Annotated in this window: 197 protein-coding genes, 2 tRNA genes and 1 riboswitch (2 of these 200 running past the window's edge); of the genes, 93 read left to right on the top strand and 106 right to left on the bottom strand. The window is 32.0% G+C overall.

Annotated features, from left to right (window positions below; genetic code table 11):
* From LOS86_RS10705 to LOS86_RS10675, 7 genes are all read left to right on the top strand, one after another.
* Nucleotides 1-1,024, top strand: partial view of a peptidylprolyl isomerase gene (locus LOS86_RS10705; protein WP_231842094.1) — the 3' portion only. 332 nt of this gene lie to the left of the window's left edge; the window shows 1,024 of its 1,356 coding nt (coding positions 333-1,356); the start codon falls outside the window, past its left edge; it ends in the stop codon at nucleotides 1,022-1,024.
* 113 nt (nucleotides 1,025-1,137) lie between these two features.
* Complete coding sequence (locus tag LOS86_RS10700; RefSeq protein ID WP_231842093.1) at nucleotides 1,138-2,091, top strand: AAA family ATPase; 954 nt, start codon at nucleotides 1,138-1,140, stop codon at nucleotides 2,089-2,091.
* Between the two features lie 6 nt (nucleotides 2,092-2,097).
* Nucleotides 2,098-3,228 (top strand): acyltransferase family protein, encoded by a 1,131-nt coding sequence (locus LOS86_RS10695; protein ID WP_231842092.1) that lies wholly within the window; start codon nucleotides 2,098-2,100, stop codon nucleotides 3,226-3,228.
* Nucleotides 3,229-3,486: 258 nt separating this feature from the next.
* Nucleotides 3,487-6,258 (top strand): bifunctional aconitate hydratase 2/2-methylisocitrate dehydratase, encoded by a 2,772-nt coding sequence (locus LOS86_RS10690; RefSeq protein ID WP_231843934.1) that lies wholly within the window; start codon nucleotides 3,487-3,489, stop codon nucleotides 6,256-6,258.
* A 113-nt stretch (nucleotides 6,259-6,371) separates the two neighbouring features.
* A complete protein-coding gene (locus LOS86_RS10685; protein ID WP_231842091.1) occupies nucleotides 6,372-8,636 on the top strand; it encodes an aconitate hydratase in 2,265 nt (754 codons plus the stop codon).
* Nucleotides 8,637-8,732: 96 nt separating this feature from the next.
* Nucleotides 8,733-9,851 carry a peptidoglycan endopeptidase gene (locus LOS86_RS10680; RefSeq protein ID WP_231842090.1) on the top strand — a complete coding sequence of 373 codons (1,119 nt, stop codon included), beginning with the start codon at nucleotides 8,733-8,735 and terminating at the stop codon, nucleotides 9,849-9,851.
* A 79-nt stretch (nucleotides 9,852-9,930) separates the two neighbouring features.
* Nucleotides 9,931-11,349, top strand: coding sequence for an MBL fold metallo-hydrolase (locus LOS86_RS10675; protein WP_231842089.1), 1,419 nt, complete (start codon nucleotides 9,931-9,933; stop codon nucleotides 11,347-11,349).
* 45 nt (nucleotides 11,350-11,394) lie between these two features.
* Here LOS86_RS10675 and LOS86_RS10670 read toward each other — a convergent pair whose 3' ends face one another.
* The 4 genes from LOS86_RS10670 to LOS86_RS10655 all read right to left on the bottom strand — a co-directional run bounded on the left by LOS86_RS10670 (nucleotide 11,395) and on the right by LOS86_RS10655 (nucleotide 15,663).
* Nucleotides 11,395-11,631 carry an HP1242/YdcH family protein gene (locus LOS86_RS10670; RefSeq protein ID WP_231842088.1) on the bottom strand — a complete coding sequence of 79 codons (237 nt, stop codon included), beginning with the start codon at nucleotides 11,629-11,631 and terminating at the stop codon, nucleotides 11,395-11,397.
* Nucleotides 11,632-11,753: 122 nt separating this feature from the next.
* The gene (rimO, locus tag LOS86_RS10665) at nucleotides 11,754-13,055 is read right to left on the bottom strand and encodes a 30S ribosomal protein S12 methylthiotransferase RimO (protein WP_231842087.1); all 1,302 of its coding nucleotides are present in this window, start codon (nucleotides 13,053-13,055) and stop codon (nucleotides 11,754-11,756) included.
* 201 nt (nucleotides 13,056-13,256) lie between these two features.
* Nucleotides 13,257-14,732 (bottom strand): OmpP1/FadL family transporter, encoded by a 1,476-nt coding sequence (locus LOS86_RS10660; protein WP_231842086.1) that lies wholly within the window; start codon nucleotides 14,730-14,732, stop codon nucleotides 13,257-13,259.
* A 16-nt stretch (nucleotides 14,733-14,748) separates the two neighbouring features.
* The gene (locus tag LOS86_RS10655; protein ID WP_231842085.1) at nucleotides 14,749-15,663 is read right to left on the bottom strand and encodes a hypothetical protein; all 915 of its coding nucleotides are present in this window, start codon (nucleotides 15,661-15,663) and stop codon (nucleotides 14,749-14,751) included.
* A gap of 101 nt (nucleotides 15,664-15,764) precedes the next feature.
* On the opposite strand from LOS86_RS10655, the gene proS reads away from it, so the two are divergent.
* From proS to LOS86_RS10625, 6 genes are all read left to right on the top strand, one after another.
* A complete protein-coding gene (gene proS / locus LOS86_RS10650; protein ID WP_231842084.1) occupies nucleotides 15,765-17,243 on the top strand; it encodes a proline--tRNA ligase in 1,479 nt (492 codons plus the stop codon).
* A 116-nt stretch (nucleotides 17,244-17,359) separates the two neighbouring features.
* A tRNA-Glu gene (locus LOS86_RS10645) sits at nucleotides 17,360-17,431 on the top strand.
* Between the two features lie 26 nt (nucleotides 17,432-17,457).
* Nucleotides 17,458-17,529, top strand: a tRNA-Glu gene (locus LOS86_RS10640).
* A gap of 156 nt (nucleotides 17,530-17,685) precedes the next feature.
* Nucleotides 17,686-17,937, top strand: coding sequence for a 30S ribosomal protein S20 (gene rpsT / locus LOS86_RS10635; RefSeq protein ID WP_231842083.1), 252 nt, complete (start codon nucleotides 17,686-17,688; stop codon nucleotides 17,935-17,937).
* Between the two features lie 145 nt (nucleotides 17,938-18,082).
* Nucleotides 18,083-19,882 carry a translational GTPase TypA gene (gene typA, locus LOS86_RS10630; protein ID WP_231842082.1) on the top strand — a complete coding sequence of 600 codons (1,800 nt, stop codon included), beginning with the start codon at nucleotides 18,083-18,085 and terminating at the stop codon, nucleotides 19,880-19,882.
* A 44-nt stretch (nucleotides 19,883-19,926) separates the two neighbouring features.
* Nucleotides 19,927-20,361, top strand: coding sequence for a hypothetical protein (locus LOS86_RS10625; protein ID WP_231842081.1), 435 nt, complete (start codon nucleotides 19,927-19,929; stop codon nucleotides 20,359-20,361).
* 43 nt (nucleotides 20,362-20,404) lie between these two features.
* Here LOS86_RS10625 and LOS86_RS10620 read toward each other — a convergent pair whose 3' ends face one another.
* The 13 genes from LOS86_RS10620 to LOS86_RS10560 all read right to left on the bottom strand — a co-directional run bounded on the left by LOS86_RS10620 (nucleotide 20,405) and on the right by LOS86_RS10560 (nucleotide 33,734).
* On the bottom strand, nucleotides 20,405-21,415 hold the full coding sequence (locus tag LOS86_RS10620) for a peptidylprolyl isomerase (protein WP_231842080.1): 1,011 nt from the start codon (nucleotides 21,413-21,415) through the stop codon (nucleotides 20,405-20,407).
* 18 nt (nucleotides 21,416-21,433) lie between these two features.
* A complete protein-coding gene (locus tag LOS86_RS10615; RefSeq protein WP_231842079.1) occupies nucleotides 21,434-22,513 on the bottom strand; it encodes a peptidylprolyl isomerase in 1,080 nt (359 codons plus the stop codon).
* Nucleotides 22,514-22,519: 6 nt separating this feature from the next.
* Nucleotides 22,520-23,077: a gliding motility-associated peptidyl-prolyl isomerase GldI gene (gene gldI / locus LOS86_RS10610; RefSeq protein ID WP_231842078.1), complete on the bottom strand. Its 558-nt coding sequence runs from the start codon at nucleotides 23,075-23,077 to the stop codon at nucleotides 22,520-22,522.
* Nucleotides 23,078-23,082: 5 nt separating this feature from the next.
* On the bottom strand, nucleotides 23,083-24,093 hold the full coding sequence (locus LOS86_RS10605) for a DHH family phosphoesterase (RefSeq protein WP_374107572.1): 1,011 nt from the start codon (nucleotides 24,091-24,093) through the stop codon (nucleotides 23,083-23,085).
* 44 nt (nucleotides 24,094-24,137) lie between these two features.
* A complete protein-coding gene (locus LOS86_RS10600; RefSeq protein ID WP_231842077.1) occupies nucleotides 24,138-26,156 on the bottom strand; it encodes a choice-of-anchor L domain-containing protein in 2,019 nt (672 codons plus the stop codon).
* A gap of 16 nt (nucleotides 26,157-26,172) precedes the next feature.
* Complete coding sequence (locus LOS86_RS10595) at nucleotides 26,173-27,027, bottom strand: ABC transporter permease (protein ID WP_231842076.1); 855 nt, start codon at nucleotides 27,025-27,027, stop codon at nucleotides 26,173-26,175.
* Between the two features lie 10 nt (nucleotides 27,028-27,037).
* On the bottom strand, nucleotides 27,038-27,928 hold the full coding sequence (locus tag LOS86_RS10590; protein ID WP_231842075.1) for an ABC transporter ATP-binding protein: 891 nt from the start codon (nucleotides 27,926-27,928) through the stop codon (nucleotides 27,038-27,040).
* A gap of 131 nt (nucleotides 27,929-28,059) precedes the next feature.
* Complete coding sequence (locus LOS86_RS10585; RefSeq protein WP_231842074.1) at nucleotides 28,060-29,370, bottom strand: ABC1 kinase family protein; 1,311 nt, start codon at nucleotides 29,368-29,370, stop codon at nucleotides 28,060-28,062.
* A 4-nt stretch (nucleotides 29,371-29,374) separates the two neighbouring features.
* The gene (locus tag LOS86_RS10580) at nucleotides 29,375-30,034 is read right to left on the bottom strand and encodes a TetR/AcrR family transcriptional regulator (RefSeq protein WP_231842073.1); all 660 of its coding nucleotides are present in this window, start codon (nucleotides 30,032-30,034) and stop codon (nucleotides 29,375-29,377) included.
* A gap of 137 nt (nucleotides 30,035-30,171) precedes the next feature.
* Nucleotides 30,172-31,014: a hypothetical protein gene (locus tag LOS86_RS10575; protein WP_231842072.1), complete on the bottom strand. Its 843-nt coding sequence runs from the start codon at nucleotides 31,012-31,014 to the stop codon at nucleotides 30,172-30,174.
* Nucleotides 31,015-31,027: 13 nt separating this feature from the next.
* Nucleotides 31,028-32,086 carry a nucleoid-associated protein gene (locus LOS86_RS10570; RefSeq protein WP_231842071.1) on the bottom strand — a complete coding sequence of 353 codons (1,059 nt, stop codon included), beginning with the start codon at nucleotides 32,084-32,086 and terminating at the stop codon, nucleotides 31,028-31,030.
* Between the two features lie 100 nt (nucleotides 32,087-32,186).
* Complete coding sequence (locus LOS86_RS10565) at nucleotides 32,187-32,738, bottom strand: IS1096 element passenger TnpR family protein (RefSeq protein ID WP_231842070.1); 552 nt, start codon at nucleotides 32,736-32,738, stop codon at nucleotides 32,187-32,189.
* Between the two features lie 81 nt (nucleotides 32,739-32,819).
* Nucleotides 32,820-33,734 (bottom strand): glutaminase, encoded by a 915-nt coding sequence (locus LOS86_RS10560; RefSeq protein WP_231842069.1) that lies wholly within the window; start codon nucleotides 33,732-33,734, stop codon nucleotides 32,820-32,822.
* A gap of 130 nt (nucleotides 33,735-33,864) precedes the next feature.
* Between LOS86_RS10560 and LOS86_RS10555 the strand changes: the two genes are divergently transcribed.
* The 5 genes from LOS86_RS10555 to LOS86_RS10530 all read left to right on the top strand — a co-directional run bounded on the left by LOS86_RS10555 (nucleotide 33,865) and on the right by LOS86_RS10530 (nucleotide 39,763).
* Complete coding sequence (locus LOS86_RS10555; RefSeq protein ID WP_231843932.1) at nucleotides 33,865-36,003, top strand: TonB-dependent receptor; 2,139 nt, start codon at nucleotides 33,865-33,867, stop codon at nucleotides 36,001-36,003.
* 212 nt (nucleotides 36,004-36,215) lie between these two features.
* The gene (locus tag LOS86_RS10550) at nucleotides 36,216-36,836 is read left to right on the top strand and encodes a hypothetical protein (protein WP_231842068.1); all 621 of its coding nucleotides are present in this window, start codon (nucleotides 36,216-36,218) and stop codon (nucleotides 36,834-36,836) included.
* Between the two features lie 13 nt (nucleotides 36,837-36,849).
* Nucleotides 36,850-38,190, top strand: a complete 1,341-nt coding sequence (locus tag LOS86_RS10545; protein WP_231842067.1) for a 2TM domain-containing protein — start codon at nucleotides 36,850-36,852, stop codon at nucleotides 38,188-38,190.
* An 84-nt stretch (nucleotides 38,191-38,274) separates the two neighbouring features.
* Nucleotides 38,275-38,931, top strand: a complete 657-nt coding sequence (locus LOS86_RS13680; protein WP_309508759.1) for a 2TM domain-containing protein — start codon at nucleotides 38,275-38,277, stop codon at nucleotides 38,929-38,931.
* A 64-nt stretch (nucleotides 38,932-38,995) separates the two neighbouring features.
* Nucleotides 38,996-39,763, top strand: coding sequence for a LytR/AlgR family response regulator transcription factor (locus tag LOS86_RS10530; protein ID WP_231842066.1), 768 nt, complete (start codon nucleotides 38,996-38,998; stop codon nucleotides 39,761-39,763).
* Here LOS86_RS10530 and LOS86_RS10525 read toward each other — a convergent pair whose 3' ends face one another.
* The 12 genes from LOS86_RS10525 to LOS86_RS10470 all read right to left on the bottom strand — a co-directional run bounded on the left by LOS86_RS10525 (nucleotide 39,764) and on the right by LOS86_RS10470 (nucleotide 51,868).
* A complete protein-coding gene (locus tag LOS86_RS10525; RefSeq protein ID WP_231842065.1) occupies nucleotides 39,764-41,050 on the bottom strand; it encodes an Ntn hydrolase family protein in 1,287 nt (428 codons plus the stop codon).
* An 89-nt stretch (nucleotides 41,051-41,139) separates the two neighbouring features.
* On the bottom strand, nucleotides 41,140-41,820 hold the full coding sequence (locus tag LOS86_RS10520) for an ABC transporter ATP-binding protein (protein ID WP_231842064.1): 681 nt from the start codon (nucleotides 41,818-41,820) through the stop codon (nucleotides 41,140-41,142).
* Nucleotides 41,817-42,734: an ABC transporter permease gene (locus LOS86_RS10515; RefSeq protein WP_231842063.1), complete on the bottom strand. Its 918-nt coding sequence runs from the start codon at nucleotides 42,732-42,734 to the stop codon at nucleotides 41,817-41,819. Before LOS86_RS10515 ends, LOS86_RS10520 begins: the two co-directional genes overlap by 4 nt.
* Nucleotides 42,734-43,753 carry a COX15/CtaA family protein gene (locus tag LOS86_RS10510; protein WP_231842062.1) on the bottom strand — a complete coding sequence of 340 codons (1,020 nt, stop codon included), beginning with the start codon at nucleotides 43,751-43,753 and terminating at the stop codon, nucleotides 42,734-42,736. The genes LOS86_RS10515 and LOS86_RS10510 overlap by 1 nt, the downstream gene beginning before the upstream one ends.
* Before the next feature lie 74 nt (nucleotides 43,754-43,827).
* The gene (locus tag LOS86_RS10505; protein WP_231842061.1) at nucleotides 43,828-45,243 is read right to left on the bottom strand and encodes a CCA tRNA nucleotidyltransferase; all 1,416 of its coding nucleotides are present in this window, start codon (nucleotides 45,241-45,243) and stop codon (nucleotides 43,828-43,830) included.
* A 26-nt stretch (nucleotides 45,244-45,269) separates the two neighbouring features.
* On the bottom strand, nucleotides 45,270-45,653 hold the full coding sequence (locus LOS86_RS10500) for a GxxExxY protein (RefSeq protein ID WP_231842060.1): 384 nt from the start codon (nucleotides 45,651-45,653) through the stop codon (nucleotides 45,270-45,272).
* A gap of 37 nt (nucleotides 45,654-45,690) precedes the next feature.
* On the bottom strand, nucleotides 45,691-46,251 hold the full coding sequence (locus tag LOS86_RS10495; RefSeq protein ID WP_231842059.1) for an L-threonylcarbamoyladenylate synthase: 561 nt from the start codon (nucleotides 46,249-46,251) through the stop codon (nucleotides 45,691-45,693).
* Between the two features lie 9 nt (nucleotides 46,252-46,260).
* Complete coding sequence (locus tag LOS86_RS10490) at nucleotides 46,261-47,394, bottom strand: acyltransferase family protein (RefSeq protein WP_231842058.1); 1,134 nt, start codon at nucleotides 47,392-47,394, stop codon at nucleotides 46,261-46,263.
* A gap of 8 nt (nucleotides 47,395-47,402) precedes the next feature.
* The gene (locus tag LOS86_RS10485) at nucleotides 47,403-48,158 is read right to left on the bottom strand and encodes an FkbM family methyltransferase (protein WP_231842057.1); all 756 of its coding nucleotides are present in this window, start codon (nucleotides 48,156-48,158) and stop codon (nucleotides 47,403-47,405) included.
* A 10-nt stretch (nucleotides 48,159-48,168) separates the two neighbouring features.
* Nucleotides 48,169-49,137 carry a glycosyltransferase gene (locus LOS86_RS10480; protein WP_231842056.1) on the bottom strand — a complete coding sequence of 323 codons (969 nt, stop codon included), beginning with the start codon at nucleotides 49,135-49,137 and terminating at the stop codon, nucleotides 48,169-48,171.
* A 4-nt stretch (nucleotides 49,138-49,141) separates the two neighbouring features.
* Nucleotides 49,142-50,098, bottom strand: a complete 957-nt coding sequence (locus LOS86_RS10475; RefSeq protein WP_231842055.1) for a WaaS/CpsH family glycosyltransferase — start codon at nucleotides 50,096-50,098, stop codon at nucleotides 49,142-49,144.
* 9 nt (nucleotides 50,099-50,107) lie between these two features.
* Nucleotides 50,108-51,868: a sulfatase-like hydrolase/transferase gene (locus LOS86_RS10470; RefSeq protein WP_231842054.1), complete on the bottom strand. Its 1,761-nt coding sequence runs from the start codon at nucleotides 51,866-51,868 to the stop codon at nucleotides 50,108-50,110.
* 158 nt (nucleotides 51,869-52,026) lie between these two features.
* Here LOS86_RS10470 and LOS86_RS10465 point away from each other — a divergent pair, with 158 nt between their 5' ends.
* Together LOS86_RS10465 and LOS86_RS10460 are read left to right on the top strand one after the other, a co-directional pair.
* Complete coding sequence (locus LOS86_RS10465; RefSeq protein ID WP_231842053.1) at nucleotides 52,027-52,791, top strand: lipopolysaccharide kinase InaA family protein; 765 nt, start codon at nucleotides 52,027-52,029, stop codon at nucleotides 52,789-52,791.
* A gap of 24 nt (nucleotides 52,792-52,815) precedes the next feature.
* The gene (locus tag LOS86_RS10460) at nucleotides 52,816-53,637 is read left to right on the top strand and encodes a glycosyltransferase family 2 protein (protein ID WP_231842052.1); all 822 of its coding nucleotides are present in this window, start codon (nucleotides 52,816-52,818) and stop codon (nucleotides 53,635-53,637) included.
* On the opposite strand, the gene LOS86_RS10455 is transcribed toward LOS86_RS10460, so the two are convergent.
* Entirely contained in the window at nucleotides 53,627-54,688 is a 1,062-nt protein-coding gene (locus LOS86_RS10455; protein WP_231842051.1) for a glycosyltransferase family 9 protein, read from the bottom strand. The genes LOS86_RS10460 and LOS86_RS10455 overlap by 11 nt on opposite strands.
* 87 nt (nucleotides 54,689-54,775) lie before the next feature.
* Between LOS86_RS10455 and LOS86_RS10450 the strand changes: the two genes are divergently transcribed.
* A complete protein-coding gene (locus LOS86_RS10450; protein ID WP_231842050.1) occupies nucleotides 54,776-55,537 on the top strand; it encodes a glycosyltransferase family 2 protein in 762 nt (253 codons plus the stop codon).
* Here the strand turns inward: LOS86_RS10450 and LOS86_RS10445 are convergent.
* Together LOS86_RS10445 and LOS86_RS10440 are read right to left on the bottom strand one after the other, a co-directional pair.
* Entirely contained in the window at nucleotides 55,523-57,391 is a 1,869-nt protein-coding gene (locus tag LOS86_RS10445) for an LTA synthase family protein (RefSeq protein ID WP_231842049.1), read from the bottom strand. The two genes, LOS86_RS10450 and LOS86_RS10445, sit on opposite strands and share 15 nt — an antisense overlap.
* 159 nt (nucleotides 57,392-57,550) lie before the next feature.
* On the bottom strand, nucleotides 57,551-58,378 hold the full coding sequence (locus LOS86_RS10440) for a 2,3,4,5-tetrahydropyridine-2,6-dicarboxylate N-succinyltransferase (RefSeq protein ID WP_231842048.1): 828 nt from the start codon (nucleotides 58,376-58,378) through the stop codon (nucleotides 57,551-57,553).
* A gap of 231 nt (nucleotides 58,379-58,609) precedes the next feature.
* On the opposite strand from LOS86_RS10440, the gene mqo reads away from it, so the two are divergent.
* From mqo to mazG, 5 genes are all read left to right on the top strand, one after another.
* Nucleotides 58,610-60,091 (top strand): malate dehydrogenase (quinone), encoded by a 1,482-nt coding sequence (mqo, locus tag LOS86_RS10435; RefSeq protein WP_231842047.1) that lies wholly within the window; start codon nucleotides 58,610-58,612, stop codon nucleotides 60,089-60,091.
* A 44-nt stretch (nucleotides 60,092-60,135) separates the two neighbouring features.
* Nucleotides 60,136-60,546 carry a Holliday junction resolvase RuvX gene (gene ruvX / locus LOS86_RS10430; RefSeq protein ID WP_231842046.1) on the top strand — a complete coding sequence of 137 codons (411 nt, stop codon included), beginning with the start codon at nucleotides 60,136-60,138 and terminating at the stop codon, nucleotides 60,544-60,546.
* 65 nt (nucleotides 60,547-60,611) lie between these two features.
* Nucleotides 60,612-61,199, top strand: a complete 588-nt coding sequence (gene def / locus LOS86_RS10425) for a peptide deformylase (protein WP_231842045.1) — start codon at nucleotides 60,612-60,614, stop codon at nucleotides 61,197-61,199.
* 125 nt (nucleotides 61,200-61,324) lie between these two features.
* A complete protein-coding gene (locus tag LOS86_RS10420; RefSeq protein ID WP_231842044.1) occupies nucleotides 61,325-61,759 on the top strand; it encodes a DUF5606 family protein in 435 nt (144 codons plus the stop codon).
* 127 nt (nucleotides 61,760-61,886) lie between these two features.
* On the top strand, nucleotides 61,887-62,660 hold the full coding sequence (gene mazG / locus LOS86_RS10415; RefSeq protein WP_231842043.1) for a nucleoside triphosphate pyrophosphohydrolase: 774 nt from the start codon (nucleotides 61,887-61,889) through the stop codon (nucleotides 62,658-62,660).
* A 324-nt stretch (nucleotides 62,661-62,984) separates the two neighbouring features.
* On the opposite strand, the gene LOS86_RS10410 is transcribed toward mazG, so the two are convergent.
* The 16 genes from LOS86_RS10410 to LOS86_RS10335 all read right to left on the bottom strand — a co-directional run bounded on the left by LOS86_RS10410 (nucleotide 62,985) and on the right by LOS86_RS10335 (nucleotide 84,910).
* Nucleotides 62,985-63,464, bottom strand: coding sequence for a hypothetical protein (locus LOS86_RS10410; RefSeq protein ID WP_231842042.1), 480 nt, complete (start codon nucleotides 63,462-63,464; stop codon nucleotides 62,985-62,987).
* Nucleotides 63,465-63,583: 119 nt separating this feature from the next.
* Complete coding sequence (locus tag LOS86_RS10405) at nucleotides 63,584-65,467, bottom strand: DUF349 domain-containing protein (protein WP_231842041.1); 1,884 nt, start codon at nucleotides 65,465-65,467, stop codon at nucleotides 63,584-63,586.
* Between the two features lie 491 nt (nucleotides 65,468-65,958).
* Nucleotides 65,959-66,714, bottom strand: a complete 756-nt coding sequence (locus tag LOS86_RS10400) for a shikimate dehydrogenase family protein (protein ID WP_231842040.1) — start codon at nucleotides 66,712-66,714, stop codon at nucleotides 65,959-65,961.
* Between the two features lie 88 nt (nucleotides 66,715-66,802).
* Nucleotides 66,803-67,771: a DUF368 domain-containing protein gene (locus tag LOS86_RS10395; RefSeq protein WP_231842039.1), complete on the bottom strand. Its 969-nt coding sequence runs from the start codon at nucleotides 67,769-67,771 to the stop codon at nucleotides 66,803-66,805.
* 57 nt (nucleotides 67,772-67,828) lie between these two features.
* Nucleotides 67,829-69,223 (bottom strand): tetratricopeptide repeat protein, encoded by a 1,395-nt coding sequence (locus LOS86_RS10390; protein ID WP_231842038.1) that lies wholly within the window; start codon nucleotides 69,221-69,223, stop codon nucleotides 67,829-67,831.
* A 165-nt stretch (nucleotides 69,224-69,388) separates the two neighbouring features.
* Complete coding sequence (locus LOS86_RS10385) at nucleotides 69,389-70,579, bottom strand: aspartate aminotransferase family protein (protein WP_231842037.1); 1,191 nt, start codon at nucleotides 70,577-70,579, stop codon at nucleotides 69,389-69,391.
* Between the two features lie 55 nt (nucleotides 70,580-70,634).
* Entirely contained in the window at nucleotides 70,635-72,341 is a 1,707-nt protein-coding gene (locus tag LOS86_RS10380) for an OstA-like protein (protein WP_374107571.1), read from the bottom strand.
* A gap of 99 nt (nucleotides 72,342-72,440) precedes the next feature.
* The gene (locus LOS86_RS10375; protein ID WP_231842036.1) at nucleotides 72,441-73,013 is read right to left on the bottom strand and encodes a hypothetical protein; all 573 of its coding nucleotides are present in this window, start codon (nucleotides 73,011-73,013) and stop codon (nucleotides 72,441-72,443) included.
* Nucleotides 73,014-73,078: 65 nt separating this feature from the next.
* A complete protein-coding gene (locus LOS86_RS10370; protein ID WP_231842035.1) occupies nucleotides 73,079-74,350 on the bottom strand; it encodes an adenylosuccinate synthase in 1,272 nt (423 codons plus the stop codon).
* A 79-nt stretch (nucleotides 74,351-74,429) separates the two neighbouring features.
* Nucleotides 74,430-74,867 carry a Fur family transcriptional regulator gene (locus LOS86_RS10365; protein ID WP_231842034.1) on the bottom strand — a complete coding sequence of 146 codons (438 nt, stop codon included), beginning with the start codon at nucleotides 74,865-74,867 and terminating at the stop codon, nucleotides 74,430-74,432.
* Nucleotides 74,868-74,960: 93 nt separating this feature from the next.
* The gene (locus tag LOS86_RS10360; protein ID WP_231842033.1) at nucleotides 74,961-77,180 is read right to left on the bottom strand and encodes a RelA/SpoT family protein; all 2,220 of its coding nucleotides are present in this window, start codon (nucleotides 77,178-77,180) and stop codon (nucleotides 74,961-74,963) included.
* A gap of 84 nt (nucleotides 77,181-77,264) precedes the next feature.
* Nucleotides 77,265-78,056, bottom strand: a complete 792-nt coding sequence (locus LOS86_RS10355; RefSeq protein ID WP_231842032.1) for a TrmH family RNA methyltransferase — start codon at nucleotides 78,054-78,056, stop codon at nucleotides 77,265-77,267.
* Nucleotides 78,057-78,118: 62 nt separating this feature from the next.
* Nucleotides 78,119-79,414: an amidohydrolase family protein gene (locus LOS86_RS10350; RefSeq protein WP_231842031.1), complete on the bottom strand. Its 1,296-nt coding sequence runs from the start codon at nucleotides 79,412-79,414 to the stop codon at nucleotides 78,119-78,121.
* A 60-nt stretch (nucleotides 79,415-79,474) separates the two neighbouring features.
* Nucleotides 79,475-79,876, bottom strand: coding sequence for an endonuclease domain-containing protein (locus LOS86_RS10345; RefSeq protein ID WP_231842030.1), 402 nt, complete (start codon nucleotides 79,874-79,876; stop codon nucleotides 79,475-79,477).
* 88 nt (nucleotides 79,877-79,964) lie between these two features.
* Nucleotides 79,965-82,994, bottom strand: a complete 3,030-nt coding sequence (locus tag LOS86_RS10340) for an amidohydrolase family protein (RefSeq protein ID WP_231842029.1) — start codon at nucleotides 82,992-82,994, stop codon at nucleotides 79,965-79,967.
* 98 nt (nucleotides 82,995-83,092) lie between these two features.
* A complete protein-coding gene (locus tag LOS86_RS10335; RefSeq protein WP_231842028.1) occupies nucleotides 83,093-84,910 on the bottom strand; it encodes a T9SS type B sorting domain-containing protein in 1,818 nt (605 codons plus the stop codon).
* A gap of 110 nt (nucleotides 84,911-85,020) precedes the next feature.
* On the opposite strand from LOS86_RS10335, the gene LOS86_RS10330 reads away from it, so the two are divergent.
* The 4 genes from LOS86_RS10330 to LOS86_RS10315 all read left to right on the top strand — a co-directional run bounded on the left by LOS86_RS10330 (nucleotide 85,021) and on the right by LOS86_RS10315 (nucleotide 89,186).
* Nucleotides 85,021-86,001 (top strand): GNAT family N-acetyltransferase, encoded by a 981-nt coding sequence (locus LOS86_RS10330; protein ID WP_231842027.1) that lies wholly within the window; start codon nucleotides 85,021-85,023, stop codon nucleotides 85,999-86,001.
* Complete coding sequence (locus LOS86_RS10325; protein WP_231842026.1) at nucleotides 85,998-87,140, top strand: DegT/DnrJ/EryC1/StrS family aminotransferase; 1,143 nt, start codon at nucleotides 85,998-86,000, stop codon at nucleotides 87,138-87,140. The genes LOS86_RS10330 and LOS86_RS10325 overlap by 4 nt, the downstream gene beginning before the upstream one ends.
* 66 nt (nucleotides 87,141-87,206) lie before the next feature.
* Nucleotides 87,207-87,713: a DapH/DapD/GlmU-related protein gene (locus LOS86_RS10320; protein ID WP_231842025.1), complete on the top strand. Its 507-nt coding sequence runs from the start codon at nucleotides 87,207-87,209 to the stop codon at nucleotides 87,711-87,713.
* 18 nt (nucleotides 87,714-87,731) lie between these two features.
* Nucleotides 87,732-89,186, top strand: a complete 1,455-nt coding sequence (locus tag LOS86_RS10315; RefSeq protein WP_231842024.1) for an oligosaccharide flippase family protein — start codon at nucleotides 87,732-87,734, stop codon at nucleotides 89,184-89,186.
* Nucleotide 89,187: 1 nt separating this feature from the next.
* Here the strand turns inward: LOS86_RS10315 and LOS86_RS10310 are convergent, their stop codons facing one another.
* Nucleotides 89,188-90,066: a glycosyltransferase family 2 protein gene (locus tag LOS86_RS10310; protein ID WP_231842023.1), complete on the bottom strand. Its 879-nt coding sequence runs from the start codon at nucleotides 90,064-90,066 to the stop codon at nucleotides 89,188-89,190.
* 53 nt (nucleotides 90,067-90,119) lie between these two features.
* Here LOS86_RS10310 and LOS86_RS10305 point away from each other — a divergent pair, with 53 nt between their 5' ends.
* Nucleotides 90,120-91,190, top strand: coding sequence for a glycosyltransferase (locus tag LOS86_RS10305; RefSeq protein WP_231842022.1), 1,071 nt, complete (start codon nucleotides 90,120-90,122; stop codon nucleotides 91,188-91,190).
* Complete coding sequence (locus LOS86_RS10300) at nucleotides 91,180-91,575, top strand: sugar 3,4-ketoisomerase (protein WP_231842021.1); 396 nt, start codon at nucleotides 91,180-91,182, stop codon at nucleotides 91,573-91,575. Before LOS86_RS10305 ends, LOS86_RS10300 begins: the two co-directional genes overlap by 11 nt.
* Here LOS86_RS10300 and LOS86_RS10295 read toward each other — a convergent pair.
* From LOS86_RS10295 to LOS86_RS10285, 3 genes are read right to left on the bottom strand one after another with little or no spacing between them, the layout of a single operon-like run.
* Nucleotides 91,555-92,712, bottom strand: coding sequence for a glycosyltransferase family 4 protein (locus LOS86_RS10295; RefSeq protein WP_231842020.1), 1,158 nt, complete (start codon nucleotides 92,710-92,712; stop codon nucleotides 91,555-91,557). The genes LOS86_RS10300 and LOS86_RS10295 overlap by 21 nt on opposite strands.
* Complete coding sequence (locus LOS86_RS10290) at nucleotides 92,713-93,594, bottom strand: glycosyltransferase family 2 protein (RefSeq protein WP_231842019.1); 882 nt, start codon at nucleotides 93,592-93,594, stop codon at nucleotides 92,713-92,715.
* Complete coding sequence (locus LOS86_RS10285) at nucleotides 93,595-94,278, bottom strand: cell division ATP-binding protein FtsE (RefSeq protein ID WP_231842018.1); 684 nt, start codon at nucleotides 94,276-94,278, stop codon at nucleotides 93,595-93,597.
* A gap of 188 nt (nucleotides 94,279-94,466) precedes the next feature.
* Here LOS86_RS10285 and LOS86_RS10280 point away from each other — a divergent pair, with 188 nt between their 5' ends.
* The 9 genes from LOS86_RS10280 to secDF all read left to right on the top strand — a co-directional run bounded on the left by LOS86_RS10280 (nucleotide 94,467) and on the right by secDF (nucleotide 109,355).
* The gene (locus LOS86_RS10280; protein WP_231842017.1) at nucleotides 94,467-97,478 is read left to right on the top strand and encodes a tetratricopeptide repeat protein; all 3,012 of its coding nucleotides are present in this window, start codon (nucleotides 94,467-94,469) and stop codon (nucleotides 97,476-97,478) included.
* Nucleotides 97,479-97,549: 71 nt separating this feature from the next.
* Nucleotides 97,550-99,304: a porin family protein gene (locus tag LOS86_RS10275; RefSeq protein ID WP_231842016.1), complete on the top strand. Its 1,755-nt coding sequence runs from the start codon at nucleotides 97,550-97,552 to the stop codon at nucleotides 99,302-99,304.
* 92 nt (nucleotides 99,305-99,396) lie between these two features.
* Nucleotides 99,397-99,729 carry a hypothetical protein gene (locus LOS86_RS10270; protein ID WP_231842015.1) on the top strand — a complete coding sequence of 111 codons (333 nt, stop codon included), beginning with the start codon at nucleotides 99,397-99,399 and terminating at the stop codon, nucleotides 99,727-99,729.
* 45 nt (nucleotides 99,730-99,774) lie between these two features.
* Nucleotides 99,775-100,224, top strand: a complete 450-nt coding sequence (locus LOS86_RS10265; protein WP_231842014.1) for a hypothetical protein — start codon at nucleotides 99,775-99,777, stop codon at nucleotides 100,222-100,224.
* Nucleotides 100,225-100,447: 223 nt separating this feature from the next.
* The gene (gene asnB / locus LOS86_RS10260; RefSeq protein ID WP_231842013.1) at nucleotides 100,448-102,064 is read left to right on the top strand and encodes an asparagine synthase B; all 1,617 of its coding nucleotides are present in this window, start codon (nucleotides 100,448-100,450) and stop codon (nucleotides 102,062-102,064) included.
* Nucleotides 102,065-102,240: 176 nt separating this feature from the next.
* A complete protein-coding gene (gyrB, locus tag LOS86_RS10255) occupies nucleotides 102,241-104,181 on the top strand; it encodes a DNA topoisomerase (ATP-hydrolyzing) subunit B (protein WP_231842012.1) in 1,941 nt (646 codons plus the stop codon).
* Nucleotides 104,174-105,169 carry a DUF6588 family protein gene (locus tag LOS86_RS10250; protein WP_231842011.1) on the top strand — a complete coding sequence of 332 codons (996 nt, stop codon included), beginning with the start codon at nucleotides 104,174-104,176 and terminating at the stop codon, nucleotides 105,167-105,169. Before gyrB ends, LOS86_RS10250 begins: the two co-directional genes overlap by 8 nt.
* A 29-nt stretch (nucleotides 105,170-105,198) precedes the next feature.
* On the top strand, nucleotides 105,199-106,131 hold the full coding sequence (gene mdh / locus LOS86_RS10245; RefSeq protein WP_231842010.1) for a malate dehydrogenase: 933 nt from the start codon (nucleotides 105,199-105,201) through the stop codon (nucleotides 106,129-106,131).
* A gap of 296 nt (nucleotides 106,132-106,427) precedes the next feature.
* Nucleotides 106,428-109,355 carry a protein translocase subunit SecDF gene (secDF, locus tag LOS86_RS10240; RefSeq protein ID WP_231842009.1) on the top strand — a complete coding sequence of 976 codons (2,928 nt, stop codon included), beginning with the start codon at nucleotides 106,428-106,430 and terminating at the stop codon, nucleotides 109,353-109,355.
* A gap of 267 nt (nucleotides 109,356-109,622) precedes the next feature.
* Here the strand turns inward: secDF and LOS86_RS10235 are convergent, their stop codons facing one another.
* The 5 genes from LOS86_RS10235 to folE form a co-directional block, all read right to left on the bottom strand.
* On the bottom strand, nucleotides 109,623-110,540 hold the full coding sequence (locus LOS86_RS10235) for an IS256 family transposase, variant Zn-binding type (RefSeq protein ID WP_445156336.1): 918 nt from the start codon (nucleotides 110,538-110,540) through the stop codon (nucleotides 109,623-109,625).
* A gap of 429 nt (nucleotides 110,541-110,969) precedes the next feature.
* Entirely contained in the window at nucleotides 110,970-111,902 is a 933-nt protein-coding gene (gene lgt / locus LOS86_RS10225) for a prolipoprotein diacylglyceryl transferase (RefSeq protein ID WP_231842006.1), read from the bottom strand.
* 524 nt (nucleotides 111,903-112,426) lie between these two features.
* Complete coding sequence (gene yidD, locus LOS86_RS10220) at nucleotides 112,427-112,684, bottom strand: membrane protein insertion efficiency factor YidD (RefSeq protein WP_231842005.1); 258 nt, start codon at nucleotides 112,682-112,684, stop codon at nucleotides 112,427-112,429.
* Nucleotides 112,685-112,799: 115 nt separating this feature from the next.
* Complete coding sequence (gene cysS, locus LOS86_RS10215; protein WP_231842004.1) at nucleotides 112,800-114,287, bottom strand: cysteine--tRNA ligase; 1,488 nt, start codon at nucleotides 114,285-114,287, stop codon at nucleotides 112,800-112,802.
* A gap of 370 nt (nucleotides 114,288-114,657) precedes the next feature.
* Nucleotides 114,658-115,329, bottom strand: coding sequence for a GTP cyclohydrolase I FolE (gene folE / locus LOS86_RS10210; protein WP_231842003.1), 672 nt, complete (start codon nucleotides 115,327-115,329; stop codon nucleotides 114,658-114,660).
* Between the two features lie 157 nt (nucleotides 115,330-115,486).
* On the opposite strand from folE, the gene LOS86_RS10205 reads away from it, so the two are divergent.
* The 4 genes from LOS86_RS10205 (at nucleotide 115,487) to LOS86_RS10190 (ending at nucleotide 132,888) form a co-directional block, all read left to right on the top strand.
* Nucleotides 115,487-115,912: a hypothetical protein gene (locus LOS86_RS10205; RefSeq protein WP_231842002.1), complete on the top strand. Its 426-nt coding sequence runs from the start codon at nucleotides 115,487-115,489 to the stop codon at nucleotides 115,910-115,912.
* Nucleotides 115,913-115,914: 2 nt separating this feature from the next.
* A complete protein-coding gene (locus tag LOS86_RS10200; protein WP_231842001.1) occupies nucleotides 115,915-122,538 on the top strand; it encodes a T9SS type B sorting domain-containing protein in 6,624 nt (2,207 codons plus the stop codon).
* A 147-nt stretch (nucleotides 122,539-122,685) separates the two neighbouring features.
* Nucleotides 122,686-123,069 carry a hypothetical protein gene (locus tag LOS86_RS10195; RefSeq protein ID WP_231842000.1) on the top strand — a complete coding sequence of 128 codons (384 nt, stop codon included), beginning with the start codon at nucleotides 122,686-122,688 and terminating at the stop codon, nucleotides 123,067-123,069.
* A 30-nt stretch (nucleotides 123,070-123,099) separates the two neighbouring features.
* Entirely contained in the window at nucleotides 123,100-132,888 is a 9,789-nt protein-coding gene (locus LOS86_RS10190) for a T9SS type B sorting domain-containing protein (RefSeq protein WP_231841999.1), read from the top strand.
* Between the two features lie 68 nt (nucleotides 132,889-132,956).
* On the opposite strand, the gene LOS86_RS10185 is transcribed toward LOS86_RS10190, so the two are convergent.
* Nucleotides 132,957-134,150 carry a pyridoxal phosphate-dependent aminotransferase gene (locus tag LOS86_RS10185; RefSeq protein ID WP_231841998.1) on the bottom strand — a complete coding sequence of 398 codons (1,194 nt, stop codon included), beginning with the start codon at nucleotides 134,148-134,150 and terminating at the stop codon, nucleotides 132,957-132,959.
* A gap of 124 nt (nucleotides 134,151-134,274) precedes the next feature.
* Between LOS86_RS10185 and LOS86_RS10180 the strand changes: the two genes are divergently transcribed.
* On the top strand, nucleotides 134,275-135,585 hold the full coding sequence (locus LOS86_RS10180; RefSeq protein WP_231841997.1) for a retropepsin-like aspartic protease: 1,311 nt from the start codon (nucleotides 134,275-134,277) through the stop codon (nucleotides 135,583-135,585).
* Nucleotides 135,586-135,642: 57 nt separating this feature from the next.
* Here LOS86_RS10180 and LOS86_RS10175 read toward each other — a convergent pair whose 3' ends face one another.
* Complete coding sequence (locus tag LOS86_RS10175; protein ID WP_231841996.1) at nucleotides 135,643-136,068, bottom strand: DUF1573 domain-containing protein; 426 nt, start codon at nucleotides 136,066-136,068, stop codon at nucleotides 135,643-135,645.
* 319 nt (nucleotides 136,069-136,387) lie between these two features.
* Here LOS86_RS10175 and LOS86_RS10170 point away from each other — a divergent pair, with 319 nt between their 5' ends.
* Nucleotides 136,388-139,018, top strand: a complete 2,631-nt coding sequence (locus LOS86_RS10170; protein ID WP_231843929.1) for a valine--tRNA ligase — start codon at nucleotides 136,388-136,390, stop codon at nucleotides 139,016-139,018.
* Nucleotides 139,019-139,149: 131 nt separating this feature from the next.
* On the opposite strand, the gene LOS86_RS10165 is transcribed toward LOS86_RS10170, so the two are convergent.
* The 5 genes from LOS86_RS10165 to LOS86_RS10145 form a co-directional block, all read right to left on the bottom strand.
* Nucleotides 139,150-139,725 (bottom strand): hypothetical protein, encoded by a 576-nt coding sequence (locus tag LOS86_RS10165; RefSeq protein ID WP_231841995.1) that lies wholly within the window; start codon nucleotides 139,723-139,725, stop codon nucleotides 139,150-139,152.
* Between the two features lie 286 nt (nucleotides 139,726-140,011).
* Nucleotides 140,012-145,216: a RemA C-terminal-like gliding motility protein gene (locus LOS86_RS10160; RefSeq protein WP_231841994.1), complete on the bottom strand. Its 5,205-nt coding sequence runs from the start codon at nucleotides 145,214-145,216 to the stop codon at nucleotides 140,012-140,014.
* A 352-nt stretch (nucleotides 145,217-145,568) separates the two neighbouring features.
* On the bottom strand, nucleotides 145,569-145,883 hold the full coding sequence (locus tag LOS86_RS10155; protein WP_231841993.1) for an HPF/RaiA family ribosome-associated protein: 315 nt from the start codon (nucleotides 145,881-145,883) through the stop codon (nucleotides 145,569-145,571).
* 84 nt (nucleotides 145,884-145,967) lie between these two features.
* The gene (locus tag LOS86_RS10150; protein ID WP_231841992.1) at nucleotides 145,968-146,174 is read right to left on the bottom strand and encodes a helix-turn-helix domain-containing protein; all 207 of its coding nucleotides are present in this window, start codon (nucleotides 146,172-146,174) and stop codon (nucleotides 145,968-145,970) included.
* A gap of 3 nt (nucleotides 146,175-146,177) precedes the next feature.
* Complete coding sequence (locus tag LOS86_RS10145) at nucleotides 146,178-146,732, bottom strand: DUF2975 domain-containing protein (RefSeq protein ID WP_231841991.1); 555 nt, start codon at nucleotides 146,730-146,732, stop codon at nucleotides 146,178-146,180.
* Between the two features lie 247 nt (nucleotides 146,733-146,979).
* On the opposite strand from LOS86_RS10145, the gene LOS86_RS10140 reads away from it, so the two are divergent.
* Together LOS86_RS10140 and LOS86_RS10135 are read left to right on the top strand one after the other, a co-directional pair.
* On the top strand, nucleotides 146,980-147,381 hold the full coding sequence (locus LOS86_RS10140; protein WP_231841990.1) for a hypothetical protein: 402 nt from the start codon (nucleotides 146,980-146,982) through the stop codon (nucleotides 147,379-147,381).
* A gap of 87 nt (nucleotides 147,382-147,468) precedes the next feature.
* Nucleotides 147,469-148,263 carry a hypothetical protein gene (locus LOS86_RS10135; protein WP_231841989.1) on the top strand — a complete coding sequence of 265 codons (795 nt, stop codon included), beginning with the start codon at nucleotides 147,469-147,471 and terminating at the stop codon, nucleotides 148,261-148,263.
* Here LOS86_RS10135 and LOS86_RS10130 read toward each other — a convergent pair whose 3' ends face one another.
* Together LOS86_RS10130 and LOS86_RS10125 are read right to left on the bottom strand one after the other, a co-directional pair.
* Complete coding sequence (locus tag LOS86_RS10130; protein WP_231841988.1) at nucleotides 148,264-149,661, bottom strand: FAD-binding oxidoreductase; 1,398 nt, start codon at nucleotides 149,659-149,661, stop codon at nucleotides 148,264-148,266. It lies immediately after the preceding gene.
* A 142-nt stretch (nucleotides 149,662-149,803) separates the two neighbouring features.
* Entirely contained in the window at nucleotides 149,804-150,709 is a 906-nt protein-coding gene (locus tag LOS86_RS10125; protein ID WP_231841987.1) for an AEC family transporter, read from the bottom strand.
* A 45-nt stretch (nucleotides 150,710-150,754) separates the two neighbouring features.
* Here LOS86_RS10125 and meaB point away from each other — a divergent pair, with 45 nt between their 5' ends.
* Nucleotides 150,755-151,891, top strand: a complete 1,137-nt coding sequence (gene meaB / locus LOS86_RS10120; RefSeq protein WP_231841986.1) for a methylmalonyl Co-A mutase-associated GTPase MeaB — start codon at nucleotides 150,755-150,757, stop codon at nucleotides 151,889-151,891.
* 71 nt (nucleotides 151,892-151,962) lie between these two features.
* On the opposite strand, the gene LOS86_RS10115 is transcribed toward meaB, so the two are convergent.
* From LOS86_RS10115 to LOS86_RS10095, 5 genes are all read right to left on the bottom strand, one after another.
* On the bottom strand, nucleotides 151,963-152,193 hold the full coding sequence (locus tag LOS86_RS10115; protein ID WP_231841985.1) for a DUF8828 family protein: 231 nt from the start codon (nucleotides 152,191-152,193) through the stop codon (nucleotides 151,963-151,965).
* A gap of 47 nt (nucleotides 152,194-152,240) precedes the next feature.
* The gene (locus LOS86_RS10110; protein ID WP_231841984.1) at nucleotides 152,241-153,611 is read right to left on the bottom strand and encodes an MATE family efflux transporter; all 1,371 of its coding nucleotides are present in this window, start codon (nucleotides 153,609-153,611) and stop codon (nucleotides 152,241-152,243) included.
* 102 nt (nucleotides 153,612-153,713) lie between these two features.
* On the bottom strand, nucleotides 153,714-154,415 hold the full coding sequence (locus tag LOS86_RS10105; RefSeq protein ID WP_026724595.1) for an ABC transporter ATP-binding protein: 702 nt from the start codon (nucleotides 154,413-154,415) through the stop codon (nucleotides 153,714-153,716).
* Between the two features lie 96 nt (nucleotides 154,416-154,511).
* Nucleotides 154,512-155,306: an O-methyltransferase gene (locus LOS86_RS10100; RefSeq protein WP_231841983.1), complete on the bottom strand. Its 795-nt coding sequence runs from the start codon at nucleotides 155,304-155,306 to the stop codon at nucleotides 154,512-154,514.
* Between the two features lie 137 nt (nucleotides 155,307-155,443).
* Complete coding sequence (locus LOS86_RS10095) at nucleotides 155,444-157,303, bottom strand: ABC-F family ATP-binding cassette domain-containing protein (protein WP_231841982.1); 1,860 nt, start codon at nucleotides 157,301-157,303, stop codon at nucleotides 155,444-155,446.
* Between the two features lie 102 nt (nucleotides 157,304-157,405).
* Here LOS86_RS10095 and LOS86_RS10090 point away from each other — a divergent pair, with 102 nt between their 5' ends.
* From LOS86_RS10090 to ftsY, 14 genes are all read left to right on the top strand, one after another.
* Nucleotides 157,406-157,630 (top strand): hypothetical protein, encoded by a 225-nt coding sequence (locus LOS86_RS10090; protein WP_231841981.1) that lies wholly within the window; start codon nucleotides 157,406-157,408, stop codon nucleotides 157,628-157,630.
* Nucleotides 157,620-157,901, top strand: coding sequence for a type II toxin-antitoxin system RelE/ParE family toxin (locus LOS86_RS10085; RefSeq protein ID WP_231841980.1), 282 nt, complete (start codon nucleotides 157,620-157,622; stop codon nucleotides 157,899-157,901). Before LOS86_RS10090 ends, LOS86_RS10085 begins: the two co-directional genes overlap by 11 nt.
* Nucleotides 157,902-157,905: 4 nt before the next feature.
* Nucleotides 157,906-159,024 (top strand): glycosyltransferase family 2 protein, encoded by a 1,119-nt coding sequence (locus LOS86_RS10080; protein WP_231841979.1) that lies wholly within the window; start codon nucleotides 157,906-157,908, stop codon nucleotides 159,022-159,024.
* 84 nt (nucleotides 159,025-159,108) lie between these two features.
* Nucleotides 159,109-160,440 (top strand): dihydrolipoamide acetyltransferase family protein, encoded by a 1,332-nt coding sequence (locus LOS86_RS10075; RefSeq protein ID WP_231841978.1) that lies wholly within the window; start codon nucleotides 159,109-159,111, stop codon nucleotides 160,438-160,440.
* 78 nt (nucleotides 160,441-160,518) lie between these two features.
* A complete protein-coding gene (locus LOS86_RS10070; protein ID WP_231841977.1) occupies nucleotides 160,519-161,472 on the top strand; it encodes a YARHG domain-containing protein in 954 nt (317 codons plus the stop codon).
* Entirely contained in the window at nucleotides 161,472-162,104 is a 633-nt protein-coding gene (locus tag LOS86_RS10065) for a DUF2306 domain-containing protein (RefSeq protein WP_231841976.1), read from the top strand. The genes LOS86_RS10070 and LOS86_RS10065 overlap by 1 nt, the downstream gene beginning before the upstream one ends.
* Before the next feature lie 38 nt (nucleotides 162,105-162,142).
* Nucleotides 162,143-162,913: a 3'-5' exonuclease gene (locus tag LOS86_RS10060; protein ID WP_231841975.1), complete on the top strand. Its 771-nt coding sequence runs from the start codon at nucleotides 162,143-162,145 to the stop codon at nucleotides 162,911-162,913.
* Between the two features lie 73 nt (nucleotides 162,914-162,986).
* Complete coding sequence (locus tag LOS86_RS10055; protein ID WP_231841974.1) at nucleotides 162,987-163,598, top strand: fumarylacetoacetate hydrolase family protein; 612 nt, start codon at nucleotides 162,987-162,989, stop codon at nucleotides 163,596-163,598.
* 2 nt (nucleotides 163,599-163,600) lie between these two features.
* On the top strand, nucleotides 163,601-163,945 hold the full coding sequence (locus tag LOS86_RS10050; RefSeq protein ID WP_231841973.1) for an Hpt domain-containing protein: 345 nt from the start codon (nucleotides 163,601-163,603) through the stop codon (nucleotides 163,943-163,945).
* Between the two features lie 37 nt (nucleotides 163,946-163,982).
* A complete protein-coding gene (locus tag LOS86_RS10045; RefSeq protein WP_231841972.1) occupies nucleotides 163,983-165,230 on the top strand; it encodes a CinA family nicotinamide mononucleotide deamidase-related protein in 1,248 nt (415 codons plus the stop codon).
* Between the two features lie 79 nt (nucleotides 165,231-165,309).
* The gene (gene rpmB, locus LOS86_RS10040) at nucleotides 165,310-165,552 is read left to right on the top strand and encodes a 50S ribosomal protein L28 (protein ID WP_231841971.1); all 243 of its coding nucleotides are present in this window, start codon (nucleotides 165,310-165,312) and stop codon (nucleotides 165,550-165,552) included.
* Nucleotides 165,553-165,574: 22 nt separating this feature from the next.
* Nucleotides 165,575-165,757: a 50S ribosomal protein L33 gene (gene rpmG / locus LOS86_RS10035; RefSeq protein WP_008253902.1), complete on the top strand. Its 183-nt coding sequence runs from the start codon at nucleotides 165,575-165,577 to the stop codon at nucleotides 165,755-165,757.
* A 37-nt stretch (nucleotides 165,758-165,794) separates the two neighbouring features.
* Nucleotides 165,795-165,947, top strand: coding sequence for a DUF4295 domain-containing protein (locus LOS86_RS10030; RefSeq protein ID WP_231841970.1), 153 nt, complete (start codon nucleotides 165,795-165,797; stop codon nucleotides 165,945-165,947).
* A gap of 124 nt (nucleotides 165,948-166,071) precedes the next feature.
* Nucleotides 166,072-167,052 (top strand): signal recognition particle-docking protein FtsY, encoded by a 981-nt coding sequence (gene ftsY, locus LOS86_RS10025; RefSeq protein WP_231841969.1) that lies wholly within the window; start codon nucleotides 166,072-166,074, stop codon nucleotides 167,050-167,052.
* A 212-nt stretch (nucleotides 167,053-167,264) separates the two neighbouring features.
* Here ftsY and LOS86_RS10020 read toward each other — a convergent pair whose 3' ends face one another.
* Nucleotides 167,265-168,329, bottom strand: coding sequence for a serine hydrolase domain-containing protein (locus LOS86_RS10020; RefSeq protein ID WP_231841968.1), 1,065 nt, complete (start codon nucleotides 168,327-168,329; stop codon nucleotides 167,265-167,267).
* A 100-nt stretch (nucleotides 168,330-168,429) separates the two neighbouring features.
* Between LOS86_RS10020 and LOS86_RS10015 the strand changes: the two genes are divergently transcribed.
* Together LOS86_RS10015 and LOS86_RS10010 are read left to right on the top strand one after the other, a co-directional pair.
* Nucleotides 168,430-168,846, top strand: a complete 417-nt coding sequence (locus LOS86_RS10015) for a lipocalin-like domain-containing protein (RefSeq protein ID WP_231841967.1) — start codon at nucleotides 168,430-168,432, stop codon at nucleotides 168,844-168,846.
* Nucleotide 168,847: 1 nt separating this feature from the next.
* Complete coding sequence (locus LOS86_RS10010; protein WP_231841966.1) at nucleotides 168,848-169,144, top strand: DciA family protein; 297 nt, start codon at nucleotides 168,848-168,850, stop codon at nucleotides 169,142-169,144.
* Nucleotides 169,145-169,222: 78 nt separating this feature from the next.
* Here LOS86_RS10010 and LOS86_RS10005 read toward each other — a convergent pair whose 3' ends face one another.
* The 3 genes from LOS86_RS10005 to bshC all read right to left on the bottom strand — a co-directional run bounded on the left by LOS86_RS10005 (nucleotide 169,223) and on the right by bshC (nucleotide 172,272).
* A complete protein-coding gene (locus tag LOS86_RS10005; RefSeq protein WP_159779243.1) occupies nucleotides 169,223-169,642 on the bottom strand; it encodes a nucleoside-diphosphate kinase in 420 nt (139 codons plus the stop codon).
* Between the two features lie 56 nt (nucleotides 169,643-169,698).
* The gene (locus LOS86_RS10000; RefSeq protein ID WP_231841965.1) at nucleotides 169,699-170,526 is read right to left on the bottom strand and encodes a formylglycine-generating enzyme family protein; all 828 of its coding nucleotides are present in this window, start codon (nucleotides 170,524-170,526) and stop codon (nucleotides 169,699-169,701) included.
* Nucleotides 170,527-170,676: 150 nt separating this feature from the next.
* Nucleotides 170,677-172,272, bottom strand: coding sequence for a bacillithiol biosynthesis cysteine-adding enzyme BshC (gene bshC / locus LOS86_RS09995; protein WP_231841964.1), 1,596 nt, complete (start codon nucleotides 172,270-172,272; stop codon nucleotides 170,677-170,679).
* 107 nt (nucleotides 172,273-172,379) lie between these two features.
* Between bshC and LOS86_RS09990 the strand changes: the two genes are divergently transcribed.
* The 4 genes from LOS86_RS09990 (at nucleotide 172,380) to LOS86_RS09975 (ending at nucleotide 178,362) form a co-directional block, all read left to right on the top strand.
* On the top strand, nucleotides 172,380-174,566 hold the full coding sequence (locus LOS86_RS09990; protein ID WP_231841963.1) for a B12-binding domain-containing radical SAM protein: 2,187 nt from the start codon (nucleotides 172,380-172,382) through the stop codon (nucleotides 174,564-174,566).
* 231 nt (nucleotides 174,567-174,797) lie between these two features.
* A complete protein-coding gene (locus tag LOS86_RS09985) occupies nucleotides 174,798-175,283 on the top strand; it encodes an acyl-CoA carboxylase biotin carboxyl carrier protein subunit (RefSeq protein ID WP_231841962.1) in 486 nt (161 codons plus the stop codon).
* A gap of 10 nt (nucleotides 175,284-175,293) precedes the next feature.
* Nucleotides 175,294-176,733, top strand: a complete 1,440-nt coding sequence (locus tag LOS86_RS09980) for an acetyl-CoA carboxylase biotin carboxylase subunit (RefSeq protein ID WP_231843928.1) — start codon at nucleotides 175,294-175,296, stop codon at nucleotides 176,731-176,733.
* 87 nt (nucleotides 176,734-176,820) lie between these two features.
* The gene (locus tag LOS86_RS09975) at nucleotides 176,821-178,362 is read left to right on the top strand and encodes an acyl-CoA carboxylase subunit beta (RefSeq protein ID WP_231841961.1); all 1,542 of its coding nucleotides are present in this window, start codon (nucleotides 176,821-176,823) and stop codon (nucleotides 178,360-178,362) included.
* Between the two features lie 16 nt (nucleotides 178,363-178,378).
* Here LOS86_RS09975 and LOS86_RS09970 read toward each other — a convergent pair whose 3' ends face one another.
* The 5 genes from LOS86_RS09970 to LOS86_RS09950 form a co-directional block, all read right to left on the bottom strand.
* Nucleotides 178,379-178,717 carry a DUF6787 family protein gene (locus LOS86_RS09970; protein ID WP_231841960.1) on the bottom strand — a complete coding sequence of 113 codons (339 nt, stop codon included), beginning with the start codon at nucleotides 178,715-178,717 and terminating at the stop codon, nucleotides 178,379-178,381.
* Between the two features lie 4 nt (nucleotides 178,718-178,721).
* On the bottom strand, nucleotides 178,722-179,153 hold the full coding sequence (locus tag LOS86_RS09965) for a DUF6146 family protein (RefSeq protein WP_231841959.1): 432 nt from the start codon (nucleotides 179,151-179,153) through the stop codon (nucleotides 178,722-178,724).
* An 80-nt stretch (nucleotides 179,154-179,233) separates the two neighbouring features.
* The gene (locus LOS86_RS09960) at nucleotides 179,234-180,190 is read right to left on the bottom strand and encodes a D-2-hydroxyacid dehydrogenase (protein WP_231841958.1); all 957 of its coding nucleotides are present in this window, start codon (nucleotides 180,188-180,190) and stop codon (nucleotides 179,234-179,236) included.
* A gap of 45 nt (nucleotides 180,191-180,235) precedes the next feature.
* Nucleotides 180,236-181,306: a 3-phosphoserine/phosphohydroxythreonine transaminase gene (serC, locus tag LOS86_RS09955; RefSeq protein WP_231841957.1), complete on the bottom strand. Its 1,071-nt coding sequence runs from the start codon at nucleotides 181,304-181,306 to the stop codon at nucleotides 180,236-180,238.
* 134 nt (nucleotides 181,307-181,440) lie between these two features.
* Nucleotides 181,441-182,499 (bottom strand): acyl-CoA reductase, encoded by a 1,059-nt coding sequence (locus LOS86_RS09950; RefSeq protein WP_231841956.1) that lies wholly within the window; start codon nucleotides 182,497-182,499, stop codon nucleotides 181,441-181,443.
* A 123-nt stretch (nucleotides 182,500-182,622) separates the two neighbouring features.
* Between LOS86_RS09950 and LOS86_RS09945 the strand changes: the two genes are divergently transcribed.
* From LOS86_RS09945 to LOS86_RS09900, 10 genes are all read left to right on the top strand, one after another.
* Nucleotides 182,623-182,973, top strand: a complete 351-nt coding sequence (locus tag LOS86_RS09945) for a 4Fe-4S dicluster domain-containing protein (protein ID WP_231841955.1) — start codon at nucleotides 182,623-182,625, stop codon at nucleotides 182,971-182,973.
* A 30-nt stretch (nucleotides 182,974-183,003) separates the two neighbouring features.
* Complete coding sequence (locus tag LOS86_RS09940; protein WP_231841954.1) at nucleotides 183,004-183,462, top strand: hypothetical protein; 459 nt, start codon at nucleotides 183,004-183,006, stop codon at nucleotides 183,460-183,462.
* Nucleotides 183,463-183,534: 72 nt separating this feature from the next.
* Entirely contained in the window at nucleotides 183,535-184,734 is a 1,200-nt protein-coding gene (locus tag LOS86_RS09935) for a hypothetical protein (protein WP_231841953.1), read from the top strand.
* A gap of 110 nt (nucleotides 184,735-184,844) precedes the next feature.
* Nucleotides 184,845-185,939, top strand: coding sequence for a redox-regulated ATPase YchF (gene ychF, locus LOS86_RS09930; protein ID WP_231841952.1), 1,095 nt, complete (start codon nucleotides 184,845-184,847; stop codon nucleotides 185,937-185,939).
* A 33-nt stretch (nucleotides 185,940-185,972) separates the two neighbouring features.
* Nucleotides 185,973-186,725: a methyltransferase family protein gene (locus LOS86_RS09925; protein ID WP_231841951.1), complete on the top strand. Its 753-nt coding sequence runs from the start codon at nucleotides 185,973-185,975 to the stop codon at nucleotides 186,723-186,725.
* 45 nt (nucleotides 186,726-186,770) lie between these two features.
* Entirely contained in the window at nucleotides 186,771-187,436 is a 666-nt protein-coding gene (locus tag LOS86_RS09920) for a hypothetical protein (protein WP_231841950.1), read from the top strand.
* A gap of 5 nt (nucleotides 187,437-187,441) precedes the next feature.
* Nucleotides 187,442-188,113: a TIGR02117 family protein gene (locus LOS86_RS09915; RefSeq protein WP_231841949.1), complete on the top strand. Its 672-nt coding sequence runs from the start codon at nucleotides 187,442-187,444 to the stop codon at nucleotides 188,111-188,113.
* A 159-nt stretch (nucleotides 188,114-188,272) separates the two neighbouring features.
* Complete coding sequence (locus LOS86_RS09910) at nucleotides 188,273-190,129, top strand: DNA topoisomerase IV subunit B (RefSeq protein WP_231841948.1); 1,857 nt, start codon at nucleotides 188,273-188,275, stop codon at nucleotides 190,127-190,129.
* A gap of 75 nt (nucleotides 190,130-190,204) precedes the next feature.
* Nucleotides 190,205-192,913: a DNA gyrase/topoisomerase IV subunit A gene (locus LOS86_RS09905; RefSeq protein ID WP_231841947.1), complete on the top strand. Its 2,709-nt coding sequence runs from the start codon at nucleotides 190,205-190,207 to the stop codon at nucleotides 192,911-192,913.
* A 108-nt stretch (nucleotides 192,914-193,021) separates the two neighbouring features.
* Nucleotides 193,022-194,695, top strand: a complete 1,674-nt coding sequence (locus LOS86_RS09900; protein WP_231841946.1) for a formate--tetrahydrofolate ligase — start codon at nucleotides 193,022-193,024, stop codon at nucleotides 194,693-194,695.
* A 33-nt stretch (nucleotides 194,696-194,728) separates the two neighbouring features.
* Here the strand turns inward: LOS86_RS09900 and LOS86_RS09895 are convergent, their stop codons facing one another.
* The 7 genes from LOS86_RS09895 to LOS86_RS09865 all read right to left on the bottom strand — a co-directional run bounded on the left by LOS86_RS09895 (nucleotide 194,729) and on the right by LOS86_RS09865 (nucleotide 198,628).
* Nucleotides 194,729-195,115: a DNA topoisomerase IV gene (locus LOS86_RS09895; RefSeq protein ID WP_231841945.1), complete on the bottom strand. Its 387-nt coding sequence runs from the start codon at nucleotides 195,113-195,115 to the stop codon at nucleotides 194,729-194,731.
* Nucleotides 195,116-195,158: 43 nt separating this feature from the next.
* Nucleotides 195,159-195,389 carry a DUF6095 family protein gene (locus LOS86_RS09890; RefSeq protein ID WP_231841944.1) on the bottom strand — a complete coding sequence of 77 codons (231 nt, stop codon included), beginning with the start codon at nucleotides 195,387-195,389 and terminating at the stop codon, nucleotides 195,159-195,161.
* Complete coding sequence (locus LOS86_RS09885) at nucleotides 195,389-195,853, bottom strand: hypothetical protein (protein ID WP_231841943.1); 465 nt, start codon at nucleotides 195,851-195,853, stop codon at nucleotides 195,389-195,391. Before LOS86_RS09885 ends, LOS86_RS09890 begins: the two co-directional genes overlap by 1 nt.
* A 1-nt stretch (nucleotide 195,854) precedes the next feature.
* Nucleotides 195,855-196,679, bottom strand: coding sequence for an N-acetylmuramic acid 6-phosphate etherase (murQ, locus tag LOS86_RS09880; protein ID WP_231841942.1), 825 nt, complete (start codon nucleotides 196,677-196,679; stop codon nucleotides 195,855-195,857).
* A 4-nt stretch (nucleotides 196,680-196,683) separates the two neighbouring features.
* Complete coding sequence (locus LOS86_RS09875) at nucleotides 196,684-197,064, bottom strand: PH domain-containing protein (RefSeq protein WP_231841941.1); 381 nt, start codon at nucleotides 197,062-197,064, stop codon at nucleotides 196,684-196,686.
* A gap of 65 nt (nucleotides 197,065-197,129) precedes the next feature.
* Nucleotides 197,130-197,864: a ZIP family metal transporter gene (locus LOS86_RS09870; RefSeq protein ID WP_231841940.1), complete on the bottom strand. Its 735-nt coding sequence runs from the start codon at nucleotides 197,862-197,864 to the stop codon at nucleotides 197,130-197,132.
* A complete protein-coding gene (locus tag LOS86_RS09865; protein ID WP_231841939.1) occupies nucleotides 197,864-198,628 on the bottom strand; it encodes an SAM-dependent methyltransferase in 765 nt (254 codons plus the stop codon). Before LOS86_RS09865 ends, LOS86_RS09870 begins: the two co-directional genes overlap by 1 nt.
* Nucleotides 198,629-198,738: 110 nt before the next feature.
* Between LOS86_RS09865 and LOS86_RS09860 the strand changes: the two genes are divergently transcribed.
* On the top strand, nucleotides 198,739-199,902 hold the full coding sequence (locus LOS86_RS09860) for a THUMP domain-containing class I SAM-dependent RNA methyltransferase (protein ID WP_231841938.1): 1,164 nt from the start codon (nucleotides 198,739-198,741) through the stop codon (nucleotides 199,900-199,902).
* 60 nt (nucleotides 199,903-199,962) lie between these two features.
* Nucleotides 199,963-200,196: a hypothetical protein gene (locus LOS86_RS09855; RefSeq protein ID WP_231841937.1), complete on the top strand. Its 234-nt coding sequence runs from the start codon at nucleotides 199,963-199,965 to the stop codon at nucleotides 200,194-200,196.
* Between the two features lie 58 nt (nucleotides 200,197-200,254).
* Here the strand turns inward: LOS86_RS09855 and LOS86_RS09850 are convergent, their stop codons facing one another.
* From LOS86_RS09850 to rlmD, 4 genes are all read right to left on the bottom strand, one after another.
* On the bottom strand, nucleotides 200,255-201,388 hold the full coding sequence (locus LOS86_RS09850; protein ID WP_231841936.1) for a linear amide C-N hydrolase: 1,134 nt from the start codon (nucleotides 201,386-201,388) through the stop codon (nucleotides 200,255-200,257).
* 215 nt (nucleotides 201,389-201,603) lie between these two features.
* Nucleotides 201,604-202,311 carry a DUF6048 family protein gene (locus LOS86_RS09845; RefSeq protein WP_231841935.1) on the bottom strand — a complete coding sequence of 236 codons (708 nt, stop codon included), beginning with the start codon at nucleotides 202,309-202,311 and terminating at the stop codon, nucleotides 201,604-201,606.
* Nucleotides 202,292-202,795, bottom strand: coding sequence for a DUF6452 family protein (locus tag LOS86_RS09840; protein WP_231841934.1), 504 nt, complete (start codon nucleotides 202,793-202,795; stop codon nucleotides 202,292-202,294). The genes LOS86_RS09845 and LOS86_RS09840 overlap by 20 nt, the downstream gene beginning before the upstream one ends.
* 3 nt (nucleotides 202,796-202,798) lie before the next feature.
* On the bottom strand, nucleotides 202,799-204,211 hold the full coding sequence (gene rlmD / locus LOS86_RS09835) for a 23S rRNA (uracil(1939)-C(5))-methyltransferase RlmD (protein ID WP_231841933.1): 1,413 nt from the start codon (nucleotides 204,209-204,211) through the stop codon (nucleotides 202,799-202,801).
* 66 nt (nucleotides 204,212-204,277) lie between these two features.
* Here rlmD and LOS86_RS09830 point away from each other — a divergent pair, with 66 nt between their 5' ends.
* The 4 genes from LOS86_RS09830 (at nucleotide 204,278) to LOS86_RS09815 (ending at nucleotide 208,021) form a co-directional block, all read left to right on the top strand.
* The gene (locus LOS86_RS09830; protein WP_231841932.1) at nucleotides 204,278-204,817 is read left to right on the top strand and encodes a DUF1697 domain-containing protein; all 540 of its coding nucleotides are present in this window, start codon (nucleotides 204,278-204,280) and stop codon (nucleotides 204,815-204,817) included.
* A 125-nt stretch (nucleotides 204,818-204,942) separates the two neighbouring features.
* Complete coding sequence (rocD, locus tag LOS86_RS09825; protein WP_231841931.1) at nucleotides 204,943-206,223, top strand: ornithine--oxo-acid transaminase; 1,281 nt, start codon at nucleotides 204,943-204,945, stop codon at nucleotides 206,221-206,223.
* 1 nt (nucleotide 206,224) lies between these two features.
* Nucleotides 206,225-206,668: a hypothetical protein gene (locus tag LOS86_RS09820; RefSeq protein ID WP_231841930.1), complete on the top strand. Its 444-nt coding sequence runs from the start codon at nucleotides 206,225-206,227 to the stop codon at nucleotides 206,666-206,668.
* 85 nt (nucleotides 206,669-206,753) lie between these two features.
* A protein-coding gene (locus tag LOS86_RS09815) for an IS3 family transposase (RefSeq protein WP_231841609.1) occupies nucleotides 206,754-208,021 on the top strand; the annotation gives its coding sequence in 2 pieces (ribosomal slippage) (nucleotides 206,754-207,093 and nucleotides 207,093-208,021; 1,269 coding nt in all).
* A gap of 56 nt (nucleotides 208,022-208,077) precedes the next feature.
* Here LOS86_RS09815 and LOS86_RS09810 read toward each other — a convergent pair.
* The 6 genes from LOS86_RS09810 to LOS86_RS09785 all read right to left on the bottom strand — a co-directional run bounded on the left by LOS86_RS09810 (nucleotide 208,078) and on the right by LOS86_RS09785 (nucleotide 215,548).
* Complete coding sequence (locus LOS86_RS09810) at nucleotides 208,078-208,749, bottom strand: hypothetical protein (RefSeq protein ID WP_231841929.1); 672 nt, start codon at nucleotides 208,747-208,749, stop codon at nucleotides 208,078-208,080.
* A gap of 121 nt (nucleotides 208,750-208,870) precedes the next feature.
* Entirely contained in the window at nucleotides 208,871-210,934 is a 2,064-nt protein-coding gene (locus LOS86_RS09805; protein ID WP_231841928.1) for an FG-GAP-like repeat-containing protein, read from the bottom strand.
* A gap of 10 nt (nucleotides 210,935-210,944) precedes the next feature.
* Complete coding sequence (locus tag LOS86_RS09800) at nucleotides 210,945-212,069, bottom strand: hypothetical protein (RefSeq protein ID WP_231841927.1); 1,125 nt, start codon at nucleotides 212,067-212,069, stop codon at nucleotides 210,945-210,947.
* Between the two features lie 51 nt (nucleotides 212,070-212,120).
* Complete coding sequence (locus tag LOS86_RS09795) at nucleotides 212,121-212,669, bottom strand: acyl-CoA thioesterase (protein WP_231841926.1); 549 nt, start codon at nucleotides 212,667-212,669, stop codon at nucleotides 212,121-212,123.
* Between the two features lie 2 nt (nucleotides 212,670-212,671).
* Nucleotides 212,672-214,015, bottom strand: coding sequence for a DNA recombination protein RmuC (locus LOS86_RS09790; protein WP_231841925.1), 1,344 nt, complete (start codon nucleotides 214,013-214,015; stop codon nucleotides 212,672-212,674).
* Between the two features lie 30 nt (nucleotides 214,016-214,045).
* A complete protein-coding gene (locus tag LOS86_RS09785; protein WP_231841924.1) occupies nucleotides 214,046-215,548 on the bottom strand; it encodes a reverse transcriptase domain-containing protein in 1,503 nt (500 codons plus the stop codon).
* A gap of 468 nt (nucleotides 215,549-216,016) precedes the next feature.
* Here LOS86_RS09785 and LOS86_RS09780 point away from each other — a divergent pair, with 468 nt between their 5' ends.
* A complete protein-coding gene (locus LOS86_RS09780) occupies nucleotides 216,017-216,733 on the top strand; it encodes a hypothetical protein (protein WP_231841923.1) in 717 nt (238 codons plus the stop codon).
* A gap of 354 nt (nucleotides 216,734-217,087) precedes the next feature.
* Nucleotides 217,088-217,654, top strand: a complete 567-nt coding sequence (locus tag LOS86_RS09775) for a pseudouridine synthase (protein ID WP_231841922.1) — start codon at nucleotides 217,088-217,090, stop codon at nucleotides 217,652-217,654.
* A 67-nt stretch (nucleotides 217,655-217,721) separates the two neighbouring features.
* On the opposite strand, the gene LOS86_RS09770 is transcribed toward LOS86_RS09775, so the two are convergent.
* The 6 genes from LOS86_RS09770 to LOS86_RS09745 all read right to left on the bottom strand — a co-directional run bounded on the left by LOS86_RS09770 (nucleotide 217,722) and on the right by LOS86_RS09745 (nucleotide 223,427).
* A complete protein-coding gene (locus LOS86_RS09770; RefSeq protein ID WP_231841921.1) occupies nucleotides 217,722-218,186 on the bottom strand; it encodes a hypothetical protein in 465 nt (154 codons plus the stop codon).
* An 18-nt stretch (nucleotides 218,187-218,204) separates the two neighbouring features.
* The gene (locus LOS86_RS09765) at nucleotides 218,205-218,963 is read right to left on the bottom strand and encodes a dienelactone hydrolase family protein (RefSeq protein ID WP_231841920.1); all 759 of its coding nucleotides are present in this window, start codon (nucleotides 218,961-218,963) and stop codon (nucleotides 218,205-218,207) included.
* A gap of 70 nt (nucleotides 218,964-219,033) precedes the next feature.
* The gene (locus LOS86_RS09760; RefSeq protein WP_231841919.1) at nucleotides 219,034-219,819 is read right to left on the bottom strand and encodes an ABC transporter ATP-binding protein; all 786 of its coding nucleotides are present in this window, start codon (nucleotides 219,817-219,819) and stop codon (nucleotides 219,034-219,036) included.
* A gap of 115 nt (nucleotides 219,820-219,934) precedes the next feature.
* Nucleotides 219,935-220,960: a FecCD family ABC transporter permease gene (locus LOS86_RS09755; protein ID WP_231841918.1), complete on the bottom strand. Its 1,026-nt coding sequence runs from the start codon at nucleotides 220,958-220,960 to the stop codon at nucleotides 219,935-219,937.
* A 196-nt stretch (nucleotides 220,961-221,156) separates the two neighbouring features.
* Nucleotides 221,157-222,287 carry an ABC transporter substrate-binding protein gene (locus tag LOS86_RS09750; RefSeq protein ID WP_231841917.1) on the bottom strand — a complete coding sequence of 377 codons (1,131 nt, stop codon included), beginning with the start codon at nucleotides 222,285-222,287 and terminating at the stop codon, nucleotides 221,157-221,159.
* A gap of 246 nt (nucleotides 222,288-222,533) precedes the next feature.
* Nucleotides 222,534-223,427 carry an energy transducer TonB gene (locus LOS86_RS09745; RefSeq protein ID WP_231841916.1) on the bottom strand — a complete coding sequence of 298 codons (894 nt, stop codon included), beginning with the start codon at nucleotides 223,425-223,427 and terminating at the stop codon, nucleotides 222,534-222,536.
* 32 nt (nucleotides 223,428-223,459) lie between these two features.
* Nucleotides 223,460-223,734: riboswitch (cobalamin riboswitch) on the top strand.
* Nucleotides 223,735-223,988: 254 nt separating this feature from the next.
* On the opposite strand from LOS86_RS09745, the gene LOS86_RS09740 reads away from it, so the two are divergent.
* The 5 genes from LOS86_RS09740 (at nucleotide 223,989) to LOS86_RS09720 (ending at nucleotide 228,051) form a co-directional block, all read left to right on the top strand.
* Entirely contained in the window at nucleotides 223,989-225,926 is a 1,938-nt protein-coding gene (locus LOS86_RS09740) for a TonB-dependent receptor plug domain-containing protein (protein ID WP_231841915.1), read from the top strand.
* A gap of 113 nt (nucleotides 225,927-226,039) precedes the next feature.
* Nucleotides 226,040-226,555, top strand: coding sequence for a GFO_1088 family ECF-type sigma factor (locus LOS86_RS09735; RefSeq protein ID WP_231841914.1), 516 nt, complete (start codon nucleotides 226,040-226,042; stop codon nucleotides 226,553-226,555).
* The gene (locus LOS86_RS09730; RefSeq protein ID WP_231841913.1) at nucleotides 226,536-226,976 is read left to right on the top strand and encodes a PG0215 family putative anti-sigma factor; all 441 of its coding nucleotides are present in this window, start codon (nucleotides 226,536-226,538) and stop codon (nucleotides 226,974-226,976) included. Before LOS86_RS09735 ends, LOS86_RS09730 begins: the two co-directional genes overlap by 20 nt.
* Nucleotides 226,977-226,983: 7 nt before the next feature.
* Complete coding sequence (locus tag LOS86_RS09725; RefSeq protein WP_231841912.1) at nucleotides 226,984-227,511, top strand: GFO_1090 family protein; 528 nt, start codon at nucleotides 226,984-226,986, stop codon at nucleotides 227,509-227,511.
* 3 nt (nucleotides 227,512-227,514) lie between these two features.
* Nucleotides 227,515-228,051, top strand: coding sequence for a GFO_1091 family lipoprotein (locus tag LOS86_RS09720; protein WP_231841911.1), 537 nt, complete (start codon nucleotides 227,515-227,517; stop codon nucleotides 228,049-228,051).
* Nucleotides 228,052-228,076: 25 nt separating this feature from the next.
* On the opposite strand, the gene LOS86_RS09715 is transcribed toward LOS86_RS09720, so the two are convergent.
* The 3 genes in view from LOS86_RS09715 to crtID are tightly spaced (at most 48 nt apart) and all read right to left on the bottom strand, a layout consistent with a single transcriptional unit that may run on beyond the window.
* On the bottom strand, nucleotides 228,077-228,520 hold the full coding sequence (locus tag LOS86_RS09715; protein ID WP_231841910.1) for a sterol desaturase family protein: 444 nt from the start codon (nucleotides 228,518-228,520) through the stop codon (nucleotides 228,077-228,079).
* A gap of 48 nt (nucleotides 228,521-228,568) precedes the next feature.
* Nucleotides 228,569-229,408, bottom strand: coding sequence for a phytoene/squalene synthase family protein (locus LOS86_RS09710; RefSeq protein WP_231841909.1), 840 nt, complete (start codon nucleotides 229,406-229,408; stop codon nucleotides 228,569-228,571).
* Between the two features lies 1 nt (nucleotide 229,409).
* Nucleotides 229,410-230,686: the 3' portion of a bifunctional phytoene desaturase/3,4-desaturase gene (crtID, locus tag LOS86_RS09705; RefSeq protein ID WP_231841908.1), read on the bottom strand. It continues 184 nt past the right edge of the window; 1,277 of the gene's 1,461 nt are visible here — the last part of the coding sequence; its start codon lies beyond the right edge, outside the window; the stop codon is at nucleotides 229,410-229,412.

Here is a 230,686-nt window from a genome sequence, read left to right as displayed (position 1 = left end):
AATTGATAAAGTAGTAAAATATTATAACAAAAAAAATGTTGATGAATTAAGAAGTCACTTTTTTGATGCTGTAAAAATGAACAAACTTACTTCTCAAATGCGAAATAAGATTGTTGAAGGAGTTACCATAACTCCAGAAGAAGTTAGAACTTTTTTTAACTCAATTCCTAAAGATGAGATTCCAACATTTGGTGCCGAAATGGAAGTAGCACAAATTGTTGTAAAGCCAGTGATTACTGAAGAAGAAAAGAAAAGAGTAATTGATAAATTGAACGAAATCAAACAAGATGTTTTAAACGGCTCAAGTTTTTTTAGTAAAGCGGTTTTGTTTTCTGAAGATCCAGGGTCAAGTTCTAATGGAGGGTTTTATAAAATGAATCGTAAAACAGCCTTTGTTAAAGAATTTAAAGATGTGGCCTTCAGTTTAGCCGAAGGTGAAATTTCTGATCCATTTGAAACGGAATTTGGGTATCATATTATCAAAATTGAAAAAATTAAAGGTCAAGAAGTTGAGTTACGTCATATTTTAATTGCTCCTAAAGTATCACCACAAGCAATGAAAGATGCAAAAGAAAAAATAGAGCAAATCAGAAGTAAAATTGTAAATAACGAAATTACATTTGCTGATGCGGCTAAATCTTCTTCTGATCAAAAAGAAACTAGAAATAATGGTGGTGTTCTTTTGAATCCAAGAACAATGGAACCAAGATTTGAATTAACAAAAATGGACCCAACATTATATGCTCAAGTATCTAGTTTGAAAGATAACGAGATTTCATTACCTATTTTAGACGAAGAAAGAGGAGTGGGTAAGTTTTATAAAATTATTACAGTAAACAATAGAATTGAAGAGCATCAAGCTGATTTTTCAAGAGATTATATTAAAATCAAAGAATTAGCATTAAGAGATAAACAGGTTAAAGAAATTGCAAAATGGACTGAAGAAAAAATTAATGAAACGTATATTAAAATTTCGGATGATTACAAAGATTGTGATTTTGTAAACAATTGGTTAAAAAAATAAATAACTTACCCTTTGATTTATCAGAGGGTTTTTTATAAGATTTTTTCTTATTTTAGTCCAGTAATATATTAATTCACTTTTCTGAATTCTAAATTCTAAATTCTAATTTCAATATGTCAGACGTAGCAGCCATTCAAGAATTAGTTCAAAGACAAAAAGCATTAAAACAAGAAATTGCCAAAGTAATTGTTGGTCAGGATGAAGTAGTGCATCAAATAGTGATGAGTATTTTTTCGGGCGGACATGCCTTGTTAATTGGTGTTCCAGGATTGGCAAAAACATTAATGGTAAATACTATTTCTCAAGCTTTGGGTTTGAATTTTAAAAGAATTCAATTTACTCCAGATTTAATGCCGTCGGATATTCTTGGAAGTGAAATCTTAGATGAAAATCGCCATTTTAAATTCATTAAAGGGCCAATTTTTTCTAATATCATCTTAGCTGATGAGATTAATAGAACGCCACCAAAAACGCAAGCAGCTTTGTTAGAAGCCATGCAAGAACGTGCAGTTACTGTAGCCGGACATCATTATAAATTAGATTTGCCTTATTTTGTTTTGGCAACTCAAAATCCTATTGAGCAAGAAGGAACCTATCCATTACCAGAAGCCCAATTAGACCGTTTTATGTTTGCCGTTAAATTAGATTATCCAAGTTTTGAAGAAGAAGTTAATGTAGTAAAAGCTACAACTTCAGATAATAAACCTGTGGTGAATGCTTTATTCAACGCACAAGAAATCATTGATTTTCAAAATGTAATTCGCAAACTTCCAGTGGCAGATAATGTGATTGAATATGCTGTAACTTTGGTAAGTAAAACACGTCCCGATAATCCGCTTTCCAATGAGTATGTAAAAACGTATATCGATTGGGGTGCTGGTCCAAGAGCTTCTCAAAATTTAATTTTAGCTGCAAAAACAAATGCTGCTTTTAATGGAAAGTTTTCTCCAGATATTGAAGATGTTAAAGCTGTAGCTGTTGGAATTCTTCGTCATAGAATCGTAAAAAATTATAAAGCGGATGCCGAAGGAATTTCGGAAGAAGAAATAATCAAAAAGCTGTTTTAAAAAAATATGTTTGGACTGCCAATTGATTTAAATAAACGAAAGCATGGATTAGATATTGCAAGAGCTATTGCAATATCTTTAGTTGTTTTTGCTCATTCTCTTTGGATAAGTGATTTTTTTCCTCCTGTTTTGAGTTGGTTTATGCAGTTGAGTGGAACCATTGGAGTGGAAATATTCTTTATAATCAGTGGGTTTCTAATTGGTAAAATTGTTCTTCGAATGTTTGAAAAAGAAGATTTTTCTTTTTTAGTAATCATGGGTTTTTTAAAACGTCGATGGTTTAGAACGTTGCCAAATTACTATTTAATTCTATTCATAAATGTGTTGCTTTGGTATTTAATTTACAAGGAAATGCCAGAAAAACTATATCTTTATTTTGTTTATTTACAAAATATAACTCAGACTTCTCCTGATTTTTACAGAGTTTCGTGGAGTTTGGCGGTTGAACAGTTTTGTTATATCATTGGTCCTTTTACCTTGTTGTTTTTGGTTAAGATATTTCCTCAAGTTAATAGAGGATATTTGTTTTTAGGGATGAGCTTGTTTATGTTAGCATTGTTTTTTGGAGCAAGAATTTACTTTAATACAACACATGAGTTAACTTCTATAACAGATTGGAATCAATCCTTGAGAAAAGTAACAATTTATAGATTAGATGCAATTTATTATGGATTTGTTCTTTACTATTTGTATTATAAAAAATATATTACTGAAAAATTAAATTCTAGTTTTTTTGTATTGGGGCTATTCGGAATTTTTACTCTTCATGTTTTGATTTTTATTTTTGGAATTCAAGCTGAAAATTACCCTTTTTTCTTCAATGTGCTTTATTTGCCATTAAATTCTGTTTCTATTTGTTTAATAATTCCATATTTAGTATCCATTAAATTAAAAGAAACACTTTTTTTGAAATGGGTAACTTTGTTGAGTATTATTTCTTACAGTATTTATTTGTTACACTACACAGTAATACTTCATGTAATAAAGGTTTTATTTCCATCTGAAAATCTTAGAGGACTTTCTCTTTTTGGTTACACTTTGTTTTATTGGTTCTTAGTTGTGTTTTTATCTTATCTGCTCTATCGTTTTTTTGAAAAACCAATGACTAATCTCAGAGAAAAGAATATTTTTAATTGATAGAATTATAGTTTTTTTTCTTAGATATTAAGAAATTAACAATAATACCAATTTAAATTATCAATTTCTTAAATATATTTTCATTTTATCCTATTTTATTGAAAAATAACCATTAAAATAGAATCTTTATAAATAATATTTCTTTTATTTAGGCTTTTTATTAAAAATTTTTAAATCTGACTAAGATTTATTAAATTTGTGCCACTTAAAAAAATACAACAAACACTTAATAACTAATTTATGGCATTAGCTACTGAAATGAATCTTTATAACGATTACATTAAAGAAATAGAAGAAAGAAAAGGTCAAGGATTGCATCCAAAACCTATTGATAGTGCTGATTTGTTAAACGAAATCATTACTCAAATTAAAGATACAAATAATGCAAACAGAACCGATTGTTTGAATTTTTTTATCTATAATACTTTACCTGGAACAACACCTGCAGCAGGAGCTAAAGCTAAGTTCTTAAAAGAGATTATTCTTAATCAAGAAGTAGTTGCAGAAATCACTCCAACATTTGCCTTCGAATTATTATCGCACATGAAAGGTGGACCTTCAATTGAGGTTTTATTAGATTTAGCTTTAGGAAATGATGAGGCTGTTGCAAGACAAGCAGCAGATGTATTAAAAACACAGGTATATCTTTACGATGCTGATATGGCTCGTATCAAAGAAGCTTTTGAAAATGGAAATGTTGTTGCTAAAGATATTCTAGAAAGCTATGCAAAAGCAGAATTCTTTACAAAACTTCCAGAAGTTGCAGAAGAAATTAAAGTAGTTACTTACATTGCTGGAGAAGGAGATATTTCAACCGATTTATTATCTCCGGGTAATCAGGCACATTCGCGTTCGGATCGTGAATTACATGGAAAATGTATGATTACGCCTCAAGCGCAAGAAGAAATTAAAGCCTTACAAGCACAACATCCAGATAAATCAGTAATGTTAATTGCTGAAAAAGGAACAATGGGAGTTGGTTCTTCTCGTATGTCGGGTGTAAATAACGTGGCGCTTTGGACAGGAAAACAAGCTAGTCCATATGTGCCATTCGTAAATTTTGCTCCAATTGTAGGAGGAACTAACGGAATTTCTCCAATTTTCCTTACTACAGTTGATGTAACTGGAGGTATCGGAATTGATTTGAAAAACTGGGTAAAAAAGACAGATGCAAACGGTGAATTAGTTCGCGATGAAAATGGGGAACCAATTTTAGAGCAAGTGTATTCAGTTGCTACAGGTACGGTTTTAACTATCAATACAAAAACAAAAAAATTATACAACGGTGACAAAGAATTGATTGATATTTCAAGATCATTCACACCACAAAAAATGGAGTTTATCAAAGCAGGTGGTTCTTATGCTATCGTTTTTGGTAAAAAACTACAAACATTTGCTGCTAAAACTCTAGGAATCGAAGCTCCTCTAGTGTATGCGCCTTCAAAAGAAATTCATATTGAAGGACAAGGATTAACAGCAGTTGAGAAAATCTTCAACAAAAACGCTGTAGGAACACTTTCCAAAAATGTGTTACACGCAGGTTCTGATGTTCGTGTTACTGTAAACATCGTAGGTTCGCAAGATACTACAGGTTTAATGACCGCTCAAGAATTAGAATCAATGGCAGCTACTGTGATTTCTCCAATTGTTGATGCAGCGTACCAATCAGGTTGTCATACTGCATCGGTTTGGGATAAAAAAGCTCAAGCAAATATCCCGAAATTAATGCAATTCATGAATGATTTTGGATTGATTACAGCTCGTGATCCTAAAGGGGTTTACCATGCCATGACCGACGTAATTCACAAAGTATTGAATGATATTACAGTTGATGAGTGGGCTATCATTATAGGTGGTGACTCTCATACTAGAATGTCAAAAGGAGTAGCTTTCGGTGCGGATTCAGGAACGGTGGCTCTTGCTTTAGCAACTGGAGAAGCTTCTATGCCAATTCCACAATCAGTAAAAGTAACTTTCAAAGGAAATATGCCAGATTATATGGATTTCCGTGATGTAGTTCATGCTACACAAGCGCAAATGTTACATCAATTTGGAGGTGAAAATGTGTTCCAAGGAAGAATTATTGAAGTTCATATCGGAACATTAACGGCTGACCAAGCTTTCACATTTACTGACTGGACTGCTGAAATGAAAGCAAAAGCTTCAATTTGTATTTCTGAAGATGAAACTTTAATCGAATCTTTAGAAATTGCAAAAGGAAGAATCCAAATCATGATTGATAAAGGCATGGATAACAAAAATCATGTGCTTCAAAGATTAATCGATAAGGCTAATAAGCGTATTGCAGAAATCCGTTCAGGAGAAAAACCAGCTTTACGTCCAGATGCTAATGCAAAATACTACGCTGAAGTGGTAGTAGATTTAGATCAAATCGCTGAACCAATGATTGCTGACCCAGATGTAAATAATAAAGATGTTTCTAAACGTTATACTCACGATACGATTCGTCCACTTTCTTTCTATGGAGGTGATAAAAAAGTTGATTTAGGATTCATCGGTTCTTGTATGGTGCATAAAGGAGATATGAAAATCTTAGCTCAGATGTTGAAAAACATCGAAAAACAACAAGGTAAAGTGGAATTTAAAGCGCCTTTAGTAGTTGCTCCTCCAACATACAACATCGTTGACGAATTAAAAGCAGAAGGTGATTGGGAAGTATTACAAAAATATTCTGGTTTCGAATTTGATGATAATGCGCCAAAAGCAGTAGCTCGTACAGAATACGAAAACATGTTGTACTTAGAGCGTCCAGGTTGTAACCTTTGTATGGGGAACCAAGAAAAAGCGTCTAAAGGAGATACGGTAATGGCAACATCAACTCGTTTGTTCCAAGGTCGTGTTGTAGAAGACTCTGCAGAGAAAAAAGGAGAATCATTATTATCATCTACTCCAGTTGTAGTATTATCAACTATTTTAGGAAGAACTCCTTCAATTGAAGAATACAAAAAAGCGGTAGAAGGAATCAACTTAACTAAGTTTGCTCCATCACACAAATTATTAGTGGGATAATAATATCTAAAATATTAATTCAGAAAGCTCAAGTTATACTTGAGCTTTTTTGTTTTTATCTCTTCATTTTTTTGTAAATTAGTGGGATTAAATAACACACAAAATAAATTACTATGGCATTTGATATTGAAATGATTAAAAAAGTGTACGCTACCATGGCGGAACGAGTGGATAAAGCTCGTGATTTGGTTGGTCGTCCATTGACTTTGTCTGAGAAAATTTTGTATTCGCATCTTTGGGAAGGAATGCCAACGCAAGCCTTCACAAGAGGTAAAGATTATGTTGATTTTGCTCCCGATAGAGTAGCATGTCAAGATGCAACAGCGCAAATGGCCTTATTACAATTTATGCATGCTGGAAAGAAAACTGTAGCGGTTCCAACAACTGTTCACTGCGACCATTTAATTCAAGCAAAATCAGGTGCGGAAGCTGATTTAGCTTTCGCGAATAAACAATCCAAAGAAGTTTTCGATTTCTTATCATCAGTGTCCAACAAATACGGCATTGGATTTTGGAAACCAGGTTCGGGAATTATTCACCAAATCGTTTTAGAAAACTATGCTTTTCCCGGAGGATTAATGATTGGAACCGATTCTCATACTGTAAATGCAGGAGGTTTAGGAATGTTAGCTATCGGTGTTGGTGGAGCCGATGCAGTTGATGTAATGTCAGGCATGTCTTGGGAATTAAAATTTCCAAAATTAATAGGAGTAAAACTAACAGGTAAATTAAACGGTTGGACCGCTCCAAAAGACGTAATCTTAAAAGTAGCCGATATCTTAACCGTTAAAGGTGGAACTGGAGCTATTGTAGAATATTTCGGAGAAGGTGCCGAATCGATGTCATGTACCGGAAAAGGAACCATTTGTAATATGGGAGCTGAAATTGGAGCTACGACTTCTACTTTTGGTTATGACGATTCCATGAGAAGATATTTAGCCGCAACTGGTCGTCAAGATGTGGTAAATGCTGCCGATAAAGTAGCTTCTTACTTAACTGCCGATGCCGAAGTTTATGCGAATCCAGAAAAATATTTCGACCAATTAATTGAAATTAATTTATCCGAGTTAGAACCACATATTAACGGACCATTTACTCCAGATAGAGGAACTCCAGTTTCCAAAATGAAGGAAGAAGCTGTAGCTAATGGTTGGCCAATAAAAGTAGAATGGGGATTAATCGGTTCTTGTACCAATTCTTCTTACGAAGATATGTCTCGTGCTGCTTCTATTGTGAGACAAGCTGTGGCTCATGGAATTACTCCAAAGGCAGAATTCGGAATTAATCCAGGTTCAGAGCAAATTCGTTATACGATTGAAAGAGATGGAATTATTGCCGATTTTGAAAAAATGGGAACCAAAGTATTCACCAATGCTTGCGGACCTTGTATTGGACAATGGGATAGAGAAGGAGCGGACAAACAAGAAAAAAACACCATCGTGCATTCGTTCAACCGAAACTTTTCAAAAAGAGCCGATGGAAATCCAAATACCCACGCTTTTGTAACTTCTCCAGAAATGGTAGCGGCTTTAGCAATTTCGGGTCGTTTGGATTTTAATCCAATAACCGATACTTTAATTAATGATAAAGGTGAATCCGTAAAATTGAATCCGCCTTTTGGAGATGAACTGCCTACCAAAGGTTTTGATGTTAAAGATCCAGGATTCCAAGCTCCAGCAGAAGATGGTGCTTCTGTTGAAGTTGTGGTTTCCCCAACTTCTGACCGATTACAATTATTGGAACCATTCCCAGCTTGGGATGGAAAAAATATTTCAGGGGCTAAATTGTTAATTAAAGCTTTTGGAAAATGTACTACCGATCATATTTCCATGGCTGGACCTTGGTTGCGTTTCCGAGGACATTTGGATAATATTTCGAATAATATGTTAATTGGTGCTGAAAATGCATTTAATAATAAAGCAAATTCGGTTAAAAATCAATTAACTGGAACTTATGACGAAGTTCCAAAAGTACAAAGAGCTTATAAAGCTGCTGGAATTCCTTCAATAGTTGTTGGTGACCATAATTACGGAGAAGGTTCTTCTCGTGAACATGCTGCTATGGAACCAAGACATTTAGGAGTAAAAGCGGTTTTGGTAAAATCATTCGCACGTATTCATGAAACGAATTTGAAAAAACAAGGAATGTTAGCCTTAACTTTTGCTAATGAATCGGATTATGATAAAATTCAAGAAGATGATACAATCAATTTCTTAGATTTAACCCAATTTGCTCCTGGGAAACCTTTGTCTATAGAATTTGTTCATGCAGATGGTTCTAAAGATGTTATTTTGGCTAATCATACTTATAATGAAGGTCAAATAGAATGGTTTAAAGCAGGTTCAGCATTGAATTTGATAGCAGCTGGAAAAGCATAATTTAATTTTAAAATAATGTTAAAACTCCCTTTAAAAAGGGAGTTTTCTTTATCTTGCAACACTTAGTATTTCTATATTCCATATAAATGTATTCTAATGAAATTATTACATGTAATCACTTTTTTATTTTTATTTACTAGCGGATTTGTTTTCTCTCAAAAAACAATTAAACATACCGTAGTTTCAGGTGAATCTATTTATTCTATTGCTAAGAAATATGGTGTTACAGAGGCAGATATTTATGAATTAAATCCTAAAACTAAGGGTGCAATATTGCAGTTGAAAACCATTCTTGTAATTCCAAATAAAAATAAAAAATCAAAAGAGAAAAATAGTAAAGCAACTTCTAATACTACAGAAATTCATATCGTAACTTCAGGTGAATCACTTTATAAGATTTCTAAAAAATATAATATCAGTCTCGATAAACTTAAGGAATTAAATCCCAATATTAAACCTGAATCAATTCAAATTGGTGATAAAATTATTGTTGCTTCAACAAGTGAAATTCCTAAACCTGTCCAAAAAGAAGAGAAAAATAATGAATTGGATACTCCTAAAGAACAATCAATTACAGACAATTTAGAAACAGATGAATTGGGTAATAAAGTTCATAAAGTTGCTAAAGGAGAAACATTATACCGACTTTCTAAGAAGTATAAAGTAAGTGTTAGAGAATTGGAAGAAATGAATCCAGAAATTATTGCTAATTTGCCTATTGGATATGAAGTAATTGTTAGAAAAGGGAATGTAGAGTTTGAAAATCACAAAAAAGAAGTAGTAGCAACTACGCAACCAAAAGAAGAACTTAATTTAGAAAATACTACAAAAGCAGAATTTTTAATTTCAAAAGCTTCGGAGCATATAGGAACTCGTTATCGTGGTGGCGGAACAACTAGCGCTGGTTTTGATTGTTCTGGATTAATGTATGCAACTTTTCAACATATCGATATGACATTGCCTCGTTCATCTAGTTCAATGGCTGTTGGGGCTGGTTATAAAATAGATAGAAGTCAGGCTCAAAAAGGTGATTTGATTTTCTTTTCAACAAATGGAAGAGGAAGTGTCAATCATGTTGGGATGATTACTGAAGTTAATGGCGATGAAATAAAATTTATTCATTCCTCAGTTCAAGCTGGAGTAATTATTTCTTCAACTGAAGAACCGTACTACAAAAAACGTTTTATTCAAATTAATCGAGTATTAGAAAACTAGTTGCATGTTTTCTATATGATATTTATCATTTTACTTAATACTACAGTCATGTAAATTCGTAACTTCTAAAAGTTATGTCATGAAAGTAGAACAAATTTATACAGGGTGTATTGCACACGCTGCTTATTATGTTGAAAATAATGGTGAAGCCGCTATTTTTGACCCTCTTAGAGAAGTCCAACCTTATATTGATCGTGCAAAAAAAGATAATGCTAAAATTAAATATGTTTTTGAAACGCATTTCCACGCTGATTTTGTTAGTGGTCATTTAGATTTAAAGGAAAAAGCAGGTGCTGAAATTGTTTTTGGTCCAACTGCTAAGCCAAATTATGTTGCAATAATTGCTACAGATGGTCAGGTTTTTACCGTTGGTAATTATAAAATTAAAGCCATTCATACTCCGGGGCACACCATGGAAAGCACAACTTATTTACTTATTGATGAAAATGATAAGGAACACGGAATTATATCCGGAGATACATTATTTATTGGCGATGTGGGTCGGCCAGATTTAGCCCAACACGTAATAGCCGATTTAACACAAGAAAAATTAGCTCGTTTATTATATCATTCACTCCGTGAGAAAATTATGCCACTTTCTGATGATTTAATTGTGTATCCAAATCATGGTGCAGGAAGTGCGTGTGGAAAAAATATGAGTAAAGAAACTACTGATACTTTAGGAAATCAAAAACGTACTAATTATGCACTGCGTTCTGATATGACTGAAGATGAATTTTTAATTGAATTACTTACCGGTTTAACATCGCCTCCAGGGTATTTTCCAAAAAATGTATTGTTAAATTTAAATGGTTATCAGTCATTAGATAAAGTAATTGAAAAAGGTAAAAATCCATTACATCCTAAAGATTTTGAAGCTTTGGCAACTGTTTCGGGTGCTCTAGTATTAGATACAAGAAATGCTACTGATTTTGCAAATGGATTTATTCCTAATAGTATTAATATTGGTATAGACGGTAGCTTTGCAATGTGGGTTGGAGAAATGATATCTGATATTAATCAAGCTATTCTTTTAGTAACAGAACCAGGAAGGGAAGAGGAATGTATGATTCGATTGTCTAGAGTAGGTTATGATAATACTATCGGTTATTTAGAGGGAGGATTTGAATCTTGGAAACTAGAAGGGAAAGAAATTGATTCTTTAAAAAGAATTACAGGAGAACAACTAGAAGTGTTAATGCAAAAAGAAGATTTACCTCTTTTTGATGTTCGTAAAAAGAGTGAATTCGATTCAGAACATTTGATGAATTCTGAAAATATACCATTAAACCAATTAAATTCGCAACTGGAGAGTTTTCCTAAAAACAAACCATTTGTAATTTATTGTGCTGGAGGTTATCGAAGTATGATTGCTGCCTCAATATTAAAACAACGAGGATTTGATAATTTTGTAGATGTCTCAGGTGGATTCAATGAAATTTCTAAAACAACTAAGTTGCCAAAAACAGAATATGTGTGTCCTTCAACATTATTATAGAAATAAATAAACCGCTTTAAGCGGTTTATTTATTAATACAATTTTTTAACTATCTTTTAAAAAATTGAAAATTTCATCTTTTAAAAACACACGATCTTTTCTAAGATGTGATAATTCATCATCCATAGCAAGTTCTTCATCGGTTTCAATTTTAAAGATTTTTTCATCTAACTCTGTATACGAATGAAGTAAAACCTGAAATTCATCATTATGATGATAAAGGTCTTTGATTTTTTCAGCGTATTCAGGGAAATCTTGGTAAATAGGATGTTTAGTTATCATAATGCTGGTTTTTTAATTACTATACTCAAAGTTACCATCAAAAAATAAAATCAGATATGACATTTATCATTTCTAAAAAAAAATCCTTGCATATTTGCAAGGATTGGATTGGTATTTTTTAATTAAACGGGTTCTGCATACAAATCAAATTCTGTAGCATCTGTTACTTTTAAATTTACAAAATCACCTGTTTTTAAATAATATTTTGAAGCATCAACTAAAACCTCATTATCTACATCTGGACTGTCAAATTCAGTTCTTCCAATGAAATATTGTCCTTCTTTTCGGTCTATAACACATTTAAAAACTTTTCCAATTTTCTCCTGATTCAAATCCCATGAAATTTGAGACTGTAAATCCATGATTTCTGCCGCTCTTGCTTGTTTTACTTCGTGAGGAACATCGTCTTCTAAAGCAAAAGCACCAGTATTTTCTTCATGAGAATAAGTAAAACAGCCTAAACGCTCAAATTTCATTTCTTGAACCCAATCACGAAGAATTTCAAAATCTTCTTGAGTTTCTCCAGGATACCCTACAATTAAAGTGGTTCTTATTGCCATTCCTGGAACACGTTCTCTAAATTCTTGTAATAATTTAGTCGTTTTCTCTTTAGTTGTTCCACGTTTCATTGATTTTAAAATGGAATCTGAAATGTGTTGTAATGGAATGTCAATGTAATTACAAATTTTTGGTTCGCGTTTCATTACATCTAAAACGTCCATTGGGAAACCACTTGGGAAAGCATAATGCAAACGTATCCACTCAATTCCTTCTACTTTAACTAAGTTTTCTAATAGTTCGGCAAGATTGCGTTTTTTGTATAAATCTAAACCGTAATACGTTAAATCTTGTGCTATTAAAATTAATTCTTTTACTCCTTTTTTTGCTAAACTTTCTGCTTCTTTGACCAATTTTTCAATAGGTTGTGAAACGTGTTTTCCTCGCATTAAAGGTATCGCGCAAAAACTGCAAGGTCTATCACAACCTTCAGCAATTTTTAAATAAGCATAATTTTTTGGAGTTGTTGTTAAGCGTTCACCTAATAATTCATGCTTATAATCTGCTCCTAAAGCTTTTAATAACAAAGGTAATTCTGTGGTTCCAAAATATTGGTCAACATCTGGAATTTCTTTTTCTAAATCTGGACGGTATCTTTCAGATAAACATCCGGTAACAAATACTTTATCAACAATTCCTTGATCTTTTTTATCTACATATTCCAAAATCGTATTTACCGATTCTTCCTTTGCATTATCAATAAAACCACAAGTATTAATAACTACAATATTACCTTCTTCTTCATGAGCTACGTCTTTTCCGTTAGCTTTAAGTTGTCCCATCAACACCTCACTATCATAAGTGTTTTTAGAACATCCAAGTGTAATTACATTGATTTTATTTTTCTTTAACGATTTGGTTCTCATGTTTTTAGTTTTATCCCCACTTTAGGAGCGCAAAATTACATAAAATAATTAGTTGAAGCACCAGCGTTTGAGAATTTTTTACTGTTGTGTCCCGCTGTCCGCTATACATGATGTCGCTCCCATCGGGGCTAAAATCAATCGTTTAGGAACAAAAAAACCACTTCAGTTTAAGAAGTGGTTTGATAATATGTTTTTAATTTCTTAGAAATTTATAGAATAAGTTACTGTAACATTATTTTGAACATTTCTAATTCTAGAAGTGTCATTCATTCCAGAAGAAATTAAACTTTGATTAAAATTTCTGTGCGAGTTAGCAAAAGATAAATCGATTCTGTTTTCTCCAAAACTATAACCTACACCTGCTGAGTATCCAGTTAAGTCACCAAATGCATAATCAACTTTGTATGGACTTTCCTCAAAACGATATCCTCCACGAACACTCCATTGTTTGATTTTGTACTCACCTCCAATTCTTATTTCATATGCATTTTTTAATTCCCTGCTTAATTGCGAGTTTAAATCTCTAAAATCGTTTTGATTGGTATTGGTGTATTCAATATTGCCGTAATTTTTAGAAGCAACATCAATACTAATTAATCCTCTTTTGTTAATTATGTAAGCAGCACTTCCTGTTATTTTACTTGGTGTTCTTAATCTGTAAGTAGGAAAAACAAATAATGGACTTCCATAATACAAACTCTCATCACCAGACGGAACATTTACATTATCATACGTGTATAAATCTTGAACCAATTCGTCATTCAGATTATACCAAGTAGGAGATTCATAAGATGCACCAAATCTAAAAGAATCAGTTACTTTATAAATAGCACCTAGATTAAATGAAAATCCTGAACCATAAGTACTTAATTGATTGTCAAAAATTATGTTTCTTATTGTAGGTTGTGTGTTTGGATTACTTGGATTATCATTGTTTTCGTAAAGACTAGTTGTTACAACATAATCTGTAAAATGAGCATTTAAATTTAATCCTAAGAATAATTTATTTTGATAACTTCCGGCTACATTAACTGTTATTTTACCGTTATAGCCATTTGATGTTGTAAAATAATCTTGGTAATAATTTCCGCCAGGAGAAACATTGGAAACAAATTGATTAGGAACGGTTGGATGTGGGTCAATGATATAGGTTTGATAAGCCATATCATATTGATAATCGTTAAATTCAGTATTTAATACGGTATTGGCTTGGTTAACAAAATATTGCGATATTGAATTATATGGGTTGTAACCCGAGGTGAAAATTCTGTTATCAAAATTACTTGAATTGTCATAGTTTAATCCAACAGAAATTTTATTCCATTCTGTTTTACCTGATTTATCTTCAAATACTAGTATAGCTCCAATTTGATTTAAATCAATTGTACTGTAACTTTCTTTATCTTTTGAACCGAAATAGTTCGCACTATTAGTGTTATTAAAACTAGTAAGGGAAGCACTTGCAAAATTGTTATTAAAAAATAAGGACCCTGCAGGGTTAATGTTAATTGCAGATAAATCACCACCAACAGCTCCAAAGGCACCGTTCATTCCTCTAAAACGAGCTGTACCGTTCAAATTATCAACTGCATATCTCAAAGCATCGTTAGTAGTCATTTCTTGACTTAAACTTAATAAAGATGTGCTAAGAGAAAATAATAAAAATATTTTTTTCATGAAATTTAGTGTTTAATTAACCTCTTCCTCCTCTAGATCCACCGCCAGAACGACCACCGCCGCCACCTGAACTTCCACCAAAGCTTCCGCCTGAACTTCTTGGGCTAGAATAGTTGTTGCTTCTTGGAGTACTACTGTTGCTTCTTGGCGAACTACTATTGCTTCTAGGGCTTGTGTAATTATTATTTCGAGGAGTACTAGTATTAGTGTCTCTTGGAGTTACTTGATTTCGAGTTCTAGTACTTTCTGTTCTTGTATTATTTCTAGTATTGCTAAAGTTTGGTCTCGGTGTGTCTGTTCTTCTAGTACTGTAATTGCCAATTCTTCCCGAAGATGGACTCACATATCGAGATCCGCCTCTTCTACCATTGTTGTAGACAACATCTCTACCGTAATATCCATTCCAACCCCAATTAGGCCCATAATAACCATTCCATCCCCATCCTGCACCATACCATGAGTTCCACCCCCAATAGTTGCCATACCAATTGTTCCATCCCCATCCTGGTCCATACCAATTGTTCCAACCCCAATAATTGCCATACCAGTTGTTCCAACCCCAACCATTTGTATAGTAATTAACAGTAACATTAGATGAGTTATTACCCCAACCCGCATAATTATTGTTAGATTCATTACGGTAAACGGTAACTACAGTATCGTTTTCTTGGGAATTGTAATTGTCAACATCAGTAAAGTATGTATAATCGTCTTGCATACTTTTAAATTGTTGAGCGTATTTATTCGAATTTTCAATGTTTTGCTCTGAATATTTATTTTCAGTATGGGTGTTGGTTTGAGATCCATAAACACCATCATTGTCATAATACGATGAATTTTGATAAGACCCACAAGATGTGGTCAATATAGCCAATAATCCAATTAAAGAAAATAGGGCATTTTTTGGGTTAAACAAGTAATAAGTTTTCATAACTCTTATTTTTTTATTGTTGGACACTTCAAATTTAACTATTTTTGCCAAACAAATTAGTTAAAATTTATATAAACAATTTTTGTGCCAAAATATTTATAATGAGCAAAAACTTAACAACAAGAGCGGAAGATTATTCCAAATGGTATAACGAGTTAGTCGTTAAAGCAGATTTAGCTGAAAATTCAGGGGTAAGAGGGTGTATGGTTATTAAACCTTACGGATATGCAATCTGGGAAAAAATGCAGGCTGAATTGGATAGAATGTTTAAAGAAACTGGGCATAGTAATGCTTATTTCCCCTTGTTTGTTCCAAAAAGTATGTTTGAGGCAGAGGAAAAAAATGCTGAAGGTTTTGCTAAAGAGTGTGCCATTGTTACACATTATCGTTTAAAAACCGATGAGGAAAATAAAGGAAAACTTATTGTTGATCCAAATGCAAAATTAGAAGAAGAATTGATTGTTCGTCCAACGAGTGAGGCTATTATTTGGTCAACCTATAAAGGATGGGTACAATCCTATAGAGATTTACCTTTATTAATTAATCAATGGGCAAATGTGGTTCGTTGGGAAATGAGAACGCGTTTATTTTTAAGAACAGCTGAGTTTTTATGGCAAGAAGGGCATACGGCTCACGCAACGCGTCAGGAAGCGATTGAAGAATCAGAGAAAATGATGAATGTTTATGCTGATTTTGTTCAAAATTTCATGGCAATTCCTGTAATTAAAGGATTGAAAACAGAAACAGAACGTTTTGCGGGTGCAGAAGAAACGTATTGTATTGAAGCTTTAATGCAAGATGGAAAAGCATTACAAGCAGGAACTTCACACTTTTTAGGTCAAAATTTCGCTAAAGCTTTTGATGTAAAATTTGCTAATAAAGAAGGGAAGCAAGAACATGTTTGGGGAACTTCTTGGGGAGTTTCAACTCGTTTAATGGGAGCATTGGTAATGACACATTCTGATGATAAAGGTTTGGTGTTGCCTCCAAATTTAGCGCCAATTCAGGTGGTTATTGTTCCAATATACAAAACAGATGAGCAATTTGATGCTATTACAGAACAAGTGAATGGTTTAGTTGCTGAGTTGAGAAAATTAGGAATTTCAGTTAAATACGATAATAGAGATACCCAAAAACCAGGATTCAAATTTGCTGAATGGGAATTAAAAGGAGTTCCTGTTCGTATTGCTGTTGGACCAAATGATTTAGAAAACGGAACTTACGAAATCGCGCGCAGAGATAATTTGTCAAAAGAAGTGGTTTCTAAGGATGGAGTAGCGGCTTACATTCAAAATTTATTGACTACTATTCAAAATGATTTATTTGCTAAGGCATTGGATTACAGGAATACTCATATTACAGAAGTAAATTCTTTTGAAGAGTTTAAAGAAGTTTTAGAAACAAAAGGTGGTTTCTTAGCTGCACATTGGGATGGAACTCCTGAAACGGAAGAAAAAATCAAAGAATTAACAAAAGCTACAATAAGATGTATTGCTTTAGATAGAGTTGAAGAAGCAGGATCTTGTGTTTTTACAGGAAAACCTTCGGTAGGAAGAGTCTTATTTGCAAAGGCTTACTAAAAAAATAGCAAAAAAAGCTAAAAAAAAATATTGATGCTATTGCAGGAATAAAAAATGTGTTTATCTTTGCACTCGCATTACAGAAATGAGGTCTTTTAGAGTTCAAAGTATGAAATGGCCCGTTCGTCTATCGGTTAGGACGCCAGGTTTTCATCCTGGTAAGAGGGGTTCGATTCCCCTACGGGCTACAATATTGAAAATAGAATTGGTTAATGGCCCGTTCGTCTATCGGTTAGGACGCCAGGTTTTCATCCTGGTAAGAGGGGTTCGATTCCCCTACGGGCTACAAAATTAGTTGTGAAATAGTTTTATAAAATAAAGGGTAGTGTCTCATTCTTTATTTTATTAGTTAAAACCAAAGTGATTGCAAATGTAATTGTGGGAGGTTTTTCTTTTTTAACTAATAGTTTATAACAATTATTACAATTAAAAAAAGAACAAAATGGCAAATCATAAATCTGCTTTAAAAAGAATTAGAAGTAACGAGAAAAAAAGAGTATTAAACAGATACCAACACAAAACTACTCGTAACGCTATCAAAGCTATTCGTTTAGCTACTGATAAAGCTGAAGCTTCTGCTAAATTATCAGCTGTAATTTCAATGATTGATAAATTAGCTAAGAAAAATATCATTCATGATAACAAAGCTTCTAACTTAAAATCTAAATTAACTAAACATGTAGCTTCTTTATAGTCTACTGTTAGTAAAATATACTAAAGCTCTCTTTTTGAGAGCTTTTTTTATACGTTATCATTTTGTTATTTCTACTAAAGTATTGATTACTATAGTGTTTTTATCAAAATAAACATTACCTTTGCACCTTCAAAAAAATAAGTAAATGACTTCTATTAGAAACATCGCAATTATTGCACACGTTGACCACGGTAAAACTACTTTGGTTGATAAAATTATGTACCACTGTCAGTTGTTTCGTGAAAACGAGAACACAGGAGATTTGATCTTAGATAATAATGACTTAGAACGTGAAAGAGGAATTACGATTACTTCTAAAAACGTATCAGTAACTTACAAAGGAACAAAAATCAACATTATCGATACTCCAGGTCACGCCGATTTTGGTGGTGAAGTAGAGCGTGTACTTAATATGGCTGATGGAGTTTGTCTTTTAGTGGATGCTTTTGAAGGACCAATGCCTCAAACGCGTTTCGTATTACAAAAAGCAATTGACTTAGGATTAAAGCCTTGTGTTGTTATTAATAAAGTAGATAAAGAAAACTGTACTCCAGAAGAAGTACATGAAAAAGTTTTCGACTTAATGTTTGAATTAGGTGCTGAAGAATGGCAGTTAGATTTCCCAACAGTTTATGGTTCGGCGAAAAATAACTGGATGTCTGACGATTGGAAAAATCAAACAGAAAATATTGAGCCTCTTTTAGATATGGTATTGGAAAATATTCCTGCACCAAAAGTTTCTGAAGGAACGCCTCAAATGTTAATTACATCTTTAGATTTCTCTTCATTTACAGGTCGTATTGCAATTGGTCGTTTACAAAGAGGTGTTTTACGTGAAGGAATGAATGTTTCTTTAGTAAAAAGAGATGGTAAAATTATCAAAACTAAAATTAAAGAGTTACACACTTTTGAAGGTTTAGGACGTAAAAAAGTAGAAGAAGTTGTAGCGGGTGATATTTGTGCATTAGTTGGTTTAGAAGGTTTTGAAATTGGTGATACTGTTGCTGATTTTGAAAACCCTGAAGCATTGCAAACTATTGCTATTGATGAGCCAACCATGAGTATGTTGTTCACAATTAACGATTCTCCTTTCTTTGGTAAAGAAGGCAAGTTCGTAACTTCTCGTCACGTAAAAGAACGTTTGGAAAAAGAATTAGAGAAAAACTTAGCACTACGTGTTCAAGAAACAAATTCTGCTGATAAATTTATGGTTTTTGGTCGTGGAGTTCTTCACTTATCGGTTTTAATTGAAACGATGAGAAGAGAAGGATATGAGTTGCAAATTGGTCAACCACAAGTAATCATTAAAGAAATTGATGGTGTTAAATGTGAGCCAATTGAAGAGTTAACTATCGATTTACCAGAAAACCTTTCAGGAAGAGCTGTTGAGTTTGTTACTGTTCGTAAAGGGGAAATGTTATCTATGGAACCAAAAGGTGATCGTATGATTATTAAATTCAACATTCCATCTCGTGGAATTATTGGTTTAAGAAATCAATTATTAACGGCTACTGCAGGTGAAGCTATCATGTCACACCGTTTTATTGAGTACCAACCATATAAAGGAGAAATTGCTGGACGTATCAATGGTTCATTGATTTCTATGGAAAATGGTAAAGCAATTCCTTATTCAATCAATAAATTACAAGATAGAGGTAAATTCTTCGTTGACCCTAATGAAGATGTTTACGAAGGTCAAGTAGTGGGTGAAAACTCTCGTGGAGATGATATGGTTATTAATATCACTAAAACGAAACAGTTAACCAACTTCCGTTCTGCTGGAGCGGATGACAAAACAAGAATTGTTCCTGCTATCAAATTCTCTTTAGAAGAAGCATTAGAATACATTCAGAAAGATGAGTATGTAGAAGTTACGCCAAAATCGTTACGTTTACGTAAAATCTATTTGAATGAAAACGATAGAAAACGTTTTAAAATAGTATAATTTTTATCCCGACTTTTAGTCGGGATTTTTTTAATATCATTGTGATGGAAATTAAGTTAAAATATGGAATTGACAATTTGCTTTTTGGAATGAAAGAGCAAGATGTAATTAAAATTTTAGGTAAACCCGATTCAAGTTATAAAGATGAAGATGAAAATGTTGTGTACATGTATCATACAAGAAAACTTCGTTTGACTTTTTATAAAGATGAAGATTTTAAATTAGGATATATGACTACTTCAAATTCAGGAGTGAAGTTGTTTAATTCTTTTTTAATTGGAAAAGATTGGAGTGAAGTGTATCCAATTTTAGAAAAAAATAAAATTAAACCTTTTGAAATGGATACAAATGAAGGTGTTGTAAGTTATTTTAATGAACCCAATTGGTTGTTTTTTCATGTAGATTACAACGAAATTATTAAAATTGAATTGGGAGCAGTTTTCAAAGAAAAAGAAGATGATTTTGATTGGAAATTTTAATTGAAATAAAGAAGCCGCTAATTTTTTAGCGGCTTCTTTATTTTTAATTATTAATCTTAATTAATTCAATTTCAAAAATTAAATCGGCATTTGGTGGAATAACGCCGCCAGCACCTTTTTCGCCATAAGCTAAATTTGAAGGGATATAAAATTTATATTTTGAACCTTCTGGCATTAATTGTATACCTTCTATCCAACCTTTAATTACTTGGTTCAATCCAAAATCAATAGTTTCTCCTCTTTGAACGCTACTATCGAATACTTTACCATCTAAGAACATTCCAGTATAATGCACTTTTACATTACTTGTTGCAACAGGTTTGTTTCCTGTTCCTTCTTTAAGAACAATATATTTTAATCCACTTGCTGTGGAAGCAGCATTTTCAAATTCTTTTAAAGCTTTTTCTTTGGCAACTTTTTGTTTTTCAATAGCTTCTTTTTCGGCTATTTCTTTTTTAGCAAAGTAATCAGCAAATGTTTTTTCTGCATTGAATTTTTTTGCTTCTTTTCCAACTCGGATTATTTTAACAGATGTTATTACATCATCTTGAGTAATTTTATCTACGACCTCTAATCCACTCACTACGTGTCCAAAAACGGTATGTTTTCCATCAAGCCATGGTGTTGCTTTGTGTGTGATGAAAAACTGACTTCCATTTGTTGCAGGTCCTGCATTTGCCATAGATAAAATTCCTTTTCCTGAATGTTTTAAGTCAACTACAATTTCATCATCAAATTTATAACCAGGTCCACCGGTTCCTTTACCATCTGGACAACCACCTTGTATCATGAAATCGGCAATAACTCTATGGAATTTTAATCCATTATAATAAGGTTTTCCTTTGAATTTTGCATCTGCTTTTGGATTTTTTCCTTCTGCTAGTGAAATAAAGTTAGCAACTGTAATTGGTGTTTTTTTGTATTCTAATTCCACTACAATTTTTCCTTTTACAGTGTTTATTTCTGCAAAGATTCCTTCTTGTTTGTTTTTTTGAGCATAAGAGATACCTACAAAACTTAAAACAACTAGAATAGATTTAATTATGTTTTTCATTTTATCGTTTTATTTTGGTTATTTAACTTCTAATAATTCTACTTCAAAAATAATATTTGCATTTGGCGGAATGGCATCACCAGCTCCATTTTGTCCATATCCTAATTCTGATGGAATGTAAACTAATATTTTATCGCCAAAATTCATCATGTCTACACCTTCATTAAAACCTGCAATAAATGGAAGATTTCCAATTGTAGTAGGGTAACCAGCATAACCATTTTGATTGGCTCTATTTTGATCAAATTTTCCATAAACTTTAGCTACATCTTCATAGTTTGTATCAAAAAGTTGACCATTTTCTAAGTAACCTGCATAATAAATTAAAACTGGTGTTCCGTTAGTAGGTTTTTTACCAGTACCTTTTTTTAAGTATTGATAAATTATACCTGATTTAGTTTTGGTACCTGTAGCTTGTAAACTTGTTATTTCTTTGACTTTGTTTTCAAGTAATTGTTTATATTTTACTTCAGCTTCTTTAATTTCTTTTTCTACTTTGGAATAATAATTTTTGAAAATTTTTACTGCATCAAATTTTTTAGCTGCATTGCCGTTTCTTACAATTGTTATTTTTTCAATTACATCGTCTGCTTCAATAGCATTTACAGTTTCTATACCTTCAATAACCTCACCAAAAACGGTATGCATATTATCTAACCAAGGTGTAGCTTTATGTGTAATAAAAAATTGGCTACCATTTGTATTTGGTCCACCATTTGCCATTGATAAAATTCCTGCTTTTGAGTGTTTTAAATCGGGATAAAATTCGTCTTTAAATTTATATCCAGGTCCACCATATCCATCTCCATTTGGATCGCCACCTTGAATCATAAAATCAGATAAAACTCGGTGAAATTTTAAACCGTCATAAAAGGGTTTTCCTTTGTACTCTTCACTTACAAAAGGATTTTTTCCTTCGGCTAATGTTACAAAATTAGCCACAGTATTTGGAACTTTTTCAAATTCTAATTTTACAATGATATTTCCTTTAGAAGTTTCAATATCAGCATAAAGACCTTGTTCTAAGGTGTCATATGATTTTGTGCAAGAAGAAAATAAAACAATAATACTTGCAAACAGAATTGAAATTTTTTTCATTTTATTTTAATTTTTAGCTTCAGTATCTTTTTTAATGTCATTTAAACTTACGGTGCAAATCAATGGTTCGTTTGTACCAATTTTTTTATCATCTCCATGATATCCATAAGCCATGTGCGAAGGGAATAAAAAGGTAACGGTTTCTCCTTTTTTCATAAGTTTGATTCCATCACGTAAACCCATCATAATGTTTTCTTTATCTACATAATAGGTTTGGGGTTTTGTATCGGCTATAGTATAGATAATTCTACTTTTTAAATCTTTTATTTCATAGTCAAAAAAAGCGATATCACCTCTTTTTGGAGTTGGAGCTACTTCTTCAATTTTTGTTTCGTATTTGTACCAATATCCTTTTGTAGAAGCAATATAAGATTTTAAAGAGTCGTTTTTAATAACTTCCGCTATTAAATCTTCTTCATCGGCAATTAAAATTTTATTTCTTTCAATCGATTCTTTGATGAAAGTTCCAGAAGTATGCGTTATGGGTTTTCTAGCTTGTTGCTGTTGTGAACAACTTGCTAAAAAAAAGAGTGCGCAAAAAAAGTATACGATTTTAATTTTCATTGGTATTATTTTTTTTCTTTTGCTAAAATAGCAATAAATTGTTGTATGGTTTCTTCTAAAGATGAAAAAGATTTTCCTCCAGCCGCATTGATATGACCGCCACCATTAAAGTGATTTCGAGCGAATTGATTTACATCGAAATCACCTTGAGAACGGAATGAAATTTTAATAATTCCTTCTTCTTTGTTTTCAATAAAAATAGCTGTAAAATCGATGCCTTTAATACTTAAACCATAATTTACGATACCTTCTGTATCTCCTTTTTGATGACCAAATTCATTTAATTCATCTTGTGTCAATGTGATGTAAGTTGTTTTGAATTCAGGAAGCATTTTTAAGTTTTGAAGTGCTTTTCCTAATAGCAACAAACGATTGTATGATGAATTATCGAATAGTAAATTATGAATTTCGCTATTATTGATTCCTCTATCAATTAAATTGGCAACACATTGGTGTGTTTTACTTGTAGTTTTTGGAAAACGGAAACTTCCAGAATCGGTAACAATTCCAGTATACAAACACGTTGCTACTGTTTTATTAATTAAGTTTTCAAAACCTAATTGAGTTATGAAATCATAAACCATTTCGCAAGTTGACCCATATGTTGTGTCTGAAAATGTATGAGTTGCATAATCATCAGGAGCTTGATGATGGTCTATCATAATATAAGGAGCAGAAAGTGTTTTTAATACATTTTCCATTTGCTCTCCCGTTCTGTGAAGTGCATTAAAATCTAATGTAAATAGTAATTCTGATTTTTCTAAAATAGCCTTACAAGTATCAAAACTACGTTCAAATATCATGACTTTATTGCTCTCGGGTAACCAAGCAAGAAAATCAGGAAATTCATTTGGTGCTATAACCGTAACTTCGTGATTAAGCTGTTTTAGGGTGTGAAATAATCCTAATGTAGAACCCATAGCATCGCCATCAGGGTTTCTATGTGGTATAATCGTAATTTTTTTTGGTGTAGCTAAAAGTGATTTTATAGCTTCAATTTCGTGTATTTGCATCATAGTGCGAATATATTATTTTGTAAGCTATTCTGCAATTATTATGCCTAACGTTTTAAAGTAAAATGTCCTTTTACAGATTTTCCACTAGATAATTGAATTTCAAACCAATAATCGCTTGAAGGTAATGTTTCGCCATTGAAAGTTCCGTTCCACCCATCTCCAAAACCTGTAAGCTGTTTTAGAAGTTTTCCATAACGATCAAAAATAGTAATTGTACTGTTTTCTAAACCTCTTTTTTCAAGATTATTGATGAACCAAGTATCGTTAAATCCGTCATTATTTGGAGTAAAATATTTTGGGTAATCTAAAATATAGAAAGTTTCAAAAGTGATGCCACACCCTTTTTTGTCTTGAACATAAACGGTGTATTCGCCTGCTTCTAAATTATAAAAAAATGGAGTGTCTTGATAATTAACACCGTCTAAAGAAAATTCATAATCGCCTAAACTTGAGGAAGAAATACGAATTGTAGCATTGTTGTTTTCTTGAAAATCATTAATCGAAATTTCCTCAATTGTTGCAATTCCTGAGGCATCTACTGTAAATGTTTTATCTTTAGAACAATTCGTAGCATTGGTTAAGGTTACTGTATAGGTTCCCGCAGAAGTCACTGTAATTTGTTGGGTGGTTTGTGCAGGAGTTGTATTCCAAAGGTAAGATGAAAATCCGTTGCCAGCGTCTAATATTAGACTATTATTTTCACATAAACCCAAAGTTTCATCTGCAACAACCTCATTAAATGTGTTTATAATTAAATTAACAGGATAATCAGTATAACAACCTTGAATATTGGTTATTCTAGCATATATAGTTTGATTAAAAGCAACAATATTAGTATAACTTGTTGGTAAAGCAGTTGTACTTGTTTGTGTTTCAAAAAATGAAACAGTATAATTTAAAGGTAAGTTGGTAAACAATAGATTTTTAATCGCGTTTAAATCAAAAACTGTTTTTCCATCTTGATTGCTATCGGCATCACATTCTGTAAATGTATTTTGATTAAGGGTTAAAGTTTCGGCAAATTCAATTTTTATTTGTCCTGTAGTTTGACAAGTTGGTCCATACTCTATTTCAACCAAGTAATCTCCGGCAGCAGTAATGTTGTAAGTTGCATTTGTAGCACTAGGAATCAAATTACCATTTTGATACCATTGGTAGTTTGTAGCTCCTACTTGAGTAGCATCAACAGTTAATGTTTCATTTTGACATAATGGATTTCCAGTTGCAATTAATCGGTCTTCACCAATGTCTATTCCAAAATTAAAACTTCCACCACCCAGAAAAATAGCCGAATCAAAGCGGTAATTTCCTTCATCTGCAATTACTAATTTAATGTGATAGGTTTCGCCCGGAATTACAGTTGATTCTGCGGTAAGTATTTTGGTCTGTCCGTTATAGTTTGTGGGATGATCAGTTCCATTAAATGCATCAAAATACGCTTCATTTGCTGGTGGACAAATGGTGCCAGAACCTCTTACTGTATTTACTTTAACTGGAGTGTTTGTTCCCGGTACAACAGCTAAATTTTGATAATCAGAATCACCGTTTCTTTTTAATAAAAATGCAAAACCATCTGTATAATTACATTGATTTGACATTGGATTTGATAAATATTGTTCAGATGAAAATATATAATCAAAACTGATTCTATTTCCTAATGGGATAAAATCGAATTCTAAAATAGTGGCATTATAGGTATTGCTCAAACCTAAAGCTTGATTTAAATCGGAGTCACCGTTCCATCCCATATTTCCACCATCGTCTGATAAATAGGAGTTTGGACCAGGAGCATTATTAATTTTTCCAGTAGAAATTATTATTCCATTTTGAAAAGGGAAAGTAGTTCCAGTTCCATCAAAATAACCAAAACTTTTTTCTCCAGAAGCAAAATTCCCTCCAGAAACACTAACGTTAAAGACATTTGCACAAGAACTATTGATTAAAACATCTTCAACTAATTCTTGTGCAGTATAATTTTCATTTACTGTAATATTTTGCCCGTTAGTAAATTGTAAATTCAGACATAATATTAATCCAAAAATGGTATTTTTAAATATACTCATAGCATCTGCAAAGATACTACAAATCACGCTTTTTTAGAATGTAAAATGATGTTAAAATAAATATAATTGTCCAAGCTAAAACGATGCCTACAAAGATAGGTTGTACATGATAATCTTTCTCAAAAGTTGCTCCCACAGTATTTGAAACTGATTTTACAAAATTTAAACGGGTGAAAGGTTCAATAATTAGATTTGACATAGATTCTAGAGGTAAAACATCTTTAACCCAGTCAATAGCTACAGTGTCTTTATCCTTAGGGGTATATCCTAAAATATTATATTTTAAAATAGCATGCCCAACATTTTCTCCTAAAAACCAAACAAAAATAAAACCTAAAGTAAAAGCAGAACGTTTGATTAATAATGCTAAAAATAAACAGAAAGAAAAGAAGGCAACATGTTTTAAGAAGTAGGCAAATAAATAACTCATGTCAGAAAAAATAATTTCAAATTCTGTATATGAGGAATATTTTAATCCCAATATTAAACTAATGATGAAAACAAATAGAGTTGACAAAAATGAAAAAAGGATAATAGTAAACAATTTAGAGAGTAAAAACTCCTTTTTTGACATACCATCAATTAAGTTTTGTTTCAAAGTTCCGTAACTAAATTCATTAGCAACCATTGAAACTATAATTACAGCTAAAAATATTTTAAACCATGATGCTACATAGGTAGTAAAATGCCAGATATAGGGAAAATTAAAGAAACCACTTTTTGCCGCTTCAAATTTAAAAAAGCCAAAATCAAATTCAATAAGTGCAATACTTGCAAGTAAGAATAAAGATAAAAAGTATATAATACTTAAAACGCGACTGGCCTTATTTAACCAAATTTTTTGTAATTCTATAGTAAGTAATCGTTTCATTGTAATGTTGTTAGTTGGTTAGTTTTAAGAATTGTTCCTCTAAGCTAGTTTTACGTTTTAATAAATGGGTTAATACGACATTTCTGCTAAACAGGTATTGATTTAGATCGCCCGCTTCTAAAGGAGCTAGTAAATACACAAATGCTTTTCCATCCTGAATTTCAATTTTTTCGACGGCAGGATGTTGAGAAACCAATCGAACCATTTCTTCAAAGTTTTCTGAATGTAATTCAAAAAATCCTTCATTGGCTAACATTCCGTCAACGGTGCCTTGATAAAGTGTAACTCCATAACGTAATACAATAACGTGAGAACATACTTTTTCTACTTCATCTAACAAATGCGAAGCTAAAAGTATAGTTGTGCCTTGATTGGCAATTATTTTAATTAAATCTCTAATTTGACGAATGCCTTGTGGATCTAAACCATTTGTTGGTTCATCTAAGATTAAGATTTCAGGGTCATTCAATAGGGCAGAAGCAATAGCTAAACGTTGTTTCATTCCTAAAGAAAAGGTTTTAAATTTACTGTCTTTTCGGTCTAATAAACCTACTAATTGTAATTTTTCATTGACTTTGTCAAAAGGAATGTTTTTGATTTTGCAAACTAACTTTAAGTTTTCCTCTGCTGTCATGTATGGATAAAAATTGGGTCTTTCAATAATGGCGCCAACTTTTTTTAAGGCATCATGAGTAGAAAGACTTCCGTCAAACCATTCAAAATCACCTGAGGTTTTATTTACAACATTTAATACAATTCCCAGTGTAGTTGATTTTCCTGAGCCGTTTGGACCTAAAATTCCATACACATTTCCTTTTTTGATTTCAAGTGAAATGTTATTTACAGCATGAACTTTTCTGAATTTCTTGTGAAGATTTGAGATTTTTAAAATGGTTTCCAAGTTTGTTCGTTTTTGATTTAATGATAAGACGAACAAATTTCAGATTTGTTACTAAAGTTGTAAAAACTACAAAATTAAAAATCCCTATTCTTATGGCTTGAATAGGGATTTTAAGGTACAGTTGGGGTAAGTTAATATTGAATAAAGTTGTTGATTTTAACCTTTGTGGCTTTTAAATCGTGCATTAAATTGTACAAACCAAAAAAGGTTCGGTTGATGTAGATAAAATGCTTGGAGCCACGATTTCCGTTCATGTTTCGTAATTCCGTGTTTTTGGAATAACGTTCTCCTAAATCAGCAATTTGTCCGAAAAATTCTTCGTCTGAAAAATCAAATTCTTCAACGTGGAATGGTCTAGCAAATAAACTTAAAAGCTCGTGGAACATTTCAGTGAAGAACTCTACTTCTTCTTTTGTGTCTTCTTTTCTTAAGATTTCTAATTCGTATAATTTCGATTGGAAGAATTCCGGATTGTTTAAGTTTTCTTTTTTCGCTAATTCGAAATAGGGCATATAAAAATCATTTGGAACTTCTTTGATGCAACCAAAATCTAAAGCTACTAATTTAGTATCTTCCGTTATTAAGAAATTTCCTGGATGTGGATCAGCATGTACTTTTCTCAAATTGTGCATTTGAAACATATAAAAATCCCAAAGTGTTTGTCCTAAAATATTCGATTTCTCAGCATCAGTATTATGAGAGGTGAATTCTGACAAATGTTCGCCTGTCATCCAATCCATCGTGATGATTTTTTCTGAAGACCATTCAGGATAATACTTTGGAAAAATTAAATTTGGAATGTTTTGGCAAGCTTCTGCCATATCCATGCTTTGTTTTACTTCGTTGATGTAATTGGTTTCTTCAATCAATTTATCTTCAACTTCTTTGAAATATTTGTCCGAGTCTTTTCCTTTAATGTTGAACATTTTGATGGCAATAGGTTTCACTAAAGCCAAATCGGAACTAATACTTTCTGCCACTCCTGGATATTGAATTTTCACAGCAAGTTTTTTCCCATCTTTGGTAGCTTGGTGCACTTGACCAATGCTAGCCGCATTTATCGAAGTGGCATTGAAGGTATCGTATATTTCGTTTGGTTGTTTACCAAAGTAATTTTTAAAGGTTTTGTTTACCAATGGAGCCGACAACGGTGGAACCGAGAATTGTGCCAAAGAGAATTTCTCCACGTAAGCTCTTGGTAAAATATTTTTATCCATGCTCAACATTTGTGCAACTTTCAAAGCACTTCCTTTAAGTTGCTTTAAACTGTCATAAATGTCAGCAGCGTTGTTTTTATTCAGTGATTCTTTGGCTTCTTCTTCGGTTTTAGTGATTTTATCTCCGTAATATTTGAGATAATTCACGCCCACTTTTGCACCGGTTTGAATCAGTTTAGAAGCGCGTTGGATTTTTGATGTTGGGATACTATCGATTGTTTTCATGTGATTACATTTTAAATGCGCCTCTTTCGTGCCACATGAATTTTCCAAAATCGATTAAACTTTTAAAAGGAGTAGTATCCATTAAATCAAAACTGGTATTGACAGATTTTTCAATGAAAATATCGGTTTTTTCGAATGAAATTGAGGTGTCTTCAATCCAAAACTTTAAGGTGAATAAAAATTGGAACCAAGCCATTTCGCTCATCGTTTTTTCTTGAATTTCGATTAACTTTTCTTGTTTTAAATCGATTTTTTCAATGTCTAAAGTGTCGTAAAACTGTTTGAAGCTTTTTCTTAATTCGCTCAATTTTGACAAACTTTTCAATTTGTTTTTGTCTTCTTTTAATAACGCTACCACGAAACTTCTGTTAGCAGTTAACATTTCGAAATAAGTGAAGTAGAAACTCAATAATTGGGTACGAGCATCGTATGAAGCGAATTCTTCACTTTTTCCTAATAATTCTAATGTATTATCGAAAAGCGAAGTGAAAAAGTTTTGCTCAATTTGGTTAAAAGAAGCGTAGTATTTGTAAAACAAACCTTCCTCAAAACCAGCATGTTTGGCAAACAAATAAACCGATTGCGGTTGCTTGTTGTGTTCTAAGAAATAATCGATATATAAACTTAAAATGCCTTCTTTGTTTATTTCTTTCTTTTTTGCCATGATTTTAAATATTTTTCTCAAAGGTACAGAATGTTTAATTTAAAATCAAAAAAGTTAAACAAAATATTTTGTTAAAGTTCTTTCAAAAAAAACCTCAATTACAATTCGTAATTGAGGTTTTAATTATTGAGTTTTTTTTAAATTATTTCTCTTTCAATTATTTTATAAGTTTCATTGCTTTCAATTGCAAGATTTTTTCTTTTAGCAATTCTTTTAGTCCAATCTCCATTATTATTAAATTCATATTCATAAACAATTTGAGAATTTATTTTATCTTTTGATTTGGAATAAATCTGTTCAGACAAAATTAAACCCAATTCATTAAACATATAAACTTTTTTTTCAATTGTATTGTCTATTAAATCTTCAATATTATGTTCAATCTCTAAAATATTATTGACTAATTTTTTTTTGACATGAGTATTAAAAAACAACTTTGGTTTATCTAAAATTAATTGATTATCATCATCTGAATTTTCAATTTGTGAATATTCTTCAACTTTGATTATTTCTTCCGAATCATTGTATATCAATTTAAACATATCATCAATATAATTAGTTTGTTTATTAATTATAGTAATGGTGTCAACTAAAAGATTTGAATATTTATATTCTATCAGATAAATATTTGAATCAATTTTAATTTTATTAGAATAATAATTTATTTGAAATTCTTCAAATGTTTTGTCGCTTATTGTATTTTTAATTATAATTCGCTCAAGTTTTAAAGTTTCATTGTTATAGTAAAATGAAGATTCATAAGTTTTTCCATTTTCTAAAACTCTTATTTCAGATTCAATTAAATTTAATTTGTTACAGAATGTTACAATTGATTCATATCCTTCATCTTTTGCTTTAATTGTAATTTTTTTTGCATTTATAGATTTTTTAAATCTAAAATCTTCATTTATGTTAATACAAAATTCATTTGGAAGATAAGGATGAAAAAAATTAAAATCTAAATTTAGAGAATAATGCATCTGTTTTTAACTTTTATGATTTCTGCTCTTTATTAAAGTAAACTAAGTAATAATACATTTGTTTTTCTTCGTCCCAACCTTTTTCAACGAATTTCTCAGCACTTTCAGGGTTGATGAAATCCAATTTGATTTGGATATTCGTATCCAATTGAATCGTGTTTTTTAAGGTACGACGCACATCTGTCACCGCAGCATTTGCAATTGGAAAACTTGAAACGTCTTCGATACTATATTTCGCACCTTTATCTACTTTATAATTTTTGAATTCTGGAATGAATTCAGGATTTTGCATTACTTCATTTAAGAAAGCAGTTTCTTCAAATTCATCATTTTTCGCAAAGTGATTGATAGCACGGTTCATAAACAATACTTCTTGTTGTTTGTCTTCTGCTGGTAAAACTACTTCTTTGGCAAACTCTTGACAGAATTTTAAGTATTTCTTTGTCATGAAGTTTTCATCTTGAAATGCATCAACCGACAAGAAATGTTCTAACCAATAACGCGCATCGTAACGGTTGCTATCTACAGTTAAAATTTTGTAACCTTCTTCTTTTTTGTAATTGAAAATAATACAACCTTTGTCCAACTTATTCAAGTTGATTCCTTGTTGTAAAATCATTTCTAAGTTGTTTCCGTTTTCTTCGAATTGTAAGAAATCGGTTTGTACTTCACTTTTGAAAACTCCGATAGCATCAACCACATTATTATCTATAGAAACGTGCGTAAAATAAGCAACATACACTTCTCCGTTTTTAATATGTGGATGATTCGATTGTTCGAAAAGGTGTTTCGTGATTTTTTTTGAAACGTTGTGAATTTCGCCTGGGTTATTGAAAACTTCGGTAGCAAAATTGTACATTTCGTTGTATTCTAAATCTACTTCATGAGCAAACTGAAAATAGTTTTCTTCTTTTTCTCTGAAAGGTTTAAAGAAAAATTCCTTCAACAAAGGCATAATTTCATCATTCAACCCGTATGGATTTTCCGATAAGAAAATAGCTTCGTTTCTACTTTTGTTTCCTACTCTATGAATCGATAGGTTTTCGATATGTGCGTTAAATAAGTTGATCATTATTAATGTGTCAATTTGTCAATTAGTCAATAAGCCAATTGACATTGTTAGTAATTTAGTTTTTATAATTGGCACATTGCCACATTAGCACATTGGCTAATTAATTCCAATTTTCTTCAAATCCCATGTCTTCGAAGCTGTCATCGCCATCAAACATGTCGAAATCATCGTCATCGAAATCGTCTTCAAAGTCTCCGTAGATATCATCATTAGATATATCACCTCTTAATCCGCTTTGACCTGCTTCTGCTGGTAATTCGCCATGAGAAAATAATAACGCTGGATAGGTTTCACCAGCTTCTTTTTCTTCTTCAATTGCTGCTAATTCCACAAAGAATGTCCACATACTAAAGAAATCATACACATAGACCATTTTAGTATTGTCTTGGTGCATCAAATCATCAATTTTGAAATCTATCATGGTTTTCATTTCCCCAGGAACATCACCTGTGTCAAACATTGGAATTTCATCTTCTTCGTTCCAAGTCCAATCGTCTTCACAAGTAAAAAACGAACCTGTTTCTGTTCCATCAAAGCCAAAAGCATTAACAATAGTATTATGTAAATCTTCTAAGGTGTTATCGCTTTCAATGGCAATATCTCTAAAAATATCTTCTTCAGCATCGAGAATCACTCGGAATTTGTAAATCATAATCTTTGAAATTTTAAGAAAAGCAAAAGTAATTATTATTTACGAGAAACTTTTTTGCTTTTGCGAATTGTTAATAAGATTTTAAAATATTGAAGTTTCCGTTCGGGTTGTTAATCGTTCTAATGTTTCCAAACCGTAAAACGAATTTCCTTTTTTATTTAACTTCGGACTCCATACCGCAACAGTGTATTGGTTTGGAAATAAAGCTACAACGCCACCACCAACACCACTTTTTCCTGGAAGCCCAACTTTAAACGTGAATTCACCCGCTTGGTCGTAAAATCCACACATTTGCATTAAAGCATTCATGCGTTTACATTGACTTTGTGTTAAGAACTTAGTATTGCTCTTTGGAATACTACCATTGTTTGCAAAAACTTGAAAGCATTTGGCTAAATCTACACAAGTCATTTCAATAGAACATTGATAATAATAAAAGTCTAATACTGCCTCAGGTTCATTCTTAATATTACCAAACGATTTGATAAAGTTGACCAAAGCCGCATTTCTGTAAACAAAAGCTTTTTCGGATTGTGCTACATTTTCATTGTAATTGATATTTGGATTTTCAGTTAGTTCTCTTACGAAATCAAGAAGAAATGCTTTTGGATTTTCAAAATGTTCCAACATTAAATCGGCTACAACCATAGCGCCAGCATTAATAAACGGATTTCTTGGAATGCCATTTTCATTTTCCAATTGCACCAGTGAATTAAACGAATTTCCTGAAGGTTCATAACCAACGCGTTGCCATAAATCGTTTCCTATTTTAGAAAAAATAAGCGAAGTGGTAATAACTTTTGAAATACTTTGAATTGAAAATTTCTCTGAAGCATCACCTTTTGAAAACACGTTTTGATGATTGTCTATTAAAGCAATTCCGAATTTATTTGCATCAACTTTTGCTAATTCCGGAATGTAATCGGCAACTTTTCCGGTGTTCTCAATTTGGATGACTTCATTATAAATTTCGTCTAAAATATCTTGGTAGGCCATGAAACAAATTTTGGTAAAAGTAAATAAAATCGGGAAAGTTACAATTCATCCTACAAAAATGACAGTTGGGTTAGGTTCAATTTTAAACCTGATTATACAATTGCAACTTTGCTTCATCAAAATCATAAAAATGAAAACAATCTTATCTTATTTAATCGTATTTACTTCACTAATTTCTTTTGGACAAACCCAAATTAAAGGACAAATTATCGACGAACAAGGAATTCCAGTTTCAGGAGCTAATGTTTTTGTAATTGGCACTTACGATGGGAGTACATCTGACGAAAATGGCAACTTTAGTTTTACTACTTCTGCCACTGGAAATCAACAATTGCAAATAAGTTTTTTATCATTTGAAACAATAATTTATGAATTTGTGGTTGAGAAATTTCAATCAAAAGTTTTTACGATTAAAGAAAGTCTTAACACCTTAAATGCTGTTGAAGTAACTGCTGGAACTTTTAAAGCTGGTGATAATAGTAAAGCAACAGCTCTTAAAGCAATGGATATTGTAACCACGGCGGGTTCTGCTGGAAATATTATTGCAGCATTAGAAACTTTGCCTGGAACACAAACGGTTGGTGAAAACGGAAGGTTATTTGTTCGTGGAGGAGAAGCGGACGAAACGCAAACCTATGTAGACGGAATTAGAGTAGGGCAACCTTATGGAGTTAGTGCTAACAATGTGCCAACTAGAGGTAGATTTTCACCTTTCTTGTTTAGCGGTATTACCTTTTCTACAGGTGGTTATAGTGCCGAATTTGGAGATGCTTTGTCGAGTGTTTTATTAATGAATACGATTGATGAACCAATTCAAAATCAAACAGATATCTCAATTATGACTGTTGGTGTTGGATTAGGGAAAACAAGAAAATGGGATAAAAGTTCTTTTTCCTTGAATACGAGTTATATTAATTTGGCGCCATATCAAAAGATGGTTCCTCAAAATTTAGATTGGAATAAACCAGTACAATCTCTTTCAGGAGAAAGTATTTTTAGATATAAATTTAAAAATGGAATTTTTAAATTTTATAGTGCATTTGATTATTCTACCTTCGATTTGAATCAGAAAGATATCAATTTTGATGAAAAAATTCGTTTTGATTTGAAAAACAATAATTTCTATTTCAATACTTCGTATAAAGGGTATTTGAATGATAATTTACAACTTCAAACCGGATTGAGTTATGGTTATGCACAAAATAAAATTGGAATTTCAGCCGATAAAGTTGCAAATAATGAAAGAACATTACATAGTAAATTTAAATTGCGAAATTCCTTCTCAAACCGATTTAAATTGAGTGTTGGTGCCGATTTCTTTCATACCAATTTTGATGAAAACTTCAATGTTTTTGGATATGGCTATGAAAATAATACTATTGCATTTTATTCTGAAGCAGAAGTTTTATTGTCAAAAAAAGTAGCTTTTAATGTTGGATTACGTTCTTCAAATGCTTCTATTGTTGATGAGTTTACAGTGGAGCCAAGAGTTTCTTTTGCTTACAAAGTGGCAGAAAATAGTCAGTTTTCAATGGCTTATGGAAATTTTAATCAAACTGCACGACAAGATTACTTGAAATTTGATTCTAATTTAGATTATGAAACCACTTCGCATTATATATTAAATTATATGTATAACAAGAAAGGCAGAATGTTTCGTGCTGAAGTGTATTATAAAGACTATGAAGACTTGGTAAAATATGACGGAACGTTGGCAAATTTTGATAGTAATTATAATAACAATGGTTTTGGTTATGCTAAAGGATTGGATTTATTTTGGAGAGATAATAATTCAATAAAAAATTTAGATTATTGGATTTCATACTCCTATATTGATTCTGAAAGAGATTTTAGAAATTATGAAAATCAAGTTACCCCATCTTTTGTTGCCAATCATAATTTTTCGTTAGTTACAAAATATTGGATGGATAAATGGAAATCCCAAATTAGTGCAACTTATTCTTTCAACTCGGGAAGACCATATGATAATCCTAATGTCACAGAATTTATGTCGGGTAAAACAAAGTCATTTACAAATTTAAGTTTGAGTTGGGCCTACTTATTATCGCAACAAAAAATATTATTTTTTTCTGTGACGAATATTTTAGGAACTGAAAATGTATTTGGTTATCAATATGCAAATTCTGCTGATACAACAGGACAATTTCAACGTCAAGCAATTACACAAGCTGCGGATCGATTCATTTTTGTAGGGTTCTTTTGGACAATAAGTGATAATAAAAAGTCGAATAATTTGGATAATTTGTAGTAAAAAGTGAAAATAAAAAGGAATTTTAATTACTATTCACTTATCACTAATTACTAAAAAAATACAATTCATCATCAAAAATCAACAGTTCGGTGAGAATCAATTTTAAAAGAATAAAATCTGACGGAAATTTGAATCATCAAAGTGAAACAATACAAGACTAGAATAATTTCAAAATCAAAAATTAATTAATAACTAAAAACAACAATATCATGACAAAACTAATCACTATCATCGCAATGTTTGTTGCTTCTGTAGTAAGTGCACAAACACAATTTGAACAAGGAATGGCAAAGGCTCTTCAAACTTGGAAAGAAGGAAAATCTATTGAAGCAGTGGCACAATTAGAACGCATCGCTTCGGTTGAAAAAACGAATTGGTTACCGAGTTATTACATAGCACTTATTTATACAACTCAAGCTTTTGTAGAACAAGACAAAACTAAGATGTTGTCATTAATTGAATCTGCCCAAAAAGCTCAGGATGTTTGTAATGAGATAGCTCAAGATAATCCAGAAGTATTAGTGATGCAAGCCATGATTCATACGGCTTCTATAGTTTATGATCCTATGACAAACGGACAAAAATTATCGGGTGATGTAATGTATATTTTAAACAAAGCATACAAAATTGCTCCTGAAAACCCGAGAGTTGTGTTTCAAAAAGCTTCATTTGAAATAGGAATGGCACAGTATTTTGGACAGGATACAAAACCAATGTGCGCCCAAATTGAAAAAGCAATCGAACTTTTTGCTACTTTTAAACCTGAAACCGCTTTTCATCCAAGTTGGGGATTAGATAGAGCACAATACGAATTAAATAAATGCAAATAATTTTTATAATATAATGATAAATAGGCTTATAAAAGAATTACCAAGAGCACTTGTAATTGCAGTTTTAATCTTTTTTGTATTACTTATAATTAGATTAATTTCAGGTGTAAGCATACAATTGAACAAAAATTTAGCTGCAAACTTTGGATATACCATGCTTTATGGATTAACCTTGTATTTTGCGAATGCTTATTTATTCATGTTTTTAGATGATAAATTTGAAGTTGATCGATTTTCAAAAAAAAGAATAACAATTGGTTTTTTAGGATCATTTATTATTTCCGTTTTTATCATTTTTTTGCTTCGAATATTTGAGGATATAGTAATTGAAAACAAAACTTTTGAAGCTTTTTTTGCTTCTGAAACTGCTGCAAATTATTTAGTTACTATTGTTATTACCTTTATTGTAACTCTTGCATTTCATGCTTTTTATTTTTATAAAGCTTATCAAGAAAATAAAGTAAAAGAGCAAAAAATTATTGCTGGTACGGCTTCGGCACAGTTTGAAAGTTTAAAAAATCAAATTGATCCTCATTTTCTTTTTAATAGTTTAAATGTATTGAGTTCGCTAATTGAAGAAAATCCAGATAATGCTCAAAAATTTACGACTTCGTTATCTAAAGTTTATCGTTATGTTTTGGAGCAAAAAGATAAAGAATTGGTGTCGGTTGCAGAAGAACTTCAATTTGCTAAAACCTATATGAATTTATTAAAAATGCGATTTGAGAACAGCATCACATTTGAAATTCCAGAAGATTTTGATAACGAAGAGGCTAAAGTAGTTCCGTTGTCTTTGCAACTATTATTAGAAAATTGTATTAAGCACAATGTAGTTAGCGAAACAAAACCCCTGCATATAAAAATAAGCATCGAGAATAATCAACTTGTTGTAACAAATAATCTTCAAAAGAAAGAAGTATTAACAGATCGCAAAGGTGTAGGATTACAAAACATTGTAAATCGCTATGCTATATTAACTAAAAGAACCGTATTGGTAGAAGAAAACGAGAAAGAGTTTAAAATTTTTCTACCAATTTTAACTAAACAAATTACCATCATGGAAACACAAAATATTTATAATGAAAATTTAGCTTATCAAAGAGCAAAAGACAAAGTAGAACAATTAAAAGGATTTTATGGAAATTTAATTTCTTACTGTTTAGTAATTCCCATATTGATTATTATTAATTTAAGAACGTCTAATTTTCAGTGGTTTTGGTTTCCTATGCTAGGATGGGGACTTGGTTTAACTTTTCATGCTTTAGAAACTTTTGGATATGGTAAATCATGGGAAGAGAAAAAAATTCAGGAAATTTTAGAAAAAGAAAATAAAGAACATACTAAATGGAAATAGCTTAAATCGCATTTAATTTAAAGTTTGTTTAGGCAAACATTGTAATAAAAATAACGATATTCTATATATCAAAAAATAAAACAAATGAAAAAGGATTATGAATTTGAACAGTATCAAAAAGCTCAAAAAAGACTGAAAAATATTAAGGGTTTCTATAGACATCTATATATTTTCTTAATCGTAATGATTATTTTGATATTTATTAATTTAAAATATACACCCGAAGTATTATGGGTAATTTGGGTGTTTTTAGGCGCTGGAATCCCAGTTTTTATTCACGGAATTAAAGTTTTTAAGTTGGATACTGTTTTTAATTCGGAATGGAAAGACAATAAAATACAACAACTTTTAGAAAAAGATAATTTAATTACAAATGAAATGAATACTCATAACAGCAATACAATAAGAACCTATCAATCAAATGAATATAATAATTCAAACGAAGGTGATATTAAATACCAAGAAGCACTAAAAAGAGTTAAAAAGATTAAAGGGTTTTATACGCATAGTTTGGTTTATTTAGTAATCAATACGATGATTGTAATTATTAATATTCAAAACTTACATGAAGGAGAAAGTTATTTCCAAATGCATAATTTTTTCACAGCGTTTTTTTGGGGAATTGGGTTAGTCGCTCACGGACTTTCGGTTTTTTTGCCGAATTGGATTATGGGACAAAATTGGGAAGAACGTAAGATTAAAGAAATTATGGAGAAAGAAAAGGCGAATAAGTGGGAGTAATTAGTCACAGTTTTCAGTCGCAGTTAGCAGACAACACACACTGGAACTTTAATCAAAAATAACAATGAACATAATAATAATTGAAGACGAAAAACCAGCAGCACGTTTGTTGCAAAGAAAAGTTGAAAAATTAGGATTGCAAGTCAATACCATGTTGCATTCTGTTGAAGAATCAATCGTTTGGTTTCAAAATAATCCGCATCCCGATTTGATTTTTTTAGACATTCAATTGTCTGATGGTTTGTCTTTTGAGATATTTGAGTACTTCGACAAAGCTCAACAACACATCAAAAGTGCCGTGATTTTCACAACTGCTTATGATGAATATGCGTTAAGAGCTTTTAAATTGAATAGTATCGATTATTTACTAAAACCAATAGATGAAGAAGATTTAGAAATTGCAGTCAATAAATTCAAAGCCAGAACCCAGTCGCAAAATATTTCATTAGATTTTGAAGCGATTAAACGCATGTTAGTTAATCCAGTTGAAAAGGAATTCAAAAAGCGTTTTTCAGTGAAAATTGGACAACAATTAAAAGTGATTTCTATTGATGAAGTAGAATGTTTTTACAGTGAAAACAAGGGAACGTATATTCACACTTTGGATAATCGTGATTATCTAATCGATGCTACTTTAGAAGTTGTAGAAGCTGAAATCAATCCAAAAGACTTTTATCGCATAAGTCGAAAATTCATAGTTCCATTGAAAGCGGTAAAGGAAATTCAGGTATACTCGAATTCAAGATTAAAAATTATTCTCCCAACATATAAAGACGATGAGGTTATTGTTGCCAGAGAACGTGTAAGTGATTTTAAGGAGTGGATTGGGTAACTAAAAATTAAAATAAAAACGCCAATACACAAAAAAACCAATTAAAATCAGATATAAAATAGTATTCAAGCTTAAAGTAATTACAGCTAAATTATTCCAATTTTTTTCTTGAATCAGTTTTAAATTGAATCGAATTAATGGAATAATTATTACTAAAAACACATAAGGTAAATAAGAAGTTAGGCTTACAGCAATACTTGAATTGCTCTTATAAGGCGAAGCAAAATAGAAAATATTGATATTTGTACTTAATACAAACATATAATAGAATAAAATAATTCCAAAAAGGACTAAAAGTAATTTGATACTGTTGAAGTTATCGGTTTTTCTGTTTTTTAAATAATTCACTAAAAAGTATACCGAACTCATTGCAAAGAATAATCCGAAAAACACTAAAAATAAACGTAAAATATCATTGTTATGCGGTATTTGATACGAAGCTAGTTTTTCAAATTCAGTATTTTTTGGAAATAAAGTATCTACTTTTATAATGTGATTGCCTTTTGCCAGTTCTTCTTTTATGTTAAATTGTATGGTTGTATCGTATTTATGATAGAAGTATAAATTCACAATTCCGTTTGTGTTATCCCAAATAGAAGATAATAGTGTTCCATCACCAATTTTTTCTCTGCAAACATGCATGGTGTCCGATAATTTTTGGCAAAATTCTAAATCGGTTTCTAATTTGTTATTCAAAAATAAAACACCTTTTTGATAACGTTCTAATTTAAAAGCATCTTCTTTTGAAGTTATCGATGGACAAAAATTAGATAAAACATAACTTGCCTCATTACCCGAAATAATTTTGTAAGGTTCCACCACAATATATTTCCCGGTTTTATCTACGTAAATGAAAACGTCTTCTATAAAATAACTGTAATCATATTTTTCAATATATTTTTTTACCTCTTCAACAGTTTTACAAGTATGAAGAATGTCTTTTAGATATTGTGTTGGATTCGTTATTTTAAGTTGGTTTTTGAAATTGGAATTCTTATTTTTAGGATGATACGATGCTAATCTCGAAAAAACTAAACCATGCTCATTCATTCCCGATTGAGGTGCATATCCATTTGTTCCATCGAATCGCGAACCTGTGAAAGCAGCTCCAAAATGATTTTTTTTGTTTCCAATTTCAAACCAAATATGAGGTGTAGTTCTCCAAGCATCTTCATTACAGCCCACCATAGTTCTGCCATTTTTGGTTACTTTGTACATACTACACGAGTAACTAATATGTATTGCAAAAACAAGTAAAAAACTGAAAATGATTTTGATACTTTTCATATTATTCAATAGGTTCTTTATTAGAACGATTGAAATATTAAAATGTTACAATAAATTCTTATTAGAATCGTAGATAAAAGAAAATTTAGCTACTTCAAATTCAGAAATTCAATTTTATTACCAATTGAATTTTTTTTCATTTCATTTTCTAGTTGGTAAAAATCTGATTTAAGCACTCTTTTTGAAATGGAATTGTTTTCAAGAATCATTATTTCGTCACAAGTATCATTTAATGTTGAGAAAATGTGAGAAGAAATAATTATTGTTTTTCCTAGTTCTTTTAATTTATGTATGATCTCGGTTATTATGATATTACTTTGAATGTCAACTCCATTAAAAGGCTCGTCTAAAATGAAATATTTGTTTTCTTGAAGCAAAATAGCTGTTAGGGCTAATTTCTTTTTCATTCCGGTAGAATACTTTGATGCATATTCATTTAACGGTAAGTCAAAAATATTATTTTTTTCGAAGTCAATAGTATGTATATTTCTTGCATTACATAATAATTGAATATATTCTTTTCCAGTAATTTTTGGAAAAAAGTAAGGTTCTGTTACCAATAAACCTAAATGATTTTTTAATAAAGGATAGTCAGATTTTATTTTGCCATCATACGGTTCTAAACCTGCAATACAATTAAATAAAGTTGTTTTCCCAGCACCATTTTCTCCAACTAATCCGTAAACTTTTCCACTTTCAAAAAGTAAATTTATAGACTGTAGTACAACCTTGTTGTCATATTTTTTTGATAAATTTTCAATTTGAATCATTTGAGAAGCGGTTTGAGTTGTTTTAACGATTGAAGGTAAAAATATGGAATTACAATAACTAACAATGGTGGAAAATAAATGCAAAAGGCAAGTAATACACTTTGAATAATATTCATTTTATCTGGATAAGCAGCATATTTTGCTAAAATAATAGTTACTAGGAATAAGTAACCAATTGCTAAAAAAGTTACAATTGATTCTATTTTATCGAAAAACAAAATGACTAAAATTGTAGTAAATGGGAGAACTATGAAGGAACTATATAGAATAGAAGTCTTAATTTTTTCGATTAAAAAAGATTTAGGATTTAAATTATAACTCCACACAAAAAACGAAGTTTCGGGAACGGAATAATAAGAAAATAAGATTAGAAAAATTGAAATTAAAGCTGCTATTCCAAGATTTAGATTGGTTACTTCAATTGCTTTAAATAATAAGAATATTGAAATAAGGAAAATATAAAAAGTATTTCTAAAACCAATAGTAAATTCGAAAGGCTTTTTTGAAAAAGGGGTTGGAATGATAAAATTATAAATAGATTTTATATTTATAAACCCTAAAATGATTGCTAAAATTAGATATGCAGGTATAAATAAGAAATTTTTAAGATAGATTAAAAAAGCAATGAAAGGTAGAGCAATTAAAATGTTTTCGGTAATTCTAATGAGTTTATAATCTGAGGATTTAAAACAATATTTTAAAAATCTATTTCGAGTAACTTCACTAAGTTTTAGAATCAGAATACAATAGGTTAAAATGTAAAGATAAGTTGCATAATCTACTTTTTCAAAAAGGGTTTTGGAACCCAAAATGAAAACAAAAATCAGAATAAAATAACCTAAAATTATAGGCATTCCATATTCAATAAACGAACGATTTATCATTTTATATTGAAGATGGAAATAGTATTTCATTATTTACTAAATCTATGTAACGTAAACGTCATGGCTGTTAATAAAAAGAACGCCATAATTTGATGCGCTAATCCTAACCAAAGTGGTACGTGGAATAATAAAGTGAAAACTCCTAAAATAAATTGAATAAACACAAAAACTAATAAGGTTTTAATACCAGAACCTTGCGTTTTATCTAAAGTAAATTTTCTACTTTTTATGAATAAGAAAATAATCATTCCCACTACTACATAAGCGAATGTTCGGTGAATGAATTGAACGCCACTTTTTCCTTCTGTAAAAGATAACAATAAATTTGATTGTTCTAATTTTATACTTTCATGAAAGAATTGTCCATCACTCATTAAAGGCCAATGGTTGTGAATTAATCCCGCATTTAAACCTGCAACAAAACCTCCGTAAATGATTTGAATGATTAAAATTGCTAAAGCAATACGTGCAATTTTTTGCAGTTCTAAAACGGGTGATTTTCTTTCAGGGTAAATTAAATCCAAGGCAACCCAAAGCGTGTAAGCAAACGTAATAAAAGCAAAAGTTAAGTGAATTGCTAGTCTGAAGTGACTCACATCGGGCATGTCTTTTAAACCGCTGGCTACCATGAACCAACCTAAGAATCCTTGAAAAGCCCCCATTCCTAATAAAACAAAGCACTTTTTAATCGTTTCTTTGTCTAGTTTCTTCTTGATTAAAAAATATACAAACGGAATAATGAAAACCACACCAATAATACGACCTATAAATCGGTGGAACCATTCCCAAAAGAAGATGAATTTATAATCTTCTAATTGAAAATCTTTGTGTTTGTTAATTAATTGGTATTCTGGATATTTTTTGTATTCTTCAAATGCTTCTACCCATTTTTCTTCCGACAAAGGAGGGAAGGTGTCGTTGATTAAATGCCAATCGGTCATCGATAAACCAGAGTTGGTTAAACGTGTAATTCCACCAACAGTTACCATGATAAATAACAAAACACATCCCGAAAGTAGCCAGTAAATAACTGATTTATTAGTTTTCATATTTCTTGATATTCAAAAAGCACCCCAAATTTACGCAATGCTAATTTGAAAAGTGCTTTAACAGATTATAATTTTTATACTTTTTTCAATCCCATTTTTGAAGCTTTGTTTAGGACAAAATCCTTAGCAGCTTCATATTCATTAGGAATTTCACCTTCTAAAATAGCTTCTTTAACCGCTTCTTTCAAAACTCCAATTTCTCTACAAGGTTTCAAACCAAATAACTCCATAATTTCTTCACCTGAAATAGGAGGTTGAAATACACGAACTCGGTCTTTTTCTTCCACTTCTACTATCTTTTCTTTTACGATGTCGAAGTTCTTGTGGTATTTTTGAAATTTCTTTGGATTTTTAGTCGTGATATCCGCTTTACATAAGGTCATTAAACTATCAATATCTTCGCCTGCATCAAAAACCAAACGACGAACAGCGCTATCCGTAACAATATCTTCTGCAATTACAATTGGTCGCGAGCTCATAGTAACCATTTTTTGCACGAATTTCATCTTGTGATTCAATGGCATGTGCAAACGTTCAAATATTTTTTTGACCATTTTTCCACCTAAAAATTCATGTCCGTGAAATGTCCAACCTTGTTTTTTGTTGAATCTTTTGGTTGGTGCTTTGCCTATGTCGTGTAACAATGCAGCCCATCGCAACCAAATATCATCGGTATTTGGACAAATGTTATCTACTACCTCTAAAGTATGATAAAAATTGTTTTTATGTGTATGACCTTCCACTTCTTCTACATTATTTAAAGCTGTAAGTTCAGGTAAAATAATGTCTAATAAACCCGTTTGATACAAATGTAAAAATCCGATTGAAGGTTTATTTGAAGCAAGAATTTTATGCAATTCATCAACAATTCGTTCGCCTGAAATAATGTTGATTCGCTCTATATTTTTAGTAATTGCCTCTAAGGATTCAGATTCGATTTCGAAATTCAATTGCGTAGCAAAACGAATGGCTCGCATCATTCGTAACGGATCATCTGAATACGTAATATCTGGATTTAAAGGTGTTTTGATGATTTTGTTTTTCAAATCTTCTACACCATTAAATGGGTCAACTAAATCTCCAAAGTTTTCAGAATTCAAAGAAAAAGCTAACGCATTTATGGTAAAATCTCTTCGTTCTTGGTCGTCTTTTAACGTTCCGTTTTCCACTAATGGATTTCGGCTATCGTGTGTGTAAGATTCTTTTCTAGCGCCAACAAACTCCACATCAATGTCATCGTAGCGCAACATTGCAGTTCCATAGTTTTTAAAAACTTGTACTTTTGGATGAAATGGAATCAACTCGGATACTTTTAATGCTAGTTCAATTCCGCTACCCACGGCAACGATGTCGATGTCTTTTTTGTGATCTCGTTCAAGTAAAATATCGCGAACAAAACCACCAATCACATAGCATTCCAAGTTAAGCTCATGGGCTGCTTGAGAAATGATTTTGAAGATGGTATGTTCTAAATGTTGTTTGTAATTCATATTATTACCGCAGATTCGCAGATTTTTTATTTTCTTGAAAGGGCAACTCTTTTGTGTTCAAGAGATACAGAATTAAAATTAACTAAAAGTGCTAATTCATTTCCTGAAACTTTCAAATAATTTAAACATTGATTGTAATGAGCATTGTTAAAACAATCGACAGTTTTTATTTCTAATATTATTTCGTTAAAAACTACAAAATCAGCATAAAATTTATGTTTCAACACAGTGTTTTTATAGTTTACTACGTATTCTTTTTCTCTTTCGTATGGAATGTTTGCTTGTTGCAACTCAAATTCAATGGCGTCTTTATATACAATTTCAGAAAAACCTTTTCCTAAATTTTTATGGACTTCAAATAGAATTCCAATAATTTGATAAGTTTTGTCTTTATATAAAAATTCTTCCATAAAACTATTTTAATCAGCGAATCTGCGGTGCTTTTTTTTACTTGCGAATCACTTTTACCTGACTATCTAAACTTAATTTAATAATCGTAGAAGGATTTTTGCAAACTTTATCGAGGTGCAAATTTACTACATAGTCCACACCTTTTATAATTTCGGGACTAATTTCTTTGAAAGTTTTTGGAGTAGGTTCGCCTGAAATATTAGCTGAAGTGGAAACTAATGGTTTTTTCATGCGTTCCATTAGTTTAAAACAAAAAGGTTCGGTAACTAATCGAACTCCTAAAGTGTTATCTTCAGCAACGATATTTTTGGCAACATTTCTAGGATTGTCTAGTATTAAAGTAGTTGGCTTTTCTGATAAATCTAAAATTTGCCAAGCTACATCTGGAATTTCTTTGAAAACGTTGTACATCATGCGTTCACCATTAAGTAAAACAATCATGCTTTTGGTTTCTTCACGTTGTTTTAAAGCATAAATTTTTTTTACGGCTTCTTCATTGGTGGCATCGCAACCAATTCCCCAAACCGTATCGGTTGGATATAAAATAATGCCTCCGTTTTTGATGACTTCAAATGCGTTGTGTACTTCAGTTTTCATAAATTGTAACTATTTATTTTTTAAATTCATTGAAGGCAATTCTATGTATTTATAAGTAATTTGACTTAATAGAATAACTGGAAATATGGTAAGTGCAATAATTGACCAATGCTCAATTTGTGATAATTTTGATGCTTTTTCAAATCCTATAAAAAAATAGAAAACTGTGAACAAAATAATTCCGTGAAGTAAATAGATACTATATGTTATTTGACCCAATTTTCTTGAGAAAGAATTTGATAAAAGACCAAAAAAGGAATTTCCGTTAGCAATAATAAAAAGGACAAAAAATGAAATTAGTATAGGAATTATTTTTCTTCCGCTATGGAAATAATTAATTGATATAAAAAGCAGAAATAATGCTATAAATGTATATATTGATTTCTTAAAAAATTGATATTTTTTTTCTTTCATTAATAACCCTATTGCTATTCCAAAAATAAAAGGCACAAAATTTTTAAAAGATGGTTTATAGATACTTAAAATAATTAAAAATGCAATAACAAAACCAACTATAATTTTATAGTTTACTTTAATTTTTAGAATAACTGCAAAAACGGGTAATAAGAAATAAAACATCCATTCATAAGGTAAAGTCCAGGTAACTCCTGCGTTTAGAATGAATGTATTATTTATATTGTTAATGTTTTTTGGGCCATCAATAGTGAATAAAATCCAGTTAATTATTTGTTTTATTAAATTGAAAAATGAATCGTTACGTTTTAACTTTGAAATAATTGCAATAAGAATAAAAATAATACAAATGGAAAAAAAATAAATTGGAAATAATCTATAAAATCGAGCAATGAGATATTTTTTCCAATTATAATCTATTGTGTTTTTATCGAGTATTTTTGAAATAAACAAAAATGCGGTAATAATAAAAAAAAATACTACACTTGTTTCGCCTAAATGATTGAATAAATTAGATTTAGGCTTTTCCCAGATATCTGTTTTTAAAAAATTATACCAAATATAGCTGTGATGAATAAAAACAAAAAATGCTAAATATCCTCGTAAGCCATCTATTTCAGGGTATTTAACATTAGTTACTGGGATTTTAATAAGAGAATTGGATACTAAAACAGATACAATAACTAATATTACTATAAAAATAATTAAAATCCCTATTTGGTAATCCATAAATAAAATTATATTTCAATTAATGATGTGTTATAGTAATATAATGTCCCTTCGGTTGTTGTATATAGCATAAAGTTATATTTATCTAGCGTATTCATAACTGTGTAGGCACATTTAGAAATCATTCTGTCGTGAGTTTCAACCATAATTACTTTAACTTTTGGTAACCAATTTTCATAATTTTTTTCAAATAAATCTTTTTCTGCACCTTCTATATCAATTTTCAAAATATCTACGGTTTTAAATTTATAGGTTTCAATTAGTTCATCTATAGTTGTAGATTCTATATCGTATTTTTCTGACGAAGTCACTTCTTTTATTACAAAACTATTTGTTGCATTAAAAGGATCTTCAACTTTAAAAAACCCTTTTTTATTAAATAACCCTTTATGAACTATTTCAATATCTTTTAAACCTTTAAGGTTTTTATGAATCATTTCCACATTTCCAGATTCAATTTCTAGAGAAACTATTTTAGATTTAGGATATTTTATCTTAAAAAATAATGTTGCTAAACCAACATTTGCTCCAGCATCTATAATTGTTTGCGGTTCAATAGGTAATTTTAAATTATAGATGTTATGATTGAACACTTCTTCAAATGTTTCTCTATCTTTTGTTTTTTTTCTTATGTATACTGTTCTACCTAAAATAGGTAAAGGTATTTTTTTTGTTTTAAGTTTTAATAAAATTACGATAATTATTGAGTCAATAAAATTGATGTTTTTTCTAACGTTTTTAAAAAAATATAGATGTCTGATCATGTTATTTGTTTTAGTTAAGTTGTCTTTTGTTTGCTATTTTATCTTTAAATTTATTTAAATAATATAAAAAAACTGATGATTTTTTCATTTTTTTATTAATTTCTATTATATATTGTTTGTTATTATTAATTATAAAATCGATATCAAAATTTATTGAATAAATATAATTTTTTTTAAGTGCTGTAAATTTATTATAATTTCTGAAATAAGATTTGTAAATTAAATATAAATGTTTATATTTTATTTTTTTTGTTTTATTTAAAATTGAATTAATAATTATAGTGTTCTCTTTTAATTTAATTGGATTTGTTACACCAATTTGTTGGTTAGAATGTATTCTATATGAAATAAGTTTTTCTCTACTATATAATAATGTTTTTCTGTAAGATAATATTAAAGCAATCCATTCATCATGATAAATACTATTTGTTTTTGGAAAGGGAAATATAAATTCTTTAGTTTCTTTTTTTATACATAATGTTGCTCCAGTTACCATATTTCTTATAGTTGTTCCATAATTATAGAGATCTGCTGGAGATTTAATAAAATGTTCAAGAAACAAAACGTTTTCCCATAGACTTTTATTTACTACTTTTTCACTACAATCATTAATTAAATAACCGTTTGAAAAAACACCTTCTGCATTTTTATTGGAATTAAATATTTCCATAATTTTAAATACCTTGTTTTTTTCCCAAACATCATCTTGATCGCTCAAAAATATATAATCTCCTGTCGATAATGTTATCGCTTTTTCAAAATTCTTATTGACATTTAAATTAATTTTATTTTGATATAATTTTATTAAAGTCGGATATTTTTCTATAAATGAATTAATTATTTCAATTGTTGAGTCACTAGATTGATCGTCACATATAATTATTTCATTTACTGCTAAAGTTTGGTTTATTATAGAATTCAGTTGTTCTGAAATATATTTTTCTCCATTAAAGGTGCAAACTGCTACTGATAATTTCATAAAACTATAAATTTAAATCATTTTTTATCCATCCATTAACGTAATATTTTTCATAAATATCATCATGAAGTTTTTTATAATCCGTTTCAAAAAAAGTTCTTGGAATTACAGGATTTTTGGAATCAATTAATAATATGTTATTTTCATTATAAAAATCATAGTTTTTAATATCGGAATTTGTTGTGATTAATTTTTTATGAAGTCCCAAGCTTTCAAAAACCCTAAATGATAAGCCGTTTTGGTTTTCTCTGTGAATATCTAATAAGACATTTGATTGTTCAATATATTTATTTACAACACTCAGTGGAATTGTTTCTTGTATTGAATTAATTAATGAATTATTACTTATTTTTTTCTTTTTATCAAAAATAAAAAATTTGTAAGGGATTTCAAGTAAGCTTAGTTTCTCTGCAATTTTAATAATTAAATCACTTCGTTTACCATAGGAAGAAATGTTAAAAACTTCAAAATCAGAATTCTTTTCAAAATTTACATTTTCTTGATAATTATAAATAAAATTAGTTTTAAATTTTAAATTGTATTTTTTACAATCTTCTTTTTCAAAAGAAAAAACTTCATCAAAACAAGGTAATACTTGAATTATTTTAGGGCATCTTTTGGTATTGTCGTTAAAAAAAGCAACAGATTTTTTTGTGTAATTTTTAATTTGAATAGCAAATTTAGGTGCTATAAAGTCACCTTTAATTGTTAAAATCAAATCTTGTGTTTCATTGTTTTTTTTTAATTCATCGATAATACAATTTCCATAAAATTTTGTTTTAAGATTTTTTTTAAATAAAATTTTTAAAAAAAAATTGTATAATCTGTGTAGAAATGTAGGATATTTATATTTAAATTTACTAAAATCAATATGATTTACTTTATGGTTATTATTCTCTAATGCTTTTGCTATGTGTTGATTAAAACCCCAATTATCAAAAGAAATTAATGTTATTTTCATAATTTATATTTATTTATAAAATTTTTTTATTTCTTTCATAGTCTCAAATATATATTCATCATTTGGTTCTTCATCTAAGACGTTTAAATTATTGTCTACAACGTCTAATAAACCAGATGTATATATGTTGGTTATTCTATTTGGTTCTATTATGGCAAATTTTTGATTATATCCACATATAAAAAAATCTCTTTTTGAAGTATCAAACAAGCTTTTTCCAGAAGAATAATCTTTAGGACTATTACTAACTCCTAAATAACTATTCATGATTGTTGGTGCAATATCGTAGTGTAGTGTTAAATGATTATATTTTTTTGGGGCTTTATTAAAATCATATAATAGAAATGGAGTGTTTATTTGGTATTTTGAAAAATTTCCACCATGTTGCCAATATCCTTTATTAGAATCATTAAATTCTTGTCCATGATCAGAGGTTATAATTATAATAGTGTTTTCTAATTTATTTTTTTTATTCAATTGAAATATTATATTACCAATTAAACTATCAATATAATGTAAACTATTTTTGTACCTATTAATTAGTGATTTTGGATCATAATCATCATCAAAAGCTAAATAATCAACATTTTCAAGATGAGGTTTAAAGGGGGCTTTGTATTTTTTCGGAAAATCAAATCCATGGGCAGAATCAAAAAATAAGAAACCAAAAAAAGGTTTTTTTTGATTGTAATTTTCAATATAGTTGGTCCAAGATTTAAAAATATTATGATCTCTTTCAGAAGGCGAATTACCCAAAGTATTTAACTTAAGATTTTTTACTTTGGTAAAAACATTTTTATTAAAAGGAGGGTTTTCTACAGTAGAACTACTTAATATATTGATATCATATTCTTGTTTAATGAATTGATCGATCATGACAGGGCTTTTATTTATTCCAGTAAATGAGTCAAAATAAGTTGCTGGAATTCCATAAAACATTGAGAATATACCACCTGTAGTCATATTTGACCCACTTTTATGATTTGTAAATTCTTGTGATTTTTTTTTAAAATTATATATGTTAGGAGTTATCTTTTCAGTTAAATAATCATATCTCCAAGAATCGATTACAATAATGAGAATGTTTTTGTTAGATGCATTATTAATATTATTAACAATTTTTTTTATAGGATAATTTATAGTTTTGGATTCTGTTTCTATTGATATTTCATTTTTAGATAAATCTTTATTTACAAGATTTAATTTTATAAATAAATTTTCAGCGGTTAAAGGATAATAGGCAGGAAATAGATTTTTAGTTTGGGTTATTTGTCTATAACTATTTGCATCAGACCATGCAAATCCGATATGAGAAATAAAAACAATTATTATTAGTGTTATCGAAGTAAATTTTATGGTTTTTTCAATTTTTTTATTTTCAAAATAAAATTTGTTAACTAGAAAAAATAATAAAATTTGCAAGCCAAAAACACCAATAATAAATAAAAATGCAGTAATATAATTTTCATTTGAAAATTGAAAAATATCGCTTGCTCTTTTGCCAAATGCCAATTTAAAAACCATAGGCGATAGATGATATCTAAATTGACTAAAAACTATTGTGTCTAATTTAATTAGAATTAAAAGTAAGCTCGATAATAAAATGTTTACAGATTTTGTTAATAATATATTTTTTGAAACAAAAAAAACTAAGAGCGAAAAGAATAATGGAATACTATTTAAAACGGCAAAATGAGCAATTTGTGAAATAATAATAAATATATTTGCATTTGTTGAATTTACATTATCAATAAAAGCATAATATTTCATTGAAATTATCAATGTTAAAAAAGTATTTATTAGAAAAATAAAAAATAATTTTTTCGAAAAAAATGTTTTAGAAATCATATTTTGTTTTTTGCAAAAATATATTATTGTAATTAAATATTAACGTAAATTCCGTGTCAATTTAATTTAAAATAATTTAAATGAAGTTTTTTATTAATAATAAATTTGAATACATACTAAAAAAAGTCACTTTTTTAATTGATAATTTTTTAATCGAAGGAAAAATTCTTGTAAATGGTCAAAGAAATACTATTAAATTATTTAAAGTTGAAGATATTACGTTAAATATAAAATCATTTAAAAAACCCAATTTAATAAACAAAATTGCGTATAGATATTTCAGAAAATCTAAAGCGCGTCGTTCTTTTGAGTTTGCTTCAAAATTGATGGAAATGCAAATTGGCACCCCCAACCCAGTAGCATTTTTTGAAAATTATGATTTTATAGGGCTAAAAGAAAGTTATTACGCTTGCGAACATCTTGAAAATGTTTTCGAATTTAGAGAAATTGTGCAAAATGAAGCTTTTGAAAATAGAGATTTTATCATTAGAAAGTTTACCCAATTCACTTTTGAAATGCATGAAAAAGGTATTGAATTCTTAGATCATTCACCAGGAAATACCTTAATTCGAAAAAATACAGATGGAAGTTATTCCTTTTTTCTTGTGGATTTGAATCGAATGAAGTTTCATGAATCGCTTGATTTTAAAACCCGAATGAAAAATTTATCGAAAATCACACATAAAAAAGACATGATTGTTGTGATGAGTAATGAGTATGCAAAACTTTCGGGTGAAGATGAAACTATTATTTTTGAAACCATGTGGGGATTAACGGCCGATTTCCAATATCGCTTTCACCGAAAAAAAAGAATCAAAAAGAAATTAAAGTTCTGGAAAAAGTAGTATTTTTCACTTTTAATTCGTTAGATGAAATTATCGGTAATTATTACTACTTACAATTCAGAAGAATGGCTTCAAAAAGTGCTTGTTGGGTATAGCATCCAAACTGAGCAAGACTTTGAGGTTGTTATTGCTGATGATGGTTCTACCGAAAAAACAAAGGCAGTAATTGAATCTTTTCAAAACCAATTTAAGTTTCCAATTGTTCATGTTTGGCAAGACGATAATGGGTTTCAAAAATGTAAAATCTTAAACAAAGCCATTTTAAAAACGAAATCCGAATATTTACTTTTTACCGATGGTGATTGTATTCCGCGAAAGGATTTTGTTGCCCAACATATAAAATACCAAGAGGAAGGCTATTTTCTTTCTGGAGGCTATTTTAAATTACCAATGGAAACGTCTCATAAAATTTCTCTTGAAAACATTCAAAATCAAGATTGTTTTTCGATTTCTTGGTTAATAAAAAATGGAGTTTCCAAAACGTTTAAATTATCAAAACTGACCAAAATTACACTTTTTGCGAATTTCATGAATTGGTTAACACCTACAAAACGTACCTTCAACGGACATAATACTTCTTGTTTTAAGAAAGATTTAATTGCCATAAATGGTTTTAACGAAGAAATGCAATATGGTGGATTAGATAGGGAAGTGGGGGAACGTTTATTCAATTACGGAATTTTATCGAAGCAAATTCGTTATAGTGCTGTTTGTTTGCATTTAGATCACAAAAGAGGTTATGCTACTCCAGAAACTTGGGAGAAAAATAACACCATTCGAAATTATAATAAAAAACACAATGTGACTTTTATTGAAAATGGTTTGTCTAATTACCTTAACGAATAATTTCAAAGAAACCCTTTAATTTCTCTTTTATTAAAGCAATCGGATATTCTTCAAAATATTTAAAGGTGTTTTCTTTAATGTATTTCTCGTCGAATTCAGTATAAATTTCGGGTTTCAAATCTTTTAAATGAATAGAGATGTTTTTCTCATCTTCAAAAATTTGCCAAGTTTCTTTATCAACACTCGGAGAAAAAAGTGAAAAAGTTGGAACAAACAATGCTTTTGCCATATTTACACTTCCGCCTTCGTTGCCAATTAAAGCATCACATTGCGACAATAAGCCTAAAAATGAACGTAAATCATTGGCATACAAATCAAAATAAATGCGTTGTTGTGTTTCGGGTTGACACAAATCGAAGATTTTTTGAGCCTCTTCTTTTTGTTTCGGAATGTAATTAAAAAGTAAATTCGCATCAGTTGTTTGAACGGTGAAATCTAACAATTCTGCCATTTTTTCAAACGGATAGGTTTTGTACCATTCACTACCTAAAATCCCAATCATAAAGGTTGGTTTGTCTTTTTTTAATGGAAATTTTGATAGCATTTCCTTTGCTTGATTAATTTCCAAGTCCGTTAAAAATACTTTTGGTTTATAATCGGTAATTTCTTCTTCAATAAGTGGTTTTAGTAAACGTAAACGGTTAATAATTGCCAATCCAATATCCGATTTTGTGCCGTTTTTTAATCGTTCAATATTGTAATTATAGAATATATTTGAATATCCTTTTTTATATGAAATTTTATATTTAGCGCCAGAGAATAGTGTAATTAAATTGGTTTCCAACTTACTATAAGCATCAATCACTGCATCATATTTGGTGCTTCTAATTTTGAAAATAAATTGAAAAAGGGAAAGATAATTTTTTCGCACTTTTTCTTCCAAAACAATAATATTATCAATGTTTGGATTGTTTTTTAGTACATCAACACAATTGGCGTAGCACATGTAGTCCACTTGCGCATTCGGATATTTTTGCTTCAAATTATTGGATAGAATAGTTGAGGTAAGTACGTCTCCAATTCGCTTTTGTTGTATGACTAAAATTTTCATTTTTGATAAATTATTTGGCTAAAATACACTGATTTTGAAACTTTGCCAACAAAATAATTTGATTACTTTTGTGAAAATTCAATTTTTATGGCAATTAGCGGTTTAGTTATTACTTATAATGAAGAAAAAAATATTGGGAAATGCATCGATGCTTTGTTTGAAGTATGTGATGAAGTTATCATTGTAGATTCGTTAAGTGCTGATAATACAGTGAAAATTGCAGAAGAAAAAGGTGCAAAAGTTATTTCTCAAAAGTTTCTTGGTGATGGACCACAACGTACGCACGGATTGCCTTTTTGTAAAAATGATTGGATTTTAAATTTAGATGCAGACGAGTTTTTAGATAAAGATGCCAAAGAGTTTATCTTAAATGGGAAGTATCTTGAAGGAAACTACGATGCTTTTTCGTTCCGAGTGAAGAACTTTTTAGCTGATGAATTAATCGATTTTTCAGGTTGGTATCCCGATCATAAAGTACGTTTTTTTAACAAGAAAACAGCAAAACCTTCAGAAGCGAAAGTGCATCAAAAAATTGAAACTACTAATGAGAAAAAAGTAGCCGTTCATATTTTACATTACGGTTGGGATTCTTTTGAGCAAATTATCGCTAAGAAAAATCAATATTCTACTTGGCATGCCCAACAACTTTTTGATCAAGGAAAAAGAGTAAACTCTTTTAAACCAATTCTTAATGGATTAACTGCTTTTGTAAGATGTTATTTCTTCAAAAAAGGAATTTTTAATGGAATTGACGGTATTACAATTGCTTTAATACAAGCGTTTTTTTCTCATATGAAATATGCTAAATTGTTGAAATTGCAACGCCAAGAAAAATTATTGAAGCGTTAATTTATTTCCAATCATTCTTTCATTAAATGATTGAATATACGCTTTTATAAACCTTTCCATTTCGGTTGCTTTTGCTTTTTCGATTTTCATTAAATTGGTTTTTAGCAATTCATCATTCTTGAAATTATACAATCCAATTGATTTTTTTCCGTCAAAAGCTAAATAATAATCTCCCGATACATAATGGTAAATGTTATCTAAATAATACACTACAAAATCCTTGTCGGACTGATACGATTTACCATACGTAATCATTTTACTATCGATATTCAAATAATCAATAATCGATGGCATAATGTCAATTTGTTGTAAATTCTTTAGATTTTTTCCAACCATAGAAGGATTTGAAGGATCAAAGAATAATATTGGGACTCTAAATTTCCCAACATTTGTTTTGAATTTTTTCTCAGTAGGTTCTGATGATGTATGATCTGCTGTAATAACAAAAAGAGTGTTTTTGTACCATTCTTGTTTTGAAGCTGTTTCAAAAAATCGTTTTAAAGCAAAATCAGCATAGGCAATACTTTCCTGAATTTTAGTAGTTCCTTTTGGAAATTTTCCTTTGTATTTTTCTGGAATAATGTATGGATTATGCGATGAAATTGTAAAAATTGTACTGAAAAATGGTTGTTTGAATTCGGTCATTTTACTTGAAAAATATTGCATAAATTCTTCATCAAAAATGCCCCATCTTCCATCAAATGCTTCTGGGCCCACATATTCGTTTTTACCGAAATAATTGTCAAAACCAGCTACTTTACAGTATTGGTCAAAATTCTGACTTCCGTTGAAAGCACCATGAAAAAATGCTGTTTGATAGCCGTTTTCTTTTAAAATTTTTGGTAAGCCGTAAACTTCATTTATAGAATAACTAGAAGTAATCAAAGAAGTATTCATTAAACTTGGAATGCTAGAAAGGGTTGAAGGAACCGCATCAATAGATAGTTTTCCATTGGCAAATCCGTTTTCAAAAAACAACGATTTCTTGATTAATTCATCTAAAAAAGGTGTTTGTCCACGTTGAATATTTTCTCTTCCAAAACTTTCTAAAATAATGATTACTACATTTTTTTTGTTTGGATTTCCCTCTGTTTTAAACTCAGTTATAGGACTAAAAATACTATTTAATTCTTGTTCTGAATAATATTTTGGGGATTCTAGAGTTTCTTTTTTACCAATGGTTTTTAAAATACAAAAAGGTGTGTTTAAAACAAGTGCCGATTGATTAATAGAACCATAATTTACAGCACTAACAATACCTATAGGTTTTTTTTGGATTCCACCACGTCCAAGTAATAAGATAAAGCCCATTAATAGTAAAAAAATACCTGTTTGTTTTGCTATTAAAGACCAATCAGCATTTTGTTCTGCCATCATTTTAAGACTAGGAATTAATTTCCAAAAAGTAACTCCTAATAAAATTGCTAATAGAGGTAAGTGCCAAAATTCAATTAAAAAAGAAAAGATCAAACCGCCAATTTCGTTTTCCATTCCACTCGCAGTTATCATTCCAAATGTACTTCTTCTACCAGTGAATTTGTAGTATTCAAAATCCACAAAATTGGTTAGTATAAATACAAAGTTAATTACGAAGAAAGATATTTTTAATGTTTTTTGATATCTTGTTTTATATTTAAAATTTCCTGGAATAAAATGAAATAAAGCAAAAATTATATTAATGAAAGCAAGAGCAGAAATATCGAAAAGGATTCCGCCTAAGAAACTTTTAGCAGCAACATTTTCAAATGCATTTTTGTTAAAAAAAAAGAATAATAAACGACAAATTTGATAAAAGAATAGAACTAATAAGTAACGTTTAAAAAATAATTTTACACTGCTTAAATAATTTGTCATACAAGATAATTTTCAGCAAATTTAAGTATTCGAATAAAATTTACAATTTATTTACATCTAATTTACTTTCTATTGAAAATAAAAATTCCAATTCACAACATTTTTATCATGAATTGGAACTAAACTTTGTACTTAAAACTTCGTATTTCGTACTTTGAATTATACCGCTACATTATATTCTCTTAAAGCATCATTCAAAGAAGTTTTCAAATCGGTTGAAGGTTTTCTTTGTCCAATGATGATGGCACATGGAACTTGATATTCTCCAGCAGGGAATTTCTTTGTATAACTTCCAGGAATTACTACCGAACGAGCTGGAACCACTCCTTTATATTCTAAGGGTTCATTACCTGTTACGTCAATAATTTTTGTAGAACCTGTTAAGCATACATTAGCACCTAGAACCGCTTCTTTTCCAACGTGAACTCCTTCAACTACAATACATCTTGAGCCAATGAATGCACCATCTTCAATGATTACAGGAGCAGCTTGTAATGGTTCTAAAACACCACCAATTCCTACACCACCACTTAAATGAACATGTTTTCCAATTTGAGCACAACTTCCTACTGTTGCCCATGTATCAACCATTGTGCCTTCATCAACATATGCGCCAATGTTAACATAACTAGGCATCATAATAACACCACTTGATATATAAGCACCATATCGTGCAACAGCATTAGGAACTACACGAATTCCTTTTTCAGCATAATTGCGTTTTAATAACATTTTGTCGTGATATTCAAAAATACCCGATTCCCAAGTTTCCATTTTTTGAATTGGGAAGTACATTACCACAGCTTTTTTCACCCATTCGTTTACTTTCCAGCCTCCCGAAACTTCGGGATCAACTGGTTCAGCCACACGAAGTTTTCCACTATCTAATAATTCTATTACTTCTCTTATGGCTTTTTGCGTAGTTTCTTCTTGAAGTAAAGCGCGGTTTTCCCAAGCTTGTTCTATTGTTGATTGTAAGCTATTCATCTTTTTTTTCTGCAAAGATAAAAGGTTTTTAAATTTTTATAGTATAAAAGATTTAATAGCATGATAATATCACAAATAATAGTTTTTATACTTAATAGTTTATTTTAACAAAATAGTTATTAACGATAACGTTTTCATTTATATTTTTTTAATAAAACCATATGTAAACATTTAATTTAATTAAAGTCATTGAAATATCTTTGCGATTTTTAATTCACAAAATATTTTATCATGGAAATAAAAGCAGATATTGTATTGGTTGGTTCAGGAATAATGAGCGCTACTTTAGGGACTTTATTAAAACAATTACAGCCTAATATTTCAATTGAAATTTTTGAAAAATTAGATGCTATTTCTACTGAAAGTTCTGATGCATGGAATAATGCAGGAACAGGTCATTCTGCTTTTTGCGAATTAAATTATACACCTCAAGACAGTAAAGGGAATATAAATATTTCTAAAGCAATCCAGATTGCTGAGCAATTTGAGGTTTCAAGACAATTTTGGTCATATTTGGTTAAAGAAAACTTAATCCAAACCCCTGAAAAGTTTATTAAAACAGTTCCTCATGTTAGTTTTGTTTGGGGTAAAAACAATGTCTCTTTTTTAAAGAAGCGATATAAGTTGATGACACAATCACCATTGTTTAAAGAAATGAAACTTTCAGTTGACCCTACAGAATTGAAAGAATGGATGCCTTTAGTAATGGAGGGAAGAAATGAAGATGAGCAAGTAGCTGGAACTTTTATGCAACGTGGAACTGATGTGAATTTTGGAAATTTAACACGTCAAATGTTTGGTTATTTGCAAAGTCAGCAAGATGTAAATATGCATTTTCAGCATGAAGTTGCCAAGTTGAAGAAAAATATAAATAATGAATGGGTTGTAAAGGTTAAAGATTTGCAAACTGGAAAAAAAAGAAAAATAATAACAAAATTTATCTTCATTGGTGCAGGTGGTGGCTCATTACCTTTGTTAGAAAAATCTAAAATTTTTGAAGGAAAAGGTTTTGGAGGTTTTCCAGTTAGTGGTCAATGGCTGCGTTGCACAAATGAAACTATCATCAAACAACATCATGCAAAAGTTTATGGTAAAGCTGCAATAGGAGCACCTCCAATGTCGGTTCCTCATTTAGATACTCGTGTTATCGGTGGGAAACAAGAATTATTATTTGGTCCCTATGCCGGATTTACAACTAAATTTTTGAAGAAAGGTTCGTATTTTGATTTATTGAAATCAATAAAAACGAGTAATCTTTGGCCAATGTTATATGCTGGAGCAAATAATATACCGCTTACAAAATATTTAATTGAACAAGTAATGCAATCGCATGAAGAACGTGTTGAAGCATTAAAAGAATATTTCCCTAATGCTAAACCAGAAGATTGGGTTTTAGAACAAGCAGGGAATCGAGTTCAAATTATTAAGAAAGATGAAAATGGTAAAGGAATATTGCAATTTGGTACAGAAATCGTTTCTTCTTCGGATTGTACTTTAGCCGCTTTATTAGGTGCTTCTCCTGGAGCTTCTACTGCGGTTTCAGTAATGATTGAATTACTCGAAAGATGTTTTGGTGAACAAATAAAATCGGCTGATTGGCAATCAAAAATGAAAATAATGATTCCCTCTTATGGTGCTCAACTAAACGAAAATGAAGAATTGTTTACTCAAGTAAAATCAAGTACAGCTAAAATATTACAATTAGAAGAATAGTTTTATTATTTAGAAGACCTTATATTTGCTTAAAATAGTAGTATATGCGAATTTTAGCAATAGATTACGGAATAAAACGGACAGGAATAGCTGTTACCGATGAAATGCAGATGATAGCTTTTGGCTTAACTACTGTAGCTTCTGAAACGGCAATTTCTTTTTTAAAGGATTATTTTGGTAAAGAAAAAGTAGAGAAAGTAATTTTGGGCGAACCAAAGCAAATGGATGGAACGCCTTCGCAAAGTGCGGAAATAATCAATAAATTTCTTGAGACTTTCAAAAGTAATTTTCCTGAAATGCCTGTTGAACGTGTAGATGAACGTTTTACTTCTAAAATGGCATTTCAAACCATGATTGATAGCGGTTTAAAGAAAAAACAACGTCAAAATAAAGCTTTGGTTGACGAAATTGCCGCAACAATTATGCTTCAGGATTATTTACATTACAAAAAATAGTACTTTTGCATCGAATTTGATGTAACAATTCCAACTTTAAGTTTACAAATAATAAAATTTACAGCATGATTTTACCAATATACGGATACGGAGAACCAGTTTTACGTAAAGTAGGAGAGGATATAACTCCAGAATATCCAAATCTAAAAGAAACAATTGCTAATATGTATGAAACCATGTATCATGCACATGGCGTAGGATTGGCGGCTCCACAAGTTGGATTGCCTATTCGTTTGTTCATTGTTGATACCGAACCTTTTTCTGATAGTGATGACGTTTCTAAAGAAGAAGCTGCCTTAATGAAAGATTTCAAAAAGACGTTTATTAATGCAAAAATCATCAAAGAAGAAGGTGATATTTGGGGATTCAACGAAGGTTGTTTAAGTATTCCCGATGTACGTGAAGATGTTTTTCGTCATGATAAAATTACGATAGAGTATATGGACGAAGACTTTAATAAAAAGACTGAAGTTTACGATGGTTTAATCGCGCGTGTTATTCAGCATGAATACGATCATATTGAAGGAATCTTATTTACAGATCATCTTTCAATGTTGAAAAAGAAGTTAATAGGGAAAAAATTGCAAAACATTATGGATGGTAAAGCAAGACCCGATTATAAAATGAAATACGTAAACAAAAAAGGACGTTAATTTGCAGTATTCAGTGTTCAGTTTTTAGTAATCAGTTAAATTTAAATTCTTTTAAACTTTTTACTTTTTACGTTTCACTTTTTACTTTAAAATAATATATTTGCCAACCTTAATAAGTAAGAAAAATGAGCATTCAAAAAATATTAGCTATTTCTGGGAAACCAGGTTTATATGAATTAAAAATTCAAACACGTACAGGATTTGTTGCCGAATCTTTATTAGACGGAAAAAAGATAACAGTAGGAATGAGAGCAAATGTAAGTTTGTTGTCTGAAATTGCAGTTTATACATACTCTGAAGAAGTTCGTTTAGCGGAAGTTTTCAAATCTATCGCTACAAAAGAAAATGATGGTTTAGCAATGTCTCATAAAGAAGATGATGCTAAATTAAAAGCTTACTTTAGAGAAATTTTACCAGAATTTGATGAGGACAGAGTATATACTTCTGATATCAAGAAAATCTTAAACTGGTACAACTTATTACAACCAAAAGGTTTTGTTTCTGTAGAAGCATTAACAAAAGAAATCAAACAAGAAGAAGAAACTCCAGCTGCTGAATAAGTAGTTAAAAATTATACTTTAAAATCCTGCGTTTTCCACGTGGGATTTTTTATTTTTACATAAACAAGTGCAAAAATCAATTTCAAGAACAATTTCAAACTTGAAACTTGAAACAAAAAACAAAATCATGAACACACGCCAACAACAACTACAAGCTTTCAACCGACTTTTAGATATCATGGACGATTTACGCGAAAAATGTCCGTGGGATAAAAAACAAACACTTGAAAGTCTTCGTCATTTGACGATTGAAGAAACCTACGAATTAGGCGACGCCATTTTAGATAACGATTTACAGGAAATCAAAAAAGAGTTGGGCGATTTGTTATTACATATTGTCTTTTATGCCAAAATTGGTAGCGAAACCAATGATTTTGATATCGCTGATGTTGCGAATTCCATTTGTGATAAATTAATTGATCGTCATCCACATATTTATAGCGATGTGGTGGTGGCTGACGAAGAGGAAGTAAAGCAAAATTGGGAAAAATTAAAACTGAAAGAAGGCAAAAAATCAGTATTAGAAGGTGTGCCAAAAAGTTTGCCTGCGTTAGTAAAAGCAAGTCGCATTCAAGATAAGGTAAAAGGCGTTGGATTTGATTGGGAAGAACCGCACCAAGTTTGGGACAAAGTACAAGAAGAACTAAACGAACTTCAAGTTGAGGTACAAGCCGGCAATCAAGATAAAATAGAAGCCGAATTTGGCGATGTTTTGTTTTCCATGATAAACTATGCCAGATTCTTAAAAGTAAACCCAGAAGACGCTTTAGAACGCACGAATAAAAAATTCATCAAACGTTTTCAATATTTAGAAAGTAAAGCCACAGAATTAGGCAAACCTTTAGCCGATATGACGTTAGCTGAAATGGATGTTTTTTGGGAAGAAGCGAAGAATTTGTAGTGTTCAGTGTTCAGTCTCAGTGTTCAGTCTCAGTGTTCAGTCTCAGTGTTCAGGTTTAACCACAAGGAGCACAAAGAAGGCACAAAGCACGCAAAGTTTATCCTCAATCTTGTCATGCTGTTAAGCATCTCTTTTATGTCATCCCTACGGGATTTTTTCAGCTATATTACTTTATGTTACCCATATTTCATGCCTAACGGCATTTTACATTAGTTTTATTTATTTTTTCTAGTTCCGTAGGAACGGAATGTAGGTAGCTCCGTAGGAACGTAATATGGGTAAAAAATCAACACAACGATTAGGAAGTCCTGTAGGGACGGTATTTTAATTTTTAGTTTGATTATTTTTCCATCTAGAAGCTTCTAAATATCCTTTCTCGAAATTTTCATAAAGCGATTTTAAAGTTAGATAATTATTCTTGTAGTAGTTCGAATGATTGTTTTCTAGTTTATCTAAATAAATTTTAAGTTTATCTTTATTTCTTTCAAAAAATGCTAAAGTTCCTTGATAATACCACCAAAATTGTTCGTCATTCTTTTCTTCTAAACCAATCATTGATTTTTTAAAATAGAAAATAGCTTTTTCATAATCATTTAAATAACCATAACTTCTAGCGATATGAAGATAATCTGCATGTTTATTTGTAGTAGAATCCGATTCAACTATATATAGCAAATGACTAGCTACTTCTAAATACTTGCCTTCTCTTTCCCATTTCCACCAAATGGGTTCATCTTGGTTATTTTGAGAGTATAAAAATATTGAATTTACTAAAAGGAATATTAAAAATAAATATTTTTTCATATAAGATATAACGAGTGTCAATAACGTTTTATCAAATATAACGAAAATCTTACAAAGTTAATTGTTGTGTTTTAAAATTGTCAACAAAAAAATCCCGAGCCTAAACTCGGGATTCTATCTTACATATTTTTAATTTGCTGTAGCTTTTCTTTCCACAATTTCAAGTCGTCTTTGTGGCGTTCAATGCTTTTTTGAACTTCTTTAATAAAAGGATTTTCACCTTTCGAACTACTGCTAATAAACTGAATGTTGTTTTCTAACTGGAAAATTTCGCTTTGTACTTCGTCGATTTTCTTTCTAATGAAGAATTGCTCTTGTTCTAAAGCTCTGCGGTCGTCGCCTTCTGCTAATTGCTCTAAGCGATTATTAAAACGCATCATTTCAGTGTCTTTTTTAGATAGGCTTAGTTTTTCAAACAAGGCATCTAAAATTTTATTGAATTTTCCTTCAATATGTCTTCTGTTATAAGGTACTTTTCCAAAGGTTTTCCAAGTCGCAATATGAGCTTTAATTGCATCCAAATCTGCTTTGTGTTCGCCAGTTAAAGTGAATGATTTTAACTCTTCTAAAAATGCTTTTTTCTTTTCAAATGCTTCTACTTCTTCACTAGTTTCGGCATTTCTTGCTTCATGCATTCTGTCGAAATATGCATTACAAGCATCTTTAAAGTCTTTCCAAACACTGTCAGAATATTTACGAGGTACGTGCCCAATTTTCTTCCAATCGTCTTGAATTTTCTTCATAATTGGAGTTGTAGCAGCAAAATCTGTGCTGTCTTGCAACGATTTTGCTTTTTCTACTAAAGCTAATTTTTTATTTAAATTATCTTGTTGCTCGTTTTTAATATCTTTATAGAAAACATTTTTATTCGCATTAAAAGCTCTAACTGCATTTTTAAAGTTAGCCCAAGTTTCCTCCGTTACTTCTGCTGGTACTTTTCCTGCTTTAAAGAACGCTTCACGCAGCGCTTCCATTTTCTGAATTTGCGCTTGCCATCCACTGTGCGAATCGATTTTCTCGTTTCCTAAAGCGATAATTTGCGAAATAATTTCATTTTTAACCGCTAAGTTGTCTGATTCTTTTGCTCTTGCTTCAGCATATAAACCTTCACGTTTATCGTGCATTTGTTTGGTGATTTCACTGAATTCGTTCCAAATTGCTTCTCTGTGTTCACGATCAACCGGACCAATTTCTTCTTTCCAAACGCGGTGTAATAATTGCAATTCACGGAACGCTTTCATCACGTCAGCTTCGTTCAACAATTCTTTGGCTTTGGCAATTATAGCTTGCTTTTGCTCTAAATTGTTTTTCAAATCTAAATCACGCGCTTCTTTGTCTAAGTGCATGATGTCGTAAAAACGCTCCATGTGAAAATGGTAGTTGTTCCACAAGATGTTGTATTTATCTCTTGGAATTGCACCGGCATTTTTCCAACGTTCGCGAATTTCGTTTACTTTTTTGAACATATCGCTAATACTTGCATCGCCTGAATCGATAAGGTTTTTTAATTCTTCGATTAAGCTTTCGCGTACCGCAAAGTTTTGTTCTAAATTGTTTTGTAATTGTTTAAAGTATTTCGCTTTGTTTGATTTATAGGTGTTGTAAATAGAATCAAACTTATTTTTTAATGGGAAATGATATTCAAACTCTAAACCTTCTTCGTTGTTTTGAGATAAGAATTCCTCTTTTTTCTCGTCTATAAAATGGTGATATTTGTCCGAAAAAGCTTTTCTGATGCCTTCAACATGGTCTTTAATCGCCATTACTTTTTCATTGTCGACTAATTTTTCTAATTCATCGGTTAAGGCTTCCATCGACATCGCATCGTAATCCAATACCGGAATTTCGTGCTTTTCTTTTATTGTATCATCTTCGCTTTCTTCTGCATTAGAATTGTCTATTTCCTCTAATACCGATTGACTAATAATGGTCACACCATCTAATTGTTCCATTTGGTCTTGTCCATCTGCGTTCTGCAGGTTATCATGTGTTGCTTCTGACATTGTGTAAATGCTTAAGGTTACTAATATGGTGTGAAGATACTAAAGCACTACGTAAATTCAAAAAAAATGAGGAATTATCTGTTATTTTATTTGAAACGAATGCTATAAGCTTTATTGTTATCCATTTTCCCGCTATCCGCTATACAAGGTGTCGCTCCTATCGGGGTTAGATAGCTGTCAAAAGGCTTTCTTGGGATTGGTTTTTAAAGCAGTTTTGGTTTTGTGTTTTTTCATTAGACTAACTTAAATACCGTTAGGCATGACATTAAAGAGATACATAACAGAATGACAAACTGTATGTAAAAAAAACTTTGCGAACTTTGCGAAAACTTTTGTGCTCTTTGCTGTTAAATTCTATGTTGTCTATGCCAAGTGCAACGTCCGAAGCGTCCGACTAAAATCAACACAAAGTAAATCTATTGTGTTTGTGTGTTTAAAAGAAAAATCAGTTATAATCCGCGCTTGAAAACCAGTGTCATCTGCGTGCTTACTTACTCATTCCAAATCTTCCAAGCCTTTTCCGCTTGTAAAACCAACATTTCATAACCATTTTTAGTCACGGCTCCTTGCTCTTTTGCGTTTCTTAAAAATGCGGTTTCTTCTGGATTATAAATTAAGTCGTAAGCAATATGTTTTTTGGTAAACAAGCTATAATCTAGTTTTGGACAATCATCAATATTCGGATAGGTGCCAACTGGAGTGGTATTGATGATTATAGTGTATTCTTCAAAAATAGTGGCGTCTAACTCTTCATATTTGTATTGAAACTCATCGGCAGTTCTTGAAACAAAATCGTATTCGATTTTTAAAGTTCGTAAAGCATAAGCAATTGCTTTACTGGCGCCTCCTGTTCCTAATATCAATGCTTTTTTATGGTGTTCTTTTAATAAGGGTTTTATTGATTTTTTAAATCCAAAATAATCGGTATTGTAACCTTTTAGATTTTTCTTTTTTGAAATTGTAATACAGTTTACAGCACCAATTTTTTTTGCCGTTTTTGATAATTTATCTAAATACGGAATAACCTCTTCTTTATACGGAATTGTTACATTTAAACCACGTAAACCTTTTATTTCAGTGATTGTTTTTGGAAAGTCTTTAATGCTTTCAATGTCGTAATTCTTGTATTCACAATTATCAAAATGACCTATTTCAAACTTTTCATTGAAATACTTTTTAGAAAAAGAATAGCTTATGTTTCGACCAATTAAGCCAAATTTCAACTGTTTTTTAGTTTTCTTTTTCATAAGTATTGAGTTAAAAAAATGAATTTTTCAAATATAATCAGTCTCTTTTTTTTATTTGTTACAAGAACGTTATTTTTTTTTAACAATTTTATTTTTTACCCAATTTACTTGCTATTTTTTCCATTCCAAAGATTAAAACAAAACCAAAAATGGCTAAGATTATTGCAATTGTAATTTGTGGTTCACCCTCAAAATTTTGGGGTAAAATACTTCTGTCAATATAAGGAACAACTTCTCCATGACTGTTAATTCTGGTTTCTAATACTTGTTTCCAAGGCCATACTTTGTTTAAAGAGCCCATCATAAAGCCTATTAATAATGTCAAAGTTGTATTTTTATGATGTTCAAACATCCAATGCAATATTTTAGAAAATGATTTCAGTCCTATTATTGCTCCAACCGCGAAAACGCCTAATTTTAATAAAGCCGAAATTAGAATTTCTGAATTAGCTGTTGTTAACCCTTCTCTAAAAGTATTAATTGTTCCAATTACGGTTTCATATGAACCCATTAAAAGTAAAATAAAAGCACCTGAAATTCCGGGTAAAATCATCGCAATAATGGCAATAAATCCAGATAAAAATAAATACCAATAACTATCAGGAGAACTCACCGGACGTGCAATAGTAATATAATAAGAAACCGTAATTCCGATTAGTAAAAATAAAATATCTACTAGTTTCCAATGTGTAATTTCTTTCCAAATTAAGGTAATACTCGCAATGATTAATCCAAAGAAAAACGACCAAACTAGTATAGGTTGTGTGTCTAGTAAATGTGTGATTACTTTTGAAAATGTAAGCACGCTAATTCCAATTCCAATCACTAAAGCTAATAAGAAACTACCATTTACTTGTTCCCAAGCTGCTTTTAGACCGTCTTTTTTTAGTGTTTTTAAGACCGAAAGATTTACATTATTTATACTATCAATTAATTCTTTATAAATTCCGGAAATAAAAGCTATAGTTCCTCCAGAAACACCTGGAACTACATCTGCAGCACCCATAGCTAATCCTTTAAGGGTAATAATCAAATAATCGGGAAAAAGTTTTCTCATGGCAATAAAAATTCCAAAGCATCGCTACTTTGGAATGGATTAAGGGTTGTTAATTCTCTATTTTTTAAACTTTGAAATCGTTTTTTGAACTTCTGTTCGTTCCCATACCACTGGGAATAATTCTTGAAACAAAGTTAGGTGTTTTGGTTCTAATTTCATTCCGTTTATTAAGTGAAGATTTCCTTTGGTAACATCGTCCATTAGAAAATACAATCCTGCCAAACGGTATTCGATTTCGTATTCATCTGGTAAAACATTACTAGCTTCTAAAAGAATTTCGATAGCAGTTTCAAATTCGCCTAAATATTGTAATACGTCTGTCCACAATGTGAACGTATCTAAATTGATGTCGCCACATTCAAATGCTTTACGGTAGCCGTATTCTGCTTCTTCAAAAAAATGTAAGGCGCTATTTACCGCAGCAAAACGTTTCCAATATAATGAGTTATCACCATCAATTCCAATCGCTTTGTTAACATAGTACAAGGCTTTTTGGAAGTTTTTTTGTCGAATGTAAAAATCAGTAATAGCAATCCAACCTTTGTCTAATAATGGATCTTCATGAACTGTTTTTAAGTAATAGTTTAAAGCAAATTCAGTATTTCCTAATCGCTCGTAACATTTTGCCACACGTAGCAATACAAAAGAAGAAGGGTCGTCTAATTCTAATGTAATATTGTAGCAATCAATCGCATCTTGATATTTTTTTAGTTTTTCGTATGATTTTGCTTTCTCCATGTACGCCCCTAAAAAGGTTTCGTCAATTAAAGTAGCATAATCAAAAGCCCAAACTGCTTTTTCGTAATTTTTCAAGGCGTAATATTGGCGTCCTAATTGATGCCAAGCCACTTCACTATATGGATTTTTATCAATAAATCGGTTTAGATAAACGATAGCATCTTCGTTTTGATCTAGGAAATCAAAACAATAAACCACATTATAAAGTGCTGAGTAATCTTCGGTATCTTCATCCAAACATTTGATGAAATTTTCTTTCGCCATTTCTAAATTATCCATAAACAGGTATTCCATACCTATCATAGAATATACATCAGCATAATCATCTGTATATTTTAAGGCAATTTCCAGAAAAGAAATGGCTTTTTCGTGTTCGTCTCTTTTAGAATGTATGTTGGCTTTTTGAATATAGATCTCTTCGTTAGTTGGTTCAATAGCATACAACTCGTTAAGAAGCTTTTCAGCAATATCGAGTTTGTCTTCGTAAACCAACATTTCAACTTGAACTAATTTTAATCCAGTAGATTTTGGATGTTGTTCTAAACCTAATTTTAGCGCTTTTTTGGCCAAATTCAATCGGCCCGTATCCATGTAATGAAGAATGATATCTTCAAACTCTTCAGAATCAAAGAAAAAAACTTTGTTGGTTTTTAACATTGATTCAAATTTAGATAAGGACAAGCTGTTTTCTTCTTCTTCGTGACTCAAATTCATAGCGCTTCGTTTTATGATTTTATCCTTATTAAAAGTAAGGAATAATATTGGGGTAGTGGTTTTGGGTGTGAATTGTTTTAAACAATTTAATTAACAATTTTCAATATCAATTTCAAAAATCAATTTCAACTGATAAAACATCCATCATCAAACATCTATCATCCATCATTTCAATTCTTTTTCTATCTCATTTAATACCTCAATAATAATGCCACAACCTTTTGTAATTTCTTCATTACTGATGGTTAATGGCGGCGTAATTCGAACAGCGCAACCTTCGAAAAGGAGCCAAAATAATATAACACCTCTTTTATGACAACGTAAAATTACTTCATTTGTAATTTCAGGAGAATCGGTCATTGCAGCCAACATAAGTCCTTTACCGCGAATTTCTTTGATTAAAGGGTGTACTAAAAGCTTCTTGAAAAGTTGTTCTTTTTCTAAAGTTTCAGCCATTAAATTAGTTTCGGTAACTTCTTGTAATGTTGCTAAACTCGCTGCTGCTATGACAGGATGTCCGCCAAAAGTGGTAATGTGACCTAGTTTAGGATCATGACTTAGTAAATCCATCATTTTTTCAGATGCTGTGAAAGCGCCTACAGGCATTCCGCCACCCATTCCTTTACCCATCACAACTACATCTGGAATAACATCATAGTTTTGGAATCCGAAAAGTTTTCCTGTGCGACCAAATCCAGGTTGGATTTCGTCTAATATCATGATAGCGCCTACTTCATCACAACGTTGGCGTACTTTTTTTAGAAAATCGTTTTGAGGCTCAATAAATCCAGCACCACCTTGAATCGTTTCTAATAAAACTCCAGCAGTTCTCGTAGTGATTTTTTCTAAATCGGCTTCGTTATTGAACGTTATAAAATCCACATCTGGAATTAACGGACGAAAAATTTGCTTGCGTTCTTCAAATCCCATCACGCTCATGCTTCCCATTGTATTGCCGTGATACGCATTGTTACATGAAATCAATTGACTTCTACCTGTAACTCTTCTGGCTAATTTCAAAGCACCTTCAATCGCTTCCGTACCGGAATTTACTAAATACGTTTTGGTAAGTGGATAGGGAAGGTGTTGGGCTAATAATTTACATAATTCTGTTGCTGGATGTTGGGCATATTCGCCATACACCATCACGTGAGAATAAGTGTCTAATTGTTTTTTGATGGCATCATTCACGCGTTGTGGTTGATGCCCTAATGTGTTTGCTGAAACTCCGGCAACCATGTCTAAGTAAGCGTTGCCAGCTGTATCATAAATATAAGAACCCTTAGCAAGAGATATTTCCATAGCTAATGGGTGAGGAGAGGTTTGCGCTTGGTATTTAAAAAAATCTTCAATCATGTTTTTAGTCATTAGTGAAAAGTAAATAGTGATTAGTTAATTTGGCTAACTACTTCTATTTATTACTTTTTACTTTTTTTAATTCTAGTTTTTTTACTTCTAGTTTTTTATCCGATTTCTTTTCTTCTTTTTTGTTTTTAGAATCGTAATCTAACGTTTCAGGTAAAATTTGCATTGGTTGTTCTGCCTCAATAGCTTTCTTTTTAGCTTCAATTTGAATTTTATCATCTAAGGCAATTTCGTCTTCTGGAAAAATATCTTCTTTGGTTAAAATTCGTTCATCGCCACGCCATAAAAAACCTCTGAGTTTTCTTGCGTTTTCTGGAAATTCACTTTCTGGATAAATGTGACTATCGGTTTTGGTAAAGAATGTTATTGCATCAATTTTGTTTTCTTCTAATTCTAAATTGATTTTGCTGCAAACTGTTTTGTTAATTCCAATAAATTCATTAGCATCATTATACATATAATAAATAACTTCTGCATTTTTAACTACATCAACTTCTTTGAGTCTGTTTTTAAAAAATTTGCCATATAAATTTTGCCCTTTAATTTGGTTATAACCATTTTCGCTTAAACTGTCTTTTTGAATTATAAAGGCATTATTTAGGACTTTAAGTGAATCTAATTCTTCGGTTTTGTTATTTCCAATAAGATGCATAATATCACCTGTCATTTGGTTGTCATTATTCCAAAGTATTGGTCTTCCTATTAATTTTGTTAATTCAGATTTATTACTAGACCATAAGGAATCGCATTTGCCACTCATATCGGTTTTATAAAAACGTACGTTATTGAAAGCTTTTATTATTCGATCTTCTTTTGGTCCAGAAACGATAATTTTTTTACCGTGCATGTACATGGTGTCTTTTTCTACTAATGTTTTTACCAAGGCTCTTTTGGTTAAAATCATAGAGTCTTTTTTGGTTTCGGCATTTCGGTACAACTCTGCATAATGTCCAGTAGCAATTACCTTATTTATGGTATCTGTGATTTTCACATTATTGATTCCTCTGGAATAATTTTTCTTACGATCGTAGAACAAATCGTCACCTTCAATTATTTTGTTGTCAAGTGTGATTTTAGAGTTTTTAGAAAGTTTTCCTATGTTGTTTTTGGTGTCATAAAAACCATTTTCAGTATAAATGAGGTTTCCTTTATTGTTTATAGTTGAAGGACCAAAAACATAAGCATGACCAGAATTTTCGTAATAATCAAGGTTGTTTGTATTAATGGTGCTTTCTGGGTTAGTAACAGTAACTGCTGTTATAAATTTGTATTTTTTTTGGTCAACAAAATATTTTCCCGATTTACTTTTTAAGGTGTTTTCCTTATTTCGAATTGTGCCGAAAGAATTATAAAATGCTTGTTGGTTTTTTTTGTCAAAGTAAACAGTATCTGTTGTAAGTGTAGATTCTGGCGAACGTAAAATTACTTCACCCGTTGCATATGCAAGTTCTTCGTTACCATTATACTCTGCATATCGGCTGTTCATGGTAATGGTATCACCTTGATTCATTTGAACATTTCCGAATGCTTTAACGTAATTTTCGTCTTTAAAATGATAGGCTTTATTACAAGTCATTTTCACCCCATTGTGAATTATCTTAACATTTCCAGTAAAGACAATTGCTCCAGGGATTTCTGTCTGATTCATATCAACGAAATCTGAGTTTTCAATGATAATTTTTTTCTTCTCTTGCGCTAACGATAAAGTTACCGTTAACAATAAAAAGGCGATATATAAAAATGTGTTTTTCAAGTCGGATTTATTTTGAGCCAAATTTAAGTAAAAACTCGAAAAGCGACTGATAATTAAGAATATTTTATCACTTTAAAGTATTTGAAAATTTGTTTATTGTTAAAGAATTATTAACCAATAAGCATTTTCAGGTTGGAAAACTCCTACACCTGGTGTGTAAAGAACAAACCCTATTTTTCCGTTATTGTCTAAGCAGTCATTGGTAACTTGAAGATTTTTAACTGCATTCCAAACACTCGAGTAATCAAAGTTTGTGTATCCTTCATAAGCTAATATTTCTGCAGTTGGTAAGAAATATTCAATTTCATTAAAATCGATGGTAGGATTTAATGTAGTAGTTTCATAATCAGATGAATCGAATTCTAATGGCAGATCATAAGAACCTCCCATCCATCCGATAGGACCATCAAAAATAACTTCGTTAGTAGGAATATATTTTAAAGTATAATTGCCAAAATCACTCGGAGCTACATAAGTTTCTTCAATAGGTAAAGTGTTTGTCATAGCAATGTTGTTAAATTCAAAGCTATTTCCTCCTTCAAAAGTATGGGTTAAAAAATCAACTTTTAATAGCGTTAAATTTCTATTTGGATTTTGCTGAACCGAATCATTAATATCATTTGAGCATGATGCAAAAATAAGTAACAAAAATAAAGCAGCTATTTTTTTCATAAGTTTAAAATTTGATTTCATTAAAGATAAAAAAAACGCTTTCAATTGAAAGCGTTTTTTAAGTCTTATTTTGTTATCGTTTGTTTTCTGTCTGGTCCAACTGAAATTACTTTAATTGGAACTTCTACTTCTTTTTCGATAAATTCGATATATTCTTTTAATTCTTGAGGTAATTCATCATACGTTGTCATACCTGTTAAATCTGCTTTCCAACCTTTCATTTCGGTTAAAATTGGAGTAACATTTTCTGGTTCAATGTTATAAGGTAAATGTTGAATTGCTTGTCCTTTATAATTGTATCCTGTACAAACTTGTAACGTATCAAATCCAGAAAGTACGTCGCCTTTCATCATGTATAATTGTGTTACACCATTAACTTGAACCGCATATTTTAAAGCCACTAAATCTAACCACCCACAACGACGCGCACGTCCTGTTACTGAACCAAATTCGTTTCCTACTTTTGCCATAGTTTGTCCAGCTTCTTCAAAATCTTCTGTTGGGAAAGGTCCGCTACCTACACGTGTGGTGTATGCTTTGAAAATTCCGAAAACGTCCTTTACTTTGTTTGGTGCAATTCCTAAACCAGTACAAGCTCCAGCAGCTGTTGTATTTGATGAAGTTACAAAAGGGTATGTTCCAAAATCAACATCTAGTAAAGAACCTTGCGCTCCTTCAGCTAAGATTGATTTTCCTTCTTTTAAGGCTTTGTTTAAGTATTCTTCACTATCAATAAAAGTTAATTTTTTTAAGTCTTCAATAGCAGTGAAAAACTCATCTTCCATTTCTTTTAAGTTATACTGTAATTCTACATCGTAAAACTTAATCATAGCTTCATGCTTATCTGCTAATGCTCTATATCTTTCTTTAAAATCTTCTAATTCGATATCGCCCACTCTAAGTCCATTTCTACCAGTTTTATCCATGTAAGTTGGACCAATTCCTTTTAATGTAGAACCGATTTTAGCTTTTCCTTTTGAAGCTTCAGAAGCAGCGTCAAGTAAACGGTGTGTTGGTAAAATTAAGTGGGCTTTTCTTGAAATGAATAATTTAGCAGTAACATCCATATTGAATTTTGCTAACCCTTCAATTTCTTTTTGGAAAACTACTGGGTCAATTACCACTCCATTTCCAATGATATTGATTGCATTTTTATGGAAAATTCCAGAAGGAATCGTTCTTAAAACGTGTTTGATTCCGTCAAATTCTAGAGTGTGTCCCGCATTTGGTCCACCTTGAAAACGGGCAATAATATCATATTTTGAGGTTAGAACGTCAACGATTTTCCCTTTTCCTTCGTCGCCCCATTGTAATCCAAGTAGTAAATCTACAGTCATTGTGTTGTTGTTTGTTGTTATTTGTACAGACAAGTCAGTGGATTGTCTGTACGGGTTATATTAATTTTTGAATAGTCAATTATTGTTGTTTTTTTGTTCCGTAGAAGTAAAGTGAATGGTTTTGAATTTCAATCCCAAACATTTCCTCCATGGTTTGTTTTATTTGTTGAATTCTAGGGTCACAAAATTCTATAACTTCACCAGAATCTGTTAGAATAATATGATCGTGTTGTTTGTCAAAATAAGATTTTTCATAATGTGCCTGATTTTGACCAAATTGATGACGACGCACTAAACCACACTCTAATAAAAGCTCAATAGTATTGTAAAGGGTTGCTCTACTTACTCTGTAATTTTTATTTTTCATTTTGATATATAAAGATTCAATATCAAAATGCTCAGCAGTATTGTAAATTTCTTGAAGAATAGCAAATCTTTCTGGTGTTTTGCGATGCGCTTTTTCTTCTAAATACTTTGTAAAAACATTTTTTACAATTTCTTGATTTTTATTTTCCATCGATTTATTAATCAAATTGTGGCAAAGATAGTGTTATTTTTATTTAATGTAAGTTGCAAAATATAATTGTACTCCATTATTTATTAACTTTTGTTAATTATTATAAACACGTGTTACTTTGTCAATTCCGTCTACCTTTTTAATATTATCAATTAGTTTTTTTAGAATGGTATTGTTTTGAACTACTACAGTAACTTGTCCATTAAAAATGCCAGCTTCACTACTTAATGAGATGCTTTGAATGTTAACATTCATTTGGCTTGATATAACTTTAGTAAGATTATTTGTTAATCCTAAAATGTCCATTCCTTTAATTTTTAGGATTGCTTTAAACTCTTCTTGAGAAGAATCTATCCATTTTGCCTGAATTATTCTGTATGCATAATTTGATTGCATGCTAATTGCATTTGGACAATCTTTTCGATGCACTTTAATTCCGTCATTAATAGAGACAAAACCAAACACATCATCGCCCGGAATTGGATTGCAACATGTAGAAAGTTTATAGTCTAATTTATCTTGTTCTGCACCAAATACAAGTAAGTCAAATTTTTTACTTATTTCGTTTTTATAAATCTGATCAGGTTGAGCAGAAGGGGAACGTTTAATTGTTTTCTTGAAGAAATTAACAAGTGTATTGCTTTTTTGAGCCGCGTAATCTTTTAATTGTTGGTTTTCAATTGCGCCAATTCCGGCTCTATAAAATAAATCGAGACTGGTTTGTAGTTTAAAGAAATTTACAAGTTCATTTGTAGTATTTTCATTTAATGTAATTTTTAAATGTTTTAATTTTCTTGAAATAATTTCTTTTCCTTCTTCTGCAATTTTTTTAGTATTTTCATTTAATACGTTTTTAATCTTATTTTTTGCACGAGAAGTAGTAACATAATCAAGCCATTGAGAAGTTGGTTTTTGATTAACAGAGGTAATAATTTCTACTTGATCACCACTGTTCAAAACATGATTTAAGGGAACTAATTTTCCATTTACTCTGGTTCCTCTTGTTTTTACACCAATTTCAGAGTGTATACTAAAAGCAAAATCTAAAGATGTAGCTCCTTTAGGAAGTGATTTAATTTCTCCTTTAGGGGTAAAGACATAGATTTCTTTAGAATATAAATTTAATTTAAAATCTTCAACAAAGTCAACTGCATTAGCTGTTGAATTTTCAAGCGCTTCTTTTAATTGATTCAGCCAAATTTCTAGTCCGTGTTCTTCGGTAGCGCCATTTTTGTATTTGTAGTGAGCTGCATATCCTTTCTCAGCTATTTCATCCATGCGTTCACTTCGAACTTGAATTTCTACCCAGCGCCCTTTTGGACCCATTACAGTAATATGGAGAGCTTCATAACCTGTTGATTTTGGCGAAGAAATCCAATCTCTTAATCGGCTAGGAGAAGGTCTATAATGGTCAGTAACAAGAGAATAAATTTTCCAGGCAAGAAACTTTTCATCATGTTGTTCCGCTTTGTAGATGATTCGGAGTGCAAATTTATCATACACTTCATCAAAGGTAACTCCCTGAGCTTTCATCTTTCTTCTGATGGAATAGATCGACTTTGGTCTCCCTTTGATTGTAAATTCAATACCTTCATCAACTAGCGATTTGCTTAATACATCTGAAATAGTTTTGATATAAGCATCTTGTTCTTCTTTAGTTTCTTTTATTTTGCTAACAATATCGTTGTAAATTTCAGGTTCAGTATACTTCAAACCTAAATCTTCAAGTTGGGTTTTAATGTTGTAAAGTCCTAATCGATGTGCTAAAGGAGCATAAATATAAAGTGTTTCGGAAGCAATTTTGGCTTGTTTATAATCCGCCATACTTTCCATTGTTTGCATGTTGTGTAATCTGTCGGCAATTTTGATTAAAATTACTCTTACATCATCATTTAAGGTTAACAACATTTTACGGAAATTTTCCGCTTGAACAGAAATTTCTTGATCCGTTTTTACTTTAGCAATTTTGGTTAATCCCTCAACTAACTGAGCAATTTTAGGATTAAACATTTTTTCAATGTCTTGAACGGTGATTTCGGTATCTTCTACCACATCATGCATTAATGCTGCTGCGATAGAAGTAGCTCCTAAACCAATATCTCTAGCTACAATTTTAGCAACAGCAATAGGATGAAATATATAGGCTTCACCCGATTTTCTTCTTTGGTCTTTATGAGCATCAACAGCTACATCAAATGCCTTTCGAATGATTTTTTTATCTTCATCTGTAAGGGTTTGATAACTAATGCGAAGTAATTCTTTATATTCTTGCGCTATGGCTTTATTTTCGGCTTCTAATTCTAACTCTGTCATAGTTTTACTTTAACTAACGAAAAGTAAGCTAATTTTTCTAATTGTGCAAATCTAGAAAATAGAAAAAAGAGAAAAGAAGAAAGTCTAAAATCCGCGTTGTCTTTTGGCTTCAAATAGTAGAATAGCGGCTGCAACCGAAACATTCATTGAGTCAATTTCACCTTGCATAGGAATGATAATGTTTTTAGTGCTTTCGGTTCGCCATTTTTCTGATAAACCAGTAGCTTCAGTTCCTACAACTAAAGCAGTTGGAGTGGTGTAGTTTTGGGTGTGATATTCTGTTGAATCTTGTAATGTAGCCGAGTAAATATTAATGTTGTTTCCTTTCAAGTAAGCAATAACTTCTTCGGTAGTTCCAACGGCTATTTGTCGAGTAAATAAACAACCTACACTTGAGCGAACAATGTTTGGATTGTATAAGTCACTTTTTGGATTAGCAATGATAACAGCATCAATATTGGCGGCATCAGCTGTTCTTAAAATAGCACCTACGTTTCCTGGTTTTTCCAAAGATTCACCAACTAAAATTAAAGGATTTTTAGATAGTTTTAAATCGGATAAAGCTAAGGATTTGGTTTTGGCAATAGCTAAAATACCTTCAGTTGTATCGCGATACGCTAATTTTTGATAGACTTCTTTTGAGATTTCGATAATCTCGACTTCGCTCGATTTGACAAAGTTTTTTATTTCTCTATCCGAGATGATTTCAGGTAAAAATAGAATAGTTTCCAATTTATAACCACCTTTTAGCGCCAATTCAATTTCGCGTTTTCCTTCAATTAAAAAAGTGCCTGTTTGCTTACGAACTTTTGCTTTTTCCTGTAATTGAACTAACGATTTAATAAACGGATTTTGAACCGAGGTGATTTGTTTCATGAATTTGAAATTAAGTGGCAAAAATACAAAAAAGCCTCTCATTTACTGAAAGGCTTTTGGTCTTATTTTTTTTGTTGTTCGAATTTTCCTTTGTATCGTTCATACAATTCGGTGTGGTGACTTTCTAAACTAATTTGTCGTCCATCGATAAAAGCAAAAGAAATAACATTGCTTTTCATGTCTAAAGCATCTCCTTCTGATATGAATAACGTAGCACTTTTACCAGCTTCTAATGTTCCGTATTGATTGTCGATTCCTAAAATCTTAGCGGAATTTCCTGTAATCAATTGTAATGCTTGTTCTTTAGATAATCCCCAAGCAGCACAAGTTCCAGCATAAAATGGAAGATTTCTAGTTTGCATACGTTCCATATCACCTGCATTTTGTAAACCTACCAAAACTCCAGCATCAACTAATAATTTAGCATTTTTGTAGGGTAGATTTACATCTTCGTCTTCTAATAATGGTAAATCGTGAACGCGTTTTAATAATACGCCAACTTCATTTTCTTTAAGTAAATTAGCTACTTTAAAGGCGTAATATCCACCCACAATTACCATTTTTTTAATGTTGTTTTTCTTTTTGAATAAAACGGCATCAATGATTTCTTTTTCACCATTTGCATTTACAAACAAGGTTTTTTTACCTGATTGTACTCCTTTCATAGCTTCGTAAGGAATATCTTTTTTAGCATTTTTACTTCCCAAATATGCAAAAGCATTTTCAAAATAGTCTTGAATCGCTTTTACTTGAGGTTCGTAATTTTTGTTCATTTCAATTCCACCTGGTTCTGCCCACCAACCCGCTCTTGAATAACTTCTTGGCCAGTTTAAGTGAATTCCATCATCAGTTTTAATTGAAGCGTCTTCCCAGTTCCAAGCATCTAATTGAACAATTGATGAAGTACCAGCAATTCTTCCACCCCTTGGTGTAATTTGGGCTAATAAAACACCGTTTGGGCGTGTAGTTTCTACTAATTTTGATTCAGCATTATACGCAATAATACTTCTTACGTGTGGATTGAACTCTCCAATTTCACTTTCGTCATCCGAAGCTCTAACGGCATCAATTTCAACTAAACCTAAAGTTGAATTGGGAGCAATAAATCCTGGGTAAACATGTTTTCCTGAAGCATCAATCACAATATCGTGTTTGGCTGGTTTCATTACTCTAGCATCGCCGATGTTAGCGATTTTTCCATCAATAATCGAAATTAAACTATTTTCAATGACTTGTCCGTTTCCTAAATGCGCTTTAGCACCTAAGATTAATATGGATTTACTTTGTTTTGGCGCTGGCGTTTGTTGGGCAAAGCCTAACAAAGAAATTATACAAAGAATGAATGTTATTTTTTTCATTTATAAATTTTTTAAAATTTTATCAAAATATTCAAAAACTAACTAAGATTTACTCTGAACTTAATTAGTAGGATTGTCCCCTTGAGGGGACTTTAGGGGTGTTTTTAGTCTTTCGATTTCTTTTTCTATAGATAATAAAACAGAAAATAAGTTTTGCTTTACATCAATATCACTAAAACGTAAAAAATGTACTCCTAATTTTTCTAATTCGCCTTGTCTGAATTTATCATATTCATATTTGTAAAGATGGCTGTCACCATCAATTTCAATAGCTAACCTTAACTCATGGCAATAAAAATCAACGATATAATCTAACATAGGGACCTGTCTGTGAAATTGAAAATCATAACCTTTCATCTTTATATTTTGCCAAAGAATCACTTCGCTAAGTGTGCTGTTTTTTCTTAGCTCTCTTGCGAAATCTTTCAAATGTGACTTGTATGGAATGATTTTGTTTTTCATGATTTTTACACCCCTAAAGTCCCCTCAAGGGGACAATTGTTCGATTGATTTATTTCCTTTTACTTTTTCATCAGAAATAATCGTTTTGTTAATTGTATTTATAATGAGACTCTTTGCAATATTCTCCTAAAGTATCACAGTGGTAGTGACCGTTTTCTTTTTTCTTAGGTAATTGCGTTTTCATTCCTTTGTTTTTAGCGTCTAACATTAAATTGATTAATTCAGCTCTTTCTTTTTGAATCAATGCTAAAGTTTCCGTTTCTTTTTCTAAATCGTAGAAAATGATTCCGTCTACTAAAGTTTTTTCTGCTCTTGTGTAAATTGATAATGGACTATCTGACCAAAGTACGACATCAGCATCTTTTCCTACTTTTATACTTCCCACTTTGTTATCCACTTGGAGAATTTTTGCTGGATTTAAGGTTACGAAATTCCAAGCTTCTTCTTCCGTTACGTTTCCATATTTTACTGTTTTTGCTGCTTCTTGATTTAAACGACGTGACATTTCAGCATCATCTGAATTGATAGATACTTTAACACCTTCGTTCATCATAATCGCTGCATTGTATGGTATGGCATCATTAACTTCATATTTGTAAGCCCACCAATCTGCAAATGTAGAACCCGCAACGCCGTGAGCCGACATCTTATCCGCTAATTTGTATCCTTCTAAAATGTGTGTGAAAGTTTGAATTTTGAAGCCATAACGTTCTGCAAATTTCATTAACATATTGATCTCTGATTGTACATAAGAGTGACACGTAATGAATCGCTTTTTAGCTAAAATTTCATTAATTACTTCCATTTCAATATCAAATCTTGGCATTACTTTGTTTTTGCCTTTACCCGATTTGTAAGCATCCCACTCGTTTTTATATTCGATTGCTCTTGTGAAATAGTCTTCATACACTTGTTCTACTCCCATACGAGATTGTGGAAAACGATTACGAGCAAAATCACCCCAATTCGATTGTTTTACATTTTCTCCTAATGCAAATTTGATGTATTTAGGAGCGTCTTTTACTAACATTTCATCTGGAGAATAACCCCATTTTAATTTGATGAATGCCGCACGACCACCAATAGGATTTGCAGAACCATGTAATAAGTTAGCCGAAGTAACACCACCTGCTAAATTTCTGTAAATATTAATATCATCTGAATTTACCACATCCTCAATAGTAACTTCTGCTGATGAATTTTGACCACCTTCGTTAACTCCATTTGAAATGGCAATGTGAGAATGTTCGTCAATGATTCCTGCAGTTAAATGTTTACCGCTTCCATCGATTACTTTTGCCCCGGTTGATGGTAAGTTTTTACCAATTTTTGCAATTTTTCCGTTTTGGATTAAAACATCTGTTTCTTTTAAGTTTCCTTCTTTTTCTCCAGTCCAAACGGTTACATTTTTGAAAAGAATTGTTTCTTGTATTGGTTTTTCCGTAGTTCCAAATGAAACATTTGGATAGGTTACGGCATACATTGATGGTACTTTTGGTTCGTCTTTTTTACCGTCTTTCTTTTTATCTTCTTTAACTTCTGTAGCTCTTTTAGTCGCTGTCCAAGTTGTTTCGTTTCCATTTTCTAAAACGGCTTTTCCTTGCATCATTTCTTTTACAAAAGTTCCAGAAAGTCTAACGAAGTTTGCTTTTGTAGTATCTTGATTTTTGATGACTAAATTCACCCAAGGATCGTTGAATTGAATTTTTGTTCCAAAGTTGATACTGTCCTTAACCGCTTTAGCTTCAAATTTTGAAGTTTCGCCTTCGATTTTTAATTCGAATTTGTGATTATCAAATACTAAATCATAAGTTCCTCTTATATCGGTAGGATTAATTTTATCGATAATGTTTCGATTTCCTTGCACCCAGTTTTCTAAGATGTTGCTTTTATCTTCAAAAATATCTCCGGAAACAATGATGAAGTTGGCTAATTTTCCTTTAGAAATAGAACCTACTTTATCAAATTGATTAACCAATTTTGCAGGATTTTCTGTTAATGCTAATAGTGCTTTTTCTTTTGGTAAGCCATAAGTTACCGCTTTTCTTAAGTTGGATAAAAAGGATTTTGTATCTTTTAAATCTGTAGTAGAAATTACAAAAGGAACATTGTTTTCTTCTAAAATTTTCAAGTTGAAAGGTGCTTGATTCCAGAATTTCATATCGCTCAAACTTACTTGTTGTGCTAAGTAAGGGTCTGAAACATCATAAGCATCTGGGAAGTTTAATGGAATGATGAACGTTGCTCCCGTTTTTTTGATTTCGTTTATGCGTTCAAATTCGTTTCCACTTCCTTTGATTAGGTATTTTACTCCGAATTCATCACCTAATTTATCTGCTCGTAATGCGTTTAGTTTATCACCAGCGTTAAAGATTTGCAATAAAGATTTGTTCGCATTGAAAGCTTCTAAAGATAAGTCTTTATTAGTTGCATTTCCTTGTGCATACCATTTTGCATCATGAAATACTTGACGAATTAACGCCATACTTCCCATTAAAGAAGAAGGATAACTTTGTTTAGTAAATTTACTTCTGCTAAATGTGAAATGTTGTGAAACTTTGTCTTTTAACATTCTATCTGCATTAGAACCAAAATCGTTTAATGTCCATAATAAACCTGTTCCAGCAATTACACCATCGTTATGATGACTCAAAACAGTTCCGAAACCAGCTTCTCTTAAACCTCCAGCGGCTTTTGAATCATAATTTAAGTTTTCATACGCATTGTATTCTGGCTTAATATGATCATTCCAATAATAACCTTCACGATTGGTATCGTATTGTGGTGTGAAATTTCCATTAGGTCTTGGATTTGGTTTGTTGATTCCAAATTCACTATACAATTCAATAAAAGATGGATATATAGTTTTACCTGTGGCGTCAATAATATTGGCTCCTTTTGGAATGTTGACAGAAGTGCCTACTTCCACAATTTTGTTTTCTTTGATTAACAGCGTGGCTTTTTCAATTTTTTGCGTAGCTGATACATAAATGGTGGCATTTGTAAACGCAGTGTAGTTTTTAAAGCTTTGTTTTACACCATCATTTTTAGGAAAATATTCTTGTGCTTGACTGCTAATTGTAAGCCAGAATACTAACAATAACGATAAGTATCTCATGATTTTTAGTTTTTGTAAAGGCTAAAGATAAAAATTATCTCTGATTTTAATATTCAGGAAAACGTATTTAATAAATTTTAACTTTTGTTTGTTAAGTTTTATCGGTTTAAATAAAGATAACCTGTAAGCGGTTCTGGATAATTTGGATCATTTAAATAAAGGATGTAATAGTACGTTCCATCAGGAGCTAAAGTAGTTCCAACGCCATCTTCAACATACCCATCCCAATCAGGTTTGTTGTTATTTCCTGTCCATAAATGTTTTCCCCAACGATTGTAAATCAACAATTCAAAATTCACAAAAACATCTCGAAGTCCATCAATAAAAAAAGTGTCATTTGAAAAGTCATTATTAGGAGAAACTGCATTATAAACTGTTGGAGGACAATTTTCAGTTAATAACAAAAAAGAAGTGATTGAGAAACATCCATTATCTATTCGTACAAAAATTTCTTTTGGTGTTGTAATGGCTTCGTAATTTGAAATAGTAGTTATGGGATTGCTATTTTGTACAGCATCATTATAACTTTCATGAAATGTAACGATATGACTTGGGTCTGTTTTTACAATTTCGGAATAGTTTGAAAAATCAAAAATACCGCGAGTTAACCCTAAATTACAAGTTGTTAATGGCTCTAAATTGTTAAAAGTTGGAGATACAATTAATTCTATTGCTATTTGGAATGAATTATTGGTTTCGATTAATTCGGGTTGAATTCCGGTTCCATTTCCTGAATCATCAACATTTGCGGTTAAGTTGAAATTTAAAGGAATTGTATTTGGAATAGTAAGTGTTATAGTTCCAATTTCGCTTCCTCCAATCGGAATGATGTTTTGCGTAAAAATGGTAGTTATAGGTTGAGCGTCAGCATAAAAAGTTATTGGAGTGCCAGCATTTAAAACTTCAGTACTATTAAAATTAGACACAATATAATCAATAGTAATTTCTCTAGAATTACAATTGATTATTGGATTTTCAAGTACAATTGTAGCATCTGGAAGTTGGCTGTTAAGTTTGGTTACAACGGTGTTTAACATCACATAATCTTGTCCTGATTGTAACGATACCGTTGCGGATGTTGTACCTGGAACAATATAATTTTCAATCGAATACACATCTAAATCCATGTTGTATAGATTGGAAGAATTCGTCTCAGTATTCGTCCCATTAAAAGCATTGTTACTAGGGTTTAATGGATTACTAAGAATATTTGTTGTTCCATTTGCGGAAAAACTCAAACGCTCGCTTTCTTGAATAAAACGGTCGCCTTCCCAAGCAATGAAACCTATTTTGGCACCCGTATTACTAATTAAATACAGATTATCAAGTTGTATTGTCATGTAATCAATAATACCTAATGGGCGATTAGGAGATAATGCTTCTAATCCTTGATAAATGTTTAATTGGTTTAATGTTAAATTAGGGTTTTCGTAAACCACTAATATGGCCCATCCTGCAAAATGTGTTGCGTTTGAAATATAGGTGGAAACATAGCTGTTTAAATCAAAATCGGAAATTGTATAAACACCATTTCCAGTAGATTGTACAAAAGTTGTGATATCTTTAAAAGCACTGAAATAGGTAAAATTATTAGCGGTTCCTACTACATTACTTAGTATATCAGGAGTAAAATCAACACCATTAAGTTTTATATTGGTGTCACCAGGTCCACTTCCAGCCCAATATAAATAAGCTCTTTCAATTCTATCATCAGGAGAAAGATTTAAAGTAGCAGAGGAAGAGGTAAATAAAAATGTTGGTGAAAAATTTGTATTTTCAGACGGATTTAGAGTATTTCCAATGAAAGTAAAATCATAACGGCCATTGATTTGGGTGTATAATGAAATATCCTGAGCTTTTAATAAAACAGGGAATAATTGTAGTAAAAAAAAGAAAGAAAGTAATTTTTTTAACATGTTGATTTTGTGAAAATTTGGTTCTAATTTAATATAAATTTTTTAAAAATTAGAATAAAGAAATCAGATGCCATAAAAATTTAGTAATTTTCCGCAATAAAAGTTAATTTTTGAAAAACTATCAAGTAAAAAAATACAGTTCGGAATTCTATTTTTTGTGGAATGAATTTGTAGCAAAATCTAAAAATGCTACTTTTTTATTTCACCGAGATTTTATGGAATATCATCAAGATCGTTTTGAAGATTTTTCTTTATTGGTTTTTGATGATTCGGAACAATTAATAGCATTATTGCCAGCAAATAGACAAGAAGATACTCTTTTTTCACATCAAGGATTGACTTATGGAGGTATAATTCTTCAAGAAAAAACAAAACTTTCTGATTGTATTTTCATCGCAAAGTCAATTTTTGAATTTTTGAAAACATGCGGTTGTAACAAGATGATTTTCAAAGAAATTCCTGCCATATATCATAAAATGCCATCCGATGAATTGCGTTATTTGATGTTTTTGATGAGGGGTAATTTGATCCGAAGAGATGTTTTGACGGTTTTGGATATGTCGTCTTCATTTTCTTTTTCACGAGATCGAAAAAACGGAATCAAACGAGGCATAAAAAATAATTTAGTAGTAAGAGAAGAAGCAAATTTTGAATCGTTTTGGACCGAAATTTTAATTCCTAATTTAGCTGAAAAACATCAAGCTAAACCTGTTCATTCATTACAAGAAATTCAATATTTGCATTCTAAATTTCCAGAAAATATAAGACAATTTAACGTGTATCAAAACGATACAATTGTTGCTGGAACCACTATTTTTGAATCCAATTTTGTAGCGCATTCGCAATATATTTCTGGTAATTCAGATAAAAACGAATTAGGAAGTTTAGATTTTTTACACGATTATTTAATTTCCAACGTTTTTAAAAACAAAAAATATTTCGATTTTGGAATTTCTAATGAAAATCACGGTAAAAATATCAATGAAGGGTTATTGTATTGGAAAGAAAGCTTTGGTGCAAAAAGTATAACCCAAGACTTTTACGAACTAGAAATTAATAATTACATCCTGTTAGATAACGTTTTATTATGATACATTTCCTCAATTTAAAAAAAATTAACCAACCTTTTGAATTTGCTTTTCAAGATAAGATGAAGCAATTTTTAGAGGGAGGTTGGTATATTTTAGGAAATGAAGTTAAGCAATTTGAAAAAGATTTTGCTTCTTATTGTGGTTCTAAATATTGTATTGGTGTTGGGAATGGATTAGATGCTTTAGTGCTCATTTTCAAAGCCTACATACATTTAGGGAAATTACAAAAAGGAGATGAAGTTATTGTTCCTGCTAACACTTATATTGCAAGTATTTTAGCAGTTTTGCAAGCAGATTTGATTCCTGTTTTAGTCGAACCTAGATTGGAAACGTACAACATTAATCCGGAAGAAATTGAAGCCAAAATATCTTCCAAAACCAAAGCTATTTTACCAGTTCATCTTTACGGTCAATTATGCGAAATGAAAGCTATAAACGAAATTGCTCAAAAACATAATTTACTAGTTATTGAAGATGCAGCGCAATCACATGGTGCAAGATTTAGTGTTCAGTGTTCATTAAAAAGTGTTCAGTCTGAGTTATCTGATGAGGCTCATCCATCACCCAACACCCATCACCCAACTGCCTATAGTTTTTATCCGGGTAAAAATTTAGGTGCTTTAGGTGATGGAGGTGCAATCACTACTAACGATGATGCATTGGCAGAAGTTTTGTTTTCTTTGCGAAATTATGGTTCGAAAGTAAAATATGAGAATGAAATTTTAGGTGTAAATTCTAGATTAGATGAGCTACAAGCGGCTTTTTTGAATATTAAGTTAAAGCATTTAGAAGCTGAAAATGAATTTCGAAGAAGAGTAGCAAAACAATATCTTTCTGAAATTAAAAATGATAAAATTACATTGCCTTATTGGGATTTGTCTAATAATCATGTGTTTCATTTGTTTGTCATTCGTACTTCAAACCGAAATCATTTACAAGATTATTTAAAAGAGAACGGAATTGAAACCATGATACATTATCCTATTCCACCTCACAAACAAAAAGCATTGTCTAATTGGAATAATTTATCTTTTCCAATCACTGAAAAAATTCATGATGAAGTGTTGAGTATTCCATTGAATTCGGGATTGACAGTTTCCGAAATTCAACATATCATAACTGTTTTAAATAAGTATTAAATGGGTATATTGAGTTTATTTAAAAAAATAGTTTTTGTCAAATGTAGGATTTGGAAATACAATATTTTGTCTGAATGTCAAAATGTTATCGGAAATCCTATTAAACATCAACCTTTACTCTTAATAGGTAAAGGAAAGATTTCTTTTGGCTCAAATTGTAAGTTTGGATATAAAGAATCACCCCAATTTTATGCTACATACACCTATGTTGAAGCTAGAAATCCTGATGCAAAAATTGTTTTTGGGAATAACAATTATTTTAACAATAACTGTTCAATTGAAGCAATTCATTCAATTGAATTTGGGAATGATGTCTTAGTGGGAGTAAATTGTTCATTTATTGATAATGATGGTCACAATTTAGCAGTGGATAAAAGAAAAAAGGGTATTCCAAATAGTGCTCCAATAAAAATAGGAAATAATGTTTTCATTGGAGATAATGTGACTATTTTAAAAGGAGTTATAATAGGTGATAATGCTGTAATTGGAAATGGAAGTATTGTAACAAAATCGATTCCTTCTAATGTTATAGCCGCTGGAAATCCGGCGAATGTTATAAAAGAATTACAATAAATTGCTAAGGCCAAACGCATGCAAGAGAAAAATTTTTATAGTCCAATTTTTAAAAGCACAAAAATTTTTGGTGCTTCGCATTTTGTTAAAATTGGAACTAAAATTATCACTAATAAAATTGCAGCTATTTATTTAGGTGCTGTAGGAATTGGTATTATTGGTATAGTTGAAAATTTATTAAGCATACTTTTTGGAATTGTAAATTTTGGATTGACTTCAAGTAGTGTAAGAGAAATAGCTTTACTAAATAAAGAATCTGAAGAGGTAAAAAACAAAGAAAAGAGAATGATTAGCATCATTTATTATTGGTCTTTGTTTTCGGGTTTATTAGGTGCTGTTTTCTTTGGGTTAATTTCGTATTCTTTTTTCAAAAACACCTATCCTTCAAATAGTTCTTATTTGTGGTTTGTTTTAGTTGCCTTTTATTTTGTCTTTTTTGCTCTTTTTTCTGCTCGAATGTCCATTTTACAAGGAAGGCGAGAAATCAAAAAAATGGTTAAAATCCAGGTTATTATTTCCTTTATTCAAATGTTTTTGGCTATAGGTTGTTATTTCTTTTTTAAAATAAACGGAATTGCTATTGCCATATTAATTTCTGCAATTGTTTCATTTTTAGTAGTTTATTTCAATACAAAAAATACAATTCGTTTTAAAAAAAATAACCTAACATTAAAACAAGTCTTTTTTGAAGGATTGCCCATGGTGAAATTGGGAATAATTTTATCATTAGGAACTCTGATCAATCAATTAGCTTTTTACGTAATTCGTCTGTTTTTAAAAGATTTTTTATCAATTGAAGCTTTAGGGGTTTTTCAGGTGAGCTACACAATTTTAATTGGCTATTTGGGAATAATTTTCATTGTAATGTCAAATGATTTTTATCCTCAATTGTGTAATCTAGAAAGTGATAAACCAACATTTGAAAAATATATTAATGATCAAACGCAATTTGCTTTATTTTTAGTAGTACCTCTAGTGTTGTTGATGTATTTGCTTGCACCTCAATTAGTTGTTTTGTTGTATTCCAATTCGTTTTTAGATGTTTTATTAATTCTAAAAATCGCTTTAATAGGATTGATTTTTAAAACAATTGCTTGGCCAATTGGATTCATTTCATTGGTAAAAGGAAACAAGAAATTATTCTTCAAGCAAAACCTTTTAAGTGATATTGTAAATGTTATTTGCTCAGTAGTTTGTACGTATTATTTCGGTTTAAAAGGCTTAGGCTTTGCTTTTGCAATAGTATTTTTGGTTTCATTATTGTATAACTTTTTTACAGTTACTAAAAACTATAGTTTTTCCTATTCTATAGAAACAAAACGAATAATTGTGCTTTCAATGGTAATAGGAGCAATCGCTTTGCTTTCGTTTAATTGGTTTGATTTTTCTTATCAGAATCCAATAATTTGGGCGCTATTTATTACCTCTTCAGTGTATGCGGTACTTAAGTTGAAAAACAAAATCCAATCCTAATTTAGAAAACGATTTTTAATCGGGTTTTTAGTTCTAAGATAAGCAACTTTGCTAAAAGTACAACATCTCTCGATTTTAAAAATTTGTAAAATTCAAATCGAATTCTTCCTAACAACGCTTTGTGTTCTTCTCTTGATTGGTTCAATTCAAATGCTTTGTAAAGAATTTTCAATGTTGATTCGTGAAGTCTTTTTGTTCTTGAATTCTTTTTTTGAGTAAAATAAGCGCTTAGAGAAGTAGTTAGAATTCTCTTTTTTACTAATAAATCAGGAATATATTCAAATTCAAAAACTCTTGAAGCTCTGATCCATAAATCTAAATCTTCATAAGCTAAGGTTTCATCATAATAACCCAATTGTTCAAAAACTGATTTTTTTACCATCGAAGAAACCGAACAAATTTTGGTCGTTCTTCCAATAACCATCTTGTAAATATCACCACTTTCAGGGTGTTCATCTTCCGTGTAATAATTCTTTAAAAATGCACCATCTTCATCAATCTCAATCAAATTTCCATAGACAATTCCTAGATTTTTATATTTTGAATTTTGAAACGTAGCAATTTGTTTTTCAATGCAATTAGAAAGTAAAACATCATCGGCTGCCAAATCTATAATGTATTCGCCTTTAGCAATTTTAGCCAATTGATTAAACGTTTTATTACTTCCCAAATTCGTATTATTAGATAAAAATTGAACATTTGGATGCTCCTTTAACCAATTCTCAATCACTATTGCAGAATTATCCGTACTACAATCATCTGCAATTAACAATTCAATATTGGGATACGTTTGATTAATAACCGAATTCAAGGCTTCCACTACATAAGCTTCGTGATTGTAAGATAAACAAATGACACTAACTAGTGGAAAATTTTGCATATTGGGTTTTTAAATCTATTTTTATGCTAAATTAAGAAACTAATCGCATCAAAATGACAAACCATTCAAAAAATCAATTAAAAGTAGCCATTGTGGGTTATAAATTGGCCGAAGGTGGTTTGGAACGCGTTTTTGGCACAACAACCAAAATGCTTCATGATGCGGGAATTGAAGTGCATACTTTGGTTTTGGAAAATTTAATCGAATATGAACACGGGGGGGAATTAGTCACTTTTGGTAATTATTCGAAGTTTCTAAAATATTTTAAATTAAAAAGTTACTTAAAAAATCAAAAGTTTGATTACATAATTGATTTTCGTCATCGCATCAATCCTAAAATGGAATGGTTGTTTCTCAATTTTATTTATCGCAACCAAAAATTCATTTATACCGTTCATAGCAGTCAAAATGCAACGTATTTAACTGCTAACAATTTTATTGCTAAGCAAATGTTGCAAAAAGCTTTTAAAGTGGTTACAGTTTCAAATTTTATCAAGAAGCAACTTGCAACAAAATACGGTTTTGATTCAGCTATTGTTATTCCAAATGCTTTTGATTTAAAACCAGTTTCAAAGTCTGAAACATTACCATTTGATTATTGTATTGCAGTCGGGAGATTGGTTTCGTTAAAGCAATTTGATAAATTGGTTGCAAGTTATTCCAATTCGATTTTACCACAAAAGAACATTCATTTGGTAATTTTAGGAGTAGGAGATGAGCAAGAACAAATTGAAAAGACAATTTTAGAAAATAAGGTAAGTGCGTTTGTTCATTTATTAGGATTCAAATCCAATGTTTCAGATTATATTTCAAATGCTAAATTCTTGGTTTTATCTAGTAAATATGAAGGTTTTCCAATGACAGTTTTAGAAGCGTTGAGTATAGGAACGCCTGTTATTTCATTTGATTGTGAAAGTGGTCCAAACGAAATGATTTTCAATAACGAAAACGGAATTTTAGTCGAGAATCAGAATTTTACTGAATTAACTCACAAAATGAATATATTTGTAGAAGACGAGGTTTTGTATCAAAACTGTAAATCTAATGCGGTTTCAAGTGTGGCAAAATTTAAGTCGAATGTAATTGTAAACCATTGGTTACAACTTTTAAATTATGGAAATTAAAATAATCAAAATACCTAAAATAGAAGATCCTAGAGGCAATTTATCTGTCATTGAAAAAGACGTTGTTCCTTTTGAAATTAAACGCGTTTATTATTTGTACGATGTTCCAGCTGGAGCTGAAAGAGGCGGACATTCGCATAAAGAACAACACGAATTTTTGGTAGCGCTTTCAGGTAGTTTTGATGTTGTTTTGAACAATGGCAAACAAGTACAAAAAGTAACTTTGAATAAACCTTACGAAGGTTTGTTGATTCCTAATGGAGTTTGGCGTGAATTGAAAGATTTTTCTTCTGGTGCTGTATGTTTAGTCGTGGCTTCTGATGTTTTTGATGAAGACGATTATATTCGCGAATTTGAGGAGTTTCTAGCTATTTCTTCTACTTAAATTTTCATACACTTTTTGTAATTCGGAAAAGTGATTTTCAAAAGTTTTGGTTGCTAAATAGTTTGGAATATGTTGTTCTAATTCTGATTTTAAATCAGGATTAGTAAGAAGTTTTATGATGTTTTCTTCTAATGATTTTTGACTTTGAAAAGCATACGTTAAACCTACGTGATTTTCTTCAATTTCATTTTTAATTCCAACCAAATCACTTGTGATTACAGTTTTCCCAAAAGATAAACTTTCTAAAATTACATTACCATACGCTTCTAAATATTCACTCGGAACTACCGAAAATTTAGAATTTAGATAGATTTCTTGTAATTCTTCTCGGTTCTTATTTCCTAAAAAAGTAACGTTTTCAATGTTGTTGTTTTTAGTAAAATTTTCAAGTTCTTCTTTCTGAATTCCATCGCCTACAATCCATAATTTTTCATTTGGTAACTGTTTTGATATGTTCTCAAAAGCTTTTAATAAGGTTAAAACCCCTTTTTCAGGAACCAATCGGCCAACAAATAAAATGTAATTTCCTTCTGAATTTGAGTTTTGATTTTGTCCAAATAAAATGGGATTCGCTAATGTTTTTCCAGGTTTCTTAAAATGAGTTTTAGCAAATTGTGTTAAATTATCAGATGGAGTTATAAAGTAATCAATATGCTTTTTTATAACCTTTTTATGATACGATTGTTTGAAATGCAATAACGTATCAAAAAGAATATTTTTCTTAGGCGTGTGATGTAGAATACAGGTTAATCCACTCTCATGATGTTTAATAACTTCATTTGTATCAGTTATCATGTAATTTTTTGGACAGATATAATAATAATCTCTAAATGAATACACTATCGGAATGCCTTTTTGCTTGGCATATTTCATGAAGTGAGGTGTAACTGGAGCACCAATGCTAAAACAATGAATAACATCGGGTTGAAAAGTATTGATTTCTTTTATAATTTCTTGAGTGATTGTTTTGTTGTAAATTTTTTCAAACCAATTGGTTTTTATCTTCTGTTTTCCAAACCATTTAAAAATCAAATTTGGATTATTTTTTCTAGAATATTGAATTAATTCATGCAAATAGTGCTCAACTCCTCCAAGCCGATTTTGTTCATCAAAGTTATTGATTAGTAATATTCGCATTTATTTAATATTTAAAAAATAACCTAATTTATAAAAATCTAAAATTAATAAACTTGGATTTGTAGAAGTGAGATTAGCGATACATTTTTTTGAAATTTTACTAAAAATATAGCAAACTAAGTTTTGTAAATGTAACACTTGGATTAGCTTAGAAACTTTACCAATCTTTGTATCATTAGATGATAATTTTTGATTTTGGATTAATTGATGCAATGTTTTTAACGCAATTTCGGTTTTATGAATAAAAGTTACACTGCTTTCAGAATTAAAATGTATTAGCTTATTTTCGATATGTTGAATAATAATATTATTTTCTTTTAATTGCTTGATAAAAACAACATCTTCATAGCCATAACTTGTAATATTATTTGAAAATGGAAATTGTGTTAGTATGTCTTTTTTTACAAGTAAATTCCAAGTAAAAACAAAATGATAGGGATTCTTAATTCTGTTTTTTAAAGAAATGCTTTCGCGTTCATTTCCATATTTCCATCTTAACAAATTCGCTTGTTCAGGTTTTATTTTGGGATAGGAAACACCGCCAAACAAAACGTGTGTTTCTTGATTTATAGCAGTAATTAAGTCTTTTAGATATGTTTTTTTTTCAGGGAAAGCATCTGCTTCCATAATTAAAACATAATCAAATTGCGCTCGATTATTTAGTAGATTGATGTTGTTTCCTCTTCCTAAATTTTCAAGATTCAAAGTGTAAGAGCAATGTTGTAAATGATTGATTTTGGTGTTTTCATCTAAATAACTTTTGCTAGCATCATCTTGAACTAAAATTTCATAAGAAAGGTCTAGTTCATCAGCTTGAGATTTTAATTCCATCACTAATGGATAAACATTATAGTTGTATATAGGAATTAAAATGGATAACATTTACACCGTTCTTTGAACTACTTCAAACATTTTTCCGCCTTCAAATTTCAATGTTTTTGTAGGATATTTTAAAACCAAAGCATAATCGTGAGTAGCCATCAATATGGTTTTTCCATTTTCGTTGATTTTACGTAATACTTCCATTACTTCAACACTGGTTTGAGGGTCTAAATTTCCTGTTGGCTCATCGGCTAATATTAATTCTGGATCGTTTAATAAAGCTCTGGCAATACCAACGCGTTGTTGTTCTCCACCAGAAAGTTGATGGGGCATTTTAAAAGCAAAGCCTTTCATTCCTACTTTATCCAAAACTTCTTCAATTTTATGATCCATTTCTTCTTTTTCTTTCCAACCTGTAGCTTTCAATACAAACAATAAATTTTCTTTAACGCTTCGGTCTGAAAGCAATTTAAAATCTTGAAAAACAACGCCTAATTTACGTCTTAAATAAGGAATATCACTTTCTTTTAAAGTTTTTAAATTATAATCTACAACTTGTCCTTCTCCGTCTTTTAAACTTAAATCGGCATAAAGTGTTTTTAAAAAACTACTTTTTCCAGAACCAGTTCTTCCAATTAGATAAATAAATTCGCCATGTTTTACTTCCAAATTTACATCGGTTAAAACAGGATTATTATCTTGATAAATCGTAACATTTTTTAAAGATAGAACAGATTGAGACATATATTAGATGAATTTTAAAATGTAAATGTAATAACTATAACTTCCGATTCAAAATTTTGTACAAAATTCGATAAAAATTATTGTTTTTGGTTAAAAACTATGTTCAAAAAAAGTACAATAATATGTTAAGAACCTTCGTTAATACTTTTAATAAGCCTTATATTTGGAACTTATAAATAGCGAATCTTATGATCAAGTATTTAAAACTTTCTTTTTTTATTTTAGTTTTTTCGGGAACACTTTTAGCCCAACAATCCTCTGTTTATACTCACGAATTAACAGAATTTAATCGAGCAGTCGAATTATATAAAGATAAGCAATATCAAGCAGCACAAATTTTATTCGATAAAGTAAAATCGAAAACCGACAATATGGAAGTTGAATCGGATTGTGTTTACTATATTGCTAATTGTGCTATTCGTTTAAATCAAATGGGGGCTGATGTGTTAGTGGAAAGGTTTGTTGAGAATTATCCAACAAGTACTAAAACAAACCAAGCGTATATAGAAGTGGCTCATTATTATTTTGAAGAAGGAAATTATCCAAAATCATTAGAATGGTTTGATAAAGCCGATTCTAATAATATGTCACAAGCCGAAAGAGAAAAATACAATTTCCAAAAAGGATACGCTTATTTTACAGCTAAAAAAACCAAAGAAGCAACAAAATATTTTAATCAAGTTGTAAATTCTAAGACTTTTGGAAGTCAAGCGAAATATTATTTGGGGTACATGTCTTACGAGACTGACGATTATAAAAGTGCAAATCAATATTTTGAACAAGTTTCTGATCAAGACAAGTACAAAGAAAAAATGGGTTATTTTCAAGCGGACATGAATTTTAAACTTGGGAATTTCCAAAAAGCTATTGATTTAGGTTTAGAACAATTACCAAAATCCAAAGGGGAAGAAAAAAGTGAATTGTCAAAAATTATAGGTGAAAGTTATTTTAACTTGAAACAATATGATAAAGCTCTACCGTATCTTTTGGCCTACAATGGAAAAAAAGGAAAGTGGAACAATACCGATTTTTATCAATTAGGATATACTTATTACCAACAAAAAGACTACGAAAACGCGATTTCGCAATTCAATAAAATCATTGAAGGAAATGATGCTGTTGCACAAAATGCGTACTATCATTTAGCAGAAAGTTATTTGAATACTAACAAAAAACAACAAGCCTTAAATGCATTCAAAACGGCTTCTGAAATGGAATTTGATTTAAAAATTCAAGAAGATGCCTATTTGAATTATGCGAAATTGAGTTACGAAATCGGAAATCCATACAAATCGGTTCCAGAAGTAATGAATGCATATTTAGACAAATATCCAACTACTTCTTATAAGGCTGAAATCAATACCTTGTTAATCAGTTCGTATATTACTTCTAAAAACTACAAAGAAGCGTTAGTTTTATTAGAAAAAAACAGATCTGCCGAAAACAAATTGGCCTATCAAAAAGTAACCTTTTACAGAGGTTTAGAATTATATACCGATGGTGATTATCAGGGAGCATATACTTTATTTAAAAAATCATTAGCTGAAAATAGAGATGCAAAATTTACTGCTCGAGCTATTTTTTGGAAAGCTGAAACAGAGTATAATTTAGACCAATTTGAAGAAGCAAAGTTGAGTTTCAAGCAATTTTTAAATTCATCTGAAGCTTCAAACACGCCTGAATTTAAGAATGCTAATTATAATTTGGCTTATTCCTATTTTAAATTAAAAGAATACGGTAATGCAATTCAATATTTTGATGCATTTACAAAGGAAATTAAAGAAGATAAAATTAGATTAACCGATGCTTATTTGCGTTTAGGTGATTGTAATTTTATGGAAGCTAAATATTGGCCTGCAATGGATGCTTATAATAAAGCTATCGATATGAAGAGTGTTGATGCCGATTATGCTGCCTTTCAAAAAGGTATTAGTTACGGTTTTGTAAATCGTCCTGACCGTAAAATTGAAGATTTAGAGAAATTCTCTAAAACATTCCCAAATTCACAATATGCGGATGATGCATTGTATGAATTGGGAAATACGTATGTGAATCAAAGCCAAAATGATAAAGGAATTGCAACTTATGATAGATTAATCAGCGGTTATAAATCGAGTTCGTATGTGGCAAAAGCAATTTTGAAACAAGGCTTAATTTACTACAATTCAAACAAAGAAGATTTAGCATTAACAAAATTCAAGAAAGTAGTTGCTGAATTTCCTAATTCGCCAGAATCTATTGAAGCCGTTTCAACAGCTCGATTAATTTATGTAGACAAAGGCAAAGTGGATGAATATGCGTCTTGGGTAAAGACTTTATCATTTGTAGAAGTTTCAGATGCTGATTTAGATAATGATACTTATGAATCAGCCGAAAGACAATATTTGCAAAACAATACTAAACAAGCTATTTCTGGATTCTCAAGTTATGTAAGTAAATTTCCAAACGGATTACATGCATTGAAAGCAAATTTCTATTTAGCACAATTGTATTTCGCAGACAACTTAGAAGAAAACTCTATTAAACATTATGAATTTGTAGTTGCTAAACCAAGAAACGAATTTACAGAGCAAGCTTTAGCACGATTGTGTCAAGTACATTTGAAAGCTAAAAATTATGAGAATGCTATTCCAGTGTTGTTGCGTTTAGAAGCAGAGGCAGAGTTTCCTCAAAATACTACATATGCACAGTCAAATTTGATGAAATCGTATTACGAAAAACAAGATTTTACAAATGCTGTTGTTTATGCTGATAAAGTATTGAAAAATGATAAAATTGATGATCGAATTAAAAGCGATGCCCAAATTATTGTAGCGCGTTCAGCAATCAAAACAAATGATGAAGTAAAAGCCAAAGAAGCATATGCAAAACTTCAAAAAATTGCAAAAGGTGAATTGGCAGCAGAAGCTTTGTATTACGATGCGTATTTTAAAAATAAAGAAGGCAAATACGAACCTTCAAATGATGTAGTTCAAAAAATTGCGAAAGATTATTCTGGTTATAAATATTATGGAGCAAAAAGTTTAGTAGTTATGGCTAAAAATTTCTTTGCTTTAAAAGATAGTTTTCAAGCCACTTACATTTTAGAAAGTGTAATTGAAAACTTCCAAGAATATACAGATGTGATTGAAGAAGCTCAAAAAGAATTGGATTTCATCAAGGGAGAAGAAGCAAAACGTAATTCATCAATCACTAATTAATAATGTTATTTCATTGTCAAACTGTCCCGAAGTTTCGGGATTGTTTCAAAATCTCGTTTAAAATAAAGAACATGAAGAAATTAAATATAATCGCCTTAGTTTTAGTTGTATTCGGAATTCAAATTTCATTTTCTCAAGTAAAGGATGAAAACATTGGTTCAGAAGTGGTTAATATTGTAAAACCATATACACCAACAATCTCAGATGCTTTCAAAGTAAAAGAAACCCCTCTTTTAGATGATGAAGACAATCAGAAAAAAGAAGTAATTCAATACAATATTTTTTCGTTTCCAGTAGCGTCGACATTCACACCTGCAAAAGGAAAAGCAGCTGGTGTTGATAAAACCGAAAAAGAAAAATTGTATAACAATTACGCTACCTTAGGATTTGGAAATTATCCTACAATCAACGCAGAATTATTCATCACTCAAAATTTAAGTCGAAGTAATTATGTTGGTGGAATGTTACGTCATTTATCTTCACAAGGAGGAATTAATGATTTAGTGTTAGATGATAAATTTTACAACACCAGTTTAGATGTTACTTATGGTGTACGTGAACGTGATATGAGTTGGAACGTAGATTTAGGTGTGAAAAACCAAATTTATAATTGGTATGGTTTACCAACAGATGCCATCCTTTTTGATGACCCAACAATTGCTTCAATCTATTCTAAACAAACGTATAATACGATTGCTATAGGAGGAAAAATGAGCTTGAAAGACGGATTTTTTAATGATGCAAGCATGCAATTTAAACGTTTTTCAGATGGATTAGGTTCAGGTGAAAATCGTTTTTTCATCAAACCGAATTTCGATTTTGATGTAATGAATCAAAAAATTAAAGCTGATTTTGTTTTGGATTATGTTGGTGGTTCATTTGATAGAATGTATGATGTAAATTCAGAGTTACAATACAGCACAATCATTGCCGGAACAAAACCAAGTATTTTATACCAACAAGATGATTTGTCGGTACAAATTGGAGCTGGAGTTTATTACGCTACAGCTAAAATTAATGGCGAGAGTGATGGTAAAATATTTGTGTATCCAAATGTAAAAGCGTCTTATAAAATTGTTGGAGATATATTAGTAGCCTATGCTGGTGCTGAAGGAGATTTGCAACAAAATTCGTATGCTGATTTTGTAGATCAAAATACTTTTGTTTCCCCTACATTATTTGTAGCTCCAACAGATAATAAGTATGATATTTATTTTGGAATGAAAGGTAAACTAGCAAATTCAGTTGCTTTTAATGTTCGTGCTTCTTATTTAAATCAAGATGACAAAGCACTTTTTGTAAGTAATGAATACAATCCAGCAAATGGAAATACAGAAGGGTATGCTTTCGGAAATTCTTTTGGAGTAGTCTATGACAATGTTACCACTTTAAGTATGTTTGGCGAACTAAAAGCCGATTTCTCTAAAAATATTACTTTCGGAATTAATGGAACTTTTAATACTTTTTCTACAGATACTCAAGCAGAAGCATGGAATTTACCACAATTAAAAATTGGTGCTACTTTAGATTTTGATATTACCGAAAAATGGTACGCAGGAGCCAATGTATTTTTTGTAGGGGAAAGAAAAGATATCGTAACGATACAAGATGATGTTTTAGTGTTTCCACCAACTTTTTCTCAACAAGAAGTTACATTAGATAGTTATTTTGATTTAAATGCGCATGTAGGTTTTAAATACAACGCAAGATTAACAGCTTTCTTAAAAGGAAACAATTTAGCGAACCAACAATACAACCGTTGGGCAAATTTCCCAGTACAAGGAATTCAAGTGTTGTTAGGTGCGAATTATAAGTTTGATTTCTAAAATACTTAACCACAAAGCTCACAAAAGTTTACACAAGGTTCACTAAGGTTTTTTGTGTACTTAGTGCCCTTTGTGGTAAACTATCATAAACAATGAAAATATACTTTAAATTAATAATTTTGTCGGCTTCATTTTTTGTTTTTGTTTCTTGTGACGGGTTTCAAGCTATTGATGGAATAATTGTTGATTCTGAAACTCATAAACCAATAGCTAATGTTCAGATAAAAGAAATTAATAAGTTTGATGCTTTAGGATTTTCCGATAATCAAGGATATTTTCAATTTCATGAAATATCAGGATTTGCTTTTGGTGATAAAGAAATGACTCTTATTTTTTCAAAAGAAAATTATACATCGGATACTATTACTTTTATAAATAATGAAAGTAAGTTAATTAAATTGGAAAGAATAGAAGAAAAACAATAATCCTTGCGTTCTTAGCGCCTTCTTAGCGTCCTTAGCGGTTAAACCATGACATTCAAACAAAAAATAAAGTCTCACTATCAAAAACTATTATCGGAGAAAATAAACGAATTACGTTTCATGATTTCCGATTTGGCTCAAGATTCACAAAACGATGCAAAAGGTTCGGCTGGCGATAAGCACGAAACTGCATTGTCAATGATGCATTTGGAGCAAGAAAAACTCAATCAAAAACTTTCAGAAATCATCAGTCAAAAGAATATCGTTGATAAAATTGATACCGATTCTATTCATACCAAAATTGCTCTTGGAAGTTTAGTTCAAACTAATGAAATGCTATTTTATATCAGTGCCGCTTTACCAAAAATCCAAATTGAAAATAAAATGATAATTGCCGTATCACCACAATCGCCACTGGGAAGTCAGTTAATTGGAAAAAACCTCGGAGATGAGGTTGAAATCAACAAAAATCGATTCCAAATTAAATCCATCACATAAAACAAACGCCACTCTCTCGAGTGGTTTTTTTATGATTTGTAATCAAAACAAAGTTAAAACAGACTTTCTGATTTACAATATAATTAAAAAATCAATTTTTAGTTTAAAATTATAACTAAAATTAAATATAAGGTTTATTATTTAAACTTATATATTCAATTTTGCTTTATCAAATTAAAAGTATCAAAACTTTTACATTCTTAAATATTTAAACTAAAAAGTTATGTGTGGAATATTAGCCATTATAGGAAAAGGAAAAGATGCAACATTAGTGCAACAATTGTCTAAAAGAATGAGTCATCGTGGACCAGATGAAAGTGATATTCATATTATGGAAAAAGGGCATATCTTGGCTCATGAGCGTTTATCAATTGTAGATTTACATACAGGAAAACAACCGATACAAGGAACAAATTCCGCTTGGATGGTGCATAATGGCGAAATATACAATCATAAAATATTAAGAGAAACCACTTTAAAACATCATACGTTCAGAACAACATCTGATTCTGAAGTTATAGTGCATTTGTATGAAGAATTTGGTTACGATTTTTGTGATAAATTAGACGGAATTTTTGCTTTCGTTGTAATCGATGGAGATGATTATATCGTAGCGCGTGATCCGCTTGGAGTAAAACCATTGTATTACGGAATTGATGAAAGAGGTCGCTTATATTTTGCTTCAGAAATGAAAGCACTTTCTGATCAATGTAAAACGTTTTCTACTTTTCCACCAGGACATTATTATACCGAAAAAACAGGATTTGTAAAGTATTATAAACCAGAATGGGAAGCACACGAAAAAGCAGTTGAGAAATTAGATTTACAAGCATTAAATAAAACTTTAACGCAAGCTGTAGAAAAACGTCTAATGTGTGATGTACCTTTTGGGGTGTTGCTTTCTGGCGGATTAGATTCGTCGTTAATTGCTTCTATGACATCAAGATTGTTGGAAGAAAGCGGACAAGAACTTCATTCCTTTTCAATTGGATTAGATGCTTCGGCTCCAGATTTAGTGGCTGCAAAAAAAGTAGCAGATTTCATAGGAACTACACATCACGAAATTCATTTTACAGTCGAACAAGGGATTGAGATTTTAGATAAATTAATTTGGCATTTGGAAACTTACGATGTTACGTCAATTCGTGCGAGTACACCCATGTATTTCTTATCAAAAGCAATTACCGAAAAAGGAATTAAAATGGTATTGTCAGGAGAGGGAGCTGATGAAATTTTTGGAGGTTATTTGTATTTCCGAAATGCACCATCGGTATTAGATTTCCAAAAAGAAACTATCGAGCGTGTCCAAAAGTTATTTACAGCCGATTTACTTCGTGCCGATAAATCAACCATGGCGCACGGTCTAGAGGCTCGCGTTCCGTTTTTAGATAAAGCATTTTTAGAATTGGCAATTAAATTGCAACCTGAAGAGAAAATGCCTAAGACTTATGACGGTATTGAAAAATATATTTTAAGAAAAGCATTTGATACTCCAGAAAAACCATATTTGCCAGAAGAGATTTTATGGCGTCAAAAAGAACAATTTTCTGATGGTGTTGGATATAATTGGATAGACACTTTAATTGATTATTGTTCGAGTCAAGTAACAGATGAAGAGTTTGAAAAAGCAAAACAATTATTTCCATATAATACGCCATTAACAAAAGAGGCGTTTTATTACAGAAGAATATTTCATAAGCATTTTCCACAAGAAAGTGCTGCACAAACGGTTCGTAAATGGATTCCAAAATGGCAAGAAAATCAAGATCCAAGCGGAAGAGCAAATGCAGCTCATGTTAAAGCCGATGTGTCAATAGCAATTGAAAAAGAAATGGTTTAGTATTGTTATTAGGTTTGTTGTTAGAATGGCGTCAGTAGATTTTTGCTGACGCTTTCTTTTTTTAACAAATGTTAATAACTTAATCTGTTTTTAGACTACTTTTTGAGGGATTTTTTATAAGAATGGTTATATTTGTCTGTTTTATAAAAATCGAATATTTTAAGAGTAAATTTAATATGAGCGAAGAAGTTAAGAAAAACAATTATTCGGCAGACAGTATTCAGGCGTTAGAGGGAATGGAGCACGTAAGAATGCGTCCTTCCATGTATATTGGAGATACTGGAGTAAGAGGTTTACATCATTTGGTATATGAAGTTGTTGATAACTCAATTGATGAGGCTTTAGCTGGACATTGTGATACCATTTATGTAGCAATTAATGAAGATAATTCTATTTCTGTTGAAGATAACGGACGTGGAATTCCTGTTGATATTCACAAAAAAGAAGGTGTTTCAGCTCTTGAAGTTGTAATGACAAAAATTGGAGCTGGAGGTAAGTTTGACAAAGATTCGTATAAAGTTTCTGGAGGTCTTCACGGTGTTGGGGTGTCTTGTGTTAACGCACTTTCTGATCATTTAAGAGCTACTGTTCATAGAGAAGGTAAAATCTACGAACAAGAATACGAAAGAGGTAAAGCACTTTATCCTGTAAAGCAAATTGGAACTACAGATAAGCGAGGAACAATCGTTACTTTTAAACCTGATGGAACAATTTTCACTCAAACTTTAGAGTATTCTTATGATACCTTAGCGGCTCGTTTACGTGAACTTTCTTTCTTAAATAAAGGAATTACTATTACGTTAACAGATAAACGTGATATTGATGATAAAGGACAACCAAGAACTGAAACGTTCCATTCAAAAGAAGGTTTAAAAGAATTCGTTAAGTTTTTAGATGGAAACCGTGTGCCAATTATTGGTCATGTAATTTCAATGGAAAACGAAAAAGGTGAAATTCCAGTTGAGGTAGCTTTGATTTATAACGAAAGTTATACTGAGAATATTTTTTCTTACGTAAATAATATCAATACACACGAAGGAGGAACGCACTTGCAAGGTTTCCGTATGGGATTAACACGTACGTTGAAAAAATATGCAGATGCTTCTGGATTGTTAGACAAATTGAAATTCGAAATTTCGGGTGACGACTTCCGTGAAGGTTTAACAGCAATTATTTCTGTAAAAGTTGCCGAACCTCAATTTGAAGGTCAAACGAAAACCAAACTTGGAAATAGAGAAGTAGTTTCTCCAGTTTCACAAGCAGTAGCTGAAATGCTTGAAAATTATTTGGAAGAAAATCCAAATGATGCCAAAATTATTGTTCAAAAAGTAATTTTAGCAGCACAAGCACGTCATGCCGCTAAAAAAGCGCGTGAAATGGTTCAACGTAAAACCGTTATGGGCGGTGGAGGTTTGCCTGGTAAATTATCAGATTGTTCTGAACAAGATCCAGCAAGATGTGAAATTTTCCTTGTTGAGGGAGATTCGGCAGGTGGAACCGCAAAACAAGGTCGTGATAGAGCATTTCAAGCTATTTTACCATTACGTGGAAAGATTTTGAATGTTGAAAAAGCAATGCAACATAAAGTGTTTGAAAACGAAGAAATTCGTAATATTTTCACTGCTCTTGGGGTAACTGTAGGAACAGAGGAAGATAGCAAAGCACTGAATTTGTCAAAATTAAGATATCATAAAGTAGTCATCATGTGTGATGCCGATGTCGATGGTTCTCACATTGCAACGTTGATTTTAACGTTCTTCTTTAGATATATGAAAGAGTTAATTGAAAACGGTCACGTTTATATTGCAACTCCTCCTTTATATATGGTGAAAAAAGGAAATAAAAAAGAATATGCTTGGAACGATGATCAACGTGATTTAGCTAATGAAAGAATGGGTGGAAGTGCTGCTGTTCAACGTTACAAAGGTCTTGGAGAGATGAATGCAGAACAATTATGGGAAACTACCATGAACCCTGATTTTAGAACGCTACGTCAAGTAACTATTGATAGCTTGTCTGAAGCAGATAGAATCTTCTCTATGTTGATGGGGGATGAAGTTCCGCCACGTAGAGAGTTTATTGAGAAAAATGCGGCTTACGCTAAAATTGATGCGTAATTCGGTAATTGCAATAGGATTAGTTGTAGCTTTCTTTTTTACTCAAAAAAGTAAGGCGCAAACTGTAAATGAACAAATAGGGTATCTGTTAACAGATGCCCTTTTCTATTCTGATCAATACATAACTCCAGCTACGGATGCAGCGGTTTATCAAGCTTCCTCTTCTTGGATGAATTCAGCAAAAAAGAAAGAAAAATGGAAATTTGATTTAGGGATACATGTAAATACATTCTTCGTCCCTAAAAAAGATAGAGAATTTAAAATAAGTAATAGCGATTTTCAGTTTTTTCAAATTGAAAATGCAGAAACAGCTGTGGTTCCAACTACCTTAGGAAATGATAATCAAATTTATTTAGTAGGTGACTTAGATGGTCAACAAGTGCGATTTAAAACTCCTGAAGGAATAAATCAAGAAGTTGTGGTGTATCCTTATTTGCAAGCAAGTTTAGGATTACCTTATGGTTTTGAAGTAGTAGGAAGGTATTCTACTCGTACAAAACTTAAAAAAGGAGATTATCAGGTTTATGGCTTTGGATTAAAACATAACTTTAGTCAGTATTTTAAAAAATTAGAAGAAAAGAAAATCAATATTTCATTTCTTACCGTTTACTCAAATGAGGAAATCCGTTTTGATTTTTTAGATGTACAAACGGCAACATTTGGGAATTTAGGACTCGATAGTTTTAGTAGTAAAATTAATACTTTCCATTTTCAATTTGCTGTTTCAAAGGAAATTAAAGATTTTGAGATAATCGGAAGTTTTATAACAAATGTTAGTGATTTTAATTTCAAAGTATATAGTGATAGTTCAGAACCATCACTTTTTGTAGACCCAATAAATCAACTAATTCCTCAGCTAGAGGAAACGAAATGGAATGCTATGGGAGAAATTTCAGGTAGATATCAAATAAGCAAATTTTATGTGCAAAGTTCAATTGCTTTTGGTAAATTTGTAAACGGAAATATTGGAGTACAATATCAATTTTAATTTTATAAATATTTAATATACACAACAAAATGAAAGTAACAATAGTTGGTGCGGGTAACGTAGGTGCAACATGTGCAGATGTTATTTCGTACAGAGGAATTGCAAGCGAAGTAGTATTAGTTGATATCAAAGAAGGTTTTGCCGAAGGTAAAGCGATGGATATCATGCAATGTGCTACAACAACTGTATTCAACACACAATTAAGCGGAACAACTGGTGATTATTCTAAAACTGCAGGAAGTGATGTAGTAGTAATTACATCTGGAATTCCAAGAAAACCAGGGATGACTCGCGAAGAGTTAATCGGGATTAATGCAGGTATCGTTAAATCGGTAGCTGATAACGTATTAACGCATTCTCCAAATGCAATTATTGTAGTAGTGTCAAATCCAATGGATACTATGACTTATTTAACATTAAAAGCAACAGGATTACCTAAAAATAGAGTAATTGGAATGGGTGGTGCTTTAGATAGCTCACGTTTTAAATATTACTTATCAAAAGCATTAGATAAACCAGCTAATGATGTTCAAGGTATGGTAATTGGAGGTCACGGTGATACAACAATGATTCCATTAACAAGATTGGCTTCGTACAATGGAGTTCCAGTTTCTAATTTCTTATCTCAAGCTGAGTTAGATAAAGTAGCTGCTGATACTATGGTAGGAGGTGCAACTTTAACTGGTTTATTAGGAACTTCTGCTTGGTATGCTCCAGGAGCTTCTGTGGCATATTTAGTTGATAGCATTTTAAACGATCAAAAACGTATGATTCCATGTTCAGTATTCTTAGAAGGTGAGTACGGACAAGAAGATATTTGTATGGGTGTACCATGTATTATCGGAAAAAATGGTGTTGAAAAAATTGTTGATGTACAATTAAATGATGCTGAAAAAGCATTGTTTGCGAAAAGTGCAGATGCAGTTCGTAATATGAATGCAGATTTAAAATCAGTATTATAATATACCAACAAACATAAAATTGATAAGCTGCCGTAATTGGCAGCTTTTTTTGTTTTACTGACTTTTTTAAAAGAGTGCTTTGGAATATTGGTCTAATTTTAAAGAATTTGATAGTATTTTTTAGGAACAAGTAATTCTGAATTTTGTTACAAGTGATTCATTTTTAGGAGATAAAGTTTTTTTTTAAGAAAACATAACTAAAAACAAAAGATTAATTGAAAATAAAATTGCTAAATCCTATTGTAAATTATATATTTGTCCGTTTTTATAAAATAGAATAAATAAATTTTTGAATAATGCAGAATAGAGGACTTATTAAATTTTTCGCAATTATCTTTGCTTTGGTATGTGTTTACCAGCTTTCTTTTACTTTCGTAGCGAATAGTGTAGTTTCTGATGCAAAAGCTTTTGCTAAAGGAGATACAGCTAAGGAATTACGTTATTTAGATTCTATAGGGAAAGAAGAAGTGTATCCTGTTTTAGGGTTTACTTACAACAAAGTAAGAGAACAACAAATCAACAAAGGTCTTGACTTAGAAGGAGGATTAAACGTTATTCTTCAAATTTCGGTTAAAGATGTTTTAAAAGGATTGGCAAATAATTCTAAAAATAAAGCATTCAACCAAGCGCTTGCTGATGCAAAAACAAATCAACAAGGAAATCAAGATTACATTGATGCTTTCTTTCAAGCAGCAAATGCTGCAAACGTAAATTTAGCAGCAGCTGATGTTTTTGGAAACAGAAACTTAGATGATGTTATTAAGTTTGATATGACTAACAAACAAGTTGAGCCAATTATCAAACAAAAAGTTCAAGAATCAGTAGAAAGTGCTTTCAAAGTATTAAGAGAGCGTATTGATAAATTTGGAGTTACTCAACCTAATATTCAATTGTTAGGAAATTCTGGTAGAATCTTAGTTGAGTTGCCAGGAGCTAAAGATGTTGATCGTATTAAAAAATTATTACAAAGTACAGCTCAATTAGAGTTCTGGGAAACGTATAAAATTGAAGATGTAGGTCAATATTTAATGTCAGTAGAAGATGCATTAAAGAAAACTGAAGTTGCTGTTAAAGAAGCTCCAGTTAAAACATCGGGTATCGATTCATTATTAACTGATAAAGCAGATACAACAGCTGCTAAAAATAGTCCATTCTTAGGAAAAATGATTGCTCCAGGAATGCAAGGTGCTCCATACGTTGGAACTTTTGCTACTAAAGATACTGCAGCTATTAATGCATTTTTCAAAAGAGATGACATCAAAGCTTTATTACCAGCTAATTTAGCTAATGTAAAATTTGCTTGGGGAAAAACAAATGCAAAAACTCCAGATGTTACTGAGTTATATGCTTTAAAAGGAACAAGAGATAATGTGGCGCCATTAAGTGGTGGAGTAATTGTTGATGCAAGAGATACTTTTGATCAATTAGGTAAGCCTGCAGTTTCAATGCAAATGAATGGAAATGGTGCAAGAAAATGGGAACAAATTACAGGTGCTGTTTCTCAACAAGGAAATGCAATTGCAATTGTTTTAGATAACATTGTGTATTCTGCGCCAGGAGTAAGTAAAGGAGCTATAACAGGAGGTCAGTCAGAAATTTCTGGAAACTTTACAATCGAAGAAACAAAAGACTTGGCTAATATTTTAAGAGCAGGTAAATTACCAGCTGCTGCTGAAATTGTTCAGTCAGAAGTAGTAGGGCCATCATTAGGTCAGGAAGCTATTGATAATGGTTTATTATCATTCATCATCGGGTTCTCTCTAGTACTTTTATGGATGGTTGTTTACTATGGTAAAACAGGTTTCTATGCTAACTTAGCGTTATTAGTAAATATCTTATTCATTTTTGGAACATTAGCTAGTTTTGGTGCTGTATTAACATTACCAGGTATTGCTGGTATTGTGTTAACAATAGGTATGGCAGTTGATGCGAACGTTATTATCTTTGAAAGAGCAAAAGAAGAGTTAGATAATGGTAAATCAGTTCAAGAAGCAACAGATTATGCTTTCACTTGGAAAGGTGCCATGTCTTCAATTGTAGATGCTAACGTTACAACTGCAATTACAGCTGTTATATTATTAGTTTTTGGAACAGGACCTATCAGAGGTTTTGCAACTACATTATTAATAGGTATTTTTACTTCTGTAGTAACAGCGGTATTTATTACAAGAATGTTTTTAGATTGGAGTTTAAGTAAAAATGAAAAATTAGCTTACTCAACTTCATTAACAAGAACTTGGTTCAAAAACTTGAATATCGATTTCTTAGGGAAAAAGAAAATGGCTTACGCAATTTCAGGAATTTTAGTTGCTTTAAGTATCTTTTCTTTAGCTACTAAAGGATTAAATCAAGGTGTTGATTTCGTGGGAGGTAGAACCTATCAAGTTCGTTTTGATAAAGCGGTTTCTGCTCCAGAAGTTACTGCAGATTTAGTAGCGGTTTTTGAAAGTGCTGAAGCTAAAATTTATGGTAGTAATAATCAGTTAAAAATTACTACAAAATATAAAGTAGATCAAGAAGGAGAAGGAGTAGATGAAGAAGTTAATCGTAAATTATATGAAGGGTTAAAGAAACATCTTCCAGCTAACTTAAAATACGAAGAATTTGCAAACTTATATGAAGGAAAGCAAATAGGTATTTTATCTTCTGCAAAAGTAACAGGAACGATTTCAAAAGATATTAAAACAAACTCATTATGGGCAGTATTAGGATCTTTATTTGTAGTTTTCGTTTACTTAATGATTAGTTTCCGTAGATGGCAGTTTGGTTTTGGTGCAGTTGCTGCGGTTGCTCATGACGTAATTATTGTATTAGGTATTTTCTCTTTTGCATATTCATTCTTACCATTCAACATGGAAATTGACCAAGCATTTATTGCTGCAATTTTAACGGTAATTGGTTATTCATTGAATGATACTGTAATTGTTTTTGACAGAGTACGTGAATACTTAGATTATAATTCATCTCCTGATTTTAAAGGATTAGTAAATAAAGCGTTAAACACTACTTTAAGTAGAACGATTAATACTTCGGCTACTACATTAGTGGTATTGATTGCTATCTTTATCTTTGGTGGAGAAACAATTAGAGGATTCGTATTTGCAATTTTAGTAGGTATTTTAGTAGGTACTTATTCTTCATTGTTTGTTGCAACTCCAGTTATGACTGATGCAATTGGTGAGAAAGAAGGTCGTAAAATGGCTGAATTTAAGAAAGAAGACTAATTAATTAGTTTAGATTATATAAGAAAGTCCTGATTTTATCAGGACTTTTTTTTGTCAATATATTATCATTTAAGGTAATGTGGTCAAAAATGGTTGGTGATTTTTCATTTTAGAATGATTATCTTGACCAGATCAAATTGAAGAGGAAGTTGGCTCTGCTGAGGAGCAACCAACCAGCAATAGATTTGATGATTATACGATAATTGAAAGGATAGTTTTAATGCTATCCTTTTTTAATTATCGGTAATCTTTTATAGCTAAAAAAACCTATTTATAGATTTCGTTTTTATAATACAAATACCATTTTAAAAAGTTCTTTCTATTCTTTAAACTTAATCCTCTATGAATGTTTAAGTTACCTTTTAAATGCCCAAAGAATGATTCTAAAGCATTAGTTGAATTAGGGATTTTATCATCTTTTAAATATAAAAACATATTAGGTAAAGCTTTTTTTATTACCATAAATGACCTTCTTACCATTTTATGAGTGTACCAATATCTTCCTGTTTCTGTATTATATGATTTTTGATTGATAAAGTCTCGGTATTCTTCTTCCCATTGTATGAGTTCCATTAACCATAATTGTTTTTTATATTCAGTGTCAATGTGATGTATTTTTATTGCAATCTGTTTGAGTTCAAATCCTGATTTATGTTTTGGATGCTGTGTTAGCCATATTCTACACATTCTAGAAATATGAACTAAACATCTTTGAAAAGGCACTTTAGGGCATACTTTCTTAATTGCTTTGATGGATGATTTATCACCATCAGAAGTTATGCTTTTAATTTTTATTCCTAGATTTATTAAGTTTTGTAAATCTTCTGCAATTTCTTCAAAATGTTCTCCATCGCTCAATCTATATAATTGCGTTAGTTTTAAATGATAATTTCTGTAAACTACTAAGCAAATATCATTTGAAAAATAAGTTCCATCAATAACTAAATAAATTTCATCTGTAGAACTAAACTCCAAAACAGGAGCTTTGGCTAACATTTTAGAAAAATAACGTTGTAAAGTACTTTTACTATATCCTGATTCAGTAGATATTTTGTCAAAAGTATCTTTCCCAATTATCCAGTTTTTAAACCAAATTTGTTTATTGGAATCAGAAACAGATTTATTACTTGAAGTAAATAATTGACCACAATCCCTGCACTTAAAACGTTGTTTATTTTCTCTAATTCCCCATTTAATTGTTTGAAAACTTTTACAGGTTGAACAACGCTTTTTTTTGAATTTTTCATAAATAAAAAAAAGTTTATTGAAACTAATTTCAATAAACTTTTGTAAACATCATATTTTATAGTGCTTTAAGACCTTTTTACCAACCATTTTTGACTATTAAACCTCATTTAAAAACTATGATAACTAATTATGATTTGATTATTTTGAGTCGACTACGCTGATTTACAATCAATGCCAACAAAGTAAATTATACACGAGGATATTAAATTCGAACGCTACGAAAAACTCAATAGTCGATTAGGTCTATTTATAATCCGTGTCCACTTAGTAAATTAAAAACAAAACTCAATATTATTACTAAACTTTCATAAAAACAAAAAAGTCGGTTAGAAATGCTAACCGACTTTTTTATTATAATCTAGATTGTTAAACCTCTTTAATTTCTTTTGCTTTTATTACAAAGTAAATTCCAATAAATATAAACGGAATACTTAACCATTGTCCTGTTGATAAAGCATTAAAGATTGTGTAATGCTCAAAACCTCCTTGACTTTCCTTAACATATTCTACCACAAAACGAATCGACCATAGTAAGACTAAGAACAATCCAAATAAATAACCTGGTTTGTTTCTAGCATTTGTTTTCCAATATAAAAACATTAAAATAGCAAAAACAAAAACATAGCAAATAGCCTCGTATAATTGCGCTGGGTGTTTTGGTGTTACAGCTGCTAAATATTCTGCAAATTGAGGGTTTGTAGCAATCGCTTGATAAGCTTCATTTTTATTACCTATATGAGTGATCTGCATTGCGTCATTTGGGCTATATGTATCCCTTAAGAATTTAATCCCAAACGATGAAGTAGTTTCAGTTCCTACGATTTCAGAGTTAAAGAAATTCCCCAAACGAATAAAAACTGCTCCTAACGAAACAGGTATTACAATTCGGTCTAAAATCCATAAAAAGGAACGTTTGATAACTCTTCTTTGAATGTAAAACATAGTCATGATAATAGCAATTGCCGCTCCGTGACTCGCCAATCCTGCAAATCCTGTAAAATGCAATGTGGGTTTGGTGCTTATTGGTAACAAAATACTGAGAGGATCTTGGTAAAATAATTCAGATTGATAAAAAATTACATGTCCTAAACGAGCTCCTAGCATAGTAGCTATTAATGTGTAAATAAATAATTTATCTAATGAATCTATCGGTTCATCTTCTCTTGTGAAAATTGGTTTCATTACATACCAACCTAATCCAAAAGCCAATACCCAAGTAAGGCTGTAAAAACGTAACATGAAAATTCCTAAATCAATCCCTTCAGAAGGATTCCAAACCATATTTAATGCGTAAATCATAATTTTTGTATCTGATTAAAGCGTAAAAATAAATATTATTATTGGGAAACATGTTAAAATTCCGATAAGAAATTTTTTCAAGAACAATGACAATCCCGAAACTTCGGGACAAAAATCAACTTCAAAATCAATTTCAAAAATCAATTTCAATCTTCAACCTGAAACCTAAAACCTAAAACAAATGATTAGAAACACAGATTGAAGAAATTTAAATAATTTTAAAAATCAAATAAGTGAAACGCTCTGTGTAGCTCTATTCAACACAATCAATTCCGAAGCTTCGGAAAAAAAAGCTCCATGTATCTCGGTGTAATTTTAACGCAAATCCCGAAACTTCGGGAGCAAAGTTATTTCGCAAAGTTCGTTTAAAATAAGTGAAACGCTCTGTGTGGCTCTTTTCAACCCAATCAAAATCAAAAAAAGCTCCGTGTATCTCGGTGTAATTTTAACGCAAAGTTGCAAAGTTTTTTCGCAAAGTTCGCTATGTGTTTTGTTTAAAAGAAGTAAAACGCTTTGTGTAAAAATCAAGGCACAGGATCATAGCCACTTCTTCCCCAAGGATGGCAACTAAAAATACGTTTCAAAGCTAACCAACTACCTTTAAAAACACCATGTTTCTGAAGCGCTTGAATGGTATAACTAGAACATGTCGGTTCAAATCGGCAAGTTGCTGGTGTGAAAGGTGAAATCCCAACTTGATAAAATCGCACCAATAAAACTAACGGATAAATCAACCATTGTTTCAGTGTTTGTGGATATTTCGATTGGTGTTGGCTACACATGATTATTGATTGATAAAAATAACTAAAATCTCTGTCAAGCTGAACTCGTTTCAGCTTCTCTTAAATGTATAATTGAGATTCTGAATCGAGTTCAGAATGACAACGATAATGTTTATTAAAAAGTAAAACTAGTTCCTTCTTTTCCGTCTTTTAATTGAATGCCTAACGCTAATAATTGGTCACGAATTTGGTCCGATAAAGCAAAGTTTTTGTTTGCTCTAGCTTCGTTTCGCATTCCAATTAACATTTCAACAACACCACTTAATTTTTCAGTAGTATTGGAATTTCCTGAAGTAGCTTCATTACTAATTCCTAACACATCAAACAAGAAACTTGAAATCGTATTTTGTAATAACTGAATAGCATCAGCAGTTAACGATTCTTTTCCGTCGTTTACCAAATTAATGTAACGCGCACCTTCAAATAATTGTGCAATTAAAATAGGTGTGTTAAAATCGTCGTTCATCGCATCATAACAGCTTTGTTTCCAAGCCGCAATATCTAAAGTAGAAACATTGCTTGCTTTCAACATCGGAATTAATTTATACGATTCCATTAAACGAGAATAGCCTTTTTCACTAGCTAACATGGCATCGTTAGAAATATCTAAAACACTTCTATAATGCGCTTGTAAGAAACAAAAACGTACAATATTCGGTTGGAAAGGTTTTTCAAAAAACGTATTTTCACCTGTAACCAATTCCATTGGAAGAATATAATTACCTGTCGATTTACTCATGCGCAAACCGTTCATGGTTAACATATTGGTATGCATCCAAAAATTCACTGGCGAATGTCCGTTACAAGCTTTTCCTTGAGCAACTTCACACTCATGATGCGGAAATTTCAAATCCATTCCACCACCATGAATATCAAATGTTTCGCCCAAGTATTTCGTACTCATCGCTGTACACTCTAAATGCCAACCCGGAAAACCTTCACCCCAAGGCGAGTTCCATCGCATAATATGTGCTGGAGAAGCGTTTTTCCAAAGGGCAAAATCTTGCGGATTTTTCTTTTCGCTTTGTCCGTCTAAGTCGCGCGTATTAGCAAAAAGTTCTTCGATGTTACGGTTACTCAATTCGCCATAATTCATTCCTTTTTGGTTGTAAGCAAACACATCAAAATAAACCGAGCCATTGCTTTCGTAAGCAAATCCGGTATCAATCAATTTTTGGGTTAACTCAATTTGCTCTAATATATGTCCCGTTGCTGTTGGTTCAATCGTTGGTGGAAGAAAATTAAAGGTATCCAAAACCTTGTGAAAATCCACCGTATATTTCTGTACGATTTCCATAGGTTCTAATTTTTCTAAGCGCGATTGTTTCACAAAACGGTCGTTATCCACATCGCCATCATCAGTTAAATGTCCGGCATCGGTAATATTTCTAACGTATCTAACTTTGTAGCCTAAATGTTGTAAATAACGGAAAATCACATCAAAACTCATAAACGTACGCACGTTGCCTAAGTGCACATTGCTGTAAACCGTAGGGCCGCAAACATACATTCCAATATTTCCCTCATGAATAGGAGTAAAGGTTTCCTTATCGCCCGAAAGCGTATTGTATATTGTTAAGTTTTGATTTTTGTATAATTCCATTCTATTATATTTTTGAAGCTATTCCTGCTATTCTTTACAAGTCCTCGCATAAAAATCTGTTTTTCTAAGTTTTAAAAAGTGCTTCTTAGGTCGCATTTTTAAAACAATAAAAACTATATTTTTATTGCTGTGGGCTTTACATTACTATCAGGGCTATTTTTAGTTTTCAGTTGACAGTCTCAGTTTTTAGTTATCTTTCAGTTTTAGAGTTACGAGTTTAGAGTTACGGGTTTCAGAATTAAAACTACCATCATCCATCATCCAACATCAATCCTTTGTCATTCCGAGCTTGCAAGGAATCTCATTAACTAAGGCAATCGCTTAACAAAATTTAGCCAAAACTTCCATCTTCCAGCATCTAACATCCAGCCTAAAACTGCGTATCCAATTTAATATAATCTAAAAACTCTCTTCTAACTTTATCTTCTTTAAATTTTCCACCAAATTCAGCCGTAACTGTACTGCTTTCAATATCGCGAATGCCTCTAGAGTTCACACATAAATGTTTGGCATCAATCACGCAAGCTACATCTTCTGTGCCTAATACTTTTTGTAATTCTTGAACCACTTGGATAGTTAGACGTTCTTGAACTTGAGGACGTTTAGCATAGTAATCTACAATTCGGTTCATTTTAGATAAACCTACAACAGTTCCGTTAGAAATATAAGCCACATGAGCACGACCTACAATAGGTAATAAGTGGTGTTCACAAGTGGAATAAACTACAATGTTTTTTTCAACTAACATTTCACCATACTTATATTTATTGTCAAAAGTAGAAGAACCTGGTTTTTTATTTGGATTTAAACCACCAAAAATTTCTTTAACAAACATTTTTGCTACTCGATTAGGTGTTCCTTTTAAACTGTCATCCGTTAAATCTAATCCTAAAGTGTTAAGAATATGTTCAACATCTTTTTTGATCAATTCTATTTTTTCTTCATCAGAAATTGCAAATGCATCATTTCTTAACGGAGTTTGTGCACTTGTAGCAATATGGTCATTTCCTATTTCGTCCTGAAAATCCTCGTTCTGTGTCATTATAACTATAATTTTTAGTAGCAATTTTAAATCGATGCAAAGATAAATAATAAACTTTAGATTTTTTTTTTAAATGTTAATTATTCAAAAAAAAGTATGTTGCTTTAAAATTTTGTTAAATTTGTGGTTCTGTAAACTAATTATCAAACTATAAAAAATGAAAAAAAATCACATTCAATTATTAATTTTTTTAATAATTTGTAATTTTAGTTTTGCTCAAAATAAAACTAATTTTACACTAGAAAATTTTAAAATTGCTCTTGTAGAATCTCCTTCATCTACATCTTACGTTAATACTTATGCAAAACTAAAATGGGATTCGGGTTTAATTAATAAAAACACCTCTTTAAATAAGATTTATCTAGAAATAGTTCCAATAATGGATTGTTGGAATAGTTTAGAAGCCAAAGATTTGAAATCAACTATTTTTGTGGATTTAAAAAGTATTTCAAAAAATAATATTAATGAATATATTATAAACCATAAAGATATTTTTGCGAAATGTTTCAAATGGCGTATTAGATTTGTTGGAAAACAAGGGAATCAGATGACTTCGTGGAATTATCATTTATTTATTAAGTAACTATGAAAAAATTATACGTTTATTTAAGTCTATTGTTTTCATTAGTGGCTTTCTCACAAGGTCCAGGTGGTAGTTGTGGAACAATAGCGTCTTTTTGTGGTGATGCATCTGTTCCATTTAATAATGTTACAAATACTCCAAATTTAGGAAATATTGGCTGTTTAGGAACATCTCCCAATGGCGCTTGGTATTCTTTTCAGGTTAGTACTTCGGGTTTATTGGAATTTGAAATTTCACAAACTAATGCCGCTGGTAATGGTATTGATGTAGATTTTATTTGTTGGGGACCATTTACAACTGATCCAAGAGTGTTGCCTAATTTATGTACAACTGCTTTACAAGATTATCCTGATGGTAGTAATGCATCGGCAAACAATATTGTAGCATGTAGCTATTCTGCTGCTCCAGTAGAAAATTTTTCAATACCTGCTGCTGTTGCTGGTAATTATTATGTAGTATTAATAACAAATTTTTCTAACCAATCTGGTACAATTACCTTTGATCAAACCAATAATACTGGTGGTTCGAATGGATCAACTAACTGTGAGATTTGTGGAGTTAGTTTAGGTCCAGATAGAATTTTATGTTCTACTGCGACTTCAGTAACTTTAGTTGCAAATTTTTATGCACCACCTATTACTCCGGTAACACTTAGTTATGAGTGGTATTTAAATGGAGTTTTACAAACAACAACATCAACAAATTCTTTAGTTGTAAGTCAAAATGGAATATGGAGAGTTGAAGTTGACAGGGTTTCTTGTTCCACAACAGAATATGATGAAATTTTAGTTGATATTTCCACTGGAGTAACTGCAAATACTATTGGGCCGTATGATGGTCCACCTGGTGAATGCAACCCTACTTTTGATTTATTAAGTTATTTAAATGATTTAATGTCGCCTGCGAATCCAGCAAATTTTGTATTTGAGTTTTACGATATGGCAGACGGTAGTTTAATTCCTGATCCTTCAAATTTTACTCCTACTTCAAGTACAACAGTTTTTGTTAAAATCATTCAAGGATTGTGTGAAGGTTCAGAATTTATTGATTTTAATGTTGATTGTGTTGTTGCTTCTTGTGATATAGATTTAACTTCTGCTCCTGCAACAGCCAGCCAGTCAATATGTATTGGTAATCCAATTACTGATATCACATATCAAACGGCAGGTGATGCAACTAATGCTGTAGCAACAGGTTTACCAGCAGGATTAACAACGAGCTATGTAGGGAATGTATTAACCATTACAGGTACACCAACGGTTTTAGGTACTTTTAATTATACAGTAGAAACTGCAGGTTGTTCTCCTGAATTAAATCTTTCTGGATCAATAACAATAAATCCTAATCCTACCTTTACTTCTTTGAATGCTAATGGACCAATTTGTGCTGGAGAAAATGCAATATTTTCTCTTTCTGGTACTCCAGGTGCTTCTGTTTTTTACACTATTGGTAGTGGTCCTATTCAATTTGAAGTTTTAGACGCTTCGGGTGATGCAACTATTACAATTCCTAATGCTACTTCTGATGTAACAATTACTTTAAATGAAATTGAATTAGGAACGTGTGATTTAACACTTACAAATACTGCTACAGTTGTAATTTCTCCAACTCCTGATATTCCAACAATTACTGTAACACCTCCAACATGTTCAGCAGATGGTTTCAGTACGATAACGAATTATGATGCAACCTTAACTTATACGTTTACACCAACAGGTCCTACTATTGATGCAACAGGATTAGTTTTAGGAATGACATTCGGAACAAGTTACACTGTTACGGCAGGAAATGGTACTTGTACTTCTTTAGATTCAAGTGCTTTTAGCAATACAGCTACACTTTCAGTGCCATCAATTCCAGTAGTTTCGGTTACAGCGCCTACGTGTTTAGCCGCTGGATTTGCAACAATCACCAATTATGATGCTACTATGACGTATGTGTTTACACCAGTAGGTCCAACGGTTGATGCATCAGGGTTAATTTCAGGAATGGCGTTTGCAACAAGTTATGAAGTATTAGCTTCAAATGGAAGTTGTTCATCAGCAAATTCTGCAGCGTTTACTATCCAAGATATGTTAGTTACTCCTGCAGTTCCAACGATTTCAGAAACGGCACCAACATGTTCAGCAGATGGTTTCAGTACGATAACGAATTATGATGCAACCTTAACTTATACGTTTACACCAACAGGTCCTACTATTGATGCAACAGGATTAGTTTTAGGAATGACATTCGGAACAAGTTACACTGTTACGGCAGGAAATGGTACTTGTACTTCTTTAGATTCAAGTACTTTTAGCAATACAGCTACACTTTCAGTGCCATCAATTCCAGTAGTTTCGGTTACAGCGCCTACATGTTTAGCCGCTGGATTTGCAACAATCACCAATTATGATGCCACTATGACGTATGTGTTTACACCAGTAGGTCCAACGGTTGATGCAGCAGGATTAATTTCAGGAATGGCATTTGCAACAAGTTATGAAGTATTAGCTTCAAATGGAAGTTGTTCATCAGCAAATTCTGCAGCTTTTACTATCCAAGATATGTTAGTTACACCTGCAGTTCCAACAATTTCAGAAACGGCACCAACATGTTCAGCAGATGGTTTCAGTACGATAACGAATTACGATGCAACCTTAACTTATACGTTTACACCAGTAGGTCCAACGGTTGATGCAACAGGATTAATTTCAGGAATGACATTAAATACCATGTACGAAGTAACAGCATCAAATGCTACTTGTACTTCAGCAGCATCTGCTCAATTTAGTAATTTACCAATGTTGGTAACACCAGTTGTTCCAGTAGTTTCGGTTACAGCGCCTACATGTTTAGCCGCTGGATTTGCAACAATCACCAATTATGATGCCACTATGACGTATGTGTTTACACCAGTAGGTCCAACGGTTGATGCAGCAGGATTAATTTCAGGAATGGCATTTGCAACAAGTTATGAAGTATTAGCTTCAAATGGAAGTTGTTCATCAGCAAATTCTGCAGCTTTTACTATCCAAGATATGTTAGTTACACCTGCAGTTCCAACAATTTCAGAAACGGCACCAACATGTTCAGCAGATGGTTTCAGTACGATAACGAATTACGATGCAACCTTAACTTATACGTTTACACCAGTAGGTCCAACGGTTGATGCAACAGGATTAATTTCAGGAATGACATTAAATACCATGTACGAAGTAACAGCATCAAATGCTACTTGTACTTCAGCAGCATCTGCTCAATTTAGTAATTTACCAATGTTGGTTACACCAGTTGTTCCAATAGTTTCGGTTACAGCGCCTACATGTTTAGCCGCTGGATTTGCAACAATTACTAATTATGATGCTACTATGACGTATTTGTTTACACCAGTAGGTCCAACGGTTGATGCATTAGGATTAATTTCAGGAATGGCATTTGCAACAAGTTATGAAGTATTAGCTTCAAATGGAAGTTGTTCATCAGCAAATTCTGCAACTTTTACTATCCAAGATATGTTAGTTACACCTGCAGTTCCAACGATTTCAGAAACGGCACCAACATGTTCAGCAGATGGTTTCAGTACAATAACGAATTATGATGCAACCTTAACTTATACGTTTACACCAACAGGTCCTACTATTGATGCAACAGGATTGGTTTTAGGAATGACATTAAATACCATGTACGAAGTAACAGCATCAAATGCTACTTGTACTTCAGCAGCATCTGCTCAATTTGGTAATTTACCAATGTTGGTAACACCAGTTGTTCCAATAGTTTCGGTTACAGCGCCTACATGTTTAGCCGCTGGATTTGCAACAATTACTAATTATGATGCTACTATGACGTATTTGTTTACACCAGTAGGTCCAACGGTTGATGCATCAGGATTAATTTCAGGAATGGCATTTGCAACAAGTTATGAAGTATTAGCTTCAAATGGAAGTTGTTCATCAGCAAATTCTGCAGCTTTTACTATCCAAGATATGTTAGTTACACCTGCAGTTCCAACGATTTCAGAAACGGCACCAACATGTTCAGCAGATGGTTTCAGTACGATAACGAATTATGATGCAACCTTAACTTATACGTTTACACCAACAGGTCCTACTATTGATGCAACAGGATTGGTTTTAGGAATGACATTAAATACCATGTACGAAGTAACAGCATCAAATGCTACTTGTACTTCAGCAGCATCTGCTCAATTTAGTAATTTACCAATGTTGGTTACACCAGTTGTTCCAATAGTTTCAGTTACAGCACCAACATGTATTGCGAATGGTTTTGCTACAATTACAAATTATAATGCGGGATTAACCTATACTTTTAATCCTGTAGGACCAACAGTGGGAGCAGGAGGATTAATTTCAGGAATGACTCTAGCGACACCTTATACAGTTACTGCAGGTAATGGTAGTTGTACTTCAGTACAATCAACATCTTTTAGTATATCGCAACAATTACCACAACCAACAATTACAAGTGTGACTAATAATGGTCCAATTTGTCTTGGTGGTACAGCGATATTTACAATTAATGCAATTCCAAATACACAAGTAATATGTAGTATCGATGGAAATGCACCACAAACAGTTTCTATAAACGCATCAGGACAAGGAGTTGTTTCTGTTTCTGGTGTTACAGGTAGCACAACATTAAATACGGTTAGTGTATCTGATGGAATTTGTTCTTCCAATGTGGTTTTATCTTCAACGGTTAACTTATTTCCAAATACTACTATATCTTTAATTTCTGCTCCAGGAACTGATAGTCAATCAAGATGTGCAGGAGTAACAATTGATCCAATTCAATATCAAGTAGTTGGAACTGCTACAAATGTTGTTGTTACAGGTTTACCTAGTGGAATTACATCAAATTATAATGCAGCAACAGGAGTTGTAACTATTTCTGGTTCTACCAATACAGGAGGAATTTATAATTATACGATTACAACATCTGGTGGATGTAATCCTCAAGCTTCTGTAACTGGTTCTATAAATGTTACTGGGTTACCGGTATTAACTTATTCAGTTACTGATACCGTATGTGATGGAACATTGTTAGATTTTATATTAAATAGTAATATTTCAGGTACTACTTTTGTATGGAGTGCTACAGTATCTAATATTTCTGGTTTTTACAGTGTTACGACTAGTGGAACAGAAGCTGATATTAATCAGATTGCGACATTGAACAATCCAGAAACTATAGGAACTATAACTATGACCATAATTCCAAACGCAAATGGATGTGATGGTGCACCAAGAACAATAGATATAACAATTAATCCTAATCCAGTAATTGAGAGCGTAAGCGTATCAGATACTGCAGTTTGTTCAGGATCAAATGTTCATGTAGATGTTGTAGGGAACATTAGTGGAATAACTTACACATGGACAGCTATAACAAGTGGAGTAAATATAGTAGGAGGGACTACTTCAGGAACAATTACGGCAACTTCAACAACTACAGGTTTTGATATACAAGTGGTTACTAGTAACCCATTAGTAGCAGGAACTATTTATTTTGAAGTAAGTTCGGTTCGAACTGGATGTACAGGAAATACACTTTCAAGTGGTGTTGTAACGGTTAATCCAAATCCAGGATTACCAATTCCTTCACCAGTAAAAACCATTTGTAGTGGAGAAGGTTCTGATTTAATGATTGATGTTTCGCCACTTATTGCAGGTACAGAGTTAACATGGGAGGTGTTAACTGTGGTTAATGTATCTGGAGCTGTTCCTGGGTCGGGTATTGCACCACAACCTATAAATGATATTTTAACTGCTACTACAAATACTCAAGGATATGTTATTTACCGAGTGAGATCTAGTTTAGGAGATTGTCAAGGAGGGTATACAGATTATAGAGTTAATGTAAACCCTTCACCACGACCAGTATTAGCAGATGGTAATATTTGTATTACGGCATCAGGAGAAGTATATCAGACATATACATTGAATACGGGTTTGAATGATGTGGATTATGATTTTGAGTGGTTTGATACAAATGGAAATATTATACCAGGAGCAACCAATGCAACATTGGTAGTTGATGAAGCAGGAACTTACAGTGTAATAGCAACGAATTGGTCAACAGGATGTTCGTCAGATCCAATGTTGTCAACCGCTACAGCAACAGTTACGGCTACAACTCCAGCAACATCAATGGCAATAGTTCAAAGTGAGTATTTTAGTGATAATGCTACTATTACAGTTACAGTACCAGATGGTTCAGGAAGTATAATGTATGCATTAGATGAAGGTTCATTTCAATCATCAAATGTGTTTACAGGAGTAAGTGCAGGTGAACATACGGTAACAGTTATAGATACCGAAGGCTGTACGTATATGACACAAACAGTATTGATAATTGATTACCCAACATATTTTACACCAAATGGAGATGGAATCAATGACACATGGAATATAGTTGGTTTAAATCAAGCGGATGCTAAATTGTACATTTTTGATCGATATGGAAAACTATTAAAACAATTGAGTACAACAAACTCAAGTGATGGTTGGGATGGTACTTACAACCAAGAAGAATTACCATCTACGGACTATTGGTTTACATTAGATTACACAGAAAATGGAGTGCCAAAACAATTTAAAGCTCACTTTACAATGAAACGATAAATTTATTGTTTTAATATATCTAAAAAGAGGATTAATCATATGATTAATCCTCTTTTATTTTTTTAAATAAAAAAGTAAATTATGTTATTGTTTTGTTAATTTTTTTTGTATTATTGTTAATAAAAATGTAAAACAAACGAATTACTTATGAAAAAAATTTTTTCTTTTATTATTGTTTTATTGACTATTCAATTAGCTCAAGCACAGAAAGGAATTGATGGAGATTTTAATTTGCCTCCAGGTGTAGTATTGTCAAAAAAAGGTGTTGAGCTAAATGACCTTTCCTATAAATTGTCAGATGAAAATTATATTAATAATCCTGTTTCAAATAATTTTTTGAGAAAATTTTCTGACGAAGAATTGTCTGAAATGGAGTTGAAAAAAGGAGATGATTATTACTATTATAAAATTGCCAATGAATACTTTATTTCATTGTCAGATAAAGTTAAAAAAATATATACTTATGAAGAGTTATGGTATATATATATGTTTGATCAAAATTTAAAAAGAAAATTAACTACAATTCAATAGTTGTATATTGATATATATAAAGTTAAAATTATGAATAAAAATTACTCCCTACTTTGGATTTTTATATTTTTTTCTTGTAATGTGTTTTCTCAAACATATACAATGAATAATGGTGCAAATGGAACAATTTCTACTTGTTCAGGTACTTTTGTTGATGATGGTGGAGGTGGAAATTATGCTAATAATCAAAACAGTACTATTACTTTTTGTCCTTCTACTCCCGGAGATCTTATAAGAGTTGTTTTTACAACATTTGATACAGAAGGAGCTGCAGGTACTTGTACTGATTATTTAGATATTTGGTATGGTAATGCTGTTGGAGCAGTTGGTACAAACGATGATAGATTGTGTGGTGCATTAGGTGCTGCAACTTTTATTTCAACTAGCCCTGATGGTTGTATTTCATTTCAGTTTATTTCAAATAATACGATAAGAAGAGCAGGATGGTCGGCAACGATTTCTTGTGTAACACCTTGTGTTACTCCTATTGCAGCTTTGACAGATACATCTCCATTTAATATTTGTCCTTCAAGTGCTACTAATCCGGGTTCTTTATCGGTTAATTTTGATGCAAGTCCATCAACAGCACCTGGAGGTTTTTCTATTTCTACTTACGAATGGTCTTGGGGGGATGGTACTAGTACTACAACAGCTACTCCGACAACTTCTCATACTTTTCCAGGTCCTGGGATTTATTCCGTAAACTTATCAGTTAGAAATAATAATACAGATATTGATCCATTAGGATGTCAAAGTACAAATGCTGTTACTAGAATTGTTAGGGTGCTACCACCGCCCGACTTTACAGGTTCATCCCTCACAACTTTTAATGTAAATTGTGGTGATTCTGTAAATTTAAACGGATTGGTTACTTCACAAACTATGTCTACTAATCCACTTTCGGTCTCGGGAAGTCCTATTACATTACCCGATGGAAGTGGTGTAAATTATAACACAACGCTTGATTTTTCTGGATTATTCCCGGCAGGAGCTACTGTTACACCAGGTTGTTATCCAACAATAACTTTTGATTTAGAGCATACTTATTCTGGAGATTTAGAGATAACCTTGATTTCTCCTACAGGTCAGAGCGTCATGATTTATGATCAACATGGAGGAGGTACAAATTTTGGTGTTTGTGCAAATCCTGCCGATGATGGTGTTGCTGGATGTCCTGCAACTTATACCGTTGTTAACTCTGGAGGTGTCAATTGGACAGCTGCTGGAGTAACTACACCTGCACCAGCAAATGGGACATGTTCTTATGTTGGAGCCTGTGAAACTGGGGATAATTACATATCTCAAACATATAATTCTACTAATCCATTTTCTTCATTAGATGGTGCAGATTTAAATGGAGTTTGGACACTAAGAGTAAGAGATAATATTACATTTGACGATGGTACTATAACTGGATGGTCTCTAGCATTCCCAGGTTCTTGTTATGCTAACGCAGAATCTGTGACACCAGATATTGCAACATTAACTTGGAGTACTAGTGGTGCTGGACCAGCGGTACCTGCACAATCAACAACTTCAACAGTAGTTGTTGATCCAGGACCGGGAGGATGTCCTGTACCAGGAACATGTTTAGGTAATCAATTAACAAATAATGTTTCTGTTGGTCCATTTTTATCTTCAGGAACTTTTACTTATACATTAACAGCGGTTGATGAATTTGGGTGTAGTTATGTTAGAAATGTTGATGTTAATGTTGCTGCAGTTTGTCCTACTACTACTATCTCTTACACTGGATCACCATTTTGTTCAACTTCTACACCAGTTAGTGTAAATTTAACAGGAACAGGATCATATACCTCTGGTGTTTTTAGTGCACCAGTCGGTTTAACAATAAATACAACAACAGGTGAAATCACACCTGCAACTAGTACTCCAGGAACATATACTATTACGTATACAATAGCTCCTAATTCTTGTTGTGCCGTACCTACCGTTGCTACTACTTCAGTGACAATTAGTGATAGTCCTGTTTTAAGTACTTTAACATCAAATTCTCCAATTTGTTCAGGTAATAATGCAGTATTTAATATTACTGGTACGCCAAATGCTACAGTTAGTTATAATATAGATGGAGGGGCTACACAAACCGTGCCTATAAATGCAGGAGGAACTGCAACAGTTACAGTTCCTGCTGTTACTGCAAATACTACATTTAATGCTTTAAGCATTGCTGCTGCAGGTACTCCAGTTACAGGTAATGCATTGTCTGCTACTGGAGGTGTTGTTCCAGCTAATGCAACAGGTGCTATTTCAGCTTTAGGAGCTGTAGCAAATGGAACTAACTGTGCATATATTGATAATACAAATACTACACTTAACATTACTTTACAGCATTTAGTACCAGCTGGTACTGTTATAACTATTAGTATTGCAAGAGATACTAACGCCGGAAGTGTTACAATTTCAGATGGTACTGCTAATATCGGCGCATTCAGTGCTGCACCAAATGATTTTTTACAAAGAATTACCGTTACAACTACTGTTGCAACTAATACAATTATTATTACAAGAGTTGGGGGAATTACTTGGGTTGATGGCGTTCAATATAATTTTGTACCACCTGGCTGTACTTCAACTATATCCAATACCGCTACTGTTGTCGTAACACCATTAAATACAATAGCATCAGGTACCAATCAAACGGTTTGTATCAATAGTGCTATTACGAATATTAGTTTAGCTACAACTGGAGCTACTGGCGCAACATTTACTGGATTACCAGCAGGAGTTACAGGTTCGTGGTCAGCAGATGTGGTAACGATAAGTGGAACTCCAACAGTTTCTGGTGTATTCAATTACACTGTAACAACAACCGGCGGATGTCCACCAGCGACAACAAGTGGAACAATTATAGTAACACCGTTAAATACAATAGCATCAGGTACCAATCAAACGGTTTGTATAAATAATGCCATTACGAATATTAGTTTAGCTACAACTGGAGCTACTGGTGCAACATTTACTGGATTACCAGCAGGAGTTACAGGTTCATGGTCAGCAGATGTGGTAACGATAAGTGGAACTCCAACAGTTTCAGGTGTATTCAATTACACTGTAACAACTACAGGCGGATGTCCACCAGCAACAGCAACAGGAACTATAACAGTAACGCCATTAAATACAATAGCATCAGGTACCAATCAAACGGTTTGTATCAATAGTGCTATTACGAATATTAGTTTAGCTACTACTGGAGCTACTGGTGCAACATTTACTGGATTACCAGCAGGAGTTACAGGTTCGTGGTCAGCAGATGTGGTAACGATAAGTGGAACTCCAACAGTTTCTGGTGTATTCAATTACACTGTAACAACAACAGGCGGATGTCCACCAGCGACAACAAGTGGAACAATTACAGTAACACCGTTAAATACAATAGCATCAGGTACCAATCAAACGGTTTGTATCAATAGTGCTATTACGAATATTAGTTTAGCTACTACTGGAGCTACTGGTGCAACATTTACTGGATTACCAGCAGGAGTTACAGGTTCGTGGTCAGCAGATGTGGTAACGATAAGTGGAACTCCAACAGTTTCAGGTGTGTTCAATTACACCGTAACAACTACAGGCGGATGTCCACCAGCGACAACAAGTGGAACTATTACAGTAACACCATTAAATACAATAGCATCAGGTACCAATCAAACGGTTTGTATCAATAGTGCTATTACGAATATTAGTTTAGCAACAACCGGAGCTACTGGTGCAACATTTACTGGATTACCAGCAGGAGTTACAGGTTCATGGTCAGCAGATGTGGTAACGATAAGTGGAACTCCAACAGTTTCAGGTGTATTCAATTACACTGTAACAACAACAGGCGGATGTCCACCAGCGACAACAAGTGGAACAATCACTGTTACACCATTAAATACAATAGCATCAGGTACCAATCAAACGGTTTGTATCAATAATGCCATTACGAATATTAGCTTAGCAACAACCGGAGCTACTGGCGCAACATTTACTGGATTACCAGCAGGAGTTACAGGTTCATGGTCAGCAGATGTGGTAACGATAAGTGGAACCCCAACAGTTTCAGGTGTATTCAATTACACCATAACAACTACAGGCGGATGTCCACCAGCAACAGCAACAGGAACAATTACTGTAAATCCAACTACACCACCTGTAACTGATTTTTCTTATAGTACACCAGTGTGTATAAATGGTACAAATCCTATGCCTATACCTGTGGCAGGATTTACAACAGGAGGTGTTTACAGTTCTACAGTTGGATTAGCAATTAATAGTTCAACTGGAGAAATAGATTTAGCTTCAAGCTCACCTGGAACTTATACGGTTAGTTATTTCTTTGCTGCTACTTCATGTGGGTCAGCAGGTACAAGTACTTTTGATATTACGATTGCGCCATTAAATACAATAGCATCAGGTACCAATCAAACGGTTTGTATCAATAGTGCTATTACTAATATTAGTTTAGCCACAACTGGAGCTACTGGCGCAACATTTACTGGATTACCAGCAGGAGTTACAGGTTCATGGTCAGCAGATGTGGTAACGATAAGTGGAACTCCAACAGTTTCAGGCGTATTCAATTACACTGTAACAACAACCGGCGGATGTCCACCAGCGACAACAAGTGGAACAATCACTGTAACACCATTAAATACAATAGCATCAGGTACCAATCAAACGGTTTGTATCAATAGTGCTATTACGAATATTAGTTTAGCTACAACCGGAGCTACTGGCGCAACATTTACTGGATTACCAGCAGGAGTTACAGGTACATGGTCAGCAGATGTGGTAACGATAAGTGGCACTCCAACAGTTTCAGGCGTATTCAATTACACTGTAACAACAACCGGCGGATGTCCACCAGCGACAACAAGTGGAACAATTACAGTAACACCGTTAAATACAATAGCATCAGGTACCAATCAAACGGTTTGTATCAATAGTGCCATTACGAATATTAGTTTAGCTACAACTGGAGCTACTGGTGCAACATTTACTGGATTACCAGCAGGAGTTACAGGTTCGTGGTCAGCAGATGTGGTAACGATAAGTGGAACTCCAACAGTTTCAGGTGTGTTCAATTACACCGTAACAACTACAGGCGGATGTCCACCAGCGACAACAAGTGGAACAATTACAGTAACGCCATTAAATACAATAGCATCAGGTACCAATCAAACGGTTTGTATCAATAATGCCATTACGAATATTAGTTTAGCTACAACTGGAGCTACTGGTGCAACATTTACTGGATTACCAGCAGGAGTTACAGGTTCATGGTCAGCAGATGTGGTAACGATAAGTGGAACCCCAACGGTTTCAGGCGTATTCAATTACACTGTAACAACAACCGGCGGATGTCCACCAGCGACAACAAGTGGAACAATTACAGTAACACCGTTAAATACAATAGCATCAGGTACCAATCAAACGGTTTGTATCAATAGTGCCATTACGAATATTAGTTTAGCTACAACCGGAGCTACTGGCGCAACATTTACTGGATTACCAGCAGGAGTTACGGGTTCATGGTCAGCAGATGTGGTAACGATAAGTGGAACTCCAACAGTTTCAGGTGTATTCAATTACACTGTAACAACTACAGGTGGATGTCCACCAGCAACAGCTACAGGAACTATAACAGTAACACCATTAAATACAATAGACGCTGGAACTAGTGAGACTGTATGTCAATTTACTGCCATTACGAATATTAGTTTAGCCACAACTGGAGCTACTGGTGCAACATTTACTGGATTACCATCAGGAGTTACAGGTTCATGGTCAGCAGATGTGGTAACGATAAGTGGAACTCCAACAGTTTCAGGCGTATTCAATTACACCGTAACAACTACAGGCGGATGTCCACCAGCGACAACAAGTGGAACATTAACAGTTAATCCTTTGCCAATTCCAATTACTGATTTTTCTTACAATACACCTGTGTGTATAAATGGCACAAATCCTATGCCTATACCTGTGGCAGGATTTACAACAGGAGGTGTTTACAGTTCTACAGTTGGATTAGCAATTAATAGTTCAACAGGAGAAATAGATTTAGCTTCAAGCTCACCTGGAACTTACACGGTTAGTTATTTCTTTGCTGCTACTTCATGTGGAGCAGCAGGTACAAGTACTTTTGATATTACAATTTCTCCTCAAAATACAATAGCATCAGGTACCAATCAAACGGTTTGTATCAATAGTGCTATTACTAATATTAGTTTAGCCACAACTGGAGCTACTGGCGCAACATTTACTGGATTACCAGCAGGAGTTACAGGTTCGTGGTCAGCAGATGTGGTAACGATAAGTGGAACTCCAACAGTTTCAGGCGTATTCAATTACACTGTAACAACAACCGGCGGATGTCCACCAGCGACAACAAGTGGAACAATTACAGTAACGCCATTAAATACAATAGCATCAGGTACCAATCAAACGGTTTGTATCAATAGTGCTATTACGAATATTAGTTTAGCCACAACTGGAGCTACTGGCGCAACATTTACTGGATTACCAGCAGGAGTTACAGGTTCATGGTCAGCAGATGTGGTAACGATAAGTGGAACTCCAACTGTTTCAGGTGTATTCAATTACACTGTAACAACAACCGGCGGATGTCCACCAGCGACAACAAGTGGAACAATTACAGTAACACCGTTAAATACAATAGCATCAGGTACCAATCAAACGGTTTGTATCAATAGTGCCATTACGAATATTAGTTTAGCTACAACTGGAGCTACTGGTGCAACATTTACTGGATTACCAGCAGGAGTTACAGGTTCGTGGTCAGCAGATGTGGTAACGATAAGTGGAACTCCAACAGTTTCAGGTGTGTTCAATTACACCGTAACAACTACAGGCGGATGTCCACCAGCGACAACAAGTGGAACAATTACAGTAACGCCATTAAATACAATAGCATCAGGTACCAATCAAACGGTTTGTATCAATAGTGCTATTACGAATATTAGTTTAGCTACTACTGGAGCTACTGGTGCAACATTTACTGGATTACCAGCAGGAGTTACAGGTTCGTGGTCAGCAGATGTGGTAACGATAAGTGGAACTCCAACAGTTTCAGGTGTATTTAATTACACTGTAACAACAACCGGCGGATGTCCACCAGCGACAACAAGTGGAACAATTACAGTAACACCGTTAAATACAATAGCATCAGGTACCAATCAAACGGTTTGTATAAATAATGCCATTACGAATATTAGTTTAGCTACAACTGGAGCTACTGGTGCAACATTTACTGGATTACCAGCAGGAGTTACAGGTTCATGGTCAGCAGATGTGGTAACGATAAGTGGAACTCCAACGGTTTCAGGTGTATTCAATTACACTGTAACAACAACCGGCGGATGTCCACCAGCGACAACAAGTGGAACAATTACAGTAACACCGTTAAATACAATAGCATCAGGTACCAATCAAACGGTTTGTATCAATAGTGCCATTACGAATATTAGTTTAGCTACAACCGGAGCTACTGGTGCAACATTTACTGGATTACCAGCAGGAGTTACAGGTTCGTGGTCAGCAGATGTGGTAACGATAAGTGGAACTCCAACAGTTTCAGGTGTATTCAATTACACTGTAACAACAACAGGCGGATGTCCACCAGCGACAACAAGTGGAACAATCACTGTTACACCATTAAATACAATAGCATCAGGTACCAATCAAACGGTTTGTATCAATAATGCCATTACGAATATTAGTTTAGCTACAACTGGAGCTACTGGTGCAACATTTACTGGATTACCAGCAGGAGTTACAGGTTCATGGTCAGCAGATGTGGTAACGATAAGTGGAACTCCAACAGTTTCAGGCGTATTCAATTACACAGTAACAACTACAGGCGGATGTCCACCAGCGACAACAAGTGGAACTATTACAGTAGATGTACCTAATACGGCTACAATTTCATATCCATTACCGCTTTATTGTGTTGCTGAAGATCCGGTAGCAGTAACAATTTTAGGAACAGGTAGTTTTACAGGAGGACAGTTTAGTGCAGTTCCAGCGGGATTAGCTATTAATGCTAATTCTGGATTAATTACGCCAAATGCAAGTACACCTGGAACTTATCAAGTTAATTATTTGGTGCCAAGTAACGGAGCTTGTTCTTCATTTTTAGTTTCAACTACAATTACTATAGTGCCAAGACCTAGTATAACGAATATTGCATTCAGTTCAAATATTTGTGATGGAAGTAGTACAGACATAGTTTTAAGTAGTAATTTTCCTGGTATTACAACATATACTTGGAGTGCAACAGTATCGAATATAACAGGTTCATATGTAACAAGTGGAACAGAAGCTGATATTAATCAGATTGCGACATTGAACAATCCAGAAACTATAGGAACTATAACTATGACTATAATTCCAAATGCAAATGGATGTGATGGTACGCCAAGAACAATAGAAATAACAGTTAATCCAAATCCGGTAATTGAGAGTGTAAGCGTATCGGATACTGCGGTTTGTTCAGGATCAAATATTCATGTAGATGTTGTAGGGAACATTAGTGGAATAACTTACACATGGACAGCTATAACAAGTGGAGTAAATATAGTAGGAGGGACTACTTCAGGAACAATTGCGGCAACTTCAACAACTACAGGTTTTGATTTACAAGTGGTTACTAGTAACCCATTAGTAGCAGGAACTATTTATTTTGAAGTAAGTTCGGTTCGAAATGGATGTACAGGAAATACACTTTCAAGTGGTGTTGTAACGGTTAATCCAAATCCAGGATTACCAATTCCGTCACCAGTTAAAACCATTTGTAGTGAAGAGGGAACAGATTTAATAGTAGATGTTTCACCACTTATTGCAGGTACAGAGTTAACATGGGAAGTATTAACAGTAGTTAATGTATCTGGAGCAACACCAGGAACAGGAGTAGCACCAGTTACGATAAATGATATTTTAACTACTACTACAAATACTCAAGGATATGTTATTTACCGAGTGAGATCGAATTTAGGAGATTGTCAAGGAGGATATACAGATTATAGAGTTAATGTAAACCCTTCACCACGACCAGTATTAGCAGATGGTAATATTTGTATCACGGCATCAGGAGAAGTATATCAGACATATACATTGAATACGGGCTTGAATGATGTGGATTATGATTTTGAGTGGTTTGATACAAATGGAGATATTATACCAGGAGCAACTAATGCAACATTGGTAGTTGATGAAGCAGGAACTTATAGTGTAATAGCAACGAATTGGTCAACAGGATGTTCATCAGATCCAATGTTGTCAACCGCTACAGCAACAGTTACGGCTACAACTCCAGCAACATCAATGGCAATAGTTCAAAGTGAGTATTTTAGTGATAATGCTACTATTACAGTTACAGTACCAGATGGTTCAGGAAGTATAATGTATGCATTAGATGAAGGTTCGTTCCAATCATCAAATGTGTTTACAGGAGTAAGTGCAGGGGAACATACGGTAACAGTTATAGATACCGAAGGCTGTACATATATGACACAAACAGTATTGATAATTGATTACCCAACATATTTTACACCAAATGGAGATGGAATCAATGACACATGGAATATCATTGGCTTAAATCAAGCGGATGCTAAATTGTACATTTTTGATCGATATGGTAAACTATTAAAACAATTAAGTACAACAAACTCAAGTGATGGTTGGGATGGTACTTACAACCAAGAAGAATTACCATCTACGGACTATTGGTTTACATTAGATTACACAGAAAATGGAGTTGCTAAACAATTTAAAGCTCATTTCTCTTTGATTAGATAATAACCAAATATTTATAAATAAAAAAGAGAGCTCTATAATTAGAGCTCTCTTTTTTTAGTATACTTTTATTACTTATTGTTATATTTAGAAATTGCCTCTTTTAATATTTGTACAGATTTTATTAAGTCATCTTTCTTTAAAACATAAGCAATTCTAACTTCGTCTAATCCAACATTCGGTGTAGAATAAAATCCGGCAGCAGGAGCAACCATTACAGTTTCACCATTTAAATCATAAGATTCCAATAACCATTGAGCAAAATTATCTGCATTATCAATTGGTAATTTTGCAATACAATAAAAAGCACCTTTAGGAGAAGCAACAATTACACCATCAATTTTATTTAATTCAGAAATTAGTGTGTCTCTACGATCCTTATATTCTGAAATAACATCATCAAAATAACTTTGTGGAGTTTCTAAAGCTGCTTCACTTGCAATCTGAGCATAAGTAGGAGGACTTAATCTAGCTTGTGCAAATTTCATAGCAGTTGCCATTACTTCTTTATTTTTAGAAACAATACAGCCAATACGAGCACCACACATACTATAACGTTTAGAAACAGAATCAATCATAATAGCATGTTCTTCAAGTCCAGGAACATTCATCACAGAAAAATGTTGATCACCATCATAAATGAATTCACGATAAACTTCATCGGCGATTAGGAACAAATCATGTTTTTTAACAATTTCCGCAAGCTTTAAAATTTCTTCTTGCGAGTATAAATATCCTGTTGGATTTCCAGGATTACAAATTAAAATAGCTTTTGTTCTAGGAGTAATTAATTTTTCAAATGCTTCAATAGGAGGTAATGCAAAACCAGTTTCAATACCAGAAATAACAGGAACTACATTTACACCAGAAGCAGTTGAAAAACCATTGTAATTTGCATAAAATGGTTCTGGTATAATAATTTCATCACCCGAGTCCATTGTACTTCCCATTGCAAAAAGTAAAGCTTCAGAACCTCCGGTAGTAATTATAATGTCTTGAGTTTCTATTGGTAAACCATGATTTTTATAATATTGTGAAAGCTTAGTTCTATAGCTTTCAAAACCAGCAGAATGACTATATTCAAGTACTGAAATATCTGCTTTCTTAACAGCCTCAATAGCTACTTCTGGAGTTTTAATATCAGGCTGACCTATATTCAAGTGATATACTTTGTGACCTTTTTTCTTAGCAATTTCAGCATACGGAACCAATTTTCTAATTGGAGATTCTGGCATTTGTTGCCCTTTTATTGAAACTTTTGGCATGATATATTTTTTAAAGTTGTGCAAAATTGCAATTTTTTTTTGTTTTTATAATGAAACAACTAATTAAAAAATGTTAAATCAAAATAATAAATTGTTGTTTTTTGTATCTTAGAAAAAAAAATCAATGCTAAAAATAATTGTATTTCGAATTCTTATTATTAGTACAACAATTTCATTTGGACAAAATGTATCATCATGGAATTCCAAAAGAGATAAAATTAAAATTCCATTTGAACTTTCTCATAATTTAATTATTGTAGATGTTGTTTTTAATGGAGTAAATTTAAAGATGATTGCAGATACAGGCGCTTCTAAAAGTATTGTTTTTAGCTTACCAAATAATGAGTCAATGGTTTTAAAAGAAACAAATTTGATTACAATTACCGGTGCTGGAATTAGTGAAAAAGTAGAAGGATACTTATCTAAAAATAACACATTAGAAGTAGGAAAATATCGAGATAGTAATTTTGAAGCAATTTTTGTTTTTGATCGCGATATAAGTTTGGTCAATAGACTTGGAATTCCAATTAATGGAATATTAGGAAGTTCTTTTTTTAAAGATTATTTGATTGAATTAGATTACCAAAGAATGAATATTATTTTACATAAATCAAATAAGTTGAAAAAAATAGATAGTTATGCTGTTTCTAAAATTGAGATTAATAATGACAGGCCTTATATTTATTTAAATACTATAATCGATAAAGATGAAATAAACTTAAAACTTTTATATGATACTGGATTGAGTGATGGTTTATGGTTGTTTGAAAATGATAGTTTAAAATGTAATTCCTATTATTTTGAAGATTATCTAGGAAAAGGGCTCTCGGGAGATATTTATGGAAAAAAATCTAGAGTTAAAGAAGTGAAACTAGAAGGGAATTTACTCAGTAATGTGTTAGTTTCCTATCCAGAAAAATCTTTTTTTGATATTAGTATTCCTATGCAAAATAGAAATGGATTTTTAGGAGGCGAAGTAATCAAAAGATTCAATTGGATTTTAGATTATGAAAATCAAAAAGTATATTTTAAAAAGAATTCACTTTTTAATAAACCATTTGAATATAATATGGCTGGAATTGAAGTGCAACATAGCGGATTCCAATTTGTCAAAGAAAAAGTACAAAATGCATTTTCAACAAATGTAATTAGCTTTGAAAAAAACACTACCCAAGATACGTATTCCGATTATTTTAAATATGAATTAAAACCTAATTTTGAAATTTATTCTATTAGAAAAAATTCACCTGCTGCACTAGCCGGATTAGAAGTTGGAGATATTATTTTGAGAATCAATAATTATACCTCCCATAATTTGTCAATTCAAAGGATTGTTGATTTATTTCATTCTAAAGAAGGGAAACAAATCACCATTCAAGTAAGCAGAAAAGGAGTAGTTAAAACGTTTAAATTTAATTTAGAAAAAATACTATAAAAAAAGGCTTCAAAAAAAAAGATACTTTTTTGAAGCCAGATTTAATTATTTAATTCTTTATGAATTTGGAAACGTCTTCTTTTTTACTAGCGGACTAACTTCTTCCTTTACAATTACAGTACCTTTAATACGTAAAGGAATCATTCCATTAGGTTTATTAATGGCATTACTTTCAATTGTAATGGTTTTGCTAATAGGTCCCGGATTCATGTTGTATTGCACTTTAATTTGTCCTTTTCCTCCTGGAGCAATTGGATCTTTTGGCCATTCTGGAACCGTACAACCACAACTCGATTTTGCGTTTTTAATAACTAACGGTTCATCACCAGTATTCGTGAACTCAAATACTCGAATTCCATCATCTTTTCCTTTTTCTACTTCGCCATAATTTATGGTTTCCTCTTTAAATTCAATCTTAGCGCCTGATTGAGCAAAAGAAGATATTCCAATTAATACAGTTAAATAAACAAGTAATTTTTTCATCATCATATCAATTAATAGGTTGTTGTAAAATTAATTAAATATAAGCAACCAACAAACTACTCCTAACATTTTTTTTATTTTCGTGATATAGTTACTTTTGCAGCTAGTAATACAAAAAATATACCAAAGTTTTAGTTTAGGTGTTTTTAGAAGCGAATGGTTTAGGATTTACTAGCTATCCATTTTCCCGCTGTCCGCTCTATCCGCTAAAAGCGGGATGCCGCTCCCATCGGGGCTAGAAAGTTAACTTTAGGATTTTTTGTAATCGTTGTTTCATTAAGTTTAAACAACAAACCATTAACAATAAACAATAAACGATATAATGATTCCTGCACAATTCAACGCTAAAGAAGTAGAACAAAAGTGGTACGACTACTGGATGAAAAACGATTATTTTACATCTAAACCCGACCACAGAACGCCGTACACCATTGTAATTCCGCCACCAAACGTAACCGGAGTCTTACACATGGGACACATGTTGAATAACACCATTCAAGATGTATTAATTCGTCGTGCGCGTTTAAAAGGGTTTAACGCTTGTTGGGTGCCAGGAACGGATCATGCTTCAATTGCAACCGAAGCGAAAGTAGTAGCCAAGTTAAAAGAAGAAGGCATCAATAAAAACGATTTAACACGCGAAGAATTCCTTAAACACGCTTGGGATTGGACCGAAAAATACGGTGGAACCATCTTAGAGCAATTAAAACAATTGGGTTGCTCTTGCGATTGGAGTCGTACTAAATTTACGATGGATGACGATATGTCAGCATCTGTAATTCACTCATTTGTAGATTTATACAACAAAGGTTTGATTTATCGCGGTTATCGAATGGTAAACTGGGATCCAGAAGCAAAAACTACGTTATCTGACGAAGAAGTAATCTTTGAAGAACGTCAAGGAAAATTATATTTCATCAAATACAAAATCGAAGGTTCAGAAGATTTCTTAACGGTTGCAACTACTCGTCCAGAAACGATTTTTGGGGATACTGCTATTTGTATCAATCCAAATGATGAACGTTTTTCGCATTTAAAAGGGAAAAAAGCTATTGTTCCAATTTGTGGTAGAGTAGTACCAATCATCGAAGACGAATATGTAGATGTAGAATTCGGTACGGGCTGTTTAAAAGTAACGCCTGCTCATGATACCAACGATAAAGTGTTAGGTGATAAACACAATTTGGAAATCATCGATATTTTCAATGAAGATGCGTCTTTGAATTCATACGGATTGCATTATCAAGGAAAAGATAGATTTGTAGTTCGTGAAGAAATTGCTAAAGAATTAGAAACTATCGGAGCTTTAGCAAAAACTGAAACGCATTTAAATAAAGTTGGAACTTCTGAAAGAACGAAAGCGGTAATCGAACCAAGATTATCCGACCAATGGTTCTTAAAAATGGAAGATTTAGTAAAACCTGCTATCAAAGCCGTTTTAGAATCAGACGAAATCAAATTATATCCAAGTCGTTTCAATAATACGTATGCGCATTGGTTAAACAACATTCGCGATTGGAATATTTCGCGTCAATTGTGGTGGGGACAACAAATCCCGGCTTACTATTTTGGTGACGGAAAAGAAGATTTCGTTGTAGCTGAAAACATCGAAAAAGCGCTTGAGCTTGCGAAAGCAAAAACTGGCAACTCAACACTGACCACTGCTGAATTACGTCAGGACGCTGACGCATTGGACACTTGGTTCTCTTCATGGTTATGGCCAATGGCGGTTTTTGGAGGTGTATTAAATCCAGAAAGTGAAGATTTTAAATATTATTATCCTTCGAATGATTTAGTTACGGGACCCGATATTTTATTCTTCTGGGTAGCGCGTATGATTATTGCAGGTTACGAATATTCAGGTGAAAAACCATTTTCAAACGTATATTTAACGGGATTAGTGCGCGACAAACAAGGTCGTAAAATGTCGAAATCTTTAGGAAATTCGCCTGAACCACTTGGACTAATTGAAAAATTTGGTGCTGATGGAGTTCGTGTGGGATTGTTATTAAGTGCTTCGGCAGGAAATGATATTTTGTTCGACGAGGAATTATGCAACCAAGGAAAAGGTTTCTCTAATAAAATTTGGAATGCATTCAAACTAATCAAAGGTTGGGAAGTAGCCGATATTGCACAACCAGAAGCATCAAAAGTAGCGATTGAATGGTACGAAGCGAAGTTGCAACAAACCTTAGCCGAAATCGAAGATAATTTTGATAAATACAGATTATCAGACGCTTTAATGGCGATTTACAAATTGGTTTGGGATGATTTTTGTTCGTGGTTCTTAGAAATGATAAAGCCTGGTTACCAACAACCAATTGACCGCACTACATTTGAAAAAGCAATTGAAATGTTAGAAAACAACTTGAAATTGTTACATCCGTTCATGCCGTTTTTAACAGAGGAAATTTGGCAACACATTACCGAAAGAACGCCAGAACAAGCGTTAATCGTTTCAGAATGGCCAAAAGCGAAAGCGTTTGACGCAAAATTAATTGCTGATTTTGATTTCGCAACGGAAGTTATTTCTGGAATTAGAACGATTCGTAAAGACAAGAATCTGCCATTTAAAGATGCTATAGATTTAAAAGTAGTGAACAACGAAAAAGCCTCAACATATTTTGATTCAGTAATTCAGAAGTTAGGAAATGTTGCTACTTTAGAATATGTTTCAGATAAAGTAGATGGTGCATTATCGTACCGTGTGAAATCGAATGAATATTTTATTCCAATTACTGGAAACATCGATGTAGAAGCAGAAATTGCAAAATTAACCGAAGAGTTAAACTACACCAAAGGATTCTTACGCTCGGTGCAAGGTAAACTTTCGAATGAAAAATTCGTAGCCGGCGCACCCGAACAAGTAATTGCTAACGAACGCAAAAAAGAAGCCGACGCTTTAGCAAAAATTGCAACTTTAGAACAGAGTTTAGCGAGTTTGAAATAGATTGCAAACCTGTCAGGTTTTAAATAATGAATCCCGAGTGTGAGCTCGGGATTTTTTGTTTTTTTGTGTTCACGAGCATGACGCTCGCGCTCGCGGGAAAACTTTCAATTTCCATTTCAAATTTTTACCAATTAGATTATTGTCATTTTTTTTTCGATCATTAACTCAAAAGCTTTATTGAAAATTAGAACACCTTCATTCCAAGAATATTTCAGCTTTTCAGGTCTTTTAATGTAATTAATAAACTTTCTGCCATCATGAAAAACTTCCTTGTCTAAGTCTGAAATGTTAAGACTGTTAATAATATCAACAAAGTTTATTTCCTTATTTATCAATCTTTTATCGTTAGAATGCATTCTTAGCGAAAGTTCAAAAAGCGCGGCTTTTTCAAATACTTCATCAGTAAGATCAATATCATTTATCACTCCAAACTCATACCTTGCCCTCTTAAAAAAATCCTTGAGTGATTCTCCGACTTTATTTAAGGCTATAAGAGTAGCCTCGTTTTCTTCAATGATGACACTTGTGCTAACTGCTCCATTATCGTTTGATACGATAAAGTCAATAGGTTTTCCTATTAAATTGAAAAACTGCAAATAATTTCCATGTCGAATTGCTGCAAACTCTTCTTTGAATTTGGATGTGTCCAGTTTATTCTTCTGGACTTTATACATATAACCAACTACAACTTCGATCAAGAGTTTCATTTTATTGCCACTAACTTATTTATATGCGAAACTATCGGACTAGTATCTTGCCATATTTTCAAGATAGGTGAAAGTTGCATATATTCTATTCCTCAAAAATAATAAAAAATTCCTACAAATTATCAAACTCAATTTTTGTTTACAACAACATATAGACTAAAAAATCCTGAGCCTAAACTCAGGATAGAATACTTTAATACCTAATAATTAGATAGTATTAAATACAAAAAGGCTTGGAAATTATATTATCCAAGCCTTCAACGCTATGAAACAAACTATAAAAAAATTAATAGAAAGTTTTTCGTTGAACAATTGTACCACTTGATAATTTGATTTTTACGATCAATGGTACTTGTTCTTGTATGATAGGTAGTAAGAATTCTTTAGAATTAATATCGCTATTGTTGTATATAGTTCTTCCAAGAAGATCAAAAACGGTTATAGACTCCATTTCTTCTAAATTAGAAACTACTTTTAATTTATTTGAATTAATAATTAAAACTGAATTTTCTATACTATAATCAGGATTGCTAAGTGTTTCATTATTAAATACTAAGCTAAATCTTGAATTGTTTTCTCCTGGTAAGGTAGTAAAAGTATATGGCGCTGTTTTGATATTATGTATGATATTTAATTCTGAATCAAATAAGTACACTTCTTGATTAACAAACAATCCATCAACCGCATAAATAGCAATTGTGAAGTTTCCAGCTTGTGCAGCGTTATAACCTAATGCTATAGAATCGGTATCATTAAAAGGGAGCCCTTTTGCCTGTATACTCATTTTATCTGTATTGATTAATGAATAAATGCTTGTATTAGTGTTGGTTACGCTTGTAGACGAATCGAATAATCGGTCTTTGTTATCAGTAGCAGTTTCAATATATCCCACCATAGTTCTAGAATAAGCCGAAGTAGTTCCTACAATGTCTATCCAAATTCTATTCTTTTCTAAACTTTGTGTTGAAGCGTTATTTCTGTAAAATTGAGAATTGTTATAAGAATTTCCATCAACATCAGTTCGCATTGTGTTTTTAAATTTAATAGTACTAGATGCAGCAATTGGGGAAGCATTATCATCATTATTATATTTTACAAAAAAGGCTTGTCCTGCAGGAATATATCCGTTATACGTATCAGGGCCATTTTGAGAACCAGATAAATTATAAATGATATAATCGCTTGGGTTATAATTGTAAGAGTAGTTTCCGTAAAAAGGATTTCCATTCGTACTAGAAATAGGGGAGTTGTGTGTCCAAATTCCGATAGATCCTTCAATATTTGAATTGTCTAAATCTGTTAAGAATTCATCAGCACTAATTGCTGAAGGATAAGGATTTCCAACAAGGTTCCAATTGTCATTATATCCTGCTAGATTTCTTCGGTAAACTGTTACGTCAATTTCACCGTTATAAGGAACCCCTGTAAATGTTTTACTGCTTGTACCTCTCATGATTATACCTTTTCCAGCCGTCATTGATTGACCAACAGCTGAAGTCCAATTTCCTGATGTTCCACCAGCATTATTCCACATATAGTTATAGCCGTTTGGAACTGTTTGTCCACCTACAGGAGATGACCAATACACATAGTCTGTATTAGAAACCGATTGAGGTGAAGTTCTTTTGTAGGTTATATTTCCTGAGTTAGTTACATCATTAATTTGTATTAATGAACTGTTATTTTCAAAAGTTATGCTTCCACCGTTTACTTCAATTTCATTTGAGATTTTTAAAGTATGATTTGAATTTATTACAACATTTCCAGAATTAACAGTACAGCTACATCCTTCTAGATTTTCAGTAGAACTAAAGTCACCATTAAAAATTAACTCTTTATTTGCAGCAGGAGCGCTAGACCAAGCGGTTCCATCATGTACAGCAGATGCAACAGTAAATGTAATGGTATCTGTTTTTTCGCAACTTCCAACTATTGAAGAAGCAGTATAGGTTCTAGTTTCACTTGGTTTTGCATATAATGTTGTTGCATGTTCACCAGTATATGCAACGGTACAAGCAGCATCAGTATAAAGATCTGAAATTGGCGACCAAGTTATTTGTGATGAATCATAAGTTATGGTAATGGCACAATTAATTAAAGTTCCTGTGTCGTCCGAAATATCATCATACACTCTTAGTTTCCAATCTCCGTTAGGTATTGAAAATAAATCAGAAAATAATTGTGTATTAATAGCAGGTGTTGGAGAACTAGCATTTGTATTAGAGGCAAGTTCGGCTTGAAAAGTACCTGTAAAAGGAGCACTATTTCCTACTATTGAAGAAACAGAAGTGTTTGAAGTAATTTTTGTGTTTGTAAAATTGTCTCCAGCACCTCCTTCTTTAGCAACTAAATTTACAATTTTGCCATTTGGAGCTTCAAGATTAATTATTACATCTGAATCCCAAGTGTGAGTAATGTTAAATGTTACATCAATATTAGTTATTGTTGCATTTTCAGGTATAGTATTTACAGATAATACTTGAGAAACTCCAGTACTCATGTTGTAATCTGGTATAGCTAAATTCACATTTCCTGAAGATACAGTTGTAGATAAACCCGATACATTACCTCCGCTAGCAACTAATGTTTGAACACTGTTTTTACACACGGTTTCACTACTATTACTAATAGTTACATCTGAAGGAGAAGGTGTTATAGTAATAGTTATATTTTGACTTGTTACCATTCCAGCACCATTATCACCTGTAACAGTATAGGTTGTTGTGCTTGTAGGATTAGCTGTTACTGTAGCACCATTCGTACTACTTAATCCAGTACTTGGTGACCATGTATAAGTGTATGCTTCAGTACTAGAAGCAGTTAAGTCTACCGAATTTCCAACACAAAATGTAGTTGCTGATGCAGGGGTAATAGTGATAGGTTGTGGCTCTAAAATTACACTAAATGTATAATCTTCGTATTCACCATTACTTGAAGGTCCGCAAGAAGTAATTATTCCTGACCAGCTATTAGCAACACGCATTCTATAGTTTCCAATTGCTGTGCCATTAGGAATAGTAATTGAACCAGTATAATTTGATGTAAAAGTTGTAGTAGCAAAAATCGTTTCGTTTGCATCATTAAAGTCCAAATCATTATTCCAATCAATCCAACAGTAGAAATAATTAGTTCCAGAACTTGGTGTTAATGTGATAGAAGTAGTTGCTCCAATATAATTTGAACAACTTATTGTTGAAGAGTAATTTGTATAACCACCAGATCCCGCTCCAGAAGCATTAGAAATATTTGTAAGACCACCGGTAGTAACAACATTGTTTAAATAATAATTAGTAGCACCAGATGGTAAGCAATACCCCGTATAAAAACTTCCACCACTTACCCAAGATGAAACCTCACCACCACCACAATTAGAGCGTACCCAAAAATAATAAGTGGTATTAGCAGTTAAACTAGTTAATTCTTCAGAAGTAACACCAACAGTTGTTGTACCTGTAGGAGTTGTACCTGCAGTTGGAGCTGTAGATGTTGAAGATATATAATAATCATACCCATTTGCTGGATCAGGGGAAGCTGCTGTCCAAGAAATAGTAGCTGATGTTGAGGTAGATACAGTTGAAGTTAAAGCTGAAGGAATAATACAAGTTGGAGCTGCACTCAATTCCCATTCTAAAGTAAATGTTCCTTCATTAGTCGAATAACCATCTTGTATCCAATATACGGTTTGAGTGGAACCTGTAGTATTGTTGAAATAATAATGAGTTAAATCATCGTAGTCTAAGCATCCTAAAGAAGTTCCATTTGTAAGCTGTGTAGGAAAGTTTGCTACATATCCTGTATTGATTTCTGTAGTTCCTGGACAAGTTCCTCCATAGGCAATTCTGTGTTTAGAATCATAGCCGTTAACAGATTGTCCAATGAAAAGTTGAAAACCATCTGGAACATCAATTTTAAAAATTCTATCACCTCCAGTACCAGTTAAACAAGAGTTTGTGAAACTATTAGAGAAACCAACAGTAGTACCGCTGTAAGGACTAGTTAATGATGCTAAATCTTGAACTAATCCACAAGTATTACCTTCTAAAGTGTTAAAACTTCCACCACTTACCCAAGATGAAACTTCACCTCCACCACAATTAGAGCGTACCCAAAAGTAATAAATAGTGTTAGCCGTTAAACTAGTTAATTCTTCAGTAGTAACACCAGCTGCTGTTGTACCTGTAGGAGTTGTTCCTGCTGTTGGAGCTGTAGAAGTTGAAGATATATAATAATCATAACCATTTGCTGGCGCTGGTGAAGCTGCTGTCCATGAAATGGTAGCAGCTGTTGTGGTTGCCACAGTTGAAGTTAAAGCCGTTGGAGCCATACATGAGGCGCAGGTTCCTGAGTATATTGCAGTTAAGGCAAAACCAGCGCCTTGTACACTAGAATCCGATGTAAATTGAATTGTAATAGGTGTACCTGCTGGACTTGTATATGGAGTTATTGTTCCTCCACTTGAATTTGAATAAGTTGCTAATAATGTTCCGCTTATACCAACACCACTATAGATTTTTAGATAATCATAACCTCCTTCAATGTAAGTAAAAGATCCAGTTAATGTAATTACCCCAGTTCCAGAATTATCTAGAACAGAATATCCATTACTGCTTGATGCATAATCTCCTGAAGAACCACCATTGTCATAAATATAAGTACTAGTTCCACAATTTACAGTAGTAGAACCTGATGATGGAATGTTAACCGACCCACATGTTGATCCGGTAAAGGAAACAGAATTAGAAGAATTAGTTAAACCCGATGAGGTACAAGTTGTAGTTATTCGATAAAAAGTTGTTCCATTTACAGAAGTTATATTAGCTGAATTATTTGTTGCACCAGATATATTGGTCCATGGTCCTGAAGCGGACGAAGCACTTTCCCATTGATAACTTATTCCTGATCCAGAAGATAATCCAGTTGCACTTAATGTTATTGATGAACCACTACAACCAGCTTCAGCACTAACAGTTGCAGTTCCTGAGTTTGGTGTTCCTGAGCAACCTGGTTGAGAGATACTACATCCATTATTTGTTATATTATATGTTCCTGTAGGACAAGTTACTGAAGTATAAATATTGTTCCATGTTCCTGAATCATTTCTTTGAATTCTGTAAGAATTTTCATAACAATAGGATCCTGAAGTATATGATATAGATATAATTTGACCATTGTAAGCTGTAAACGTACCATTATTTGTCCAACTTGTACCAGTTGATGAAGATAAATTTGATAAAACTGTTATTCCATCCACTTTTACTGTTGAAATATTTCCTCCATTCCAGCCATCTCCATAGGAATCTTTAAGTTGAATTCTAAAATTGCATTGTCCCCATACGTTTCCAATTCCTAAAACAAAAAACGATAAAGTAAAAATTAGAATTTTGAAAATGGAACTAGTATTAAAAAACACTGCATTTTCGCTTTTTTTTAAGATTCTTTTTTCTTCAATATTAAAAGTAGTATTGAAGGTTTTAAAGCATAACATCCCCATATAAAATGAATTAAAATAATTTATTTACTATGTAGGGGAAGAATTATACTAACGATTAAAAAGGTTAGTATAAGTAATAAGTTGGACTGTAAAAAGAATAACTGTATCTTGTTTAAGAATAACTGATTACAATTGTAAATGTATCCTTTTTTAATATTGAGTAATAAAGTTTTCGATAAAATGTAGTTTTTTAACGTTATAATGTTTTTAATGGCATTTTATTAGAAGATTTTTATAGAAAAATATAATTTATTCATGCTGATTTAATAAAATTAATAATTAAAGTAGCTGCAACATATAAATGCAAAAAAAATACCTCCCATGGGAGGTATTTTAAAAATTATAAATTTTTTTAATGTTCTTTAATTTTATCTAAAGTGGTATCCAAAACACGTTGGATTTTTTCTAAAGCTTCAAAAAATGCTTTTTCTGGGCTATCGGCTGTAGCGGTAACCGCTATAGGTTGTTTTTTTTCTACTCGGGCTTCAATGACACATTTTTTGTCATTTGGAGTGGATTTATTTCCATTTTCGTCAGAAACGTGAACTTCAACACGGGTTACGATTTCATCAAATCTTGCTAATTCATTTTTTATTTCGTTACTAAAGAATTCTGCAAAACGGCTTCCGCCCTCAATATTTTTGTCGGTGTGAATTTGAACTAACATAATGATAAGGATTAAATTAATAATACTTAAAGTTACGAATATTCTATTAAAATACCAATATTTAAAAGTTAAAAAAGCTATAAATTAATCTTGAGTATATTCCAAAATATCTCCAGGCTGACAATCTAATACTTTGCAAATTGCTTCAAGCGTACTAAAGCGTATGGCTTTTGCTTTTCCAGTTTTTAAAATCGATAAGTTAGCTAACGTAATATCTACCTTTTCCGAAAGTTCGTTGAGCGACATTTTTCTTTTTGCCATCATCACATCTAAGTTTACTATTATTGCCATACGTTATACTGTTAATTCGTTTTCCTCCTGAAATTCGATACCGCGTTTGAAAATTTGAGCAATCACTAAAAGCGTAATTCCCATAAACAACCAAACATCGCCTCCCGCAATTTTTAAATGCTGAATCGATGGAATAGAAACGCCTTGTTGCACCATTTTCTCAGAAAAATTAGTTCCCCAAATCGCAAAAAGTGCAATTCCCAACGTTAAATACGCCACGCTAAAAATAAATCGATTGACATCTTTATTAAAAGGTTGGGCCAAATTGAGTTTCTTATCATGAATTATTTTGATAATCAAATAGAACAGAATTGCTTTTAAAACCGCCACTATACTCATTATAGAAGTTAACGTCACAAAATGACTTTGGTTAAATTGATACAAGGAGGACAAATCGATATGGTTCCAAAAATACGATGAACCTATCGGATTAATGAACAAAGTAAAAAAGGTGTTTACAAGAAATCCACCGGCATCAATACCAAGTCCAATAAAGATAATCCAAGCCAATACATACAATACATTTAGCATTTGTTGTGCACTAATTTTTATTTCCATAAGAGTAAATATTAAGAATTAATGATGCAAATATCAATAAAAATTTATTGAAAAACAATAAAAATGTATTATTTTTTGATAAATTGTTTGTGTTAAATTAAAATAGAAGTTCATTTTTTTACAAAAAAATAGTTTAACATACTTTTGAGAATTTGTATTTATATTTTTTGTTTACATAAAAGCATTTTTTTTAAGTAGGTATATTTTATTTAAACTAACTATCTTTGAAAAGTAATTCCATATCAAAATGAACGAAAACAGTATAGTTTACAACGAATTTTTCAATCATGTTAATGAAAGTATCACCAACAGAACTTTCGCAAAACTCACTTTAGCTAAAACCATCGGAAAACCTGAGTTGCAAAATATATACGTGAGAACCGTAGCGCAAGATGGCGTTTTGAAGCTTTCCGTGACCTTTAAAATTTACAATGATGGTTTACAAGAAGTAGAAAAAATCATCAAAATGGAGGAAATGGAAGCAGAATTAACGCCTTATATCGCTAATCCGTTTATGTCGGTTTTATTGTTTACTACGGATGCTGATATCACCATGAAAATTAACAAAAAAAGAAATGCAAGTATTATCGAACAACCACCAACGTTTAAAAATGCGGATGCGAATTTGGTGGAGTTTTTAGGGAAGTAAATTTATTCTATGAATTACATTAAAATTTTATTTTTGTTTTTATTCCTAGTTGCTTGTTCAGAGAAAGAGGTTTCAGATGATGAATATTTGAAATTTTCTGAAAATTTAATTAGTAAAATAAAGTCAAACAAAAATCAAAAGTATGATAATTTTATTAACGTTATCGATGTTTTAAAACGAATCGATCATATTTCTGATTCATTAAAATTAGATAATAAAGTTGATAGAAAAATTTTTAATTCTAAGTACAGATACGAAAGAAAATGCTCAGAATATTTCCAAAATTTGTCAAAAAAATTAAAGGGAAAAATTAAAATCACAAATAGTTTCAAATCAAAAAAAGGAATTCATTTTATCATATGTTCAGAGTTAACTAATTTAGTTGAGGTTACAGAATTGATATTAATTGATAAAGATGGTCAAATTAAAATAGATAATTTTCTCTCTTATTCTACAGGTTTAGATATGAAAGAAAACTACATATCTTACGCCATTTTAAAAACAAATGATCCAAGTTTTAATTTTTCAAATAGAAAGTTAGAAAAGTGTTTAAATCTCTCTAAACAAGGTTACAATAAGGAAGCATATGAGTTATATAAAACTATACCATCAAAACATGCAACTACTTCAAATTTTTTAATAGTCAAATATCAAATTTTTAGAAATTTATTTGATGATTTAAGTTCAGATGAAATTGTTGAAAACTATGAAGAATTAATTGGTTTTAATTATGAAAATAAAGGTTTCAGATATTCAAAGGGTTGGGAATATTATAAAATTTTTGGACAAGACAGTCTTGCAAATAAATATCGAGACTCAATAAATATTTTGATTAAAGATGAATATTTTATTAAAAAGATTGAATCATTTAAAAAGAATTAATCATTCCCCATCCGGAAAAATCTTCCCAGGATTCAGCACATTATTAGGGTCAAAAATGGCTTTTATGCGTTCCATTAGTTCCAAATGTACTTTTGAAAACGCAATATCCATGTAGTTTTTTTGTACTAAACCAATACCGTGTTCGCCAGAAAGTGTTCCTTTTAAACCAACCGTCAATTCAAAAATTTCACGAATCCCTTTAGGAACTTCAGTTTTCCAATTATCATCGGTCATGTTGCCTTTGATGATGTTTACGTGTAAATTACCATCACCAGCATGGCCATAACACACCGATTGAAAACCATATTTCGCTCCAATTTCTTTGATTCCTTTTAATAATTTAGGCAATTCATATCTTGGAACAACCGTATCTTCTTCTTTATAAATAGAATTTGCTTTCACCGCTTCAGCCACAGAGCGACGCATTTTCCATAACGTATTTTTTTGTTCGTCAGTATCGGCAAACAGTACTTCATCGATTTCAAATTGCTCTACGACTGCCAAAATTTGTTCAGCTTCTTGCATTAAAATTTCAGGATAATTGCCATCCACTTCAATCAATAAATGTGCTTGAACATTGTCTTTGACTTCCACATTCAAACCATCAACAAATTTTATAGTCCAATCAATAGCATCGCGTTCCATGAACTCTAACGCACTTGGCACAATTCCGGCTCTAAATATTGCCGAAACCGCTTCACACGCTTGTTCAGCTTTATAAAACGGAACTAAAAGCAATACGTTATGTTTATTTTGAGGCAATAATTTCAATACAATTTTTGTCACGATTCCCAAAGTTCCTTCGCTACCCACCATCAATTGGGTAAGGTTGTAACCAGTAGAATTTTTCAAGGTATTAGCGCCTGTCCAAATGATATCGCCTGTTGGTAAAACGACTTCTAAATTTAGCACATAATCTTTTGTTACGCCATATTTCAAAGCCCTTGCACCACCAGAGTTCTCAGCAATGTTTCCGCCAATAAAACAACTTCCCATACTACTTGGATCTACGGGATAAAACAAGCCTTTTTCTGCCACAGCCTCTCGTAAAACTTGCGTAATTACACCAGGTTCGGTAGTAACTTGTAGGCTTTTCTCATCAATTTCAATGATTTTATTAAAGCGTTCCATTGAAATCGCAATGCCACCATAAATCGATAAAGCACCACCACTCAAACCCGTTCGCGCACCAATCGGAGTTGTCGGAATTTTATAAGTGTTGGAAACTTTTAAAATTTGCGCCACTTCTTCCGTATTAGCAGGCTTCACCACAACATGAGGAGGAAAGCTCAAATCTTCCGTTTCATCATGACCATAGGTTTTACGAGTAGCCTCATCAGTAAAAATATAAGCCGAACCAACAATATTTTCAAGCGCAAGTAATATTTCAGGATTCATAGTGTAAAATTGAAGTGTAAAGATAATTAATTTTATGTTTTTTGGAATACAGATTTTAACCGCAAAGGGGCAAAGTTTTCGCAAGGTTCGCAAATTATGACATAGCGTAACTTCGTGCAAAACTTTGAGCAACTTTGTGATACTAACTCAAAATCCAATACCAAAAAGCTACTGTAAGCAACGAAAACGGAATTCCAATCCCAATCATCATACTGCTTAATTTCGGTTTTAATCCATAGTTAGAAGCTAAAATAGCTCCCGTAATCATTGGTGCCATTGCGGATTCCATGATAGAAACATCAATTTCTAGTCCTTTTCCGTTTAACACAATTTTGTAAAGTAAGAAGAAAAAAGCGGGCATTAAAATCAATTTGAAAAGCAATCCTAAAACTAAAAACGACCAATGTTTGCTTCTCGTATCAATTTTTAATTGCAATCCAACGGCTACCAAAGCAACTGGAGTTACTGTGTTTCCAATTCTTAAAAACGAGTTTTGTAATGCTTCTGGAAATTCTAAAGAAAACAGTGTGCAACAAAGTGCAATCGTAAAAGCAATAAAAGGGGGAAATTTTACAATTTTCAATACGATTTCTGAAGTGCTTAAATTGCCTCGAGAGAAACTAGCTGCGACTAAAATTCCTAAAGTGGTTACTACTACGAATGAACCCGGTTGGTCAACTATGATGGCGGTTTTCAATCCTTCCGACCCATATAAAGCTTCGATAATAGGAAATCCTACAAAGGAAGTATTGCTCAATCCACCAGTTAAAATCAAACAGCCGATTAACTTTTTCGACCATTTGAAATACGTTCCTAAAGCGCAGAAAAACACAAACGATAATCCGAAACCTAACCATGCAACGCCAATTGGATAAAGCAATGCCAAAGAAATCGTAATTTTCGGAATATAATACAACGCCAAAGCGGGAAGCGAAACGTAAATCACGTATTGATTCAAACTTTGATACGCGTTTTTAGGAAATTGCGGTACTTTTTGAAGCGCAACACCCAAAATCAAACATAAAAATAAAAGTAAGATATTTTCCATTTGAAGAAATCAAGAATACAAAGGTAATTAAACCCTGAGATTTCGATGTTTTATATTCCTACATTTTTTGTATTTTTACACAAAGCAAAATTCCTTTTGAAAACACCAAATAAAAAATCGGCACTTTCAGAAATTCACGGCGTGGAGCAACCCGAAACGTTGAGTAGTGTTGTAGCAAGTCAAATTCAACAATTCCGAAGAAAACAACCTTCGGCAGAAGAATTAATTGCTGGAATTTTAAAAAGTGATAAAACCGCTTTGAGTCGCGCTATAACTTTGGTTGAAAGTATGAATCCTGAACATTTAGCTAAAGCTAATGAAGTGATAAAAGGTTGTTTGCCATATGCTAATAACTCCGTTCGTATTGGAATTACTGGTGTTCCGGGGGTTGGAAAAAGTACATTTATCGAAGCTTTTGGAAAATATTTAACTTCCCTCGGAAAGAAAGTCGCAGTTTTAGCGGTTGACCCAAGTTCGTCTATCAGTCACGGAAGTATTTTGGGCGATAAAACCCGAATGGAAGAATTGGTAAAAGATGAAAACGCTTATATCCGACCAAGTGCTTCAGGTGATACGTTGGGAGGCGTTGCCAGAAAAACGCGTGAAACTATTATTCTTTGTGAAGCTTGTGGGTTTGATACGATAATTATTGAAACCGTTGGAGTAGGGCAAAGCGAAACTGCTGTTCACAGTATGGTGGATTTCTTTTTGTTGTTGAAAATTTCGGGTGCAGGAGATGAATTACAAGGTATCAAACGCGGTATCATGGAAATGGCAGACACTATCGTAATCAATAAAGCCGATGGCGATAATGTTGCAAAAGCCAAATTAGCCAAGACCGAATTCAATAGAGCATTACATTTATTTCCAGCCAAATCTTCGGGTTGGATTCCGAAAGTGACGACTTGTAGTGCTTATGAGAAAACAGGAATTGATGCGATTTGGGAAATTATTTCGGAGTATTTTGAATTGGTAAAATCGAATCATTATTTCGAAGAAAAACGCCAAAGTCAAAACCAATTTTGGATGATGGAAACGATAAACGAACAATTGAAATCACACTTTTACAATCATCCGAATATCATTCAACTATTAGAAGAAAACAAAAAAGCCGTGCAAAACAATGAAATTTCACCTTTTGCAGCGGCTATGTATTTGTTGGAACAATATTTTAATAAATAGTAATTAGTGAAAAGTAATTAGTAATTAGCTGCTAAACACTTTTTACTCCCGATAGCTATCGGGACTGAACACTATTCTTGCTCGTAACGTTCCATTTCTCTATCGTAGAATTCTCCAGCAATGGTAATTAAATGTTCCATTTCGGATTCCAATTCCTTTTCGTCTTCTTCTTCGATATCTTCTAAAAATTCTACTTCGTCATCTTTTAAATTGATTACGAATCTTGGATATTCTAAATGGATTACAAAAATATCTTCTGGAAAATCGGTATTATCTCCGATTACAAATTTTGGTAAGTTCATATTTTTTATTTTTAATTGAGACTAGTAAATGACTTGTCTGTACGTTATTAATTTTTAATCAATTTTTTCGTTAAGTAATTAAAGCGAATATACAAAAATATCGCGGCTGCTGTTAATCCGGCTAAAAGTCCAATCCACACACCAACAGCTTTTAATTCGGTTTCTAATCCTAAATAAATAGAAATAGGAAATCCAATTACCCAATACGCTACAAACGTAATATACATTGGAATTTTCGCATCTTGTAAGCCACGAAGTGCTCCTAAAACCACCACTTGCAAGCCATCGGAAATTTGAAAAACAGCCGCTACTAAAAGTAAGTTAGCTGAAATTGCGATTACTTCTAAGTTTTCGGTTAGGTTTTTAATATCGTTGATATCTACGAAAATATAAGGTAAACTAGTGTGTAATAGTACAAATAACAAGGCGAAAACTACTTCAATAAGTATCGTTAATAAAAAAATGGAAATTGCTACTCTTCGAAGTGTAACAAAATCGTTCAATCCTTTTTGATTTCCAATACGAATCATGGCAGTTACGCTTAATCCCATGGCAAACATGAAGGTCATTGATGCCAAACTCAATGCAATTTGATTGGCAGCTTGACTGGTAGTTCCAATCATTCCGCACAACCAAATAGCTCCAGTAAATAATGCTACTTCAAAGAACATTTGCATAGCAGAAGGCATTCCAATTTTGATGATTTTTTGGTTGACTTCCTTCTTAATTTCTTTCAAACTAAATCCTTTAAAATACGGATGGAATTTCGGTTTTAAATTCATCATGTAGTGCATAAAACCTAACATCACAAAACGAGAAGCGATAGTTCCAATAGCTGCACCAACAATACCTAATTCAGGAAAAATCCAAATTCCGTAGATTAAAAAATAGTTTAATGTAACGTTGGTAATATTTCCAATAATGGTTGCCCACATTGAATATTTTGTTTCGCTCAATCCATCAGCAAATTGTTTGTACGCTTGATACATAATTAGCGGAATTAACGAAAAACCAACGATATCAAGATAGGGTTTTGCCATTTCTACCACATCTTCGGGTTGGCCCATAAAAGCGATTAACGGTTTGGCAAAAAAGATTAAAGAAAATAGTGCCACACCTAAGATTGTACACAAATACAATCCATGATGAAAAGCCGAACGACCACCAGCGACATCATTTTTTCCATCAGATTCTGCTACTAAAGGCGTAATGGCTGTTGAAAATCCAATTCCTAATGACATAGCAATGAAGACAAAACTGTTTCCTAATGAAACCGCCGCTAATTCTGTTGGACCTAATTTTCCGACCATGATGTTATCCACAATTCCCACAATGGTATGACCTAACATTCCTAAAATAATAGGGTAGGCGAGTTTTAAGTTTTGTGAAAATTCTTTAGAGTAGTCGGAAAAGTTCATTCTGAAAAATTAGTTGGCAAAGTTAGTTATTTTACTAGGATTACAATAAAAAAACCTGTCGAGATTTAATATCAAGACAGGCTTACTTTTTTTATATAAAAATTACTTTTTAATGTTTGGATTTTGTGAATCACTTTCAATAAGACCGTCTCGTAAACGAATGATTCTGTGTGCATATGCGGCAATGTCTTCTTCGTGTGTTACTAAGATTACAGTGTTTCCGTTGGCGTGAATTTCGTTGAATAAATTCATGATTTCCACCGAAGTTTTACTGTCTAAGTTTCCGGTTGGCTCATCGGCTAAAATGATTGATGGTTTGTTGACCAAAGCTCTAGCTACCGCCACACGCTGACGTTGACCACCCGATAACTGATTTGGTTTGTGATCCATACGGTCTTGAAGTCCTACTTGTGTCAATACTTCGGTAGCTCTTTCAACTCGTTCCGATTTAGAATGACCTGCATAAACCATTGGTAAAGCCACATTATCTAAAGCGGTTGTTCTTGGCATTAAGTTAAACGTTTGAAAAACGAATCCAATTTCTTTATTACGAATTCCTGCCAATTCATCGTCTTGCATTTCACTTACGTGTTTTCCGTTCAAAATGTAAGTTCCAGAAGTTGGAGTGTCCAAACAACCTAAAATATTCATCAAAGTGGATTTTCCAGAACCTGAAGGTCCCATTAAAGCTACATATTCACCTTTATTGATTTCTAAATCGATGCCTTTTAATACATATACGATTTCGTTTCCTAAAGGGAAATCTCTTTTGATATTGGTTATTTTGATTAACGGATTTGCCATAATGAAATTAGAATTTAACCTCTCGACTTCGCTCGAGATGACAGAATTGTTGATATACTACTTTTATAAGTAGAAAAAGAAAGGAATTTGTTACAACTAAAAACGAATTCTTTCAAACAAGTGAGAACTAATTGTTTTGTTTGGATTGATAATGAAATGTTCTTTTTGTTGTTCGGCTCTGAAAAAGACAATTCCCCATTGAAACGTATCAATTGTAACCGAAACCTTTGGATGATTTTTTATGATTTTCCAAGCTTCTTCCATGTCAGCCGACCAATGAATGTCATCGAAAATCCATACAGAATCGTTCGAAATAGTTGGAAGTAACGCTTCAAAATAAGCTAAAGTAGCTTTTTTGGAATGGTTGCCATCGAAATAGATTAGGTGATGGGTGATGGGTGATGGGTGATGGGTTTTGAAATAACTTGAAAATTCTGTAGTCACAAAATTTACATTTGGTTTTGGATAGCTAAAATCTCTACCAAATGCTCCTTCAAATTGTTTTTCAAAATTCTTTTTTGCTACATCTTGTGTGTTTTTACACCCTTCTATCGTAGTTATAAAAGCTTCAGGGTTTCCTAAAGCTAAAGAATTTGTTGCCAATCCTAACGAAGTTCCAATTTCTAAAATGCTTTTTGGTTGAAAATAGCGAACAATTCTAAAAAGTAATTCCGCATTTTTTGACGTAATTCCGGCGGTTTGTGCGATTTTTGAAATTTCTCTAACATTCGATTTAAAAACTCGTGAACCTGCACCAAAATCGGTTACTTCAATCGTGTTTTTATTTGCTAAAAGCGATTTTCGGTACGATTTTAATACTTCGTATTCTGGATATTTTATGTTGTCATAAAAGCATTTTGTAACCAAATCAAACACAAATGGCGAATGCACTCCATGTTCATTTTTGGAGTGGAAAAGGAATTTTATATAGGATTTAATTATAGTCACAGTTTTCAGTCACAGTTTTCAGTCACAGTTTTCAGTCACAGTTTTCTCTGCTTACTGCGACTGCGACTGAATACTAATTATTACTCCATTTTACTCGATAATTCAAACCAGCGTTCTTCTTTTTCTTCTAAAGACTGAATGATTTTTTGCAATTCGTTGGCTTTAGCTTCAATCTTATCGTCCGAAACTTTTCCGTCGGCGAATTCTTGTTCGATAGCTTTCTTTTGAATTTCTAAATCTTTTATTTCTCTTTCAATTTTATTGAATTCTTTCTGTTCATTGAAACTCAAACCAGTTGAAGCGGTTTGTTTTTCTTTCCAATTGACTTTCTCTTTTGGGCTGTCGTCTTTTTCAGGTTCAATAGAATCTTCATATGCTCTGAAATCCGAATAGTTTCCTGGAAAATCTTCAATCTCACCTTCGCCTCTAAAAACAAATAAGTGGTCCACAATCTTATCCATGAAATATCTATCGTGACTTACCACTAACAAACAGCCTGGATAATCTAAGAGGAAACTTTCTAAAACGTTTAAAGTTACAATATCTAAGTCATTCGTTGGCTCATCCAGAATCAAGAAATTTGGATTCTGAATTAAAACCGTACATAAATACAAACGTTTTAATTCGCCACCACTTAATTTTTCTACGAAATCGTATTGTTTTTTGGCATCAAATAAAAAGCGTTCCAATAATTGCGAAGCCGAAATAATTTTCCCTTTCGTCAACGGAATATATTCGCCATATTCTTTGATGATGTCGATTACTTTTTGACCTGGTTTTGGGTTGATTCCACTTTGTGTATAATACCCAATTTTAATTGTATCACCTATAATTACTTTACCCGAATCAGGCTGCATGGTTTGCGTTAAAATATTCAAGAAAGTAGATTTTCCTGTTCCATTTTTACCAATGATTCCAATACGTTCTTCACGTTGAAAAGAATAAGAAAAATCATTTAAAATAGTTCTGTCAGGGAATTTTTTATTCACTTTAACCATTTCGATAATTTTGCTTCCCATGCGCTCCATGTTGATTTCGAGCTCTACAACATTTTCTTTTCTGCGACTTTCAGCAACTGCTTTGATTTTGTAAAAATCATCTTGACGCGATTTTGATTTGGTAGTTCTTGCTTTTGGTTGACGGCGCATCCAAGCCAATTCCTTTACGAATAAGTTTTGCGCTTTGTCAATTGTTGCATTTTCAGAAGCCAAACGTTCTTCTTTTTTGGTTAAATAATAGGAATAATTCCCTTTGTATTGGTAGATTTTTCCGTTATCTAATTCGATGATTTCGTTACAAACACGTTCTAAAAAGAAACGGTCGTGTGTTACCATAAACAACGTTATATTTTCTTTAGCAAAATAATCTTCTAACCATTCAATCATCTCTAAATCCAAGTGATTGGTTGGCTCGTCTAAAATCAATAAATCGGGTTTACTAATCAAAATAATCGCTAACGATAAACGCTTTTTTTGTCCACCTGACATGTTTTTGACTTTCATTTTCAGGTCTTCCAACTTCAGTTTGTACAAAATTTGCTTGAATTGCGTTTCAAAATCCCAAGCATTGTGTCGGTCCATATCATCAAAAGCTCTTTGATACGCTTCTTCATCATTCGGATTTTCTAAAGCTTTTTCGTAGCGTTCAATTACCTTCAGAATTTCATTATCCGAAGCAAAAATATTTTCCTCAATGGTTAGTTCGTCTTGCAAATTATTGTTTTGCGACAAAAACGCCATGTTGATTTCTTTTCGAATCACCACTTGACCAGTATCAGGTTCATCCAAACCATTAATCATGTTCATAATGGTGGTTTTTCCTGAACCGTTTTTAGCGATAAAAGCTATTTTTTGATCTTTGTTAATTCCAAACGAAACGTTGTCAAACAACACACGTTCGCCATAAGATTTAGAGATATTTTCGACTGATAAATAATTCATTCTTTTAATTTAGAATTCTGAAGTTAGAATTTAGAAGTGCAAAAATAGTTTATTGTATCTAAAGATTATAGATTATTTCCTAACTTTGTGAAAATGCATTTTATGACTTCCAAAAAGAAAAATAAAATAGAAGAACCAACAGAAGCTTATGAAGTAACTCCTAAAAGTGAAGTTATTGCTAGTAATGATGCTTGGGAGCAATTGCCAGAACATGTAAAAAAAGCGATTGAGCTGGGTATTGAACAAGCAGACAAAGGTCTTGTTTTTACGCATGAAGAAGTTATGTCTAATTTGAAAAAGAAATATCCTTTTTTGAATGGAATATAAGATTGTTTGGGTTCCTTTAGCTGTTGAAACTTACATGGAAGAAATTGATTTTATTTATTTAAAATGGAATCAAAAAGAAGTTGATGATTTTGTCATGTTAGTTGATGAAAATTTAAAAAGGTTATCGATTAATCCTTTAATTGGTCAAATTCATAAAAATGTTTACAAAATTGTTATATCCAAACAAACATCCTTATTTTATAGAATTATTGAGAAAGATAAAAAAGTCGAATTAGTGTATTTTTGGAACAACAAAAAAGATTCTCAATAAATTTATGCAACTATCCGTAATCATTCTCAACTATAATGTGCGCTATTTTTTAGAGCAATGCGTTCTTAGTGTTCAAAAAGCTTTGGAAGGCATTGATGGAGAAATTATCGTTATAGATAATGCATCTTCAGATGATAGTTGCAAGATGATGAAAACCAAATTTCCTCACATCAAACTCATTGAAAACAAAGATAATTTAGGTTTTCCAAAAGGAAATAACATCGGAGTTGCCCAAGCCAAAGGCGAATACATTTGTGTCTTAAATCCCGATACTGTAGTTACAGAAGATACTTTTTCTAAAATACTGAATACTAAAAACTGGACACTGAACACTGGAATAATCGGTTGTAAACTAATCGACGGTGCTGGTAATTTTCTTCCCGAAAGTAAACGTGGCGTTCCAACACCTTGGGTGGCTTTTACGAAGATTTTCGGATTGTATAAAATTTCGAATTATTTCGGAAAATATTATGCCCAACATTTATCGGAAAACGAAACAGGGAAAGTTGATATTTTGGTGGGTGCTTTTATGGTAATGAAGCGCGAATTGTATCTTGAAGTCGGTGGTTTTGATGAAAATTGCTTCATGTATTCTGATGATATCGATTTGAGTTATTTGGTTTTGAAAACGGGAAAATCGAATTATTATTTTCATGAAACTTCGGTGATTCATTATAAAGGCGAAAGTACTGTTCGCGATGGAACCTATATGAAACGTTTCCGTGAAGCAATGCAATTTTTCTATAAAAAACACTTCAAAAAATCATGGGTTTTTGATGTCATGATGCAAGTGGGAAGTTTTGTTTTTAGTCTTTTGAAGAAGAATCAACAAAAGAATGAAGTTCGAACTATTGATGAATATATAGTTTTTTCCAGAGAAAATTTAGAGTTAAATCTTCCTCAAAAAACAACTTATTTGTCTGATTTTAATCAATTTGTAAATCTACCTCAAAAAAACATAGAAATAATATTTGATACGACTACTTTTAGTTTTGCTGAAATTATTACTTTTATGCAGTTAAATATGAGTAAAAATCTAAGTTTTAAGAATTATATTTCGAGTTCGAATTACTTAATTGGAAGTAATAATTCGAACGATAGAGGACAAATAATTTTGTTGTAAAAAATTATTGATTTCTTTAAAAATCGAACGAAAAATTAGTATTTTTGCAAACCAAATACAAAAACACAACTTTAGTTTAAAGATATGGCAAAGTTTGAATTGAAATTACCTAAAATGGGTGAAAGTGTTGCAGAAGCAACAGTTACTAACTGGTTAAAAAAAGTTGGTGATAAAATTGAAATGGACGAAGCAGTACTTGAAATTGCTACTGATAAAGTAGATAGTGAAGTGCCTTCAGAAGTTGCAGGAACACTTGTTGAAATTTTATTTAATACCGATGATGTAGTTCAAGTGGGACAAACAATCGCTATTATCGAAACCGAAGGTGGTGCCGTTGCAGCAACTCCAGAAGTTAAAGTAGAAGCGCCAGTTGCTGTTGCTGAAGTTGCAAAAGCAGTAGAAGTTGCAAAGGAAACTGTAGCGCCAGCTGATTTTTCTCCCGACTATTCGGGATCAGATAAATTCTTTTCACCTTTAGTTAAAAACATTGCGAAAGAAGAAGGAATTTCATTAGCAGAATTAGAATCAATTGCTGGTTCTGGTAAAGATGGTCGCGTAAACAAAGAAGATTTATTAAATTATATTAAAAATAGAGGAAGTCAAACTAGTGTTCAGTCTTCAGTAGCAAGTGCTCAGCCTGTATTGGAAACAAAACCAACTTCAAACGTGAAACCTGAAACTTCAACAGTTCCAGTTTCTGTTAACGGTGGTGATGAGATTGTGGAAATGGACAGAATGCGTAAACTGATTTCGAAATACATGGTAGAATCGGTTCAAACTTCGGCACACGTGCAGTCGTTTATTGAAGTTGATGTTACTAACATTGTAAAATGGAGAGATAAAGTTAAAAACGCTTTCGAAAAGAGAGAAGGTGAGAAGTTAACTTTTACACCAATTTTCATGGAAGCGGTTGCTAAAGCGTTGAAAGATTTCCCAGGAATGAATATTTCAGTTGATGGAGAATACATTATTAAACGTAAAAATATTAACTTAGGAATGGCAGCAGCTTTACCAAACGGAAACTTAATTGTTCCAGTAATTAAAAATGCAGACCAGTTGAACTTAGTTGGAATGGCAAAAGCAGTTAATGACTTAGGAAACCGTGCAAAAGCAGGAAAATTAAAACCAGACGATACACAAGGCGGAACTTATACGGTTACTAATGTAGGAACTTTTGGTTCTGTTTTTGGAACACCAATTATCAACCAACCGCAAGTAGGTATTTTAGCTTTAGGAGCTATTAGAAAAGTACCAGCAGTTATTGAAACTCCAGAAGGTGATTTCATTGGAATTCGTCAAAAAATGTTCTTATCGCACTCTTATGACCACAGAGTAGTTGATGGAGCATTAGGAGGAAGTTTCGTAAAACGCGTTGCGGATTATTTAGAAGCTTGGGATATCAATAGAGATATTTAATATCAAATAAATTATAAATCAACCCGATACTGAAAAGTGTCGGGTTTTTTGTTATTTTTGATTTATTAATTCCATTTTATGAAAATTTTGTATCCATTAATCTGTGCCGTATTCTTAACTATTTCATGTAAAGAAGCAATTAAAAATGAAAGGAAATTTATTGCAGAACAAAGCTTTGAGGAAATTCAATTTGTAGAACCAAAGGTTAATACTAGCTTGGTTGTAAACAGCAAAGAAGATTTGTTAGGTTATTGGGTTGGCAATTTTAATGCTAATTTATCAGATTCTGAGCTTGATTCTATTTACGAAAATGAGAGTAGTTCTGTTAATTATTTATACAGAAAAATTACTTTTTCTATTGATGAAATTAAAGGAGATTCTATAATTGGTCATTCTATTTCGGTAGGAAATATTAGTCCTTTTAAAGGTTTACTAGTTGAAAATACTTCAAATTTTGAAATGAAAGTTGATGAATATAAAAAAGAAAAAACAGATGGTAATTTTGTAATTCGAATTAACAAATCCGATTCTATCATGAAAGGTGATTGGGTAGCTTATTATCCAGAAGAAGTAAAAATTACATCTCGAATTTTTAACCTTAAGAAAAAGATTTTTGTTTACAATAAGGAACAAAAAATTGAAATGACATTTTTTAACACGGATAAGTCTAAAGAATTTGTTTACACAACAGATACTGTAGATGGTAAGATTGAAGAATATATTGACACTGAGTATTTTTCTACAACAGAAAAGGTATTCGAGAAGAATGCTTCCATTGATGAATTGACTTCTGATTTCGTTTCCAATTTAACCAAAGCTGATATTTTTATTCTAAGAAATTCCATTTTTGCTCGTCATGGATTTGCTTTTCGCGATAAGCAATTGCGAATGTATTTTGAACAATTTGATTGGTATATGCCTGTTTTTGGTGATGTAAAAGAGGATTTAACAGAAGTCGAAATTAAAAATATCGATTTGTTACTGCGATATGAGCAAAATGCTGAAGAATACTATGATACTTTTGGAAGGTAATGTGGCGTAAGTATTCTAAATATTTATTGTGGTTGGTTTATGTTTACTTTTCGTATTTACTTTTGTTAATAACGCTTCAATATATTCCGTATCACACAGATGTTGCTTTTTTGCGAATCAAACAAGAGGTAATCGTTTTTGATCACTATAAAATTGCTTTTTTTACGCATGTGTATACGAGTATCTTTTTGATGATTTTTGGCGCTATTCAGTTTTCAAATTACATTCAAAAGAAATATGTAAAGTTGCATCGAATTTCGGGTAGATTTTATGTTGGTATTCTTTTGTTGCTTTCTGGGCCAAGTGGTTTGGTTATGTCGTATTATGCAAACGGAGGGGTGTTAGCCCAAGTTTCGTTCTTATTATTGTCAACTTTTTGGATGTTATTTACGTTTATGTCTTTTTATTTCGTTCTTAAAAGACAACTAATTAAGCATCAAAAATTTGCTATTAGAAGTTTTGCTTTGACACTTTCTGCAATTTCTTTACGATTATTTAAGTATTTATTAGTGTTGTTTTTTGAACCATATCCAATGGATGCCTATAGAATAGCAGCTTGGTCGGGTTGGACGTTTAATTTATTGCTAGCGGAAATTATTATTTATTATAAGTTTTCAAGAATTAGTAAATAAAAAAATCTTCATTTATCTTTGTAAGATATATAAACGCTATGGAATTAAAATTAACACGCCCTATTTGCTTTTTCGATCTTGAAACTACAGGAATTGATGTAGCAAGAGACCGAATTGTAGAAATTTCAATATTTAAAGTATATCCAAACGGGAATAAAGAAAGTAAAACTTGGTTGGTAAATCCTACCATTCCAATTCCGCCTCAAACTACGGCTGTACACGGAATTACCAATGAAAAAGTAGCAAATGAACCCACATTCAAAGAATTGGCTTCTCAAATTCATAACATGATAAAAGATTCGGATTTAGCTGGATTTAATTCAGATAGATTTGATATTCCTTTATTAGCAGAAGAATTGCTTAGAGCTGAAGTTGATTTTGATATGAAAAATAGAGTTTCTGTTGATGTGCAAACGATTTTTCATAAAATGGAAGAACGCACCTTAAGTGCAGCTTACAAATTTTATTGTGGACAAAGTTTAGAAAATGCTCACAGTGCTGAGGCTGATACAATGGCTACATATGAAATTCTAAAAGCGCAATTGGATCGCTATGAAAATTTAGAAAATGATATGAAATCATTAGCAGAATTTACTACTCGAAAAAAATCTGTAGATTTCGCTGGTTTCATCGCTTTAAATAATGAAGGAAAAGAAATTTTTACCTTTGGAAAGCACAAAGGCGCATTAGTGGAAGAAGTATTTGATAAAGAACCGGGTTATTTTGGCTGGATTCAAAATGCAGATTTTCCTTTATACACAAAAAAAGTATTAACGGGAATTAAATTAAGGAAGTTAAACACTAAATAAAGGGTATAGGTTAATGGTAATGTGTAATTGGTTTTACTCATCACCAATCACCTATTATCCATCATTCAAAAAAATGAAAATAATTTGTATTGGGCGTAATTACGCTGATCATATTTCGGAACTTAATAATGAAAGACCAACTGAACCGGTTATTTTTTTAAAGCCAGATTCGTCGATTTTACCTAATAAAAATCCGTTTGTAATTCCAGCTTTTAGTAATGATATTCATCATGAAGTAGAGATTTTGGTTAAGATTTGTAAAGTAGGAAAACATATCGATGCTAAGTTCGCTCATAAATATTATGAAGAAATTGGTTTGGGTATTGATTTTACCGCGCGTGATGTTCAAAGTAAGTTGAAAGAAAAAGGTTTACCTTGGGAAAAAGCAAAAGCATTTGACCATTCAGCGGTAATTGGGAACTTTACATCGAAAAAAAATTATTCTTCGTTAGAAAATATTAACTTTGAGTTAAAATCAAATGGTGTCACAGTTCAGGAAGGTAATACTAATTTAATGTTGTGGAAAATTGATGAGTTAATTTCGTATGTTTCACAATATTTTACATTAAAAATTGGAGATATTATTTTTACAGGTACCCCAAAAGGTGTTGCAAAAGTTACTGAAGGTGATGTTTTAGAAGGTTTTATAGAAGGAAAGTCGATGTTTAAAGTACAAATAAGATAGTAATGGCGTTACAATATAATTTATCTAAAGTTTATGAAATTTCAGAAAATGATATTGATTTTGCATTACAAATTGTAACGTTGTTTTTGGAAGAAGTTCCTGCTGAGATAAAATCGATCAAAAATGGAATTGAAGAAAAAGATTATACAGTTACGTATGCATCTTGTCATAAAATTAAACCTACTTTAGATTTGCTTGGAATGGATATGGCTTACGAAGAAAATATTCAAATCATGAATTGGGCAAAAGCGGAAGGGAAACGTAAAGAAATTAAAGAGGTTTTTAAATCATTAAAAGAAAGAATTGATTTGGCAGTTAAAGAAATTAAAAAAGATTTCAAGTTGTAATATCAATACTTTTTCTCCAACCTATTAAATAATATAAATGAAAGCTGCTATAGTTACCATTGGCGACGAAATTCTTATTGGCCAAATTGTAGATACAAACTCTTCATATATTGCAAAAGCTTTAGATAAAATCGGAATAGCAACACATGAAATGTTGTCTATTTCAGATGACAAACAACATATTTTAAATACATTAGAGTCACTTCAAAATAAAGTAGAAGTAGTTGTAGTAACAGGTGGATTAGGTCCAACAAAAGATGATATTACAAAAAAGACTTTCTGCGAGTATTTTGATGATGAATTAATTGAAAATGATGCTGTTTTGGCGCACGTAAAATCTATTATCGAAGGGATTTATAAGCGTCCAATTACTCAAATAAATAGAGATCAAGCATTGGTTCCTACTAAAGCAAAAGTATTGTTCAATCAAGTAGGAACAGCTCCAGGTATGTGGTTGGAAAAAGAAAATACTATTTTTGTTTCATTACCGGGGGTTCCTTATGAAATGAAATATTTAGTTGATAATGAGTTGATTCCAAATTTGGTTCAAAAATTTAAACGACCTTATATTTTACATCAAACCATCATGACTTATGGAAGAGGAGAAAGTATGTTGGCGGAACAGATAGAAGAATGGGAAAATAATTTACCAAATTTTATAAAATTAGCTTACTTGCCTAGTCCTGGAAAAGTTCGTTTGAGATTAACAGCTCGAGGAGAAAATGAAGATGTGCTAAAAACTGAAATGGAACGTCAAGTTAAAATGTTGGATGTTTTAATTCATGATGTTATTGTTGGATATAATGAAGATGAACCAATTGAAGTGGTGTTGGGTAGATTGTTAACCGAACAAGGATTAACAATAGCTACAGCCGAAAGTTGTACGGGCGGTAAAATAGCTTCTACTTTAGCAGCGGTCTCAGGAGCTTCAAATTATTTTAAGGGAAGTATAGTAAGTTATGCTACTCAAACAAAAATTGATGTTTTAGGAATAGATGAAACTATCATAAACTCTAACGGAGTTGTTAGTGCGGAAGTGGCAAAAGCAATGGCTATTTCGGCGCAAAAAAGGTTGAATTCTGATTATGCGATAGCTACAACAGGTAATGCTGGGCCAACAAAAGGAGATGAAGTAGCAGAATTAGGAACTGTTTTTATCGGAATTGCTACACCACGTGAGGTTTTTGTAGAAGAATTTAACTTTGGTCAACCAAGAGAAAAAGTGATTGATAGAGCAGTAAGTAAAGGGTTAGAGCTTATTTATAAAGAAATTTTAAAAAAATAATAAAAGATAGTTGTGTATATGAAATGGATTTTGTTTCTTTGCACCCTGATTTTAGATAACGAAATAAAGATTAGAAATAATGTCAAGAGTTTGTGAACTTACAGGTAAAAGAGCGATGGTAGGAAACAATGTTTCTCACGCTATGAATAAAACAAAGAGAAAATTCTCTGTTAACTTAGTTAAGAAACGTTTTTATATTCCTGAAGAAGATAGATGGGTAACGTTGAGAATCTCAACTGCTGCTTTAAAAACGATTAATAAAAATGGAATTGCTGCTGTATTGAAAAATGCAAAAGCTAACGGATTTGTTAAATCTGTTTAATCCTTAAAATATATAGAGCAAAATGGCAAAGAAAGGTAATAGAATCCAAGTTATTTTAGAATGTACAGAGCACAAAACTTCAGGAGTTCCTGGAACATCTCGTTACATCACTACAAAAAATAAAAAAAATACTCCAGATAGATTAGAGATTAAAAAATTTAATCCAATCTTAAAAAGAGTAACTGTTCACAAAGAAATTAAGTAATTAGAAGTTTTTTAAACTTTAAATAATATTATAAGTCATGGCAAAGAAAACCGTAGCAACTTTACAAACAGCTTCTAAAAGATTAACTAAAGCAATTAAAATGGTTAAGTCTCCTAAAACAGGTGCTTATACTTTTGTTGAAGCAGTTATGACTCCTGAAGAAGTTGATGAATTTTTGAAAAAGAAATAATTCATTTTACATTATATAGATGAGCTACTTTCGTTTGAAAGTAGCTTTTTTATTTTTACATTTGTCTGATAAATCGAATTAAAATGATAATCGGTTTTGTAAAAACTTAAAACCTAATTTTAGTATGAGTTTTTTTAAAAAAATATTTTCTTCTGAAAAGAAAGAGCAAGCTATTAGTGAAGAGGCAAAACAAACGTTAGATAAAGGTTTGGAAAAAACAAAAACATCGTTTTTTTCTAAACTTACAAAAGCGGTTGCAGGTAAATCTAAAGTAGATGCAGAAGTTTTAGATAATTTAGAAGAAATTTTAGTTTCTTCTGATGTTGGGGTAAATACTACTTTAAAAATTATTGAACGAATTGAAGATCGTGTCTCTAGAGATAAATATCTTGGTACTGATGAATTAAATGGTATCTTAAGAGAAGAAATAGCTGGATTATTATCAGAAACTAATTCTGGTGAAGCTACACAATTTGAAGTTCCTACTAATACAAAGCCATATGTAATTATGGTGGTTGGAGTTAATGGAGTTGGAAAAACCACAACGATTGGTAAATTAGCTTATCAATTTAAGAAATCTGGTTATAATGTGGTATTAGGTGCTGCTGATACTTTTAGAGCTGCAGCAATTGATCAATTACAAATTTGGGCTGATCGTGTTGGAGTTCCTATTGTAAAACAACAAATGGGAAGCGATCCTGCTTCTGTAGCTTTTGATACTTTACAAAGTGCTGTAGCTCAAAATGCCGATGTTGTTATTATTGATACTGCAGGACGTTTACATAATAAAGTAGGTTTAATGAATGAGCTGTCTAAAGTGAAAAAAGTAATGCAAAAAGTGGTGGAAAACACACCAAATGATGTACTTTTGGTTTTAGATGGTTCAACAGGACAAAATGCATTTGAACAAGCAAAACAATTTACTGCAGCTACTGAAGTTTCTTGTTTAGCAGTAACTAAATTAGATGGTACAGCTAAAGGTGGTGTTGTTATTGGGATTTCGGACCAGTTTCAAATTCCAGTTAAGTATATTGGAGTTGGTGAAGGTATTGAAGATTTACAAGTCTTTAATAAATATGAATTTGTAGATTCGTTTTTTAAATAATAATACAATTATTTTGAGAGAACTTTTAAAATACAGAACAATACAGCTTTTTATTATAGCTGTTGCAATGGCTTTAATAGCTATACCTTTTGAGGGCAATGATTTTATATTTTTAACACTTCGATTAGCTTCATTTGCAATTTTTATGTATTTGCTAATTAAGTTTACAAGTGGTAAAAAGAAAGAAAAAAAATAATAAAAAATAAATGCTGTTAGTTTATAACAGCATTTATTTTTTGCCAAAGTACATCGTCAAAATCTGATAAGGCAAAATTACTTCCATCTGCAGCATTTCCCATTCTAATTATTACCAATTTTTTACTCGGTACTACATATATCTTTTGATCATTTTTTCCTAGTGCACAATATAAATCACTTGGTGCTGAAGGAATCAAAGAGCCATTAAATTGGTATTGAGATTGTGGTAAGTGATAACTTGACTTTCCATTTAACCACCATAAATAACCATATGCCAAATTAATATTTTGTGAAGTTGATGTTGCATTTTGCATATAACTTATAGGTACAATTTGATTGTTTTGCCATTTTCCGTTATTCAATGCAAGAAGACCAAATCGCGCCATATTTCTTGTTGTACTCCAATAAACACTCAATCCTCCTGTCTGAATCCATGCTCCACCTGTCATACCGATGCGATCTCTTAATTTTGTATTAAAATAGTTTGACCAAGTTTGCCCTGTAGCCTGTGCTACTACATCTTGAAGTTTAACATAAACATTATGATATGCCCAACGTGTTCCTGCATCTGCAATATATTGTAAGTTGGAGGGAGAAACATCATCACCTAAAGCATCATCTAATCCTGATGACATTGTTAATAGGTGTTTATTAGTAATTAAATTTTCTTTTAATGAAGGTGCACTAGTCCAACCAGTACCAAGGTAATCTGAAACTTTATCATTTATGTTTAAATAACCTTCTTGTTCGGCAATTCCTGTAACGGTTGCAGTAAGTGTTTTTCCTGCGCTTGCCCAATACCATGTATCATTTGCACTATGACCATTAAAATAATTTTCCATCACTATTTTTCCATTGTGAAGTATAATAAAGCCTTTAGTATTTTTTAATTCTAAATAATCTAATAAAGGTTGAATTTCAGATTCATTCCAACCAAGTGAAGCTGCTGTTTTTGTTTCCCAAGTGGTAGATCCAATAGGGGGAAAGTACATTGCTTCTTCATTGGATGAATTGTTATTGTCTGAACTACAGCTAAATAATATAAATGTAATTGCTAGGAGGAATAATATTTTTTTCATTTTATTTATAGTTATCTTTCTTTTAGACAATAAAAATATGGATTAGTTTAATTCAAATCATATTTAATTGTAATTTTATGGTCTAATTTTATGCAGTATTATGAAACGTCTTCTTTTATTATTTGTTTTAGGTGTGTTTTTTTCGTGTAAACAAAATATTACACAAGCTGACATGGTAAATTTAAATGGGTATTGGGAAATTGAAAAAGTAGTGCTACCTGATGGTGAAAAGAAAGAGTATAAAATAAACGAAACAATCGATTTTTTTAAAATTGAATCTGATAAAGGTTTTAGAAAAAAAGTAATGCCACAGTTAGATGGTACTTATTTGACAAATGATGTTCAGGAAGAATTTGTAGTAGTTGTAAAAGACGGAGAAGCTTCATTGCAATATAAAACAACTTACGCTTCTTGGAATGAGGAAATTATTGAATTAACTAAAGATAAATTGGTAGTAAAAAACCAACAAGAAATTGAATATTATTATAAAAGACCTTTGCAATTTTCAGTTAAATAAAATGGCTAAAAGATATAATGAAGAAAGTCCAATAGGAGATGTATTAAAACAATTTATTTCACAAAATAAATTGGAAGTGGGTATAGATCAAATTAACGTTCGAGAAGCTTGGAAAAATCTTATGGGAAATGGAGTGAATAATTATACTACCGAAATTCAATTAAAAGGTTCTACTTTGTATGTTGCCTTATCTTCTGCAGTATTACGAGAAGAGTTGAGTTTTGGGAAAGAAAAGATAATTAAAATGATTAATGAGGAACTAAGAAAAGATATAGTAACCAATTTGGTTTTACGATAAAAAAAAGTCCCGATTTTTTATAAAAAAATCGGGACTTTAAATATATAATTAGTTAAGTAATTTTTACAAATTTACTAATTAAAATTGTTCTCTTCCTGCAAAATGAAATGCTCCTTCGATTGCTGCGTTTTCATCAGAATCAGATCCATGAACTGCATTTTCTCCAATAGAAGTTGCATATTTTTTACGGATAGTACCTTCAGCAGCATCAGCTGGGTTTGTAGCACCAATTAAAGTTCTGAAATCCTCAACTGCATTTTCTTTTTCTAAGATAGCAGCTACAATTGGACCTCTTGTCATGAATTCAACTAATTCACCAAAGAAAGGTCTTTCACTGTGAACTGCATAGAATTTTTGAGCGTCAGCTACAGTTAATTGTGTTAATTTCATTGCTACAATTCTGAAACCACCTTCAGTAATCATATTTAAAATACCACCAATATGCCCGTTTTCAACAGCATCTGGTTTAATCATTGTAAAAGTTCTGTTTGTTGCCATTTTTAAATTTTTTGCAAAGTTACTATTATAAATAGGTTTTGCAAACTGTATTAAAATTATTTTGCTATTGATTTTGCTATTCTAAAACCGTAAAATTCATGGGTTTTATTAGGTTCAGTAGAAATTCTATTTGCTGGTCTAGCATAATTTGGTTGACTATCCCATGAACCACCTCTAACACTTCTTCTGTTTCCCATTTCTGGACCTCTTGGATTGTCATTTTTTTCTAATTTATAGAAGTCTTTGTTGTACCAATCCCAACACCATTCCCATACATTTCCGCTCATATCATAAATACCCAACTCATTAGGTAATTTTGTTCCAATTGTGTGTGGAGTGCCATTACTATTTCCTTTATACCATGCAATGTCATCTAAGTTGTCGCTTCCGCTATATCTAAAGGATTTTGATAAAGAACCTCCTTTTGCAGCATATTCCCATTCAGCCTCTGTAGGTAATCTATACCCATTTGCTTTAAAGTTGCAAACAATATTAGGTCCCTTTTTTGAATAAACAGGTTGTAATTTTTCTTTTTTGCTCAACCAGTTACAATAAGCGATTGCTTCATTCCATGTAATTCCGTTGATTGGATAATTATCTTGCCATCCCCATTTTGGTTTTTCTGGCATTTTCATTTTGTTAGCTTTGATAAATTCTTTCCATTCCCAAACAGTAACTTCAAATTTACTGATCATAAAAGAATTAAGTTTTACTTCATGCTCTTTTTGTTCGTCAACATCTGCAGCTCTGTCAGAAGCTTTGGAGCCCATTTTGAATGTACCTCCTTCAATCATGACAAAATCAGAATTAGGATTACGATCATTAAAAGCAAAAAGTGCCAATATAGATACTAATAAAATCGAATAAAATGTAATTTTTTTCATAGGGATTATTGTTATTTTGGTGTGCAAATATAATAATAATTTAACATAAGGATTTAAAATTGTTATAATTATATAAATTTTAGTCAATTTTATGTTAAAAAAATAAATATATTGCTTTTTATCGAAAAAAAAAGCTTTTAGTCGATTTTTTTAAACAATAATTATAGTAAAACTTTGATTGAGTGGATTTAAACTTTCAAGTAATGTAGTAATTAATGAATTGTATGAATAAATATCATTATAAAATTCTGAAAAGTTTAAAACTCTTTCTTGTAGAATTCCTTTAGGAAATAAATCAGCTTTAATTTCTAATATTCTATTGATTTTTTCAGATAGGTTTCTTTTTTCTGCTTTAAGCAATCTTTTTTCTAAATTATTAAGTCCTTTTATTTGCTTTCTTTCTTGAGCTGCAACAGCTCCTAAAAAAGATTTATCAGTTTTAGATGCAATTTCATAAAGTGCAATAAACTGATTTTTTAAGACTTCCTTTTGTTCAGAAAAATCAATTGTAAATTGGGAATATTCTTTTGTCTTTAATTCAACAAGTTTTTTTTCAGATTGAAAAATCTCATTCCAATTTACTTGTAACTTATCTAATTTCGATACTTGTTTTTCAGTAGCAATCAATACTGAGTTTCTAACTAATAATACAGGAAATACAATGTTGTTGACCTCAAACATTGATTTTAATTCCAACCAATAAGCAATTTCTCCACCACCACCAATATAACACAAATTAGGTAAAATTACCTCTTGATATAAGGGTCTTAAAATAACATTCGGACTAAAGTTTTTAGGGTTGTTTTCTAGTTCCGTAAGAATTTCACTTTCAGAAAAGGATAATGAAGTATTATTAATTTTGTAATTTCCATTTTCAAAAACAATACGTTCTCTTAAATTATCCTGAATGTAAAATAGATTTATTTCTCGAGGATTTACTTGAATAGCATAGGGTTTTAATTGTTCAATGGTTTCGCTTACTTTATTATATGAAGTTTGTTGTAACAATTCATTTTTCGCAAATGGAATAAATAATTTTTTAAGCTCTAAGTCGTCTCCATCTAAAATAACTAAACCTTCATTTTTAAATAATTCGTTAGCTAAATATCGAGTTGCATCTGCTAAATTCGTATGCTCTAAATAGGATTTTTTAAATAAGTCTTTCAAATAATTAGCATTATTTCCCAAACCTAATTCTTTAGAAAACGATTCAAATAGTTCCTCCAATCCAGAAGTGTCTATTCGTCCAACAGGTCCCTTACTTTCTTTTTTCCATTCCATTTTGTTTCCTTTGAAAAGAAAGTAATTGATTTCTTCAAAATCATGATCTTCGGTGGCCATCCAATAAATAGGAACAAAATTCTGTTCTGGATAAGCCGCTTTTAATTCTTTAGTTAAATTAATTACCGAAATAATTTTATAAATAAAGTATAGCGGACCCGTAAGTAAATTCAACTGATGTCCAGTAGTGATAGTAAAGGTATTTGTTAGGCTTAAAAGTTCAAGGTTATTTAAAGTTTTCTCTGAAATTTGAAAGTTATTATATTGCTTTTTTAGCGCTTCTACTAAGATTTTTCTGTTTTCAACTGGAAAATTATTCTTTTTTTCTTCGAATTGAAATTTAAAATTCTCAATTGAAGGAAAACGATTGTATAACGGTTTTACATTAGATTTTTGATCTAAATAATCCACAATTAATGGAATGAAGTAACCCGAATTTTGATACGTTATACAGTCGTTTGGCATTTTTGTTATTTTTTTGCTAAAATAATAAAATTATACTTTTAATTCTCGTATTTAACATGTAGTTAGTATTTCATAAAAAGATTACTTTTGCAATAAAAACCTACATCTTGAAAGACATTCTTCTAATAACACCACCTTTTACCCAACTGAATACGCCGTATCCAGCAACGGCTTATTTGAAAGGTTTTCTGAATACCAAAAACATTTCGGCTTACCAAATGGATTTAGGTATCGAAGTGATTTTAGAAATGTTTTCAAAGAAAGGTCTAATCGAGATTTTTTTACCCATCATCCATCATCCATCACCCAACACTCAAAGAATTTATTCGCTCAAAGACGATTACATCAAAACCATCGATGCTGTAATTGCTTTTCTTCAAGGTAAAAATCCATCGTTAGCGCGACAAATTTGTTCTGGAAATTTTTTACCTGAAGCCTCTCGTTTTGATCAATTAGACGATATGGAATTTGCCTTTGGTTCAATGGGAATGCAAGATAAAGCCAAACATCTAGCTACTTTATATTTAGAAGATTTATCCGATTTTATTGTAGAATGTGTTGATGGAAATTTCGGATTTAGTCGCTATGCTGAACGTTTAGGAAGAAGTGCCAATTCGTTTGATGAGTTATACAATCATTTGCAAAATGAATTAACGTTTATTGATGAAATCACCATCAAAATTCTGAAAAAAAGAATTGAAGAAGTTCAACCTAAATTAGTATGTTTTTCTGTTCCATTTCCAGGAAATCTCTACAGCGCTTTCCGTTGTGCTCAATTCATAAAAGCAAATTTTCCAAATATAAAAACCGCTATGGGTGGCGGTTTTCCAAATACTGAGTTACGTGATTTAAAAGACCAACGCGTTTTTGAATTCTTCGATTTTATTACACTCGATGATGGTGAACTACCTGTAGAGTTGCTTCATAATTTTATTTGTCATTCTGAACTTGTTTTAGAATCTGAATTTAAGCGTACTTTCCTTTTAGAAAATAACCAAGTCGTATATAAAAACAATTCAACTCGCCCCGATTACAAACAAAGTGAAGTAGGCACTCCAGATTATTCCGATTTATTATTAGATAGATATATTTCCGTAATTGAAGTAGCCAATCCTATGCACAGTTTGTGGAGTGACGGTCGTTGGAATAAACTCACCATGGCTCACGGTTGTTACTGGGGAAAATGCACGTTTTGCGATATTTCTCTCGATTATATAAAATTGTACGAACCCATCGCTGCCAAAATTCTGGTAGACCGAATGGAAGAATTAATCGCTCAAACAGGCGAAAATGGATTTCATTTTGTAGATGAAGCGGCACCGCCAGCATTAATGCGTGAAGTGGCATTGGAAATTATCAAACGAAATTTAGTTGTCACTTGGTGGACAAACATTCGTTTTGAAAAAAGTTTTACAGCTGATTTATGTTTGTTATTGAAAGAATCGGGTTGTATTGCGGTTTCTGGTGGATTAGAAGTAGCTTCGGATCGACTTCTAGAATTAATCAAAAAAGGTGTAACAGTTGAACAAGTTGCACAAGTAACCCGAAATTTTACCGAATCAGGAATCATGGTGCATGCCTATTTGATGTACGGTTATCCAACACAAACCATTCAAGAAACGGTAGATAGTTTGGAGATGGTGCGTCAATTGTTTGAATTAGGTGTTTTGCAAAGCGGTTTTTGGCATCAATTTGCTATGACAGCACATTCTCCTGTGGGAATGTTTCCAGAGGAATTCGGTGTAATTCCTGAGCAAAATAAAATTACATTTGCTAATAACGACATCAATTTCAAGGATAAAACTGGAATCAATCACGATAAATTCAGTTTCGGATTAAAAAAATCGTTATTCAATTACATGCACGGAATCTGTTTTGATTACGACTTGCAAGATTGGTTTGATTTTAAAATTCCAAAAACTAAAGTACCATCTGATTTTATTTATAATTGCCTTCAAAAAGACCATAATTTCAATACAAAACCTAACGCTAAAATAGTTTGGATAGGCGGAAAACCTCAAACGGAAATTTTTACAAAATCTAAAAAAGGAAATACATGGGAAATGATGAAATTTACGTTTCATAGTAAAACCCAAACTTTTGATATAGCTGTAAATTTAGAAGAAGGGAAATGGTTACTTGAAACTTTGGATAAAACTTCAATTTATTCCCAAAATAAAGTAACATTTGCCCAATTAAAAGCTGATTTTGAGCAAAAATTTGATGACTTTGAATTATTTTGGTATTCAAAACCAATACAAACACTTAGAAATAGCATGTTATTAGTGTTGTAATTTTATTTTATAAGGTTAAAAATTAACAATACTTGATTTCTATAAAGCATATTAAACTGAAAACTGTGACTGAATACTAATACGTTGAAACTTGATTTTTGAACTTGATCTTGTACTTGTTCATGTCTTTAATTTTTCATACAACTATATTTATTTTCCAAATTTTATGAGATTTATCATTTACGAAAACGATTTCTTTTTGTAAGTTTACGTCCACTAAAATAATCTCATATGAGCACAAACTATAAACTTTTAGTAAATAATACGGCTTCTTTTGAAGTTACGGAAAATGATCTTCAAAATTTTGATGCAATTAATGTAGAAGCAGATAAGTTTCATGTACTAAAAGAAAGCAAACCCTACAAGGCTGAAATTGTTTCGGCTGATTTTATTTCAAAAAAATATACTGTCAAGGTTAACAACAACACCTACGAAGTGGCAATTTCAGATCCTTTAGATGAATTAATCAAAAGTATGGGAATTCAACGTGGTAGAACTAAATTGGTTAATGCAATTAAAGCACCAATGCCAGGTTTGATTTTAGAAATTAACGTTTCTGTTGGTCAAGAAGTAAAAGAAAATGATCCTTTATTGATTTTAGAGGCCATGAAAATGGAAAACTGTTTCCTTTCTCCTAGAGATGGAGTTATTAAATCAATTTCTGTTGAAAAAGGAAATGCTGTAGATAAAGGACAATTGTTAATTGAATTCGAATAAGATGAAAGAAATTAAGAAAATATTAGTTGCCAATCGTGGAGAAATTGCTATTAGAGTAATGAAAACCGCGAAAAAAATGGGAATCAAAACGGTAGCGGTTTATTCTTCTGCCGATAGAAATGCTTTGCATGTAAAATACGCGGATGAAGCTGTTTTAATTGGCGAAGCAGCGTCAAGTCAATCGTATTTGCGTGGTGATAAAATTATCGAAGTTTGTAAAGAACTTGGAGTAGATGCTGTGCATCCAGGTTACGGATTTTTAAGTGAGAACTCAACTTTTGCAGAAGCATGTGAAAAAAACAATATCATTTTCATTGGACCAAAATCCAGAGCAATTGAAATGATGGGAAGTAAGTTAGCAGCAAAAGAAGCTGTGAAACATTACAATATTCCAATGGTTCCAGGAACTGAAGATGCTATTACTGATATTGATGCGGCAAAGAAAATTGCAACCGAAATAGGTTTTCCTATCTTAATTAAAGCTTCTGCTGGTGGTGGAGGAAAAGGAATGCGTGTGGTGGAAAAAGCTGAAGATTTTGTTTCTCAAATGGATAGAGCCATTTCAGAAGCTACCAATGCATTTGGTGATGGTTCAGTTTTCATTGAAAAATATGTAACCAAACCACGTCACATAGAAATTCAAATTATGGCGGATAGTCATGGAAATATTGTCTATGTTTTTGAAAGAGAGTGTAGCATCCAACGTCGTCATCAAAAAGTAGTTGAAGAAGCACCTTCCTCAATTTTAACTCCAGAAAAACGTAAGGAAATGGGTGAGGCAGCTGTTAAAGTAGCCAAAGCTTGTGACTATTTAGGAGCCGGAACAGTTGAGTTTTTGATGGATGCTGATCATAATTTCTATTTCTTGGAAATGAATACACGTTTGCAAGTAGAACACCCAGTTTCTGAATTAATTTCAGGATTGGATTTGGTAGAATTACAAATTCGTGTTGCGCGTGGCGAAGCGTTACCAATGAAACAAGAAGATTTACAAATCAAAGGTCATGCTATGGAACTTCGTGTATATGCCGAAGATCCAATGAATGATTTTTTACCTAATGTAGGTTTTTTAAGTACTTATAAATTACCAGTAGGCGAAGGAATTCGTGTTGATAATGGAATTGAAGAAGGAATGGATGTGCCAATTTACTACGATCCAATGCTTTCTAAATTAATTACTTATGGAAGCACTCGAGAAGAATCTATCGAATTAATGATCAAAGCGATTGATAATTATTTGGTGGAAGGAGTAGCTACAACTTTACCTTTTGGGAAATTTGTAATGGAGCATGAAGCGTTTCGTTCTGGAGATTTTGATACTGGATTTGTAAAAGCTTATTATGATGCAGAAAAGCTGAAATCTAAATTAGATACGGAAGCTCAAATCGCAGCTATGCTAGCTTTTAAAAAATATGTTGAAGATCAAAAAGTACTAAGATTACCAAACTAAAGAAAATAGAAAATAGAATATAGAAGTTAGAAATAATGTGTTTCAAAGTCTTTTTTCTAATCTCTATCTTCTTTAATCTTTAAAAATATGGAAGATAAAATTAAAATATTAAACGATAAAATAGCTTTAGCCAAATTGGGTGGAGGCGAAAAAAGAATAGCTGCTCATCATGCAAAAAAGAAATTAACGGCAAGAGAACGTGTAGAGTATCTTTTAGACGAAGGTTCGTTTGAAGAAATTGGAATGTTAGTGACACATCGTACTACCGATTTCGGTATGGAAAAAGAAATCATTTATGGCGATGGAGTAGTTACAGGTTATGGAACTATCAACGGAAGATTAGTCTATGTTTTTGCTCAAGATTTTACGGTTTTTGGAGGTTCTTTATCTGAAACTCATGCCGAAAAAATCTGTAAAGTAATGGATATGGCGGTCAAGAATGGCGCTCCTATGATAGGTTTAAATGATTCTGGTGGTGCTCGTATACAGGAAGGTGTTCGTTCACTTGGTGGATATGCGGATATTTTCTACAGAAACGTTCAAGCTTCTGGAGTAATTCCTCAAATTTCAGCTATTATGGGACCATGTGCAGGAGGTGCTGTATATTCTCCAGCGATGACCGATTTCACTATGATGGTGGAAAATAATAGTTATATGTTTGTAACAGGACCAAATGTGGTAAAAACAGTTACAAATGAAGAAGTAACTTCGGAAGAATTAGGAGGAGCTTCAACTCATGCCTCAAAATCTGGAGTTTGTCATATCACGTCTCCTAACGGAATTGAATGTTTAGAAGATATTAAACGATTATTGAGTTACATTCCACAAAATAATAGAGAAACAACTCCAAAATTACCTTATAATTTACAAGATGAGGTTCGTGAAAAATTAGATACTATTGTTCCAGATAGCGCTAATAAACCTTATGATATGCATGAGGTAATTGGTGGAATCATTGATGAAGATTCGTTCTTTGAAATTCATAAAGATTTTGCAGATAATATTATTGTTGGTTTTGCACGTTTAGGTGGAAGAAGTATCGGAATTGTTGCCAACCAACCTATGGTTTTAGCGGGTTGTTTAGATGTAAACAGTTCAATAAAAGCAGCTCGATTTGTAAGATTCTGTGATTGTTTTAATATTCCTTTATTAGTTTTAGAAGACGTGCCAGGATTTTTACCAGGAACGGACCAAGAATGGAACGGAATTATTACTCATGGAGCAAAATTATTATATGCATTTAGTGAAGCTACGGTGCCAAGAGTTACGGTAATTACTCGTAAAGCGTATGGAGGAGCTTATGACGTAATGAATTCTAAACACATTGGGGCTGATATGAATTTTGCTTGGCCAGGTGCTGAAATTGCAGTTATGGGAGCAAAAGGAGCTTCTGAAATTATCTTCAAAAAAGAAATTAGCGAAGCGGCTGATCCGGCAGCTAAATTATTAGAAAAAGAAGCAGAATATGCAGATTTGTTTGCAAATCCTTATACTGCAGCGCAACGTGGATTTATTGATGAAGTAATTTTACCAAGAGATACACGAAGAAAGTTAATTAAAGCATTTAGTATGCTAGAAAATAAGGTGGTAGACACTCCAAAACGTAAACACGGAAATATTCCTCTTTAAAAATTAAGACCGACTTTTAGTCGGTCTTTTCTTTTTTAAATTTTGAATCAAAATAATTAGCTATGAATCCTAGTTTCATTCTTGTTAACATCTTTTTTTCAAACTCCCAAAAAAAGGTAAATTGGCCAAAAATGGAACCTGTAAGAACTAGTAAAACTTGATAAATAGGAAAAATTAAAACAATTCTCATTACTCGATACAACCAATGAGGTTCAAATGTTTCTTGTATTCCAATAAGATTTAAAAATGGTTTTGCCAATTGTAACGAACTAAATCCAGTGATGGCAAAAACGATAAAAATAATAATTAACTGAAGGTTAGAGGTAACGTTCCAGCGTTCTTTAAGCTTTTTCATAAAATTATATTCTTGGAGTAAAACCTCCTAATCTTTGATTGTGTGTTAATTGAAAATAGACTAAGTAGTTATAAATCATGTAGTTTACCTCGTAGCCATAATCAATATTTTGTTCGTAGTTTATGGTCATTTCATAAAGATTAGGATTGTATTGAGAAGATAACATAGCTCTTCTGTTCCATTCTAATACCCAAACTCTGTTTCTGGATTCTAAATAGGATTGCGAATAATAATTTCGGGGTTTTGCAAAGCTATTGAACCAGGATGAAAAGCCTACATCAATAATTAATACTTCATATTCTATTTTTTTGTTTACAATCTTAATGGTGTCACTCTCAAGTTTTGGTTTATCTTCAAAACTTTTATTTTCCTGAGAAACATTACAAGCAAATAGAATTGAAATAAATGTAAATAGGGTAAAAACTATATATTTCATAGCTACTCAAATTTAGAGTATAAAGATAAAAAAAAGCACCGAGTTTATCGATGCTTTTAACTTTATATAATTTAGTTTGCTTAATTGTTTTTTAACAAACTAATAATTTGATCGGCTAATTCTGTACCAATTCTATCTTGAGCTTCACCAGTTGCTGCACCAATATGAGGTGTTAATGAAATTTTTGGATGCATTAAAATTTGAATTTCTGGATTTGGTTCGTTTTCAAACACATCTAATCCTGCAAATGAAACCTTATTGTTATCTAATGCTTCAATTAAAGCTACTTCATCAATAACTCCGCCTCGAGCACAATTTACAATTCCAACTCCATCTTTTAATAAAGGGAACTCTTCTTTACCAATTACATAACCATCTTGAGCAGGAACATGTAATGTAATGAAGTCAGAATGTTTAAAAATGTCTTCAAGTGGTTCTGTTTTGATATCAACATTAATAAACTGACCATTATAAAAGTCAACTCTAATTACAGCATCACTTACAAATTTATCAGCTGCAATAACTTTCATTCCTAATCCAAGAGCCATTTTAGCAACAGCTTGCCCAATTCTACCAAATCCAATGATACCTAAAGTTTTACCTCTTAATTCAACACCATTTGCATAGGCTTTCTTTAATCCGTCAAAGTTTGAATCGCCTTCTAATGGCATATTTCTATTAGAATCATGTAAGAAACGAACTCCAGTGAATAAATGAGCAAAAACTAATTCTGCAACACTTTCAGATGATGAAGCCGGAGTGTTGATTACGTGTAATCCTTTTTCACGAGCATAAGCTACATCAATGTTGTCCATTCCTACGCCACCACGTCCTATAATTTTTAAACCTGGACATGCATCAATAATGTCTTTTCTAACTTTAGTAGCACTACGAACTAATACGACTTTTACATCATTGGTATTGATATAGTTTGCCACTTGTTCTTGAGCTACTTTTGTTGTAATTACTTCAAAACCGCCTTTTTCTAAAGCTTTAATTCCGCTTTTTGAAATTCCGTCGTTTGCTAAAACTTTCATTTTGTATTTATTTTTTTCCAATAACTATTACCTAGTTACTAATTACTAAATATTTTTTTCTAATTCTTGCATTACATCAACTAATACCTGAACACTTTCAATTGGTAAAGCATTGTACATAGACGCACGATATCCGCCAACAGAACGGTGACCCGCTAATCCTGAAATACCAGCCGCTTTCCACATAGCATCAAATTTTTCTTGATGTGCTTCATTTTCTAATAGGAAAGTTACGTTCATGTTACTTCTATCTTCTTTTGCTGCTGTTCCTTTGAATAGTGGGTTGCGGTCAATTTCATTATAAAGCAATTCAGCTTTGGCTTCGTTGATTTTTTCAATTGCAGCAATTCCGCCTGTTTTTTTCAACCATTGTAAGGTTAGTAATGATGCATATACAGGAAATACAGGCGGAGTATTGTACATACTTTCTTTAGAAACATGTTGTTGGTAATCTAAAATACTAGGAATTGTTCTTCCTGTTTTACCTAAGATTTCTGTTTTAACAACTACAAGTGTAGCACCTGCTGGTCCCATATTTTTTTGAGCACCTGCATAGATTAAATCAAATTTTGAAAAATCTAATACTCGCGAAAAAATATCTGAACTCATATCACAAACTAAAGGGATATTTACTTCAGGGAATGATTTTATTTGGGTTCCAAAAATGGTATTGTTACTTGTGCAGTGAAAATAATTAGCATCTGAAGGGATTGTATAATCTTTAGGAATATGATTATAGTTTTCAGATTTTGAAGAGGCAACTACAACAGTTTCTCCAAATAATTTTGCTTCTTTGATTGCGCCACTAGCCCAAGTTCCAGTATCTAAATAAGCTGCTTTTCCATCAACTTTCATTAAATTGTATGGAGCCATTAAAAACTGCATACTAGCACCTCCACCTAAAAAAAGAACTTCATATCCTTTTCCTTCTAGTCCTAAAAGCTCTAAAACTAAAGCTCTAGCTTCATCCATAACAGCAACAAAATCTTTACTGCGGTGCGAAATTTCTAAAATAGATAATCCAGAATTGTTAAAATCTAAAATAGCTTGTGCCGATTTTTCGAATACTTCTTGTGGAAGTATACATGGACCTGCACTGTAATTGTGTTTTTTCATTGTAGTTGTAGTTATTTATTTAAAGGTCAAATTTCGGAATTCTCAAATAAAAAACAGGTTTAAATTCAATAATAATTATGAGATGTTATTAACAAAAACGTTATAGTTAGACCTAATTTTTATGAATAATGTAATTATATTTTTGATAAAAATGCCAATGTATCTACATTGTCTGCATAGTCCCATAGTTTGGGTTGTTGTGTTTGGCCAAATGCAACGGAATTTGGAATCAAATCATTAGACACAATGCATTGAATTTGCTCGGCATCAGTAATTAATCGGGAATTAATCGTTTCTAAATTTTCGTAAAATTCATAAAAAACAGAAGAAATAGGAGAAGAATAGTTTACATCTTCTTTTATTGTCATGAATTCATTGTCTAATATTTGGAAATTACTCATCAAGAAAACAGCTTTGTTGTAATCGTAATTATTAGCATATTTTTCATATTGAATCACATCACGATATTCGAACATAGCTTTGAAAAAATTATCAAAATTATATCCTTTAGGAACAAAAAGTTTGGAAACATTTCGACATCCTAATCCAAAATATCTAAAAATATCTTCACCTAAATTGACCAAATCTTCAAATGATTCATTTCCATTTAAAACGGCAACTGAATTTCTGTTTTTACGAATAATACTTGGTTTATCCTTAAAATAATATTCAAAATAACGTGCTGTATTATTACTTCCTGTGGCAATTACAGCGTCAAATCCTTCTAATTTACCTTCAACAAACGTTATTTTTGAGTTAAGTTTTGGTTCGATTGAAATCAAATATTTTGCTAAAAACTTTAATAAATGTTGGTCATTAGATGAGGTTTTTACTAATACATTATGACCTGAAATTAATACCGACAAAAAATCATGAAAACCTACTAAAGGAATATTACCTGCCAAAACTAACCCAACATTCTTAGGTTCAATTTTTTTAAAATTATAGTTAGAAAGCCACTGATTTAGGTTTTCCTCGGTTAATGCTTTTGCCCAAGCTTGAATACTAAAATAAACTTGTTCTGGAGTAAACCATCCATTGTGTGATTGCGAAAGTTCAATTAAATTTATGAAGTTTTCAAAGAACAAATCGTTATGTAAAACCGCTTTAGATTTTTGATTTCCGTCCTCAGAAAATTGACATAAAAAATTCCCTAATTCAACAAAACTCGATTTTATTTCACTTTGTAACATTTGTAACTTGTTTATATTTAGTAGACGTTGTATTTTTGCACAAAAATAATCATTTAGTTAGACTTAAAGTGGATTTTTATAAAACTTCTAACTTCTATTTTCTAACTTCTAACATTTGAAGATATGGCAATTATAATAACAGACGAATGTATTAACTGCGGGGCTTGTGAGCCAGAATGTCCAAATACAGCAATTTATGAAGGTGCTGATGATTGGAGATGGAAAGATGGTACTAAGTTAAGTGGAAAAGTAATTTTACCTGATGGGACTGAAGTTGATGCTGAAGCAGCACAAACCCCAATTTCAGATGATATTTATTATATAGTTCCAGGAAAATGTACAGAATGTAAAGGGTTTCATGAAGAACCTCAATGTGCAGCCGTTTGTCCTGTTGATTGTTGTGTGCCAGATGATAATCATGTAGAAAGTGAAGAAACCTTACTAAACAGACAATCATTCTTGCATAACGAATAAATCGAACTCCTCAAATGAGGAGTTTTTTGTATGAGAAAAATTGCTATATTTTCTTTTATTATCGTTTGTGCAATTCATTTTTATATCAAGTATGATGAATTGTCTGATTATTCTATCTTCAACGGAAAAATAATTGGTTTTACGGATGTAAATGTAACATATCCTAATTATGGTTATGTAAAATATCAAGCGAATGATGTGCATGTAACACGTAATATTCCAATTGTTGAATATGTTAACCGAGACAATGAAAAAGTAGTCTATGAAGACGGTACCCGAGTTTTATTTTCAAATTTTGAACTAAATGAATCTGTCAAGGTTTTAGAAAACAATAAAAATAACTACAATGTTAGAATTTTTTCCTTTTTTTATTATTGGTGTTATATCTATCATGTAATTGTAATTTTTATGGTATCAGGTATACTATCTGTATTTATTCAAGTTTTTATTATTGATAAAGGTAAAGCATTTTCTGCCAAAGAAAACTAACCCATAATTTAATAGTAAATATCTTCTAATTTTCATTAAAATTGCTTATATTTGAAGAATAATAGGCGATTTATGATAAAAAAACTTACTTTTTTATTATGTTTTTTTACTTCGATTGTATTTTCACAAAGTCTCGAATTTACTATTATTGTCAAAGATTTTGACACTGATCTTCCTGTTGATGAAGTAACAATAACAGCAATACGAACACGTCAAGGATATTTGACCAATAAAGATGGTGTGGCCTTAATTAGTTTAACACGATCATCCGATTTAGAATTGGTTCATTCTTCTTATAAAAAAATAGTGGTTAAGTTTTCTACATTAAACAAAAAAGAAAATATAGTTTATTTAGAACCCATTACACAAGAATTAGAAGAATACATAATTACTAAAGATCATCCTCAGGTAATTTTAAAACGTTTGGTTGAAAATTCTAAATCAAAAATTACAATTCCAATTAGTCTAAAAGTTTATTTACATGAATTTTATAAAAGAGATAATAAAGTTGTATTTTTTAATGATGGTTTAATAAATTTTCAAATACTTGGTAATGAAAAGAATATTAAAACGGATATTCTTGTAGAACAAAATCGTGCAATTGGTATTTTAGATGCTGAAGTTGATACTAATATATTGGGATATGATTTAAATAACATCATAGAAAATTACTATCAATTCAAATATTTAGATGAAATTCTTGATTCAAGAGCAAAGAAAACCTATGATTTTTCAATTAGAACCTATCCGCCAAATGAAGATTATTTGGTTATAAAAGTTGTTCCTTTTCAAGAGGCTAAAGGCATATTGTCTAATTTTTATATAATTTATGATAGTAATAAAAAGCTAATTATAGAAGTGGGTTCTTTTGTTACTTCAGACCGACTTCAAACTTACAAAGAGAGTATGTTTGCTTCGAGAAAAGTCTACAAATTAGAGTTTAAAAACACTTTTAGACAAGAAGGAAATTATTATTATTTAGCTAATTCCAAAGAAGTAATTGGTTTTGAAAAATATTATAAAAAGAAATCCAGACGAATTGAAGTAAAAAATCACATGGTAATTACCGATTTTAATAAAAAAACCTTTGAATATGGAGATAAAAACATATTTAAAGGGAAATCACTTATCAACAAGCAGACTTCTTTTTTTACGGATTATTGGGATGTAGAATCAGGATTTGTATCAACTCCAGAAGAAAAAGCAATCATTGAGCAGTTAAGTAAAGGTATTGGTGATGTTCAAAATGAAGAGGAAAACCCAAAAGAATAATACTACTTATTATTAATGCTTTGAAACTAATCAGGATTAAAGTATATTTGCGCACTTTTAAAATAATATTAACTAGTAATTTAAAATTCTCTTTGAGGATTTAAGGGCTTATGAAAGCAGGAATTGTAGGATTACCAAACGTAGGAAAATCAACTTTATTTAATTGTTTATCAAACGCAAAAGCGCAAAGTGCTAACTTTCCGTTTTGTACTATAGAACCAAATATTGGAGTAGTAAATGTTCCAGATCCACGTATTGCTCGTTTAGAGGAATTGGTTAAACCAGAGCGTGTTCAAATGGCAACAGTAGATATTGTTGATATTGCAGGTTTAGTAAAAGGAGCAAGTAAAGGAGAAGGTTTAGGAAATCAATTCTTAGGAAATATTAGAGAGTGTAATGCTATTATTCACGTTTTACGTTGTTTTGATAACGATAATATTGTTCACGTTGATGGAAATGTAAATCCAATTCGCGATAAAGAAACGATTGATATCGAATTGCAATTAAAAGATTTAGAGACGGTAGAAAAACGTTTAGAAAAAACCAATCGTGCTGCTAAAACTGGAAACAAAGAAGCACAAGCTGAAAAAGCATTGTTAGATAGAATTCGCGAAATTTTATTAGCGGGTAAATCAGCTCGTACAGTAGTTCCTCAAAATCATGATGAGGAAGAAATGTTAGAAAGTTTCCAATTGATCACTACAAAACCTGTATTATATGTTTGTAATGTTGACGAAGCATCAGCAGTAAACGGAAACAAATATGTAGACCAAGTTCGTGATTTAGTTAAAGACGAAAATGCTGAGGTAATTGTACTTTCAGTAGGAGCAGAGGCCGATATCACTGAATTAGAAAGCTACGAAGAGCGTCAAATGTTCTTACAAGATATGGGTTTATCTGAGCCAGGTTCGGCAGTATTAATTCGTGCCGCTTATAAATTATTAAAATTACAAACGTATTTCACTGCTGGAGTTAAAGAAGTTCGTGCTTGGACAATCAACATCGGTGATACAGCACCAAAAGCAGCTGGAGTTATTCACACTGATTTTGAAAAAGGTTTCATTCGTGCAGAAGTTATTGCATTTGAAGATTTCTCAAATTACGGTTCTGAAGCAAAAGTTAAAGAAGCTGGAAAATTAAGAGTAGAAGGAAAAGAATATATTGTTAAAGATGGTGATGTAATGCATTTCCGTTTTAACGTGTAATTTTTTAGACATACCAAAGAAATAAATCTCTTTATGGCATTAAAAGAAGAATTCGAAAAGCAAGGTTTGTGGCTCTTTAGATATAGAGGAGTTTTGCCTGTATTTATTTTATTCATAGGTTTTTTGCTTTTTGTTTACACGGAGTTACATCCTGAAACTTTTTTCATAAAGAATTCGCCATATGAGATTTATTTTGAAATGAGTTGTTTGTTAATAGGACTATTCGGATTGTTTATTCGAATTTGTGTAATAGGTTTTACACCAAAAAACACTTCTGGTAGAACCGTTAAAAATCAAGTAGCTGATACCTTAAATACGAAAGGAATTTATTCCTTAGTTCGCCACCCTTTATATCTAGGGAATTACTTCATGTGGTTAGCTCCTGCAATGCTATCGGGTAACTTTTGGTTTGTGGTTGCTTTTACACTTTCTTATTGGTTGTATTATGAACGAATTATGTATGCAGAAGAGCAATTCTTAAGAAATAAGTTTGGTTTGGTTTATGAAGATTGGGCTAATCAAGTGCCTGCTTTTATTCCAGATTTTAAAAATTTTATCAAAGCAGATTTATCTTTTAGTTGGAAAAAAGTTGTTCGAAAAGAGATAACTGGAATTTTCGTTTTATTTGCTATTTTCTTTGCCTTTGATTACGTTGGAGTTTATCTTAAAAATGAAGAAGCTCCAAATCCTTTTTTATTATACAGCATGATATTTTTATTAATAGCAATTGCTGTTATTAAAATTATCAAGAAGAAAACCGATTGGCTAAAACAAGAAAACCGATAATTTCTTTGGCATACGTTTTGATGTTTTCTTTCAAAACAAACTATCATGAAAAAATATTTTATTTTAGCTGCATTTGCTGTGGCTGTAGTTTCCTGTAAAGATCATGGATTGAACAACAGTTTTATATATTTTTCGGCAGCCCAACCCACAAATGTGGATGAAATAACAGTATTCCCTAAGAAGTTTGTTCGAACCTATACAATGGATTATTCCCATCGTTTAATAGTTGAGCCAAAATGCGCTTATATCAAAGAAATTGAAACTATTACCGCTATAAAATCAGAATTGGATTCTATTCCCGAATTAGAATTTCGAAATAATCAAGTTTTCGATAAATCTGAAAATAAACCTTATAAAACATTTGTAAAAGGCGATACAATTACTTTTGAAATCGAGCGTCTAGATACTATTTTTTCCTTTGCAGAAAATGAAATCGCAAAAGAATATAAATCTTCATTGATATTGAATAAGGAAATAGATGGGAAATACCAAACCAGTATTTTAAAATTATCAACAGTTGTAGCAAAACACATTCAACTTGGTACTAAAAAAGATTTTGACAAGTTAAATACAGAACTGAAAATTCCATTTAAAACTGTAATTGAAGAAAACGATACGTTACATGTAATTTTAACGCCATCACGAGCTGATTTTAGAAAATTATTACGTAGAGAAGGTTTTGAGTACGAAAGCAATTATTTATTTAAATAATTAAAATGAAAATCCTTAAAAAACTACTAAAGTATTTCGCGATTTTCATTTTATCATTATTTGCGTATTTGTTAATCGTTACTTTATTGTCATTCGTTTCTGTAAATTATGATGTGGCTCAAAATCAAGAAGAAATCCCAATTTACATTCTAACAAACGGTGTGCATACCGATATTGTTTTGCCAATTAAAAATGAACATCACGATTGGTCATCCCAACTCAAATTTGAACATACGAAATCAAAAGATACCACGTATCAATATGTAGCTTTAGGCTGGGGCGACAAAGGTTTTTATTTAGAAACTCCCACTTGGGCTGACTTAAAAGTAAGTACAGCTGTAAAAGCAGCTTCAGGTTTGAGCACATCGGCTATGCATGTGACTTTTTATAAACATTTAAAAGAGAACCAGTCTTGTAAAAAGATTCAAATTTCGTTAGAAAATTATAAAAAGTTGATTGCATTCATTAATGAATCTTTCCAAACTAAATCAGGTAAATTCCTAAAAATAGAAACCAATGCCGTTTACGGAAAACACGATGTTTTTTACGAAGCCAACGGAAGTTATTCGCTATTTTACACCTGCAATTCTTGGGCAAACCAAGCCCTAAAAGCAGCGAATCAAAAAGCGGCCCTTTGGACAATTTCAGATAGTGGGATTTTTAGGCACTATAAGTAGTTAAAAGTCTTTCTTCTTTTCTCTTTTGTTCTTGAACTTGAATTTGATTTTTGCTCTTGAACTTGCTCTTGTCAACCGCATTTTGTCAATAACTTATCCGATTTTCGTTTCTCAATTTTGGAGATAAATGCTATATTGCAAAAAATCCAAAATCTGTCTATGTTAGAGCAAAATCAATATACCGAAGACAACATACGTTCGCTCGATTGGAAAGAGCACATTCGTATGCGTCCGGGTATGTATATCGGAAAATTAGGTGACGGTTCATCGCCTGATGATGGTATTTACATTCTGTTAAAGGAAGTAATGGACAACTGTATCGATGAATTCGTTATGGGTGCCGGAAAAACCATTGAAGTGACTATCAAAGATAAATTGGTAACCGTTCGCGATTATGGTCGAGGCATTCCATTAGGAAAAGTGGTTGATGTAGTTTCTAAAATGAACACAGGAGGAAAATACGATTCCAAAGCCTTTAAAAAATCCGTAGGTTTAAATGGTGTCGGAACAAAAGCTGTAAATGCACTTTCGAATTACTTCCGAGTAGAATCGGTTCGTGATAACCAACAAAAAGCAGCGGAATTCTCAGCCGGAAATTTGACACTGGAAGAAGATATTCAAGAAACTACAAAACGTAAAGGAACCAAAGTTTCTTTCGTTGCTGATGATACGATTTTCAAAAACTACAAATACCGAAACGAATACATCATCAAAATGCTCAAAAACTATTGTTATTTAAATCGCGGATTAACGATTTATTACAATGGTGAAAAATACGTTTCGGATTACGGATTAAAAGATTTATTGGAAGAGAATATTTCGGCTGAAGATATGGTATATCCTATCATTCATTTAGAAGGTGATGATATCGAAGTTGCTATTACGCACAGTAAATCACAATATTCAGAAGAATACCATTCGTTTGTCAACGGACAAAATACTACGCAAGGAGGAACGCATTTAGGCGCTTTCCGTGAGGCGATTGTAAAAACCATCAAAGAGTTTTACAACAAACCTTTTGAAGCTTCCGATATTCGTAAATCGATTGTTTCTGCGGTTTCTGTAAAAGTGGAGGAACCCGTATTCGAATCACAAACGAAAACCAAATTAGGTTCAACTGATATCGGTCCGAATGGTCCAACGGTTCGTACGTTCGTAAATGATTTTATCAAAACGAATTTAGATAACTTCTTACATAAAAATCCAGAAGTAGCCGATGCGTTACTACGTAAAATTTTACAAGCCGAACGCGAACGTAAAGAACTATCTGGAATTCGTAAATTAGCTAAAGAACGTGCTAAAAAAGCAAGTTTACACAATAAAAAATTACGTGATTGCCGTGTCCATTTAACCGATGCTAAAAATCCTAGAAGTTTAGAAAGTACGCTTTTTATTACCGAGGGAGATTCGGCTTCGGGTTCGATAACCAAAAGTCGCGATGTAAATACACAAGCAGTTTTTAGTTTACGTGGAAAGCCTTTGAACTCTTACGGAATGACGAAAAAAATCGTGTACGAAAACGAAGAATTCAACTTATTGCAAGCCGCATTAGACATTGAAGAATCGATGGAAGATTTGCGTTACAACAACATCGTAATCGCAACCGATGCCGACGTGGATGGTATGCACATTCGCTTGTTATTGATTACGTTTTTCTTGCAGTTTTTCCCAGAGTTGATTAAAGACGGCCATTTGTATATATTACAAACGCCATTATTCCGTGTGCGAAACAAAAAAGAAACGATTTACTGTTACAGTGAAGATGAACGAGTAGCTGCTATCGAAAAGCTAAAACCAAAACCAGAAATCACCCGATTCAAAGGATTAGGAGAAATTTCGCCAGATGAGTTTAAGCATTTCATAGGGCAAGACATTCGTTTAGATCCAGTCATGTTAGATAAAGCCACTACGATTGAAAATTTGTTAGAGTTCTATATGGGTAAAAATACCCCAGACCGACAAGATTTTATCATCAACAATTTGAAAGTGGAGTTGGATGTAGTGGAAAAAAATTAGTTGCCAGTATTCAGTTTTTAGTGTGCAGTAATTTTGAATTAAGAAATAATATACTGAAAATAATTCAGCATAAAAATGAAAGACGAAGAAGATAACATCATCCCAGAGGACGACAATTTAGAGAATCAAGACAATTTTTCAAACGAAGAAGGTTTTGAGGATATTCATGTGTCAACGGGACATCATTTTTACGAAAACAACGAAAATCCAGAGGATACCATTACCAAAGTTACAGGAATGTACAAGGATTGGTTCTTGGATTACGCTTCCTATGTAATTTTAGAGCGTGCCGTTCCTGCGATTGAAGACGGTTTCAAACCCGTACAACGTCGTATTATGCACTCTATGAAAGAGTTAGATGATGGTCGTTACAATAAAGTAGCGAATATCATTGGGCACACTATGCAGTATCACCCTCACGGAGATGCGAGTATTGGTGACGCTATGGTAAATATTGGACAAAAAGATTTGTTGATTGATTGTCAAGGAAACTGGGGAAATATTTTGACCGGTGACGGAGCCGCAGCACCTCGTTACATCGAAGCGCGAATTTCAAAATTTGGTCACGATGTATTGTTCTCGCCAAAAGTTACCCAATGGCAATTGAGCTATGATGGTCGTAAAAACGAACCTGTTCATTTACCAGTAAAATTCCCATTGTTGTTAGCGCAAGGTGGCGAAGGAATTGCGGTAGGTTTATCAACTAAAATTTTGCCTCACAATTTCAATGAGTTGATTGATGCGTCGATTAAAATTTTAAAAGGAAAACCTTTCACACTTTTTCCAGATTTCCCAACAGCCGGAATTGCCGATGTTTCCAATTATAATGATGGAATGCGAGGTTCTCGTGTGCGCGTAAGAGCTAAAATTGCACCTTTAGATAAAAATACTTTGGTAATTACCCAAATTCCGTTTTCAACCGATACTACAAAATTGATTGATAGTATTTTGAAAGCCAATGAAAAGGGTAAAATCAAGATCAAGAAAATTGAAGATAATACGGCTGCTGAGGTTGAAATCCTAATTCATTTACAACCCGGAACTTCACCAGATAAAATGATTGATGCGTTGTATGCATTCACCGATTGTGAACTGTCTATCGCGCCTCTAGGTTGTGTTATCGAAAATTGTAACAAGCCTTTGTTTATTGGTGTTTCTGATATTTTGAAGATTTCTACGAATCGTACCTTGAATATTTTAAAACGAGAATTAGAAATTCAATTGGACGAACTCGAAGCGAAGTGGCATTTTGCGAATTTAGAGAAGATTTTCATTCGTGAAGAAATGTACATCGACTTCAAATTGTATTCGGATAGAGATTCGCTTTACAAATACATGTACGACCGATTTGAGCCTTTCAAATCCATTCTAATTCGTGAAATTGAAGACGAAGATTTACAGCGATTGACGCAAATTCCAATGATTCGTATCACACGATTTGACTCGGATAAAGCTGATGATGCGATTGCGAAATTGGAAGCTGAAATCGAGCAAGTGAAACATCATTTAGATCATTTGATTGATTATGCGGTGGATTACTTCACCAATTTAAAAGACAAATACGGAAAAGGAAGAGAGCGTTTAACTGAATTACGAAATTTCGATAACATTCAAGCTACGAAAGTAGTATTGCGTAACCAAAAATTCTATGTGAATAGAGAAGAAGGTTTTGTAGGAATGGGCTTGAAAAAAGACGAATACGTAGGCGAATGTTCCGATATTGATGACATCATCGTTTTCTTACGCGATGGAAAAATGATGGTGACCAAAATTGATGATAAGAAGTTCATTGGAAAAGATATCATTCATGTTGCCGTATTTGATAAAAACGACAAACGTACCATTTACAACATGATGTATCGCGATGGTAAAAACGGTTCGACTTTCATCAAACGTTTCAATGTTTCTGGAGTAACTCGCGATAAATTTTATGATTTGACGCAAGAAAAACCAGGTTCTATGGTATCGTATTTTTCAGCGAATCCAAATGGAGAAGCAGAAGTGGTTACGATTTTATTACGCCAAGTTGGAAGTGTGAAGAAACTGAAATGGGATGTCGATTTTTCGGATATTGCCATCAAAGGAAGAGCTTCTCGAGGAAATACCGTAACCAAATATCCAATCAAAAAAATCGAGTTAAAAGAGAAAGGAATTTCAACTTTACGTCCGCGAAAAGTTTGGTTTGATGATACAGTGCAACGTTTGAATGTAGATGGAAGAGGCGAGTTGCTAGGCGAATTTAAACCAAACGACCGCTTATTAATCATCAACCAGTCTGGAAAAGTAAAAACCATTATTCCAGAACTTTCTACCCATTTTGAAGAAGATATGATTGTGTTGGAAAAATGGAATCCAAACAAACCGGTTTCTTGTATTTATTTCGATGGCGAAAAAGAACGTTACTTTGTAAAACGTTTCTTAATTGAAAACGAAAACAAAGAAGAAATCTTTATTTCCGAACACGAAAAATCACAATTGGAAATCGTTTCTACCGATTGGCGTCCAGTTGCTGAGGTTATTTTTGCTAAAGTGAAAGGCGTTCAAAAAGAAAACCAAGTGGTGGATTTAGAACAATTCATAGCAGTAAAAGGAATTAAAGCGTTGGGAAATCAGTTAACAACGGATAAAATTAAACAGATTAACTTATTAGATCCGCTTCCGTATGAAGAAGTGTTAGATGAGTCAGAAACTACAACTAATGAAGCTTCAGAGGAAGGAAACGATATTCAAGATTTCAACATAGAATTAGATGACGATGGACAAATAACGTTGTCTTTGGAATAAAATTTTGACCTGCAAGGTTTTTTACTTTGCAGGTTTTTTTTATTGATTTTTATCATTTTTCATTCAAAATAAAACCCTTAATTTCGCCCTAAATTAAAACACAACAACATGTCAACATTTCCATCAGACATTGAAATTGCGCAAAATGCAACGATGTCTCATATTAAAGATATTGCCAAAAAAATCAATATTTCAGAAGACGATTTAGAATTTTATGGCAAGTACAAAGCCAAATTACCACTGCGCTTACAACAAGAAAACCCAAAAGGAAAACTGATTTTAGTTTCTGCCATGTCGCCAACCAAATATGGTGAGGGAAAAACAACCATGTCGATTGGTTTAACGGACGGATTGAATTACATCGGTAAAAAAGCGATTGCGGTTTTACGTGAACCTTCACTTGGACCCGTTTTCGGCTTAAAAGGTGGCGCTGCTGGTGGAGGTTATGTGCAAGTGTTGCCAATGGAAGACATCAATTTGCATTTCACAGGTGATTTTTCTGCCATTGAAAAAGCGAATAATCTACTTTCGGCGGTGATTGATAATAATTTACAAAACACGAAATATTCTTTAAATCTTGATCCAAAATCTATCGCTTGGAAACGAGTTATGGATATGAATGATCGTTCGTTGCGTCAAATTATTATTGGAGTAGGAGCAAAAGCAAATGGTACAATGCGTGAAGACGGTTTCAATATTACACCAGCTTCGGAAGTGATGGCGATTTTATGCTTGGCGAAAGATTTAGAAGATTTGAAATTCCGATTAGGAAATATTTATGTTGGGAAAACGTTAGATGGAAAAGCCATTTTTGCTCGCGATTTGAATGTAGTAGGAGCCATGGCAACATTATTGAAAGATGCGATAAAACCGAACTTAGTACAAACCATAGACGGTAATCCAGCTATTTTACATGGTGGACCATTTGCTAGTATTGCACAAGGAACTAATACAGCTATTGCTACAAAAATGGGATTATCATTAGGCGATTACGTAGTAACAGAAGCAGGTTTTGGTGCTGATTTAGGAGCTGAAAAGTTTCTACACATCAAATGTGAACAAAGTGGTTTAAAACCAGATGCTGTGGTTTTAGTAGCAACCATTCGTGCTATTAAGCATCATGCGGGATTAGCAGCGGAAGATTTTAAAACAGAAAACGTAAGTGCCATTGAAAAAGGCTTTTGCAATTTGGAAAAACACATTGAAAACATGCAACAATTTGGATTGAATCCTGTGGTTTGCATCAATGCTTTTCCTGATGATACGCAAGCGGAATATGATATATTAAAAGAATTATGTGCTACTAAAGGAGTTACGGCTATTGTTAGTACTGCGTTTGCTCATGGTGGAAAAGGTTCGGCTGAAGTAGCGCAAAAAGTAGTTGAAGAAATTGAAAAAGAAACTGCAAATTATAAACCATTGTACCAACCTTCCGATTCTATTGAAAATAAAATCAACGTAGTTGCTAAAAATATTTATGGCGCGAATTCAGTTGAGTTTTCTCCAAAATCGAAAGCACAATTGAAAATGATTAACGATTTAGGATTTGGTCATTTTTCTATTTGTATGGCGAAAACACCAGCAAGTTTTTCAGATAATGAAAAGTTAATTGGTCGCCCTGCAAATTTTGACATTACCGTTCGTGAATTTGAAATTTCTTCAGGAGCTGGATTTGTAGTGCCATTATTAGGTGATGTAATGCGAATGCCAGGTTTACCAGCGGTTCCAAACGCAGAACGAATTGATATTGACAACGAAGGAAGAATTACGGGATTGTCTTAATTTTATAATGGAACAGTAGGAAAGTTTTGAATATTAATCCATTTTTCTTACTGTTCCTCTTTGTTTTTTTGAATCGCCTACAAATGAATATTCAAATGTATAAGAGTTTTTATCAGTAGTTAAAATCTTCATTTGAACTGCTTTCTTCTCCTCTCTGTTTTTAGGATGAATATTTTGCATTACGTATTCACAATCATTCGTCCATCTAACTTTAAACGTATCGATTTTTCCTTCAAAAGTTTCAATTTGAATGGAATCATTACGTTCAAATGTACTCGTATATTTTTTTCCTTCAATTTCGGTTTCTGAAGTGAATTTTCCGGTTTTAAAATCAGTGCAATTGCGTTCTTGATTGTAACAAGAAGTTAGTACAGTTAGTAATAGTAAACCGTAAATCGAATATTGTATTTTGAATTTCATAATTGATTTTTGTTTCGAAGCTTAGGGGTTAAACTTGTTATTGCTATTGTTTATCACCATCAAACATACTTTTTACTAAAGTATTAATGCCTTTGTAAATTAGAAACATCGCTGTTAAAGCAACTAATATTCCCAATGTTAAAACATATGGATATAAAGGATGTTTTTCATTTTTGAATGCACTGTTAATAATAATAGGGCCAAGAAATAACAATGGTAAAGCTCCAGCTAAATACTTTATTCCTTTTGCTAATATGTTTTTATCTGTTGCCATTAGAAAGTAATTCGAAATCCAACACCATTAGAATTTGTCACAAAATTCATTTCAAAATTGTCACCTAAAGTTTTATTTTGTTCTTTTAATCCTTGGTTATACAGATCAACACTTTCCTGAACTAATTTCTTTCTTCCTGATAAAATAGGGATTGAAACCACCATTAGGCCAACACCAGCATATGTAATTACTGTTGGGTATTTTACATCAGAAGTTAATCCCATAACTAAATCAGCAGCAGTTCCACCTATTCCTAATCCTAGTAAAAAACCACCAAGAGATTCTTTAGTTTTTGCTTTTTTGAATAGATGTAAGGCTTTTAAATCAGATTTCAATAAGTTTTTGGTTTCAAAAGAAGAAATTTGTTCCCCATCTTGAAATATTTTACCTTCATTGTATTCTAATTTTTGAGCAAAAGTTGTTGAAAAACCGAATATTGCTAAGATTAAAATTAACTGTTTCATATTATATTTTATTTTTATTGTTGTAAAAGTTTACGGCATTTCTAACACTTCCGTGTGTTTCTAAAAGTTTCCCAGCTTCTTCATAATTTACTGGAATCTCGTCCATAATCATTCTTGTTCCTCTATCGATCAATTTGGTGTTACTCAATTGCATATCAACCATTTTATTGCCTTTAACTCGTCCTAACTGAATCATGGTTGAAGTCGAAATCATGTTTAAAACCAATTTTTGAGCTGTTCCAGCTTTCATACGAGAACTTCCTGTAACGAATTCTGGTCCAACCACAACATCAATTGGAAATTGAGCAGTTTTGGATAGTGGACTTTCCGCGTTACAACTGATACTTCCTGTGCTGATGTTATTTTGATTGCACATTTCTAAACCGCCAATCACATAAGGCGTAGTTCCTGAAGCTGCTATTCCAACAACAACATCGTTTTTATTGATGTTCCATTGTTGTAAATCTTTCCAAGCTTGTTCCTGGTCGTCTTCAGCAAATTCAACTGCTTTTCGAATTGCACTATCGCCGCCTGCAATAATTCCAATTACCAAATCAAAAGGAACACCAAAAGTTGGTGGACATTCCGAAGCATCTACAATTCCTAAACGTCCTGAAGTTCCCGCACCAATGTAAAACAAACGACCGCCTTGTTTCATTTTCGAAACAATTTCAGTAACTAATTTTTCAATTTGGGGTAAGGCTTTTTCCACCGCTAACGGAACTGTTTTGTCTTCATTGTTGATATTCGCCAACAAATCCGTTACCGACATTTTTTCTAAATGTTCGTATTTGGATGCTTGTTCTGTTGTTTTGGTAAAATTCATGCGATTATTTTAAAACATGATGTGCCAAAACATTCTGCACATCATAGACATTGACAGATTTATTAAATTGTTTCACGATACTTGGATGAGCTTCGCTAGAAACCCAAATTTTCAATTCGGCTTCTAAGTCAAAAGTTCCTGCTGTTTCAACACTAAAGCGTGAAATACTTTTGTAAGTAATCGATTTGTATTCAATTTTACTACCTGTTATTCCTTGTTTTTCAATCAATATTAATCGCTTGTTTGTAAAAATAAAAGTGTCACGAATCAGTTTGAAACCTAATTCAATTTCTTCTCCAGTGATTAATAATTTGCCATAATCTTTTACTAAAGTTTCTTGATTTACAGCACCTGCATTTCCAAGTAAAGCAGAAAAAATTCCCATATATGATGTTTTAAATATTCTTCAAATTTAAGTAAAAACTACTTATGTTTTATGTCGATTTATGATTAATGCGAATGTCCCATTTCAATTATGTAAGCCAAAACAAAACCAAATACTATCATCGTAATTTTTGCCAAATTGAATTTGTGTCCTTCGTTACTTTCAAAAATTATGGTGGATGAAATATGGAATAAAATTCCCACCACAACTGCTGAAATTTCTTTAGCATAATGTTGGGCAAAATGCATTTGTTCGGCTAAAAAAGTTCCCATTGGAGTCATTAAAGCGAAGGTGAACATAAACGCAAAAATCATCATTTTATTCATCTTGGCATTCACAAAAAACAAAGTCAAAATAATAGCAATAGGTAAGTGATGAACCGCAATTCCGTAAGCTAAATTGTGATTGTTGTGAATAGGGAAACCTTCTAACAAGGCGTGAATGCACAAACTAATAAACAATAACCACGGAATGTGATGTAATTCGTTATGCTCGTCTGTATGCACATGAACGTGACCGTGTTCAGCTCCTTTTGAGAAAAACTCTAATAAAATTTGGAACAGAATTCCAATCATAATGAAAACCCCAACGGGTAACGTCGTATGTGCTTCTTCACCTTCGTGAACGTGGTTGTGTCCTTCGCTGAATAATTCGGGAAGTAAATGTAAAACCGTTAGCGAAAGTAAAAATGCACCACTAAACGCCAATAACAATTTGATGTTTTTCTTTTTTTGTGGTTTTAAAAGTAACGCGAATAAAAAGCCAATAATTACGGCCGAAAAGGTGATGATATATTGCATTATTTAAAAATCATAATTAAACGTTCTGATTGGTTTTTATAGAATTTTCGCAATTTATAATCGCCAAAAATATCCAAAAGATAAATGCCAGCTTCTTCCATCATTTTTTCGAAATCTTCTAATCGAAGCGCTTGCACTCTTTCGATGAAATGATAGTTTTTGCCTTCATCTTCGAATGAAATTTCTTTAAAAATATGGCCGTCTTTATAATAACGTTGGATATGAAAATCAATTCCATCAACTGTTTTTACTTCATCAGCAACTAAATTCTCAATTACATAATCCGCATTCATAAAATCTATAACAGCAAAACCAGTTTCGGTTAAACTATTGTGAATGGCTTTGATGGTTTTGTAATTGTCGGCATCATCTTCAAAATAGCCAAAACTAGTGAACAAATTGAAAATAGCATCGTATTTTTCGTTACACGTTTCACGCATATCGTGTACTTTGAAATGCAGTTTTTCGTTGGAAAATTGCGAGGCTTCTTTAATACTGTTTTCCGATAAATCAATTCCGGTAACATTAAAACCTAAGGAATTCAAATAAATCGCATGACGACCTTTTCCGCAAGCTAAATCTAAGATTCTTGCATCTTCTGGAAGGTTTAAATAATGTGTTAAATTGTCCATTAACAACTGCGCTTCCTCATCGTTACGTTCTTTATATAAGATGTGATAGTATTTAGTATCAAACCAAGATTCGAACCAGTTTGAAGAAGACGAATTGTTTGAAGTTTGTTGTATATTGTTGTTATCTGACATTTAAACGAGATTGATATCTTTGAACTTGCAAATTTAATGTATTTTTGCACAAGAATATCTTAATTATTGATATTGCAATTTATTTTTGCAATTGAACTTGAATTTGAAGAATGGAAAATTTTAAAATGACGGCTAAAACGTTCTTTGGTTTTGAAGAAATATTAGCTAAAGAATTACAACTTTTAGGTGCTCAGAAAGTAGAAATTGGAACACGTGTAGTGAGTTTTATGGGCGATAAAGGTTTTATGTATAAAGCCAATTTAGCTTTAAGAACTGCATTAAAAATATTGAAACCCATTAAAACGTTCAAAGCTTTCAATGATAAAAGCTTGTACGAAGGCATCAAAAAAATCGATTGGACAGATTATTTAAACGAGCATCAAACCTTTTTAGTTGAAACTACTTTGCATTCGGAGCATTTCAATCACAGTCAGTTTGTGGCGTTAAAAACGAAAGATGCAATAGTTGATCAATTTCGTGAATTGAATGGCAAACGTCCAAGTATCGATAAAGATTTTCCAGATTTACAAATTCATGTGCATATTGATAGAGATACCGTTACGGTTTCTTTGGATACTTCAGGAGCTTCATTGCATCATAGAGGATATCGAAGTGCTACCAACATTGCACCAATCAACGAAGTTTTAGCAGCTGGAATGTTGATTTTATCGGGTTGGGAAGGGAAGAGTCACTTTTTAGATCCCATGTGTGGTTCTGGAACTATTTTAGCGGAGGCTGCGATGATTGCTTGTAATATTCCAGCAAACATCAATCGTAAAGAATTTGCTTTTGAGAAATGGAACGATTGGGATGCCGAGTTATTTGACGATATTCTAGAATCACTATTAAAGAAAACACGTGAGTTTCATTATACGATTAGGGGATATGATAAAGCGCCAAGTGCTGTTTCAAAAGCAAAGGACAATGTTAGAAACGCCAATTTAGACGAATACATTACGATTACTAACGAAAACTTCTTTGATTCTAAAAAAGAAACCGAAGGTCCGTTGCACATGGTATTTAATCCGCCTTACGGAGAGCGTTTGGATATTGATATGGAGCGTTTTTATAGAGAAATTGGAGATACCTTAAAACAAAATTATCCCAATACGAATGCTTGGTTCATCACTGCCAATTTAGAAGCATTGAAATTCGTAGGCTTGAAGCCCAGTAGAAAAATTAAACTTTTCAATGGTAAGTTAGAAGCACGCTTGGTGAAATACGAAATGTACGAAGGAAGTAAGAAAGGTAAGTATCTGAATACTGAAGAGTAAGTGTTCAGTGTTCAGTTTTTAGTATTCAGAAATTAGATCAACAATTAAACAATACATACAATGAGCAAAAAAGTAAAAGCATTTTTATTTAACTTCTTAGGGTTTGTGGTGATTTATATGCCAACACTTTATTTAGTAAATATCTTTTCTCGTTTAAACGGAATATGGATTCCGTTGACCGCATTTATGGTTGCATTATTATTAGCGCCAAAGTTTCAAGCTATAAAAACTCACGATGGAGAAAAAATCTATATGAAGTGGTTATTTATAAAAGGGGTGAAAGAAATAAAATAAGGAAATCCTGAGCTTTGCTCAGGATTTTTGTTTTTGCTAGATATGTTTTCATAGTAATTTATTTTCTTGTTTTCTTTTTTGATTGAAATGGAGTAACGTCTTTTACGGTATTTTCTCTATTTTCGTCATCATTTATGATTTGTTCTTTGATTGTTGAAAAATCTATTAATTTAAGATCTATTTTTCTAACCTGTCTATTCCACATGGTATGATAGTAATATACTTTTTCTTTTAAGTCACACGATGAAGTGATTTGAGTTGCGCTAACAATATCTGAGGGTGTTTTTTCTGATGGCATTTGAGCGCCTAGAGGAATGTTAAAGTTATCAAGTATTCTGAAAGATTCAAATACAGCATCAATTGAGGTGCTTAATGGTCGACATGAAGCAGTAAAAGCAGCTGCTCTAACAAATCTTGACGGGGGAGTAAAATCACCAGGCAACCCTATTAATCCTGAACCTCCACCTAACGGATTTAATTCGTAGTTACCAAAAACTTTTTGTTGATTGGGTGAATTTGAAAGGTTTAAATAATTTCTTTGGTTAATTAAATGCCAATCGTAAGTTGGTGAATTCGTAATAACACCTAAATAAGGATCGTAAATTTTAACTTCACCTTTATTTACAATTTCGATTATTTTGCTGTTTCCACTTGGATCAACAATTTTAAAATGAAAAGGCAACGCTGCACCTCCAAAATCTTTATTTTCAACATTTACCACAATAACTTCGTTAAGGTGTTTTATAGCTTCATCTACAGTATTAAATGAAGAGAGCATCCATTGCATTAAATCACCCACACTCATAGATTTGGATGCTTTTGTTTTGTCGTAAACTGCATATTCTGCAAAGCCGGGTAAATAATATACACCAACATATAAACCTTCTTCGTTTATTCCATCTGGACCATAAGGTTGTCCGTAAGCAGTTAGAGTAACAAAACCATATTTGCCTTTCCAGTTTTTACCGTTTGTTCCTTCGGGTGTTTGTGCTTTAAATTCTTTATTTCTAGGGACTATTAATAATTGATTGTGTTGTGCATCATTTAAAGCCCATTCCACAGTTCGTGCAACAACTACACCACCATCTTTAGAAAGTAATGTAATACCTGTGCAAGCATAAATAGGTGAAGAAATTAAAGAAACAACAACAATAGCAATAATACTATTTCTAAATAAATAATTTATTTTCATTTGGTTTTAATTGTGTTTATTTCGAAAAATACTTATTTTAACCAAATATAGCATTTTATTTAGGAATTACATTTTGATTTTAACAGATTTAATGTTTGTTTGTTGACTTTTGTTTGAATTTATTGATGGTTAAATTTCTTTGCTTATGGTTAAAGCTCATCGATTTGAGATTTTGTGTTCATAAAAAAAGCGTTACTTTCGTAACACTTCCTTTATTATTTTTTCTCTTCTGATTTTTTGTTTTTCTTGTAAATTGGGATAAAATAACTTAGTGTGTAGTTAAATCCTGCACCAAACTTTCCATCATACGTTCGGTTGTAACCTGGTATGAAAAGATTATCAAATCCTTCAGGTCTTTTGTTGGATACCAAATAATTCAATCGTACTGAAAATCCTAAGTAGAGGTTATTGAATAATTCGGCTTTGATTCCACCTACTACTTCTAACCAACTGGCATTCAATCCACTAAATTTTTCGCCAGATATTACAATATTTTCTCCGTAATAATTGGTTGGGTCATAAATTTTGTAACTATTCAATGTATGATTAAAACTGCTAACACCATATCGCATACCAATATAAATCATATTTTCCATATCAAGCCAATTCTCAAAAGAGTTATAATCAAAACCTACTTTAAAATAGGTGCCTTTTGTAGTGAAATTCAATCGGTCGTCATCAATAGTTTTGTCTTCGTTTCCAAGTTCTCCCGCAAGATAAAAACGCTTGGTTAAACGATAGTCTCCTACAATTTCAAAACCGCGATAGTCTTCTTCATAAAAGGAACGTGCAATTTTATGTAAATCGGCTCCCAAGCGTAAACCATAACGCTCAGGAAATAAAACCTTTGTAGTGTCTTTAGATTGTGCATTACCTAAAAATGAAACGCATAATAAGCCAATACTAAAAATATATTTTAACATGTATTTCATTTTCGTTTTCAATATTAGGTTGAGAGATTACAATGTTTTGAATCCAATTGTTAGTATCAGTTGTTAAAACTGTTCCATCTGTAGTGTTTAGTTGAAATGTCATTTTATAACCGCATGCACGAGAAATATAAACCTCTTGAGTGGCGTAATTAAAAGTGATTTCGTCAAGATTGTCATTGGTAATATCAGAATCGTCACCATTAGCCGTAAAATGTAATATCGTTTGGATATCATTTGTTCTCAATGGGACCTGAATTTTACTAACACCATTAAAAGCAAATCCCTCTGTTTGAACAGATTCTGTAACTTTTAAATTTGTGACATTCTTTAAAACAGTTGGATTAGCATCATCGTAAAACTCAATAATGACTCTAGGTGTGGTGGGAGTTCCTTCTGCACAAATATCATCTTTTTCGCAGTTCCAAAACGAAACGGCTAAAAGCAAGGATAGGGTTATAAAAACAATTTTTTTCATAATTTATCTTTTTTCTAAAAGAACAACGTTTTCCACGTGATGTGTTTGCGGAAACATATCCACAGGGCGCACACGAACAACCTTGTATTTTTCGTCCATTAAAGCCAAATCACGAGCTTGAGTGGCCGAATTACAACTTACATACACAATTTTAGGTACATCCGTTTTCAATAACATTTCTACCACATCTTTATGCATTCCGTCTCTCGGTGGATCAGTAATGATAACATCAGGTTGACCGTGTTGGTTGATGAATTCGTCGTTGAAAACGTTTTTCATATCCCCAACATAAAACTCACAATTCGTAATGTTATTGCGTTCCGCATTTGCTTTTGCATCTATAATGGCTTCAGGTACGGCTTCAACACCAATTACTTTTTTAGCTTTTTTAGAAACGAACTGTGCAATTGTTCCAGTTCCTGTATATAAATCATAAACAGTTTCATTTCCTGTTAAACCTGCAAATTCTCTAGTGATTTTATACAATTCATACGCTTGATCTGAATTGGTTTGATAGAACGATTTTGCATTAATACTAAAATGTAACCCTTCCATTTCTTCCAAAATATAATCGCGACCTTTGAATAAAATAATATCTTGGTCATACAAAGTATCATTCAATTTCTGATTGATAACATATTGTAAGGATGTAATTTGGGGAAAACGCTCCGCCAAGAAATTCATCATCAACTCGATTCCGTTTTTATCATTTTCAAAAAACTGAATCAATACCATGATTTCTCCTGTTGAAGCGGTACGAATCATTAAGGTTCTAAGTAAACCTTCAGTCGCTCTTGCGTTGAAGAATGTTAAACCATTTTCGTTTGCAAAACGTTTGATTTCGTTACGAATTTCGTTTGATGGATCTTCTTGTAAATGACATTTTTCAATATCTAAAATCTTATCCCACATTCTTGGAATATGAAATCCTAATGCATTTTTATTGTCAAATTCAGTTCCCGATTGAATTTCTGCATCGGTCATCCAACGCGCATTCGAGAAGCCAAATTCCATTTTATTTCTGTAAAACAATTGTTTTTCCGAACCTAAAATGGGTTCAAATTCTGGCAACTCAATTTTACCAATACGCTTTAAATTATTGTAGACTTCCTGATTTTTATAGAGCAATTGTTGGCTGTACTTCATGTTTTGCCATTTGCAACCGCCACAAGCCCCAAAATGCTCGCAAACGGGGTCGATTCTATGTTCTGAAAATTCATGGATTTTTATAGCTTTACCTTCGTAGTAGGCTTTTCTTTTCTTCATGGTTTGCACATCTACTACATCGCCTGGTACTACATTTGGAATAAATATTACTTTGCCATCAGGAGCTTTTGCTACCGATACACCTTTTGCACCTGCATCAAGGATTTTTACGTTTTCGAATACGATTTTTTCTGTTCTCTTTTTTCCCATGAGGCAAAAATAAGAATTGTTAGGTGTATTTGTTAGGATTTTTTACTTTTATACCAAATTATTACTATGAAAACCCATTTAGCTTTACTTCGAGGAATTAATGTTTCCGGTCACAACATGATTAAAATGGACGTTTTGAAAACGCTTTTAGAAAATGCAGGATTTCAAAATGTTCGCACTTACATTCAATCGGGAAATGTTTTTGTGGATTCGGAAGAGGAGCATGGTGCAAGTGTTGGATTTAAAATCAAGCAAGAAATTTTCAAAGAATTAGGGTTAGAAGTTCCAGTCGTTGTTATCGGAAAAGAAGACTTGGAAGCGTGTCTAAATAACAATCCATATCTCAATGAAAAAGAGTGTGATAGCAAGAAATTATACGTGGCATTTTTATCGAAAGAATTACAAGGCAGCGCCATTAATGATTTAAAAATCAGTCAATTCAAACCTGACGAAGCTGCTATTGATAAAAATAAAATCTTCATTAAATATGCTGTTGGAGCAGGAAAAACCAGATTAGATCAAAAGTATATCGAGAAGAAACTCAATCTTACAGCTACCATTAGAAATTGGAATACCGTTACAACTTTATTGGATATGTTTGACTAAGAGTAGGGAGTTTATTTCTTCCGACATTCAACTTCTATCTTCCAACAAAATTTACTACTTTTGCAAACGGTTGATTTCTCACCAAAAAGAAGGAATTGCGATGTAACGATCAATAACAAAATTTTATGTCAGTTTTAGAAAAAATGAGTTCAGCTGAAGCAATTGCATTAGAAGACAAACACGGTGCACACAATTATCATCCACTTCCAGTAGTTTTAAGTAAAGGAGAAGGAGTTTATGTTTGGGATGTAGAAGGAAAGAAATATTATGATTTTCTTTCGGCTTATTCTGCTGTAAATCAAGGTCATTGTCATCCAAAAATTGTAGGTGCAATGGTTGAACAAGCACAAACCTTAACGTTAACATCAAGAGCGTTTTACAACGATAAATTAGGTGTTTACGAACAGTTTGTAACCAATTATTTCGGATTTGATAAAGTATTACCAATGAACACAGGAGCAGAAGCAGTGGAAACCGCTTTAAAATTGTGTAGAAAATGGGCTTACGAGAAAAAAGGAATCAACGAAAATGATGCACAAATTATTGTTTGTGATGGTAACTTCCACGGAAGAACTACTACCATTATTTCATTCTCAAATGATGAAAATGCTAGAAAAAACTTCGGACCTTATACAGCAGGATTTATAAGCATTCCTTATGATGATGTTGAAGCTTTAGAAAGAGCAGTAAATTCATCAAAAAATATTGCAGGTTTCTTAGTTGAGCCAATTCAAGGTGAAGCCGGAGTTTATACACCATCTGAAGATTTTATCAAAAAAGCAAAAGCCATTTGTGAAGCCAATAATGTATTGTTCATTGCTGACGAAGTTCAAACTGGTATTGCTAGAACCGGTTCTTTATTAGCGGTTTGTGGTAATTGCTCTTGTGAAGCAAAATGTGAAAAACAAACAACTTATACCCAACCTGATATTTTAATCTTAGGAAAAGCATTATCAGGTGGTGCTTATCCAGTTTCTGCAGTATTGGCAAATGATAACATTATGAATGTGATTAAGCCAGGACAACACGGTTCAACTTTTGGAGGAAACCCTGTTGCAGCTGCGGTTGCTATGGCGGCTTTAGAAGTAGTGTCTGAAGAACACTTAGCTCAAAATGCTAGAAAACTTGGAAAAATCTTCCGTGAAGAAATAGGTAAATTTATCGAAACTTCAAATATTGCAACTTTAGTAAGAGGAAAAGGATTATTAAACGCCGTTGTAATTAACGATACAGAAGAAAGCGACACCGCTTGGAATATTTGTGTGCGTTTAGCTGAAAACGGTTTATTAGCCAAACCAACTCACGGAAATATCATTCGTTTTGCTCCTCCATTAGTTATGAATGAAGAGCAATTGAGAGATTGTGTAGCGATTATTATTAATACTTTAAAAGAGTTTGAAAAGTAATATGGAACAAAATTTAGAATTAAATCAACTTGCTAAAGAAGCTTTAAGAGAAGGTTCAAAGTGGACATTCTTTTTATCAATTGTAGGATTTATTGGAGTAGGGTTAATGCTAATAGCAGCTGTTATTATAACTGTTTCATTATCAGATTTACCAGATGATGTATCAGGTTTAGGGCCATTTGGTTTTATGAAAAATTTCCTATCATTATTTTACTTTTTAATGGCAGGTCTTTATTTCATTCCTGTTTACTATTTGTTTAAATATTCAACAAATATGAAAACTGCACTACAGTTTGGAGATAGTAATTTAGTGGCGGAAGCTTTTGTAAATTTGAAATCACACCACAAATTTCTTGGGATTTCTGTTATAGTAATTTTATCTTTATATCTGTTGATTTTAATAGGTGGTATATTTGCTATTGCAGCTACAGCTGCATTTAGATAAAAAAAAATCCCGATTTTTAATTAAAAATCGGGATTTTTTTTGATAATGTCTTGTCCTGAAAAAAGTTGACTAAAAATCACATAATATGTCAACAAAAAAGAAAATTTCAAAAATTCCAACTGTCCCACAAATTTACAGCGAAGCATTTAAACGTCAAGTTGTAAGTGAATTTGAGAGGGGTTTATTTACAAAAGCAGAGCTTCGAAGACGTTACAATATTTTAGGTAGTAGTTGTATACCAAGATGGTTAAAAAAATATGGTAAATTTACCTATGAAGATAAATTAACTATTGGTCGTCCTATGAAAGATCCTCAACAACAGCGTATAAAAGAGCTAGAAGCTCAATTAGCGAAAAAAGAAGAAGAATTAAAAGTATTTAAACGATTTATTGAAATAGCTGAACGTGAACTTAAAATTGATATTGTAAAAAAGTCTGGTTCCAAGCAGTCGAAGAAATAAATATAAATAGTTCATTGACTATTTATGAGTTATGCGAACTGTTTGGATACACAAAACAAGCATTTTACAAGCGAAAGTCAAAGGTAAAAACACCTAAATACAACTCAGAATTATTACGAAGTTTGGTAGTTACTATTCGTAAGCAATTACCCCGAACAGGTGGTAAAAAACTTCATGTAATGTTACAAGATGAATTTATAAAACACCATATATCAATTGGTCGGGATAATTTTTTAGATTTTTTAAAAGCAGAATATTTACAAGTTCCTAAAGCTCGAAGATATTACAAAACAACAAATTCAAGACATTGGATGAAACGCTATCCAAATTTAATTAGCAATTTAGTACTTAACAGACCTGAGCAGGTTTGGGTTGCTGATATAACATATTTACGAACAAAAGAGAAAACATATTATTTGCATTTACTCACTGATGCGTGTTCCAAGAAAATTGTAGGATATCAATTGTCAGATAATTTAATGAGCTCAACTACTGTAAAAGCTTTAGAAATGGCTTTGATTAAGAGGAAAACAAAAAATCAACTCATTCACCATTCTGATAGAGGTTTACAATACTGTAGTAAAGAGTATACCGAATTGTTAAAGAAAAACAATATTTTAATTAGTATGACGCAAGAATACGACCCATATGAAAATGCAGTGGCAGAAAGAGTAAATGGAATTTTAAAAGAAGAATTTGGTTTACATGAAATATTTGAAAACTATCAAAATTTAAACAAACAAGTTACACAGGCCATAACTTTATACAACAATTTTAGAATACATATGTCAATTAATATGATAACTCCAAACCAAGCACATCAACAAAAAATAATACATTTAAAACAATGGAAAAAAATAAATCGTAACAGAATTAATTCTGTTACGATTTAACTATATTTGGATTATTAACGAGTCAACCTTTTTTAGGACAACTCATAAGGTTTCAATTACATTCCACCCATTTGTTTTTGGAATTCTTCCATAGTAACTTTTGTGAAGCCTTCACCAACAGTAAATGCATCTACAGGAACATCTTTCGAAAATTTAATAGCTTTCATTACCATATCACCTTGAGCAGTTTGAACTGTCATTTCTAACGGATAACCTGTAAGTTTAATTTTAGCATCTGGTTTTTGAACTTGAGGTGCAATAGCTTCTGTAATATAGAATACACTTGTAGATCCATCGTTCATAGTAACCGTTGCTTTGTAACATTTAAAGCCAACAATTTCTTTTGTGTCTTTTTTATCATATACAATGTCTTTAGCATTTTCTAAATTACCTAATCCATTGTTGTTTTTTGTTGCTTCTGCTCCAGCATCTGTAATTTCATATTTCATTCCCATTACTTCAACAGTCATTTTAGAATCTTTTTCATTTCCAACAGGAACGATGGTTTTCATTAACATCATGCCACCCATCATGTTCATATCAGTAGCTTGAATTTTTTCATTAAAATTAACGGTAATTGTACTTTCTCCCATTGCAGCCATTTCTTCACTTGCACCAGGCATAGTCATACTATACGTTACTGAACCATTTTTTAACGCAGTTTGCGCATTCATTGAAACATTCACAAATAATAATAAGGTGAATGCAATTTTTGTAAGTTTCTTCATTTGTAAGGATTTAATGGAGTAAAAATAAGCAAATATTTATCTAAAATAAAAATATATAATGATGTTTGTTACAGTTTTTAATATGTAACAAAAAAAAGTCGGGCTTTGCCCGACTTTTAAATTAATTTTTCTTTATAAAACTTTCGGAATATTTCTCTCCGTTAGTGGTTTCAATCATTAGAATATAATATCCTTCTGTTAAATCAGAAACAGAAAAACTAGAGTTGGTTAATTCAACATTTTTTACAACTTTTCCTAAAGTTGATATAATAGAAATGTTTTTAACTGAAAGTGTTTCTATGTTTGATAAAGTTATGATATCTGATGTTGGGTTAGGATAAATGATGATTTTTGAATTTTCATTATTAACTAAGCTTAAAGGACTAGATCCTTCAATTACAGATAACGCTTCATTGATATTTGGATTGTTAATAACGTCAACAATTCCAGAAGGCCAAATAATTACAATTTGCGTAATTTCAGTTGCAGTTCCAATTCCAAAGTGAGCGTTTAAAGTGCTCATATGTCTAAATCCTTCACCGCTTCTAATATCTCTAATTTGTTTTCCCCAAGCACCATAAATTTCAACTCTTGCTCCAATTCCATTACGGTTACTTTGAATACCTTGAAGATTTACTTTAATCCAATTATTTCCGTTTGGTACCGCATATCGAATTGTTGTGCCGTTTTGAAAATCTAAGAATCCATCATTATTTAAATCACCCACTGCAGAAACGGTTAATCCAGTATAAGTTACAGGGGCAAAAACATTATTCCCTTGATTAAACATAATTTTATTTCCTCCGCCAAGTACATCAACTTTACCATCATTATCAAAATCATAGGCAATGTTGTCAATATTTGTTGAACTATTTGTATCCCACCCAGAGCCAGTTGTGATATTCAAATAGGCTTCTTCAACACTATTAGTAGTATTTAATTCATTTCTAAAAAACTTGTGGGTTCCAGCACTTGCCGTGATAATAATATCCATATCACCGTCATTATCAAAATCTGCAATTGCAGATGACCAAGTTTGGATAGGAGTAATGTTAATGCCAGCTATAGCCGAAATATTAGTATATACACCATTACCATCATTACGATATAATTCACAAGGAGGTCCAGAACATTTTGATACAAAAACATCTGAATCACCATCGTTATCAAAATCTGTAAATAATGTTGCGTAATTCCCTGTTGATGTTGCAATACTCATTGCGCCAGGAGTTACTGTGGATTGATAAAAAGTTAAACCTCCAGCACCATCATTCAAATAATAACAACTTGGTGCAATATCATGACAAACAAAAATATCTAAATTACCATCATTATTTAAATCAGAAAAATTGGTTCTTTGAGAAAAGATGTACTGTCCAGGTGTATTTGTTGAATACTCCGTACCATTGTTTGAAGATGTTAAAATAGTGGCACCACTACCATTACCTAGTACAATATCATTATATCCATCTCTATTATAATCTCCAGCTGCTAAACTCCAATTTGGTAATAAAACCGTTCCTGTTAAAGGAATATCTTTAATAACGAAATTTCCTGGAGTGCTTGATTGTGTATGAATTCTCATATTAGTGGCACTAATTCCAACAATATCGTCTTTAAAATCTCCATTCATATCTACAACACAAATGTTGTATTGACTATTAATGGTTGAAATTGTTTGAGTAGTATATGAAATAGGTGTAGATGGAATTACAATCGTACTTTCGGTTAGTTGAAAACTAAATCCTGTATTGTTTGTTGTATTTAACCATCTGTTATCCCATACAATGTAATAAGTTGTTCCAGCAGTAGCATTAAAAGTTACTACAGATGAATATCCAGAACCTGTGTCATCATCTCCAGCAACACATGTTAACGCGCTACAGTTTCCAGAATATACGTGAACGCGTGTATCTTTTCTAGGATTATTCAAAGCAATATCAGAAGTTAGTGTCACGGAATAATTTTGCGTAGGTGTATAACTATACCATTCTCCTGCAGGAACATTTGCAGTTGGAATAGCTCCATTTGGAGCACAAAAGGTAGTTGGTGGAGTACCATTAATCACCCCAACAGCGTATGTTCCAGGTCCTGAAAGTGGTAACGCGCCACTACAAGTATCTTGCGCCTGAATAGTAAACGTAAGTAGGGATGTTAAAAATAAGTAAAGTGTAGTTTTTTTCATAGTTGTATTGTTAGTTACAAGGAGTTGTTATTGAATTTATCCATTCTTCAACAAGAAGTACACCTTCGTCATGAATTAAAGTTCTTCCATGAAGTGGCATTCTTATACTTTCATCTACAGTATTCATTCTGTAATAAAGCATTGAACGTCCTGTGTTTCCAGGTGTTACAAGTCTTGATAATGCAGGAGGAAAACTCTGCATGTCTTGAGTGTCAACACAAACCCCCATATTGGTTTGGTTGTTATAGGTTTCAGAAAATGCAAATCGCATTGGTCGATAATCGCAATGACCATGTTCTTTATGACAATGAGCGCAATTTATATCAAAATAAGATCTCATTCTTGTTTCAAGTGGTTTGCTCGTATCGTTATAATCTACAACGGTATTTATTTCGGTTGGTAATGAGAAATTATTTTCAAGCATCCCAAGTTCAATCCATTTTGTTAATTGGTTTTTAGTTTCGTTACCGTAATTATAAGCTTTGTTCAAATTTTGAGGTTTAATTCCTATAGGTACATTTATTTGAACATAATTACCATTTTCATAGGTTTTTGTTTTATGACAAACGATACATTGAACTTCATTTGGAATACGATATTCCACTGTTCTACTGGCACCATTATCATCAATCCAATCAATATTTTTAGTGCTTCCGTTTAGGTCAAGATCGGCTTCTGTTTGATCTTCATTCCAAACATAATCTGCAAAAATCCAACCATCGGATTTTCTTATCATGATTCTAGTTTCAATAATTTTTCTAACATTGGATGGCTGAACGTTATCATAATAAAAATTCTTTATGATAGCTGCTCCAACAGGTAATTCTAAAATTTGGTCATCACCGTTATAGGTAGCTTTTGTTCCATTTGGGAACCAAACAAATCTTTTTTTATGAGCATAATCTGTAAATAAAGATGAAATTGGTTCGTACGGGATTACATTTAAAGCAGGATTAAGATTTTTTAAATCGCCTTCAAAAAATTTGTAATCAGAAAGTTTAGGATAAGGTACCTGAGTTAAATCTACAGTTACCGGTGAAATAGGAGTGTATTCGTCATCACTATCGCTGGAACAAGAAAAAATGACCCCAAAAACAATTGCAATAAGGAAGAGAGTTAAGTATTTTTTTATCATATTTGTATATATATTTAAACAAATATAATATTTTTTCAAAATAAACGTAATTTAATTGTTAATTTTCACAATTACGTTGTAATTTTTTAAATTATGTAGTGCCGATTCACTAGTGTGGTCGAACTTTTCTTCTTGATCTTTTAAATTCTTCTTCTGATTTATTCGTCTTATGGCATCATAAAATCGTCTTACTTCCTCTAGATTGGATAAAATTAACTTTGGAACTTCAACATTTTGTCCGTTTTCATCTTTTGCAACCATTGTAAAATAACTCGAATTACAATGCTTTTTTACACCCGTTTGAATGTGTTCTGATGTTACTCGAATCCCCACCACCATCGAAGTTTTTCCAACGTAGTTTACGGATGCTTTTAAGGTTACCAATTCACCCACGTCTACAGGATTTAAAAAATCAACCGTATCCACAGAAGCGGTTACACAATAGCAACCAGAATACTTAGAAGCACAGGCAAAAGCGATTTGATCCATCAATTTTAATAAATAACCACCATGAATCTTACCACTAAAATTAGAATGGGAAGGTAACATCAATTCACTCAAGGTTATTTTTGAAGCTTCAACAGTATTGGCTATAGTCATAATTATTCGATTTCTTCAGTTGGTTCAGTATCCGCATTAGCTCTTTTTAACACGGCTTCTGGAAGTGCTTTTTTGGCTTTTGCACCCATTTTTTTCAATTTTTCAACGCTAGTAATTAAGTTTCCTTTTCCGTCAATTAACTTATTCATAGCGTTTCCATATTCGGCTTTGGCTTCATCCATTTTCTTTCCAATTTTAATCAAATCGGAAACGAAACCTTCAAATTTATCATATAAAGCTCCAGCCTGACGTGCTATTTCAATCGCATTTTCTTGTTGTTTTTGATTCGTCCACATGCTGTCAATTGTACGTAAAGTAGCCAAAAGAGTAGAAGGTGTTACAATCACAATGTTTTTCTCGAAAGCTTTGTTGTACAAGCTAGTATCTTGATTTAATGCTACTGCAAAAGCGGATTCAATAGGAATAAAGAGCAACACAAAATCTGGACTTTCCATTTGGTACAAATCGTGATAGTTTTTACTACTCAATTGCTCCACATGTCGATTAATTGAAACGATATGCTCTTTTAAATGTTGATTTTTTACTTCCGAATCTTCTTCGTTGATGTAACGTTCGTAAGCGGTTAATGTTACTTTTGAATCGATAATCATTTTCTTGCCATCAGGAAGATTGATAATCACATCGGGAAATACTCGATTACCGTCTTCTGTAACGTGACTTTGTTGCACGAAATATTCTCTGTCTTTCTCTAATCCCGATTTTTCTAACACGCGTTCTAACACCAATTCACCCCAATTTCCTTGCATTTTGCTATCGCCTTTTAACGCTTTGGTTAAATTGATGGTTTCCTTACTCATTTGTTCGTTCATTTCGCGAAGTCCCAAAATTTGTTGGCGTAACGCGGCATGATAATCAATGCTTTCTTTATGCGTATCTTCGACTTTCTTTTCGAAAAGTTGGATTTTGTCTTGTAAAGGCGACAAAATATTTTTCAAATTCTCCTTATTTTGCTCGGTGAATTTTACGGTTTTCTCTTCCAGAATTTTATTAGCTAGATTCTCAAATTCTTTAGTAAATTTCTCTTGAAGTTGCTCTACTTCTTGCTTTTGTTCTTTATTGCGTTCCAATAAATTATCGAAATCATTTTCTTTTTTAGCCAAATGAATGGCTAACGATTCCTTTTCTTTTTGCAGGGTTTCTTTTTCGGAATTGAGTTGATTTATCTGAGATTTCAATTGCTCAATTTGAGAAATTAATCCAATATTTTTTTCTGAAAGCGTAGCTTTTTCAGAATTAGAACTTGCAGAAAATATTATTTTTCCAATAAAAATCCCAATGATTAGTGCTATTATAAATGCAATTATGATGTAAATGCTTTCGTTCATGATTTAATATTTTAATATGTAAATTTATGATTACTTTTTTACATTAGAAAAATTATATTTTCTTAATGTTGATTGAAGAATTTTCCAATGTCTTCTTATTTGTTTTTTTATTTCTGGAGCATTCATTTCTTCTGAAGCTGTATAAATATATTTTATATAGTTTCCTCTATATTTTCGTTGGAAGGGTTTGACAACTAACTTTCCATTAATATAACCACTTCTTTTAGAATCTAATAATCTTGATTTAGTTCCTTTGAAACTATATAATCTATATATTTTTCTTTTAAATATTGGTGATTCATCAAGAAGTTTGTTTTCGTTTATTTTTTCAACTCTTTTCGATTTTCTTCTTATAGTATCTTTTAAATCTCTGTAAAATCCTGCTAAGTTTTTTGATTTAACCAATGTTTTGTAACCATAAAATTCAAAACCAAGATAGTTTAAAGGTATATCTTTAATCAATTCTTTGCCATTAATTTTGAATGATTGTAGTTTGCTATTATCAGTTTTAAATAGAGTTTTTTCTGTCTTTTCTTTAGAAATTACTAATTCGATTTCTTTTATTTGATTAATGACAAATTCTTCCACAAATTCAACTTCATTTTCTTTACAAATTACAATTATATCGTCAGAATATCTTCTATAAAATATATAATGTTTTATGGTTAATTCATTTATTATTGATTCATCAAATGGCAACATGTAAATATTCGCTAAGAGAGCACTAATTGGTAGTCCTTGCGGAATTCCAATTATCTTTCCATTTTTATGTTTTTGGTTTTTATGGATTATTATATCAGAATCAATTAATTCTTTTACATAATTAAAAAAAGTATGTTTCCCTTCTTTTTTTAGCTGTGCTAATTTTTTTTCATCAAAATGATTATTCTTCGTTTTTAAATCATTTAGTTTAACATAAGTAAATTTCGTTGCTGCTTTAAAAATATTGTAATGATCTTTTGGTAATGCTTTGCAACCTAAAATTTTAGCCCAAATTAGTTTTAATTTTTTATGATTAAGCGTAGGAAAAAAGTTTTCAATATCAAAAGCTAATACAACACAGTTTTCTCTTTTTTTTATTTCATCAAAAATATCTTTAGCAAAATGAACATTGTTTTTAAATTTTATTTTATCATCAGTTAAAATCTGTCTGTATGCTGAAATTGAATTTGAGAGTTCAATGTTTTTATTTAAGTACGCTTCATATTTTGGAGAAATTACTTTTTGAGTATAATAGGAATAAATATGAGCGTCAATATGTGAAGCATAAAGAATTTCTCTGATTTTAGAGTTAGAAACAACATTCCCTTTTTTGTCTAATTTTTTATGAGAATGTCTTTTTATTCCATTAAAATCTGAAAGCTTATATCTCCTTTGTTTGATTTCTTTGAAGATTAAAGGTAAGAATGAATGTTGAGCTACTTTTTTTGGATTAGAAACGTAACTCTCGATATCTTTTTTAATAGATAATGGAGTTTTATTAGAAAAATGAGGATAACCTCTGTCTTTAAACCAATCCTTTGTTTTTATCATAATTTAAATAAAAGTAAGAGAAGTTCTCGCACGGAATTTTGAACGAAATAAAACGTAACATTTCAATGAAATTGAACCATTAGCCGAGTTCTCGACTCCCGTTGTCTTTGTACGTATATTTGCAAATTAACTTATTACAAATGATTGAAATAATAAACACAGCTTTAACTATGATTGAAACTATCTCTCAACTATGGGGAATTATCCCGACAGAAATCAAATATATAGAAATATTAATTGCGTTTCTTTCGATTTCCAAATTTCTAACGTTAGATGTTTGGAAATTAGAAAGAAATTACCTTGTTCTTAATCAACATATTTATTATCCCAAAATTGGTCTTGATTAAGTGATTTATTTATTGCTAAATAAATACAATAGTTCAACAAATGTTTTATTTCAATAACTAAAGAACTTCCTTACTTTGTGTAAATGTAATATTTTTTCTACTTTTATAAAAACAAAAAATTATGAATGAAAATTTTAACTTAGGAGATTTAGTTACATTTAAAACACATCCTTTACTTTTTGATTTATATATAAAAGGAGATGGAAAATATGTTCCTCCAATAATGATAGTAAAAGAAATCCTTTTTGAGAACAAGGATAAAAAAGAGTTTGACGATGTTTCAGGAAATAGGATTGCTGAAAAAGTAAAATATATTTGTGTACATTTTGATGACAATAAAAGTGAATTTATTGAATCACATCTTTATCATTCTCAACTAGAAAGTATTAAGAGTTTGAATATAGCTAAAGTTGATGAAAAAAAACAAGCAGAAGGTTATATTGCATTAATTGATGAAGTTTTAAATTATCCAAAATTTAAATATGAATTCGGAAAGATTGTTTATTTCAAGACTAAAAAGGTAGAAGCTTTCAAAAAAAGGGAATCGTCTAAAATTGAAGTTGACAGTAATGGAAAAGAAGAAAAAAAGATTACAAGGCAATATGTTGTAAATTATATAACTCCTGATTTTGTTATTTGTGGTTGTAAAAATGAGACATATAATGATTTGTATTATAATAATGGTAAACCTAAAAGAAAAGCATCTACAAATTTTATAAAGGTCAAATGGTTCAATTCTTTTCAACAAAAATTCAGTGAGCAATATTTGCCTATTGAGTTTTTCATAGATTACAATCCTTTTAAATCAAAGGGAGTTATTGCGGTTGAAGAGAAATAAAACTCATACATGTACATACTAAAAACTCTTCGAAATTTTATTAAAAGCAAGTTTGTCGATGTAATATTTCGTTCATCGAATTCGAATGATAATTATATGTTAAACAATTAAAAACCATTTATTTGCGTTGAAATTTTTTATACTTTTACTATGTGATTTTGATTAGTTATTGAATATATCGTTAGTTACATATCTAAAAAGAGATTCAGTCGTTTATTCTTCTCAAGTTATAGCAGATCAGAAAAACGTAATAAATCAAAATCGACACAGGGAGGTCTTAAATAAGGCCTCCTTATTTTTTTATCACTCCAACAAGTTTTTAGTATCTTCGCCACACCAAAACGGAATTTCTAAATGCATCATCACTTTCTTATTCATAAGCCTTACGGATATTTATCGCAGTTTATTTACCAATTAAAACGCAAGAAAAAATTGTTGGGCGAATTATACGATTTTCCCGAAAATACTATGGCAATTGGTCGTTTAGATGAAGATTCTGAAGGTTTACTTTTGTTGACTACCGATGGCATGATGAGCGAAATTGTCCGAAGCAAAAAAGTAGAAAAAGAATATTACGCTCAAGTGGATGGAATCATTACCGAAGAAGCTGTAGAACAATTAAGAAACGGAGTTGAAATCGGTTTACATGGTAAAAAATACAAAACCAAAAAGTGTAAAGCTTTCAAATTAGAATCTATTCCTAATATAGGCGAACGCGGCAAAAAGATTCGAGATGAACGTCACGGCCCAACGTCTTGGGTTTCGATAACTTTAACCGAAGGTAAGTTTCGTCAAGTGCGAAAAATGACATCTGCGGTTGGTTTTCCCACCTTGCGATTGGTTCGTGTGCGTGTAGGAAATATTCATTTGAATGATTTAAAAGCAGGTGAAGTTATTGAAGTGAGTGGTTTTGATGTATAAAAAAAAACAGCTATTTCAGGTGAAATAACTATTTTCTGTTTTTTTGGATTAATAAAAGATTAAAAAATCAGATTCCTTTTTTTGAGTTTGTTTTTTTAATTTTAATTAAGCTTGGAATAATTGAAATTAACAAACTACTGCCTAAAATTATCCCATAGTTAATATCATTCGAATTTAATTTTCTAATTCCATCAATACAAGCTGTACATTCAATAACTTTTAAGTTTGCATCAACAGCAGATATTAGAATAATTGAAATAAAAAATAGTAATAAACTTCGGAGTATGTTTATAAAAATTTGAAAATTATTTTTATTTGAATTTTCAATTGATAATGTTACTAAACTTAATCCCAAAATTGGTAAAAAAATAACATTTGGAATAAAATAAATGTTCTTTCCAATGAATTGAATTTTATCAGAGGTTGATATTTGAAAAACATCTTGAATGAAACCACGAAAAAAAGATTCAGTAAGAAAAGCTATTCCTACTCCAACAAGAAATATTATGATTCTTAAAATTATTTTTTTCAATTGCTGATTATTAAGATGTTAAAAAGTTTCCATAAAAAACGTTTTCATCGCTTCCCAACTTCTTTTATCGGCTAATTCGTTGTATGCAGCTCCTTTGCTGTTATCGTTTCCGGCATCTTTGTGTGTAAAGGCATGAACTGAATTTGCATAATAAATCATTTGCCAATCGGCTTTCGTTTCGCGCATTTCGTTTTGGAAAGCTTCAATTTCATTTGCAGGAACAAAAGGATCATCCGCACCATGTAATACTAAAACTTTCGATTTAATTTCATTAGTTGGGCTATTTGCAGCTTTTCCTAAACCGCCATGAAAAGAAACCACACCTTTTACATTTAAATTACCACGAGCCGCTTCGATAGCACCTGTTCCACCAAAACAATAACCAATAACCGCAATCTGATTTTTATCAGCACCCGCTTTTACTAATTGGTCAATTGCCAATTGAATTCTTTTCTGATATTCCGCAGGATTGTTTTTGTAGAAACCTGCATTTTTTCCAGCTTCACCTGTATTTTTTGGATTGTTTCCAACTCCGTAAATATCTGCTACAAAAGCATGATAACCTAATTTAGCCAACGATTCTGCAGATTCTTTTGCGTGGGCATCAACGCCCATCCAAGCAGGAAGAACTATAACACCTGCTTTTTTAGGATTAGCTTTTTGTGCTTTAGCAAAAAATCCTTCTAATTTTTGATTACCATCGGCGTAATCTACTTTTACTAATTGTCCAAAGCTATTCATTGTTGCTAAGAGTAAGGTAATGTATAGATACTTCATAACTTTTTTTTAGTAAAATTATGAAAATCGATAACAGAAATAGTTAAACAAAAGGTAAAATTGGGATAAATTATTTGATTTTGAACTTGCCAATGGAAGCATCAAAAGTCAAATGTTCGGTATCAAATAACGAATTAAAAATCCCAGTTTGAATTAAATTACAAGGTTGGTCTTGCACAATTTGGTTTGGAGTAAACACTATCATTTCATCAGTCATTTGAATTGCTAAATCGATGTCATGAGTAGAATAGAGGATGGTTTTGCCAGTTTCATGAGTTAATTTTTGCAATAATTTCAATAAAGTTGCCTTGTGAACTAAATCTAAATGTGTCGTAGGTTCATCCAAAATGATAATCGAAGTATCTTGAGCCAAAGCGCGAGCAATCAAAGCTATCTGCAATTGACCATCGCTAATTTCATCATGTTTTTTGTGAACCAAATGTTGGATTTCGGTTAAGGCAATCGCTTCTTCAATTTTGATTGTATCTTCTTCGGATAATGTTCCTAACCAATTGGTGTAAGGCTGTCTTCCTAACGCGATGATTTCGTAAACGGTTAAGTTACTTGGTGGCAATTTTTCAGTTAAAACAATGCTTAATTCTTGCGCTAAATCAAGTGGTTTGTAACTTTGAAGTGATTTGTTTAGTAAAGTTACTTGGCCTTGTAAAGGTGGAATGATTCCTGTTAAAGTTTTTAGTAATGTTGATTTCCCAATTCCGTTTTCACCAATTAATGCGATTAATTTGCCTTTTTCTAAATCAAGATTAATGTTTTGAGCAATAGTAATCGTTTCCGATTTGGATTTATAGCCAATCGAAAGGTTTTGGGTTTGTATGGTGAAATTTAGGTGGTTCATTATGAATTACAAAAATAGGGTTTACCACATAGAAACATAGTTTTTTTTGAGTTTTGTTTAGAAACTAAAGTTTTTTAAATGTTTAAATAGGTTTTATCTTAATTTAAGTTTTAATCTAAAACCGTTTCTTTCTAACTAACAACCAAATCACCACAGGCGCTCCAATTACTGAGGTTATTGCATTTATAGGTAAGGTTATATCATTTCCAGGAACTTGAGCAATTGTATCGCAACAAAGCATCACAATGGCACCAAGTAAAAGCGTACTCCAAAACAACACAAAATGATTACTCGTTTGAAACAACAATTTCGCCATATGTGGAACTGCCAAACCAATAAACGCAATCGGACCTGCAAAAGCGGTGATGCTTCCTGCTAAAATACTGGTGGCGATAATAATTAAATAACGCGTTTTCTTGTAATTGATTCCGATGCTTTGGGCGTATTTTTCACCCAAAAGTAAAGCATTCAAAGGTTTAATTACCATAAAACTAATTCCGATTCCAATGATTACAAAAACAGATAAAAGCGAAATTTCATTCCAAGATAAATTCGAAATACTTCCCATTGACCAAAAAGTGAATTTCTGCAATTTTTCAGCCGAAGTAAAATAAGATAAAACCGAAACTATGGCACTAGTGAAACTTCCAAACATCAATCCGACAATTAGGATTGCCATGGTGTCTTTTAGTTTTTTCGATACCATTAAAACGGCCATAAAAACCAATAAACTTCCTAAACTCGAAGCTAAAATTAATCCGTAATTTGATAAAAAGAAAGATGAAATAAAAGTGGGTAAAAATCCTGTTCCTAAAATGATAAACGCTACACCCAAACTCGCACCCGAACTCAATCCCAAAACATAAGGTCCTGCCAATGGATTTCGAAATAAGGTTTGCATCAACAAGCCGCTCATCGAAAGTCCAATTCCAACTAAAATTGCGGTTATGGCTTTTGGAAAACGGAAATTCCACAGAATGATTTCCCAACTTTCCTTACTCATTTCTTGCGAGAAAAGTCCTTTAACGACTTCTTTCAAAGGAATAGAAACCGAACCTAAGCTAATATTTACCAAAAACAAAAACACCATTGCGACAAGCAAGAGGATGAAAAGAAGGTTTTGTTTTTTGGTTAATGGCATGCGTTGAATTTTTGGCTAAATTACGTTTTTTGGGTTTTTAAACACATAGTCACATAGAAAAAATGTAAAGTAAAGTTCTGTTGAAATCATTTCATTCTCACATAGCTTATGTTAACTATGTAAAGTGAAACGCCTAAAATTTACATAAAGCTAAACTATGTGACTATGTGTTTCAATTTGAAATCAGGTTTCAATTTTACTTCAGCTTCTCAAAAAAGAACAACTCATAATCTGGCAACACTTCAGGATGTAAAATCTTCACAATATCTTTTAAAACTAAATCAGGTCGATTTTGTGCTAATTCATAATAAATAACACCTCCTGTTTTGCCTTTTTTGGTACTAAAGGAATACACGTTTTTAGTTGCAACTGCTTTAAAGTGAATGTAATTTGGGTTGTTATTCAAAATTTGTTGAATCGATGTAAATTGCCCTGGACCAATCCAAAAATCAGCATCTTTTGCTTTGTCTAAAACGCTTTCAAACGATAAAGCTAAACTTCCCGTTCCTTTGGAATCTTTCCATAAATAATTTCCGTTGGCTTCTTTTAAGAAATAAGCTGCCCAACTATCGCCTTGTGGTAAAAACCATTGGTCTTCGTAGATAGCACCTGCAAAAATAGTGGGTTGGGTTTTGGCATTTTTCGCTAAATCTAATACGGAATTGTATTCTTTCTCAATTGAGTTGAAGATTTCAGTTGCTTTTTTGTCTAAATCATATAATGCACCAAAGAATTTAATCCATTCGGCTTTTCCTAATGGTGTTTTTTCAGTCCAATCGCCGTTGAAGATGATTTTCTGACCGTTTTTTTCTAAGTTTTTGTAGGTTTTCAAATCGCCATCCACACTAAATCCTACGATTACATCGGGTTGAATGTCTAAAATGACTTCGATATTTAATCCTTGATTGGAACCTAAATCTCTCACTTTTCCATCATCGATTAAAGCTCTTGTTTTTTCAGATGATATGTATTGTGTGGTTGGAAAACCAATTAAAGTATTTTCTACTCCTAAAGATTCCAAAGCAGGAATGTGCGTAGTTGAAGTAACGATTACTTTTTTAATAGGAACTTCAATAGAAGTAAATTGTTGTAAGCTATCTGGAATTTGAACTCCTTTTTTATGAAGTACATAGGTGTAATTGTCTTTAGCTTCAGGATATGCATTTGAAACTTTTACAATTGAAAAGCCTTCATATTTTACAATTGAAAATCCTTCCGAATGTTGAATATAGTTTTGAACTGAATTAGAAAGATTTGCTGAGTTTTCTGATTCTTTACATTGGATAAATCCTAAAAATAAAACAGCTAAAAAGATATAATGACGCATGAAAATGTTTTTTGCAAAAGTAGTTTTTTATTTTCTGCACGCAAAGACGCTAAGATGCAAAGGTTTTTTTCTATAACTTTGTGTAACAAATAAGACAGAAAGAAATTACCAAAACCACTAAATTTGCCATAAAAAACATGAGAACAGATTCCAACGCTTTCATATATGCCGTAGCAACAATCATTTTAGTACATTTTGTAATTGGGTTTATTTGGTTGTGGCGTAAGATGAATAAGAAAAAGTAGATTATAATTTGAAATTTATTGGAATTGAATAAGAGACTATTACAGTTTTTCCTCTTTGTAAACCTGGAGAAAATTGTGGTAATGTTCCAATGATTCGTTTAGCTTCTGATTCAAATAAAATTCTAAATTCATCATTTAATCTAGAACGTACTTTAATATTAGTAACATAGCCTAATTTATTAATTTCAAAAAGCGTAATTACACGATCTTGAGCCTTAAATTGTTTAGCGTGTTCAGGATATCTTAATTGTGTTTCTATATGCTTTTTCATTTGTTCTTGAAAACATTCTCTCTGATTTTCAAGTTCTACCATTTTACATTCTTTGAATAAAGGAATTTGTTCAACTACTTGAAAAGGAATCACTTCATCTTCATAATTGGGTTCTCCAACTATTGTTTCGTCGCTCATTACCACAATTGGAGTGTTTTCATAATCTATTATTTCAATTTTATCATCTTTCAATTTGAACTCAACTGTATATTGTGCTTGAACTTTTATCAATTTATCGTTGTGTTTGCCAGGAATAAACTTTGGAAGTAAATTAAGCACTCGAATGGCTTCATTTTCAAATGCTTTTTTAAATGATGTTGGCTTTCCTTTGGCTTCAGTTACCGTTACTTTCCCATTTTCATCAATTATAAAAGTGCAAAAAACTTTAGACTCTAGATTGACTTTTTTGGCTTCTTCAGGATATTTCAAATTTTTTTCAATGTGAGCATTGATTAAATTTACAACACAATCTCTTTGATTGTCTTTCTTCTCATTTTTGCAATTTTCAAAAATTGGAATTACGTCAACTTTGTTAAACGATAAAATTTCTTGATTTTCATTTGAATTCACTTGAGACAAACAATTCAAACTTAATAGAACAACAATGTAAAAATATTTTTTCATATTTTTTTTCAAATGTAAACAAAATTAAAATACCTTTGCACTCGAATTTTGGTTGTTGTTTCTGATTTTTTTCAAAACAACATTAAAAGGGAATCAAGTGATTGATGACTATTGATTAAGGATTTAAGATTTTTGAAGTTATTCTGAAATTTAAAATCATCAATCTAAAATCAAAAATCTTGAGCTGTACCCGCAACTGTAAGCTATCAAGCTTGTTATTTTCTACATTACCATTGTTCGCCACGGCGAATGAGAAGGTTGATAACAAGACGCAAGCCAGGAGACCTGCCACATTCATTGAGTAACAAACTTTCGGGAAAAAAAGTTTGAGTATGGGTAAATTCTGTGCTTTTCTCCCAGATTATTAATTATTGATTGAAGTGATTGGTTTAAACACATAGTCACATAGTTTGTAGTTTTTTTTAAAGGTTGTTTTAGAAAAATTATTTTTACACATAGCGCTTTGTTATCTATGTTAAATGAAATGCCTTTTTACTTTCTATTTCAGCTATGATTCTATGTGTTGAAAAATTAGTTCAGCATTTTTTTATTAACCCTAAAATGAACAAAAAGTTTATTGGCTTAAGTGTTTTCACACTAGCTACTGCTTTTGCGTATGCTCAAGAATCAGATACGCTAAAGGTAAACAACTTAAAAGAAGTTGTTATTTCGGATACAAAATTTGCGCAAAGCAAAGAAAAATCAGGTAAAATTATTGAAGTGATTACTGCACAAGACTTAGAAGCTAAAAAAGGTCAAAATTTGGCTAATGTTTTGAGTCAGGTTGCTGGAGTGGAAATCAATGGAAATCAATCGTTTAATGGAAAAAACTTAGGTTATTACATTCGTGGTGGTCGTAATCGTCAGGTTGCTATTTACATTGATGGTGTTCCGGTTTCTGATGCTTCAGGAATTAATATCGAATACGATTTGCGTTTGATTCCAGTAGAACAAATCGAGAAAATTGAAGTAATGAAAGGCGCTTCGAGCACGTTATACGGAACAGGAGCGGCAACAGGAGTAATCAATATTACTTTGAAAAAATCTGCTAAAAAGGAAATTTCAGGAAATGCGTACATCAATATGGGAACGCAAAATTCTTCCGAAACTTCAAAGACAAGTGCACAAGATTTTAATCAAGGATTATCGGTAAACGGGACCATCAATAAAGTTTCCTACATGACCACTTTAAACAGCACAGAAACGAAAGGAATGTCAGAAGCCGCTGGAGAAAATTTTGAAGAAGATACGTTTTCGAGAGTGAATGTGTTGCAAAGAATCGGATTCAAGGCAACTGATAAATTAAGTTTTGAGTTTTTCGGGAATTATGACCGAATCAAAAACACTTTCGACAATTCGTTTGATGGTATTATTGCGAATTCTGACGATTTGAATAACAATAGTTTTTCGGAACAATTTAGAATCGGATTCTTGCCAAAATACAAATATAATAAAGGAGAATTTGCCATTAATGCAGGAGCTTCAACTATTGATAGAGTGTTAAATATTTCAAATTCGTGGTCGGGAACGATTGATACTTATAACTATTCAGGAAGAAGTGCTTCGATTGATGCTTTCAATAAATACAATTTCAGCAAACAACTATATTTGGTTTTAGGTGCGCAATATCAATATTTCGATATGACACAAAAAGACGCTTATACCGATGTGGCAAGAGAAGGAGCGAAGTTCAATTTATTAGATCCGTATGCGGCATTGGTTTTTAATTCCGATTTTGGTTTGAATGTCAATGCTGGAGCTCGTTTCAATACCCATAGCGAATACGGAAATCAAGCAGTGTATAATTTTAATCCGAGTTATTCGTTTGAAAATTTACCATTGAAAGTATTAGCTTCCTACAGTACGGCTTTCATCACGCCAAGTTTGTACCAATTATATGGTCCTTACGGGAATTTAGACTTAACTCCAGAAGAAAATGCTACGGCAGAATTTGGTTTTGAATCGCAATTATTGGATAAAAAATTAACGATTAATGCGGTTGGTTTTTATAGAGAAGAAAGTAATACAATTGGATTTTTCTTTGATTCAACAACTTTTGAGTCTTATTACATAAACGTAGATGGCACATTTAATGCGAAAGGTGTTGAAGTTAGTGCTCGTTATGCCTTATCAGATAATTTGAATATTGGAGGAAATTATACATTTACTCAAGTAGAAGAGCAATTAAATCGTTTGATTCCAAAACACAAAGGAAATGTAGATTTGAGCTTTAAATTAAAAAGAGGAACATTCGGAATTAATTATCAATACGTTGACAAAAGAAATGATGCTTTCTATAATTCAAATATTTGGGCAACTGAAGGAGTTAATTTATCAGCTTATCAGTTAGTAAATTCCAATATTTCATATGAGGTTTTACCAAATCGTTTGCAAGTTTTTGGTTCAGTAACCAATATTTTTAATGAAGATTTTCAAGAAGTAATCGGTTATAATTCAAGAGGTAGAAACTTTAAACTAGGTTTGAACTTTATGTTTTAAAACTAAATAACAAATTGATTTTAAAAGGTTTTGGTATAATTTTATCAAAACCTTTTTTCATTTTGTAACAAAATTAAATTACATTCGTCTTCATTATAAACCAACCAATTAATATGAACCAAAACGAGTTTGTACAAATAATCACTCCTTTCAAGGATAAGTTATTTCGTTTAGCGAAACGAATGCTCGTTAGTACTGAGGAGGCAGAAGACGCTACCCAGGAAGTGTTGGTTAGGTTATGGAATAAAAACAGTTCTTTGGAACAATACAATAGTGTGGAAGCTTTAGCGATGACGATGACCAAGAATTATTGTTTGGATCAACTTAAAAGTAAAAGAGCTACAAATTTGCAAATTGTGCATAGCAATTATCAAGACAAGCAAGTAAGTGTTGAAACACAAATTGAACATCAAAATACGTTGCAATGGGCAGAAAAGCTTATAGGTGAATTACCAGAACAGCAACGAATGATATTGCAACTTAGAGAAATTGAAGAATATGAATTTTCAGAAATTGCTCAAGTATTAGAAATGAATGAAACAGCGGTTCGTGTAGCGTTGTCAAGAGCGCGAAAAACCTTAAGAGAACAAATTGAAAAAACACATAATTATGGAACTCAAGTTAGTTGAACAATTATTGGAAAAATACTTTCAAGGAGAAACTACAATAGCAGAAGAAAAACAATTAAAGGCCTATTTTTCTTCCAACGATGTGGCGCCACATTTGGCAAAATATCAACCGTTATTTGGTTACTTTGAAATACAAAAAGAAACGCAATTCAAGCAAAAACTTCCATTACAACCTAGAAAACAAAATACTGTAAAATGGATAGGTATCGCTGCAAGTTTTGCTGTCCTTTTTGGATTAGCTACTTTTTATTATCCTTCGTTTTCAAAACAAGATGATTTGGGAACTTATGATAATCCAGAAGAAGCATTTATTGCTACCCAAAAAGCCTTAAAAATGGTATCTGAACAAGTTAACATTGGCATGGAAAGTGTAGTATATTTAGAAGAATATGAAAAATCAAAAAAAACAATTTTTAAATAATAAGGAAATGAAAAATTTAGTAGTAGTTATAGCGTTTTTATTTGCATCAGTGGTTTCTTTTGCACAAGGATCTTTTGATAAATTTGAAGATAAAGATGGTGTTACATCTGTTGTAGTAAATAAAAAAATGTTTGAAATGATGAGCAAAGTAAAAGTTGATGCAAAAGATAAAGAAATGCAACAATATATGAATTTGCTTAAAAAATTAGAAAACTTAAAAGTTTTCACTACAAACAATGCAAAGATTGCAGCTGATATGAAAGCAACGGTAAATTCTTATTTGAAGTCTAATCCGTTAGAAGAATTGATGCGTGTTAATAGCGATGGTAAAAATGTAAAAATTTATGTGAAATCGGGCGCTAATCAAAATGTTGTAAAAGAGCTTTTAATGTTTATAGAAGGTGCTAATATGAAAGAAGCCAGTACAATTGTATTATCATTAACAGGAAACTTTAATTTAGATGAAATTTCGATGTTAACTGAAAAAATGAGTTTGCCTGGTGGAGATGATTTAAAAAAAGCTTCAAAGAAATAAGATATGAAACAATTCCTTTTACTCCTATTAAGCGTGTTTTTTGTGGTAAGTTGTAATAACAAACCAACATTGCAAAAGTACTTTGTAAAAAAAGCAGAATCTTCTCAATTTATTACATTAGACTTATCATCGGATGTTTTAAAAACAGATAAGGTTTCATTATCTAATACTGAAAAAGAAGCCTTACAATCTTTTGATAAAATGAATGTTTTAGCTTTTAAAAGTGATTCTATTAATACTGTAGGATATGAAAATGAGATCAAAGAAGTTAAATCAATATTAAAAGATGAAAGCTATCAACAATTAATGAAAATAGGTTCTGGAAACGATGGTGCAGCTGTATATTTTGTAGGTAATGATGATGAACACATTGATGAATTTGTGTTTTTAGCTGGCAAGAAAGAAAATGGTTTTGCGGTAGTACGTGTTTTAGGAAATGATATGAATCCTACTCATGTAATGAATATGTTACAATTACTTCAAAAATCAAAATTGGATATTGATCAATTGAAACCTTTAGAACAATTTATGAAACAATAAAAAAAATCCCGCTAAGCGGGATTTTTTAGTTTTTAAAGTATTTGAAAGGAACAATTAACATTCCAAAACATTCACCATGTTCTTTACCTATATGCTTATGATGCATCTTGTGTGCTCTTCTTACAGCTCTTGCATACCGATTGTTAGCATTTCTAAACAATTTAAATCGTTGGTGAATAAAAATATCGTGTACAAAAAAATAGGCAATTCCATAAGCTAAAATTCCAAGTCCTATGGCTAATCCATAAATAAAAATTTCATATTTCCATAAAAGAAAGCAACCAATACTTACTAATGCATAAAAAATAAAGAAAGCATCATTTCGTTCAAACCAAGAATCGTGATCTTTTTTGTGATGATCGGCATGTAAAACCCATAAAAATCCATGCATGATGTATTTATGACTAAACCATGCCATAAATTCCATAAAGCAAAAAGTGGTAAAAAAAACTAAGATATGTATCCACATAGCATTTTAAATTTCAATAATTAATTTTCAAATCTAACTTCAATTATTCTACAAAATATTTAATCTGTAATTCAAGTAGCATTTAGCTAATAATCCCACTTTTTCATAATCTGGAACACGAATTCTCGTATTTTTAATTTCAACAGACGGAGTCTTTTTTAATTTACTTAATAATTTCTTGTAATAAATGTAAGCAGTGTAAACACCAAATTTAGCTTCAATTGGAAGTTTTTGAATGCCTTCAAATCCGGCATCAAAATCAGCTTGAATCTCATTAATAATTTGCTGTTTTGAAGCTTCGTCTAGACGAGACAAATCAGTATTTGGAAAATATGTTCTACTCAAATCCTCAAAATCTGCTTTTAAATCGCGTAAGAAATTCACTTTTTGGAAAGCAGAACCTAATCGCATAGCGCTGTGCTTTAATTCTTCGTATTTTTCATCATTTCCATTTACAAAAACCTTTAAACACATTAATCCTACAACATCTGCCGAACCATAAATGTATTGATTGTATTCTTCAACTGTGGTATAAACTGATTTATGTAAATCCAACTTCATACTATGCATAAACGCATCAATTAAATCCATTGGAATGTTATATTTATTTACGGTATGTTGAAATGAGTTTAAAATAGGATTTAAACTTATTTTTTGAGATAGCGCAAGGCTTAATTCATTTTCAAATTGAGAAAACAAAGCTTCTTTATCGTAATCGTGAAAAGTATCAACAATTTCGTCAGCAAAACGTACAAATCCGTAGATGTTATAAATATCTTGACGGATGCTGGGTGCTAACATTTTAACAGCAGATGAAAATGACGTGCTATACGCTTTTGTAACTTTTACGCTACAATCAAATGAAACGTTATCAAAAATGGACTTCATACTATTGATACTTTTTTATTAAATCGGCAACTAATTTTCCTGAAATTAAAGACGGCGGTACTCCCGGTCCTGGTACTGTTAATTGTCCAGTAAAATACAAGTTTTGCACTTTTTTACTTTTCAATTTAGGTCTTAAAAAAGCAGTTTGCAATAAGGTATTTGCCATACCATACGCATTCCCTTTGTACGAATTATATTCTTTAACAAAATCATTTACACAAAATGATTCTTTAAAGATAATATTATTTTTTACACTTTGATTAGTTAATTTTTCTAATCGTGTTATTATTTTTTCAAAATATAATTCTCGTAACTCGTATGTATCTTCTAAACCTGGCGCTAACGGAATCAAAAATATACCCGCTTCTTTTCCTTCTGGAGCTGAATTTTCATCGGTTTTTGATGGAAAACTTGCGTAAAATAATGGTTCTTCAGGCCATTTTGGGTTGTCATAAATTGCTTCGGCATGAATATCGAAATCTACATCGAAAAATAAAGAGTGATGTTCTACATTTTCAATTTTCTTATCAAATCCTACATAAAATAGGAGTGAAGAAGGAGCAAATGTTTTGTTTTCCCAATATTTTTCTGAGTATTGACGGTATTTCTCATCTAATAAAGTTTCTGAGTGATGATAATCGGCACCGCTCAAGATTATATCTGCGGTAACAATTTTATTGTTTACTAATAACCCCGATGCTTTTCCATTAGTTACGTCAATTTTTTGAACATTAGCATTCGTTTCGATTTTTACACCCAATTCTTTAGCCAAAGATTCCATTGCTAAAATCACCGAATACATTCCATTCTTTGGATGCCAAGTTCCTAAGCCAAAGTCGGCAAAGTTCATAAAGTTGTAAAAAGAAGGTGTATCACTTGGTTTAGCTCCTAAAAATAGAACAGGAAATTCTAAAATTTGAACCAGTTTCATGTTTTTGAATCGTTTTCGAACATCTTTTTTAATGTTACTAAAAAATTGATTCACTTTTTTGGCTGTTTCTAAAGTAATCAACTCCAAAGGCGATTCTCCTGGACGATATACTAAATCCTTAATAGCAATATCATAATTGCTTTTAGCTTCTGCCATAAATTGTTCTAATTGCTTACCGCTTCCTTTTTCTATGGATTCAAAAGTTTTTACAATTTCTGGTAAATTGTCAGCAATGGTTACAAAATCTAAATGTCCAAAATAGACTTGATAAGCGGGAGAGAGTTTAATTAATTCGTAATAATCGGAAGGTTTTTTACCAAAATCGGCAAAGAAACGTTCAAACACAT

The organism is Flavobacterium cyclinae (genome assembly GCF_021172145.1).
GTDB lineage: Bacteria > Bacteroidota > Bacteroidia > Flavobacteriales > Flavobacteriaceae > Flavobacterium > Flavobacterium cyclinae.
Note: the sequence above shows the minus strand (reverse complement) of the source record. Positions and strands in the feature narration are given on the sequence as shown.

Excerpts from the sequence above, each read along its gene's own strand:
- LOS86_RS10440 (WP_231842048.1), bottom strand. The coding sequence starts at position 58,378 with ATGAATAGCTTACAATCAACAATAGAACAAGCTTGGGAAAACCGCGCT.
- LOS86_RS10565 (WP_231842070.1), bottom strand. The coding sequence starts at position 32,738 with ATGATTTACAAATTCCGAGTGATTCTCGATGCTGAAGAAGATATTTTT.
- LOS86_RS10485 (WP_231842057.1), bottom strand. The coding sequence starts at position 48,158 with ATGATCAGACATCTATATTTTTTTAAAAACGTTAGAAAAAACATCAAT.
- LOS86_RS10175 (WP_231841996.1), bottom strand. The coding sequence starts at position 136,068 with ATGAAAAAATTACTTGTTTATTTAACTGTATTAATTGGAATATCTTCT.
- LOS86_RS09720 (WP_231841911.1), top strand. The coding sequence starts at position 227,515 with ATGAAACAATTCCTTTTACTCCTATTAAGCGTGTTTTTTGTGGTAAGT.
- LOS86_RS09965 (WP_231841959.1), bottom strand. The coding sequence starts at position 179,153 with ATGAAATATATAGTTTTTACCCTATTTACATTTATTTCAATTCTATTT.
- rocD (WP_231841931.1), top strand. The coding sequence starts at position 204,943 with ATGTCAGTTTTAGAAAAAATGAGTTCAGCTGAAGCAATTGCATTAGAA.
- ftsY (WP_231841969.1), top strand. The coding sequence starts at position 166,072 with ATGAGTTTTTTTAAAAAAATATTTTCTTCTGAAAAGAAAGAGCAAGCT.
- ruvX (WP_231842046.1), top strand. The coding sequence starts at position 60,136 with ATGCGAATTTTAGCAATAGATTACGGAATAAAACGGACAGGAATAGCT.
- LOS86_RS10060 (WP_231841975.1), top strand. The coding sequence starts at position 162,143 with ATGGAATTAAAATTAACACGCCCTATTTGCTTTTTCGATCTTGAAACT.
- mqo (WP_231842047.1), top strand. The coding sequence starts at position 58,610 with ATGGAAATAAAAGCAGATATTGTATTGGTTGGTTCAGGAATAATGAGC.
- LOS86_RS10125 (WP_231841987.1), bottom strand. The coding sequence starts at position 150,709 with ATGGAAAATATCTTACTTTTATTTTTATGTTTGATTTTGGGTGTTGCG.
- LOS86_RS10450 (WP_231842050.1), top strand. The coding sequence starts at position 54,776 with ATGGCAATTAGCGGTTTAGTTATTACTTATAATGAAGAAAAAAATATT.
- LOS86_RS09830 (WP_231841932.1), top strand. The coding sequence starts at position 204,278 with ATGAAAACCCATTTAGCTTTACTTCGAGGAATTAATGTTTCCGGTCAC.
- rlmD (WP_231841933.1), bottom strand. The coding sequence starts at position 204,211 with ATGGGAAAAAAGAGAACAGAAAAAATCGTATTCGAAAACGTAAAAATC.
- LOS86_RS09855 (WP_231841937.1), top strand. The coding sequence starts at position 199,963 with ATGAGCAAAAAAGTAAAAGCATTTTTATTTAACTTCTTAGGGTTTGTG.
- LOS86_RS09715 (WP_231841910.1), bottom strand. The coding sequence starts at position 228,520 with ATGTGGATACATATCTTAGTTTTTTTTACCACTTTTTGCTTTATGGAA.
- mdh (WP_231842010.1), top strand. The coding sequence starts at position 105,199 with ATGAAAGTAACAATAGTTGGTGCGGGTAACGTAGGTGCAACATGTGCA.
- LOS86_RS10360 (WP_231842033.1), bottom strand. The coding sequence starts at position 77,180 with ATGACAGAGTTAGAATTAGAAGCCGAAAATAAAGCCATAGCGCAAGAA.
- LOS86_RS10335 (WP_231842028.1), bottom strand. The coding sequence starts at position 84,910 with ATGTTAAAAAAATTACTTTCTTTCTTTTTTTTACTACAATTATTCCCT.
- LOS86_RS10495 (WP_231842059.1), bottom strand. The coding sequence starts at position 46,251 with ATGAAAACTGAAGTACACAACGCATTTGAAGTCATCAAAAACGGAGGC.
- LOS86_RS09840 (WP_231841934.1), bottom strand. The coding sequence starts at position 202,795 with ATGAAAAAAATTGTTTTTATAACCCTATCCTTGCTTTTAGCCGTTTCG.
- LOS86_RS10560 (WP_231842069.1), bottom strand. The coding sequence starts at position 33,734 with ATGGCCTACCAAGATATTTTAGACGAAATTTATAATGAAGTCATCCAA.
- LOS86_RS10375 (WP_231842036.1), bottom strand. The coding sequence starts at position 73,013 with ATGAAAAAAATAGCTGCTTTATTTTTGTTACTTATTTTTGCATCATGC.
- LOS86_RS10290 (WP_231842019.1), bottom strand. The coding sequence starts at position 93,594 with ATGTTATCCATTTTAATTCCTATATACAACTATAATGTTTATCCATTA.
- LOS86_RS10070 (WP_231841977.1), top strand. The coding sequence starts at position 160,519 with ATGAAAATTTTGTATCCATTAATCTGTGCCGTATTCTTAACTATTTCA.
- LOS86_RS10140 (WP_231841990.1), top strand. The coding sequence starts at position 146,980 with ATGAACGAAAACAGTATAGTTTACAACGAATTTTTCAATCATGTTAAT.
- gyrB (WP_231842012.1), top strand. The coding sequence starts at position 102,241 with ATGAGCGAAGAAGTTAAGAAAAACAATTATTCGGCAGACAGTATTCAG.
- typA (WP_231842082.1), top strand. The coding sequence starts at position 18,083 with ATGACTTCTATTAGAAACATCGCAATTATTGCACACGTTGACCACGGT.
- LOS86_RS09950 (WP_231841956.1), bottom strand. The coding sequence starts at position 182,499 with ATGTTACAAAGTGAAATAAAATCGAGTTTTGTTGAATTAGGGAATTTT.
- LOS86_RS10475 (WP_231842055.1), bottom strand. The coding sequence starts at position 50,098 with ATGAAAATAACATTAATTTCTTTTGATAATTGGGGTTTTAATCAACAC.
- LOS86_RS10130 (WP_231841988.1), bottom strand. The coding sequence starts at position 149,661 with ATGAATCCTGAAATATTACTTGCGCTTGAAAATATTGTTGGTTCGGCT.
- LOS86_RS10515 (WP_231842063.1), bottom strand. The coding sequence starts at position 42,734 with ATGAAATACTATTTCCATCTTCAATATAAAATGATAAATCGTTCGTTT.
- LOS86_RS10030 (WP_231841970.1), top strand. The coding sequence starts at position 165,795 with ATGGCAAAGAAAACCGTAGCAACTTTACAAACAGCTTCTAAAAGATTA.
- LOS86_RS10280 (WP_231842017.1), top strand. The coding sequence starts at position 94,467 with ATGATCAAGTATTTAAAACTTTCTTTTTTTATTTTAGTTTTTTCGGGA.
- LOS86_RS10005 (WP_159779243.1), bottom strand. The coding sequence starts at position 169,642 with ATGGCAACAAACAGAACTTTTACAATGATTAAACCAGATGCTGTTGAA.
- LOS86_RS09735 (WP_231841914.1), top strand. The coding sequence starts at position 226,040 with ATGAACCAAAACGAGTTTGTACAAATAATCACTCCTTTCAAGGATAAG.
- LOS86_RS10115 (WP_231841985.1), bottom strand. The coding sequence starts at position 152,193 with ATGAACTTACCAAAATTTGTAATCGGAGATAATACCGATTTTCCAGAA.
- LOS86_RS10150 (WP_231841992.1), bottom strand. The coding sequence starts at position 146,174 with ATGGCAATAATAGTAAACTTAGATGTGATGATGGCAAAAAGAAAAATG.
- LOS86_RS10075 (WP_231841978.1), top strand. The coding sequence starts at position 159,109 with ATGGCAAAGTTTGAATTGAAATTACCTAAAATGGGTGAAAGTGTTGCA.
- LOS86_RS10655 (WP_231842085.1), bottom strand. The coding sequence starts at position 15,663 with ATGAAAACTTATTACTTGTTTAACCCAAAAAATGCCCTATTTTCTTTA.
- LOS86_RS09785 (WP_231841924.1), bottom strand. The coding sequence starts at position 215,548 with ATGATAAAAACAAAGGATTGGTTTAAAGACAGAGGTTATCCTCATTTT.
- LOS86_RS10165 (WP_231841995.1), bottom strand. The coding sequence starts at position 139,725 with ATGAAACTCTTGATCGAAGTTGTAGTTGGTTATATGTATAAAGTCCAG.
- LOS86_RS10625 (WP_231842081.1), top strand. The coding sequence starts at position 19,927 with ATGGAAATTAAGTTAAAATATGGAATTGACAATTTGCTTTTTGGAATG.
- LOS86_RS10620 (WP_231842080.1), bottom strand. The coding sequence starts at position 21,415 with ATGAAAAACATAATTAAATCTATTCTAGTTGTTTTAAGTTTTGTAGGT.
- LOS86_RS10580 (WP_231842073.1), bottom strand. The coding sequence starts at position 30,034 with ATGGCAAAAAAGAAAGAAATAAACAAAGAAGGCATTTTAAGTTTATAT.
- LOS86_RS10595 (WP_231842076.1), bottom strand. The coding sequence starts at position 27,027 with ATGAAACGATTACTTACTATAGAATTACAAAAAATTTGGTTAAATAAG.
- LOS86_RS09850 (WP_231841936.1), bottom strand. The coding sequence starts at position 201,388 with ATGAAAATAAATTATTTATTTAGAAATAGTATTATTGCTATTGTTGTT.
- meaB (WP_231841986.1), top strand. The coding sequence starts at position 150,755 with ATGTTTTATATTCCTACATTTTTTGTATTTTTACACAAAGCAAAATTC.
- LOS86_RS10305 (WP_231842022.1), top strand. The coding sequence starts at position 90,120 with ATGACAAACCATTCAAAAAATCAATTAAAAGTAGCCATTGTGGGTTAT.
- LOS86_RS10350 (WP_231842031.1), bottom strand. The coding sequence starts at position 79,414 with ATGAAAAAAATAACATTCATTCTTTGTATAATTTCTTTGTTAGGCTTT.
- LOS86_RS09740 (WP_231841915.1), top strand. The coding sequence starts at position 223,989 with ATGAACAAAAAGTTTATTGGCTTAAGTGTTTTCACACTAGCTACTGCT.
- LOS86_RS09920 (WP_231841950.1), top strand. The coding sequence starts at position 186,771 with ATGAAAAAATATTTTATTTTAGCTGCATTTGCTGTGGCTGTAGTTTCC.
- bshC (WP_231841964.1), bottom strand. The coding sequence starts at position 172,272 with ATGCCAAACGACTGTATAACGTATCAAAATTCGGGTTACTTCATTCCA.
- LOS86_RS10660 (WP_231842086.1), bottom strand. The coding sequence starts at position 14,732 with ATGAAAAAAATATTTTTATTATTTTCTCTTAGCACATCTTTATTAAGT.
- LOS86_RS10020 (WP_231841968.1), bottom strand. The coding sequence starts at position 168,329 with ATGAAAAAAATATTATTCCTCCTAGCAATTACATTTATATTATTTAGC.
- LOS86_RS10270 (WP_231842015.1), top strand. The coding sequence starts at position 99,397 with ATGAAAATATACTTTAAATTAATAATTTTGTCGGCTTCATTTTTTGTT.
- LOS86_RS09975 (WP_231841961.1), top strand. The coding sequence starts at position 176,821 with ATGGAAGATAAAATTAAAATATTAAACGATAAAATAGCTTTAGCCAAA.
- LOS86_RS10325 (WP_231842026.1), top strand. The coding sequence starts at position 85,998 with ATGATACATTTCCTCAATTTAAAAAAAATTAACCAACCTTTTGAATTT.
- LOS86_RS10085 (WP_231841980.1), top strand. The coding sequence starts at position 157,620 with ATGGAATATAAGATTGTTTGGGTTCCTTTAGCTGTTGAAACTTACATG.
- LOS86_RS10310 (WP_231842023.1), bottom strand. The coding sequence starts at position 90,066 with ATGCAAAATTTTCCACTAGTTAGTGTCATTTGTTTATCTTACAATCAC.
- LOS86_RS10180 (WP_231841997.1), top strand. The coding sequence starts at position 134,275 with ATGCTAAAAATAATTGTATTTCGAATTCTTATTATTAGTACAACAATT.
- LOS86_RS09905 (WP_231841947.1), top strand. The coding sequence starts at position 190,205 with ATGAAAGACGAAGAAGATAACATCATCCCAGAGGACGACAATTTAGAG.
- LOS86_RS10480 (WP_231842056.1), bottom strand. The coding sequence starts at position 49,137 with ATGAAATTATCAGTAGCAGTTTGCACCTTTAATGGAGAAAAATATATT.
- gldI (WP_231842078.1), bottom strand. The coding sequence starts at position 23,077 with ATGAAAATTAAAATCGTATACTTTTTTTGCGCACTCTTTTTTTTAGCA.
- LOS86_RS09940 (WP_231841954.1), top strand. The coding sequence starts at position 183,004 with ATGAGAAAAATTGCTATATTTTCTTTTATTATCGTTTGTGCAATTCAT.
- rpmG (WP_008253902.1), top strand. The coding sequence starts at position 165,575 with ATGGCAAAGAAAGGTAATAGAATCCAAGTTATTTTAGAATGTACAGAG.
- ychF (WP_231841952.1), top strand. The coding sequence starts at position 184,845 with ATGAAAGCAGGAATTGTAGGATTACCAAACGTAGGAAAATCAACTTTA.
- LOS86_RS10065 (WP_231841976.1), top strand. The coding sequence starts at position 161,472 with ATGTGGCGTAAGTATTCTAAATATTTATTGTGGTTGGTTTATGTTTAC.
- LOS86_RS10265 (WP_231842014.1), top strand. The coding sequence starts at position 99,775 with ATGACATTCAAACAAAAAATAAAGTCTCACTATCAAAAACTATTATCG.
- LOS86_RS09970 (WP_231841960.1), bottom strand. The coding sequence starts at position 178,717 with ATGAAAAAGCTTAAAGAACGCTGGAACGTTACCTCTAACCTTCAGTTA.
- LOS86_RS10555 (WP_231843932.1), top strand. The coding sequence starts at position 33,865 with ATGAAAACAATCTTATCTTATTTAATCGTATTTACTTCACTAATTTCT.
- def (WP_231842045.1), top strand. The coding sequence starts at position 60,612 with ATGATTTTACCAATATACGGATACGGAGAACCAGTTTTACGTAAAGTA.
- lgt (WP_231842006.1), bottom strand. The coding sequence starts at position 111,902 with ATGATTTACGCATTAAATATGGTTTGGAATCCTTCTGAAGGGATTGAT.
- LOS86_RS09890 (WP_231841944.1), bottom strand. The coding sequence starts at position 195,389 with ATGGCAACAGATAAAAACATATTAGCAAAAGGAATAAAGTATTTAGCT.
- rimO (WP_231842087.1), bottom strand. The coding sequence starts at position 13,055 with ATGAGAACCAAATCGTTAAAGAAAAATAAAATCAATGTAATTACACTT.
- serC (WP_231841957.1), bottom strand. The coding sequence starts at position 181,306 with ATGAAAAAACACAATTACAGTGCAGGTCCATGTATACTTCCACAAGAA.
- LOS86_RS10345 (WP_231842030.1), bottom strand. The coding sequence starts at position 79,876 with ATGAAAAACAAAATCATTCCATACAAGTCACATTTGAAAGATTTCGCA.
- LOS86_RS09935 (WP_231841953.1), top strand. The coding sequence starts at position 183,535 with ATGATAAAAAAACTTACTTTTTTATTATGTTTTTTTACTTCGATTGTA.
- LOS86_RS10605 (WP_374107572.1), bottom strand. The coding sequence starts at position 24,093 with ATGATGCAAATACACGAAATTGAAGCTATAAAATCACTTTTAGCTACA.
- LOS86_RS10285 (WP_231842018.1), bottom strand. The coding sequence starts at position 94,278 with ATGTCTCAATCTGTTCTATCTTTAAAAAATGTTACGATTTATCAAGAT.
- LOS86_RS10385 (WP_231842037.1), bottom strand. The coding sequence starts at position 70,579 with ATGATTGAAGATTTTTTTAAATACCAAGCGCAAACCTCTCCTCACCCA.
- LOS86_RS10355 (WP_231842032.1), bottom strand. The coding sequence starts at position 78,056 with ATGAAACAAATCACCTCGGTTCAAAATCCGTTTATTAAATCGTTAGTT.
- LOS86_RS10080 (WP_231841979.1), top strand. The coding sequence starts at position 157,906 with ATGCAACTATCCGTAATCATTCTCAACTATAATGTGCGCTATTTTTTA.
- LOS86_RS10110 (WP_231841984.1), bottom strand. The coding sequence starts at position 153,611 with ATGAACTTTTCCGACTACTCTAAAGAATTTTCACAAAACTTAAAACTC.
- LOS86_RS09730 (WP_231841913.1), top strand. The coding sequence starts at position 226,536 with ATGGAACTCAAGTTAGTTGAACAATTATTGGAAAAATACTTTCAAGGA.
- LOS86_RS09805 (WP_231841928.1), bottom strand. The coding sequence starts at position 210,934 with ATGAAAAAAACTACACTTTACTTATTTTTAACATCCCTACTTACGTTT.
- yidD (WP_231842005.1), bottom strand. The coding sequence starts at position 112,684 with ATGTGTAGCCAACACCAATCGAAATATCCACAAACACTGAAACAATGG.
- LOS86_RS09875 (WP_231841941.1), bottom strand. The coding sequence starts at position 197,064 with ATGGGAATTTTTTCTGCTTTACTTGGAAATGCAGGTGCTGTAAATCAA.
- LOS86_RS10695 (WP_231842092.1), top strand. The coding sequence starts at position 2,098 with ATGTTTGGACTGCCAATTGATTTAAATAAACGAAAGCATGGATTAGAT.
- LOS86_RS09745 (WP_231841916.1), bottom strand. The coding sequence starts at position 223,427 with ATGAAAAAATATTTTTACATTGTTGTTCTATTAAGTTTGAATTGTTTG.
- LOS86_RS10445 (WP_231842049.1), bottom strand. The coding sequence starts at position 57,391 with ATGACAAATTATTTAAGCAGTGTAAAATTATTTTTTAAACGTTACTTA.
- LOS86_RS09795 (WP_231841926.1), bottom strand. The coding sequence starts at position 212,669 with ATGACTATAGCCAATACTGTTGAAGCTTCAAAAATAACCTTGAGTGAA.
- LOS86_RS09765 (WP_231841920.1), bottom strand. The coding sequence starts at position 218,963 with ATGAAGTATCTATACATTACCTTACTCTTAGCAACAATGAATAGCTTT.
- LOS86_RS10675 (WP_231842089.1), top strand. The coding sequence starts at position 9,931 with ATGAAAGTAGAACAAATTTATACAGGGTGTATTGCACACGCTGCTTAT.
- LOS86_RS09775 (WP_231841922.1), top strand. The coding sequence starts at position 217,088 with ATGCATCATCACTTTCTTATTCATAAGCCTTACGGATATTTATCGCAG.
- LOS86_RS09760 (WP_231841919.1), bottom strand. The coding sequence starts at position 219,819 with ATGAACCACCTAAATTTCACCATACAAACCCAAAACCTTTCGATTGGC.
- LOS86_RS09900 (WP_231841946.1), top strand. The coding sequence starts at position 193,022 with ATGTCAACATTTCCATCAGACATTGAAATTGCGCAAAATGCAACGATG.
- LOS86_RS10490 (WP_231842058.1), bottom strand. The coding sequence starts at position 47,394 with ATGGATTACCAAATAGGGATTTTAATTATTTTTATAGTAATATTAGTT.
- LOS86_RS10700 (WP_231842093.1), top strand. The coding sequence starts at position 1,138 with ATGTCAGACGTAGCAGCCATTCAAGAATTAGTTCAAAGACAAAAAGCA.
- LOS86_RS10155 (WP_231841993.1), bottom strand. The coding sequence starts at position 145,883 with ATGTTAGTTCAAATTCACACCGACAAAAATATTGAGGGCGGAAGCCGT.
- LOS86_RS10505 (WP_231842061.1), bottom strand. The coding sequence starts at position 45,243 with ATGAATTACAAACAACATTTAGAACATACCATCTTCAAAATCATTTCT.
- LOS86_RS09725 (WP_231841912.1), top strand. The coding sequence starts at position 226,984 with ATGAAAAATTTAGTAGTAGTTATAGCGTTTTTATTTGCATCAGTGGTT.
- LOS86_RS10500 (WP_231842060.1), bottom strand. The coding sequence starts at position 45,653 with ATGGAAGAATTTTTATATAAAGACAAAACTTATCAAATTATTGGAATT.
- LOS86_RS10520 (WP_231842064.1), bottom strand. The coding sequence starts at position 41,820 with ATGATTCAAATTGAAAATTTATCAAAAAAATATGACAACAAGGTTGTA.
- mazG (WP_231842043.1), top strand. The coding sequence starts at position 61,887 with ATGAACACACGCCAACAACAACTACAAGCTTTCAACCGACTTTTAGAT.
- LOS86_RS10300 (WP_231842021.1), top strand. The coding sequence starts at position 91,180 with ATGGAAATTAAAATAATCAAAATACCTAAAATAGAAGATCCTAGAGGC.
- LOS86_RS09860 (WP_231841938.1), top strand. The coding sequence starts at position 198,739 with ATGGAAAATTTTAAAATGACGGCTAAAACGTTCTTTGGTTTTGAAGAA.
- LOS86_RS09985 (WP_231841962.1), top strand. The coding sequence starts at position 174,798 with ATGAGCACAAACTATAAACTTTTAGTAAATAATACGGCTTCTTTTGAA.
- LOS86_RS10105 (WP_026724595.1), bottom strand. The coding sequence starts at position 154,415 with ATGGCAAATCCGTTAATCAAAATAACCAATATCAAAAGAGATTTCCCT.
- proS (WP_231842084.1), top strand. The coding sequence starts at position 15,765 with ATGAGCAAAAACTTAACAACAAGAGCGGAAGATTATTCCAAATGGTAT.
- LOS86_RS09820 (WP_231841930.1), top strand. The coding sequence starts at position 206,225 with ATGGAACAAAATTTAGAATTAAATCAACTTGCTAAAGAAGCTTTAAGA.
- LOS86_RS10470 (WP_231842054.1), bottom strand. The coding sequence starts at position 51,868 with ATGAAATATTATGCTTTTATTGATAATGTAAATTCAACAAATGCAAAT.
- LOS86_RS10365 (WP_231842034.1), bottom strand. The coding sequence starts at position 74,867 with ATGGAAAATAAAAATCAAGAAATTGTAAAAAATGTTTTTACAAAGTAT.
- LOS86_RS10525 (WP_231842065.1), bottom strand. The coding sequence starts at position 41,050 with ATGAAAAGTATCAAAATCATTTTCAGTTTTTTACTTGTTTTTGCAATA.
- LOS86_RS09915 (WP_231841949.1), top strand. The coding sequence starts at position 187,442 with ATGAAAATCCTTAAAAAACTACTAAAGTATTTCGCGATTTTCATTTTA.
- LOS86_RS10000 (WP_231841965.1), bottom strand. The coding sequence starts at position 170,526 with ATGAAAAAAATTACATTTTATTCGATTTTATTAGTATCTATATTGGCA.
- LOS86_RS10275 (WP_231842016.1), top strand. The coding sequence starts at position 97,550 with ATGAAGAAATTAAATATAATCGCCTTAGTTTTAGTTGTATTCGGAATT.
- LOS86_RS10420 (WP_231842044.1), top strand. The coding sequence starts at position 61,325 with ATGAGCATTCAAAAAATATTAGCTATTTCTGGGAAACCAGGTTTATAT.
- LOS86_RS10160 (WP_231841994.1), bottom strand. The coding sequence starts at position 145,216 with ATGGGGATGTTATGCTTTAAAACCTTCAATACTACTTTTAATATTGAA.
- LOS86_RS10685 (WP_231842091.1), top strand. The coding sequence starts at position 6,372 with ATGGCATTTGATATTGAAATGATTAAAAAAGTGTACGCTACCATGGCG.
- LOS86_RS10390 (WP_231842038.1), bottom strand. The coding sequence starts at position 69,223 with ATGAATTTGAGTCACGAAGAAGAAGAAAACAGCTTGTCCTTATCTAAA.
- LOS86_RS10460 (WP_231842052.1), top strand. The coding sequence starts at position 52,816 with ATGAAATTATCGGTAATTATTACTACTTACAATTCAGAAGAATGGCTT.
- cysS (WP_231842004.1), bottom strand. The coding sequence starts at position 114,287 with ATGGAATTATACAAAAATCAAAACTTAACAATATACAATACGCTTTCG.
- LOS86_RS10545 (WP_231842067.1), top strand. The coding sequence starts at position 36,850 with ATGATAAATAGGCTTATAAAAGAATTACCAAGAGCACTTGTAATTGCA.
- rpsT (WP_231842083.1), top strand. The coding sequence starts at position 17,686 with ATGGCAAATCATAAATCTGCTTTAAAAAGAATTAGAAGTAACGAGAAA.
- LOS86_RS10295 (WP_231842020.1), bottom strand. The coding sequence starts at position 92,712 with ATGCGAATATTACTAATCAATAACTTTGATGAACAAAATCGGCTTGGA.
- LOS86_RS09780 (WP_231841923.1), top strand. The coding sequence starts at position 216,017 with ATGAATGAAAATTTTAACTTAGGAGATTTAGTTACATTTAAAACACAT.
- LOS86_RS10510 (WP_231842062.1), bottom strand. The coding sequence starts at position 43,753 with ATGAAAACTAATAAATCAGTTATTTACTGGCTACTTTCGGGATGTGTT.
- LOS86_RS10205 (WP_231842002.1), top strand. The coding sequence starts at position 115,487 with ATGAAAAAAAATCACATTCAATTATTAATTTTTTTAATAATTTGTAAT.
- LOS86_RS09945 (WP_231841955.1), top strand. The coding sequence starts at position 182,623 with ATGGCAATTATAATAACAGACGAATGTATTAACTGCGGGGCTTGTGAG.
- LOS86_RS10250 (WP_231842011.1), top strand. The coding sequence starts at position 104,174 with ATGCGTAATTCGGTAATTGCAATAGGATTAGTTGTAGCTTTCTTTTTT.
- LOS86_RS10570 (WP_231842071.1), bottom strand. The coding sequence starts at position 32,086 with ATGATCAACTTATTTAACGCACATATCGAAAACCTATCGATTCATAGA.
- LOS86_RS10395 (WP_231842039.1), bottom strand. The coding sequence starts at position 67,771 with ATGAGAAAACTTTTTCCCGATTATTTGATTATTACCCTTAAAGGATTA.
- LOS86_RS10575 (WP_231842072.1), bottom strand. The coding sequence starts at position 31,014 with ATGCATTATTCTCTAAATTTAGATTTTAATTTTTTTCATCCTTATCTT.
- LOS86_RS10145 (WP_231841991.1), bottom strand. The coding sequence starts at position 146,732 with ATGGAAATAAAAATTAGTGCACAACAAATGCTAAATGTATTGTATGTA.
- LOS86_RS10670 (WP_231842088.1), bottom strand. The coding sequence starts at position 11,631 with ATGATAACTAAACATCCTATTTACCAAGATTTCCCTGAATACGCTGAA.
- LOS86_RS10600 (WP_231842077.1), bottom strand. The coding sequence starts at position 26,156 with ATGAGTATATTTAAAAATACCATTTTTGGATTAATATTATGTCTGAAT.
- LOS86_RS10010 (WP_231841966.1), top strand. The coding sequence starts at position 168,848 with ATGGCTAAAAGATATAATGAAGAAAGTCCAATAGGAGATGTATTAAAA.
- LOS86_RS10315 (WP_231842024.1), top strand. The coding sequence starts at position 87,732 with ATGCAAGAGAAAAATTTTTATAGTCCAATTTTTAAAAGCACAAAAATT.
- asnB (WP_231842013.1), top strand. The coding sequence starts at position 100,448 with ATGTGTGGAATATTAGCCATTATAGGAAAAGGAAAAGATGCAACATTA.
- LOS86_RS10550 (WP_231842068.1), top strand. The coding sequence starts at position 36,216 with ATGACAAAACTAATCACTATCATCGCAATGTTTGTTGCTTCTGTAGTA.
- LOS86_RS10680 (WP_231842090.1), top strand. The coding sequence starts at position 8,733 with ATGAAATTATTACATGTAATCACTTTTTTATTTTTATTTACTAGCGGA.
- LOS86_RS10090 (WP_231841981.1), top strand. The coding sequence starts at position 157,406 with ATGACTTCCAAAAAGAAAAATAAAATAGAAGAACCAACAGAAGCTTAT.
- LOS86_RS09755 (WP_231841918.1), bottom strand. The coding sequence starts at position 220,960 with ATGCCATTAACCAAAAAACAAAACCTTCTTTTCATCCTCTTGCTTGTC.
- LOS86_RS09845 (WP_231841935.1), bottom strand. The coding sequence starts at position 202,311 with ATGTTAAAATATATTTTTAGTATTGGCTTATTATGCGTTTCATTTTTA.
- LOS86_RS09790 (WP_231841925.1), bottom strand. The coding sequence starts at position 214,015 with ATGAACGAAAGCATTTACATCATAATTGCATTTATAATAGCACTAATC.
- LOS86_RS10340 (WP_231842029.1), bottom strand. The coding sequence starts at position 82,994 with ATGAGATACTTATCGTTATTGTTAGTATTCTGGCTTACAATTAGCAGT.
- LOS86_RS09885 (WP_231841943.1), bottom strand. The coding sequence starts at position 195,853 with ATGAAACAGTTAATTTTAATCTTAGCAATATTCGGTTTTTCAACAACT.
- LOS86_RS10370 (WP_231842035.1), bottom strand. The coding sequence starts at position 74,350 with ATGACTGTAGATTTACTACTTGGATTACAATGGGGCGACGAAGGAAAA.
- LOS86_RS10055 (WP_231841974.1), top strand. The coding sequence starts at position 162,987 with ATGAAAATAATTTGTATTGGGCGTAATTACGCTGATCATATTTCGGAA.
- LOS86_RS09910 (WP_231841948.1), top strand. The coding sequence starts at position 188,273 with ATGTTAGAGCAAAATCAATATACCGAAGACAACATACGTTCGCTCGAT.
- LOS86_RS09895 (WP_231841945.1), bottom strand. The coding sequence starts at position 195,115 with ATGAAATTCAAAATACAATATTCGATTTACGGTTTACTATTACTAACT.
- LOS86_RS09710 (WP_231841909.1), bottom strand. The coding sequence starts at position 229,408 with ATGAAGTCCATTTTTGATAACGTTTCATTTGATTGTAGCGTAAAAGTT.
- LOS86_RS10465 (WP_231842053.1), top strand. The coding sequence starts at position 52,027 with ATGAAGTTTTTTATTAATAATAAATTTGAATACATACTAAAAAAAGTC.
- LOS86_RS10200 (WP_231842001.1), top strand. The coding sequence starts at position 115,915 with ATGAAAAAATTATACGTTTATTTAAGTCTATTGTTTTCATTAGTGGCT.
- LOS86_RS10185 (WP_231841998.1), bottom strand. The coding sequence starts at position 134,150 with ATGCCAAAAGTTTCAATAAAAGGGCAACAAATGCCAGAATCTCCAATT.
- LOS86_RS10195 (WP_231842000.1), top strand. The coding sequence starts at position 122,686 with ATGAAAAAAATTTTTTCTTTTATTATTGTTTTATTGACTATTCAATTA.
- LOS86_RS10015 (WP_231841967.1), top strand. The coding sequence starts at position 168,430 with ATGAAACGTCTTCTTTTATTATTTGTTTTAGGTGTGTTTTTTTCGTGT.
- LOS86_RS09750 (WP_231841917.1), bottom strand. The coding sequence starts at position 222,287 with ATGCGTCATTATATCTTTTTAGCTGTTTTATTTTTAGGATTTATCCAA.
- LOS86_RS10455 (WP_231842051.1), bottom strand. The coding sequence starts at position 54,688 with ATGAAAATTTTAGTCATACAACAAAAGCGAATTGGAGACGTACTTACC.
- LOS86_RS10050 (WP_231841973.1), top strand. The coding sequence starts at position 163,601 with ATGGCGTTACAATATAATTTATCTAAAGTTTATGAAATTTCAGAAAAT.
- LOS86_RS09925 (WP_231841951.1), top strand. The coding sequence starts at position 185,973 with ATGGCATTAAAAGAAGAATTCGAAAAGCAAGGTTTGTGGCTCTTTAGA.
- LOS86_RS10615 (WP_231842079.1), bottom strand. The coding sequence starts at position 22,513 with ATGAAAAAAATTTCAATTCTGTTTGCAAGTATTATTGTTTTATTTTCT.
- LOS86_RS10190 (WP_231841999.1), top strand. The coding sequence starts at position 123,100 with ATGAATAAAAATTACTCCCTACTTTGGATTTTTATATTTTTTTCTTGT.
- LOS86_RS09870 (WP_231841940.1), bottom strand. The coding sequence starts at position 197,864 with ATGCAATATATCATCACCTTTTCGGCCGTAATTATTGGCTTTTTATTC.
- folE (WP_231842003.1), bottom strand. The coding sequence starts at position 115,329 with ATGACACAGAACGAGGATTTTCAGGACGAAATAGGAAATGACCATATT.
- secDF (WP_231842009.1), top strand. The coding sequence starts at position 106,428 with ATGCAGAATAGAGGACTTATTAAATTTTTCGCAATTATCTTTGCTTTG.
- murQ (WP_231841942.1), bottom strand. The coding sequence starts at position 196,679 with ATGAATTTTACCAAAACAACAGAACAAGCATCCAAATACGAACATTTA.
- LOS86_RS10400 (WP_231842040.1), bottom strand. The coding sequence starts at position 66,714 with ATGAAAAAGAAAACTAAAAAACAGTTGAAATTTGGCTTAATTGGTCGA.
- LOS86_RS10585 (WP_231842074.1), bottom strand. The coding sequence starts at position 29,370 with ATGAAAACAATCGATAGTATCCCAACATCAAAAATCCAACGCGCTTCT.
- LOS86_RS10690 (WP_231843934.1), top strand. The coding sequence starts at position 3,487 with ATGAATCTTTATAACGATTACATTAAAGAAATAGAAGAAAGAAAAGGT.
- LOS86_RS13680 (WP_309508759.1), top strand. The coding sequence starts at position 38,275 with ATGAAAAAGGATTATGAATTTGAACAGTATCAAAAAGCTCAAAAAAGA.
- LOS86_RS10405 (WP_231842041.1), bottom strand. The coding sequence starts at position 65,467 with ATGTCAGAAGCAACACATGATAACCTGCAGAACGCAGATGGACAAGAC.
- LOS86_RS09810 (WP_231841929.1), bottom strand. The coding sequence starts at position 208,749 with ATGAAGAAACTTACAAAAATTGCATTCACCTTATTATTATTTGTGAAT.
- LOS86_RS10045 (WP_231841972.1), top strand. The coding sequence starts at position 163,983 with ATGAAAGCTGCTATAGTTACCATTGGCGACGAAATTCTTATTGGCCAA.
- LOS86_RS10095 (WP_231841982.1), bottom strand. The coding sequence starts at position 157,303 with ATGAATTATTTATCAGTCGAAAATATCTCTAAATCTTATGGCGAACGT.
- LOS86_RS10530 (WP_231842066.1), top strand. The coding sequence starts at position 38,996 with ATGAACATAATAATAATTGAAGACGAAAAACCAGCAGCACGTTTGTTG.
- LOS86_RS10410 (WP_231842042.1), bottom strand. The coding sequence starts at position 63,464 with ATGAAAAAATATTTATTTTTAATATTCCTTTTAGTAAATTCAATATTT.
- LOS86_RS09865 (WP_231841939.1), bottom strand. The coding sequence starts at position 198,628 with ATGTCAGATAACAACAATATACAACAAACTTCAAACAATTCGTCTTCT.
- rpmB (WP_231841971.1), top strand. The coding sequence starts at position 165,310 with ATGTCAAGAGTTTGTGAACTTACAGGTAAAAGAGCGATGGTAGGAAAC.
- LOS86_RS09960 (WP_231841958.1), bottom strand. The coding sequence starts at position 180,190 with ATGAAAGTTTTAGCAAACGACGGAATTTCAAAAAGCGGAATTAAAGCT.
- LOS86_RS09800 (WP_231841927.1), bottom strand. The coding sequence starts at position 212,069 with ATGATAAAAAAATACTTAACTCTCTTCCTTATTGCAATTGTTTTTGGG.